The 230,686-nt window shown below is 55.2% G+C and carries 209 protein-coding genes, 6 tRNA genes, 1 other RNA gene and 3 pseudogenes (2 of these 219 running past the window's edge); 121 read left to right on the forward strand and 98 right to left on the reverse strand.

What is annotated here, in order from left to right; all coding sequences use genetic code 11:
• The 5 genes from mnmE to rpmH all read right to left on the reverse strand — a co-directional run.
• Positions 1 to 491: the beginning of a tRNA uridine-5-carboxymethylaminomethyl(34) synthesis GTPase MnmE gene (mnmE, locus tag ACWHYZ_RS01410; protein ID WP_447985518.1), read on the reverse strand. Its footprint begins 931 nt before the window's first position; only the first 491 of its 1,422 coding nucleotides appear in the window; the start codon lies at positions 489 to 491; the stop codon falls past the left edge of the window.
• 8 nt (positions 492 to 499) lie between these two features.
• A complete protein-coding gene (gene yidC, locus ACWHYZ_RS01415) occupies positions 500 to 2,278 on the reverse strand; it encodes a membrane protein insertase YidC (RefSeq protein WP_447985519.1) in 1,779 nt (592 codons plus the stop codon).
• Positions 2,279 to 2,385: 107 nt separating this feature from the next.
• The gene (gene yidD, locus ACWHYZ_RS01420; protein WP_447985520.1) at positions 2,386 to 2,595 is read right to left on the reverse strand and encodes a membrane protein insertion efficiency factor YidD; all 210 of its coding nucleotides are present in this window, start codon (positions 2,593 to 2,595) and stop codon (positions 2,386 to 2,388) included.
• Complete coding sequence (gene rnpA / locus ACWHYZ_RS01425) at positions 2,571 to 2,960, reverse strand: ribonuclease P protein component (RefSeq protein WP_447985521.1); 390 nt, start codon at positions 2,958 to 2,960, stop codon at positions 2,571 to 2,573. Before rnpA ends, yidD begins: the two co-directional genes overlap by 25 nt.
• A gap of 28 nt (positions 2,961 to 2,988) precedes the next feature.
• Entirely contained in the window at positions 2,989 to 3,126 is a 138-nt protein-coding gene (rpmH, locus tag ACWHYZ_RS01430; RefSeq protein ID WP_447985522.1) for a 50S ribosomal protein L34, read from the reverse strand.
• A 322-nt stretch (positions 3,127 to 3,448) separates the two neighbouring features.
• Here rpmH and ACWHYZ_RS01435 point away from each other — a divergent pair, with 322 nt between their 5' ends.
• From ACWHYZ_RS01435 to ACWHYZ_RS01480, 10 genes are all read left to right on the forward strand, one after another.
• Complete coding sequence (locus ACWHYZ_RS01435; RefSeq protein ID WP_447985523.1) at positions 3,449 to 3,613, forward strand: hypothetical protein; 165 nt, start codon at positions 3,449 to 3,451, stop codon at positions 3,611 to 3,613.
• Between the two features lie 106 nt (positions 3,614 to 3,719).
• Positions 3,720 to 4,328 (forward strand): hypothetical protein, encoded by a 609-nt coding sequence (locus tag ACWHYZ_RS01440; protein WP_447985524.1) that lies wholly within the window; start codon positions 3,720 to 3,722, stop codon positions 4,326 to 4,328.
• A gap of 1 nt (position 4,329) precedes the next feature.
• Positions 4,330 to 5,466, forward strand: a complete 1,137-nt coding sequence (locus ACWHYZ_RS01445) for a L,D-transpeptidase family protein (RefSeq protein ID WP_447985525.1) — start codon at positions 4,330 to 4,332, stop codon at positions 5,464 to 5,466.
• Between the two features lie 32 nt (positions 5,467 to 5,498).
• Positions 5,499 to 6,116 carry a L,D-transpeptidase gene (locus tag ACWHYZ_RS01450; RefSeq protein ID WP_447985526.1) on the forward strand — a complete coding sequence of 206 codons (618 nt, stop codon included), beginning with the start codon at positions 5,499 to 5,501 and terminating at the stop codon, positions 6,114 to 6,116.
• Positions 6,117 to 6,177: 61 nt separating this feature from the next.
• On the forward strand, positions 6,178 to 6,819 hold the full coding sequence (locus ACWHYZ_RS01455) for a hypothetical protein (protein WP_447985527.1): 642 nt from the start codon (positions 6,178 to 6,180) through the stop codon (positions 6,817 to 6,819).
• A gap of 89 nt (positions 6,820 to 6,908) precedes the next feature.
• Positions 6,909 to 8,594, forward strand: coding sequence for a glucose-6-phosphate isomerase (locus tag ACWHYZ_RS01460; RefSeq protein ID WP_447985528.1), 1,686 nt, complete (start codon positions 6,909 to 6,911; stop codon positions 8,592 to 8,594).
• Positions 8,578 to 9,357, forward strand: a complete 780-nt coding sequence (pgl, locus tag ACWHYZ_RS01465) for a 6-phosphogluconolactonase (RefSeq protein ID WP_447985529.1) — start codon at positions 8,578 to 8,580, stop codon at positions 9,355 to 9,357. The genes ACWHYZ_RS01460 and pgl overlap by 17 nt, the downstream gene beginning before the upstream one ends.
• Positions 9,354 to 10,400, forward strand: coding sequence for a glucokinase (gene glk / locus ACWHYZ_RS01470; protein WP_447985530.1), 1,047 nt, complete (start codon positions 9,354 to 9,356; stop codon positions 10,398 to 10,400). The genes pgl and glk overlap by 4 nt, the downstream gene beginning before the upstream one ends.
• A 150-nt stretch (positions 10,401 to 10,550) precedes the next feature.
• Entirely contained in the window at positions 10,551 to 11,237 is a 687-nt protein-coding gene (gene rpiA, locus ACWHYZ_RS01475; RefSeq protein ID WP_447985531.1) for a ribose-5-phosphate isomerase RpiA, read from the forward strand.
• 34 nt (positions 11,238 to 11,271) lie between these two features.
• Positions 11,272 to 14,004 (forward strand): M1 family metallopeptidase, encoded by a 2,733-nt coding sequence (locus tag ACWHYZ_RS01480; RefSeq protein WP_447985532.1) that lies wholly within the window; start codon positions 11,272 to 11,274, stop codon positions 14,002 to 14,004.
• A 61-nt stretch (positions 14,005 to 14,065) separates the two neighbouring features.
• Here the strand turns inward: ACWHYZ_RS01480 and ACWHYZ_RS01485 are convergent, their stop codons facing one another.
• The 4 genes from ACWHYZ_RS01485 to ACWHYZ_RS01500 all read right to left on the reverse strand — a co-directional run bounded on the left by ACWHYZ_RS01485 (position 14,066) and on the right by ACWHYZ_RS01500 (position 20,397).
• Positions 14,066 to 15,373 (reverse strand): MFS transporter, encoded by a 1,308-nt coding sequence (locus ACWHYZ_RS01485; protein ID WP_447985533.1) that lies wholly within the window; start codon positions 15,371 to 15,373, stop codon positions 14,066 to 14,068.
• A 6-nt stretch (positions 15,374 to 15,379) separates the two neighbouring features.
• Entirely contained in the window at positions 15,380 to 16,717 is a 1,338-nt protein-coding gene (locus ACWHYZ_RS01490) for an MFS transporter (protein ID WP_447985534.1), read from the reverse strand.
• A gap of 306 nt (positions 16,718 to 17,023) precedes the next feature.
• Entirely contained in the window at positions 17,024 to 19,708 is a 2,685-nt protein-coding gene (locus tag ACWHYZ_RS01495; RefSeq protein WP_447985535.1) for an ABC transporter permease, read from the reverse strand.
• The gene (locus ACWHYZ_RS01500) at positions 19,708 to 20,397 is read right to left on the reverse strand and encodes an ABC transporter ATP-binding protein (protein ID WP_447985536.1); all 690 of its coding nucleotides are present in this window, start codon (positions 20,395 to 20,397) and stop codon (positions 19,708 to 19,710) included. The genes ACWHYZ_RS01495 and ACWHYZ_RS01500 overlap by 1 nt, the downstream gene beginning before the upstream one ends.
• A 129-nt stretch (positions 20,398 to 20,526) precedes the next feature.
• Between ACWHYZ_RS01500 and ACWHYZ_RS01505 the strand changes: the two genes are divergently transcribed.
• A complete protein-coding gene (locus ACWHYZ_RS01505; protein WP_447985537.1) occupies positions 20,527 to 21,291 on the forward strand; it encodes an arylesterase in 765 nt (254 codons plus the stop codon).
• Positions 21,292 to 21,321: 30 nt separating this feature from the next.
• On the opposite strand, the gene ACWHYZ_RS01510 is transcribed toward ACWHYZ_RS01505, so the two are convergent.
• Positions 21,322 to 21,510 (reverse strand): hypothetical protein, encoded by a 189-nt coding sequence (locus ACWHYZ_RS01510; RefSeq protein WP_447985538.1) that lies wholly within the window; start codon positions 21,508 to 21,510, stop codon positions 21,322 to 21,324.
• 180 nt (positions 21,511 to 21,690) lie between these two features.
• Between ACWHYZ_RS01510 and ACWHYZ_RS01515 the strand changes: the two genes are divergently transcribed.
• The gene (locus ACWHYZ_RS01515) at positions 21,691 to 22,344 is read left to right on the forward strand and encodes a DedA family protein (RefSeq protein ID WP_447985539.1); all 654 of its coding nucleotides are present in this window, start codon (positions 21,691 to 21,693) and stop codon (positions 22,342 to 22,344) included.
• Here ACWHYZ_RS01515 and ACWHYZ_RS01520 read toward each other — a convergent pair.
• Positions 22,341 to 23,156 (reverse strand): SWIM zinc finger family protein, encoded by an 816-nt coding sequence (locus ACWHYZ_RS01520; protein ID WP_447985540.1) that lies wholly within the window; start codon positions 23,154 to 23,156, stop codon positions 22,341 to 22,343. The two genes, ACWHYZ_RS01515 and ACWHYZ_RS01520, sit on opposite strands and share 4 nt — an antisense overlap.
• A 208-nt stretch (positions 23,157 to 23,364) precedes the next feature.
• On the reverse strand, positions 23,365 to 24,339 hold the full coding sequence (locus tag ACWHYZ_RS01525) for a ChaN family lipoprotein (protein WP_447985541.1): 975 nt from the start codon (positions 24,337 to 24,339) through the stop codon (positions 23,365 to 23,367).
• 119 nt (positions 24,340 to 24,458) lie between these two features.
• On the opposite strand from ACWHYZ_RS01525, the gene ACWHYZ_RS01530 reads away from it, so the two are divergent.
• The 6 genes and pseudogenes from ACWHYZ_RS01530 (at position 24,459) to ACWHYZ_RS01555 (ending at position 31,169) form a co-directional block, all read left to right on the forward strand.
• A complete protein-coding gene (locus ACWHYZ_RS01530) occupies positions 24,459 to 25,790 on the forward strand; it encodes a hypothetical protein (RefSeq protein ID WP_447985542.1) in 1,332 nt (443 codons plus the stop codon).
• Between the two features lie 78 nt (positions 25,791 to 25,868).
• A complete protein-coding gene (locus ACWHYZ_RS01535) occupies positions 25,869 to 26,804 on the forward strand; it encodes an AAA family ATPase (protein ID WP_447985543.1) in 936 nt (311 codons plus the stop codon).
• Positions 26,805 to 26,877: 73 nt separating this feature from the next.
• Positions 26,878 to 27,993, forward strand: a complete 1,116-nt coding sequence (locus ACWHYZ_RS01540) for a DUF58 domain-containing protein (protein ID WP_447985544.1) — start codon at positions 26,878 to 26,880, stop codon at positions 27,991 to 27,993.
• 4 nt (positions 27,994 to 27,997) lie between these two features.
• Entirely contained in the window at positions 27,998 to 30,136 is a 2,139-nt protein-coding gene (locus ACWHYZ_RS01545) for a transglutaminase TgpA family protein (protein ID WP_447985545.1), read from the forward strand.
• A 143-nt stretch (positions 30,137 to 30,279) separates the two neighbouring features.
• Complete coding sequence (locus ACWHYZ_RS01550) at positions 30,280 to 30,489, forward strand: hypothetical protein (RefSeq protein ID WP_447985546.1); 210 nt, start codon at positions 30,280 to 30,282, stop codon at positions 30,487 to 30,489.
• Between the two features lie 344 nt (positions 30,490 to 30,833).
• A pseudogene (locus tag ACWHYZ_RS01555) lies at positions 30,834 to 31,169 on the forward strand (Hsp20/alpha crystallin family protein).
• Positions 31,170 to 31,357: 188 nt separating this feature from the next.
• On the opposite strand, the gene ACWHYZ_RS01560 reads toward ACWHYZ_RS01555, so the two are convergent.
• Positions 31,358 to 34,393 (reverse strand): response regulator, encoded by a 3,036-nt coding sequence (locus tag ACWHYZ_RS01560; protein WP_447985547.1) that lies wholly within the window; start codon positions 34,391 to 34,393, stop codon positions 31,358 to 31,360.
• A 571-nt stretch (positions 34,394 to 34,964) separates the two neighbouring features.
• On the opposite strand from ACWHYZ_RS01560, the gene ACWHYZ_RS01565 reads away from it, so the two are divergent.
• Together ACWHYZ_RS01565 and ACWHYZ_RS01570 are read left to right on the forward strand one after the other, a co-directional pair.
• Entirely contained in the window at positions 34,965 to 36,998 is a 2,034-nt protein-coding gene (locus ACWHYZ_RS01565; protein WP_447985548.1) for a response regulator, read from the forward strand.
• A 476-nt stretch (positions 36,999 to 37,474) separates the two neighbouring features.
• Positions 37,475 to 37,945 (forward strand): hypothetical protein, encoded by a 471-nt coding sequence (locus ACWHYZ_RS01570; protein ID WP_447985549.1) that lies wholly within the window; start codon positions 37,475 to 37,477, stop codon positions 37,943 to 37,945.
• Between the two features lie 342 nt (positions 37,946 to 38,287).
• Here the strand turns inward: ACWHYZ_RS01570 and ACWHYZ_RS01575 are convergent, their stop codons facing one another.
• Positions 38,288 to 38,650, reverse strand: coding sequence for a response regulator transcription factor (locus ACWHYZ_RS01575; RefSeq protein WP_447985550.1), 363 nt, complete (start codon positions 38,648 to 38,650; stop codon positions 38,288 to 38,290).
• A gap of 1,186 nt (positions 38,651 to 39,836) precedes the next feature.
• Here ACWHYZ_RS01575 and ACWHYZ_RS01580 point away from each other — a divergent pair.
• From ACWHYZ_RS01580 to ACWHYZ_RS01595, 4 genes are read left to right on the forward strand one after another with little or no spacing between them, the layout of a single operon-like run.
• A complete protein-coding gene (locus tag ACWHYZ_RS01580; protein WP_447985551.1) occupies positions 39,837 to 41,396 on the forward strand; it encodes a sensor histidine kinase in 1,560 nt (519 codons plus the stop codon).
• A gap of 12 nt (positions 41,397 to 41,408) precedes the next feature.
• Complete coding sequence (locus ACWHYZ_RS01585; RefSeq protein WP_447985552.1) at positions 41,409 to 41,861, forward strand: response regulator; 453 nt, start codon at positions 41,409 to 41,411, stop codon at positions 41,859 to 41,861.
• 17 nt (positions 41,862 to 41,878) lie between these two features.
• Positions 41,879 to 43,999: a putative bifunctional diguanylate cyclase/phosphodiesterase gene (locus tag ACWHYZ_RS01590; RefSeq protein WP_447985553.1), complete on the forward strand. Its 2,121-nt coding sequence runs from the start codon at positions 41,879 to 41,881 to the stop codon at positions 43,997 to 43,999.
• Positions 43,996 to 46,008, forward strand: a complete 2,013-nt coding sequence (locus ACWHYZ_RS01595) for a response regulator (RefSeq protein WP_447985554.1) — start codon at positions 43,996 to 43,998, stop codon at positions 46,006 to 46,008. The genes ACWHYZ_RS01590 and ACWHYZ_RS01595 overlap by 4 nt, the downstream gene beginning before the upstream one ends.
• 178 nt (positions 46,009 to 46,186) lie before the next feature.
• Here the strand turns inward: ACWHYZ_RS01595 and ACWHYZ_RS01600 are convergent, their stop codons facing one another.
• Positions 46,187 to 46,342 (reverse strand): hypothetical protein, encoded by a 156-nt coding sequence (locus ACWHYZ_RS01600; protein ID WP_447985555.1) that lies wholly within the window; start codon positions 46,340 to 46,342, stop codon positions 46,187 to 46,189.
• A gap of 406 nt (positions 46,343 to 46,748) precedes the next feature.
• The gene (locus tag ACWHYZ_RS01605) at positions 46,749 to 47,096 is read right to left on the reverse strand and encodes a PilZ domain-containing protein (protein ID WP_447985556.1); all 348 of its coding nucleotides are present in this window, start codon (positions 47,094 to 47,096) and stop codon (positions 46,749 to 46,751) included.
• Positions 47,097 to 47,692: 596 nt separating this feature from the next.
• Here ACWHYZ_RS01605 and ACWHYZ_RS01610 point away from each other — a divergent pair.
• The 7 genes from ACWHYZ_RS01610 to ACWHYZ_RS01640 all read left to right on the forward strand — a co-directional run bounded on the left by ACWHYZ_RS01610 (position 47,693) and on the right by ACWHYZ_RS01640 (position 57,856).
• The gene (locus ACWHYZ_RS01610; RefSeq protein ID WP_447985557.1) at positions 47,693 to 48,403 is read left to right on the forward strand and encodes a response regulator transcription factor; all 711 of its coding nucleotides are present in this window, start codon (positions 47,693 to 47,695) and stop codon (positions 48,401 to 48,403) included.
• 151 nt (positions 48,404 to 48,554) lie between these two features.
• Positions 48,555 to 49,604, forward strand: coding sequence for a diguanylate cyclase domain-containing protein (locus ACWHYZ_RS01615; RefSeq protein WP_447985558.1), 1,050 nt, complete (start codon positions 48,555 to 48,557; stop codon positions 49,602 to 49,604).
• Positions 49,605 to 49,731: 127 nt separating this feature from the next.
• Positions 49,732 to 51,504 carry a putative bifunctional diguanylate cyclase/phosphodiesterase gene (locus ACWHYZ_RS01620; RefSeq protein ID WP_447985559.1) on the forward strand — a complete coding sequence of 591 codons (1,773 nt, stop codon included), beginning with the start codon at positions 49,732 to 49,734 and terminating at the stop codon, positions 51,502 to 51,504.
• Between the two features lie 344 nt (positions 51,505 to 51,848).
• Positions 51,849 to 54,434 carry an ATP-binding protein gene (locus tag ACWHYZ_RS01625; protein ID WP_447985560.1) on the forward strand — a complete coding sequence of 862 codons (2,586 nt, stop codon included), beginning with the start codon at positions 51,849 to 51,851 and terminating at the stop codon, positions 54,432 to 54,434.
• A 64-nt stretch (positions 54,435 to 54,498) separates the two neighbouring features.
• Complete coding sequence (locus ACWHYZ_RS01630; protein WP_447985561.1) at positions 54,499 to 54,867, forward strand: PilZ domain-containing protein; 369 nt, start codon at positions 54,499 to 54,501, stop codon at positions 54,865 to 54,867.
• Between the two features lie 623 nt (positions 54,868 to 55,490).
• Entirely contained in the window at positions 55,491 to 57,194 is a 1,704-nt protein-coding gene (locus ACWHYZ_RS01635; RefSeq protein ID WP_447985562.1) for a PAS domain-containing sensor histidine kinase, read from the forward strand.
• A gap of 29 nt (positions 57,195 to 57,223) precedes the next feature.
• Complete coding sequence (locus ACWHYZ_RS01640; protein WP_447985563.1) at positions 57,224 to 57,856, forward strand: response regulator; 633 nt, start codon at positions 57,224 to 57,226, stop codon at positions 57,854 to 57,856.
• A 734-nt stretch (positions 57,857 to 58,590) separates the two neighbouring features.
• Here the strand turns inward: ACWHYZ_RS01640 and ACWHYZ_RS01645 are convergent.
• The 5 genes from ACWHYZ_RS01645 to ACWHYZ_RS01665 form a co-directional block, all read right to left on the reverse strand.
• Complete coding sequence (locus ACWHYZ_RS01645) at positions 58,591 to 58,878, reverse strand: HU family DNA-binding protein (RefSeq protein ID WP_447985564.1); 288 nt, start codon at positions 58,876 to 58,878, stop codon at positions 58,591 to 58,593.
• A gap of 339 nt (positions 58,879 to 59,217) precedes the next feature.
• Positions 59,218 to 60,096: a DUF6279 family lipoprotein gene (locus tag ACWHYZ_RS01650; protein WP_447985565.1), complete on the reverse strand. Its 879-nt coding sequence runs from the start codon at positions 60,094 to 60,096 to the stop codon at positions 59,218 to 59,220.
• 387 nt (positions 60,097 to 60,483) lie between these two features.
• Positions 60,484 to 61,122: a hypothetical protein gene (locus ACWHYZ_RS01655; protein WP_447985566.1), complete on the reverse strand. Its 639-nt coding sequence runs from the start codon at positions 61,120 to 61,122 to the stop codon at positions 60,484 to 60,486.
• Complete coding sequence (locus ACWHYZ_RS01660) at positions 61,119 to 62,612, reverse strand: ATPase domain-containing protein (protein ID WP_447985567.1); 1,494 nt, start codon at positions 62,610 to 62,612, stop codon at positions 61,119 to 61,121. The genes ACWHYZ_RS01655 and ACWHYZ_RS01660 overlap by 4 nt, the downstream gene beginning before the upstream one ends.
• A 741-nt stretch (positions 62,613 to 63,353) precedes the next feature.
• On the reverse strand, positions 63,354 to 64,592 hold the full coding sequence (locus tag ACWHYZ_RS01665; RefSeq protein ID WP_447985568.1) for a hypothetical protein: 1,239 nt from the start codon (positions 64,590 to 64,592) through the stop codon (positions 63,354 to 63,356).
• Between the two features lie 341 nt (positions 64,593 to 64,933).
• Here ACWHYZ_RS01665 and ACWHYZ_RS01670 point away from each other — a divergent pair, with 341 nt between their 5' ends.
• Positions 64,934 to 65,122: a hypothetical protein gene (locus ACWHYZ_RS01670; RefSeq protein WP_447985569.1), complete on the forward strand. Its 189-nt coding sequence runs from the start codon at positions 64,934 to 64,936 to the stop codon at positions 65,120 to 65,122.
• 319 nt (positions 65,123 to 65,441) lie between these two features.
• Here the strand turns inward: ACWHYZ_RS01670 and ACWHYZ_RS01675 are convergent, their stop codons facing one another.
• Complete coding sequence (locus ACWHYZ_RS01675; protein WP_447985570.1) at positions 65,442 to 66,065, reverse strand: hypothetical protein; 624 nt, start codon at positions 66,063 to 66,065, stop codon at positions 65,442 to 65,444.
• 414 nt (positions 66,066 to 66,479) lie between these two features.
• A tRNA-Gly gene (locus ACWHYZ_RS01680) sits at positions 66,480 to 66,554 on the reverse strand.
• A 371-nt stretch (positions 66,555 to 66,925) separates the two neighbouring features.
• Here ACWHYZ_RS01680 and ACWHYZ_RS01685 point away from each other — a divergent pair.
• Together ACWHYZ_RS01685 and ACWHYZ_RS01690 are read left to right on the forward strand one after the other, a co-directional pair.
• Complete coding sequence (locus ACWHYZ_RS01685; protein ID WP_447985571.1) at positions 66,926 to 67,240, forward strand: hypothetical protein; 315 nt, start codon at positions 66,926 to 66,928, stop codon at positions 67,238 to 67,240.
• A 265-nt stretch (positions 67,241 to 67,505) separates the two neighbouring features.
• Positions 67,506 to 67,925, forward strand: a complete 420-nt coding sequence (locus ACWHYZ_RS01690; RefSeq protein WP_447985572.1) for a hypothetical protein — start codon at positions 67,506 to 67,508, stop codon at positions 67,923 to 67,925.
• A gap of 1,129 nt (positions 67,926 to 69,054) precedes the next feature.
• On the opposite strand, the gene ACWHYZ_RS01695 is transcribed toward ACWHYZ_RS01690, so the two are convergent.
• A protein-coding gene (locus ACWHYZ_RS01695; RefSeq protein ID WP_447985459.1) for an IS3 family transposase occupies positions 69,055 to 70,211 on the reverse strand; the annotation gives its coding sequence in 2 pieces (ribosomal slippage) (positions 69,055 to 69,938 and positions 69,938 to 70,211; 1,158 coding nt in all).
• A 295-nt stretch (positions 70,212 to 70,506) separates the two neighbouring features.
• Positions 70,507 to 70,971 (reverse strand): response regulator transcription factor, encoded by a 465-nt coding sequence (locus tag ACWHYZ_RS01700; RefSeq protein WP_447985573.1) that lies wholly within the window; start codon positions 70,969 to 70,971, stop codon positions 70,507 to 70,509.
• A 1,193-nt stretch (positions 70,972 to 72,164) separates the two neighbouring features.
• Between ACWHYZ_RS01700 and ACWHYZ_RS01705 the strand changes: the two genes are divergently transcribed.
• Complete coding sequence (locus ACWHYZ_RS01705; protein WP_447985574.1) at positions 72,165 to 72,467, forward strand: hypothetical protein; 303 nt, start codon at positions 72,165 to 72,167, stop codon at positions 72,465 to 72,467.
• Between the two features lie 138 nt (positions 72,468 to 72,605).
• Here ACWHYZ_RS01705 and ACWHYZ_RS01710 read toward each other — a convergent pair whose 3' ends face one another.
• The 3 genes from ACWHYZ_RS01710 to ACWHYZ_RS01720 all read right to left on the reverse strand — a co-directional run bounded on the left by ACWHYZ_RS01710 (position 72,606) and on the right by ACWHYZ_RS01720 (position 74,452).
• Entirely contained in the window at positions 72,606 to 73,124 is a 519-nt protein-coding gene (locus ACWHYZ_RS01710; RefSeq protein ID WP_447985575.1) for a response regulator, read from the reverse strand.
• 185 nt (positions 73,125 to 73,309) lie between these two features.
• A complete protein-coding gene (locus ACWHYZ_RS01715; RefSeq protein ID WP_447985576.1) occupies positions 73,310 to 73,786 on the reverse strand; it encodes a response regulator in 477 nt (158 codons plus the stop codon).
• 168 nt (positions 73,787 to 73,954) lie between these two features.
• On the reverse strand, positions 73,955 to 74,452 hold the full coding sequence (locus tag ACWHYZ_RS01720; protein ID WP_447985577.1) for a response regulator: 498 nt from the start codon (positions 74,450 to 74,452) through the stop codon (positions 73,955 to 73,957).
• A gap of 206 nt (positions 74,453 to 74,658) precedes the next feature.
• Between ACWHYZ_RS01720 and ACWHYZ_RS01725 the strand changes: the two genes are divergently transcribed.
• Positions 74,659 to 75,327 carry a sensor histidine kinase gene (locus ACWHYZ_RS01725; protein ID WP_447985578.1) on the forward strand — a complete coding sequence of 223 codons (669 nt, stop codon included), beginning with the start codon at positions 74,659 to 74,661 and terminating at the stop codon, positions 75,325 to 75,327.
• Here the strand turns inward: ACWHYZ_RS01725 and ACWHYZ_RS01730 are convergent.
• Entirely contained in the window at positions 75,296 to 75,694 is a 399-nt protein-coding gene (locus tag ACWHYZ_RS01730; protein ID WP_447985579.1) for a response regulator, read from the reverse strand. The genes ACWHYZ_RS01725 and ACWHYZ_RS01730 overlap by 32 nt on opposite strands.
• A gap of 613 nt (positions 75,695 to 76,307) precedes the next feature.
• On the opposite strand from ACWHYZ_RS01730, the gene ACWHYZ_RS01735 reads away from it, so the two are divergent.
• From ACWHYZ_RS01735 to ACWHYZ_RS01745, 3 genes and pseudogenes are all read left to right on the forward strand, one after another.
• The gene (locus tag ACWHYZ_RS01735) at positions 76,308 to 76,478 is read left to right on the forward strand and encodes a hypothetical protein (protein ID WP_447985580.1); all 171 of its coding nucleotides are present in this window, start codon (positions 76,308 to 76,310) and stop codon (positions 76,476 to 76,478) included.
• Between the two features lie 11 nt (positions 76,479 to 76,489).
• Positions 76,490 to 76,804, forward strand: a pseudogene (locus ACWHYZ_RS01740) (GNAT family N-acetyltransferase); the annotation flags it as partial.
• Positions 76,767 to 77,576 (forward strand): hypothetical protein, encoded by an 810-nt coding sequence (locus tag ACWHYZ_RS01745; protein WP_447985581.1) that lies wholly within the window; start codon positions 76,767 to 76,769, stop codon positions 77,574 to 77,576. The pseudogene ACWHYZ_RS01740 and the gene ACWHYZ_RS01745, both read left to right, overlap by 38 nt.
• Positions 77,577 to 77,647: 71 nt before the next feature.
• Here the strand turns inward: ACWHYZ_RS01745 and ACWHYZ_RS01750 are convergent, their stop codons facing one another.
• Positions 77,648 to 78,043: a response regulator transcription factor gene (locus tag ACWHYZ_RS01750; protein WP_447985582.1), complete on the reverse strand. Its 396-nt coding sequence runs from the start codon at positions 78,041 to 78,043 to the stop codon at positions 77,648 to 77,650.
• 646 nt (positions 78,044 to 78,689) lie between these two features.
• On the opposite strand from ACWHYZ_RS01750, the gene ACWHYZ_RS01755 reads away from it, so the two are divergent.
• The gene (locus ACWHYZ_RS01755) at positions 78,690 to 79,139 is read left to right on the forward strand and encodes a hypothetical protein (protein ID WP_447985583.1); all 450 of its coding nucleotides are present in this window, start codon (positions 78,690 to 78,692) and stop codon (positions 79,137 to 79,139) included.
• A 610-nt stretch (positions 79,140 to 79,749) separates the two neighbouring features.
• Here ACWHYZ_RS01755 and ACWHYZ_RS01760 read toward each other — a convergent pair.
• The 3 genes from ACWHYZ_RS01760 to ACWHYZ_RS01770 all read right to left on the reverse strand — a co-directional run bounded on the left by ACWHYZ_RS01760 (position 79,750) and on the right by ACWHYZ_RS01770 (position 82,278).
• Complete coding sequence (locus ACWHYZ_RS01760) at positions 79,750 to 80,250, reverse strand: ASCH domain-containing protein (protein ID WP_447985584.1); 501 nt, start codon at positions 80,248 to 80,250, stop codon at positions 79,750 to 79,752.
• Complete coding sequence (locus ACWHYZ_RS01765; RefSeq protein WP_447985585.1) at positions 80,156 to 81,637, reverse strand: GNAT family N-acetyltransferase; 1,482 nt, start codon at positions 81,635 to 81,637, stop codon at positions 80,156 to 80,158. The genes ACWHYZ_RS01760 and ACWHYZ_RS01765 overlap by 95 nt, the downstream gene beginning before the upstream one ends.
• Before the next feature lie 470 nt (positions 81,638 to 82,107).
• A complete protein-coding gene (locus ACWHYZ_RS01770) occupies positions 82,108 to 82,278 on the reverse strand; it encodes a hypothetical protein (protein WP_447985586.1) in 171 nt (56 codons plus the stop codon).
• Positions 82,279 to 83,165: 887 nt separating this feature from the next.
• Between ACWHYZ_RS01770 and ACWHYZ_RS01775 the strand changes: the two genes are divergently transcribed.
• Together ACWHYZ_RS01775 and ACWHYZ_RS01780 are read left to right on the forward strand one after the other, a co-directional pair.
• Positions 83,166 to 83,369: a helix-turn-helix domain-containing protein gene (locus ACWHYZ_RS01775; protein WP_447985587.1), complete on the forward strand. Its 204-nt coding sequence runs from the start codon at positions 83,166 to 83,168 to the stop codon at positions 83,367 to 83,369.
• Between the two features lie 100 nt (positions 83,370 to 83,469).
• Complete coding sequence (locus ACWHYZ_RS01780; RefSeq protein ID WP_447985588.1) at positions 83,470 to 84,864, forward strand: hypothetical protein; 1,395 nt, start codon at positions 83,470 to 83,472, stop codon at positions 84,862 to 84,864.
• A gap of 639 nt (positions 84,865 to 85,503) precedes the next feature.
• Here the strand turns inward: ACWHYZ_RS01780 and ACWHYZ_RS01785 are convergent.
• Both ACWHYZ_RS01785 and ACWHYZ_RS01790 read right to left on the reverse strand, forming a co-directional pair.
• Positions 85,504 to 85,821, reverse strand: coding sequence for an RNA recognition motif domain-containing protein (locus ACWHYZ_RS01785; protein ID WP_447985589.1), 318 nt, complete (start codon positions 85,819 to 85,821; stop codon positions 85,504 to 85,506).
• Positions 85,822 to 86,229: 408 nt separating this feature from the next.
• Positions 86,230 to 86,445 carry a hypothetical protein gene (locus ACWHYZ_RS01790; RefSeq protein WP_447985590.1) on the reverse strand — a complete coding sequence of 72 codons (216 nt, stop codon included), beginning with the start codon at positions 86,443 to 86,445 and terminating at the stop codon, positions 86,230 to 86,232.
• Between the two features lie 78 nt (positions 86,446 to 86,523).
• On the opposite strand from ACWHYZ_RS01790, the gene ACWHYZ_RS01795 reads away from it, so the two are divergent.
• Positions 86,524 to 87,615 carry a tyrosine-type recombinase/integrase gene (locus tag ACWHYZ_RS01795; protein ID WP_447985591.1) on the forward strand — a complete coding sequence of 364 codons (1,092 nt, stop codon included), beginning with the start codon at positions 86,524 to 86,526 and terminating at the stop codon, positions 87,613 to 87,615.
• On the opposite strand, the gene ACWHYZ_RS01800 is transcribed toward ACWHYZ_RS01795, so the two are convergent.
• A tRNA-Gly gene (locus ACWHYZ_RS01800) sits at positions 87,594 to 87,668 on the reverse strand. The two genes, ACWHYZ_RS01795 and ACWHYZ_RS01800, sit on opposite strands and share 22 nt — an antisense overlap.
• A gap of 528 nt (positions 87,669 to 88,196) precedes the next feature.
• On the opposite strand from ACWHYZ_RS01800, the gene ACWHYZ_RS01805 reads away from it, so the two are divergent.
• The 5 genes from ACWHYZ_RS01805 to ACWHYZ_RS01825 all read left to right on the forward strand — a co-directional run bounded on the left by ACWHYZ_RS01805 (position 88,197) and on the right by ACWHYZ_RS01825 (position 94,524).
• A complete protein-coding gene (locus ACWHYZ_RS01805; RefSeq protein ID WP_447985592.1) occupies positions 88,197 to 91,634 on the forward strand; it encodes a molybdopterin-dependent oxidoreductase in 3,438 nt (1,145 codons plus the stop codon).
• 75 nt (positions 91,635 to 91,709) lie between these two features.
• Positions 91,710 to 92,999 carry a 4Fe-4S dicluster domain-containing protein gene (locus ACWHYZ_RS01810; protein WP_447984456.1) on the forward strand — a complete coding sequence of 430 codons (1,290 nt, stop codon included), beginning with the start codon at positions 91,710 to 91,712 and terminating at the stop codon, positions 92,997 to 92,999.
• 205 nt (positions 93,000 to 93,204) lie between these two features.
• Positions 93,205 to 93,534: a hypothetical protein gene (locus ACWHYZ_RS01815; protein WP_447985593.1), complete on the forward strand. Its 330-nt coding sequence runs from the start codon at positions 93,205 to 93,207 to the stop codon at positions 93,532 to 93,534.
• A gap of 303 nt (positions 93,535 to 93,837) precedes the next feature.
• A complete protein-coding gene (locus ACWHYZ_RS01820; protein ID WP_447985594.1) occupies positions 93,838 to 94,206 on the forward strand; it encodes a hypothetical protein in 369 nt (122 codons plus the stop codon).
• Between the two features lie 66 nt (positions 94,207 to 94,272).
• Entirely contained in the window at positions 94,273 to 94,524 is a 252-nt protein-coding gene (locus ACWHYZ_RS01825) for a hypothetical protein (protein ID WP_447985595.1), read from the forward strand.
• Positions 94,525 to 94,928: 404 nt separating this feature from the next.
• Here the strand turns inward: ACWHYZ_RS01825 and ACWHYZ_RS01830 are convergent, their stop codons facing one another.
• Positions 94,929 to 95,216 carry a Trm112 family protein gene (locus ACWHYZ_RS01830; protein WP_447985596.1) on the reverse strand — a complete coding sequence of 96 codons (288 nt, stop codon included), beginning with the start codon at positions 95,214 to 95,216 and terminating at the stop codon, positions 94,929 to 94,931.
• A gap of 169 nt (positions 95,217 to 95,385) precedes the next feature.
• Between ACWHYZ_RS01830 and ACWHYZ_RS01835 the strand changes: the two genes are divergently transcribed.
• The 10 genes from ACWHYZ_RS01835 to ACWHYZ_RS01880 all read left to right on the forward strand — a co-directional run bounded on the left by ACWHYZ_RS01835 (position 95,386) and on the right by ACWHYZ_RS01880 (position 102,403).
• Positions 95,386 to 96,012: a DUF502 domain-containing protein gene (locus ACWHYZ_RS01835; protein WP_447985597.1), complete on the forward strand. Its 627-nt coding sequence runs from the start codon at positions 95,386 to 95,388 to the stop codon at positions 96,010 to 96,012.
• Between the two features lie 2 nt (positions 96,013 to 96,014).
• Complete coding sequence (locus tag ACWHYZ_RS01840; RefSeq protein WP_447985598.1) at positions 96,015 to 96,491, forward strand: GNAT family N-acetyltransferase; 477 nt, start codon at positions 96,015 to 96,017, stop codon at positions 96,489 to 96,491.
• Positions 96,481 to 96,885: an outer membrane protein assembly factor BamE domain-containing protein gene (gene bamE / locus ACWHYZ_RS01845; protein WP_447985599.1), complete on the forward strand. Its 405-nt coding sequence runs from the start codon at positions 96,481 to 96,483 to the stop codon at positions 96,883 to 96,885. The genes ACWHYZ_RS01840 and bamE overlap by 11 nt, the downstream gene beginning before the upstream one ends.
• Before the next feature lie 70 nt (positions 96,886 to 96,955).
• The gene (locus ACWHYZ_RS01850; RefSeq protein WP_447985600.1) at positions 96,956 to 97,324 is read left to right on the forward strand and encodes a hypothetical protein; all 369 of its coding nucleotides are present in this window, start codon (positions 96,956 to 96,958) and stop codon (positions 97,322 to 97,324) included.
• A gap of 140 nt (positions 97,325 to 97,464) precedes the next feature.
• Entirely contained in the window at positions 97,465 to 98,550 is a 1,086-nt protein-coding gene (locus ACWHYZ_RS01855) for a DmpA family aminopeptidase (RefSeq protein ID WP_447985601.1), read from the forward strand.
• A gap of 73 nt (positions 98,551 to 98,623) precedes the next feature.
• On the forward strand, positions 98,624 to 98,854 hold the full coding sequence (locus ACWHYZ_RS01860) for a hypothetical protein (protein ID WP_447985602.1): 231 nt from the start codon (positions 98,624 to 98,626) through the stop codon (positions 98,852 to 98,854).
• Between the two features lie 64 nt (positions 98,855 to 98,918).
• Positions 98,919 to 100,094: an FIST signal transduction protein gene (locus ACWHYZ_RS01865; RefSeq protein ID WP_447985603.1), complete on the forward strand. Its 1,176-nt coding sequence runs from the start codon at positions 98,919 to 98,921 to the stop codon at positions 100,092 to 100,094.
• A 74-nt stretch (positions 100,095 to 100,168) separates the two neighbouring features.
• Complete coding sequence (locus tag ACWHYZ_RS01870) at positions 100,169 to 100,609, forward strand: FKBP-type peptidyl-prolyl cis-trans isomerase (protein ID WP_447985604.1); 441 nt, start codon at positions 100,169 to 100,171, stop codon at positions 100,607 to 100,609.
• Positions 100,610 to 100,764: 155 nt separating this feature from the next.
• Positions 100,765 to 101,877, forward strand: coding sequence for a glycine cleavage system aminomethyltransferase GcvT (gene gcvT, locus ACWHYZ_RS01875; protein ID WP_447985605.1), 1,113 nt, complete (start codon positions 100,765 to 100,767; stop codon positions 101,875 to 101,877).
• The gene (locus ACWHYZ_RS01880) at positions 101,870 to 102,403 is read left to right on the forward strand and encodes an NUDIX hydrolase (RefSeq protein ID WP_447985606.1); all 534 of its coding nucleotides are present in this window, start codon (positions 101,870 to 101,872) and stop codon (positions 102,401 to 102,403) included. Before gcvT ends, ACWHYZ_RS01880 begins: the two co-directional genes overlap by 8 nt.
• A gap of 56 nt (positions 102,404 to 102,459) precedes the next feature.
• On the opposite strand, the gene ACWHYZ_RS01885 is transcribed toward ACWHYZ_RS01880, so the two are convergent.
• Together ACWHYZ_RS01885 and ACWHYZ_RS01890 are read right to left on the reverse strand one after the other, a co-directional pair.
• Entirely contained in the window at positions 102,460 to 103,287 is an 828-nt protein-coding gene (locus ACWHYZ_RS01885) for a metallophosphoesterase (RefSeq protein WP_447985607.1), read from the reverse strand.
• A gap of 57 nt (positions 103,288 to 103,344) precedes the next feature.
• On the reverse strand, positions 103,345 to 105,033 hold the full coding sequence (locus ACWHYZ_RS01890) for a glutamine--tRNA ligase/YqeY domain fusion protein (protein ID WP_447985608.1): 1,689 nt from the start codon (positions 105,031 to 105,033) through the stop codon (positions 103,345 to 103,347).
• 198 nt (positions 105,034 to 105,231) lie between these two features.
• On the opposite strand from ACWHYZ_RS01890, the gene ACWHYZ_RS01895 reads away from it, so the two are divergent.
• Positions 105,232 to 106,620, forward strand: coding sequence for an MFS transporter (locus ACWHYZ_RS01895; protein ID WP_447985609.1), 1,389 nt, complete (start codon positions 105,232 to 105,234; stop codon positions 106,618 to 106,620).
• Between the two features lie 60 nt (positions 106,621 to 106,680).
• On the opposite strand, the gene msrA is transcribed toward ACWHYZ_RS01895, so the two are convergent.
• Complete coding sequence (msrA, locus tag ACWHYZ_RS01900; RefSeq protein ID WP_447987503.1) at positions 106,681 to 107,304, reverse strand: peptide-methionine (S)-S-oxide reductase MsrA; 624 nt, start codon at positions 107,302 to 107,304, stop codon at positions 106,681 to 106,683.
• A gap of 300 nt (positions 107,305 to 107,604) precedes the next feature.
• Between msrA and ACWHYZ_RS01905 the strand changes: the two genes are divergently transcribed.
• A complete protein-coding gene (locus ACWHYZ_RS01905) occupies positions 107,605 to 107,934 on the forward strand; it encodes a hypothetical protein (RefSeq protein WP_447985610.1) in 330 nt (109 codons plus the stop codon).
• 68 nt (positions 107,935 to 108,002) lie between these two features.
• Here the strand turns inward: ACWHYZ_RS01905 and ACWHYZ_RS01910 are convergent, their stop codons facing one another.
• The 3 genes from ACWHYZ_RS01910 to gcvP form a co-directional block, all read right to left on the reverse strand.
• On the reverse strand, positions 108,003 to 109,313 hold the full coding sequence (locus tag ACWHYZ_RS01910; RefSeq protein ID WP_447985611.1) for an aminotransferase class V-fold PLP-dependent enzyme: 1,311 nt from the start codon (positions 109,311 to 109,313) through the stop codon (positions 108,003 to 108,005).
• Positions 109,310 to 109,906, reverse strand: coding sequence for a hypothetical protein (locus ACWHYZ_RS01915; RefSeq protein WP_447985612.1), 597 nt, complete (start codon positions 109,904 to 109,906; stop codon positions 109,310 to 109,312). The genes ACWHYZ_RS01910 and ACWHYZ_RS01915 overlap by 4 nt, the downstream gene beginning before the upstream one ends.
• 73 nt (positions 109,907 to 109,979) lie before the next feature.
• A complete protein-coding gene (gcvP, locus tag ACWHYZ_RS01920) occupies positions 109,980 to 112,877 on the reverse strand; it encodes an aminomethyl-transferring glycine dehydrogenase (RefSeq protein WP_447985613.1) in 2,898 nt (965 codons plus the stop codon).
• Positions 112,878 to 113,061: 184 nt separating this feature from the next.
• Here gcvP and ACWHYZ_RS01925 point away from each other — a divergent pair, with 184 nt between their 5' ends.
• The 4 genes from ACWHYZ_RS01925 (at position 113,062) to ACWHYZ_RS01940 (ending at position 118,798) form a co-directional block, all read left to right on the forward strand.
• Positions 113,062 to 114,717, forward strand: coding sequence for an FAD-binding protein (locus ACWHYZ_RS01925; protein WP_447985614.1), 1,656 nt, complete (start codon positions 113,062 to 113,064; stop codon positions 114,715 to 114,717).
• 328 nt (positions 114,718 to 115,045) lie between these two features.
• Positions 115,046 to 115,717 carry a response regulator transcription factor gene (locus ACWHYZ_RS01930; RefSeq protein ID WP_447985615.1) on the forward strand — a complete coding sequence of 224 codons (672 nt, stop codon included), beginning with the start codon at positions 115,046 to 115,048 and terminating at the stop codon, positions 115,715 to 115,717.
• 37 nt (positions 115,718 to 115,754) lie between these two features.
• Complete coding sequence (locus ACWHYZ_RS01935) at positions 115,755 to 117,158, forward strand: heavy metal sensor histidine kinase (RefSeq protein ID WP_447985616.1); 1,404 nt, start codon at positions 115,755 to 115,757, stop codon at positions 117,156 to 117,158.
• Positions 117,159 to 117,259: 101 nt separating this feature from the next.
• Positions 117,260 to 118,798, forward strand: a complete 1,539-nt coding sequence (locus ACWHYZ_RS01940; protein WP_447985617.1) for a DegQ family serine endoprotease — start codon at positions 117,260 to 117,262, stop codon at positions 118,796 to 118,798.
• A gap of 80 nt (positions 118,799 to 118,878) precedes the next feature.
• Here ACWHYZ_RS01940 and rimO read toward each other — a convergent pair whose 3' ends face one another.
• Complete coding sequence (gene rimO, locus ACWHYZ_RS01945; protein ID WP_447985618.1) at positions 118,879 to 120,306, reverse strand: 30S ribosomal protein S12 methylthiotransferase RimO; 1,428 nt, start codon at positions 120,304 to 120,306, stop codon at positions 118,879 to 118,881.
• 92 nt (positions 120,307 to 120,398) lie between these two features.
• On the opposite strand from rimO, the gene ACWHYZ_RS01950 reads away from it, so the two are divergent.
• Positions 120,399 to 120,932 (forward strand): gamma carbonic anhydrase family protein, encoded by a 534-nt coding sequence (locus tag ACWHYZ_RS01950; protein WP_447985619.1) that lies wholly within the window; start codon positions 120,399 to 120,401, stop codon positions 120,930 to 120,932.
• A 16-nt stretch (positions 120,933 to 120,948) separates the two neighbouring features.
• On the opposite strand, the gene ACWHYZ_RS01955 is transcribed toward ACWHYZ_RS01950, so the two are convergent.
• The 6 genes from ACWHYZ_RS01955 to trmFO form a co-directional block, all read right to left on the reverse strand.
• Positions 120,949 to 121,641, reverse strand: a complete 693-nt coding sequence (locus ACWHYZ_RS01955) for a hypothetical protein (RefSeq protein WP_447985620.1) — start codon at positions 121,639 to 121,641, stop codon at positions 120,949 to 120,951.
• A gap of 62 nt (positions 121,642 to 121,703) precedes the next feature.
• Positions 121,704 to 122,597: an acetylglutamate kinase gene (gene argB, locus ACWHYZ_RS01960; RefSeq protein ID WP_447985621.1), complete on the reverse strand. Its 894-nt coding sequence runs from the start codon at positions 122,595 to 122,597 to the stop codon at positions 121,704 to 121,706.
• Positions 122,598 to 122,688: 91 nt separating this feature from the next.
• Complete coding sequence (gene hslU, locus ACWHYZ_RS01965) at positions 122,689 to 124,092, reverse strand: ATP-dependent protease ATPase subunit HslU (protein WP_447985622.1); 1,404 nt, start codon at positions 124,090 to 124,092, stop codon at positions 122,689 to 122,691.
• Positions 124,093 to 124,112: 20 nt separating this feature from the next.
• The gene (gene hslV / locus ACWHYZ_RS01970) at positions 124,113 to 124,652 is read right to left on the reverse strand and encodes an ATP-dependent protease subunit HslV (protein ID WP_447985623.1); all 540 of its coding nucleotides are present in this window, start codon (positions 124,650 to 124,652) and stop codon (positions 124,113 to 124,115) included.
• Positions 124,649 to 125,605 carry a tyrosine recombinase XerC gene (gene xerC, locus ACWHYZ_RS01975; RefSeq protein WP_447985624.1) on the reverse strand — a complete coding sequence of 319 codons (957 nt, stop codon included), beginning with the start codon at positions 125,603 to 125,605 and terminating at the stop codon, positions 124,649 to 124,651. The genes hslV and xerC overlap by 4 nt, the downstream gene beginning before the upstream one ends.
• Complete coding sequence (trmFO, locus tag ACWHYZ_RS01980; RefSeq protein ID WP_447985625.1) at positions 125,578 to 126,894, reverse strand: methylenetetrahydrofolate--tRNA-(uracil(54)-C(5))-methyltransferase (FADH(2)-oxidizing) TrmFO; 1,317 nt, start codon at positions 126,892 to 126,894, stop codon at positions 125,578 to 125,580. The genes xerC and trmFO overlap by 28 nt, the downstream gene beginning before the upstream one ends.
• 115 nt (positions 126,895 to 127,009) lie before the next feature.
• On the opposite strand from trmFO, the gene ACWHYZ_RS01985 reads away from it, so the two are divergent.
• From ACWHYZ_RS01985 to ACWHYZ_RS01995, 3 genes are all read left to right on the forward strand, one after another.
• Positions 127,010 to 127,084: transfer RNA gene (locus ACWHYZ_RS01985), tRNA-Val, on the forward strand.
• Positions 127,085 to 127,215: 131 nt separating this feature from the next.
• Positions 127,216 to 127,533, forward strand: a complete 318-nt coding sequence (locus ACWHYZ_RS01990) for a hypothetical protein (RefSeq protein ID WP_447985626.1) — start codon at positions 127,216 to 127,218, stop codon at positions 127,531 to 127,533.
• Positions 127,534 to 127,690: 157 nt separating this feature from the next.
• Positions 127,691 to 128,716 carry a tetratricopeptide repeat protein gene (locus ACWHYZ_RS01995; protein WP_447985627.1) on the forward strand — a complete coding sequence of 342 codons (1,026 nt, stop codon included), beginning with the start codon at positions 127,691 to 127,693 and terminating at the stop codon, positions 128,714 to 128,716.
• Between the two features lie 25 nt (positions 128,717 to 128,741).
• Here ACWHYZ_RS01995 and dksA read toward each other — a convergent pair whose 3' ends face one another.
• From dksA to ACWHYZ_RS02025, 6 genes are all read right to left on the reverse strand, one after another.
• The gene (gene dksA, locus ACWHYZ_RS02000) at positions 128,742 to 129,170 is read right to left on the reverse strand and encodes an RNA polymerase-binding protein DksA (protein ID WP_447985628.1); all 429 of its coding nucleotides are present in this window, start codon (positions 129,168 to 129,170) and stop codon (positions 128,742 to 128,744) included.
• A 92-nt stretch (positions 129,171 to 129,262) separates the two neighbouring features.
• Complete coding sequence (gene recR / locus ACWHYZ_RS02005; RefSeq protein WP_447985629.1) at positions 129,263 to 129,865, reverse strand: recombination mediator RecR; 603 nt, start codon at positions 129,863 to 129,865, stop codon at positions 129,263 to 129,265.
• A gap of 135 nt (positions 129,866 to 130,000) precedes the next feature.
• Positions 130,001 to 130,327 (reverse strand): YbaB/EbfC family nucleoid-associated protein, encoded by a 327-nt coding sequence (locus tag ACWHYZ_RS02010; protein ID WP_447985630.1) that lies wholly within the window; start codon positions 130,325 to 130,327, stop codon positions 130,001 to 130,003.
• The gene (gene dnaX / locus ACWHYZ_RS02015) at positions 130,327 to 132,192 is read right to left on the reverse strand and encodes a DNA polymerase III subunit gamma/tau (RefSeq protein ID WP_447985631.1); all 1,866 of its coding nucleotides are present in this window, start codon (positions 132,190 to 132,192) and stop codon (positions 130,327 to 130,329) included. The genes ACWHYZ_RS02010 and dnaX overlap by 1 nt, the downstream gene beginning before the upstream one ends.
• A 284-nt stretch (positions 132,193 to 132,476) precedes the next feature.
• Positions 132,477 to 132,576, reverse strand: an RNA gene (gene ffs, locus ACWHYZ_RS02020) — signal recognition particle sRNA small type.
• A gap of 147 nt (positions 132,577 to 132,723) precedes the next feature.
• Positions 132,724 to 132,813: transfer RNA gene (locus ACWHYZ_RS02025), tRNA-Ser, on the reverse strand.
• Positions 132,814 to 133,032: 219 nt separating this feature from the next.
• Here ACWHYZ_RS02025 and ACWHYZ_RS02030 point away from each other — a divergent pair.
• From ACWHYZ_RS02030 to ACWHYZ_RS02040, 3 genes are all read left to right on the forward strand, one after another.
• Positions 133,033 to 133,713: a response regulator transcription factor gene (locus ACWHYZ_RS02030; RefSeq protein WP_447985632.1), complete on the forward strand. Its 681-nt coding sequence runs from the start codon at positions 133,033 to 133,035 to the stop codon at positions 133,711 to 133,713.
• A 17-nt stretch (positions 133,714 to 133,730) separates the two neighbouring features.
• Positions 133,731 to 134,186 carry a response regulator gene (locus ACWHYZ_RS02035; RefSeq protein WP_447985633.1) on the forward strand — a complete coding sequence of 152 codons (456 nt, stop codon included), beginning with the start codon at positions 133,731 to 133,733 and terminating at the stop codon, positions 134,184 to 134,186.
• Positions 134,187 to 134,347: 161 nt separating this feature from the next.
• Entirely contained in the window at positions 134,348 to 134,785 is a 438-nt protein-coding gene (locus tag ACWHYZ_RS02040) for a response regulator (protein ID WP_447985634.1), read from the forward strand.
• Positions 134,786 to 135,047: 262 nt separating this feature from the next.
• On the opposite strand, the gene ACWHYZ_RS02045 is transcribed toward ACWHYZ_RS02040, so the two are convergent.
• Positions 135,048 to 136,301, reverse strand: coding sequence for an ABC transporter substrate-binding protein (locus ACWHYZ_RS02045; RefSeq protein ID WP_447985635.1), 1,254 nt, complete (start codon positions 136,299 to 136,301; stop codon positions 135,048 to 135,050).
• A 171-nt stretch (positions 136,302 to 136,472) separates the two neighbouring features.
• Positions 136,473 to 137,552: a HEAT repeat domain-containing protein gene (locus tag ACWHYZ_RS02050; protein WP_447985636.1), complete on the reverse strand. Its 1,080-nt coding sequence runs from the start codon at positions 137,550 to 137,552 to the stop codon at positions 136,473 to 136,475.
• A gap of 269 nt (positions 137,553 to 137,821) precedes the next feature.
• Here ACWHYZ_RS02050 and ACWHYZ_RS02055 point away from each other — a divergent pair.
• The 6 genes from ACWHYZ_RS02055 (at position 137,822) to ACWHYZ_RS02080 (ending at position 142,733) form a co-directional block, all read left to right on the forward strand.
• Positions 137,822 to 137,904 (forward strand) — tRNA-Leu (locus tag ACWHYZ_RS02055).
• A gap of 76 nt (positions 137,905 to 137,980) precedes the next feature.
• Positions 137,981 to 139,306: a trigger factor gene (gene tig / locus ACWHYZ_RS02060; RefSeq protein WP_447985637.1), complete on the forward strand. Its 1,326-nt coding sequence runs from the start codon at positions 137,981 to 137,983 to the stop codon at positions 139,304 to 139,306.
• A 266-nt stretch (positions 139,307 to 139,572) separates the two neighbouring features.
• Entirely contained in the window at positions 139,573 to 140,211 is a 639-nt protein-coding gene (gene clpP / locus ACWHYZ_RS02065; RefSeq protein ID WP_447985638.1) for an ATP-dependent Clp endopeptidase proteolytic subunit ClpP, read from the forward strand.
• 8 nt (positions 140,212 to 140,219) lie between these two features.
• Complete coding sequence (clpX, locus tag ACWHYZ_RS02070) at positions 140,220 to 141,470, forward strand: ATP-dependent Clp protease ATP-binding subunit ClpX (RefSeq protein WP_447985639.1); 1,251 nt, start codon at positions 140,220 to 140,222, stop codon at positions 141,468 to 141,470.
• Between the two features lie 166 nt (positions 141,471 to 141,636).
• Complete coding sequence (locus tag ACWHYZ_RS02075) at positions 141,637 to 142,146, forward strand: PilZ domain-containing protein (protein ID WP_447985640.1); 510 nt, start codon at positions 141,637 to 141,639, stop codon at positions 142,144 to 142,146.
• 56 nt (positions 142,147 to 142,202) lie between these two features.
• The gene (locus ACWHYZ_RS02080; protein WP_447985641.1) at positions 142,203 to 142,733 is read left to right on the forward strand and encodes a PilZ domain-containing protein; all 531 of its coding nucleotides are present in this window, start codon (positions 142,203 to 142,205) and stop codon (positions 142,731 to 142,733) included.
• On the opposite strand, the gene ACWHYZ_RS02085 is transcribed toward ACWHYZ_RS02080, so the two are convergent.
• The 3 genes from ACWHYZ_RS02085 to ACWHYZ_RS02095 form a co-directional block, all read right to left on the reverse strand.
• Entirely contained in the window at positions 142,687 to 143,460 is a 774-nt protein-coding gene (locus ACWHYZ_RS02085; RefSeq protein ID WP_447985642.1) for a HEAT repeat domain-containing protein, read from the reverse strand. The genes ACWHYZ_RS02080 and ACWHYZ_RS02085 overlap by 47 nt on opposite strands.
• Positions 143,457 to 144,299 (reverse strand): twin-arginine translocase TatA/TatE family subunit, encoded by an 843-nt coding sequence (tatA, locus tag ACWHYZ_RS02090; protein ID WP_447985643.1) that lies wholly within the window; start codon positions 144,297 to 144,299, stop codon positions 143,457 to 143,459. Before tatA ends, ACWHYZ_RS02085 begins: the two co-directional genes overlap by 4 nt.
• A gap of 115 nt (positions 144,300 to 144,414) precedes the next feature.
• Entirely contained in the window at positions 144,415 to 145,617 is a 1,203-nt protein-coding gene (locus ACWHYZ_RS02095) for a M24 family metallopeptidase (RefSeq protein WP_447985644.1), read from the reverse strand.
• Between the two features lie 147 nt (positions 145,618 to 145,764).
• On the opposite strand from ACWHYZ_RS02095, the gene ACWHYZ_RS02100 reads away from it, so the two are divergent.
• From ACWHYZ_RS02100 to ACWHYZ_RS02115, 4 genes are all read left to right on the forward strand, one after another.
• Complete coding sequence (locus ACWHYZ_RS02100; RefSeq protein ID WP_447985645.1) at positions 145,765 to 146,211, forward strand: hypothetical protein; 447 nt, start codon at positions 145,765 to 145,767, stop codon at positions 146,209 to 146,211.
• A gap of 171 nt (positions 146,212 to 146,382) precedes the next feature.
• A complete protein-coding gene (locus tag ACWHYZ_RS02105; protein ID WP_447985646.1) occupies positions 146,383 to 146,853 on the forward strand; it encodes a hypothetical protein in 471 nt (156 codons plus the stop codon).
• A 9-nt stretch (positions 146,854 to 146,862) separates the two neighbouring features.
• Positions 146,863 to 147,600 (forward strand): gamma-glutamyl-gamma-aminobutyrate hydrolase family protein, encoded by a 738-nt coding sequence (locus ACWHYZ_RS02110; protein ID WP_447985647.1) that lies wholly within the window; start codon positions 146,863 to 146,865, stop codon positions 147,598 to 147,600.
• Positions 147,601 to 147,900: 300 nt separating this feature from the next.
• A complete protein-coding gene (locus tag ACWHYZ_RS02115; RefSeq protein ID WP_447985648.1) occupies positions 147,901 to 149,361 on the forward strand; it encodes an amino acid permease in 1,461 nt (486 codons plus the stop codon).
• A 100-nt stretch (positions 149,362 to 149,461) separates the two neighbouring features.
• On the opposite strand, the gene ACWHYZ_RS02120 is transcribed toward ACWHYZ_RS02115, so the two are convergent.
• The 9 genes from ACWHYZ_RS02120 to ACWHYZ_RS02160 all read right to left on the reverse strand — a co-directional run bounded on the left by ACWHYZ_RS02120 (position 149,462) and on the right by ACWHYZ_RS02160 (position 158,396).
• Complete coding sequence (locus ACWHYZ_RS02120; RefSeq protein ID WP_447985649.1) at positions 149,462 to 149,998, reverse strand: hypothetical protein; 537 nt, start codon at positions 149,996 to 149,998, stop codon at positions 149,462 to 149,464.
• Between the two features lie 40 nt (positions 149,999 to 150,038).
• Positions 150,039 to 151,535 carry an SLC13 family permease gene (locus tag ACWHYZ_RS02125; RefSeq protein ID WP_447985650.1) on the reverse strand — a complete coding sequence of 499 codons (1,497 nt, stop codon included), beginning with the start codon at positions 151,533 to 151,535 and terminating at the stop codon, positions 150,039 to 150,041.
• Positions 151,536 to 151,564: 29 nt separating this feature from the next.
• A complete protein-coding gene (locus ACWHYZ_RS02130; protein ID WP_447985651.1) occupies positions 151,565 to 152,053 on the reverse strand; it encodes a phosphate-starvation-inducible PsiE family protein in 489 nt (162 codons plus the stop codon).
• 242 nt (positions 152,054 to 152,295) lie between these two features.
• Positions 152,296 to 152,691, reverse strand: a complete 396-nt coding sequence (locus tag ACWHYZ_RS02135) for a hypothetical protein (RefSeq protein WP_447985652.1) — start codon at positions 152,689 to 152,691, stop codon at positions 152,296 to 152,298.
• Between the two features lie 108 nt (positions 152,692 to 152,799).
• Complete coding sequence (locus tag ACWHYZ_RS02140; RefSeq protein ID WP_447985653.1) at positions 152,800 to 154,083, reverse strand: MFS transporter; 1,284 nt, start codon at positions 154,081 to 154,083, stop codon at positions 152,800 to 152,802.
• Entirely contained in the window at positions 154,080 to 155,183 is a 1,104-nt protein-coding gene (gene nagZ, locus ACWHYZ_RS02145; RefSeq protein WP_447985654.1) for a beta-N-acetylhexosaminidase, read from the reverse strand. Before nagZ ends, ACWHYZ_RS02140 begins: the two co-directional genes overlap by 4 nt.
• Positions 155,184 to 155,254: 71 nt before the next feature.
• Entirely contained in the window at positions 155,255 to 156,793 is a 1,539-nt protein-coding gene (locus ACWHYZ_RS02150) for a leucyl aminopeptidase (RefSeq protein ID WP_447985655.1), read from the reverse strand.
• A 186-nt stretch (positions 156,794 to 156,979) separates the two neighbouring features.
• Positions 156,980 to 157,615, reverse strand: coding sequence for a 7-carboxy-7-deazaguanine synthase QueE (gene queE / locus ACWHYZ_RS02155; RefSeq protein ID WP_447985656.1), 636 nt, complete (start codon positions 157,613 to 157,615; stop codon positions 156,980 to 156,982).
• A gap of 88 nt (positions 157,616 to 157,703) precedes the next feature.
• Positions 157,704 to 158,396: an HAD family hydrolase gene (locus ACWHYZ_RS02160; RefSeq protein WP_447985657.1), complete on the reverse strand. Its 693-nt coding sequence runs from the start codon at positions 158,394 to 158,396 to the stop codon at positions 157,704 to 157,706.
• A 130-nt stretch (positions 158,397 to 158,526) separates the two neighbouring features.
• Here ACWHYZ_RS02160 and ACWHYZ_RS02165 point away from each other — a divergent pair.
• Positions 158,527 to 158,610: transfer RNA gene (locus ACWHYZ_RS02165), tRNA-Leu, on the forward strand.
• A 261-nt stretch (positions 158,611 to 158,871) separates the two neighbouring features.
• Here ACWHYZ_RS02165 and ACWHYZ_RS02170 read toward each other — a convergent pair.
• From ACWHYZ_RS02170 to ACWHYZ_RS02190, 5 genes are all read right to left on the reverse strand, one after another.
• Positions 158,872 to 159,402: a GNAT family N-acetyltransferase gene (locus tag ACWHYZ_RS02170; RefSeq protein WP_447985658.1), complete on the reverse strand. Its 531-nt coding sequence runs from the start codon at positions 159,400 to 159,402 to the stop codon at positions 158,872 to 158,874.
• A 373-nt stretch (positions 159,403 to 159,775) separates the two neighbouring features.
• On the reverse strand, positions 159,776 to 159,922 hold the full coding sequence (locus tag ACWHYZ_RS02175) for a hypothetical protein (protein ID WP_447985659.1): 147 nt from the start codon (positions 159,920 to 159,922) through the stop codon (positions 159,776 to 159,778).
• Positions 159,923 to 160,276: 354 nt separating this feature from the next.
• A complete protein-coding gene (gene hpnR, locus ACWHYZ_RS02180) occupies positions 160,277 to 161,818 on the reverse strand; it encodes a hopanoid C-3 methylase HpnR (protein WP_447985660.1) in 1,542 nt (513 codons plus the stop codon).
• Positions 161,819 to 161,922: 104 nt separating this feature from the next.
• The gene (locus tag ACWHYZ_RS02185) at positions 161,923 to 162,435 is read right to left on the reverse strand and encodes a gluconokinase (protein ID WP_447985661.1); all 513 of its coding nucleotides are present in this window, start codon (positions 162,433 to 162,435) and stop codon (positions 161,923 to 161,925) included.
• A gap of 39 nt (positions 162,436 to 162,474) precedes the next feature.
• A complete protein-coding gene (locus ACWHYZ_RS02190) occupies positions 162,475 to 163,368 on the reverse strand; it encodes a hypothetical protein (protein WP_447985662.1) in 894 nt (297 codons plus the stop codon).
• A gap of 147 nt (positions 163,369 to 163,515) precedes the next feature.
• Between ACWHYZ_RS02190 and ACWHYZ_RS02195 the strand changes: the two genes are divergently transcribed.
• A complete protein-coding gene (locus tag ACWHYZ_RS02195; protein WP_447985663.1) occupies positions 163,516 to 164,946 on the forward strand; it encodes a trypsin-like peptidase domain-containing protein in 1,431 nt (476 codons plus the stop codon).
• A 65-nt stretch (positions 164,947 to 165,011) separates the two neighbouring features.
• On the opposite strand, the gene ACWHYZ_RS02200 is transcribed toward ACWHYZ_RS02195, so the two are convergent.
• From ACWHYZ_RS02200 to ACWHYZ_RS02235, 8 genes are all read right to left on the reverse strand, one after another.
• Positions 165,012 to 165,359 (reverse strand): hypothetical protein, encoded by a 348-nt coding sequence (locus tag ACWHYZ_RS02200; RefSeq protein ID WP_447985664.1) that lies wholly within the window; start codon positions 165,357 to 165,359, stop codon positions 165,012 to 165,014.
• A gap of 60 nt (positions 165,360 to 165,419) precedes the next feature.
• Positions 165,420 to 165,701, reverse strand: coding sequence for a PepSY domain-containing protein (locus ACWHYZ_RS02205; protein ID WP_447985665.1), 282 nt, complete (start codon positions 165,699 to 165,701; stop codon positions 165,420 to 165,422).
• Between the two features lie 264 nt (positions 165,702 to 165,965).
• Entirely contained in the window at positions 165,966 to 167,225 is a 1,260-nt protein-coding gene (locus ACWHYZ_RS02210) for an MFS transporter (RefSeq protein WP_447985666.1), read from the reverse strand.
• Between the two features lie 67 nt (positions 167,226 to 167,292).
• Entirely contained in the window at positions 167,293 to 168,141 is an 849-nt protein-coding gene (locus tag ACWHYZ_RS02215; protein ID WP_447985667.1) for a BON domain-containing protein, read from the reverse strand.
• Positions 168,142 to 168,199: 58 nt separating this feature from the next.
• Entirely contained in the window at positions 168,200 to 169,504 is a 1,305-nt protein-coding gene (locus ACWHYZ_RS02220; protein WP_447985668.1) for an MFS transporter, read from the reverse strand.
• Positions 169,505 to 169,545: 41 nt separating this feature from the next.
• Positions 169,546 to 170,637 (reverse strand): glycosyltransferase family 4 protein, encoded by a 1,092-nt coding sequence (locus ACWHYZ_RS02225; protein WP_447985669.1) that lies wholly within the window; start codon positions 170,635 to 170,637, stop codon positions 169,546 to 169,548.
• Between the two features lie 384 nt (positions 170,638 to 171,021).
• Positions 171,022 to 172,377, reverse strand: coding sequence for a sigma-54-dependent transcriptional regulator (locus tag ACWHYZ_RS02230; protein WP_447985670.1), 1,356 nt, complete (start codon positions 172,375 to 172,377; stop codon positions 171,022 to 171,024).
• A 3-nt stretch (positions 172,378 to 172,380) separates the two neighbouring features.
• Positions 172,381 to 174,210, reverse strand: coding sequence for a sensor histidine kinase (locus ACWHYZ_RS02235; protein WP_447985671.1), 1,830 nt, complete (start codon positions 174,208 to 174,210; stop codon positions 172,381 to 172,383).
• Positions 174,211 to 174,474: 264 nt separating this feature from the next.
• Here ACWHYZ_RS02235 and ACWHYZ_RS02240 point away from each other — a divergent pair, with 264 nt between their 5' ends.
• From ACWHYZ_RS02240 to ACWHYZ_RS02275, 8 genes are all read left to right on the forward strand, one after another.
• Positions 174,475 to 175,764 (forward strand): glycosyltransferase, encoded by a 1,290-nt coding sequence (locus tag ACWHYZ_RS02240; RefSeq protein ID WP_447985672.1) that lies wholly within the window; start codon positions 174,475 to 174,477, stop codon positions 175,762 to 175,764.
• 42 nt (positions 175,765 to 175,806) lie between these two features.
• Positions 175,807 to 176,514: a mechanosensitive ion channel family protein gene (locus ACWHYZ_RS02245; protein WP_447985673.1), complete on the forward strand. Its 708-nt coding sequence runs from the start codon at positions 175,807 to 175,809 to the stop codon at positions 176,512 to 176,514.
• Between the two features lie 52 nt (positions 176,515 to 176,566).
• Entirely contained in the window at positions 176,567 to 178,099 is a 1,533-nt protein-coding gene (locus tag ACWHYZ_RS02250) for an alpha,alpha-trehalose-phosphate synthase (UDP-forming) (protein WP_447985674.1), read from the forward strand.
• Positions 178,100 to 178,134: 35 nt separating this feature from the next.
• A complete protein-coding gene (locus ACWHYZ_RS02255; protein WP_447985675.1) occupies positions 178,135 to 179,415 on the forward strand; it encodes a TolC family protein in 1,281 nt (426 codons plus the stop codon).
• Between the two features lie 137 nt (positions 179,416 to 179,552).
• Entirely contained in the window at positions 179,553 to 180,749 is a 1,197-nt protein-coding gene (locus ACWHYZ_RS02260; protein ID WP_447985676.1) for an efflux RND transporter periplasmic adaptor subunit, read from the forward strand.
• A gap of 4 nt (positions 180,750 to 180,753) precedes the next feature.
• The gene (locus ACWHYZ_RS02265) at positions 180,754 to 183,918 is read left to right on the forward strand and encodes an efflux RND transporter permease subunit (RefSeq protein WP_447985677.1); all 3,165 of its coding nucleotides are present in this window, start codon (positions 180,754 to 180,756) and stop codon (positions 183,916 to 183,918) included.
• A 361-nt stretch (positions 183,919 to 184,279) separates the two neighbouring features.
• Complete coding sequence (locus tag ACWHYZ_RS02270; protein ID WP_447985678.1) at positions 184,280 to 185,161, forward strand: hypothetical protein; 882 nt, start codon at positions 184,280 to 184,282, stop codon at positions 185,159 to 185,161.
• Between the two features lie 10 nt (positions 185,162 to 185,171).
• Positions 185,172 to 186,392 carry a hypothetical protein gene (locus tag ACWHYZ_RS02275; protein WP_447985679.1) on the forward strand — a complete coding sequence of 407 codons (1,221 nt, stop codon included), beginning with the start codon at positions 185,172 to 185,174 and terminating at the stop codon, positions 186,390 to 186,392.
• Positions 186,393 to 186,443: 51 nt separating this feature from the next.
• Here the strand turns inward: ACWHYZ_RS02275 and ACWHYZ_RS02280 are convergent, their stop codons facing one another.
• Both ACWHYZ_RS02280 and ACWHYZ_RS02285 read right to left on the reverse strand, forming a co-directional pair.
• On the reverse strand, positions 186,444 to 187,613 hold the full coding sequence (locus ACWHYZ_RS02280; RefSeq protein WP_447985680.1) for a cation:proton antiporter: 1,170 nt from the start codon (positions 187,611 to 187,613) through the stop codon (positions 186,444 to 186,446).
• A 90-nt stretch (positions 187,614 to 187,703) separates the two neighbouring features.
• Positions 187,704 to 188,537 carry an HAD-IIB family hydrolase gene (locus ACWHYZ_RS02285; RefSeq protein WP_447985681.1) on the reverse strand — a complete coding sequence of 278 codons (834 nt, stop codon included), beginning with the start codon at positions 188,535 to 188,537 and terminating at the stop codon, positions 187,704 to 187,706.
• Positions 188,538 to 188,644: 107 nt separating this feature from the next.
• Between ACWHYZ_RS02285 and ACWHYZ_RS02290 the strand changes: the two genes are divergently transcribed.
• Positions 188,645 to 189,061 carry a hypothetical protein gene (locus ACWHYZ_RS02290; protein ID WP_447985682.1) on the forward strand — a complete coding sequence of 139 codons (417 nt, stop codon included), beginning with the start codon at positions 188,645 to 188,647 and terminating at the stop codon, positions 189,059 to 189,061.
• Here ACWHYZ_RS02290 and priA read toward each other — a convergent pair.
• The gene (gene priA, locus ACWHYZ_RS02295) at positions 189,058 to 191,424 is read right to left on the reverse strand and encodes a replication restart helicase PriA (protein WP_447985683.1); all 2,367 of its coding nucleotides are present in this window, start codon (positions 191,422 to 191,424) and stop codon (positions 189,058 to 189,060) included. The genes ACWHYZ_RS02290 and priA overlap by 4 nt on opposite strands.
• A 131-nt stretch (positions 191,425 to 191,555) precedes the next feature.
• Positions 191,556 to 192,968: an OmpA/MotB family protein gene (locus ACWHYZ_RS02300; RefSeq protein ID WP_447985684.1), complete on the reverse strand. Its 1,413-nt coding sequence runs from the start codon at positions 192,966 to 192,968 to the stop codon at positions 191,556 to 191,558.
• A 165-nt stretch (positions 192,969 to 193,133) separates the two neighbouring features.
• On the opposite strand from ACWHYZ_RS02300, the gene ACWHYZ_RS02305 reads away from it, so the two are divergent.
• From ACWHYZ_RS02305 to ACWHYZ_RS02365, 13 genes are all read left to right on the forward strand, one after another.
• The gene (locus tag ACWHYZ_RS02305) at positions 193,134 to 193,352 is read left to right on the forward strand and encodes a hypothetical protein (RefSeq protein ID WP_447985685.1); all 219 of its coding nucleotides are present in this window, start codon (positions 193,134 to 193,136) and stop codon (positions 193,350 to 193,352) included.
• Between the two features lie 169 nt (positions 193,353 to 193,521).
• Complete coding sequence (locus tag ACWHYZ_RS02310; RefSeq protein WP_447985686.1) at positions 193,522 to 193,905, forward strand: NADH-quinone oxidoreductase subunit A; 384 nt, start codon at positions 193,522 to 193,524, stop codon at positions 193,903 to 193,905.
• Positions 193,906 to 193,981: 76 nt separating this feature from the next.
• Complete coding sequence (locus ACWHYZ_RS02315; protein ID WP_447985687.1) at positions 193,982 to 194,503, forward strand: NADH-quinone oxidoreductase subunit B; 522 nt, start codon at positions 193,982 to 193,984, stop codon at positions 194,501 to 194,503.
• 14 nt (positions 194,504 to 194,517) lie between these two features.
• Positions 194,518 to 195,012 (forward strand): NADH-quinone oxidoreductase subunit C, encoded by a 495-nt coding sequence (locus ACWHYZ_RS02320; RefSeq protein ID WP_447985688.1) that lies wholly within the window; start codon positions 194,518 to 194,520, stop codon positions 195,010 to 195,012.
• A 134-nt stretch (positions 195,013 to 195,146) separates the two neighbouring features.
• A complete protein-coding gene (gene nuoD / locus ACWHYZ_RS02325; RefSeq protein WP_447987504.1) occupies positions 195,147 to 196,289 on the forward strand; it encodes an NADH dehydrogenase (quinone) subunit D in 1,143 nt (380 codons plus the stop codon).
• 203 nt (positions 196,290 to 196,492) lie between these two features.
• Positions 196,493 to 199,189, forward strand: coding sequence for a molybdopterin-dependent oxidoreductase (locus tag ACWHYZ_RS02330; RefSeq protein WP_447985689.1), 2,697 nt, complete (start codon positions 196,493 to 196,495; stop codon positions 199,187 to 199,189).
• Between the two features lie 11 nt (positions 199,190 to 199,200).
• Positions 199,201 to 199,788: an NADH-quinone oxidoreductase subunit NuoI gene (nuoI, locus tag ACWHYZ_RS02335; RefSeq protein ID WP_447985690.1), complete on the forward strand. Its 588-nt coding sequence runs from the start codon at positions 199,201 to 199,203 to the stop codon at positions 199,786 to 199,788.
• Between the two features lie 163 nt (positions 199,789 to 199,951).
• Entirely contained in the window at positions 199,952 to 200,479 is a 528-nt protein-coding gene (locus ACWHYZ_RS02340) for an NADH-quinone oxidoreductase subunit J (protein ID WP_447985691.1), read from the forward strand.
• Positions 200,480 to 200,553: 74 nt separating this feature from the next.
• Complete coding sequence (nuoK, locus tag ACWHYZ_RS02345) at positions 200,554 to 200,856, forward strand: NADH-quinone oxidoreductase subunit NuoK (protein ID WP_447985692.1); 303 nt, start codon at positions 200,554 to 200,556, stop codon at positions 200,854 to 200,856.
• A 4-nt stretch (positions 200,857 to 200,860) separates the two neighbouring features.
• Entirely contained in the window at positions 200,861 to 202,864 is a 2,004-nt protein-coding gene (nuoL, locus tag ACWHYZ_RS02350; RefSeq protein ID WP_447985693.1) for an NADH-quinone oxidoreductase subunit L, read from the forward strand.
• A gap of 137 nt (positions 202,865 to 203,001) precedes the next feature.
• Positions 203,002 to 204,714: a complex I subunit 4 family protein gene (locus ACWHYZ_RS02355; RefSeq protein ID WP_447985694.1), complete on the forward strand. Its 1,713-nt coding sequence runs from the start codon at positions 203,002 to 203,004 to the stop codon at positions 204,712 to 204,714.
• 44 nt (positions 204,715 to 204,758) lie between these two features.
• Positions 204,759 to 206,417, forward strand: a complete 1,659-nt coding sequence (locus ACWHYZ_RS02360) for a complex I subunit 4 family protein (RefSeq protein ID WP_447985695.1) — start codon at positions 204,759 to 204,761, stop codon at positions 206,415 to 206,417.
• A gap of 17 nt (positions 206,418 to 206,434) precedes the next feature.
• The gene (locus tag ACWHYZ_RS02365) at positions 206,435 to 207,928 is read left to right on the forward strand and encodes an NADH-quinone oxidoreductase subunit N (RefSeq protein ID WP_447985696.1); all 1,494 of its coding nucleotides are present in this window, start codon (positions 206,435 to 206,437) and stop codon (positions 207,926 to 207,928) included.
• Positions 207,929 to 208,016: 88 nt separating this feature from the next.
• Here the strand turns inward: ACWHYZ_RS02365 and ACWHYZ_RS02370 are convergent, their stop codons facing one another.
• Positions 208,017 to 208,625 (reverse strand): hypothetical protein, encoded by a 609-nt coding sequence (locus tag ACWHYZ_RS02370; RefSeq protein ID WP_447985697.1) that lies wholly within the window; start codon positions 208,623 to 208,625, stop codon positions 208,017 to 208,019.
• A 2-nt stretch (positions 208,626 to 208,627) separates the two neighbouring features.
• Positions 208,628 to 210,088 carry a HAMP domain-containing sensor histidine kinase gene (locus ACWHYZ_RS02375; protein ID WP_447985698.1) on the reverse strand — a complete coding sequence of 487 codons (1,461 nt, stop codon included), beginning with the start codon at positions 210,086 to 210,088 and terminating at the stop codon, positions 208,628 to 208,630.
• Between the two features lie 211 nt (positions 210,089 to 210,299).
• On the opposite strand from ACWHYZ_RS02375, the gene ACWHYZ_RS02380 reads away from it, so the two are divergent.
• Positions 210,300 to 211,226: a phosphodiester glycosidase family protein gene (locus ACWHYZ_RS02380; protein WP_447985699.1), complete on the forward strand. Its 927-nt coding sequence runs from the start codon at positions 210,300 to 210,302 to the stop codon at positions 211,224 to 211,226.
• A 35-nt stretch (positions 211,227 to 211,261) separates the two neighbouring features.
• Here the strand turns inward: ACWHYZ_RS02380 and ACWHYZ_RS02385 are convergent, their stop codons facing one another.
• Positions 211,262 to 211,687: a rhodanese-like domain-containing protein gene (locus ACWHYZ_RS02385; RefSeq protein ID WP_447985700.1), complete on the reverse strand. Its 426-nt coding sequence runs from the start codon at positions 211,685 to 211,687 to the stop codon at positions 211,262 to 211,264.
• A 95-nt stretch (positions 211,688 to 211,782) separates the two neighbouring features.
• Between ACWHYZ_RS02385 and ACWHYZ_RS02390 the strand changes: the two genes are divergently transcribed.
• Positions 211,783 to 212,079, forward strand: a complete 297-nt coding sequence (locus ACWHYZ_RS02390) for a hypothetical protein (protein WP_447985701.1) — start codon at positions 211,783 to 211,785, stop codon at positions 212,077 to 212,079.
• A gap of 135 nt (positions 212,080 to 212,214) precedes the next feature.
• On the opposite strand, the gene pyrE is transcribed toward ACWHYZ_RS02390, so the two are convergent.
• Entirely contained in the window at positions 212,215 to 212,778 is a 564-nt protein-coding gene (gene pyrE, locus ACWHYZ_RS02395) for an orotate phosphoribosyltransferase (protein WP_447985702.1), read from the reverse strand.
• Between the two features lie 412 nt (positions 212,779 to 213,190).
• Between pyrE and ACWHYZ_RS02400 the strand changes: the two genes are divergently transcribed.
• Complete coding sequence (locus tag ACWHYZ_RS02400) at positions 213,191 to 213,733, forward strand: Slp family lipoprotein (RefSeq protein ID WP_447985703.1); 543 nt, start codon at positions 213,191 to 213,193, stop codon at positions 213,731 to 213,733.
• 34 nt (positions 213,734 to 213,767) lie between these two features.
• Here the strand turns inward: ACWHYZ_RS02400 and ACWHYZ_RS02405 are convergent, their stop codons facing one another.
• Complete coding sequence (locus tag ACWHYZ_RS02405; RefSeq protein WP_447985704.1) at positions 213,768 to 214,202, reverse strand: hypothetical protein; 435 nt, start codon at positions 214,200 to 214,202, stop codon at positions 213,768 to 213,770.
• Between the two features lie 436 nt (positions 214,203 to 214,638).
• Here ACWHYZ_RS02405 and ACWHYZ_RS02410 point away from each other — a divergent pair, with 436 nt between their 5' ends.
• From ACWHYZ_RS02410 to ACWHYZ_RS02420, 3 genes are all read left to right on the forward strand, one after another.
• Positions 214,639 to 214,953 (forward strand): RNA-binding protein, encoded by a 315-nt coding sequence (locus ACWHYZ_RS02410; RefSeq protein ID WP_447985705.1) that lies wholly within the window; start codon positions 214,639 to 214,641, stop codon positions 214,951 to 214,953.
• A gap of 581 nt (positions 214,954 to 215,534) precedes the next feature.
• Positions 215,535 to 215,876 (forward strand): DUF2173 family protein, encoded by a 342-nt coding sequence (locus ACWHYZ_RS02415; protein ID WP_447985706.1) that lies wholly within the window; start codon positions 215,535 to 215,537, stop codon positions 215,874 to 215,876.
• A 254-nt stretch (positions 215,877 to 216,130) separates the two neighbouring features.
• Positions 216,131 to 216,751 carry a sensor histidine kinase gene (locus ACWHYZ_RS02420; protein ID WP_447985707.1) on the forward strand — a complete coding sequence of 207 codons (621 nt, stop codon included), beginning with the start codon at positions 216,131 to 216,133 and terminating at the stop codon, positions 216,749 to 216,751.
• Here ACWHYZ_RS02420 and ACWHYZ_RS02425 read toward each other — a convergent pair.
• Positions 216,720 to 217,118: a response regulator gene (locus tag ACWHYZ_RS02425; protein ID WP_447985708.1), complete on the reverse strand. Its 399-nt coding sequence runs from the start codon at positions 217,116 to 217,118 to the stop codon at positions 216,720 to 216,722. The genes ACWHYZ_RS02420 and ACWHYZ_RS02425 overlap by 32 nt on opposite strands.
• 468 nt (positions 217,119 to 217,586) lie before the next feature.
• Between ACWHYZ_RS02425 and ACWHYZ_RS02430 the strand changes: the two genes are divergently transcribed.
• Positions 217,587 to 218,177 (forward strand): PAS domain-containing protein, encoded by a 591-nt coding sequence (locus ACWHYZ_RS02430; protein WP_447985709.1) that lies wholly within the window; start codon positions 217,587 to 217,589, stop codon positions 218,175 to 218,177.
• 570 nt (positions 218,178 to 218,747) lie between these two features.
• Here the strand turns inward: ACWHYZ_RS02430 and ligD are convergent.
• Positions 218,748 to 221,318 (reverse strand): non-homologous end-joining DNA ligase, encoded by a 2,571-nt coding sequence (ligD, locus tag ACWHYZ_RS02435; RefSeq protein ID WP_447985710.1) that lies wholly within the window; start codon positions 221,316 to 221,318, stop codon positions 218,748 to 218,750.
• Between the two features lie 169 nt (positions 221,319 to 221,487).
• Between ligD and ACWHYZ_RS02440 the strand changes: the two genes are divergently transcribed.
• The 4 genes from ACWHYZ_RS02440 to ACWHYZ_RS02455 all read left to right on the forward strand — a co-directional run bounded on the left by ACWHYZ_RS02440 (position 221,488) and on the right by ACWHYZ_RS02455 (position 222,819).
• Positions 221,488 to 221,619, forward strand: coding sequence for a hypothetical protein (locus ACWHYZ_RS02440; RefSeq protein WP_447985711.1), 132 nt, complete (start codon positions 221,488 to 221,490; stop codon positions 221,617 to 221,619).
• Between the two features lie 103 nt (positions 221,620 to 221,722).
• The gene (locus tag ACWHYZ_RS02445) at positions 221,723 to 222,202 is read left to right on the forward strand and encodes a hypothetical protein (protein ID WP_447985712.1); all 480 of its coding nucleotides are present in this window, start codon (positions 221,723 to 221,725) and stop codon (positions 222,200 to 222,202) included.
• A 169-nt stretch (positions 222,203 to 222,371) separates the two neighbouring features.
• On the forward strand, positions 222,372 to 222,701 hold the full coding sequence (locus ACWHYZ_RS02450; protein ID WP_447987648.1) for a hypothetical protein: 330 nt from the start codon (positions 222,372 to 222,374) through the stop codon (positions 222,699 to 222,701).
• Positions 222,664 to 222,819, forward strand: a complete 156-nt coding sequence (locus ACWHYZ_RS02455) for a hypothetical protein (RefSeq protein WP_447987505.1) — start codon at positions 222,664 to 222,666, stop codon at positions 222,817 to 222,819. The genes ACWHYZ_RS02450 and ACWHYZ_RS02455 overlap by 38 nt, the downstream gene beginning before the upstream one ends.
• Positions 222,820 to 222,846: 27 nt before the next feature.
• Here the strand turns inward: ACWHYZ_RS02455 and ACWHYZ_RS02460 are convergent, their stop codons facing one another.
• Both ACWHYZ_RS02460 and ACWHYZ_RS02465 read right to left on the reverse strand, forming a co-directional pair.
• Positions 222,847 to 223,092: a hypothetical protein gene (locus ACWHYZ_RS02460; protein ID WP_447985713.1), complete on the reverse strand. Its 246-nt coding sequence runs from the start codon at positions 223,090 to 223,092 to the stop codon at positions 222,847 to 222,849.
• Between the two features lie 710 nt (positions 223,093 to 223,802).
• Positions 223,803 to 224,141 carry a hypothetical protein gene (locus ACWHYZ_RS02465; RefSeq protein ID WP_447985714.1) on the reverse strand — a complete coding sequence of 113 codons (339 nt, stop codon included), beginning with the start codon at positions 224,139 to 224,141 and terminating at the stop codon, positions 223,803 to 223,805.
• A gap of 242 nt (positions 224,142 to 224,383) precedes the next feature.
• Here ACWHYZ_RS02465 and ACWHYZ_RS02470 point away from each other — a divergent pair, with 242 nt between their 5' ends.
• On the forward strand, positions 224,384 to 224,707 hold the full coding sequence (locus tag ACWHYZ_RS02470; RefSeq protein ID WP_447985715.1) for a response regulator: 324 nt from the start codon (positions 224,384 to 224,386) through the stop codon (positions 224,705 to 224,707).
• A 628-nt stretch (positions 224,708 to 225,335) separates the two neighbouring features.
• Positions 225,336 to 226,486 (forward strand): IS3 family transposase gene (locus ACWHYZ_RS02475; protein WP_447985716.1). Its coding sequence is split into 2 segments (ribosomal slippage): positions 225,336 to 225,597 and positions 225,597 to 226,486, totalling 1,152 coding nucleotides; the frame shifts between segments, so codons are not numbered across the junction.
• A gap of 132 nt (positions 226,487 to 226,618) precedes the next feature.
• Here ACWHYZ_RS02475 and ACWHYZ_RS02480 read toward each other — a convergent pair.
• Positions 226,619 to 226,903 carry a hypothetical protein gene (locus tag ACWHYZ_RS02480; RefSeq protein WP_447985717.1) on the reverse strand — a complete coding sequence of 95 codons (285 nt, stop codon included), beginning with the start codon at positions 226,901 to 226,903 and terminating at the stop codon, positions 226,619 to 226,621.
• 234 nt (positions 226,904 to 227,137) lie between these two features.
• Here ACWHYZ_RS02480 and ACWHYZ_RS02485 point away from each other — a divergent pair, with 234 nt between their 5' ends.
• Positions 227,138 to 227,329 (forward strand): hypothetical protein, encoded by a 192-nt coding sequence (locus tag ACWHYZ_RS02485; RefSeq protein WP_447987649.1) that lies wholly within the window; start codon positions 227,138 to 227,140, stop codon positions 227,327 to 227,329.
• Between the two features lie 37 nt (positions 227,330 to 227,366).
• Here ACWHYZ_RS02485 and ACWHYZ_RS02490 read toward each other — a convergent pair.
• A pseudogene (locus ACWHYZ_RS02490) lies at positions 227,367 to 227,591 on the reverse strand (transposase); the annotation flags it as partial.
• A 151-nt stretch (positions 227,592 to 227,742) separates the two neighbouring features.
• On the opposite strand from ACWHYZ_RS02490, the gene ACWHYZ_RS02495 reads away from it, so the two are divergent.
• Positions 227,743 to 228,828 carry a FecR domain-containing protein gene (locus tag ACWHYZ_RS02495; RefSeq protein WP_447985718.1) on the forward strand — a complete coding sequence of 362 codons (1,086 nt, stop codon included), beginning with the start codon at positions 227,743 to 227,745 and terminating at the stop codon, positions 228,826 to 228,828.
• A gap of 196 nt (positions 228,829 to 229,024) precedes the next feature.
• Positions 229,025 to 230,686 carry the 5' portion of an ATP-binding protein gene (locus tag ACWHYZ_RS02500; protein WP_447985719.1) on the forward strand. The gene runs 72 nt beyond the window's last position, so 1,662 of the gene's 1,734 nt are visible here — the first part of the coding sequence; its start codon is at positions 229,025 to 229,027; its stop codon lies off the right edge, out of view.

Genomic DNA, 230,686 nt, shown 5'->3' on the forward strand with positions numbered 1-230,686 from the left:
CCGCGCAACTGTTCTTGAGCTAATCGAAGACTGGTGGCCGTCTTTGCCCTGATCGTATCGAGGACGGCTTCAGCTTGTGTCAGATCCAACTTGCCGTTGAGAAAAGCCCGTTTTGTAAATTCACCGGGCTGTGCCAGCCTAGCCCCTGCGGTCACCAGCGCCTCACAGAGGGATTGAAGCACGAAAGGTCCGCCGTGGCAGTGAATCTCGACGACATCCTCGGCGGTGTAAGAACGTGGGCCATGCATGACGACGGCAAGCGCCTCATCGATCGGCGTGGAACCAGATCCACGTCTCACGGGGCCTTCGGAAAGCGCACTGACTATGTCGGCATGGCACAAGGTATGGCTGGGCACGTCGGACAGCGATCGACCCGATCTGAGTCGAACGATGCCCGAGGCAATTTCAATGGCCTTCTCTCCGCTGACACGGATAATACCGATGCCGCCCTCGCCGGACGGAGTGGCGATTGCGCAGATCGTGTCTTCCATGGGGACGCTCACGCATCAGGTTGGTCGAGGTTCGCTGAAACAGGTTGCTTAGCGGCCGACTCTATCTTCTTTTTCTTATTCGGTGATTTATGTCCGTCTTCCGACGTGAGAGCTGACTCCGACGGTGACGGTGTCGTCCGCTTTTTGAAGATGTACCGGTCCGTCACGAATTGTTGAGTGATCGTGATCACGTTGTTGGTTAACCAATACAGAACGAGCCCGGCCGGAAAGGATAAAAACAGCAAGGTCATGAAGGCGGGCAGTAACAGCATGATCTTGGCCTGCGTGGGATCCATCGTCGTGGGCATGATTTTCTGCTGGATGACCATACTGACGCCCATAATGATCGGCAAGACGTAATAGGGATCCTGAGCCGACAGGTCGGTGATCCACAGAAAGAATGGCGCCTGTCGCAGTTCGATCGTCATGTAGAGGATGTTAAACAATGCCACGAAGACCGGCATCTGGAGCACCATCGGAAGACAGCCGCCGACCGGATTGACCTTATGATCTCGATAGAGTTTAATTAACTCCTTATTCAGGCGCTCGCGGTCGTCCTTATATTTCGCCTGCAGCGCGGCCACCTTGGGCTGGACCAACTGCATGTCTTTCATCGACTTGTAGCTCTTGTACTGAAGCGGAACGAAGAGCAATTTGATCGAGACGGTCAGGAGAATGATGGCCACGCCGTAGTTATGCGTGTAGTCGTTAATGAATCGGAGAACGGAGAAGAGCGGCTTCGCGACCGCTTTGACAATGCCCCAGCTGCCATAGATAAACCAGCCGAAATCGATCGTGTCTTCTAGGCCGATGTTGAACGACTTCAGCGTGTCGAACTCTTTCGGACCGGCATAAAGCGACATCAATGCGTCCGTCGAGTTCTGCGCCGGATAACGTACCGCGGAAGAGAATAACTTATCCCCTTCCTTCGTAATGACGGCCGACGAGGCATTGCGCGGGATCAAGACGCTCAGAAAATATTTGTCCTGGAGTGCGACCCAACCTACAGAGCCTTTTCGTTCCACTTCAGCGTCGGGCGCGTCTTTCACGATTTGATCATCGACTTTGGTTGCCGGTCCTATCAGGCCGATAAACCCCTCACCCCACTCGACAATCCCGAAATTCGTGCCTAAGGCGACATCGACTGGACCACTGACTCCTTCTGTCCGGACAGCAATGTCCACAACATACGTATCATGATGAAACGTCAGTTCCTTAACCGCCCGCAATCCCGACTGAGGATCCGCATACTTAAAGGTCAAATGACCGGTCGGATGGGCGGCATCGAGCGAAGAGAAATCCCGTTGAATGTCGTAGAGCCCTTCATTCAATCGGGTCGTCAGGGCAGGATCTAGGGTCTGCAGGGCAAGCGGCTTTCGAAACTTGCCTCCCTGGTACACCATTTGAATCGGCTGAGGCCGGTCTTTGTCGGCCGTCGTATAGCGCTTGAGTTCCCAACTCGTGAGCACACCGCCACGATTTGAGAATACGGCGCGGAAGAGGTCCGTCACGACCTCTTGAGTCTGTTCCTCGGAAGCCGACTCAAGGGGAGCGACCTGCGATCCTGACGAGGAAGTCGTTGTCTGAGTGTGAGCCGTTTCAGTAGATGTCTTTTTATCCAGGGTCGGCGCGGTCGAGTCCTGCGGCTTCGAGGCTGAGGGGTCCGACCCGGTGAGCTGATCGGATTCAGCGGGCGCCGGAATAATTCCCGCCTGCTTGAGCACATAATCGTAGCCAATAATAATCGCTAACGAGAGGATCAGAAATACAATAACCCTCTTTTCCATAGTCTGTCTGCTCCGGTCTAGTTCACGCGAGATGCATTCTGTCTAATGTGTGCTGAGTTACTCTGGGGAGGCCTGTCGATTGGCATCGTGAGGGTGGATCCAGCAGCTTATTTAACCGGATCAAACCCACCCGGATGAAACGGGTGACACTTGAGAAGGCGCCACACAGCCCGGCCGAGCCCCAGGATAACCCCATGTCGCTCCACGGCTTCGGCTGCATAGTGCGAGCACGTCGGCTCAAATCGACAGGCTGGAGGAAACAGCGGCGAAACCCATCGCTGATAGAACGTGATTAGTGTGATGCAGCAGTATCGCATCCTTTGTCCATCGACGGTATCAATATCCCTTCTTGCTGGAGCGCCTTTTCCCACGCTTGGCGCAAGAGCGCATGTCTCACATGTAAGCTTTCTCGTCTCGGAAAAAATAAGACGTCTTGCCCCTCAACCAATTCCAGACAGTTTTTCCGTGCTAATTCCCTAAATACGCGCTTGACTCGATTCCGCATGACGGCGAGGCCAAATCGCTTGCCGACCACGATGCCCACGCGGGTGCATGGAAGTCCAGACTGGTACGTAAGCATAGTGAACAGAGACGTCTGGCAGCGACGTCCGAGTTTTTTCACCCGGTCAATATCTGCGCTCTGTCGAAGAAAGAGGAGACGAGATGTGGAGGGGCCAGCCATCTCGGGAATTCGTCCAGGAGAACGGTCTCTAGACAGCTAAACGGGCGCGTCCCTTTGCCCGCCGCCGAGCCAAGACCTTCCGACCGTTTTTCGTGCTCATGCGCTTTCGAAACCCGTGATCTCGTTTTCGCTTCAGGTTCGAAGGTTGTCTGAATGTCGCTGACATGAAAACGCCTCCAAATATTTCGAAAAACCGTCTTGCATCATATAGGACGGTCTCTCACCCTGTCAATGAAAGGCGTATGAAAAGTGCATGAATGCGTCCACGTTCGTCCTATGGGGCGGTTTTGTTGTTCTCGTGCGAGACGGCCACAGTGGAAGAGGCCTTCACGTGTGCTCACTTCATAAGCAATGCGGCAAACTCTTTGAATTTCTTTGCATATTATTTTCAGCTTTGGTGGCGCCACGATTGCAGTGGTCGTTTCCAGGTTTATGTGCCGCCTTTATTAATGAGGCGAGATCGCTACCCATGAAAGGAGGTGAATGTAATGAAAGCATTAGTTGCCATGATGGCTTTGGTCGTTGGGTTGAGCTTTGTCGGTGTGGCATTTGTTCAGGCCGATGAGAAGGCTGCGCCTGCCGCTCCAGCAGCCGGCAAGAAAGAAGAGAAGAAGGCCGACAAGAAGCCCGAAACCAAGTCCGAGAAGAAGTAACTATCATCACGTGAGGCCGGCACGCTTTGCTCGACTGGCAAAGCGTGCCGGTTTTCATGTATGTCTCACATCCAGTCTGCCATTACAATACACCGGAGGGTCCTCGATGAAGCGCCTGTTGATGTTCGCGGTTGTCCCCATGCTGTTACTGTCGGCGGCGTGCGCTAAAGCGCCTACTGAAAAAGTGACGGCGGCCGAAAAGGCTGTTAATGACGCTCGTGCGGCCGGAGCACCGAAATACGCGCCGGAAGAATTTGCTAAACTCGAAAGCGCGTTGAACAATGCGAAGAATGAGGTCGCGGAGCAAGATGCCAAGTTCGGCTTTCTCAGGGACTATGAAAAGGCGGAGCAGGTGTTGACCGCCACTCAAACCGAGGCGACACGTGTGTCGGCAGAGACCGCGAAAAGAAAAGAAGAAACGAAGGCCGCCGCCGTGCAAGCTCAGCAAGCGGCTCAATCAGCCGTCACGGCTGCTCAAGACCTTGTGGCAAAAGCGCCGGTGGGAAAGGATCGAGCCGCGCTTGAAGCCATCAAAGCGGACATAGACGGTCTGGCGACATCGCTGCCCGACATTCAAAAAAGCATCGACACAGAGGATTATCAGGCGGCCCAAGTCAAAGCGAAGGCCGTTCAGGAAAAGAGTCAGGCAGTCTCGGCGGAACTTGAGAGTGCATTGGCGAAGGTGCACAAAGCAAAGCCGAGCAAGAAGAAATGACATGCGTTTCATCGGAAGGTCCTATCTCGCAACCGGCCTGTTGAGCGTAGTTCTGCTCGTTTTGCCGGGGTGTATCGAGAAAGTGCCCTCGGACGTGGTCGAGGCGATCGAATCGCTGGATCGGCAGCTCGTCGAGTCGCAAGGCGCAGAGTATGCCCCGGAGGCCTATGGGCGGTTTGTCAAACATTGGGTCGCGTTACGAGGACAGCTTCAAGCGGCAGAGGATGAGATCGTATGGCCTTGGGAGTCGAACCCGTTGTTGGCTTCCCTTCAGAACCTGCGTGTTGAGGCCGAAGAGGCGGTTGCGCAATCTCTAACGCAACGCGCCGCGAGACGTCTGGAGACGGAGACTCGCTTGGCGCTCCTTGAGGGACGGTTGCGTGCGTTCAATAGCCGTGTCGACGAAATGGGGAGCCGTGTGGTGCTTGGCCGAAAGCCGGTCGAGACCGCTCTCCTCTTGCATCAGGCCCGCTCGTTTTTCGATCAAGGATTCTATGCCCGGTCAGAACATGTCGTGAAGCAAGCCGCCGGCATGATGGAAACTCAGACGGCCGTTCTCACCACTACGCTAGGCCATTATGCCGATGAACGTCGGGTCCGTGCCTGGCGTCGGATTGCTCAGCAGACCATCGACTGGTCTCGCACGCACCATACGTCGGCGATTGTTGTCAGCAAAGCCGACCGGCGATTGACCGTCTACCGGAATGGTCGCTCCGTCCTTTCTTATCCCGTCCGGCTTGGATACAATGGCATCCTCGAAAAGCGCTACCAGGGCGATGGTGCGACTCCTGAAGGCCAGTATCACATCATTCGGAAGCGCGACCGGGGGCAAACGCAATTCTATCGGGCCTTGCTGCTCAACTATCCCAATGCTGAAGACCGTCGACGATTTCAACAGGCGCGTCATAGCGGCCGGATACCGGCCGATGCCTTCATCGGAGGGGAAATCGAAATTCATGGGGGGAATGATATCCTCATGAATCAGACGCTCGGTTGTATCATGCTGGAAAATTGGCAAATGGACGCTATCTTTCGAGTGGTCGAGCCCGGCACCCCGGTGACAATTGTTGGAGCGATCAATCTCACCAATTCAATTGCCTTGGCCTTAGCCGGGCTCGATCAAATCGAAGAGGGATAACCGCAATGTTCCCGCGAAGGATGAGATTTCAGATGGCCGGTCTGGGGCTCATCCTTTTAGCAATAGTTCCACTTCTTGCGGGGACACCGGCCGGTGACACTGACGTCGTTGGCGATTCTCATGGCGGTTTATCTTCCCCGACACGCGTCCAACCCCTTCTCGCTCGCCATGCGGCGCTCAAGCAGAAATTAAACCAGCTGGCACCAACCGGGCACTATATCGTTGTGGATACGGCGCACAATCAATTGTATGTGAAACGAGGCAAGGACACGGTGCTGACCGCTGTCGCTTCCACCGGAAGTGGAACGATTTTAGATAAACCCGGTCAGCCGGGGTCACAGTGGGTCTTTGATACGCCCCGAGGGGGATTCACGATTCAGTCACGATTGACGAATCCCGTGTGGGTGAAGCCGGACTGGGCGTTTTTAGAAGAGGGTATGAGCATCCCGTCCAATCCAGCAGAGCGCCTTGAACCGGGCATTTTAGGTGACTATGCCTTGGGGTTTGGCAAGGGCTATTTTATCCATGGAACGCTCTATCCGCGCTTGCTAGGGAAAAATGTGACACATGGATGTATACGCTTGAGTGACGACGATCTGAAGACGGTCTATAAACTGACCAAGGTCGGGACGCCGCTCATGATTTTTTAACGCCCCGCCGGTCCACCGTTCTGATTCATTCTGGTATACTCGCCCACTTCATGGACACCCCATGGCGCTCTTCTTCCTTCTCATAGGGCTGTACGGCTCTATATTTCCATCACCGTTCATGGCGCGTGAAACTTTGCGCGAACCAATGGGTGGCGCGCCGGCGATCATCGAGGCGAACCGGCTGATGGAGGAAGAACTCAAACTCGCCGCTCGCCCACAAATCTATATGGTACTGGATTTGGCCGCGCAGGTTATTCTGATTAAAAGTCGCGGCATCGAGCTGCACCGACTGCCCATTGCAGCGTGGCGTCAAGTAGGAGAGGGATCCCTGACCGGTGTCTTTCGGCTGCGTGCACGGCCATCGGTGAGCCGACCCAAGGCCGCGCCGGCAGATAGTACTGATACAGGCGTCACGGCGATTGAACTTCAGCATATGCCGGATCGGTATGATGTCGTCTTCGATCCAGGCCTCATCCTCAGTGTCGGTCAGTCTGCGCGTGAACGACCATGGACCTGGGTGAGAGGCTTGGTGGAGGAATGGTGGATCCGATTCTCGGGCCTGCTTGGGATGGCGGTTGTGGCCGATGGCGCCACCGCCGCCCGAATTCATCTTACGTTGGCACAGGAGGTCGCTCAATCCCTCGCGTGGACCATGACGGATGGTATGCCGTTGATCATTGGGCGCACCGACCTGCCCTCATAACTAAAAACCGGTTTGCGTTTCGTCATCGCCGGGCCTAAGATGCAGGGGACGATTCCCTCATCCTCATATCCACGCCAGGCAGGTCGACTGTGAGTCGTAGTCACAATTTGGGTCCATTCCAGGCTCTCGTGGATGCGGCATTAGCGGAGATGGCGCAACGTCGGCTGCTTGAACGAATTTGGAAAAAAGACTATCGCCTCTGGAAGCCCACGCGGAAGGAAATCAGCAATCGCCTTGGCTGGCTTACCGTCGCAGAACAGATGCAGGAGCGTGCGGGCGTGCTGAAACACTTTGCCCAGTCGGTTCGCGATGAGGGATTCCGCTATGTCGTCGTGTTAGGGATGGGAGGAAGCAGTTTAGGCCCAGAAGTGTTGCGGCAGACCTTTGGTGCATCGCGCGGATTTTTGAAGCCATTTGTGTTGGACTCGACTGTACCTGACGCCGTGCGGGAAGTACACGCAGCGGTCCAACCGGCTCGGACACTGTTTATTATTTCCAGTAAGTCCGGGGGCACGATTGAAGTGATGTCGCTGTTTGCCTACTTTTGGGAGGTTGTGGCTCGCTCCCGAGGCGGTTCCGGCGGCAACCAATTCGTAGCGATCACCGATCCGGATACGAGCCTGGGAACTCTGGCCCATGACCACGGCTTTCGCACCACCTTTCTTAACCCTCCCGATATCGGGGGGCGCTACTCAGTCTTATCCTATTTCGGCCTGGTTCCTGCCGCACTCATGGGCGTCGATGTGGAGATACTCCTGGAGCGGGCCATTGCAATGACACGACTCTGCTGTCCCACGATTCCCCCGCCGCAAAACCCCGGTGCGTTTCTTGGAGCCGCCATGGGGATACTCGGACAGGCACGGCGCGACAAGGTGACGCTCGTCACGTCGCCGAGAATCCAGTCCTTTGGCCTGTGGGCAGAGCAGTTGCTGGCCGAGAGTACCGGGAAGGAAGGTAAGGGATTGATTCCCGTGGCACAGGAACCGATGGTGCCGGCATCGGCCTATGGACAGGATCGGCTTTTCATTGCACTCCGTCTCGACGGTGATGCCAACGAGAAACTCGATCATCATGTGGGGACCCTGAAACGGGCCGGGCAGCCGGTCGTCCAGCTTCGCTTACGAGATCGCTTTGATCTCGGCGCGGAATTTTTCCGATGGGAACTCGCGACGGCAATTGCGGGGCACTATTTACGTATCCATCCCTTTGACCAGCCTAATGTGCAGGAAAGCAAGGACAACACGAGGCGTATACTCGACGAGTTTGAGCGTGAGGGACGTCTCCCAGATATTAAGAGCAACTGTACCTTGGATGAGCTGTACGCACAGCTCAAACCAGGAAATTACTTTGCCGTCTTAGCCTATCTACGCCCTTCGGCGAAGATAGATGCGGCGTTGACGACATTTCGAAGACGCGTGGTTACGCGTTATGGCGTCGCCACGACCTCGGGGTATGGGCCGCGATACCTGCATTCGACCGGACAGCTGCACAAGGGTGGACCAAACGAAGGCGTGTTTCTTGAATTGACGGAGAGACCTTCGAGAGATGTCCGCATTCCCGGTTCAACCTATACATTCGGAATTTTGGCGCAAGCCCAGGCAGTGGGAGACCTCCAGTCGCTACAGGCGCACGGACGTCCTGTCGTTCACGTCGCTCTCAGCAGGCAGCCGGCTCTTGATATAAAAGCGTTACTGACGAACACACAACCAAGCGGCAGTCGAAACTCAAAACGGGCTCAACCGAAGCGGGAACGCGCACATGGCCTCCGTGCATGACAGTCGTACAGTTGACAGTGACGACAAACTGGCCGAGGAAGTGGCAGAGTTGTTCATCCGGTCGGCGCGAGAAGCACAGGACCGCCCCTTTCGGGTGGCGTTATCAGGCGGTTCTACACCGCGAAAGCTATACGGCCGATTATCAAGTCCCGACTCTGCGACTCAAGTAGAGTGGCCGCGTGTGGAATTTTATTTCAGCGACGAACGGTGTGTGGCCCCAGATCATCCTGAAAGTAATTTCAAGCTCGCTCGGGACACGCTGTTTCAGCCTCTTGGAATCAAGCCATCGCAAGTCTTTCGCATTGAAGGTGAGGCCGGACAACCGGATCTGGCCGCCCGTCGTTATGAAGAGACGATTCGTCGCCAATTCGCGATCCACCCTCCGGCGTGGCCCCGCTTTGATTTGATCCTGCTGGGTCTAGGCGAAGACGGTCACACCGCATCCCTGTTTCCGGGCTCGCCGGCCCTACACGAGAAGAGCCGGGCCGTCGTCGCATCGCAGGCGCCGACAGGCGTAACGAATCGGATCACATTTACCGCGCCGCTGATCAATCAGGCACACATGGTTGTCTTCATGGTGACGGGGGGGCAAAAAGCTCCGGCTGTCCATGCCGTGTTGGAAGACGATACTGCGGATGCGAACCGCTATCCGGCCAAATTGATCCAACCGGCCGAGGGCCGACTGATCTGGTACTTCGATCGGGCTGCGGCATCGGCCCTCACTATGGCGACACACGTTAGGAATTCGATGAGGCGTACATGATACTCGCAGGCGATATCGGTGGGACGAAGACACGGCTGGCCCTGTTCGATTGGAAAGACGAGCGGGTGGACCCTTTGACTGAACAGGTCTACATCAGCACGGACTACAAATCCTTTGAAGACATCCTGTCTGAATTTCTCAATCCCCCTCAATCGGAGCCTGTCGAATCGTTAGAAGAGGCGGACTTACCCTTGCCAGAGGCGCAACCGCCCGAACCCGTGAAGATCACGGCTGCCTGTATTGGTGTCGCGGGACCTGTGATTGAAAACTGCTCCCACACTACCAATTTGCCGTGGATCGTGGATGGAGGGGCCTTAGCGAAGCGCTTCGATATTCCTACGGTCCGGCTCTTGAACGATCTCGAAGCAACGGCATATGGTCTTCTTGAACTGAGACCGGCAGAAATCACCGTGCTGAATGCGGGAACAATACCATCGCAGAAACGACCCATTGCCCTCATCGCGGCAGGCACCGGCTTGGGGGAAGCGATCTTGTTTTGGGATGGTACACAGTACCGTCCTATTCCATCGGAGGGTGGCCATACAGATTTCGGTCCGAATAGCGATTTGGAGATCGAGCTCTTGCGGCATCTTCGCAGGAGTTACCTTCATGTCAGTTGGGAGCGAGTGTTATCAGGTCCTGGCCTTCATGCGATCTACGAGTTTCTGCGCGATACGAAACGAAATGAACCGACGTGGATGGCCGAGCGGATTCAGGTGGAAGACCCGGCTGCCGTCATTGCGGAGGTCGGGCTCAAGAAGCAGGCGGATATCGGCGTGCAGGCGCTGGATCTGTTCGCGTCGATCTATGGCGCCGAAGCAGGAAATCTGGCGCTGAAATCTATGTCGCTCAGTGGGGTCTATGTTGGCGGTGGCGTTGCGCCTAAATTACTTCCGAAATTGCAGGATGGGTCGTTTATGCGCGGGTTCACGAATAAAGGCCGGTATAAAAAGCTCATGGCATCGATCCCCGTGCGAGTGATCATGAATGATCGCGCGGCATTGATTGGAGCGGCCGCGGTCGCGGCGAAGTCTGCAAAGTAAGGTTGACGAGGCGCGGCCATCAGACCACTCTTTGTGCTCCCGTAGCCCGCACGATGGGACTCGGGACTGTGCTCGCTGGACGGGCGCAGGGAAGGGAGTCTGACGGCGGCTTGACGGTTTGAAAGAGGAAGAGAAAGATGGTGAATAAGAGTGGAAGATAAAGAAGCGTTGAAGAAGGTCGCGGCGGAAGCGGCTCTGGACTATGTGAAGGACGGCCATGTTGTGGGGCTTGGCACGGGGTCGACCGTCCGACATTTGCTGGCTGCGCTACAACAGCGGGTACAGGCGGGGTTGAGGGTCACAGGCGTCCCAACGTCGGAAGAAACGGCCGAGCTGGCCAGAAAAGCCGGCATCCCCCTGCTCACTGATGATGATCTGTGGCCGATCGATGTGGCGATTGACGGGGCGGACCAGGTCGATCCTCGGCTACATCTGATTAAAGGGGGCGGGGGTGCGCTCTTGCGGGAAAAGATCGTGGCGTCGAACGCGCGACAGCTGGTCATTATGATCGACGAGACAAAGCAGGTTCCTGTACTCGGCGGGACATTCCCACTTCCGATCGAAGTGCTCCCATTCGGTTGGCGAAATACCGCCTGTGCGATCGAGCAGCTTGGCGGTAAGACCATTCGGCGCGAGCGCAATGGGCATGTGTTTCGGACCGTGTCAGGGCACTACATCTTGGATCTGCACATGGCTCGTATCGATGCTCCTGCTGAACTTGAAGCACGGCTTAACCGAATTCCCGGCGTGATTGAATGTGGGCTCTTTGTCGGTCAGACGGACGTTCTCATCGTGGGGACTTCACACGGTGTGGAAGTGCACAAGCCGCTGGGATGATCTGTCAATTCAGTGAAGACGTGAATGAAATCCTGTGACGCGTCGTCAAGCGCTGATTGTCCTTTGCCATAGCCTATCAGCGTCAGCCTTCTACACTTTTCATCGCACGATCAGCATTCAACGAGTGGTCGCGACGGATGCCGAGCCGTATGGCATCCGAATACCTTCTGGGGTGAATATGAATGAGGCACCAGCCAGTGAACGGTCAGTGAATCCATACCGGCTTCCACAACATGTCGTTCCGACCCGTTACGAGCTCAGGCTTGAGCCAGACCTGAACACTTGCACGTTTGCAGGCAAACAAATCGTCGCATTGACGGTGCGCGAATCGACCTCTGAGGTCGTCTTCAATGCGGTTGATTTACACATTCGGGAAGCGAGTATCGAGAACGAGGCGAACGTCAAACACGAAGGCTCGATTGAACTTCAGCCCGCAACGGAACGCTGTCGCATCTATTTTCCCACGACGCTTCAGCCAGGCGCATGGAAGCTATCTCTTTCCTTTACCGGGATTCTTAACGAGAAGCTGCGCGGGTTTTATCGCAGTACATACCACGATGCACATGGAAATCTCAGAACGTTGGCCGCCACGCAATTTGAAGCGACCGACGCGCGGCGTGCATTTCCCTGTTGGGACGAGCCGGCATTTAAAGCCGTCTTTGCCACGACACTGGCGGTGGATCCATCGCTGACCGCCGTATCCAATACGCCCATTGTTTCCGAGCGACGAGAAGACGGCAAAAAAGTCCTTCAATTTGCCGACACGATTCGCATGTCAACGTATTTAGTGGCGTTTGTGGTCGGCGAACTTGAGTCCACGGAGCCCGTGTTTGTCGGGTCCACCCCGCTGCGGGTTTGGTCGGTGCCTGGGAAAAGGCGCCTCACGCAATTTGCTCTTGAGATCGGCGCTTTTTCACTGGATTTCTTTGAGCGGTACTACGGCATCCCTTACCCCGGACACAAATTGGATTTAGTTGCCATCCCGGACTTTGCTTCAGGAGCCATGGAAAATTTTGGCGCCATCACGTTTCGAGAAACGGCCTTGCTCGTGGATCAACACACGGCGACTCATGCCGAACAGGAGCGTATTGCCGATGTGGTGGCACATGAGAATGCGCACATGTGGTTCGGCGATCTCGTCACGATGAGCTGGTGGAACGGCCTGTGGCTGAATGAAGCGTTTGCCACATTCATGGAAATGGCAGCGGTCGATGCATGGAGACCCGCGTGGCAACGCTGGGTCACATTCGGGGCATCGCGAGCCGCGGCGATGAGTGTGGACGGTCTGCATAGTACGCGTCCGATCGAATATCCGGTCATCGCACCGAAAGATGCCGATGCTATGTTCGATGTGCTTACATATGAGAAAGGCGCGTCGGTGCTTCGCATGCTTGAACAGTATATTGGCGCCGATGTGTTCCGCGACGGCGTGCGCGAATACTTGCGCGCGCACGCGTATGACAACGCGGATACCGGTGACCTCTGGACTGCGCTCGGCCATGCGGCCGAGCAACCGGTTCCGGATGTCATGAACGCCTGGATCTTCAAGCCAGGGTATCCGATCCTGGAAGTCATACAGGAGGGCGACCGCCTCACCATCGAGCAACAGCGTTTCACCTATCTGGCGCAGCCACTCACCGGTTCAGCTGTCGAAGCGAACCAACACTGGCAGGTGCCGGTGCAGATGAGGATCATTGCGAACGGGAAGACTGAGTTGCGTCGGCTTCTCCTCGTCGAGAAGCGCACACAGCTCACTTTGCCGCCAGGCTTCGAATCCGTCGTCCTCAATGAAGAGGGACATGGCTTCTATCGAGTGCGATATACGCCTGAACTGTTGAAGCGGCTCATGGTTGGGACGTCGGCCAATCTCACGGCGATTGAGCGCTTCAACCTCGTGAACGATGCCTGGGCGGCGACGGTCGCGGGCATGATGTCGATAACAGACTATCTCGATTTGACCGCTCAATTTAAACATGATCGGGATAAAAATATCTGGGAAATCATCATCGGATCATTGCACACTTTGAACCGCGTTCTCGATGAATCTCGTCGGCCGAAGCTCGAAGCGCTCGTCCGCGATAGAATCGGCCCCGTCTTCACCGACCTCGGCTGGACCCCCAAGGAAGGAGAAAGTGAGCTGACCAAACAGCTACGCGGTGAAATCATTCGAGCCCTGGGAACGCTTGGGAACGATCATGCCATTCAGCAGAGAGCGACAGAGTTATATGGTAACCCCGATTCAGTGGACCCCAATGTCATGCCGGCCATTATTGCAACGCTTGCCCATATTGGCGATGCTGCCCGGTATCAAGAGTATGTTCATCGATACCAGCATGCGACTACTCCACAGGAAGAACGGCGCTATCTTTACTCGCTCGCACTCTTTCGTCCCACGGAGCTGATTCAACAGACGCTCAGGAAGTCAGTCAATGGCGAGATTCGAACACAGGATGCGCCGTTTATTGTGCGCATGGTCATGGCGAGTGTGTATGGGCGTGAGCTGGCCTGGGACTTTGTGAAGAACCAATGGGATACGATGGACCGTCTCTATCCCAAGAATGGGCTGCGTCGGATGTGCGAAGGAATTACCGGCCTCGTCACCCCTGAATTGGAAGGCGATGTGCGAGGATTCTTTCAGGAGCGAAAAATCGATCTCGGCGGGAAAACCTTAGAACAGTATTTGGAGCAACTCCACATCGGAGTCACATTGCGGGAACGAGATGGGAAGGCATTAGCTGCATATCTCAACACATTCAGCACACCGTAATATTTAAGCCGGATCGTCCTGATTGAAGCACCGGTCCACGGCTGTTTATGATAAGCAGACTCTACGTGTGCTCCTTCACGACCCCATCTCTAAAACCTGCGGCCACCGCCGCAAGGATAAAGAGTATTATGCCGATTCCGAGCAGCCCGGTTCGTTCGTTGAACGCTTCGATAATCCAACCAAAGGCGGTCATCCCAATCATCGAAGCCGCCGTCGCGATTGCCGTATAGATTGACATTACCCGTCCCACCATGTGGGCGGGTGAAATTTCCTGAATCAAGCCCCACGCAATCGGTGTCCACATGCCAAGTCCCACGCCGATGATCGAGACCAGCAATGTGGCCGACAACAGCCCGTGCGCCCAGACCAGCGCACAGAGGGCCGCTCCTCCGATAATGCTGGACAGTGCGATAGCCTGAAGCCGCCGGCGCATTTCCCATGTCGTCAGCGGCACGAGGCCGATCGAGACCAGCAGAAGGCCGATACCGAGCCATGACCAGAGGTACCCCACTTCGATGGGACCCAGATCCAATAGCTTTTTCCCAAAGACCGGAAACAAGGTCGTGAACGCGCCCGCGGCGAAGGTATACAGCGATGCCATGAGAATGATAAGCAGAATACTGCGATGTCCGAACGCATACCGCATGCCCTCAATGAGTTCCCGCATGAGTGCCTTCATTGCGTCGTCAGGTCGCGCTGCAGGCGGGGTGGAGATCAGCCGGATCGGCAGCAAGCAGACAGCCGATGCCAGATACGTCACGGCGTTGAGGCATAACACCTCCTGCGAGCCGGACATGGCGATGCCAAGGCCGCTGAGTGCGGGACCCATGATGATCCCGATACTGGTCGTGCTCTGCAGCAAAGCATTCGCCGCGGTGAACTGCGGGCGGGACACCATAAAGGGAACGGACGAGGAGAGCGTAGGAACAAACATCGCCGTGGCGATTCCATAGAGAAAGACCAAGAGATATAGCGACTCTACCGTAAACCGTTCTGCAGAGATCATGCAGGGGATGACGCCGATTAAGATGGCGCGTGCTACGTCGGTTGTGATTAAGATCATTTTTTTCGGAAATCGGTCGACGCACACCCCGATGAGCGGGCTGAACAGAATGGGCGGGACTGTTTGTAAGACGCCGATGATCGTCGTTTTAACGGGGGAGCCCGTGACGGAGTACACAAACCACAATAAAGCCAGCTTGCTCACTCCATCGGCCACTTGTGACAGCAGTTGACTCCACCATACCAGGCGGAAATCGCGCGTCAACAACCATGGGGCGCTACGACTGAGGGTATGCGTCGATGAGGAGGCTTGCGTGAGTTCTTTGGAGTCGATCGGAATCGATGAGCATGGTGGATGCCGCAACATGCGGCATTACGCAACAGCAGCCGGCTGTACCGCAGTGAGACGACTAAACTGCGCAGCGACTACGGCTGTGAGCAAAAGAACCAGACCGAGGCCGACGAGGCTGACTCCTGGCCCCATTGCGTCCGCTGCCCACCCGAATCCTGTCATCCCGGCCATTGCTGAGGCCATGGAACCCGTACTGAATGTGGTGAGCACGCGCCCTAACATATGCTCCGGGGTCATTTCTTGGAGGAGCGCCCAGACGACAGGGTAAAAGAGCGCCGTTGAACCGCCAATGATCATGATGAGCCCGGCAGCAAACAGGGTGGTCTCAAGCATGCTCAAACTTACCACCGCCAGGCCGCCGACGGTCATGGCGCGTGCAATAATACGCAATCGGTTGGGCACGTCCCCTTGGCGAACGGAGGCCAGCCATGTTGACGCGAGCAACATGCCGACCCCGAGAGCCGACCACAGCCAGCCCAATTGAGCGGGGCCGACCTGCAGAGACTCTTTGGCATAGACCGGCAGAAGAAAAACAAAAGCACTGGCGCCGATATTATACAGGGCCGCAATAACGGCGAGGAGAAAAACCGTATGCTGGCGACCAAACACAAAGCTGAAGCCGGCCCGAAGCTCCTGCATCACCGTTCCCGAATGTTCACCGGCTAACCTCGCGATGTTTTGCAGTCCTGCGGGCACTCGAATCGGCATCAAGCATAGCGCCGAAATCAAAAACGTCGCGGCGTTGACGAACAGCACATTCTGGGCACCGATGAGAGCAATGCCGACTCCGCTGATGGCCGGTCCCACCAGTGTTCCGATATTGTTCGTGCCTTGGACCAGCGCATTAGCCGAGACGAGTTCCGATTTCTTGACCAGTAATGGCACGATCGACACCAAGGCTGGCCCGAAGATGGTGGAGACAATGGACGTAAGAAAGATCAAGACGTACAGCCATTGAATCGAGAGTATCCCTAGCGCATACAAGGCCGGGATCGAGAAGGTCAAGACCGTTCTCGTGAGATCCACCCATACCATCACGGCCTTTTTCGGCAAACGATCCAGATAGACTCCAATGACCGGGCCGAAGAGCAAGGGGGGAATCGTTTGCAGAAGCCCAATCATCGTCATCATTAGGGCAGATCCAGTCAGTTCGTAGACGAACCACAGCAGAGCAACCCGATTCAAACCTTCACCGACCTGGGAAGTCACCTGGCCCCACCACAGCCAGCCAAAATTCCAGGTCGTCATCAACCGCCATCCCCTGCCGCCGGCCGTCGGGTCCTCGTCCCCATCCGTCGTTGCGGTACATCCATTCGTCTCAAGCATCGTGTCCCCGCGTGTGTGTGAAATCACGTTCATGTCTATGGCAATTTGGAAGCCAGACTGTCGTCTCACTGGCTTGATGACTCCGACAATGCAAAACCTATTTCAATTCAGTGAGATCAGGCCACATTGCAGTTCTGAGCGGGCCTAGTCTGACAGAATCACTATGGGGCGATTTACGCTGGGGCTCTAGTGGGAAGCTTGTGCCGTTATGCTGGAAGTTACTGATAAAAAGCGTCTTTTATTTTGGGACACATTATCCGCTCGAAAACACTTTGTCCATCAGTGGTCAACGAATGGCGTCCTTTTGCCCCATCACTATGTCAGTCTTACACGGACAAGCTATTCATGGCGCAGAATGGCCAGTGGAGGCTGACCTAGTATGCGAAAGGTACTGAGAAAGCCAACGGCGAGGGTCAGGATCATGGTCATAAAAAGGCCGCCGAGCAGCACCCCCGGTTGAAGCGTCCACGGCAGATCGAAGACAAAATGGAGAACACCCCATGACAGCACGCTGGCAAGCACCGTTCCGATAAGGCCGGCCACCGCTCCCATGAAGGCATATTCTGTGGCAAAGGAACCAGCGATCAGGGTTCGCGTGGCGCCGAGAGCCTGAAAGATCACGGATTCGTACAGGCGACGATATCGCGTGGTTGCGAGTGCCGCTGCCATGACAAGGCTGCCTGCCAGCACGCAGAACACGGCAATGGCCCGGATGGCGATCGAGAGGTGTTCAAGCACCCGCGCAAACGTATCCATGACCTCGCCAATATTAATGGCCGTGACGTTCGGAAACGCTTCGATGACCGCTTGCTGAAGCAGGACTTCTTCCCGCGGCGGCACTCTCACGGTCGCGACAAAGGTAAAAGGGGCGCCTTCCAGGGAGCCCGGGGAGAGGATCATAAAAAAATTCGTTGAAAAATTATTCCATTCTACTTTTCTGATGCTGCTCACCGTTGCCGGAAGGACTGTTCCTTGGATATCGAATTCGATGAGGGATCCGGTATCTACGCCGAGATGCCGAGCCGCATCTTCCTCCACTGAAACCAATGGCCCTCGAGTGTTCACTGGACGTCCCCACCAGTCTCCTTTAACCACCACATTGTCTTTAGGAAGTCGATCGAGAAAGGTCAGCACGTACTCCCGGGTGAAGTACCACGATTTTCCATGCTCGCCGTTTCGCTCGCCTCGCCGTTCCCGCTCGTCGTCTTGATTAATGGGGACTGGCTGTCCATTCACAGCATGGAGTCTCGAGCGAACCAAAGGGGTCAATTCCGGGGTGACGTGCGAAAAGCGCTCGTGAATCAGGCGCTCGAATGCGGCTCTCTGATCCGGTTGCAAATCAATAAAGAAAAAGGTCGGCGCATTGACCGGTCTACTTGCTCCGATTTGTCTGATGAGTGACTGCTCAAGGAGCGAGATGGTAACGATTATCATTACCCCGATGCCGACGGCCATCATAATGCTCGTCGCTTGGCTTCCGGGTCGCACTAGATTTCTCATGGCATGGCGAACCGTCAAAGACGCCGACGATCCGGCGATCCTAAGCCATCGAATTACCATGTTGGCGGCGAGAGTCAGAAGCAGCACAGCCGCCACCAATGCGCCCATGAACATCATTCCGATAGAGATGGATCGAGCCTGCCACACGGCGAGTCCGGACAGTCCGATGGCGACCAGCACGACCGTAACCCAACGCACCGGATCTCGAAGATGTTTCAACCATATGAATCTCCGCTGTGGGGAATCATCGTCCTGCTCCGTACCCATACTCTCGGTTCGAAAGATAAGCGCAGGACGAATCTCTCGAATGCTCAGCAGAGGCCACAGGGTAAAGAGTAGAGTCGTGGCTGCCCCGAGGGCCAGGCCCTTCAGGATAGGCTCGGCAGACAGGGATCTTTGCCTGACCGACAGGTCCAGCAGATCCGTTGGGAGCAGGCCGGCGAACAGTGTTGGGATAACGTGGTGCAGTGAGGCGCCTATGGTGACACCCGCCACGCTACCCATAAGACCGAGACACAGTGCCTGAACGAGGTAGGTTCGAATGACCGTGCCCGAGTCCGCCCCGAGGGTTTTTAAGACCGCAATGGTCTTGAGCTTGTCTTTTACAAACGCATGGACGGTACTCGCTACGCCGATTCCCCCGACGAACAGGGCGGTTAACCCAACCAAACCTAAATAGCGGGTCAGTTGATCGAGAAACCGGCGGAGTTGAGGTTGTGCCTCGCGAAATGTCGAGACATGGGCTGAGTCGCCGATGAGCCGCTGGCGCAATCCGGCGAGCAAGGGTTCGGGTTGAACTTCAGACGGCACGCGGAGAAGATAACGTTCTCGTACACGACTGCCTGGTTTCACGAGGTCAGCTGCTTTCAGAGCCTCTTGGGATATCATCACGCGAGGCCCGAGGCTAAAGGCACTGGCGACTCTATCCGGTTCATGCTTCAGCGTGCCCGTGATCGTCAACACCGCCCGGCCGATTTTGAGCTCATCGCCAACCTGCAATCCCATCTTGATCAGGAGAGACTCTTGTACGATGGCCCCATAACAACCGGTCTTCTCCGCCCTTCCGTCCGCCGCGCAGCTCCCACTTTGTTGTGCGGTCAGTTCCGACACGGGGCGAGGGGGCTCGGTTTTCAGCGTGCCGTAGAAAGGGTAGGATCGTTCGACTGCCTTCAATTCGATGAGTTGCGTGGGGACGGCATACGACGGAGGCGTAGGAGATGCCTGACGTTGAGGCCGGGACGCCATGGCAACCAGTTCGCTGACATGGAGAACATCAATTGCTTGATGCTGAAGGGACCGCAAGATGTCGTATCCATCGGTGCTGATGGGTCGGGTGAGACGGACCTCCAGATCGCCGCCCATCAAGCCTCGCGCCTCTCGCGCAACGGTGCCTTCGACATTGGCGGCGAACAGTCCAATCCCGACTAGTGTGCCGACTCCCAGTGCAATGCAGAAAAAGAAATAGAGAAAATGTCGCCATGCCGCGCGGGTCTCCCGCCATGCCATCCTGATGACGAAGGGCATTACGGTTCCTTTGACACAGCCGCCGGTTGATCCGACACCACACGGCCATCTCGCAGCGTGATGATCCGTTGCGTAAAGGACGCCAATTCCGAATCGTGTGTCACCAGGACCAGCGTGCTGCCATAATCACGATGTAAGGCAAGGAGGAGATCGATGATCTGCCGTCCTATCGTCGAGTCGAGGTTGCCCGTGGGCTCATCGGCGAGAAGGATAGGAGGTCGACATGCAAACGCGCGGGCCACCGCCACGCGCTGTTGTTCGCCTCCAGAAAGCTGCACCGGATAGTGGGACTGCCGATCCTTGAGGCCGACGGCCGTTAGTAAGTCAATCGCGCGTGATCTGGCGTGTCGCTCGCCGGTCAACTCCAATGGGACTGCCACATTCTCCCATGCGGTCAGGGTTGGAATGAGATGGAACGATTGGAAAATGTACCCGATCTTCTGACGGCGATAGCGAGCCATCTCGCTCTCGCGCAAGGTAGTAATCTCTACACCGTCGAGCCGAATCGAGCCGGCCGTCGGCTTGTCGAGCCCGGCGATCAACCCTAGTAGGGTAGATTTGCCGCTGCCCGACGGCCCGACAATTGCCACCATTTGCTTTTCAGGAATGGCAAGTGAGATATCGTCCAAAATAGTCAAGGCATGCCCGCCTCCACTGAGACGCATCGTCACATGTGAGACGTCGATCATGTTTCTCGGTGATCCTTCTCCGTGTGGGTGAACGGTATATTATACTGTACGATCGCTGTTCGAGTTACCCTATGGGTCTTGTCACAGATCATGACTAGGTTGCACTGGCTGCACAGCTGGAGCATGTGGGTGCTGCTCGCTCTTCTCGTGCCGAATCTCTGGGGATGCGAGCAAGCTCCTTCGGGTCCATCGCCCTCGTCCCAAAATCCGCCGCCGCTTCGGCAGCCGCCGCACGACGGAGTTGGACAACGATTGGGAAATGATGTGACCATGCAGCCGGGTCTTGCGCACGAGCCGGCACGAGAAGAACGGCCCAAAATCGTCGCGTTCGGTAATAGCCTGACAGCAGGTGCCGGTATCCCGGCCGAGGAGTCCTATCCCTCGCAACTACAGCGGCGATTGGATGAAAGCGGCTACCGCTATCGGGTGATTAACGCAGGCGTCAGCGGTGATACGACGGCAGGTGGGCTTCGGCGCGTGGACTGGGTCATGAAGAGCCAGCCAAAGATCGTGGTTCTCGAGCTGGGGGCCAATGACGGACTGCGTGGCGTGTCACTCGATCAGATGTACGATAACCTAGACGCCATTATCAGACGCCTGAAGTCCACCGGTGCCAAGATAATCCTCGCCGGCATGAAGTTGCCGCTCAATTACGGAGAGGAGTATCGGTCTCAATTCGAAGCGGTGTATACGCGACTGGCTCAAGCGCATCATATTGCCCTGATGCCCTTTTTCCTTGAAGGGGTGGGAGCGCAAGCCAGACTCAATCAGGCCGATGGTATTCACCCGACCGGGGATGGCTATCGCGTGATCGTAGACAATCTTTGGCCGGTGCTGACGCCATTCCTGACACGAGCTCCACAGATGACTCTCGATGGGGGGATTGTCAGATAATTGCCGCTTACCACCGCACGTGTGAATCAATCACGACTTCTTGAAGAATGCGTCGTACACGCCATAAACGAGAATAAGCCCGATCAGTGTGTAGTATAGTCCGGTCACGCCACTATAATCAGGCGCGCCGCCCCCTGCAGGTGCATTAGCAAGAGCTAGGGAGCCATTGAGAACAACGGATGTGACGGCTCCTATCATTCCAGCGATGAGTCTGCTCATGGAAGGGACCCTCCTTTATCGGTTATTGGCTTGCCACCCGACTATTCCGAACAAACGAGCCGGATTGTACAGAAAGATAGGAATAAGAGGCAATAGGGGACCTGCAAGGTTCTCCTCATGCCTGGTGTTAGGGGTTGCTTCGGGGGTACAATCGCCCACTCATCTTTCATGGGGGCAGGCATGCAAGAGTGGGTCGCGGTCTGGTTTCAATGGGTCCACGATTGGGGCTATCCCGGCATTATCCTTTTGATGGCGCTCGAAAGCTCGATCTTTCCCATTCCCAGCGAAATTGTCATTCCCCCCGCTGCCTACTGGGCTGCTCAAGGACGTTTCAACATGCTGGGGGTAGTGCTCGCCGGGACGTTAGGGAGTTATTTGGGTGCGGCCGTCACGTATTGGGGCGCTCGGTGGCTGGGTCGCCCGCTTTTGGTCCGCTATGGTCACTATATCTTTTGTCCCGAAAACAAGTTGCTTCGCGCTGAACGATGGCTGGAACGATATGAAGCGGGAGGCGTGTTTTTTGCCAGGCTCGTGCCCGTGGTTCGCCATCTGATCGGGATTCCAGCCGGATTGATTCGAATGCCGTTTGGCGTCTACAGTCTGATGACCCTGGTCGGGGCGGCGCTCTGGTGTGCGGTGCTGGCTTGGTTTGGCGGGGCGATATTGGGGGATCAGCCCGATCTTGTGCAGGATCCGAGGCGCCTTGTCCACGTCATGCAGGCACGTTCCTATCTAATCGGGGGGTTCGCCCTGCTCTTATGCGTGCTGTACGTCGGAGTCATGCGCGTGACGGCCAAGGGCTCTTCGTCCGGGCAAGAGAAGGCAGGACGCTAACTTTTTGGAGAGAGAGACTGAAGGACGGTAGAGGCTTGCTTTAAGGACGCCGACAGTCCCTCCAACTGAGACATGTTGCTCGTGAAATCCCCGGCGATGCGCTTCACCTGATTTTCGACGCCTTCCAAAGTTTTGACCAGCTCGGCTAACTTGGTATAGGTCGCTGCGTGTCCTGCGAGTTCGACCCGAAGAGCGTCGCAGGCCGCTTGAGCAGCTTTCGTATCATCCATCGATGTTTGGAGTTGCTGCGTCAAGCGACTGAGGTGGCCTTCTCGTGCCCGGACATCTTCCTCGAGCGTCGCGTGCTTCTCTTCGCTTTGCCGCCGCCGGTCTTCCAGGCTCTGCACGGCTTTGATCCAATTCACCACCTCTCCCGCGCCTAGTGCGGGCGCCTCAGGCAACGGATGCCCCTGTCCCAGGGCGCGGACACTTGCTTGGAGCCACTCGATGAATATTGTGACCTCACTCAGTTTGATATCGAGCGCGGACGAAGTGACACCCTGTGGTGCCGCCATCGGAGCTGCGGCGGATTTTGACGTGGAACGAGGGGCCGCCTTCACTTGTGCCCACCGATGATATTCCAGCAACACTGCGATGGAATGGCGGCAAAGCGGTTGTTCATTCAGCGGGCAGGTGCATTTCGTGGTGAGTGTCCCGTCTTTGAGTTGGATTGAGAGTTGATAGACACCTGAGTTTCCGATGACCACCGAGGTAATTTGTCGTTCGTCCGCATCCGTGATGCGAACACGGTTTTCCGTGCGGTATTGATTGGCAACATGAAAGGCGGAGCCATCGACTACAGACTTGATCATGGGGGGCTCCAATAGACTCAGACGCTGTGCCGAGCACGCAATTTTCCCCTTCATTTCAATCCATCTCCAGGAGGATGGCGCATGCGCTCTACCTACGTAATATGTGTACCTGTCGCCTATGATCGTGTCAAGTAAAGACCTCTTCGGGACGTCGACATGGTTCGGTCTAGCGACGGGCGGCGCTGAGTGGACGAAGGGCCATTGCTGTCTATCGACAGCGTTTCGCTGGGCCGCTGGCGCTGATCGGGGTTAGCCACACATAATCGGCAATGGCATCGCGGATCAGGTCCTGCACTTCCTCAGGGCGATCAGGTTGCAAGGAGGTCATGTAGACAGTCTTCTGTTGGACTTCGCCCGCACGTTTGCGGACCACCCGCTTGGGAATCGGCAACTGGTATTGAATGTGTCCGCCTCCGGTATAGCTCACAATCGGACCCGGGCTGGAGGGGCTGTGGCCGAGCGACGCGCGCAGGGCTTCACCGATGGTTTTTGCCATGCCTTCATCCCGGAACATCGACGCTTCGTACATCCGCTCGTAGGCCTCCTCCGGAAGACCGCCGTGGCACAGTTGAAGCTGCTTCAGAATCACGCCACGATAGGCCGCGTCTTCGACGATCGGCTCTTCCTTCATTCCCCAAGTGATCATCTCGGGATCGGTAATGGCCTTCTTCCATCCTTGCGTGGCGACCTTGCGAACAAGTGGACGCGGTGGATTCAGGGCAAGGATAGGCATTTGTCGGGTGCGGGCAAAGGCAACGAGGGGCTCGTAATCCTGAAAGGCCCCGCCCCAATTCTGTTCCCAATGTGCGTCCTTGAGAAATTGATCCCGTTCAATTTCCGTATTCATGACATACTGATCCAGTCCGGCTTGCGCGTCCCATCCAAACATTTCCATTGCCAGGACCGGGTGTCGTCCCCTGTCAATCATGGCATGTAAGACTTTTAGCGCAGCTTCAATATGCCATTGATTCCGATGCTCTTCACCGAGATAGATCACATCTTGTAGGGCCAGCACGTTGATCCATTCGTCGAATGGGATGACACGTCGACTGTGAACGTCCAACACTTGCCAGGCTTCAAATACATGGGTCGATGGAGCTGTGTCGGCACTAAGGGAAGACCATGATGGGGAGAGGAGCAAGACTCCTAACAGCAATCCTGTGATTATCCGTAGGTCAAGCATGGTTGAGTGCCTGTATGGTAACACAAGGGCTTCGTCGACTGTACATGGTTTGTTGGTAATGGGCCTTGTGATTGTATTTTGCCTTCCAGTTCAGTCAATCAGTTTGTTATTCTCCGGGCATGGCGATTGATCCCCAGCGATGCACACAATTCAAAGCTGAAGTGCATCGGGCCAAAGAGTCCAATCCTAAGGCCTGGGAATTTTCTACGAAGTTGGTCGGGCGCTCATCGCTTGCTCAAACGCTCCATCTTCTGGCGCGAGCTATTGAGGCGTCCGATCAACCCGCCGATGTCAAAGCTCTCTTGATGCAGGGCCTCTCCGGTCGATCGGCCGGCGGCGTCCATGACGTTCAGGGAGAGCCGCTCAAACAGTTGACCGGTCTGCCGACGACCAAAGCCGTGCGAGCGCTCTGTATTTTATTCGGGCTTGTCGGATCGGCAAGGAGCGCGGCAGGGTGCTCCTCATGGAGTCCTTCGGATATAGAAAAGTTTGTCCGCGCGCATCGCAATCCCTACGATCTGTTGATGGACGTCGATGTGCCCTCACTGCTGGATCTCGGAGCTGGAGATCTATCGTTCGCCATAGAATTGGCCGACCAATATCTCCCGCGCTTCCGGGAACGGCAACGCAGGCTTGTGCTGCATGGCATCGATCGATTGAAGCCCGGCTCCCGGCTTGGTGGTCGCTTGCACGCTCACCCGGATGCGATCGAAAAACTCAACGGATCTCGCGACGAAGAGTGTTCGGCTCTTGAGTTTGCATTCTGGGGCAATCAAGACATGTTTGCTCTGGAGCAGAACAAGGCCGTGTGGCCCTGCTATACGATGGTCACCTGCCACGGGCCCGCCACACCGACCTTTGCGTATGAACCCACACGACTCTCGGCTTCGCTCATTGAAGCCGACCTCATACGGACAAAAGGGGCGTTTCGTCGTGTTCGCATGGAAGGCGAAGAGGCATTGGAGGTCGACCATGCCGGACGCGCATTGCTCTTCCCTTCCTGGAAATTTCACATTAAAGGTCCCTTGGCCTTGTTGAACCTTATTGCGCGGCGAGGCAAGTGCTGTCTGCTGACATCCATCGACACGCAGGTCTTCTGGGAAATTCTCTCGCAGCTCTTCGAAGATCCGAACGTGCGACCGGCGGACGTGATCTTCACGCCTGAGACACTCCCTGAGATCTTTGGCTCGCGCTATGCCGAGTTGTCCGGCATGCCGGTCGGTGCCTCAGTGGCCTTGTCAACCCTAGGAGCTCTGCGCTCCACATTCCCTACCGAGTGGTCGGACAAGAGTGGACGCACCGGATCGTACCGATTTCGCTATGTCGAGATCCGACGGGGCGCCGTTTTTGATGGAATTCCTGCGAGTCAAACCGCACGTCTGTTCAAAACCATGACTGAGGAAGCTCCGCCCTGGTTCCTCATTCTGGTTCCCGAGCCAGTTCAGCCGTAAATTGACGCTCTAGCAGTCGTTTGCTAGACTTTCGGCACACGCCTCATACATTCACTTCCAACGCCGTAACGAACGGACATGACTCATAAAATACGACTGCTCAAGACGAACGTCGAGCGCGTCGTCAAAGGGAAGCCGCAGGCCATTGAGTGGGCCATCGTGTGCTTGCTTGCACGCGGACATCTTTTGATCGAGGATGTCCCCGGCGTTGGTAAGACAACGCTCGCTCATGCATTGGCGCGCTCACTGGACTGTTCGTTTAAGCGCATCCAATTCACGAGCGATCTGTTGCCGTCCGATATCCTCGGCGTGTCGGTTTTCAATCGACAGAAGCAGGCCTTTGAATTCCTGCAGGGCCCGATTTTTGCGAACATTGTACTCGCCGACGAAATCAATCGGACGACTCCCAAAACACAAAGCAGTTTGCTCGAAGCGATGAATGAGGCGCAGGTCTCGATGGATAACGAGACCCGAGCCCTTCCGCAGCCGTTCATGGTGATCGCCACGCAGAACCCCTCGGAACATCATGGGACCTTTCCATTACCGGAATCGCAGCTCGATCGCTTCCTGATGAAGATTCGGATTGGCTATCCAGATCTTGCCGCTGAGAAAGAAGTGCTTGATCGTCCAGCCACTCTTCATCCGGCCCAAGAATTGGAACCGGTCCTCACCGCCCATGATGTGCTTGAATTGCAACAGCATGTAGAAAAGGTCCGGCTGGACGACAGCTTGCTGGAATACTTATTGGCCATTGTGGCGATGACGCGACGAAATCAGTTTCTGTCGCTTGGCGTGAGCACCCGCGGCGCCGGTGCGCTGTGTAGAGCGGCAAAAGCCCTGGCGCTTTCTCGAGAGCGCGACTATTGCCTTCCGGACGATATTAAGGAGTTGGTTCCAATCGTCCTCCCACACCGTGTGATGCTCAACGTGACGCGCGGGGCTCGAGGATACGGCTCTGTAGAAGCCGAAGAGGTGATTCGCGATATTGTCGAATCGGTTCCCGTCCCACTGTAAGCAACAATCGGCGCATGAGGTTTCACTTTCCCGTGAAGCCCCGGCATCCGGTTCAAGCTAACGACAGACTACGATGGCGCTGTCTTTTCTTCGTGCATTCCTCCGCTGGGCTTCCCGGAATCGTTCCATCCGCCTCACCTCGGAAGGCGTCCGCTTTATCTTGCTCACCGTGGGCATCGGCGTCGCATCTATCAATACGGGCAACAATCTTCTGTATCTTCTCTTCGCGATGATGCTGAGCCTGATCGTCATATCCGGTATCCTGTCCGAACGGTGTTTCAAGCAGGTTGACGTGAGACGGCGCCTGCCGCCTGCGCTGTTCGCCAATCAGCCCGCAACGGCGGCCTTTATGATCGGGAACCGGTCATCTCGCTTGCCGGTGTTCTCATTGCGCATTATGGATATGATCGACGAGACGCCGGTGGATCGAGGCGTACAGGTGCTCCAGTTGCCCCCGGGTGCTAGGACGATCGTATCCTATCCCTTACTCGTGAAGCGGCGCGGGACCTATGTATTGGCGGGCATCAAGCTCTTCACGCACTTTCCGTTCGGCTTATTTGTGAAGGCTGCCACATTTCCTGTTCGATCGGAACTCATCGTCTATCCCGAGATCAAGGACCTGTCATCGGTTCTCCTCGATGACTTGTCGATGGTGGGTCATGATCAGACACTGCTCACGCGTGGACACGGGACGACATTGCATAATCTGCGACTGTATCGGCCTGGAGATGACTCGCGGGCGATTCATTGGAAGACGACCGCCCGGAAGTCCCTCCTGATCGTTCGCGAAACGGAGGCGGAAGAGCAGCGCCAGGTCACGATCATGTTGCACACGCAGATGCCGGATCCGTCTGGAGGCGCGGACTTTCATAAGCTGTTTGAAGAAGCCGTGTCGTTGGCGGCATCGTTGGCCGTCCTGTTCACCCAGCGCGCATATGAAGTGCGACTCGTGGTCGGCGAAGAGCAGCTGGCCTATGAGGCCGGTGACGCACATCTGTCTCGCATGCTGTCTCTCTTGGCTGTATGCCGACCGGTTGTGGAGTCCTCGTCATACTCCAGGGAATCGCTGCGCCCCTCCGAGTCTCGCGGCAATGAATTGACCCTTCACGTGCTTCCTTGTCCCGACCCGCGTTTCGCTGCGGCCGCCCGGGGCGGCAGCCGTGTGCTTGTCGCCTCGGAAATCATGTAATCACATGATGCTTCAGCGAGCCTTACGAGTGAGTGCGAAGCTCTTGACACTTGTGGCATTTTCCGCTCTTGTGGGAACGGCGAAGTTATCAATGGCCCTCACCATCGGCGGGTTTGTCGTCTTGGCCATCAGCTTCGCGCAGGAGTTTGAATGGGGCTCCAGATTGACTCTGTTTCACCTTCCACGAACGGTGTGGAATGGAGGCGTCGTTGTAGCCTCTCTCGTCACGGCCATGGATTTTCTGTGGGGTACTCAGAATGCCCTGCAGGCAAGCCTGTATGTCCTCGTATTTCTCATGGCGAACAAGCTCCTGACGCTCGTTCGGCTCAAAGATGTCCCTCAGCTCTTTGTCATCGGATTTCTGGAATTCTTAGCCGCAGCCGTGCTGACCGTCGATCTCTGGTATGCCGTCGCCTTTGTCATTTATTTACTGACGGCAATCTGGGCATTGCTCTTGTACCACCTCAGTTGTGAAGCGGTTCAGAACATGCAGGTCGCTGACGAAGCGCGCCTCGGCTATATGCCCGTTCCGTTGACGGCGCGGTTCTTTTGGACGACGAACGCAATTGCGATCAGCGCGCTCCTGGTAGCCAGCAGTATTTTCTTAGTGATGCCGCGTACTGGATTTGGATTCTTCCAACAAGCCCATGGAACTCCTATCAGGACATCCGGTTTTTCAGAAAAGGTCGATCTGGGCGTGATCGGTGCGGTCAAGCAGGATCCGACGCTTGTGATGCGCGTGCAATTCCCTGATCTTGAGGGTGAGCCGGCGGAGCGCGTGTATCTGAAGGGAGCCTCCTTTGATCACTACACCGGACAATCCTGGACGAACACATCTACAAGGCGACGACTCGTTGCCAAAACTGAGGATGGGCTGTTCGAACTTGGTCCGAGACCGGCTGTCGGTCAAAACACCCCGCGTGTGACCCAAGACATTTTGTTGGAAGCGCTCGATATGTCTGTGTTGTTTGGTCTCCCCTCTGTTCAGGAGATCCGGGGCCCATTCGCGTCGCTTGAAACAGATGGGATGGGCACTCTCTGGCTGCCTCATGCCGTACCTCGTCAGCTTCAGTACACGGTGACTTCGATAGACGCATCTCTAGCGAATGAGGATCGTCGGCGTGAGGTCTCGGCATATCCGGCTGAACTAAGAAGTCGGTTTCTGCAACTCCCTTCGATAGATCCCAGGGTAGCCGAATTGGCGCAAGCCGTCACCCGGGATGCCGGCACTCCATATGGCATGACGATCGCCATTAAGCAGCATCTACTCTCCAGCTATACCTATAGTCTCGACGTCGGATCGATTCTGAGTGCCAGTCCGTTGGAGGAATTTCTGTTCAGCCGTAAAACCGGCTATTGCGAGCACTATGCGACCGCCATGGTCATTCTGTTACGGACAGTCGGTATTCCCGCTCGCCTGGTGACCGGGTTTCTCCCAGGGGAGTGGAACGATTTTGGTCATTATTATGCCGTTCGCCAGCAGGACGCGCATGCCTGGGTCGAGGTCTGGTTCCCTCGATCGGGATGGGTAACGTTCGATCCGACTCCAAGCGTGATGAAGCAGGTCGGCAGCCCACTGCTCAAGCACGTGGGGGAAATGATCGATTCCATTCGGCTGAAATGGGATCGATTCGTGATTCACTATAGCTTCTATGATCAAATCACCGTTGCACAAGGGCTGCGTAATCAGGGCGAGGCCTTACGGTCACAGTTGCCGAATCTGATCACGCTAGCGAAAAGCTGGGTATGGCCGGGACAGGACGCTGGAGCAGTGCCTCCATCGCAAACTCCTTGGCGGGCTGTGGGATCGGTCTTTCTCTGCCTCGGGTGTGTCGTATTCATCGGTATGTACTTGAGAGGGCGACGATCCAAATCAGCCTTCATGAATAGCGACCTGGAATCCGTTCGGCTGTATCAACGAATGCTCGCGGTCTTGGCCGCCCGCGGGGTGAAAAAACCTTCGGCCGCTACACCGTTAGAATTTAGTGCGTGTGTGTGTCGCGAGGACCAGGCCGCCGGCCCATTCGTCGAGGAGCTCACCACACTGTACTATCGGGGTCGTTTCGGCCATGAGTCGCTGTCCCACGACGAGCTTCAGCAAGCCGAGCAACTGTTAACGCAGCTTGCCTCGGTGCCGCGATAAAGGTTTCGAAAGGGGTTGTAGGCCATTCTCAGATGATGGCTACGATGGAACCATTCCCTCTGCCTGATATGTCGCCCTGCCCTCTCTTGACGTCGCCATCGCAGGGATTATGTGTAGCGTGGTGACGTTTGTTTGGGGGAAGTATGGACGTACAAAAACCAGTTAAGGAGTTTTTGCGAGCAGCGGATATTATCCTGGATCGTTTAAGAAGCGGTCATCCCTTCTCCGGACGAGAAGTGATGATGTTGCAGACATACAACACCCGCATCGCGGCGTCCCTTGCGCACCGTGTAGCGGATGAAACGCACCTCACGTCAAACCGCGCCGCAATGCCTGCTCAATCTTCCGAATAAGCCGGGCACAGTCTGGCAAAGGGCGACCCTAATGCTGGTTCCAATTGCAGATGCCCGTTGATCCAGCCATCGCGTCTGATCTATAGGCACCCCTGAAAACCCCAGATAGTAATGGGCAAGAACTGCAACGCTAACGGTACTTGCATTCTTCAATTTAGCTGGACCGGTCCCATAACACACCGCTTGCGAGGTAGAGGTGTAAACCGAAGAGCCGGGTCTTGACCAGCCGAAAGTCGGTATTATCTTCGCTCACAGATCAACGGTGGGCTTTTAACAGAAAGGAGGATGCTATGGCACTCACATCGTTTGATGTCGATCGACTCCTCAATGAGACGCTTCGCAGCATGAACGCCGGAGGTTGGGCGCCGCCCTGTAATGCCTATGAAGATGAGCATGGCTTCCACGTGGAGGTCGCGCTTCCAGGCTTGAATCGGCAAGACATGGAGATTCTGTTCGAGGATGGCGTCTTAACCGTGAAGGGCGAGCGAAAGGGCAATACGTCGGATAGTACTCGCCGATATTTTGCTCAAGAAATTGGATGGGGCGCTTTTAGTTGATCGTTCCGTCTTCCAACCTACATCGATCCCGAAAAGGTATCGGCGTCTTATAAGGACGGTGTCCTTACTCTGGCATTGCCGAAACGCGAAGAGGCCAAACCGCGCCGGATAGAAATTACTTAAGCCTTTGCCTAGGTAACGATTAACAGGGACCCTCGCGGCCGGAACGGGATCTCAGCGTGCCCTTCCGGCCGCCCCTTTTCGTTCGACGATCATTCAGTGAAGTATTCCTCAGCGGCCCTACGGTTTGTTGAAGCACGCTGTACCTTTTCCACCAAGACACCCTCAATCCTCCTCATTCCCTTCACTTGTTACCGCACAAGTGATGACGAAGTGTTACCCTGTAGTTCGGCTTTCAGGAGACCCTGTACGGTGGCATAGCCGCTTTCCAATCTGGTTAGGAGGGGGCCAGCAAGTTCGAGCGCTTGCGTACGTCCTATGGTTTCTAGTTCCTTGCACAAGGCTGCGAGTTCACGCGCTCCTAGATTGGCGCTACTTGATTTGAGGCTATGCGCTGCCCGATGTACCGCTGTGGCGTCTCGCGCCTCGAGTCCTATCCGCAAATTGCGAATCAGGTCCGGCGTGGTATCAAGATACATATTGATCGCCTTCTCGAGGACATCCGGCTTTCCTGGACGCTGCAGCGTTCGGATAGCCATCAACGTCTGGTAATCAATTGCGGATGAGGGTGTGGCCGTATTGAGGGACTGAGAATTCCCATCTTCAGTTGATAAGCCTGGGCTCATATTGCGCCCCTGGCCGGGCGTCGTCGCCGCCTTTTTAGGCAGCCAACGCCCAAGGACTTCCACTAACTGGTCCTGCGTGAATGGTTTACTCAGGTAGTCATCCATGCCCGCCGCCAAGCAATGTTCACGGTCGCCCTGAAGCGCGTGAGCCGTCAGAGCAGCGATGGGAAGCCGGCGTCGGTTCCCTTCATCGGCTTCCCGACGGCGTATCTCAGTGGTAGCTTCAAAGCCATCCATCTCAGGCATCTGGCAATCCATCAGCACGAGATCATAGGCGTGCCGAGTGATGGCCGCGACGGCTTGGCGACCATTCGCCGCGACGTCCACCTGACAACCGAACACCTCTAAAAAGTTCTGCGCGAGTTCTTGATTGACTGGATTGTCTTCGACCAGCAGGACGTGTCCCTCGAATTGAACCGAAGGCTGGAGAAGTACTGCAGGACCGCTGACCTCGACTGCCGTTTCCTCGTGTTCTCTCATCATGGTCGTCAGCGCCCGGTACAACTCTCTCTGGCGAAGCGGCTTTCTTAAAAACAGGGATACCCCGGCCTCTCTGGCTGCATCGGTGTCTCCTTCGAGCATGACAGAACTGAGCATCGCGACCCGGCGTGGTGCAATCTTCGGCTCCGCTTTGATGGCTTCTGCCAGCTCAAGTCCATCCATGTCCGGCATCTTCATGTCCAAGATGGCCATATCATAGTGGATGGCTTCAGACGCAGCTGTCCGAAGTCGCTCCAGCGCTTGCCGCCCATTCTGCACGACATCGGGCTGCATCCCCCACCCCAGCATCTGGTGCTTGAGGATGCTTAAATTGGTGGCGTTATCGTCTGCGATGAGTACCCGAAGGCCCTCCACACTCTGCGGCAGCGACGGTCGTATAGTTGCAGTCTTGACCTGTTTGGGGAAGCGCGCGGTGAAATAGAAACTAGACCCTCGGCCAGGGGTGCTTTCCACGCTGAGTGTGCCTTGCATGAGCTCGACAAGTTGTTTGGAAATCGAAAGACCTAAGCCGGTGCCGCCGAATTTGCGTGTCGTCGTACCATCAGCTTGGCGGAACGGATCAAAAATGTGACGCTGTGCTTCCTGTGCAATGCCGATCCCTGTATCGTTCACCGCAATCTGTACGACCACCATCGTCTTGGTCTGTTCAACCGCCGACACGTCGACGACCACTTCGCCGTGTTCGGTAAATTTAATCGCGTTGCCGATGAGATTCATGAGGACTTGGCGCAAGCGGTAGGGATCGCCTTCGACCGCAGTCGGCACGCCGGTCGGTATGTGGCACGCCAACTCTAGGTCTTTGGCATGGGCTCGTTCAGCGAGTAATTCAACAACTTCCTCGATCGCATCACGGAGGTCAAACTCCACTTGTTCGAGCTTGAGTTTTCCTGCTTCGATCTTCGAAAAATCCAGAATGTCATTGATCGTGGTCAGCAGGCCTTCACCGGATAAGCGGACATTATTCGCATAACGACGTTGCCTATCCGTAAGGGACGTGGCTAGGAGGAGTTCCGTCATCCCGAGGACCCCGTTCATAGGCGTGCGGATCTCATGGCTCATATTGGCCAAAAATTCGCTCTTGGATCTATTCGCCAATTCAGCGGACTCCTTGGCTTGTTGTAGTTGCGATTCATGTCGTTTGCGTTCCGTAATGTCTTCAATGAAGGAATTGAAGATGTAGGAGCCACTGACTTTGAGTGGGGTTATGGCCACTTCCGCCGGGAACTTGCTCCCATCGCGTTTAACCGCGAGGGTCTCAATCCGACGCTCGAACACGCGGCCGTCGAGGGTTTCTAAGAAAGTACGAAACGTCTGGGCCTGTGCATCTTGATGAGGAAGGGACAGAAGCGTCTGACAGAAATCCATTCCCATGGCCTCATCGCGAGTCCACTGAAAGATTGTCTCCGCTTGCCGGTTCCAATCAATGATCTTTCCTTGCGCATCGATTGAGATGACGGCGTCAAGAGCCGTCTCGATGACTAGGCGAGTGCGCGCCTCGCTCTCAATGGCCTGCGCCTGGGCCGATTCATTGAGGCGCCAAAAGACCATCAAGGCTGCGCTCTCAGCCAAGATAAATCCGCCGTGTATCGATGCCCAAATCCAAGGATTCTGTTGCCCTGGTCCATGATTGTACACAGCATGTGGGGCCACCATTGCCATCACTCCATGATCGGCCACGACAAAAAGGAGGGCGAGCAGGAAGGGCACCCAGTCTTGATAGAGGGCAACGACCGCCATCATCACGAAAAAATGAAAGTGTAGTTCAATATATCCATCCGATAAATGCACTAACAGAGCCGACGACGCCATCAATCCAAGCGTCGCAAGACCACCTCGCCATCTGCGGTCAAGCGTGGTCCACATCGCTAATGACGCGAACGCCGTCACGATGGCGCCGGCGGCAATGTTATGAGACAACGGATTGCCATGGAGCAGGCCAAAGCAGGGTACGCCAGCGGCATGGAGCCAGAGCAGAAGAAGAATCCCTCTGTGTCGCTGTTGCCATGCCGCATCAGGCAGGGCGCCCCCTTGAGGAAAGGCTTGCCTGATGCGACTCATGGCACTCTTCAGGCTCTTGCTGAAATTCATTTGATCACGCATGGCAACTCACTCCTTAGGCTGTCTCAATCTGGTGACTTACTTGCTGTGTTATCTGCGCGCAGCTGTCCCGGAACAGATGGCTTGGGTACCGCCTTTCTGCCACGTACCTCGAGGCACCGCTTTGTGATCCTGCCGTAGTGCCTCTTACTACTCAATCTTTCACTAAAGATCGCAGACATCATACGAGTCTGTAGAGCACGTCTTTACTTCTGTCCGGATGCTTTTTGTTCCTACATGACTAGGTAGAAATGTGTCCGTGGAGACTAAAAGAACGAAGATCGTAGATGACTGTCGGTGGGAATCGAAGTCTGTAAAGATGCTTGTTACGCTTAGAGGGAAGCCTAGCTGGGCCACTGCAATGCTGCAATGTCCGGATATAAATGGATTGCATCGTTCCTAGGCGCGGAAGCCATGGCCCCATGCTGGTCTCGATGATGTGACGGCGGTGCACCGCTCGATTTGTGTTAACATCGGCGGGTCGCGGTTTGCATGCAATGGCGCGTGATGAGACCGGGCAGAGACGCAATGGCCTCAACGTCATCTATCGGTTTATAGACAGGCGAATGGTTAAATGGAATCAAATAAGGACGTGGTAGCCGCGACACAATTCAAAGAGACCCTGCATGGTATCGTCCTGCTCGTCGATGATGATCCCCTCATGCGGTTCCTGACAAGACAAGCATTAGAGCAATGCGGCCTCGTCGTCGAGGAAGCCGAAGATGGAAGACAGGCGCTGGCCGCCTATCAGCACACCCGGCCGGATCTTGTGCTGATGGATGTCATGATGCCGTCAATGGACGGGTTTGAAGCCTGTCGTCTGTTGCGTGCATTGCCCGAAGGCGATCGCACGCCGGTGATCATGATCACCGGTTTGGAGGATGGTGATTCCATTACGCAAGCGTATGAAGCTGGGGCGACCGATTTTGTCATCAAACCGATTAATGCCATGGTTCTGAGTCATCGCGTACGCTACATGCTCCGCGCAAGCCGAGCCCTCGCGGATTTGCGCCAGGCAAAAGAATCTGCGGAAGCGGCCAATCTGGCCAAGAGTCAATTCCTAGCGAATATGAGCCATGAAATCAGGACTCCGATGAACGCGATTTTAGGAATGGCGGACCTCTTGTCGGAAACGGAGCTGAGTGCGGATCAGCGCGAATATGTCGGAATTTTTAGACGGGCTGGAACCAATCTCATCGCGCTCATCAACGATATTCTTGATGTAGCGAAAGTGGAGACAGGCTTTCTAGAGCTTGAGCACATTGAGTTCAGCTTGAGCGAGACCATAGATAAGGCAGTCGAGCTGATGGCGCTTCGGGCGCATGAAAAGGGGCTTGAATTGTCCTGTTCCATCGCGCCTAACGTCCCCCTCTTCGTAGTCGGCGACCCGTACCGTCTTCAGCAGGTAATCGTGAATTTGCTGGGCAATGGCATCAAGTTTACGGACCGGGGAGAAGTCACGCTGAAGGTCATGAATGATTTGCCGGATGGTCCTTCCGCCCACCTTCGCTTTTTGGTATCGGATACCGGGATTGGCATTGCGCCTGACAAGCTTGACCTCGTGTTCGAGTCGTTTAGTCAGGCTGACTCTTCCACGACTCGAAAATATGGGGGGACGGGGCTAGGGTTAAGTATTTCAAAGCACCTCGTCGAACTCATGGGCGGACGAATTTGGGCCGAAAGTGTGCCCGGAAGCGGCAGTACGTTGTCTTTTACCACCGTATTCGGTATTCCGGCCGGCCCTCCTACTTCGTCCTCAGAGCCGGAGGTAAACCTTGTAGGGCTGAAGACGCTGGTGGTAGACGACAATGCGACGAACCGGCTAATTTTGCGCGAAGCCTTAACATCGTGGGGTGCTCTGGTGACGGAAGCGTCGACCGGTCTAGAAGCGCTACGGGCATTCGAGCAGGCCGAGCTTGAGAGCCAGCCATATCAGCTGACACTGATGGACGGTCGCATGCCGGGCATGAGCGGATTCGAAGCGGCGGAGCAACTCCAAAGCATCTCGAAACGAGCTTCACACACGGTTATGATGCTGACTTCGGATACACAAACAGGCGATATCGCCAAGGCGTACAAGTTGGGCCTCGCAGGTTATCTCATCAAGCCCATTCGCCGAGCCCATTTGCATAAGGCTCTGCATCTCACGCTGAGCCGAAAGGCTTTAGGGCAGAAGCCCACCGCTGCCTCCACTCCAACAAACCTTAAGGAATCATCCCTCAAAGTTCTTCTTGTGGAAGATTCCTCTGATAATACGGCGTTGATTCTGGCGTATCTGAAACACACCTTGCACGTCATTGATACTGCCGATAATGGCGCGCTTGGTGTTGAAAAGTTCCGGCAAGGTACCTATGACATCGTTCTAATGGATATGCAAATGCCGGTTATGGACGGCTATGCAGCCACGAAAGCCATACGCCTATGGGAGTCCGATCAGTCTCGGGCGCCCACGCCAATCATTGCGTTGACGGCCCATGCGCAACCGGAGGATACATTGAAAAGTTTTGAGGCAGGATGTACGGACCACCTCACGAAGCCAATCAAGAAACAGGTACTACTCAGACTTTTGGCGACGGTACAAGGGCGATACGTCGGTCATAAAAGTTAATACGCGGCTACGGGAACATCATGAAATATATTTGCCCGACCATGTGAACTGTGCGTATGGGTTCGCTTGCCGGCATCAAGCCTCTCTAACTGCCGCAATCTTCTCTATCAAGAAACTTTGAAGTCGACCTAAAAGGAATGGGCGGAAATAGTCACAATCGCTTGGCCCGTTTTTCAATGAAGCGGCTTCACTGCCAAGCCATGGCCCCGTTTTAAGTCACCGTGTTCCACCACAAGATCTCTCGCCCGGTGCATCGGCTAGCGGAATGTCCACTCACCGCTCATATCATCTGACAGGTTGCTTCGAAATTTAAGCTTCAGCGCGAGTCGATGTTCGCCATAGTCTTGACGTGATGCACCGCCGCGCATAAAATGATACTGAGAACTAGTATCAGTTATAGGCCTGCGACCTGTGCGTTCTGAGCCCAACACCGCCCTTGTGGCTGTTGGGCTTTTTATTTTCTTAAAGGAGGAGTCATGTTAACGCTATCCCAGAAATTGCAGGACATGCGAGTGCTGGGTTTGAGCAATGGTGATGTGCAATACCGGGGCTTCACTAACACGTTGCGTCCCTGGCGGCTGCTGATTTTCCCTCCGTTGCTGGATGCTGCGACGTTAAACTTCATGCAAACGGCAGCGCTTCAATGCCCGCCGCGAGCCGAACTTATGGTGGTCGTGCGGTCTGTCGGGACCTTATTAGAGCCTTGGGCTCGCATGCCCTCGTCCAGGCTTGTCCTTCTTGCCGACCCTCTCGAACGCTTGTATAGAGCCTTTGGCATACACGCGCGTCATTCGCACTGTGAAACGTTTTTGCTGAATCCGCAAGGGCTGCTTCAGTTCGTTCTTGTGCATCGGATGCCCGGGCCGGCACTTATGGCGATGGTGGAATTGTTGGCACTGCTGCTTCGGCCCCGCAATTGTGGGCACGGCCTTGCCACCCTTCAATAGCGTTACCACTGCTCACTACAAGATCCGGTTCATCATGAGCTCTAGGGTGTCCGCCATCGGAAAGATCCGTGATGGGGGACCAGGGCCTTTAAGGGAGAATTTGCCGCTGCCTGCGCTATCGCTAGCACCCTTTGCTGTCGCGGCACTGGGTATGCCCGACTACGGATAGATTAGCCGCAGTACGTATCCCGTGACGGCCATGAGGCATGTTCATAGCGGGAGACGGATCAGAAGCCGGCGCATTCAGCGGGAAACCAAGCGCCGGCATCACACCATTGGGGTGCGAAACCAAGTGAATGGTTCTGGAAAATGTAAGGGTTTTCGGGCGATCCACAATGCCGATCAATATAAAACTTTCCTGAGAGCCGCCAGTAAGCCTTGCGCGGTAAACGGTTTGATGATGTAAGCGTTTGCCCCCTGCTGTTCACCCCAGAACTTATCGCTTTGCTGCCCTTTTGACGTGCACAAGAGGAGGGGGATGTGTTTGAAACGGTCGTCGGCCTTCAACTCCCGACACGCTTGGTAGCCGTTTCGTCCCGGCATCACGACGTCCAACATGATAGCGTCGGGCCGTTCTACTAATAGTTTGTCTTCCAGCCTGTCGGCATTGGGATAACTGACCACCGTGTGGCCGGCTTCCTTGAGCACGTTTTCGATTAACTGTAGCTCTGCATAGGAATCATCGACAACGACAATCTTGCTCACACTTTCTCCTTCTTATTGGTTCAACTGATTCTACGTGCGTGCCTCTCTTCTCTGAGCATAATCCCACACGAACCGCCAATCGACAGGTCAGCACTGTCGCGACGTGAGGAAAAGTACTCGACGGTCTATGTCATCGACCTCAGACCTTTGAGGCTACTGTAATAGTGGCAGAAGTCTTCAACCACTAGAGTCTCAATGTACTTACGATGGATGTTTTTTGTACCGAGGTCCTTCTAGGTCCAAGGCCGTGACACCGCCCTCACCAGTTTCGGAGAGGTGCTCGGTTGACGAGAGCAGGTTTCTGAAGTCCTTCAATCGCATTAGTTCAAACTGTTCCTGATTCGGCGGCGACCGTTGATATGCCAACATTGCTTTGCCCACCCCTGCATCGCTAGCCTCACGCGTATTTCTGGCTAGATGCCGGGTGCGCCCGTCACGAAAATCGATAGCGCGCCTATGCCATCGTGGCATGTTGAGCAGGAATCCTATCTCGTTATAAAACTGTTCGCACGCAGTTGGACCCTATCCTAGTTCTAAAAAAGGATCCACTAGGGCCATTCGTTTCGCACAGCAGTCCCCATAAAACATCGCAGGTTCTATAATCATTATTGTATACAATTCATTATATTAGACGGAGAAAAGCGGAACGAACCATCGAAGCAAAGGAATGCATCGTGGATGCCCCCAAGGGAATCATGCTCGACCATCCTGTGGGGTACGTTTGTGTTCTTAGAAAACAGGGGCAGCATACGATCCTACTCAGATAACGTCTAATAATTTCATTATGGTTACTGCCAACCGACGCGCTTGTTGAAGCGGGGGACCAGCGGCAACGGCGGCGACGCAAACCATCACCGGCGATTGAAATGGGTTACGTTGCTGAGGTCATCGCAAACTTGAGGCGGCATGCAAGTCAGAAGGTACCGATGTCTATTCTTCTCTAAGAATTTTAATCGGATTTGCGTGCTCATGCCCCAAGGCTTCTTATGAGAGTTACATATGGGATAGTGGCACGCGATTTCGGATCGAGTCTACCCCGATGACCACCGGATATTGTTTAGAGACCAACGCACATGGAATTCAATAGATATTTTGTTCAGCTTGAGGAAGCGGCCTGCATCAACGACAAAGGCGTAAAGGGACGCGCTCCTTCCCGGGGCTTATGAGATCCTCACACGATACAACGATGCTTGGTCTGATCGCCGCGCTAATCATAGGGATTTTTGCCATCGACGTCGTCACGCCGGTAGGCGTGGCTGCCTCTATTCTCTACCTAGTTCCTCTCGCGCTGACCCTCTGGGTGGCAGAGGGGCGCGGGCCATTCATCGTCGCGGGAATTACGGGCCTCCTTACCGTCGTTGCCTTCTTCCTCTCGCCGCCAGGAGACCTGTCCCGGGCCGTGATGAATCGCAGCTTCATCATGGTGATGATCATCAGCATCGCCATTGTCGTCTGGAACGTTAAAACAAATCGCCTGGCGCTCAAGCGCGAAATTGTAGAGCGGACCCGGGCGCAGGAAGAACTGGTCGCGCTGACGAGTACTCTCGAACAACGGGTCAATGAACGGACCAGGGACTTGGCCGCTTCGCGGACCGCTGCCATCCATATGATGGAAAAAGCGGAAGAGGCCAAGCGAAAGGCAGAAGAAGCCGAAGCCGCCCTTCACAAATTGGCCGAGGGTTTCCGCGCCCTCTTGGAGTCCGCGCCGGATGCGATGGTGATCGTCAATGGATTGGGGGCCATCACGTTGGTGAACGGACAGGCAGAGCGGTTGTTCGGCTATTCGCGTCACGTCCTCCTCGGGCAGGCCATCGAAATCCTCATCCCCGAGCGCTTTCGCGGCACTCATCTCGGCAACCGAATCGGGTTTTTCGAGGCCCCGCAGAAACGGCCGATGGGAGCGGGACTGGAGCTCTTCGGCTTGCACCAGGATGGCCACGAATTTCCCGTCGAAATAAGCCTGAGTCCTGTGCAGACTCATGAAGGGCTTCTCGTGACGGCGGCGATTCGTGACATTACCGAACGGAAACGTACGGAGTCGGAGATGAACCTCCGTGCCGCGCAGCTCGAAGCGGCCAACAAGGAACTGGAAGCCTTCAGCTATTCGGTATCCCATGATCTGCGCGCGCCGCTTCGCCATATCGACGGATTTGCCGATCTTCTACTGAAGCATGCCTCATCAACCATCGATGAAAAGGGCCGTCGCTACTTGACGATCATTTCAGAATCCGCCAAGCGAATGGGGCGTCTCATTGATGACCTGCTGGTGTTTTCTCGTATGGGCCGCAATGAGATGCGGCGCGGGCCAGTCGATATGAGTGAGTTAGTCAAGGAAGTCATCGATGGACTCTCTTCAGACATTGGGAAACGAGAGATTTCGTGGGACATCACCCCATTGCCGGAAGTCCAAGGAGATGAAGCCATGCTGCGGCAGGTATTGGCCAACTTGATTGCGAATGCCGTGAAATATACGAGCCACCGGGAGCATGCGAAGGTCGACATCGGCTGCAAACATGGCGCTGATGAGACCGTGTTCTTCGTCAGGGATAACGGCGTCGGCTTCGATATGCAGTACGTACACAAATTGTTCGGTGTCTTTCAGCGGCTGCATACCACGAGTGAGTTCGAAGGCACGGGAGTCGGCTTGGCCAATGTCAGGCGCATCGTGGCACGGCATGGCGGCAGAACATGGGCAGAAGGTTCGGTCGATGCAGGCGCGACATTCTATTTTACATTGCCACAATGATGGAGGAGCGAGATGGTGACGAGCGTCAAACGCATTCTGCTGGCAGAGGATAGTCAGCGTGATGTTGAACTCACGCTGGCGGTGCTGGAGGAACACAACCTCTTTAACGAAGTGGTAGTGGTCTCAGATGGAGCGGAGGCCCTTGATTATCTGTACCGGCGAGGCAAATTTGCCCTGCGGCCGCCCGGCAATCCGGGCGTCGTGCTGCTGGATCTCAAAATGCCGAAGGTTGACGGCCTCGAGGTGCTCCGCGTCATTAAAGGTGATGCGAAACTCAAGTCCATTCCGGTGGTGATGTTGACGTCGTCGCGGGAAGAACCTGATTTGACGGAGAGCTACAAGTTGGGCGTAAACGCCTACGTCGTCAAGCCGGTCGACTATCAAGAATTCGTGAAAGCCGTCACGGGGCTTGGTGTGTTTTGGGCGATCATCAATGAACAGCCCCTTGTAGAAGCAGCGGAGTAAGACAAAGGAGCGTCGGTGTGAAACCAGTGATCCGCATTCTTCACCTGGAAGATAACGTCACGGATGCCGAGTTCGTGCAGTCCACGCTCGACGCCGATGCCGTGCATTGTGAGGTGGTTCGGGTGGAGAGTCGGGAGGCATTTGCAGCCGCGTTGGACGAAGGAGGATTTGACCTCATTGTCTCAGACTTTGCGCTCCCCTCCTACGATGGCCGGTCGGGCTTGGGACTTGCCAGATGTAAGTGCCCCGATGTGCCGTTCGTCTTTTTCTCGGGCACCATTGGGGAAGAAGCGGCCATTGAAGCTCTTCGGGGCGGCGCCACCGACTATATATTGAAAGATCGCCCGGCCCGATTAGCGGCAGCGCTGATCCGGGCACTTCGAGAGGCGCATGAGAAGGCGCAGCGAAAGCTGATGGAGTCAGCGCTTCAGTCGGCTCAGGAACGATTCAAAGGGATTTATGAATCATCGAAGGATGCCATCGTCTATGCGTCCCTGGAAGGCAGGCACGAGGACGTGAACGAATCGATGATCAAGCTGACGGGTTATTCTCGATCTGAACTGTTGCAAAAATCGTATCGGGATTTGACCCCCAAGGAGTATCGCAGCGACGAGTGCGAAGCCGTTCAATCCGTCATCTCGACCGGCCAACCGCTGGAGTATGAAAAGGAATTGCTCTGTCGCGACGGCTCCAGAGTTCCTGTGGTCCTGACGGCGTTCGTGGTCAAAGCAGGTGACGGCAAGCCGATCGGTCTCGCAATGATCCTGAAAGATGTGACGGAACGGAAGCGGGCCGAACGGGCCATCATTGAGCTGGCCTATCATGATGCCCTCACCGGTCTGCCAAACCGTCGGCTTTTCTACGATCGTCTCAATCTCGCGCTCTTTCCGGCCGCCCGCAAACGCCAGGCGCTCGCCGTACTGGCCCTGGACTTGGATGGTTTCAAAACCGTCAACGATAGTCTTGGCCATGCCAAGGGCGACCTCATGTTGCAGTGGGTCGCGGAGCGCCTTAAGGCCACGCTTCGTTTGGGTGATACGGTTGCGAGATCCGGCGGTGATGAGTTTATCATTCTGTTATCGGACCTATCCAACTCAGCAGATGCCGTCAAGATCGCGCAGAAGCTCCTCGGCGCGTTTCAGCCTGCTTTCGTATTGGACGGACAAGAATTCCCCGTCACCGCCAGCATCGGACTGAGCCTCTACCCAGAAGACGGCGTGGATGCCGATGCCTTGATGCGAAATGCCGATGCCGCCATGTACCGAGCGAAAAAACAAGGCGGCAATGCCTACCAGCTGTGCACGACGGTGATGAAGGCGAGCGTCGGGGAGCGACTCAATCTCGAACGAAACCTTCGTCAGGCGTTGGAACGGCGTGAGTTCCGCCTGTATTACCAGCCACTCATCGATCTGATGACGGGACAGATTCTTGGCATGGAGGCGCTGTTGCGCTGGCAACATCCGACTACCCGTCGACTCGTGTGTCCGGGTGAGTTTATCAACGTGGCGGAAGAGACCGGCTTGATCGTCCCCCTGAGTCTGTGGGTCTTAGAAATGGCCTGCAGCCAAACAGCCTTATGGCATCAGCGCGGCTATTCCAATTTGCGTGTCGCGATTAATCTCTCCGACCGGCAAGTGTGGCGTGGAGAGTTTGTGTCCCAAGTCGAAAAGGTTCTGACGGATACCGGTATGGCGCCGGCGATGCTCGAATTTGAGATCACCGAACGCATGGCATTGCAGAATACGGACTTCACCATTTCAGTCCTTGGTTCACTGAACAGTATGGGGATCGATCTGTCGATGGACGACTTCGGCACCGGCCATGGATCGCTCAGTTGTTTACGTCAGATACCCGTCAAGACGTTGAAGATCGATCAATCATTTGTCCGCGGGATTGCGAAGAATATCGATGATGCGGCCATCGTCAAAACGCTTATCACGTTAGGACACAGTCTGAGACTGAAGGTGATTGCGGAAGGTGTCGAAACGCTTGAACAGCTGGAGTTCTTGCGGGCTCATAAGTGTGACGCGCTGCAGGGGTATTTATTTAGTCCGGCGGTCCCGGCCGAGGCGTTTGAACGCTTGCTGATCACGAACCCCTGGCTCGTCTCGTCACTTGTGGGTGGGGCCACGCTATGAAACCGGCCATTCGTATTCTCCATCTTGAAGATAACGCCGAGGATGCCGAGCTGGTTCATGCACGGCTCGCGGCTGAAGGGCTTGTCTGTGATGTGCAGCCAGTGGACACGCGCGCCGATTTTGTCGACGGTCTCGAACAGCATTTGTTTGACCTGATCCTATCTGATTATACGATCCCCGGGTTTGATGGCCTGTCCGCTTTGAGCCTTGCCCAAGACAAATGCCCGGACATCCCGTTTATCTTTGTCTCTGGGACGCTGGGCGAAGAATCGGCGGTCATCACCATGCAGTGTGGGGCGACTGATTATGTCCTGAAGAACCGTATGTCCCGGCTTGTTCCAGCTGTCCAACGGGCTTTGCGGGAGAGTGATAAACGCATTCGCTTGAAGCAGGCCGAAGAGGGTCTCCGCAAAAGCGATGAACGCTTTCGTTTATTGGCACGGGCTACCAATGACGCGGTCCGGGATTGGGATTTAGTGTCCAATGCGGTGTGGTGGAATGAGGGCTTTCATGTGCTGTTCGGATACAGCAAAGACGAGATTGAGGCGGATATTGAATCCTGGTATAGGCGCCTGCACCCGGAGGATCGCAATCGGGTCATTGAAGGCATCCATGGGGCCATCCGTAGTGGCCGCTACACCTGGATGGATGAATATCGCTTTCGTCGATCCGACGAAACGTATGCGGTCGTCATGGACCGGGGATATGTTCTGCATGATCAGGGGAAACCCGTAAGACTGCTGAGTTCAGCGATCGATATTACCGACCGCAAACATATTGAGGTCGAACTCCGGGAGGCGAAGGACCGCGCTGAAATGGCGGACCGCTCTAAGAGCGAGTTCCTCGCGAACATGAGCCATGAAATCCGAACACCCATGGACGTCATCCTCGGCATGGCGGACCTGCTGCGGGACACTGAGTTATCCGAGCAGCAGCATGAATATTGTCGTGCTATTACACGGGCGGGGCGTTCGCTGTTAGGGGCCATTACCGATATCTTAGACCTGTCGGAAGTAGAGGCCGGGCGCCTAGCCTTGGAATACAAGGTGTTCGATCTGGGCGAGCTCATCGATGGCACAGTGGCGCCATTTGCAATGCATGCGGAAGAAAAGGGACTTGAGCTGTCATGCGAGATATCGCCCGAGTTACCGATGCATCTCATCGGAGATCCAAAACCGCTGCGCAAAATTCTCGGGAACTTACTGGGCAATGCCGTCAAATTTACCCAGCGAGGCCGCATCGTGTTGCGCATCGACCATGATTCGGCTTCGGATGAACCCGGGGCACTTCGCTTTGCGGTCTGTGACACTGGGATTGGAATTCCTCCTGACCGACATGAGGCGATCTTTGAGCAGTTCACGCAGGCTGATGCGTCCTTCAGCCGTCAACACGGAGGAAACGGCTTAGGATTGACGATTTCAAAACGATTTGTTGATCTTATGGGTGGACGTATCTGGGTCGAAAGCGACGTCGGCAAGGGAAGCGCGTTTTACTTTACTGTCCGGTTGGGATTGTCGCCCGAACCCTCTGTCCTGGAGAGCCAGGTTCCGTGTGCGCCGCGAAGTCATACAAAACTTTCGGACGACACGGCGACCCCATGGCAGTCGTTGCAGAATGTTCAGCCGTTGCGCATTCTACTGGTGGAGGATTCCGCCGATAATTGCGCGCTCATTCGCGCGTACTTCAAGCGCTTGCCCTATTCCGTAGATATCGCCGAAAACGGCGAAATCGCGGTCGAGAAGTTCAAGCAGTATGCTTATGATGTGGTGCTAATGGACATTCAAATGCCGATCATGGATGGGTATGCCGCCACTCGTGCGATCAGGCAATGGGAACAAGAGAAGGGACGGATGACCATCCCGATTCTCGCGCTGACAGCGAATGCGCGGCCGGAAGATACCACAAGAAGTTTAGCGGCGGGTTGCACCGCTCACCTCACAAAACCAATCCGGAAAACCACACTCCTAGCGACTCTCTCCCAGTATGGGAGCCGCGTTGCCAAGCTCTGATGGTTCGACAGGTCCAACTGCCATTGCAATAGGATGAACTGGAGGCCGGGCCCGAATCTATTCGGATGTCGCGACTATTCCATCCGGATTTCCAAGATGGCGCGTTGCCGCGGCTCATACGCCGGATTGGCAAGAACGTCCATCATTGTCTTTCCAATAAGACCGGCCACGTCCTAGGTTAGAGCCCTTCATCTCTGTCATCTTCATCAAACATCGATGAAAGATACCATGATGTAAACGGACGGCTTGTGATGTCATGCGCCCCGCCCTTCACTTCGCTGCCATTCGGACTTGGTTCTTGGCCGCCATGAACATGGTCATACTTCGGTTCCATCTATGCCTCCATTGCATCTGTTGGTTGATTCAGCCTATTGACGGGACCGCTCTCCATGGTCCTCGAAAATAAATTGATTTGCAGTCCTCTAGCGGCGGTTATAGGCGACACCGCATCCTTCCCCCTCTTCCGAGATATGTGCAGGGAAGTGAACCGAAAGGCTCCGCGATTGATGTCTGGATTCACGAAACCTCCGTAACCATGAGATCTGATCGTCGGTGATGAGCGCGGCCACCCTGGCTCCTATCCGCTTATCCGGTGGCTCTTTAGGCAGATGCGCAAAGCGAGACTTCACTATAGACTTCTCATGGGCTTCTTCGTAGCTGGTCCGTTTCTTGGTGATAGAACCTTTGCGAACCATTTGGCGGCGCTTTCCCCATAGGAAGAATCATACGAACTGTGGGTGTTATGACCGGCCGTTGTGCGTCTCTGCCGTAGAGTATCCATAACGAAGTTCCGATATGAGCGCCGCAAGCCGGGCCTTATCTCGGGGAAACATGGCCATGAAATCTACTCCGTGGCGGTCTTCTCTGCTCCATCTTATGGCGGCATGCTGAATGACAATTGGCTCCTCTGCGTGGAACGGTAAAATGACGAGTTCTCCATTGTCTTCCAGGCTCTCAAGATTGGCCTGCAAGGCACATCCAAGCAGCGACACATTATAGCAATGTCCTTCCTTAGGGAGACGGCTCCCTCGAGGCAAGAACCTCACCCGAAGATCTGTGGGATAACGGTCCGCACGTCGACGTTCCATCGTGTCTCCTTCAAGCCAACACCATCAATCGTGTGATCATTACTTTTGCAACGCCATCACTCCTTCTCGTTAATCCTAACCGCAGATTCCGGTCTGTCAATGAACTCGGTGTGCCGCACTGTGAAATGTGGACGCAGCACTTCTTGCAAGAGTTGCATGTACATCGATGTCCTGTGTTCCATCAGCTACAGAGACATATAGAACCAGAATATGGAAATACAAAGAGCATCAGGGAGGCGTAGGCCATTCTCTGCCGATGCCGCGCGTCTGCCATCTTATTAAAAGAGGGGTCATCGGAGCGCAACGCTCGTGTGGCATCAACGCCATGGGATGAGATTCAGCAATCACACGCCGTGTCAAGAGAACATTGTCGGGGCAGAGAGGATGCAGAGCATCGAGAGCCTATGATGGCTCCATTTCAGTCAGGATACCGGGTTATCCAGGCTATCGTCCCTGTCGTATAGGGGCCATAAAACCGGCTGCTGTACTCCGAACAGGTCTACCCATACAAAATATACTGGTCTAAATTGCCATAGTATGATGGATACAGATATCAACCGGGAATGGGCGTGACCGCTGCAATGGTAGGAGGGAGCTTGGGAACACATCTATCGCAGGTCACTCGAGTATTGGTAGTTGACGATCAACTGATCGTCCGCGTCGGCATCATCAGCTTGTTGAAACGGAAAAAGCGCATACAGGTCATCGGGGAAGCCGGTACCATGCGGGATGCTGTTTCGCAGGCGACCAGCCTTCGCCCCGATGTCGTCCTCATGGATGTCAGACTGCCGGACGGGTCTGGTATTGAGGCATGCCGCGAAATCAGAAGCGAATGCCAGGACGTTCACGTGCTGTTCTTGAGTTCGTTCACGGATGAGGATGTACTGGTGTCTGCCCTGCTCGCAGGAGGGGCCGGATTTCTACCCAAAGAAATCAACCAAGACGGTTTATTACGGGCCATTGAAACCGTCGCGACCGGAGAATCGATTTTCGATACGGCCACTCGCCGCGCCGTCATGCTGAAGCTCCAGCAAAGAGAGCCGATCGCCGTCGCTTCGCCTCCCCCCCTAACAAAACTATCCCGTCAGGAACAGCGGGTGGTTCAATTGGTGGCTCAGGGCAAGACAAATAAGGAAATTGCCGCGGATCTTACGCTCAGCGATAACACGGTCCGAAACTATATCGCCCATATTTTCGACAAACTCAAGATATCCCGTCGCGCCCAAGCGGCCGCCATGGTTTCCCGGGCTGGGTTCCTACCAGGGACAATCCTACCTAATCTTTCAGAGACACAAAACCTACAATAGTAGGTCCCTCTATACTCTCATCAATCCCACAGCCTATGCCAAGGTTAATGGAGGCAACATGCCTCCCGTGTCGGTGGGAACCCGACACTATCGGAACGGACGACGTTTTTCTTACATGCAGACGGTGCGCACGAACTGAAATGGCGACCCGATGGCTCCAGTCTCCATAGCGCGTTTTCTTATCGCCTTGCTGCAGATTCTGATCGTCCTCTTGACGGTTTCGATTGATGTGGAGGGACAGAGCCTCGGCAGAATCGTGCGGGCCATTTGTCCGATGGCGATTGTCATCATAGTGCTTGTCATCCCCCGCAGAATGGTGTCCCGGTTCCCCTTGCTGGCCAGCATCGTGTTTGTGAACGTCGCTTTGCTCATGACCTTAACGGCGCAGCGAGGCCATCTGACACCATCCCTGAATCTTGCGTTCCTTCTGACTATTACGATGGCAGCCCTGGCCTCGACGACTCGGCAATTCGCAGGGCTCTCTCTTGTGATATGCGCTCTGTATGGGGCTGCACTGTTGTGGGTGGGCGGGAACGGTGAGCAGATGCTTCTTCCCATCATGGTGACCATGACCGCCGTGATCATCGGCAGGGTCAATATGACGGAGTCGGAATACCAGGGTCTCGTCGCGGCCAGCGAAAAGGAACGTCACGATACCATGTGCGATGCGTTAACAAAATTGCCCAATCGGGCGCAGTTTATTGAGCGGGTGTGGCAGGCAGTCCGGTTCACGAGAAACGATCACGAGTTTATGTTTGCGGTCCTGTTTGTCGATCTTGATGGATTCAAGCCGATCAACGATCGCTTGGGCCATAAGGCCGGTGATGCGGTGCTGGTCGAGACGGCGAAGCGATTGCAGGAGTGCCTGCGCAAGGGAGATGTCGTCGCGAGGTACGGGGGTGATGAATTTACGCTCTTGGTACATCGTATCAGCGGGAAGGCAGACGTGCTTCGCATCGCCGACCGGATCTTGAAAAAGGTCAAAGATCCCATCCTGGTGGGACAGAAGGTCCATGTCGGCGCCAGTATCGGCATCGCTCTCAGCTCCAATCTTCATGAACGTCCGGAAGATCTGATACGGGATGCAGATCTCGCGATGTATCAGGCCAAGGCGAAAGGGAAAGGTCACTATGAGGTGAGCGATCAACTGCGGGATACGAAAGTCTCGTGGAAGTCCACCGCCGGCGACCCGGTCTCATAGCTTCAGATTGACGCGCTCCAGGATATCGATGGAAGCCGCTTTAAATCATACGTCGAATGATAGGTCGTCGTCTCGGCCTCACGTCGGACACGCCGAAAGTACGGACTTGCATCAAGGGACTCAGGCGATGCGAGCCAACTTTCTTCAATTGCAGACGCTTGTCAGCGTCGTGTTGACGTATCAACTTCTCTTTAGTCCGGCCGCCAGGCTCACGCGAGACGCGGAACTCTTTGTCGTCCTCGGGCTCATGCTCTTCTGTGGCATCCTCATGGTGATTCCGGCCCGGTTCCTTGCGACCGAATGGTTTCCCGGCATATTGGCCACGGTCGATACCGTTATTACGGCCGCCCTGATGTACATCTCGGGAACAGGCGGCTCAGACCTCTATCTGGCATTCTTTGTCATTATTCTGATTGTCACAGCGACACGCAGTCCTCTCACTATGGCGGTTTTTCTTGCATTGGTCACCGCCGTCTATGGATTTGTCCTGTATGCGGAGGCCGATGCAACCGGCGTCGTGCTCGAGCATCATTTGATCCGGATACCGTTCTTGATGATTATGGCGATATTCTATCGCCGAACCGCAGAAACGGCTCGCGCCCTGGCCTATTACGATCCCCTGACCGGACTTCCAAATCGTCGACAGTTTCTGCGACTCGCGATGCAGCATTTACGGTCGCGCCATAAGATGTCCAGGTGCAGTGCCCTCCTTGCGATCGATCTCGACGGATTTAAACGCATCAACGAGACGCTGGGACTGGTCATGGCCGACCAGTTGCTGCAGGCTGTCGCGGTGCGGCTGAAAGGATCGCTGCGGGCCAGCGATACCATCGCCAGATTTGGATCCGATGAATTTCTCATCCTGCTGCAGCATGTCGGTTCAGCCGAGATGTCCGGTCGGCTGGCACAAAGGCTGTTGACCGCCCTGGCGCCGGCATTCAGCTTGGGGGGGCACGACGTCTTCGTGACGGCCAGCATCGGCATCGCACTGGCCGAGAGCGAAACGGTCGATGCCAGTAGTTTAGTCAAAAACGCCGATGCGGCGATGTACCGCGCAAAAGAGCGCGGACGGAATACCTTTGAGTTCTACTCACCCGAAGACAATGCGCGTGCGCTGAATCGTCTCGTCTTGGAATCGCGGCTCCACAAGGCAGTCGACCGCAATGAAATCGTCGTGTACTACCAACCGCAAGTCAATCTGCTGACGAAACAAATCATCGGAATGGAAGCGTTGGCCAGATGGCGGGACCCCGAGGCGGGGATTGTGCCGCCGGCGCAGTTTATCGCGCTTGCTGAAGAAAAGGGCCTAATCGTCCGGATCGGTCAATCGGTATTACGCCAGGCCTGCTCGCAATTGAATGCATGGCACAATGACGGCTTTGTTCCGTTGCGCATGGCGGTGAACCTCTCCGCGCGCCAGTTTAACGAGCCAGATCTCGTCGGCATGATCGCCTCGGTCTTAAAAGAAACGGGTGTGGCGCCGGTTAACGTGGAACTGGAATTGACTGAGACGTCGATTATGGCTGACGCTGAAAAAGCGCTGAAGACCCTTGGACAACTTAAAACCATGGGTGCGCAGATCTCAATCGACGACTTTGGGACCGGGTACTCTTCCTTGATTTATCTCCGTCGTTTTCCCATTGATACGCTCAAGATCGATCGGGCGTTTACGCAAGATATGACCGAAAGTACTGATGCGCAAGCCATTGTCGCCGCAATCATTGCTATGGCCAAGGCGCTGAAGTTGAAGGTCATTGCAGAGGGAATCGAGAAGGTGGAACAGATGCAACTGTTGGAGCAGTACGGGTGTTATGAAGGCCAAGGATATGCCTTTAGCCGCCCGTTGCCGGCTGAAGAGATGACTGCGCTGCTGAGAAGCTGGCCGAGCCGTCTTAGCTAGGACTTGTCGATGCACCTCGCACTGCGATGTATCTCCCTTACACCTCCGATGAATTCCAGGAGTCCAAAATCTGTAAGAGACATCTCTTGTTGCCAGCATTTCGTTAAAGCCGCACCCCGTCTCGTGCGCCGGACATGATCGATGAGGGTGAGGCACAATGGGCATATCAATACTCAGCACTTTAGGTACAGAAAACACTGCAGTCGAAGTATATCCCTACTCTATTCGATCCGGTGAACTATGCGAGGCTTAAGTGGGTACTCACGTAGGCGTCGAGCCGCTTGGTGGCTGCCGATGTCTCGACAACCGCTCCCGGTGCACTGCCATAACACATGATCAGAGGCATGAGATCTCCCTATTCCTACCTGTCCCTCCTGATTGTGATGATCATTCTCGCCGGTGTCCTCATGGGCATCGGGGTCTTCAAATATCTTGAAAGTCAACTTGTCACGACGACAGGCCAGGCGTTGGCCTTGACCGCAGTCAATCTAGGCGAGGCCGCCGAAGCGACCCTCAAGGAGCGCTACGGTGACATACAAACCATGGAGAAGAGCGTACTTCGCCTCTGGCCCGATAGCAAGGCGATGAGCGAATACCTTCAAGCCGTTCGGCAAGCCCACCCCATCTATATATGGCTCGGGGTCACGAATGAAAGAGGTGAAGTCATCGCCGCGACCGATGCCCAGTCGTATGGCATGAAGATCGATGCAGATACGCTGACGGCGGTTTCGATGCAACGGCGTATCATCGTCCGTGACGTCCAAGCCTTTACAGAGGCAGCCGGCATGGACGCCGTCGCTTTTACCGCTCCACTGGTCACTAGCGAGGGCCAATTCGTCGGTACCGTGACGAGCCGTATGGGAATTGGAGCGATTGAGGAATATGCCGCAAAAGCCATGCTTCCACTGGGAGCGAAGCATGGCGGTGCCGGGCGTATTGAATATCAATTTCTCACTCATGCAGGGTTTGCGTTCATTGATTCAGATCTGTTCCACAAAGGTTTCGTGAATCTCAAGCAGCTCCAACTTCCATCAGCCCTTTTAAGCGAGGTCAACGGCTTTGGGTTTGTGGAGGAAACGCATCTGCGTCGCCACGTTCCTATGGTCACTGGCTATGCGAAAAGTCCGCGTAGTGTTGTCGGGCCCAATTTGGGATGGACTGTCTTGGTCCGTATGGAAAGGGACCAAATCGGTGCCCCCATTGATTCCACACTCATCCCCGTTATATTGGCGGCCGTCGTCCTTTATGTTCCGCTCTTGGGGCTGTCGATGTGGGCAATTCGTCGGCTTCGTAAAGAATGGATTCAATTGGAAGAGGACAATCGACGAGCGCGACTCGCAGAAGACGAAAAGCACCGGGTGGCGCAAGATCGGTTGATGATTCTCGATTCGACGCGTGAAGGGATTTACGGCATTGATCGCGACGGAGCTTGCACCTTTATTAATAAGGCTATGTCTACTGCGCTTGGATATCGACCTGAGGAACTTATGGGCCGACGGATTCACGGCATCATCCATCATGCGCGCTCTCATGGCGAGCCACATCTCGAGCGAGACTGTCCCATTATGCAAAGTTTGATAACCGGCCGGGTCACCAATCATGACGATGATGTGTTCTGGCGCAAGGATGGTACGTCTTTACCGGTCTCCTATTCCGTCTATCCCATCAAGCAAGAGGACGTCGTCTGTGGGGCCGTTGTCACCTTCGTTGATATTACCGACCGAAAGCGGCAGTGCATGGATTTAAAGCATGCCAAAGAAAAAGCTGAAAGCGCGAATCAAGCCAAAACCCAGTTCCTCGCAAACATCAGTCACGAGATCCGAACGCCCATGAACGCCATCTTAGGAATGGCGGAACTCTTGAGCGAAACGTCGCTCAGCGATGAGCAGCAGCAATACATGGTGACGATCAACAGAGCGGGCGAAGCATTATTGGTCCTCATCGATCAGATCCTGGACGTGGCGAAGGTCGAGGGGGGTCATATGGTTCTTGAACACATTCCGTTCGACCTCCATATGCTGGTGCGCAGCACACTGGACCTATTCAGGGGCCGTGCCGAGACGAATGGCATCACGGTGATGTGCCGGATCGGGAACACCGTGCCCGTCTGGGTCATGGGGGACATGCATCGACTCCGACAAATCCTCCTCAATTTACTGAGCAACGCGACCAAATTTACGTCACATGGATATGTCACAGTGACCGTCACGCGTGATGAGGCTGAAGAGGACAGTGGGTATCTTAAGTTTTCAGTCGCTGATACGGGCATCGGAATTGCCGCCGATAAACGCGAGGAGATATTCGAAAGTTTCAAGCAGGCCGACAGCTCAACCACGCGACAGTTCGGAGGGACCGGCCTGGGACTGGCCATCGTCAAAGGGTTAGTGGAGTTGATGGGAGGAGTGATCCGCGTGGACAGCCAGGTGGGTCACGGCAGCGTCTTTACATTTACAGTACAACTACCGATGACAGGCGCCCCCCTTAATAATGCGTCAGACAACGACGGCGGAGTCAAGGACCTGTCGGGAGGGGCCAGGGAAACCCCATTAGCTATTCTGCTGGCCGATGATTCTGCAGACAACGTTGCATTGATTCAAGCGTACGTGAAAACCGCCGGTCATATTGTTGAAGTGGCCGAGAATGGAGCAGTCGCCGTGGAAAAGTTTAAGTCTGGTCGCTTCGATGTCGTCCTTATGGATGTGCAAATGCCGGTCATGGATGGATATACGGCTATTCGAGCGATACGCGAGTGGGAGAAGGCGTACAACCGTCTGACGACTCCTATCGTCGCTCTTACGGCGCATGCGATGCCGGACCATGCCGACAAGAGCCTGGCAGTCGGTGCAACTTGCCATGTGACGAAGCCTATTAGCAAAGCCACCTTGATGGGCGTCCTGGAACGCTACGCGAAGACGGTGTGCCTCAGTTAGCACGAGACGGATTGAAGCAGCGAGGCTACTGTCAGGAAGGCTATCGGAGGCGGGGAGAAACACAGTGAACGGTAACCAACAGAGCGGGATGCCGGGTGATGTTGGAATCCCCAACCATACGTTGATCGTTCGAAAACATCCCCGATATGCGGTTCAGTTGCCGGTATCTTTCTCGGTAGGTTCGTGCGAAGGGGACGGCACACTGTACAATCTATCTATGGGCGGGTGCCGTGCGATGAGCGATATGGAGATACCGCCGAACGAGTATATGAAAGTCCGACTGTATCTGTCGTTCACTGAAGTCCCCGTCATAGTGCAGACAGCGGCCGTTCGGTGGTCGGAGGGTAAGGATTTTGGGCTCGAGTTCTTGGTTATTGATGAAGAACAAAAAAGCCGCCTGCGCCGGTTTCTCGAAAGTATTGGGGGAACGTAATGTTACGATGGCCTTCACTGTAGCGGTTTTCTAGAGCAGACACTTGAAATGACACGGGACGCCGGCATCGGTCAGGGGATAACATTGCCTGGGCGCACTTTCATGAACCATCGCGCAGACCGGATGGGCTTAGTATCGCGCTTGATTGAATTGGACGAGCGTTGAACAACGTATCGCGGACCTGATCACGCACGGATAGCATTTTGTTTGGTAATTTAATGCGCTGAGGCCTTCGGTTTCAGCCGGACTTTCATCAGTCTTTGTCTTCACTTCGGCCTGAGACAGCCGGATTCTCGCATGCAGGATACATCTCGAGCATCACGTACGTACAGACGATCGAAATTTCGTGGCGAATGGCCGCGATATTCGCGCTATGGAAAGCAAGGTGAGAGTCCTACTGGTGAGCAGCAGCTTTTCGGCGTCAGGTGTCTGGCAGGCCCTAGCCGGGGTGTCGTTTGGTCCCCTATAGGCCACTGTATGGCTCTAACGAGTGTGTTCAGAATTATGGTATAGATCACAAAATAAGATGGTGTAAATGGCGGTCTTCTTACGACCTTGCCGACCGACACTTTCGTATCGCTGCAACTGCCAGTAGCTTAATCACGGAGGCTTTTGGATAGCCAATGGGCTCACTAAGCCATACCATGGCAGTGGGATTGCCCCGTGTCCCGCCACAAAAGGCTGAACGCCGGACTCAAAAGAAGTCATCGCGTCGCGAAGTTGATCAATTGGACAGTCTCAGCCGGGCGATGGCGTCATTCGTCGAAACTCGTAGCTGGCATCAAGCAAGCCACCACTTACTGATACATCTGATGTCCGTGACCGGCGCGAGAAAGGGGTGTATCGGAGTCGTCCTCCTGTCTGGGAAGCTCCACATTCTCGCATCGGAAGGGTTTTCCGAAGGGCTTCTGCTTCAGGAATTGAGCGGGGAGACAGAAGGCCAGAGCACGTCAGGCGACAATGTAAGTCTGAGTTCTCTCTTCCTTCAGGCGACTCAAACGAGAAAGCCGATATTCTCACACAATACGAAATCCGCCATTGGGCAGGGAATGTTCACCGACGACGATATCGCCTGCGAAGCAGCAGGCTTAGGCCTTCCCATTCTTCGAGGTGCTGACCCGGTCGGTATGGTGGCTCTTACTCATCCTGAACATTCCTTTACCGCGAGACAGATTCACGCGCTGGAACTTCCTCTGCAGTTTGCAGCCTTGTTATATGACGGATATCGGTCGGAAGAGCGCGAACGGATGTTACATGCGGAGCGCACTATTTCTGAGCAACAAGCCCGGCGTGCCGAGCAACGATTCCGCGATATCTATGAAGCATCTCCCGATGCCATTGCCTATGCCGCGCTTGATGGTCGCCTTTTGGATGTGAATGTAGCGTTCGAGAGATTGACGGGATACTCCAGAGACGAACTCCTACAGATGACCTATCAGGCTTTGACTCCCGAAGAATTTCTCAGTCGCGAGGTTGAACTGGTTAGGGAACTGCTCAGGACAGGGGCGCAGGCAGATTATGAAAAAGAATACATTCGGAAGGACGGTGGCCGTGTTCCCATCGCCGTGACGCCGTTTGTGGTTCGAAACATGCAGAATGAACCGACCGGCGTAGCCGCTATCATTAAAGACATTAGCCGACGAAAACACAATGAACAGGAATTATATCAACGCGAACAGCAACTTCGAGCGTTGCTTGAAGAACGTGAACAATTGTCTGAAGATTTACACGACGGCATTATGCAAACCTTGTATGGCATTGGATTGACCCTCCAGCAATCACAATACTGTGTTCGGCGCCAACCGAAAATGGCAGAGAAACATCTGCAGGGCGCTATTGATAGATTGAATGCTGCGATGCGAACAATCCGAAGATATATCGCCGGTGGACCGCCGGACATTGCGACAGGGGATGAGATGAAGGTCGCGTTAGAGTCGTGGTTGGGATCCATAGCTGCGATTTCCGAGGTCCGCTTTCTTCGCAGGCTCCATCTCACGGCCATTCGTCGATTGACTCCGAAGCAGGCTCAACACGTTTTTTTTATTGCCAAAGAAGCCGTCACAAATGCAGTGAGACATGCGCGCGCACGTCACGTGTCTGTGTCTCTGACGATGTGCGAGGGTGACATCCATCTTCGCGTGATGGACGATGGCATAGGGTTTGAGCCATCTCAAATTGGAGGCGGGTATGGATTGCATAACATGAAGACTCGGGCACACAAAATTGACGGGAAGATCCACATTGGCACGAAAGACCCGGCCGGAACACGGGTGGATGTGTATGTGCCTGAAGCGGTGGAAAAGCTTGCCTCTGAGCACGGAGAATAAAGTAACCAACCATGATGCTTCAGCCCTCTATGATCCGTCTCCTGCTAGTAGATGATCACGAAATCGTTCGTGTCGGGCTGCGCAGTGTGTTGGCTAGATGCGCGCAGATTAAGATCCTCGGGGAAGCGGGCACGGTGGCAGAGGCAGTGGAGAAGGCCATTCATCTGCGACCGGACGTGGTCCTGATGGATGTTCGGTTGCCTGATGGAAGCGGAGTGGAGGCATGCCGTGAAATTCGGTCTTCTTGCCCGGAAGCACGTGTCCTCTTCTTAACATCGTTTGCCGACGATGCCGCCGTCTTGGCGGCGGTATTCGGAGGTGCAGACGGTTATTTGGTCAAAGAGATCGTGGGGGATGACCTGATTGGTGTGATCAAAAAGATCGCGAGGGGACAATCGTACCTGGATCCCGCCGTGACTGGAAAAGTTCTTGAGAAGATGCGCAGCATGTCCAACCCTACAGAGGAACAGGGTGAGCTGTCACCGCAGGAGCAACGGGTGCTCGCACTCGTGGCCGATGGTAAGACCAATAAAGAGATTGCGTCGGAACTGGAGTTAAGCAGCAAAACAGTCAAAAACTATTTGAGCAACATCTTCACGAAACTTCAGGTAAGACGGCGGGCTCAAGCCGTCGCCATGTACACCCGTCTGGCGCCTTCCTAATCCCTAGGTCTTTGCAGTCCTGATGCGTAGGATTGTTATGGAGACGTGATGAAGCTCAACATCCATCACTTCACGAAACCATCAGAGGACCATCCGCAGAGTTCATCCACAAGAGACATCTCCAACGCAAGCTCTGTCCCGTGGGATTCCCTTTATTGCCGGCTTGCCGGCTAAGCGTACTGTCCGCGCTTGTATATTCGAACATCCCCGTCCCCTCGTCCGAGTAGGAGCGAGCGGGTTCTCATGCAAGACAATGTTCTGACACAGGGCGTCCTGAGAACGATGACCGTCGCTTCGGTTCCACCACCTGCTGGATGACTACGACATTTTGCCGAATCCCACTCACCTTGGAAGGTGCGAGCGACGTATTATTCATCCCATTCGATCAGAAACCGATCGTTCTTATACGGATCATGATGCTGCCTGTTCACGGTGAACTTGAAGTTCCCACCAACTGTGGTTGGCAAGTCACTCATGGTCATCATAAACATGCTGGACGCGCCGACAATACTGCCTTGCCGCCGCATCAGGGATGTATTCCGTCTCTAGGGCAACGATATCGTCATCAAGACTCCGTTCGATGTCCATCTCATCTCAGACTCATCTCCTGGATCCTGTTGTCCTAGGTGTCACACCGATACAAAAGACCGGGGCAGTCGAGTGCGGCTGAGCGGCAAAAGCCGCTGAGCCTTCCTCGAAGCAATCGCACTCGGTGAGGGCACGGAGAATAAATATTATTTCTTGCCGAGGATCGCGTCCTTGGCTGCTTTTGCTACGCGAAACTTTACGACACGCTTAGCTGCAATTTTAATTGCCTCACCTGTCTGCGGATTGCGGCCCATGCGCGCCTTGCGATTCATGAGCACGAGCTTTCCGATGCCTGGAATGGTAAATGTATTCTTGGCTTCCTTGTAAGCGAGCTCATTGAAGGCATCGAAGAAGTCGGCGGCAATCTTTTTTGAAACGCCTGCTTTTTCTGCAAGATGAGTCAGCACTTGAGACTTTGTCATTGCTTTGGCCATGGAACCTCCAGAGTGAATGTGAAAAAGAATGCATGGTGCTTTTGTTGTAGGGATTTGCATCACATCTGTCAAGGTTACGCGGTACGCTCTGGCCCCAATGGCGCCATGCCGAAAGAAGACATGTGAGTGCAGACGCTCTCCGATACGCCGGTACTCGGATCCGAAACAAGTCCCGGACGGCCATGTATCCGTCACCGTCTTTAATAGTGCCCTAGACAATTGACAATCCCAGATTCTTTGAAATGAAGTGGGAGGGAATTTTGCCAAGGCAGAAGGGGACCGCTCTTTTACAAAGAGTAAAAGCCTCAACTGTGCAACGCCAAGCATCCGTGAAGGGGCTTAGGAAGCTCGCAGAGCATGCACCTCATCAATAAGCTGCTGCAGTTTTGTCAGAGCATGGTCTCGTTGTTGCGCCGTCATGAGGTGATCAATGGTAAGCACCATTTCCTTCACTGAGGTGTGCATCTGATCGAGCACGCGTTGATAGTCCGGCAGGCGACTTGACTCAATGGATAATAACCAATGGCTTATATAGCGGGATAAGACCCGTCGGTCTCGTGTGGAGTCGAGGATTTGAATCATATCTTGCTGTCGGAACCGCTGATTGTCCACCCATGCTGGAGCCATGTCGGGCAGCTGCCTGCTTAACTCCAGAATGCGGAGCTGTTGAGCTGTCGTGAGCGGGCCGATCCAGTCCTTCAGCCAGCTCAAAGTTACCGAGGCGCGTTTGGAAAGACGGGATTCCCGGCTTTCTTGCAACCGGCGGAGTGCCTTCTCATGATCTCGTTGAAATGTCTTCTGGAGATACCGCACTTGCTCATCCGATAGCGAACTTAGAACTGCCCCACCGTCATCCACGAGACGTCCAAAGAGGTCTGCCCGCAGTTCCTCATAAGTAGAGAATATCCAGTCGACTTCTTGCCGGTCCAACCCATCCCCACTTTTTTCTTTTATCTGGGTCAGAAACCCTTCATAGCGCGGCAAGGCCTCTTTTCGATGCTGTGCAAGCAAAGCCTTCAGCCGCTCACGAATCCAGCTTTTTTGAGTGGAAGTCAGATCAGTGTACTCATCAAGCTTCCAGAGAATGAGGCGGTCGGCATGGCGATAGAGAAATGTGGGGGCACAACTGCCGAGCAGCACCGCTACGAGGCAGACCACCAGGATGCCGTAAGAGGTAGGATCATTGCGCCGAGGGGGTATGGAGTGCTTCGACTTCATCGTGTCACGATGGCCCTAGATTCTTTGATCGTACCATGGCCACTGACCTAGCTGGATCGGGTGAATGGCGTATGCTTATTGAGATGAAGGGCTTGTCCTGATGACTCGACAATCGTCGCTCGGGTGGGCTGCGATTGATCGAAGACGGATATCGGGAATCAACGGTTACGCAATCATGTGCGTCCTCAGGCTCATGCGGCTCCTTAGCGTGTCATGAAGGACCAAATAGTATCTTTTGGGCGTGCATATGAGGACCTTTTACAGAACAGGGGGGATTACGTTGTCAGTGCAATGAAATGCGCCATGAAGGAGAGGCCATGATCCTTCTATGGCTATCAGCAGCCATATTTCTATCCGAGAAGGCTTGGAAGGGCTTTACTACTGTGCTCACCTCATGTAAGCGCGGCTTGGCTGATCGCCGGGCAAGCATCTTCCATTTTCGTCGCGTGTAAGGTCGAGCGTGTGTTTCAACTCAATGACCTCCTTTTCAAGGTCCATCATTCGCAGCTCACGGCCCACCACCGCCTCCTCAAACTTCTGAAGATCCACGATTTTGTCGTACAGTTCGAGGCGAGATGCTTCAAGCTTGCGCAGGAGGTCGCGTACTTCGTATTGGCGACGACGGCTACGAAGTGCGACCTGCATGGCTGTTACCAGGGTGAGCTTTTGGACGGGGCGTTCGAGGAGCGTCACATTGCATACTGGTCTCAAGCGTTTCACGATGCCATGACTCAGTTGATAGGCGTCGCCAGGCCCCGCGACTAAAACCATGGGAACATCTGACCACGCCGGCTGGTTCTCCATCGCCATGCGAAGTGAGGCGATGTCCGACAATTCGATGGCCTCTTGGGCGACGAGAATTGCTCCGGCTCCGGCGGGCAGCTCATGAAGTACATGCCGCAGATCGCGGCAAATATAGCCTACGAGATCGACACGGGCAAACAGATCGCATGCCAGCTCTCCATCCCTACCGGTCGCCGTCAACAGAAGGATGCGCTCTTCGTTTGGTTCTCGCTGCCTGGTCATGTGTCCGCAGCCATTGTGTCGGTCAGCATGGCCTCCGCGGAGCCCGTATACGTCGGGACGCCCGTCAGGATGCCGTGGAAAGCGGTCAATGGGTGACCGACTCGAACGCCATCCGGTTCAACTTTAAATTCGCGAATCGTTCGTTCATGGGTCCCCGTACGCTTTTTCACCACAGAGATCGCTTGCCGGACCTGACCACTGGCCTCGAAAAAACGCAATAAGATGACCGTATCTGTCAGATATGTCAGGTCGGCCGGGGCTTGCATGTGACCGACGAGACCCTGCTGTGCCATGACGAGAATGGTTGCCACGCCTTGCTGACCGAGGTAGGTCAAAAGTTCGTGCAATTGCAGAATGAGAGTGTTCTCTTCCGCCATCGATTTGAGATACCCGTTCAGGCTATCAATAATGATCATTGTGGCATTCAACTGTTCGACTTGCTGGCGAATTTGAAAGGTCAGCGCCCCTGGCGACAGTTCCGCTGGATCGATCTGCTGAATGTGCAAGAGGCCAGTCGCAACGTGCTCGACGATGCGCTGCCCCATCGAGCCACGGCGTCGTAGCAAGAGTCCACGATTCTCATCAAAGATATACATAGCTACCCGGGAGCCTTCCTCACAAGACTTGACCGCGTACTGCATCGCCAGCGATGTCTTACCGGCTCCCGCCGGTCCCATAAGCAGTGTGCTGCTGCCGCGGTCTATCCCCCCGCCGAGCAAATCGTCTAGAGTCGGTATCCCGCTGGAGACGAGGCCGGCGGCATAATCGCGGTGATGTTCTCCCGCCACGAGACGCGGGTATACTCGCAACCCCCCGGTCTCGACGCAGAAGTCGTGGTATCCGCCACGGTAGGGCGCCCCCCTGAGCTTCAAAATGCGGAGCTGCCGCCGATCTGCGCCGTACACGGGAGCCGATTGTGTTAACGAAAGCACCCCGTGCACGATCGTCTTGACCTGCAGCCCGGCCGCTTCAGAGCTCATATCGTCCAGCAGTAAGACGGTACATTTGCGGCCTGCAAAAAACTGTTTGAGTGCCAACATCTGGCGTCGATACCGCAGAGGGCTTTGTGTCAGCAGTCGCATTTCGGCAAGCGAGTCAAAGACCACTCGCGCCGGCTTCACCCGCTCCACTTCATTGAGCATGATTTGTGTTGTCTCATGTAACTCGACTTCCGAAGGGTGAAAGAGCGTGTTCTGGGCCTCGGCCTCAAGCTGCTTCTCAACGGCCGATAACTCCACAATGCTGATGCCGCCAAGTGACCAGCCGTGCGAGGTCGCCATGGCATAGAGTTCTTCTTTCGTTTCCGACAGGGTGAAATACAACCCTTTTTCATTCAGCTTCATCCCCTCTAATAAGAATTGAATGGACAACGTCGTCTTACCGACACCCGGCTCACCTTCGATAAGGTAGAGTCGGTGACGGGGAAGCCCGCCGTCAAGAATGTCATCGAGCCCGGAAATTCCAGTCGTACATCGAGTGAGCGCGTTCATCGTGGTCGTTCTTTCCCTGTCATGAGACTATGCTTCGACGTTGGTATCGAGCCAAGATAGCAACGTCAGGACAGGGCGACTATAGGAACCCGTCCAGCTATACGTAAGACTCTGGCGGACATCAATCACACGTATTTCAGTTGCGCGCTTCGAAAATTCTCACGAATTCAATATCGTGAATTGTGCCCATTGCAATGCAATGGTAGCTTGGCATTTGTCATCTGGCTTGTTTCCAAGTCGCCTGCGGTTCGCCAAGTCGCAATACACTCTCTGAGGCGTGGAGAACCAGCACAGTATGGGGAGCAGAAGCGGACACGTTGCTGGACATGGATAACAACATGACCATGCTACATCCAAGACAGCTACTGTTAGGAATAACGTCAGTGATGCAAGGGGCGAATGATCGGGCAGTTATGGCTCTAAGCGAGGAAGTACTTAGCCACACTGCTTAGATAGACGCCTCTCCCCACTTATCAAGGTTCTGTCCACATCGGCGGCTATTATCAACAGAAGGTCGAAACGAAGTCGCGACCCGAGTCGGTCGAGGACATTGCGATGTACAAGATGAAGGTTCACGCGGTTTTCACCTTGTTTTTTTATCGTCGGCCCCATACTCACAAGGATGCGCGTCGCACAATGGACGTCGGAGCGAAGCGAGTGCCATCGCTCGTACAGCTGAAGGGCGTGTGCGCTGTGTGCCGCCGGTGAGCTACGGCACCGTAGCAAATTGCCAGGCCTACTTTAGGGGTGAACAGGGATCGGTCGTAGACCGAGGACGGCCACATTCTGGCGAATGAGGTGACCCGGTCGGCAGTCATCATCGCAGAGGATGGATGACAATCGATACGTCAGCACGCCCCCTGATCCGACCATTGGCGTGTAGGTGAAGTCGCGGATCCACACGCCAATTTCCTTCACGTGTTCATCGCTACACGCATATTGCAAGTCCCATCCGGTCAGAACGGGCACCGCATACTGAAATGGAATTGCTTCAATCCGAAACGAGTCCGTGCGCTCGCCGCCGGCCGGCTCAATACAGCCGTCGCCGAAAAGGCCTCCGACGTCGTCACTCGGGACAATACTGAACGGCGCCTGCATTACCCCGACGTCATTCCCAATGACCAGCGAATTCGCTTCTGCGTAGCTGTAGACATGCTTCGTGGAGTCATCCTTGATGATGCCGTGCGATTGCCAACTTGCATACGATTGATTGACGTGACTGGTATGGTCAGGCAACGCAGGGGGTTGCAATCCGCCGAAATCTGTGTCGCGGTTGACGATCAAGGTTCCTGGGAAGAGGGTATAGGCGGCTTGTAAAACATGATGATCGTCGAGATGCCCGAGTTCATACCAGCTGAACCAGAACCCGAGGGGCAGGACGGCGAGGTTCGCTGAGCCACTGAATGCCGGATTTTCCCGGTAGGAGGTGAGTACCGCCATGGCGCTGTCGCGGGTGCGAATGACAGCATCCGAGAGCAGCGTATCATTTACGAGGCTGTTGTCGGCGACTGCAGTGAGGTCCTCCCACATCACGACTGTATACCAGTAGCAGAATGTCGTCGGCTTATCGAACCCGCTGTCCGTGAGCCAGCCGGCCGCCAACCACTTCAGCTCGTTGCCCTCTTGTCGTACATGAAGGATCGTGGCCCTCAGCCGCGCGACATGGTGATCAGTATCCCGATATTTCAAGTACCATCCGTTCAGGTACACGGTCGCCCGTGTGGTAACGGTAGGCAAAGGCGCGCTGCCCTCTATGCCGATTGACGCGCCATCGGTTGGCGAATTGGCACAGGCTGTCCCCGTCGTGATTTCGGTTCCGGGCACGCGGACGATATTTTGGGTCGATTGCGACAAGGCTTTGGCGAGCGGGGGAATGGCGAAGGGCGAGAAGTTCACACCCGGTGGGCGTGGAGCGATGCTGCCCGCGACACCGGCTGCAACAACTAGGGCCACCCCAATACCGACACCGTAGATTTTCATAGCGCACCTCGATTTCTTATGTCGCTTTCCTGTATCACGGCGCAGCGCTGACGACAATCCATCGTAATGCTATTGCTATGTAGCCCGTAGAGCTGTGTCGAACAAGACCTTTAACAGTCCTCTCAGTCGTCAGGTCATGGGGGAACGGGCATTGTACCGTAACAACTTTATGGCGTGAGTCAGGCGCAGGTAATACAATTTGTATGGTCTTTGATCCCATACGAGAGAGTCGTACATTGGTCAAGAGCGAAACAATAAGGCCTCGCGGGCCTGTGAAAGGGTAAAGCGTCACTTGCAAGACAAGGTTGCGAGGATTGCTGCCCTCGCGCTTGATTCGATCGATGAAAGCAAGGTTTGAGCGGCGGGATTTGATGAACTATAGCTTAGCGGCCCCAAACGCCGGCATCACGTCACCCGATGTTCAAGAGTACTATAGGCACATCTTTTATACGAAATACGCTGTTCAACGCGACACCGACAACACGGGGAATGGAAGCATCAGCCAATCTTTCTCGCCGGAGGAGGACTGATCGTGATGATCCGGCGGACGTTTTCAGTTATCCATTTCTCCAGCTGAGTAACCTTGTATGCGTGTACCAGTTGGCACCGTAAAATGCGCCCAACCCTAATGCCCATAGCGCAAAAGTACTCGGGTCAGGGACTGGCCAACGTACATAAGAAGAGTCTAGTGTCGCAAAATTGAAGTCGGTTGGGCCCTTGGAGGATGGAAATCGCCTCGCTACGCCACCTCTCCCCGGCGCACCTTTGGCAGGCAATCGAGGGACAGTGTGGCCATGAGGACAACGCTCGATCCGGAACGCGAGGAAGAAACGGCCCATACCTGAAACATTACACGTCCTTAGAATCACCTGGCGCTCGCGTCCGTCGGTTCCTCGTAAAAGCGGCGTCCCCGAACATCCCGACGTCATATTGCATGGCGATGAACTCGTCACTCCCCACAAATTTGTCAGCGTTCTTTTGGAAGGAAGCGTCAATCTTTTCCGATTGACGCGGCGAGATGCTAGACATGATTTCCGCAGCGTGCTTTGCCCTCTCGTTCATGTAGCCAAAGAGTTCACCTGGGACGGCATACTGGGCCCCCGGTTCAATTGTGCCTCTTTCGACATGCACCTTTGTGCCCTTCCAGCGGTTTGAACGGCTTTCGCGCACAAATCCTAGGATGACGAACCGGCCGCACTTCGAGTATACAAAGATGCAACCTTCGTTTCCTTGTAGGACACCTTTATCAATCATGCGCATGAAGTACCGGTTGATATTTGGAGACAAGACATCTGTGCCAGCCGAGGAAGATTCGATCGCACCGAGGGGCAAGAGATGCTGCTGAAAGGGGCCTGGATGTGGGCTGCGACCGAGTAAGAAGTTTTTCCATGCCTCCTCTGCCTTCCTGACCACTTTCAGCGCTTCAGTATCGTAGCCGTCAAGCGAAGTCTCATCCTTGATGAACTGCAACACGCGCCATGAAGCTGACACGCAAAACCGGAGCAGCCATGGGCCATATACAAACCGCTTTGTTGCATCCTGCGTGTATGGATAGAAGAGTTGGGATGCGAACGCAGTTTCTGACGCGCTGAAAAGCTCCTCGCAGTGACGGCAGAGCCAGTAGCGCTTATGCCCGTCCTGTATCCGCTTGTTAGGCATTTCGCTGGATCGGAGATGACTGCTAGCCGACATTTCCCGCAGCCAGCGATAGATGAAAGCTGGCAAGACGTGACTCTCTTGCAATTCCGAGTCAGCGCCGCACAGTCGGCATGGACCTACGGGCATGTGGGCTGAATTAAGTCTAGAGGATCGCCTGAGGGGCAGACCAACCTGCGGACCCACCCTCTCCTCAAACCGGGAGTCGTCATGGAGTCTGCACTGGAAGTATGGAGCGGGAAACGGGATTTGAACCCGCGACCCTCGCCTTGGCAAGGCGATGCTCTACCACTGAGCTATTCCCGCTCCCTATGTAACACATTGATTGGCCTCGCTTCGGACTTGAGGACATTTAGCGAGTTGAGCGAGGCTAACCTTCCAACCGTGACCTAAACCGTGACCGGAATCCGACCTTTCATCCTCCATAATTTCACCAAACTCCCCCCTGGCATACCCGAAAAATGCCCCCTCGCTTGTCGTTTGGGATGCCCCTAAACGCCAAACAGGATTTTCAGCCGTTTCAAGATTTAGGTCCAGTGGGGACTTTACTGAATCGATTCGATGGCTACATTGCTTGGATGATAAAACGTTTCTGTAGAGCCTGCTGTGAGGCAACGTTTAAGACGTGGGAAGGGTGGCCTGCGGAGTGGGGCGGCCCACCTTTAGAAATGATGAGAGTGCCGCGTCTGCCCCGCCTCCATGATGGCGTCTGTCCAAAATGCGGGGGAACAGAGACGGTCTCTGCCAAGCACATCCGGTATATCAACATTCATGGTGAAGGCAATACTGGCTTGCCTGACTATTTCGCCTTAATCATTTGTCGGCCCGGCACCGAACGCTATGCCTTCTTGTCTCAATGGGGCAATCCGTACTCGCTTTATGTTGAATCGGCTCCACGTACCGTTCGGCGGGTGTCTCCGCATAACGAGCTAAGAATCGTGGGCCGTCCTCGCAGGTCAGCAGGGCAACAGTTGCTGGACTTCGATCTGTAAAGACTGTCACTCCCGCCTAGCCAACCTGGCAAATTTTTAGGGGTGTGTACCTTACGATGTTCTCTTCTTCTAATCGTTTAGAACAAGGCAAGAACGTGACAGCTACGCTCGCACACACCCCGGAAATTTTGCCAGGTTCTGTTTAGAAATAATGCCGACTTCGTAAGTACCTTCGTAGGCAGTTATGTATGCGAAGTAGTCTAGTGACTTGCTTCGGCCCGTGTTAAACAGCGTGCTAAGTCGTGCTATGTAAAGAGGCGGGAAAGTGGTTCTTTCCGTTTTCGCACTGGCGGCGGTCGGGGTCCTACTTGACGTAGACCCGAAGAGAATTGTGCGAATCATCAAGGGCATGAGACTCGCCATTATTCCAATATTCGTGTTGGTTTTTGTGCTGGACTGTGTCACGCCGCTTGGAATCGCAGTGCCAGTTCTGTATGTGGTCCCCGTCCTGATGACTGCTCTAACAGCAAGCCTAGAATGGTCCTTTGGGGCCGCCCTGATTGCGACCATCGTGACCTATTGTGGTTATCTGTACTCGCCTCCGGGAGGTAACGTCGATGAAGGGACTACCAACCGCTTAATTGCATCCGTTCTGATTTGGGCGTGTGTCTTGCTTGGGTGGTTACTGAGCTATGTTCGTGAAGAGATTCAGAGGTTCTATAAGGAGAATAAACGTACTGACTAATAGCAAATGAGTGCTGACCCGCTGACATGCCTATCTCGACCTAGCTTCGCTTTGGTCTTTGCAGTTCATATCGCAGATGCTCACGTTGTTTCCGTAGCTCGACATCCCCCCGACTCTGCGTAAGCCTTCCTGCGCTCTGGGCTGCTGTGGCGCGTTCTGATGCCGGAGGATGATTGAATCAATCATATTGCCACACGCGAAACAACGCCATGCCCACAGCCATCGTAAGCCGGAATCGTGCTTCTCTAGAGGGACGCGAACGAGTAAATTGTGACAGCGCGTACACTCCATAAGCCGGAGTGTACATAAGTTTAAGTAAAAGTATAGAGTCTAAAGAAAGTGGCAATGGACCTGGCTTCGCTATGGAGTCGCTCCCAGATGTTTGGCCCTATCATCCAGGCACTTTAAATCAGCAAAAGGCACTGGATTACCCTACCCGACCAATCAAGTTCGTTATACAAACGACGTGCGGAGTGTTCCCTTATGAACGCTAAAGTTATCTAAGCAGGGACAAGGGGGAGGCCAGACTTAATCACCGGGACTCGGCACTAAACCCGCTGTCTATAAGTCTCCCTCCTCCACCTCCGCCTCTACGGCCACATACGGCTCAAGCCTTCACGTCAACTAAAGGAGGCGTTATGGCTGCGCTTAACTTAATTCTGATGGTAGTTTGTTCGCTATGGTTCCTTGCCTACCTGGACGGACACAGCAAGACGGCTAGAAGGCGGCGTAGGCGGTCTCTGACTTCTAAAACCCCTTTTTCCCATAATCCTCACCAATAAGGTTTTAGTACGCTTCCGCATGATGCAGTGATCTCTCTCCTTTTCATGGTGCTGGTGCATAGATCGCCTGGGTCGTAGCAGTCACATTGCACCCAAATTGGCTCGTGAGGTTACGTTCACGATGCCCCTTAAACGCGGAACCAGATCTTCGGGCGCTTTAAGATTAGGTCCAGCGAGGAGTTCAGTGAATGGTGAAAGTCTTCTGTAGAGCCTGCACTGAGGAAGGGGTTAAGCCGTGCAAGGTCGGCCCGCCGACGATGTAGCTTCCATCTAAAAGCAGAATGGGGCCAACGCGACCGCTGTCGTTACAGATGGAGTGATCTTCCCCCGAATTCATGGACACCGAGTTAAGACCGTCTCGCCATCGCTTCGAACTCGGCGGGGGATCGATAACCGAGGGTCGAATGACGGCGAGCCCGATTGTAGAAAACTTCCAGCCACTCAAAGATGTCCTGCTTGGCCTCCGCCCGTGTCCGATACCGTCGATGGTGCACGAGCTCCGTTTTCAATGTATGAAAGAAGCTTTCAACGACGGCATTGTCCCAGCAGTTGGCGCGTCGGCTCATACTGACGGTGATGCCCTGGGTCGTGAGCCGCGCGCGGTAGGCGGTGGCGGCGTACTGCGCCCCGCGGTCGGTATGATGCAGGAGTCCTTCCGCGGGCTGTCGGTGCCCCAACGCCATCGTCAGCGCTTCATGGGCCAACGCCTCCGTGAGCCGGCTGCCCATCGCCCAGGCAATGGCCCGGCGCGAGTAGAGATCCAGCACAATGGCCAAATACAGCCAGCCCTCCTCGGTCCAGACATAGGTGATGTCCCCCGCCCAGACCCGATTAGGCGCGGCCACGGCAAACTGACGATTGAGCGTGTTCGGGGCCACGGGATGCGCATGAGCAGAATCCGTCGTGGCCCGCCACTTCTTCACCATCTTGGCGCGGATGGCGTGCGCCCGCATGAGCCGCGCGACCCGGTGTTCACCAACCCGGTGTCCGTGCGCTCGGAGCGTCGCATGGACCCGGGGGCTCCCGTACGTCTGCCGCGACTCGGCATGAATCACTCGGATCGCGGTTACCAGCTGCCGATTCTCCGCTCCGCGATGACTCTCCCGTCGAGACGCCCAGGCATAGTAGCCCGCAGACGAGATGGCCAGGGCCTGACACATCAACGTCACTGGAAAGCGGCCGGCATGCGCCCGAATGGCCCGGCATCTCATCGCGGGGCTTTCGCGAAGTATGCCGCCACACTTTTTAAAAAATCCCGCTCCTGCGTCACACGGGTGAGCTCCCGCGTGAGCCGCGCCAACTCCTCCTCGTGGGGCTTCCGACGCCCCTTCCCCGGAAAGGAGTCGGCCGGATCGCTGGCCAGTTCCTGCTTCCAGCGGCGCAGCACATTGGGCCGGAGGCCGAGGTCTCGCGCCACCTGGGCCACTGGATTCCGGCTCTCCGTCACGAGTTTGACGGCCTCGACCTTGAACTCTCGCGTAAATGATCGTCTGACTTTGCTCATCGTGCACACCTCAAAGGTTAGCATGATCCACCCTTTTCGAGGTGTCCACTAAATTGGGGGAAGATCGAACAACTTGTCGTTGGTGATCCGCTAGGCGGTCCATCGGCCCCGCTCCCGTATTCACGGGGTACATGATGCAATCGTAAACCGCTTAGTATCTGAATGCTATCAGAGGCTCGGAGACGCTCTGTTTACATAAACCGTGTGGGTTACGATCCAATGAAAGGACTTGGCTCACCCTTATCTTTTGCGTTCCCATGCAGTAGTAGGATTCTAGCTTTCCAATAACCGGATACTAACGCTGACTAGACGTTCGTGCTTGAGGCTGGAGCTTGTGTTGAACATCCCGCTGAACATTGTGATGCGGCGTAGCATCGTCCAGGATTTGGTGTATAAGCACCACCAGCGCGGAGAACTCTATCGGCTTGGGCAGACAAGCCAAGGGGGCGAGCCGCTCAGACTGACCTTGGCACCCTTCGAGGTCTCTTGCGCTTATCATAATAATCGGGACATGCGGCTGGGTGTGCCGTAATTGTTCGACAAACTTGAACCCACTCACGTCTGGCATATGTACTTCCACGATCATGGCATCATAGGCAGCCGCATGGGCCAATATCAGTCCCGTCGCGGCAGAATCTGCCATGTCTACCTCCAGGCCCTGATTTCTAAACGCGAAATGCAAGCGATCCGACAGCGCGGTTAAGCAATCGGAATCATCATCGACGAGTAGCAAGCGATGTGTGGAGGCTTTTCTAGACATGCTGATGCTCGCTATACGTTCCCTTGCCTATTAAACGTCCATCGTCAACGTCCATCGCACTATTTGAAACGCCACACCTCCGCGTTTGTCCGCAGTCTAAAGCGTGGCCGTATGATGGCCTTTTTGAAAGTGTGCCTGCGTGATACGAATGCCCGCCGCATCGCCGAACGGCTTGATGTGTCGCGTCACATCGACACCCCCATAGCATTTTCTTCACTTCGACTTTGAGGGTTTCGGTGACAATGTAGATGTCAGACGCCGATCACCGTGCAGATGAGGAATCGTAGTCGGCATAGCAGCAAGCGAGACATGCTTCACCACTCTAACTGTTTTCTTATACATAGCATAAGCAAGGTGCGGGCCAAATCCGTCGGTTCTTAACGTATTGAAAATGAACTAACGGTCTTTAGCGTTCCACCGTTCAAGACGGACAGACTGTGGAGAGCGGGACATCCAGGGCGGGGGACTGGGGCGTCATTTGTACCCGATATGAAAGCGAGCTGCTGGTTCAAACCGCGCAACGAAGCAGCGACCGGCGGGCCAAAAAACCAGGGCGGCTGCATCTGTGGCGGAAGAGCGGGACATCAATACGGCAGGAGGGGCTGAAAGACGTGCTCCGTCTCCGTGCAACGGTCCTGCATGCTACGATTGGTGTCTGGCATGGTGCAAGCCAGTGTTACTGAAAAATGAACTCAGGCACTTAATGTTGAACCATCTTTCGCACTAATGACCTGCGTTAATACGTGACGAGGAATAAATGGATCACGCATCCGTATTGTATAATCCCGTTGCGGTATTTGGCCTAAGTGAACTGTGTTTGCTCGACTCAGGCGGTCCACTGCTGAAAACACTTGCGCCCATGACAAGCTCATCAAGGCCCGGACCAGTTGGTCCATCGTGATCGGGCCATGCGTTCGCAAAAACTCCATTACGATACGATCTGCTTGCGCTGCGTCGTCATGTTGCACTTGCATAAGAGGACACCCCCGCCCCAAGAAGTAATTACGGCGGAGGAAAGTCTAGCAGGTCATACAACCTTGCCAATAGGACCAAAGTCGTATGGTCGTCGGTTGATCGGCTTAGAAAGAAGTGGGTCGCCGACTTCCAAACTTGACCGAGCAACAGGACAGTATATACTCCTATGCTTGGTCGGCTAACAAAGGAAGTCCACTACTAAAATACGGGAGACACTAATGCCAAGACCGCCATTGAACGCAACTAAGATTAACGCTGAGAAGAGTCGCAAAGCGGCGACATCGAAACAGGGGATTGTGAGTCGGATCAAAACTGACGATGAGCCGAAGAGTCCGGCAGACGTCATCAAGGCGGACCAACTTGTCATCACGGAAGACGAGTTCAGAGGGCGAATCGCCGCTAAAGCGTATGAGTTATATGCTCATCGTCAGGCGGTAACGGAGACCGATGACTGGTTGCAGGCGGAGCGGTTAGTGAAAGAAGAACTGCTTGCGCGAGGACACCACGCGGGGTCCGTATAAGCTCTTTCAATTTGGGACCTGCCAATCTTTCCGGGGTGTGTGTACCACTCTCTCTTTCTCGCTTAGAACGAGGATGAAGAATGCCAGGCGCACACTCCTAGTTTTTTGCCAGGTTTAGGCTGTAACGCTGAGGTTCCCTTATTGGTCGCCAGTGGACGGTGGAGCAACGTTTTGGAGTGTCTGACGTAACCGTTCCTGGATTGCATGGGACCTTCTGCGGGCCTGCTCAATGGCTTTCGGATACCACCTACTATCGTCGCCCAGCACTTGCTCTGGTCTGCGGCGCATCTCTGTCCGCAGCACCGCCCGATTCACGACAGAGAAAAAGACATCCGGGTCTACCGGCTTGTGCAGGAAGGCATAGGCGCCATGCTGAGCGGCCAACTGTTCCCGTTGTACGTCTCCATAGCCGCTAATGAGAACCACAGGCGTATCCGGGCGTCTCTGACGACATTCATCCAAGAATGCAATCCCGTCAAGGGCAGGCAGCACAAGGTCACTCACCACGAGATCGTAATCGTGCATCCGTATCGCAGTTAATGCCGTCTCCCCGTCCAGCGCCGTATCAACAATGAAGGTGGGACGCTCACGCAATAACAGTTCGCGTGCTGCATAGATAAACGTCTCATTGTCGTCTACGAGGAGAATGTGTGCCACGTGCAAAGTGTAATACACATTACACAGGGTGGAGAGTCCGACCAAGGGGAAGAGAAGAAGCGGTCTTGCTTACAGGGAAGAATAAATCGTCCTACAAAAGATGGGGAAGTTTTAGATTCAGTGCCTGGACTAAGGATAGTTCATCCGTGAATTTATGGGCGCAGGCTGGTTACCTAGACCGTTCCCTAGCGATGCTGGGGCGCGTGAGATTGAAGTGACCGTACCTGGCGAGGCTGATGGTGCACCACTCGTTGGACTGAATCAGCTTCCTTATCCTCGCCCAAGGCTTCGTGTAGAAGTGTCCGTAGCTGAGAGAAGTCAATCGGTTTGGGAAGGCAGGCCATGAGGCGCAGACGGGCAGCCTGCTCTTCACAGCTTTTGATGTTCCATCCGCTCATCAGAATAATAGGGATATGGGGCTGGGTGCGCCGCAGTTGTTCCACAAACTTTAGGCCGTTGATGCCGGGCATGACGACATCCAGGATAATGGCATCGTACGGAGCCGCATGAGCCAAAATCAATCCAGTGGCGGCAGAATCCGCTATGTCTACTTCCACACCTCGATCTCTGAATGTGAAGCGCAAGCGATTGGACAGCGCGGTTAAGCAATCTCGATCATCATCGATGAGGAGCAAACGCGGCATGGTCGTAGCGTGTCCCATGTACAGAGCATACGGTCCCTTCGGGCCTACCACTATCCGTCAGACATGAGAACCGCTTACAGAGAAGGGAGCAGTATAGCTGTCCTAAGGCGGCCTACTCATAGGCTGTTCGCTTTAAACATCCAGGCGGGCGATACGGAATTACGAAAGGAGCGGATAAGCGTAACGTCAATAATAGGGCAACGGCGCCTGAAATATTTCCTCCGTCTCCGCGACGAGGCTTCGCATGAAGTACCCCAATTCTCGCCCCGACTCGACGACCGTCCGCCGCAGCTCAGCAACTTCCTGCCGGAGACGATAGCATTCAATGGCCTGCTGGACGAGTGGGATGAATGTGGCGCGGTTCAGCGGCTTATTGACTAATGCAAACATGCCCAGACGCAAGCCTTCTGTCAGCATGTCGTCTGTGCTGTCTCCCGTCATGAGGATGAATGATGCTTCCGATCCAGCTTCCCGTGCCGCTCGCAGTAAACCGAGACCGTTCATGCCGGGCATATTAACGTCAGTCAGCACAACATCAAACGATGCCTGTTGGATGGCACGAAGGGCCGGTCGAGGGTCATTGAAGCTGTCAATCGATGCCGCAGGAAAATGGCGGCACAGCAGCGCGGCAAGGCAATCCAAGGCGAGACAGTCATCGTCTACGATCATGAGCCGGCCGTGCATTCCGTAATCCTTTTCGTTAACAACGTAAGGTATATACACCTAATACATACCACTTTACTAGGTGCCCTTGCACCTACTATGGCTCTTAAAAAGCATGTATATTCAAGCGGCCATGTCAGATGTCTGCGGACCATTATGCGGCCTAAAGTGCGGATAATTGGCTAAGTCCGAACCGGGTTAGCATACAACGTAGTTAGAGTCACACCATGCACGGCAAGGGTCTGAACCCAGACGACTCGACTGAAAGAGCGCGGGCAGAGGAACGCCACCGACTGGCCTTGTACCTGCACGATCATATCGGGCAAACGCTCACGCTTGCCAAGCTACAACTTACCCGCATTCAACAGACTCTCCGGGAACCTCTTGATCCGGCCAAGCAGGCCTGGCTTCAAACCACTGTGGATTCGTTGATCCCAGAGCTTGATGGTGCGATGCGAGCGGTCCAAGAAGAGGTGTTTGTACTCAACCCCGCTGGACTTGCAGAAGTCGGTGTGATTGCGACGCTAGAAGAGGACTGTGAGGTATTTAGTCATCGTACAGGGATTCAATGTGACCGACGCTGTGAACCGCTAGACCTGGACGCTGAGCGCGAAGTATTAGTGGTGCTGATCGTACGGGAAGCGTTGGCGAACATTGCGCGACACTCCCGTGCCACAACCGCTGAAGTGACCGTGCAACGGCGTGGGGGACAGGGCTTCCTAGCAGTTCACGACAATGGGATTGGGATTGATCCACTTCGCCTGAGAGCCGCAGAGAGCTTTGGGATACGAGGCATGGAAGAGCGAGCGCGGACACTCGGAGGCGAATTGTTGATCGAGAGTACACCGACTGAAGGGACGCGCCTCAGCGTATCTTTCCCTCTGGCCCCTCGCTAGAAAAATACATCCCGCCCTGACTGATAACCCTGACCGCCTCAATGAGTTCAGTGCTGAGGCGAGCCTTGGAAACAAACCCAGCTGCCCCGGCACGTTGCCAAGAGCGCGTAGGAATATCCACCGCAAAGGAAACGACCAGGATGGGCAGATTCGGATAGCGGCCCTGGATCGTTTGCATAGTTTGCAATTTGGTGTGCTGAGGAAGACGGAGATCAAGAATAAGGACATCCCATTCGTGGAGCCGCAGTTGGTCCCACAATTCCTCCGCGCTGGCCGCGTCTTCGCACAGAACCTTATTCGCCCGTAAGTGTTCCCGCAGGGCGGCACGAAGCGAGTGATGCCTAACGGCTAGGAGGACACGAACCATAGGTCCCGCTCAAGAATGGTCCTGTTAGGCCAGCTTGATGAAATAAACGATAGCAATGTGCGGGTGAAACAGCCGGAGGGATGGAGACACACAACGTCCTTCCGGTCCACCATGAACCATAAAGGACGCCATTGTCCTGAAGATCAGAGTCTCCGTAAAGGTGACGCCATTGTCGCCCTTACTTCGGTATGCTTATAGGTGAGCTGATTCGGCAAGTCAAGGTACCGGTTGCAGCGAAGAAAGCTTGCAGACTATCGTAGGGACGGCAAAACCATTGTACTATGTCCTTCTCCCATCGCCAGGGTCCTGCCGAGCCTGAACCTGGCAGTTTTCCGGGGGTGTGTGCTTGCGTCTCTCTCTTTCTCGCTTAAAACTAGGATAAAGAGTGCCAGGTACACACACCCTGAGATTTTTGCCAGGTTGACCGGCATCACATAACCATCCTTCTCAGCATACCCCTATGCGCTGTCGCGTAGCGTGATCCACGTCAGTGAAGTGCACGGCTGATCTGCGTGGCCTCCGACCTCTCGCATTGTCCCTGGCTGATGTTTCAGGCATACCCCGAACTATATAAGACTATTGTTTACAAACGTGCTACAGGGAGGCGTACAGCATGGAGTTGAGACCATTAGAAAGTTCCGATATTAGTCTGGTCGCCGGATGGCTAAGCCAAAGCGAGAATTACCAGTGGCTAGATTTCGGCAATGGCATTCAGATTCTATCGCCCGGTTTGTTGAAGCTGATGAGCCAGAGTGAGAAGCACCACTTGAGGCTCTATGGCTAGTTGGGTTCAGCAATATCGATACACACTTCAAGACGGCCCTACTGTGGTATGTGTTAGGCGATAAAGGGGTCGCCAATCAACGTCACACCACTGCGGCGGTGTCGCGGCTGTTAGCGATAGGCTTCAATGAGCTTAGCCTCCGCGCAATCAGTGCGTGGGCCGTCGAAGCCAACCATCCTTCCATCCGTGTGTTAGAAAAGAATGGGTTTCGCTACATCGGCAAGCAACGGGCCTGTCACATTGTCAATGGAACGGTCATGGACCGACTGCTGTTCGACTTGGTATCGGATGAATACCCTCAATACCGTGAACGCTACGCCGCGTGATGATCGGTCTGCCAACGCTATCGATCCAATGCCCAACGATCTCGAGAGAGTGGAGTTCCGAGCCGGTATGGACATGAAGAGCATTGGTCTAAAGCAACGCATCGAGTATTGGTCTCCTACAACACGCACAGTCCAACGGGGAACCGTTGTCTGGATAAGCCCCCGCCGTGACCTCATCGCGGTTCAATCGGGGGTAGAGACCGAGTTTCTCAAGAGAGCGCAGCTCACCTATAAGCCCTGTGCACCTGCATCGGATGAAGACTTTCATCGCATACCGGCTGCTGACCCGCAGCATCGTCCAGACCGAGAACGCTATCTCAGGGTTTTGGCGTCCGCCTATCCTGACTATTGTGTCTGTTCTCTGACCGCGCTTGAAGGCGTTCGCACATCCTGCCGAACAGGGACAAGATGGCGGGTGTTCTGCCAAGCCGCCGTGTTGCATCATCCGCACAAGGGCCTGCTGTTGGATGTCGAAGGGGACCACGTTTGGTATGGGGCTGTGATGGTGATGGACCTCGCCACCTTAGCGGGCAAGCCCTGGTCGCCCTATGTCGGCGTCCCGAACCAATGGGACGCCCTTGATATTCCGCAGCAAGAAATGGCGAGAATTGTAAGCGACGCTGTGGACGCATTGACCCATCACACGGTGATCCCGTATCCGCCTGCCATCGTAGTTGAGACCAACGGCATCACAGGCCGTGTGCTGGGACAGGGTTCCTCATGCCACGACTCTAGCTCGCCGGATCGGCATTCTTGCTCTCGCCTGGAATAGTTCTCCATCTCTTCATTCCCTGTCTAATAGCGAGTATGCCGCACGCTGTGCGGCCAGGACCGAACGGCGCGTTAACGTGGGCTGTCATACTTGTGTTCTAACAGCCCTTTCACAGCCGTACACAGCACGGAGAACTCAATGGGCTTCGATAGACAGGCGACTAATCCGAGACGCTCGGCTTGTTCTTGACCGCTCTTCACGTCCCAGCCGGTTATCATAATGATGGGAATGCCCGGCTGGGTGCGCCGAAGCTGTTCTGCGAACGTGAATCCGTTGGTCCCTGGCATGACGATATCGACAATAACGGCGTCGTAGCGAGCGGTCTTAGCGGCAATGAGGCCGCTCGCCGCACAATCAGCGACATCTACGGCGAGGGACTGTCCCCGAAACGCGAACCGCAGACGATGGGATAAGGCGATCAAGCACTCTGGATCATCATCGACGAGCAGTATCTGAGGAAGTGCCATAGGGTAAGCCTAACCCCTGCATAGCCTTACGGCTAGCGGAGGATGCCGACCTTGCCCACCAATTCGCCGTCACAGCGCATGTCCCAAAGAGACTGACACTGTTTGCTCGATTGAAGCAGTCGCCTTGCCACGTCTGCTGCAATTAGTGTTGCCCTTTACAGAGGTAGCACTCTATCGGGGAACCAAAGTCGTTGGCACGTTTGAGATGTCGGTTGACTAAGCTCACGGCACTGCCTGCAACACCTGATATAGATGCCCTACCCTGACCTGCTGCCCATTGCGGAGCTTTAGAAACTCCACCCCAAATCGTCGCGGCTCTGCCGACCAGACTTTTGCGAGTCCCACTTCAAGACGTCGTTCTTCATCGCGCATCAGGACGTGAAGTCGGACGTAGTTACGGGCAACCGGCCATATCGCCTTTCACGACACAATCGAGCTTCAATCCCGATGCGTTGAGTATCTATTTTGATAGAGACATCAGCACAGATAGATACACCGAAATTTTATGAAACGTGCTCGCTCTAATTATCTGATTCCGAACAATCACATACACAGAGCGGGTAAGGGTAATGGGATTGCATACAAGGCATTTGAACTAGCCAATGGCTATTGAGTGTATCCACCCTTTTCCACTGGGGAGGCAAACATGAGAAAGGCCACGTTAGCCGCAATAGTTTTTACCCTCGTTGGTTCTTTCGTCGTTCTCTTTTATTCCGAAGGCTCAACTAGCTGCACTATCGACCAACGCATCAACTTAGGTAAGCAAGGCTACACGCCGGATAGGGTAGATCAGATGTGCACGAATTCTGAGCCTTCCCCAGCGGAGGAATCTAAAGAGAAGGGACCTTGGGACGAGTTGATAAATGCGTTTATGGGTGAACTGGGGAAAGGGCTGGGGCAAGAGCTATTCAAGGGTAATGACAAGGGCAGTAATAACGCCGCGCCCCCGACGCCCGCTTCACCATATTCCTATTCAAAGACGGCTACTATGTGTGCAACGAACTATGGAGTCTGCCCTCTTCAAGGAATACCCGCAGGCGCTTCCTGCTATTGCAGAGCTTATAACGGCTTTACTGCGTATGGAATTGCAAGATGAAGAGAGCCTGACTTATAAAAACCGTTAACAATTGGCAGCCGTCATGAAGCGGCAAATTCATCTGACGCAAAAGTCACCGGGACAGGGTAGCGGCAGGCATAAGCGTGTGGAGTTTCCATGATTGTGAATGTGTCGTTTTCCCGTGAGCGACACGCTCGCCGATCTCAATGAGAACTTGGAGATGTGGGAGAACATCTTTGGCTTGCTGCGCCGTCAGGCCGGTGGAATTGAAAAGGATATGCTTTACGAGGATGTCCGTCTTGTTCGGGTTGACTGTATGGTGCCACAGCAGTGGGATTGCGGCGGCGAAGCTCCTTTAGCATGTCCAACACTTCACGCTTCGTAATGACGCCCTTCGCGGTCAGCACTTCAACGAGGCTTCCAACTCCCATGCATTACAAAACGCCAGTTCGTCCAGGGTCACGACTTCCTTTTGATCTAGTTTATTCGCCATCGCTCCTTGCTCTCACACAGATACGTATTGAGGGAGCGGTACCATAAAGGCTTTGATAGGAACATTGGCCGTTAGTTGAATGCTGTTTCGCTGTTGTGGTTGCGAGTCGAAGGAACGCGCCGTATATCAAGGAATGTAGGCGGTCAGGATGCATGGCTAAGGGTTTGTAGACGTGGCAGGAAATCCCTCATTCAATACTTGCTTGTAAAAGTTTGTATCTACATAAGAGAAAGATTGAGGAACTCTGAACCCATCTCTTATCTGAGCAGGTTGCAGCTCTTTTGCTAGCTTCTTAACGTAGCTGAGGGATAGGGCTACAGCCACTTCAGTCCCCGCATAGTACTCATTAAATACTTTTCTTGGTATCCCCGCCCTGCCTCTCGCCAACCTCCATGTGCCAGATAAAGAACCCACCGATACATTATTAACCCTCGCCACTCCCACTATCCGTTTAACTGGCGAGGTGGAATACAGTACTAAGTGGGTTACGTTATGCCGAAACCTTGACCTTCGGAACTCATATCGTTTACCACCGCTTAGTATCAAATTGGCATACACTGGCTTAACTGGTAAGAAGACAATTACTGATTCCCCATTTGCGGAAAATCTTCTTAAAGGAATCGTGGGTGATTCCCCTGATTGTTTGTATCGGACCATTAACAACCCCCTGGTCTTTTAGCCAACTATACGGGATGGCGATAGGAAGATGAACTGCTAGTCGAAATAAAATTACCTTCGTCTTTCTTCCGGCCATGCTGGCTATTTCTTCATAGCTATAGACAGTGCGTTTTGATACCAGTTGCAAAATCTTGTCTTGCTCAGCATGTTCTTCTACCAACTCAACTATACCTACGCTGGTTATTGCTTGGACGTCCTTAGATCGATAAAAGAACAACACATCACCACTTCGGATGGTCCCAATGTTCGCATGGCATAAATACGCCTGTTTGATGGCATGTCCTGCGGTGGAAGCAACAAACAGCATGGACTGAACTTGTGCGTCAGGGAATAACATTGCATGGAACTCAGGCTGTATTGGGACAAGGTATTTGCTGACTTTTTCACCGCAGAGGAAATGAGGATAATAGCGTGTATGGTATTCAAGGGGTGGTAGTATGACGTTCGGTGGAGAAATAGGATGCGCTTTTACAAAAACACTATCACCTTTATACGATCCAAATGGCGTGAATCCGAAGTCCTTGCAGAGGTCTTCTAAATAGTCGTGTTTTCCTGCTGTCATGGTAATGTATATGCTCTCGATTCCATTGCTAGAGCCGTATCTAAAAGCCGCCTTTAATAGAAGCTCACCCAGTTTTCGGCCTCTGACATGCTCCGCGACTTTGAATGTGCATAGTTTCAATACCTTCCCACGTAACGCTCGATTGTCATCAGTGATAATGGCGTCTTGTTCTTCTTTAAAGATTAATACGGCACCCGGATTGCCTGAGTCATCCCAATAAACCCACGCTGTTCTGCCTAACCGGGCCTTGTCTTTATACCAGTCATCGAAACCGTCATATCCTTGGCGTAGCGAGTCGAAAAATGTGTGGGTCAAATCGATCCTGTGTAGTTCGACCTCTTCAATGCTTGGCAGAGCTACGCCTACCCTTGTATGCAGGCTTTCAAGGAAGGATGTGGCCTGCTGGATATAGTGAACACGACCTTGGATTCCTAGAAGAGCTGCTTTTTTGTGAAGTTGTCGATCCTCAGATACGAGAATATTAGCCGCGCTACGATAAAGAGCATAAAGCATCTCGTTGTCGGCTCGGTCGTTGTCATCACGTTCGCAAAGTCCAAGTGATGCCAGTTCTCCTTCTCTCGGTAGAGGTGGGTCTAAAGTCGTGTATTTGGTGATCCTGGACAAGCTGATTTCCCGACGCTGTAGGTTACGGTCCCTTTCAATGTCTCTATACGAGGCGGGATGCACGATCAGCCGATGACCGTGTTGGGTGGAAATGCGAAACAAGTTTGCAAGACTATCGTTTAGGACACGCGCCGAGTCCTCCAAGGGGATGATGATGTTCGTGTCGAGTAGAATTTGCATCAAAGTGCAGAGCTAAGGTCGATACAATGTCAGGGACAGGGCAGTCCGTCCCACTTAGCCTTAACAAGCTAAATGACTTAGGGTAAAATACTTATATGCCAGACTATTGAAAGATCAAACCGTGGCGGGCCTAGAGGCGTGACAAGAAGTCATGATGGGGAGTGTGTTCTAAACGATGTATTCGGAAACCTTGATGTCAATTCAGAGAGAGTGGGTCTTCATGGTATAGCTCGTTTCGATGGGGTGCAGCACACTTCACGGTCTTAACAGGCTCGGAGCGCAATCCAAATCTGCACGCCAGAGGCAACAAGTTAGGCAAACGCTAAAAAGCGTCATAGCATAACTCAGCCATACCATCGTAGCTCCTTGTTTGGCGGCTTCTTGATTGAACTCTTTCATCGTTTGATGGAGGGCCTCCGTTGCTGCGCTACCACTCCATTCACCAATCGGTATGCCCATAGAGCCTCCTTTTACTTCTCCATCTGGTACTTTGCCCGGAGCTGTCCCGCAATTCCTTGAAACGTCTTCATGTCGTTCTCGTATCCCGCATAGACCGCCTTCAGGATATCAGGATGCTTCACTGTGTATTCAGTGAGGACGGTAAGAACGCGGGCTTGGTCCGTAGTGAGTTCAAGCTGCATCGGGGCCTCCCTTAGTCGTGAGTATAATCAAAACACCCTAGCATGCTAATGCCGGAGAATCCACATTTTGTGACCCCTCGTACAGCCATCCCTTAGGATCATCAGCGGCTCATCGCCGATATCCTTTAGACACCATACGGCAGATCACACAGCCATCCATTACAAACCATGACGGCGGGTGAGTCCCCCCCTCAAATGGCGGTTGCTGCGACGGGAAATAGGTTCGGCGTGCGAAGTACGCTTATTGCCGGACGCCTCTGACATGGACGCTCTATGAAAGCCATTGTGACTGACGGTTGGACGGCATCCAGTGTGGACGATGTGAGTGCACAAGCCGAGATCATCGCCCAGCCGCCGATCTGCCGACAGTGTTTGGCAATACCAATCATACCGAGTCCGCAAAGGTCCGCTCGTCTGGATTGGGGAGACGATGCGCACCAGAAGGCACGGTGATCCATAGCCCCGTCGTCCCAGGCCGTCTTTCCGCCTCACGATCAATTGGCGTCCTTCCATCCCGCTGCTACCTCCAATTCTGAATCTTCAGGCTACATTTCGCCCAAAACCAGACCGTATCGATCATTCAGCCCTCAGGGGCCGTACGGGAAATAAATTCCGACGTACTCCCCGACGCCTACCCAAAAACTCAACAGACGCCGAAAGGAGGGCCGATGTGGCCGATTTGAGAGTCATACGCAAGCAGTGACGCCGTAACGCCTAAGTGGGCGCGAAAGACCGCGCCGGACAGGCATTTATAACAAGTTATCGAAGGGAAGCCGTACGGAAACGGAGGTTCTTCGTATGCTTCCGGTGAACGGCGCAGATCGGACCAATCTGCGCAATTCCAAACCCGCGCCATGCATACGGCGCATCACCATAGGAGGTTTCTCATGGCTGCTGCAACAGAACCGCTCATCTACCACGTCTCCGATGTGGCCCGCCTGTTGGGCTGCAAGGTGTCGTCGGCTCGTCGGCTCCTTGAGCAAGGGGTCATTCCATCCCGGCGGCTGGGCCGCAAGCTCGTTGTGCTGCCCGACGAACTAGCGACGCATTTGAAAAATCTGCCGAACGGCAATGCAAACGCAAAAGCCTGAGTTGAGAGACCGCCCTCCATACGATGAAGGACGTATTGAGCCGGTTAGAGCGGGTGCGACAGATACCACTGTCCGTATAACATTTTACAAGGAGGTAGTAGTGAACACGAAAGGCGCACGGCTCTCCCAAATCCACCATCTTCTCGGACAAACGACGAGTTCGCCCTATAGCCACGATATGGTGGAATTGGGGCTTGCAACAGCCACCAGTCTTCCCCTCTGCCGTCAGGAGCATGCATGCCCGGTATGGATCATGATTGCTGGCAACCCATCATCCGGAAAAACGGAGGGCATCTTCGCGCTCAAAGGGGTGCCGGGGGTGTATTTCGTGGATACCATGACTGAGAACAGCTTTCTGAGCGGGTATGTTAGCGAGGGGAAGAAGCTGGAAAAGCAGTTTCTCGATGAGATCAATGGACAGTGCCTGTTAATCAAGGATCTCACGACGCTCTTTTCATTGAGGGAAGACAAGATCAAGAAGCTTTTAGGTGAGCTGCAATCGATATATGACGGTGAGTATATCAAGGCTACCGGAACGGTCGGGGTACTGCGTTCTGAGAGTGTCTTCTCAATGATCGCCTGTGTGACGCCCTATGCCCTTCGTCAACATCAGCGGTATATGTCAATGATCGGCAGTCGCTTTCTGTTTTACCGGGTGCCTCCCCTTGAAGAGGATCAACGGCAGGAAGGCTTCGATATGTTATGGAATGAGAATGGGCAAGACGGGACGGTTGCTGCACTACGAAATGCCGTACAGGACCACGTACTGGATGTCATGCAAAACCCGACGAGCCTTTTGAGTGAAACCGCAGAACAACGACAGGCCCTGAACCAACTAGCCGTCTTGCTGGCGCGTGGACGAGGGTTGATCCTCACGGAAAAAACGACACGCCTTGACGAAAGAACCGGGCTAGAGACGCATCTCTATGAAGTCACTGATGTTCAGATTGAGGAACCCTTTCGCGCTGTACAACAGCTTCGCACCCTTGCACGGGCATTAGCCAGAATTCACGGTCGAGACAGGGTCACAGACCATGAACTTCAAATCGTTCGGAGAGTGGTGCTCTCGTCGATGTTGCATGACCGCTCTAAAATCGTCCCCCTCTTCCCCCTGTATGGAGGCCGCTTAACGAGCAAGGATATACAGCGTGAACTGGGCAAAGGGTCTTCTACTGCCCATGAATGGCTGAAGGAACTTCAAGCATTAAACCTCATAACCAAAGATGACGAGAGCGGGCAATACAGCCCCCACGCCGAAATAGAGAAGGCCATTATGTCTCGTTCAGACGGGATAGACCACCTTGGGGATTTGGAGTCAGAAACCCATGACGATTCGCCAAACTGCCCCCAGGGTAGCGGTTTAACATCCATTTCAGAGGTACTTTTAGGCGAAAAAGACGGGCCACAAGCAGAAATCCCTGACACCCCTGGGGGGACTTTAGTGAATGAATGCCGCGATGATCTATGGAGAGAGATGGCGGGTGATATGACTTAACCTAACCTTATACGGGCCGGTGAGAGGCGGCGGCTTGGTGCCGCCGTCTTCCCGGACGATACCATTCAGGTTACATCACTATATGATGCGGTCTGTGTGCCTTGGATTGGGTCGAGCAGCGTCTCGTCTAGCCTTTGTCCTATCAGTGTATTGCTACGTACAATGCTCAGCGGAGCGGGCAGTTTTAAGGCACCAAGAATCGTCTCAGCCTTTGTTAGGTCGTCTTCAGACATCGTCTGTATGCAAGCCAGAACGCCGTGAGCCGTCCGGGCGAACCGAACTGATGCCACGCGGCACCCTTTCAGTACCTCGTGCACCTTCGACTCGCTGAAAAAGTTGGGGAGGTTCAGGACAAATAGGCGCGACTCCATATATCCTCTCTCTAAGCCATGACTAAGGCGTAAAGGGCGTCGAAGGAGATGGAGTATATCGTAGTAGGAGACGCTTACAATCGGCGTGGAGCCGACTCACGGGAGGCTTGGACGGCATTGGGCTTGTTGGAGGTAATCGGCTCTACTACCAGTTTCGCCATATCGCCTTTAAATATAAGAATGGCGGAGTGGCGGAATTGCTTTCGCCGCTCCTTCACATTCACGCTACATCGCTATACAGTATCCGAGCGGTGGAAGGGTGCGGGCTTTATGCCGCAGCATGGGGCTTGGATGCTAAGCCGTGTTTCTTCGCGATGCGGGCGGCCAATTGTTCCAACGCATGGCCTTCTGGAGTATCGTGCGGGACAGCAAAGAGTTTGCAGCCATCGTCAAGCGTAAGACGAGAAAGAGTGGCGGTAACCCTTTGCGCGTCTTCTAATGAGGTCAGCTCTACCATGCCAACATCGCCGTGAATCGTATGGATGAAAGTCAGCGACTGTATGTGGCAGGGGGCAAGAAGTGCACGCAGTTTTGTCTCGGTCACGTAAAACGGAATGCCGGTGATGTAGAGCTTGGTTTGCATCATACCACCCCTTCCTAACACCAAACTAAGACACAATGGTTAAGGGAAGCTGAGCGTATCCGCACATTACGCTCACATTTTGCCGTCGTCAAGTACTGATATTAGGGTAACAAACGTACTGCTCAATGGAGAGCGGAAGCGGGGAGACCGCCAGTCCTTCAGAGACGTTGTGATTCGGACACCATCGCCCGACCGGGCTGTATTTAAACAAGGCTACGGGGACAGCCAGTACGAAGAGTAAAAGCGCGGCGATCCATATTTCTGGGATGAAGACGCTAGGCAGCCAACGATGAAAGACCCACCCAAAACCTAGAGCAACGAACGCGGTTCCGACAAATATAATGAAGCACAACAACAGATTGCTCCTTTACCATGTGCGCCAGCATCCCAAAACGCTTCATACGACCACTCTCATTTTGCCTTCGGCAATATGCCCTTCCGCTCTAGCTCTTCAACGTGCTTCTCCAATAGTTCAATGACATAGCCGGGTACCCCTACCCCGGCCAACGCTGCGGCAGCGCGGACCTTCCGTGAAAGGCCAATGGGTATGCCGCGCACGTATAGGACTGTGGTGTCGTTCGGATCATCGCTCCGCTTAGGACGCCCCATAGGTGCGTACAATGCCATAGCTTCATATGCTTGTCAAAGGCATTGTGCTGTCATAGAAGTAAATGCTAGCATAAGCCACAAACGAAGGGAGGCATTATGGCTAGACTAGGTGGCTTAGACAGAGGCGTCACAAAACGCAAAGGAAGAGAAGGGTGGTGGGTGCGGCTGCATCTCAATGGCAATGAACGGTGGTTTCGATGCGATACCAAATCACAGGCGAAGGCCCTCTATGGTCGATTGAAGGCGGAGCAGCGAGAGGGGAAGTACTTTGAGAAGACAAAGCCAGTACCGTTCCGCGAACTGATGAAGGACTATATCACCCAAGTGGATGCGAGACGGAAGAGAAAGGGAGATGACAAGCCACGCGCTGATAGATGGATTCAAGCGTTCGGGGACCAGGACGCGGCCACTATCACTGTGAGGCAAATAGAGCGCGTCCTCACTGAGCTTCACGTTGACAAGTATGAGGCTGCTACGTGCGCCCGGTACTTAACGGTATTAAAGGCTGCGCTTAATCGTGGGGTGCGGCTTAGACTGCTGAAGACTAACCCTGCCAGCGCCGTAACGCCTCCTAGAGCCAACAACGTCTTAGTCCGTTATCTCACGCCCCAGCAGCAACAAACCCTCTTTGAAGCCTTGCCCCTTCGCTTCCATGCCATAGTTCTTGTGGCCCTCAACACAGGGCTTAGACAAGGAGAGCTACTGCGGTTGGGGCGAAAGGATATCGATTGGAATGCTGGGGTTCTCACAATCCAGGAAACGAAGGCGGGAGAGAGCCGCCGCGTCCCGATGAACTCCACTGTGCAAAGCGTACTAGCTGAGCTGATTGGTGGGCAGGACTCGACCACGCAAGTATTCCCCCATGATCCACGTTATCTCAGACGGGCTTTCACAAGGGCTGTACAGAAGGCGAACCTCACACCGTTCCGCTTCCACGATCTAAGGCATACCTTCGCAAGCCGTCTAGCAATGCAGGGGGCGAACGACCGGACGATCATGGCCTTGGGTGGATGGAAGTCTACGGCTATGCTGGCTCGATACGCCCATCTCTCACCCACCCACCTTTGGCAGGCGGTAGAAGGGTTAGCCCAGGCTGGAACCGTGACTGAAACCGTGACCGGCCCTAAGGAAGAGACTGCGTCTATAGCAGAAGTAGTGAAAAATTATGGAGCGGGAAACGGGATTTGAACCCGCGACCCTCGCCTTGGCAAGGCGATGCTCTACCACTGAGCTATTCCCGCCCCCTAGCTTATGAAAAGAGTGCGGATTTTACTGATCGAATACATGTAAGTCAAGTCGCTGGGAAGCCGCATGTCTGCTTCCACCTTCATAAATCAGTCTCCGTAAATCAGCCGGATGACGTATCTGACGGTAACAGTATCTCGGCCGCCAGTTACGTTTTGGTAGCGCGTGTCTTTGAGCTGTATTGCTGCGTTTTTATTGCTTTATCTCCATGAGATACACGAGCCCCTCTAGTCACACGCTACCAAACATTAACATTGTAACTAGAGTTGGTGATAGTTCCGCAGAACGCGACGCTAATAATGATGCGTAATTTCATGCTGTTAGAGTCCATGGCAAAAAAGTATCCAACGGTGTGCTTATTGCACATCTTCCCTGCGTTTGTCTTGGGGATAGCTTCATCCTGAAAGGCGTTGACCTCAAGGCGGCAAATACTAGGCAGAGGAGGTGATAGGTGGTTTCCAGTTTCTTTTTTGCAGTCATTGGCTAGGCTGGAACAGCCAGCACTCAACTGAGGAGGTGTTCGGATGTTTTTGTCACGACGGCAATTTTTAAAGGTCTCGGCGGGGACGGTGGCGGCGGCCGCCATTGCCGATAAGGCACTGGCGCTGACGGCGTTGCAACCGGTCATCGAGGTGGGCAACCCCCTCGGCGAGTACCCGGACCGCTCCTGGGAGCGGGTGTATCACGACCAGTACCGGTACGATTCGTCGTTTACCTGGTGCTGCTCCCCCAACGATACGCACGGCTGCCGGATTCGCGCCTTTGTGCGCAACGGCGTGGTCATGCGGGTCGAGCAGAATTACGATCACCAGACGTACGAAGATCTGTACGGCAACCGCGGCACGTTTGCGCATAATCCGCGGATGTGCTTGAAGGGCTATACCTTCCATCGGCGCGTGTACGGCCCATATCGGCTCAAGGGCCCGTTGATGCGGCGGGGCTGGAAGGAGTGGATGGACGCCGGCTCGCCGGAGCTGACGCCGGAAATGAAGCGCAAATATAAGTTCGATGCGCGGTTCTTGGACGACATGGTGCGGGTCTCCTGGGATACCGCGTTTACCTATGTGGCCAAGGCGGCGATTCTGATTGCGACCAAGTATAGCGGCGAAGCCGGCGCGCGGCGGTTGCGCGAGCAGGGCTATCCGCCGGAGATGATCGAGATGATGAAGGGCGCGGGGGTGCGCTGCTTCAAGCATCGCGCGGGTATGCCGGTGCTGGGCATCGTCGGCAAGATGATGAACACGCGCTTTAACGGCGGCGTATTGCCCTTGTTAGACACGTGGATTCGCAAAGTGTCGCCCGAGCAGGCGCAGGGGGGGCGGTATTGGACCAATTACACCTGGCACGGCGACCAAGACCCGTCGCAGCCGTGGTGGAACGGCACGCAGAACTGCGACGTGGACCTTTCCGACATGCGCTTCAGCAAGCTGAATACGAGCTGGGGCAAGAACTTCGTCGAGAACAAGATGCCGGAAGCGCACTGGAAGTTGGAGTGTATTGAACGCGGGGCCCGGATCGTCGTGATCACCCCCGAGTACAATCCCACCGCTTCCCGCGCGGACTACTGGATTCCCATTCGGCCGGAGTCGGATTGCTCCTTGTTCTTGGGCGTGGTGAAGATCATTCTCGACGAGAACATGCAGGACATCGATTACATCAAGGGCTACACCGACATGCCCATCCTGGTCCGGACGGATACGTTGCAGTATCTGGATCCGCGGGATGTGGTCAAGGATTATGCCTTCCCGGACTTCTCGAAGTCCTATTCGGGGATGGTGCAGTCGCTCAAGCCGGAGCAGGTGCAACGGCTCGGTGGCATGATGGTCTGGGATCTGACCAAGAACCAGGCGGTGCCGCTGCACCGCGAGCAGGTGGGGTGGCACTATCAACAGAGCGGCATCGATGCGGCCCTCACGGGAACCTATCGCGTGAAGCTGCTCAATGGCCGCGAAGTCGACGTGGCGCCGGTCTACCAGTTGTACCAGGTGCACTTGCAGGACTATGACCTGGATACGGTGCATCAGATCAACCGGTCACCGAAGGACCTCATCGTGCGCTGGGCACGGGACTTTGGGACGATCAAGCCGGCCGCCATTCACAACGGCGAAGGCGTGTGCCACTACTTCCATATGACCGAGAACGGACGCGGCGCGGCGCTGATCTGTACCGTGACCGGCAATATCGGCAAGTTCGGCACGGGCTGCCATACCTGGTCCGGCAACTACAAGGCCGGCGGCTGGACGGCGACGCCGTGGTCGGGCGCGGGACTCGCGGTGCATACCGGCGAAGATCCGTTCAATCTGACCCTAGATGCCAAGGCGCATGGGAAGGAAGTCAAGACCAAGTCCTACTACTATGGGGAGGACGTGGGCTTCTGGAACCATGGCGATACGGCCCTGATCGTGAACACGCCCAAGTATGGCCGCAAGGTCTTCACGGGCAAGACGCACATGCCGACGCCCAGCAAGTTCCGCTGGGTGACCAACGTGAACGTGCTCAATAACTCCAAGCACCACTACGACATGGTCAAGAACGTCGATCCCAATATCGAATGCCTGATCACGCAGGATATTGAGATGACCTCGGACGTGAACCATGCGGACGTGGCCTTTGCCTGCAACAGCTGGATGGAATTTACCTATCCGGAAATGACCATGACGGTCTCCAATCCGTGGGTGCAGATCTGGAAGGGCGGCATCCGGCCGTTGTACGACACGCGCAACGATGCGGACACCTTTGCCGGCGTGGCGGCGAAGTTGACCGAAATCACCGGGGATGCGCGCATGAAGGGCGTGTTCCACTTCGTGTATCAGAACCGGGTGGACGTCTATCCGCAGCGCATGTTGGATGCCTCCAGCACCTATTACGGCTACAACGTCGATACGATGTTGAAGTCGGAGAAGGGCTGGATGGTCATGGTGCGCACGTACCCGCGGCACCCGCTGTGGGAGGAGACGAACGAGAGCAAGCCGCAGTGGACGCGGTCGGGCCGCATCGAGACCTACCGGATCGAGCCGGAGGCCATCGAATACGGCGAGAACTTCGTCGTCCATCGCGAAGGGACGGAGGCGACCCCGTACCTGCCCAACGCGATCTTCACGACGAATCCGTACGTCCGGCCGGACGACTACGGCATTCCGATCACCGCGCAGCACCATGACGACAAGCACGTGCGGAACTTGAAGCTGCCGTGGCAGGAAATCAAGCGGCAGAGCAATCCGCTCTGGGAGAAGGGCTACCAGTTCTACTGCGTGACGCCCAAGACCCGGCATCGGGTGCACAGCCAGTGGTCGGTGAACGACTGGGTGCAGATTTATGAGAGCAACTTCGGCGATCCGTACCGGATGGACAAGCGGACGCCGGGCGTCGGCGAGCACCAGTTGCACATCAACCCGCAGGCGGCCAAAGACCGCGGCATCAACGACGGCGACTACGTCTATGTGGACGGCAACCCGGTGGACCGGCCGTACCGCGGCTGGAAGCCCTCGGATCCGTACTATAAGGTGGCGCGGTTGATGATCCGGGCGAAGTACAACCCGTCGTATCCGTACCACGTGACGATGGCCAAGCACGCCCCGTACGTGTCGACGGCGAAGTCGGTCAAGGGGCACGAGACGCGGCCGGACGGACGCGCGATTGCCGTGGATACCGGCTATCAGTCCAACTTCCGGTATGGCGCCCAGCAGTCGTTTACGCGGAGCTGGCTGATGCCGATGCACATGACCGACAGCTTGCCGGGCAAGCATGCGGTGGCGTGGAAGTTCAAGTGGGGCTTCCAGATCGATCACCACGGGGTAAACACGACTCCGAAGGAATGCTTGATCCGCATCACGAAGGCGGAGGACGGCGGCATCGGGGCGCGTGGTCCATGGGAGCCGGTGCGGACCGGGTTCACTCCAGGCCAGGAGAACGAGTTCATGATCAAGTGGCTTAGAGGTGAACATATCAAGATCAAGGTGTAAGGACTGAGCAACGAGGACAGGGCTGAGAGGTATCCTCTCAGCACTCAGTCCTCAGCACTGTAAGGAGGAGATCACATGCCGGAAGTATATAACTGGCAACTGGGACGTAAGATGCTCTATCCCTATGAGGAGCGGCATCCCAAGTGGCAGTTCGCCTTCGTGTTTAACATCAATCGGTGTCTGGCCTGCCAGACCTGCTCGATGGCGGACAAGTCCACGTGGCTGTTTTCCAAGGGACAGGAGTACATGTGGTGGAACAACGTGGAGACCAAGCCCTACGGCGGGTACCCCCAGTTCTACGACGTGAAGATCACGCAGTTGATCGAGCAAGTGAACCCGGGCGGACAGGTGTGGAACGTGCGGGTGGGCCGCAAACACCATGCGCCGTACGGGGTGTTCGAAGGGATGACCATTTTCGACGCCGGGGCCAAGATCGGCCAGGCGGCGATCGGCTACATTCCGACGGACCAAGAGTGGCGGTTCGTGAACATCTACGAGGATACGGCCACGTCGATGCGAGCCCTCGTCGAAGGCATCGACAAGACCGGCTTCTCGCGGGATGAACCGTGGAAGCTGCAGGGCAGCAGTCTGCCGGAGCATGAAACGTTCTTCTTCTATCTCCAGCGGATCTGTAACCACTGCACGTATCCGGGGTGTCTGGCAGCGTGTCCCCGCAAGGCCATCTACAAGCGGCCGGAGGACGGGATCGTGCTGATCGACCAGAACCGGTGCCGCGGGTACAAGAAGTGTGTGGAGCAGTGTCCGTTTAAGAAGCCGATGTACCGGGGCACCACGCGGGTGAGCGAGAAGTGCATTGCCTGCTATCCCCGGATCGAAGGGAAGGATCCGCTGACGGGCGGCGAGCCGATGGAAACGCGCTGCATGAGCGCCTGCGTGGGGAAGATCCGCATGCAGAGCCTGGTGCGGATCGGCGAAGACGGCCTATGGGCGGAGGATCGCTGGCATCCCCTGTACTTCACCATTCGGGTGGAGCAGGTGGCCCTGCCGTTGTATCCGCAGTGGGGCACCGAGCCCAACGGCTTCTACATTCCGCCGCGACACAGCCCGCGAGGGTATGCGCGGCAGATGTTTGGGCCGGGCGTGGACAACGCCATCGAGAAGTATCTGGTACCGAGCCGGGAGCTGTTGGCGGTGCTGCAGTTGTGGCGCGCCAGCCAGCAGATCGTCTTCCGGTACGACGTCATTCCGGGGCCGAAGGTGTTTGAGACCCAGATCCACGGGAAGCGGTTTGAGATGTACAACGATACCGTGCTGGGGTTCAACAAGTCGGGCAAGGAAGTGGCGCGCATCCAGGTCGAAGAGCCGATCTACATTCGGCCGGCCGAACGCGTGACCTGGCTATAATCTCGAGGCCGCGCGTCGTGAGTCAGGCAGGAGGTCCCGCCCGGGGCCTCCTGCTTTTTTGTGTCCAGTAGCACACTCGCGCTCAAGCGTGTAGTGCATTATTTCCCGTTATGGGATAGGTACAAAGGGCCGGCTTGCTTGACGCCTGAGTGAGCCTTGGGTAGAGTGAGATGATTGCAACACGATCTCCTGTTATAAAACACTAATGTCCGGCCAGATTTCTACGTCGATTCCATTTGCTGCTCAGGCAGTTGCCTTTCACGAGTATTTGGCGAACGGCAAGTTGCCCGCGGACCTCATTACCAGTGATTATGTAGGTGAACAATTTGTGGAGCGTTTGGTTCATTACGTCTTAAGCGTGCCATCGGGCAGCTTTACCATGGCTAAACTCGGCCAACTATTGGAGCAGCTGGATCCTCGTCACCAGGTGTTTTTTTTCAAGCGCCTGAAAGAAACCAGCCCTGATAGCCTCAAGGATTTTGCGCCACTCTATTACGGCTTCATGTCGGAATTTCACGATCTTCTCTTCACGTAAACTGGGCCGATCCCGAACACGTACTCCAATTCCTAATCTGTCGCGACAGAATCATTCTGTTTGACAGTGTCAACCTACTGTATCAAGGTCGTGTGGCCGCCGGATGTTTGACCGATCTTTGAAGTGGATTCTATGGCGCAAGAAGGCGGCATGGTCAGGGCGTGAGCTCCGAATATTTTAAACCGATGGTTGACGATGGCTGCTCAGTGCGTTCTGAGCCGGTACGGTTGTACAAAAAACTCCTTGTTGCTGCAGTCTTCTCATGTATAATGTGGAAAGAACGTTTTTGAGAAAAGGAGAGGTATGAACTCGACTCTGCAACGAGCTGTTACAAGCTTTTACAACCTAGTCTATGAGGCGCAAACCTTTGCGACGACCATGTCCCGATTGGATTCAGCCGACCAAGACCACTATGGCGGTCGGATTGAAGGCCTTAACTGGGTGCTAGATCGGTGTCAGGAATTGGAAGATATGGACGCCAACCTGACGCCCTCTTCTCTCCAACGTGTATTGACTGATGTGAAGTCTGATTTGGACCATGAATTATCTGTCCAACGACGAGAGAAGGGAAGACGGGCGGATGGCCGTGAGGAAGCATTGACATTCGTTTCCGACTACTTGACCAGCCTCATCACCGCCACAGAGATCGAATCGGCCAAAAGCTCCGTTTAATCTGCACTCATATCTCGTCTTCTACTCCCGATGATTAGAACGGGGGTGGAAGAGTGAGGCGGCTTTATGGAGAACGTGCTAAAGAGCGCAATCATTCGAGAATGGGCTCTGTTTGGTCTTTCGTTCGGATTGGGTGGCCATGTGGTGCTCGGCATGATGTTGCATGCTCCGGAACTATGGCCTTGGGATAAGGCAGGGATCTACGGGTTGCTCGTGGGAGTATCCGTGTACGTCGCCATACAAGTTCTACGATCAATCTGGTGGGTGATTACCGAAGGACGTCGCAATCGTCGTTCACCCATGATCTCGCACCGTTAGAAGAGTCCGGTGCGAGCCAGGGAAACCACCACTCATAAGGTTTGACCATGTCCGCCTTGCGCCCCCAAGACCCGCGGCGTGCCAACATACCGACTTCGGGTCGACCCCGTAGTCCGCAGTCTCCCGCCAGTCGAGCGACTGGACGAGGCAAACCTCCTTCCGATTTTGGTGCATTCCGAGCCTCTCTGCTTTTCTGTCCGACGTGTCGACAAGCTACGCCGACCCGTGAGCGGCTGCTACTCGTCCTGCCCACTGGGAATCTCTATGAGTACCTGTGTGTTCAATGCGGGACGTCTACTGGTTCAAAGACAGAGTCAGAACAGGGTGATGCAGGGTTGGTAATCCCGTGAAGAGTCGTCGCAAAGGCGTGAAGGCAGTAGAAGACACCCGACATCAAAGAGTCATCAGATGACGCCTTCCAGTGGAATTCCTTCTTCAATCAACATCACCGGAATATCTTCTCGAATCGGATAAAGAATCTTCTTGTCGGCCCGCAGTAAGCCACCGTCAAGTTTTTCAACCACCGCTTGACCGCCCTTATTCTTTAGTCCACCCTGTGCAATGCGCTCATTGAGGCGTGTAATGATCGCAGCCGCTGCCAAAGAGACATCCTGCTTGGTTTCCGGACAACACAGAATGGCCAAGAGATCTTTATCGATGTTGACGTTGCCCGCCGAGGTGGTGTCGCCCATGGTCCCTCCTTCAGAAATAGTCGGCAGATAGTACGGTAAAGCACTCCCTTATGAATATCAAGCCTCTGGCATCGCGAAGCGCATTTGCGCATATCCCTCAGGTGTCTCTTACTTCCCCGTGAAGGTCCTAGGCCAATCTGATAAACTGTCCGAGGTAGGAGCTTTGATTATGCGCATCGTGAAGTGGGTCCGAAGGTATTTTTTCACCGGTCTTTTTGTGCTGCTTCCTGCCTGGGGTACATTCCTTATCTTGCGGACACTCCTGACGACTCTCGACGGTTTCCTGGGTGCCTTGCTTGAACCCACCACTCCATCCGATATCCCCGGGTTGGGTCTGCTCATTATGGTGTGTCTCATCCTGCTGACCGGAATCATTGCCACTGAAGTCATCGGACAGGGAATGATTCACCTGACCGAAGAATGGGTCGGGCGTATCCCCATCGTCCGGACGATTTATTTGACGCTGAAAGGTATGACGGACCTGTTCAATTTTCGCGCGCGATTCGGTCGCAGTACGGTCGTAGTCTTCCCTTTTCCACGAGAAGGCCTATGGGCATTAGGATTTATCATGGGCGCGGCTCCTTCGCACTTGCAGGTCGCTCAGTCCCAGGCGCTCCTCATGGTCTTCGTCCCTACGGCGATTCACCCGTTCACGGGATTTCTCGCCTTTATACCGCAGCATACCGTACGCCCCATCAACCTTGCAGCAGAAGACGCGATGAAGATGGAATTTTCAGCCGGCCTCTTCCAGCCAAAGCCGGGTTGGCTGACGCCCATCGCGCCCTCCGTTTCGTGAAGATGAACAGCCCTGTCGAAGTGCGGGTTGCGTCACACCCCGATCTTGATGTGCTTGTAAATTTTAGTGCCGCGATGGCGATGGAAACCGAAGGCCGCCAACTGGACTCGGATCGTTTGCGACGCGGCATTCTTGCCGTACTGGAATCGGAGGCTCATGGGTTTTATTTGGTCGGGGAACGGCATGATGCCGAATCGCGCACCGTCGTGGGGCAATTACTCGTGACGTATGAATGGAGCGATTGGCGATGTGCGAATTTCTGGTGGATCCAAAGTGTCTATGTCGATCCTGCTTGGCGTCGACGGGGAGTCTACCGTCAACTGTATGGATCGGTTTTGGATGCCGCGAAGGGGCGAGCCGACGTGTGTGGTCTCCGTTTGTATGTCGAGCAGGATAATTACGTGGCTCAATCAGTGTATAGACGACTCGAACTTCGTCCTACCACGTATCATATATGGGAGGTAGATTTTGTCTTGTGAAAGAGTAACCCGGCCGTCTCGCGTCCAACAACTGACGGCGGTCTTGCTTGCCACTATGGGACTGGGGCTGTCTTCGTGTGCGTTTGTACGGGGTAACTACGGAGATTCGTTCAATGCCGATGATATCGAGACAATCAAGGTCGGGCTCTCGACCAGACAGGATGTTGCCTCCAAGCTGGGTGCCCCAGAACGGATTATCGAGGTCAATGACCGGGAAATCTTTCATTACTACAATTATGCGGTGAAGTCCGGCACGCTGCTTTTCTTCTCACGTACCAATGTGAAAGGCAATGATCTCTACGTCTTTTTCGGACATGATGGTATCGTGCAAGAAGTGGTCTTCGGGCGTCAAAAGGCAGCGCCTAAATTACAGTTCTGGCCATTCGGAGATTAGCACGACGATGGGTCGGCAACATGTGTGCGCTTTTCTCTGTCTCTTCGCCTGTCTATTACAGGGATGTCCCTTGAATTGGCAGCGCGTAAGCATCAACGAAGTAATCACGCCGGATGACGTGTCGTTCGTGATGCCGGGAAAAACGACCCTCCGGCAGGTCGTTCGCCGGATCGGCTCTCCCGACATCATTCAATCAACCGGCAGGGGACTGTTGATCCGGTATCAGTTCAGGGATGCAAAATATTTCCGGGTGAACGTGACCAGGCCACTCCCGTTTCTGATTCCGGCCTTATCGGCAGTCCCCGGTGATCTGTATGAAGTAAGGGTTTCCGGGGGCGGCATTGGCACCGACGAGTTACAAGTCGGATTAGACGAGAACCTGACAGTCTTGCATTATTCCTTTGCTCATCATTCGAAGGCAAGTCATTATACCCCATGACTATTTGCACAACTAAAAGGGTGTGGTTCGCGGAGGTCACTCTTGCAGCTAGCATCCTCATGCTCTGTTTCGTCTCCGGTGTGTCAGCCCTCGATCCTGCAGGGATCAGTTCCTCTGACGTTGCACCATCAGCCACTGACATGCGAACTCACCTGAGGGAACTTGGTATTGTCATCGGCCGGTATCAACCTGGCCCGTTCAATGCAATCACCGATGTAGCAGGTGTGAAAGTAGGTCATGTCACGCTAATGAAAGGGGAAGGCAAGTTAGTCCCCGGGAAGGGTCCGGTGCGGACCGGGGTGACCGTCATCGTCCCACGGGATGATGTGTGGCATCAGAAAGTTCCCGCGGGAGCTTTCGTGCTGAATGGAACAGGCGAGATGACAGGGTTGGCTTGGGTAAGTGAATCCGGCTTTTTGGAGTACCCTGTCGCATTGACCAATACATTGAATGTTCCGCGTGTGGCGGACGGTGTCATGACGTGGATGATCAAACAATATCCTGGCATCGGCATTACGGATGATACGCTGACTCCGGTCGTCGCCGAGTGTGACGATAGCCGTTTAAACGATAGTCAGGGGCGTCATGTCTCCGAAGATGACGTCGTTACGGCCTTGGACACGGCTTCATCCGGTCCCGTCATGGAAGGATCGGTCGGGGCAGGCACTGGTATGGTGTCCTATGGATTTAAGGGCGGCATTGGCACGTCCTCGCGTCGACTGTCCGATCAAGAGGGAGGCTATACAGTCGGGGTACTGGTCAATGCCAATCATGGCCGGCAAGAAGAACTCGTGGTGAACGGCGTTCCAGTCGGCAAGCAGTATGATCTGAAGAGTGGTGCCTCTCCGCAGGGCGCTGAAGGTTCGATCATCGTGGTGATTGCGACCGATGCCCCGCTTGATGCCCGCCAGTTGCGCCGGTTGGCGAAGCGGGCGGCCTTAGGCTTGGCGCGAACGGGTTCGACGGCTCGGCATGGCAGCGGGGATTTCATGCTCGCTTTTTCTACTGGCAATATCATCCCACATTACCCCAAGGACCCTACCTTTACGATGACGCATATGGGTGATACTTATCTGAATCCTTTATTCACCGCCACCGTCGAAGCTACGGAAGAAGCGATCCTGAATGCGCTGACGATGGCGACCACGATGGTGGGGCGAGACGACTACCGCGTGGAGGCGATTTCTTTGTCTAAGCTCACCACATTGCTGAACGGACACCGATAACAAGCCGACCATTCATTCAACGGCGTTGAACGTATGCTGTGAAATTAAGCGGCGTGCAACCAGAAAGGGAAGTATGACGGACTATCAGATGGGGGGAGGACTCAGACTACTCACCGCAATGGAAAAGACGCAAGCCTTTTCGACGTTCCTTCACAATCGAGTGCTCAGAGCCTTGGAGACCGAAGATCCCACCGAGTTGCATTATCTATTGGCCCAGCTTGATGATTACCATTCGTTTATGTGGCGTTATTATAAAAAGCTGGAGAGTGAGCGCGGAGACCGGCAGCCGCAACAAGATGAATAGACGCTCTTCTCAATAGACAAAAAGGAAGACAGGTTGTTAGACTGAGCCCAAAAGAAAGGACCCCATGCAGTTCGCATCCGCTGTATCAAAAGACATGAATGCGGCAGAGGCCGGACGCGTCTTGACCGACCGAATTGAGTCGGTGCTGCGGGATGGGCCCATCGATCTCGCCTGCTTGTTTCTTTCTTCTCACTATGCCGAACATGCCGAACAGTTGTCTGCCGCCGTGTGTGACCGCTTGTCTCCTCATACCCTGATTGGATGCACCGGCGAAGGGATTATCGCCGGTTCTGAGGAAATTGAAAGAGCTCCCGCTGTGACATTGTGGGCGGCCCACTTGCCCGGCGCCTCACTGATTCCCTGGCGTATGTCTGGCGGTCACGGGGGAGGGGATATAGCGACCATGGACTGGCATGACCTTGATGCCCCGCCGGAGGCCTCGACCCTTCTCATGCTTGCCGATCCGTTTTCCATGCCCATGGACGAGGTCCTGTTAGGTATGGCGGATCATTGCCCCGGCTCCTTCGCGATCGGGGGCATGGCTGGGGGAGGCCATGATGAGGGTGAGAACCGCTTACTGTTAAATGACGGAATCTATGCAGACGGCCTGATTGGAGTGGCGATCTCGGGAGCCGTCTCTGTTAGAACCGTGGTATCGCAGGGATGCCGGCCGATCGGGGAGCGCTATGTCGTGACAAAGGCTGAGCGCAACGTTATTCACGAACTCGGCGGCCTCCCGGCTCTGGACCAACTTCGACTCATGTTTGAGGGGCTGAGTAGCCATGATCGAAATCTAGCACAGAACGCCCTGCACGTTGGCATCGTCATGGATGAACAACGCAACCGCTTTGAGCGCGGTGATTTCCTTGTCCGAAATTTGATCGGAGCCGATCGAAGTTCGGGCAGTCTCGCAATCGGCGATATTCTCACGGAAGGGCAAACGATCCAGTTCCATGTTCGCGATGCGCACTCCGCGAGCGAGGACCTCAATCTGATGTTGGCTGCGGACCGGTCTCGTCAGACCACACCAACCTTGGGTGCGCTGCTGTTCAGTTGTTGTGGTCGTGGACGAGGACTCTTCGGCCGCCCCCATCACGATGTGACCGTCGTTCGTGAGCGCACCGGGGATGTTCCAGTCGCCGGTTTTTTTGCGCAAGGTGAGATTGGTCCGGTGGGCGGAACGAATTTTCTTCACGGTTACACCGCGAGCGTGGCGCTCTTTTCGGAGCCCGGCGTGTGAACCTGCGGACGTTCCTGTACACTCGCCGCTTTTCTCTATCATGCCACCGCTGTATTGCTTGCTCAGGAGTGATCATGAAAACACGCCTATGGTTTGTGCAAACGGCGCTACTAGTGTGCCTCAGCGCTAGCTCGATCGCCGCAGACAACAAGGAGATGAACAATATGGCAGATCAGGCAGTGACAACAGAATCAGGCCTCAAGTATGTCGACGTGGTCGTAGGCACCGGTCGTCAACCAGAGGTCGGCGATACGGCATCCGTCCACTACACGGGTTGGCTGGCAGACGGAAAGAAATTTGACAGCTCCGTCGATCGCAAGGAGCCGTTTTCGTTTCGCGTTGGCGCGGGACAGGTCATTAAAGGATGGGACGAAGGTGTGATGGGTATGAAAATCGGCGGCAAGCGGAAGTTAACGATTCCGCCGCAGCTCGGCTATGGCGCCCGCGGAGCGGGTGGGGTCATCCCGCCGAATGCGACGCTCACCTTTGACGTCGAACTGCTCGACCTGCGGTAACCGATACGAGGATGTTGAAAACGCCCTCCGGCTGCGTTCTCAGTCGTCTTGACCGTTCAACGTACTAACCACTACGCCTCCAGGTCAAGGTTCCCTGCGGCCTTGCCGGAAGGACGTGCTGAGCATCCTCATAGATACTAAATGACAGGAAATTCATGAAACGAACGCCGTTGTTTGAAGCACATGGTTCTGCCGGTGGCCGGCTGGTGGACTTTGCCGGCTGGGAGATGCCCATCCAGTACACGGGCGTGGTAGACGAATATCAGACGGTCCGCACTGCGGCTGGTCTGTTCGATGTGAGCCATATGGGTCGCATCGTCGTCTCCGGCGAAGCCGCACTCTCGTTCCTCCAACGGGTGACGACGAACAATATCGAAAAACTTGGCGTGCTGGAGTCGCAGTATTCCATGGTCTGTAATGAATCCGGCGGTATCATGGACGACATCTTCGTATATCGAATCAGGCCAGAGGAATACTTGCTCTGTGTGAATGCCTCTAACCGACACAAGATCGCAGCCTGGCTGAACAAGCAAGCATCGGGTGTGACCGGCCTCAGTGTGAGCGATCGGTCAATTGAATTAGCCCAGCTCGCTTTACAAGGGCCTGCTTCACGGACCATCCTTTCGTTGCTCGGCCTTGCGGGGATCGAAGCCATGAAGTTGCGTGGTTGTCTGGAAGCTCCACTGCTCGGCACATCGGTATTGATTACAAGGACAGGTTACACCGGTGAGTTGGGGTACGAATTGTACATGCCGTCGGACCACGCGCTGTCTATTTGGAACGAGTTACTCACAGTGGGCAAATCTGCCGGACTGAAACCTGCTGGATTGGGCGCGAGAGACTTGCTGCGCTTGGAGATGGCGTATCTGCTGTATGGAAACGACATTAGCGAGGACACGACACCCGCCGAAGCGGCCGCCGAATGGGTCGTTGATTTGAACAAGGGTGACTTTATCGGCCGGAAGGTGCTCCAGCGACAGAAGGACATCGGCGTCACGAAGCGTTTGGTTGCGTTTGAACTCACTCAGAAGGCGGTTCCCCGCCATGGTTTTAAGATACTATCGGATGGTGCTTCGGGGGGGAAGGAGATCGGAGAGGTGACGAGCGGGAATCTGTCTCCGATTTTGCAGAAGGGTATTGGGTTGGGGTATGTGCCGACACAGGTCGCCACTGTCGGTTCATCAATCTGGATTGATATACGGGGGCGTGCGATGCCGGCCGTCATTGTGAAGCCTCCATTTTATCGCAAACGAGCCACCCATGGCTGATGGAAAGATTCAGACAATCTACAAAGGGCGCGTGGTCACACTGAACCTGGAAACGGTGACGTTACCGAACGGCCTATCGGTGGAGTTGGAGGTCGTCCGCCATCCCGGGGCGGCAGCCATTGTGCCGCTGAAGGATGACGATACCGTCGTTCTGATACGACAATTTCGACTGGCGGCTGGTGGGTATATTTACGAGATTCCTGCGGGCAAACTTCATCCGGGAGAAGATCCTGGCCACTGCGCCACACGAGAATTAGAGGAAGAGATCGGCTATCGAGCCGGACGTCTGGACAAAATTGCGACGTTCTTCACGGCTCCGGGATTCACTGATGAAGTGATGCATTTGTATGTCGCGAGAGACCTTGCACGTGGGACACAGGCCCTCGACGGTGATGAGGTTTTGGAAGTCGTCGAAATGCCGTTGGAGAAAGCGATGGGACACATCTTGGACGGCACGATTCGCGATGCCAAGACAATGATCGGACTACAGTCCGTCTATCTCGACAGGTGCAACGTACGTCGCTGACCACCCACGCGTGACTTCCAGTTCATCGACTTTCCCCCCATGTCATCGTGCTTCCTCTATACCCATTCCAGTAGAACAATCTCAGGTGAGCAGTTCCATCGGAGTGGGACCAGGGACCAACCCAGGCCTCGGTTCACATACAGCCGTTGGCCATCTTGACTGTAATGACCATGCGCTCGTCCGCGACACCCATATGGAAGCCAGAAAGGATGGACGGAGCCAAAGCGCCATTGTCCGCCGTGGCTATGACCGCACAGGATGATGTCGACGGCATGGTCGGGTTCCAAGAGATCCAGTACGACCGGAGCATGGGCCAGCACCACCGTGTAACGGCCTGGAACACGATGCGGGATGCAGGCGGCATCCGCGCGATGAGTCGTCGGATCGTCCAGTCCCACTACGCACAACTCTCCGCCAGAAAGCGGGATGACCATCGTCTGGTTGATCAAGAGATGCAGTTTGTGGCGGTCGGAGAGCTCCATAAAGTCCGCCACCGGCACGCCGCTGTAATGATCGTGATTCCCCAGTGTTAGGCACACCGGTGCGAGACCTCGCAGATGGCTCAGAAATCGGAACAAATGCGGCAGGCCGTCTGGCACATTGAGAAGATCCCCGGTGACGAAAATCCAGTCCGGCCGCAATTCCGCGATTGTTTGTACAAATACATCATGCCGGGGTAGGTAATAGTCCAAGTGCAGATCGCTGATCTGGACGGCGCGTCGTCCCTTCAATGGTTCAAATGAAGATTCCAACCGCGTAACAAGGGGGGTAGCCAGTCCGTACTCGTAGTGAGGGATTTGGCTGAAGAGCCAGTACAGGGGGAGCGAGATGGCATGAGACAGGCGGAACTGGAGGTGCCGAGCCCAGGGCAAGTTCGGTCGCATGGGCCTATACTGCCAGGTTCCTGAGCAGATGCAAGTAGGGATTGTGTGAAAGTGCGGTCAGGCTGGAGCAACGGCTTGCGACTTCTCGATTTTAGCCCAGCTATCCCGAAGCGGGACCGTGCGGTTGAAGACCAGATTGCCAGGACGGGAATCGGGGTCGACGCAAAAATATCCTTGCCGCTCAAACTGAAAGCGACTTCCCGGCAAGGCGCCGGCCAGACTTGGTTCTACCAGACATCCTACGACGCGTTCCACGGAGCGTTGATTGATCGCAAGACCGGCATCGGAGGCCCGATCGTGATCAGGATCGAGGAGTGAGTCGTACAAGCGGACCTTCCCTTTGAGCGCATGCGGGGCGGACACCCAGTGCACGGTCCCTTTGACCTTGCGGCCTTCTTGCGCCGACCCGCCCCGTGTAGCCCGATCATAGGTGCAACGGACTTCCATGATTTCGCCTGTTCGGTCGTCTTTGACTACCCCGGTGCACTTAATGATGTAAGCGTAACGCAGCCGAACTTCCTGGCCCGGGGTGAGGCGGTAAAACTTCTTCGGCGGGTCTTCGCGGAAGTCCTCCTGTTCAATGTATAGGACACGTGAAAAGGGAATCTTGCGCGTTCCCATGCCGGAATCTTCAGGATTGTTGACCGCCTCCAACTCCTCCGTCTCTCCTTCCGGATAATTCTCGATGACCACCTTTAGCGGCCGCAACACGGCCATGACACGGGCCGCACGCCGGTTCAGGTCCTCGCGGATAAAGTGCTCCAGCAACGCCATTTCAATGATCGCATCTCGCTTCGCCACGCCGATATGCTCGCAAAATGTCCGGATCGATTCAGGTGTATATCCTCGTCGTCGCAGGCCTTTCAGCGTGGGCAGCCGGGGATCATCCCAGCCACAGACGTGCTTCTGCTCAACGAGTTCCAGCAATTTTCGTTTGCTCATGACGGTATGCGTGAGGTTGAGACGCGCAAATTCGATCTGTTGGGGATGATGGGGCGTCTGCAATTCATCCAGGAGCCAATCGTACAAAGGACGATGATCTTCAAATTCCAGGGTGCAAATGGAATGCGTCACCCCTTCGATTGCATCTGACAGCGGATGGGCGAAATCATAGGTCGGATAGAGACACCATGCCGTCCCCGAGCGATGATGAGCCACGTGCCGAATACGGTAAAGTGTGGGATCGCGCAGATTGATATTTGGAGATGCCATATCGATCTTCGCGCGAAGTACGTGCGTGCCGTCAGGAAACTCCCCCGCTCTCATGCGGGTGAAGAGATCCAGGTTTTCGTCTCTGGTCCGATTCCGATACGGACTATCCTTTCCGGCCTCTGTGAGCGTGCCACGATACTGACGAATTTCATCGGCAGTGAGGCTATCGACATACGCTTTGCCCTTGTTGATCAGTTCAACCGCATAGTGGTAGAGCTGCTCGAAATAGTCAGAGGCATAAAATACCTTGTCGTGCCAGTCGTACCCGAGCCAATGCACATCATCCTGGATGGCCTTGACATACTCGGTGTTCTCCTTGGTCGGGTTCGTATCGTCAAACCGTAAGTGACAGACGCCACCGTACTCTTCGGCAAGGCCAAAATTCAGACAGATCGACTTGGCATGACCGATATGGAGATAGCCGTTGGGCTCCGGTGGAAACCGCGTGACGAGACGGCCACCGTGCTTACCGGCCTTGAGATCCTGCTCCACAATGGAACGGATAAAGTTTGAAGCAGTGGAACCATCGGACATAACAGAAGACTCCCTTCTTCCAGCACCCCGTCTGTTGTATTTCTATCACACTTCCCTTCGAGACTGAAGTGAGCGCGAATTGTGCTCTTTCGTCGTCACGGGTCTTGGGAGTGAGCTGCCCTTTTTGATGCCGTAGCTATAACTAGGCTTAATGCTCAATTACCAGAATCAGGTCTATGGTGTAAGCTAAAAACTTACATGGCGTCTTCAAAAAACGGTAACGAGCAAACAGACGACATCGGCAGGGACCCCGCACAAGAAAAGAGCCTTCGCAGTCAGGTCCACGAAGGCGCGTGTGCTGCCGTTATGCAGGGAAGCGGTGAAACGTATCTTTCCGCCTTTGCGCTCCTGCTGCAGTCCACTCCCTTTCAAATCGGCCTCCTCGCTGCCGTACCGCCAATTATTGGAACGATCGCGCAACTGTTCTCCGTGAAGGTGCTCGATCGCGTTCAGGCCAGGAAGCCCGTCATTCTGGTTGGCGCAGCTGGCCAGGCCTTGGCCTGGCTGCCTTTGTTTGTATTGCCGATGCTCTTTCCTGGGTACGGTCCTTGGCTGCTCCTCACGGCGGTCATGCTGTATTTCTCGATGGGGCATTTGACTGTCCCGGCCTGGAATAGCTTGATCACCGATATGATTGATGATGACGGGCGAGGGATGTATTTTGCCAGGCGAGCCAAAGTGATCGCGGTCACGAGCTTCGCCGCCCTGTCCGTAGCCGGCCTCATTCTCCATGCATCTGAAACCTGGACGAACCCCGCGTGGGGATTTGGCATCATCTTTCTGTTAGCCGGCATAGCAAGACTGATGTCAACCGCTTATTTGACACGGCTCAAAGAATCACCGGCACGAAATGTCCCGGGACGAGACACAGGCGTTCGGGATTTTCTTCGAGCAAGACGAAGCGTTATGTTTCGGCGGTTCTTGCTGTTTTCCGGGAGTTTTCATATCGCCGCCATGATGGCGGGGCCGTTCTTTGTCGTCTATCTGCTTCGCGATCTCCATTTAACCTATCTTCAGTATGGATTGTGGCTCGCGGCTCCGATTCTCGGCCAATTGCTAAGCCTGCAGGAATGGGGACGCCTGGGTGACACGTACGGCAATAAGAAGGTCCTGGTACTTACGGGACTCATCATCCCGGTCTTGCCGGTCCTGTACATATTTAGTTCGAATTGGGTCATGCTCGTCGGCATCAATTTCTTGTCTGGCTTGATCTGGCCTGGATTTTCGTTGAGTCTGGGAAACTATGTCTTTGATGCGGTACAGCCCGGAGATCGGACCAAAGGGGTGGCGATCTATAATACCGTGAACGCCATTGGTGCCGGCATTGGGGCGATGTTAGGAAGCTGGTTGGCCACGGTAGCGCCCTCTCAGCTCGTTTTCTTCGGCTTGGTCTTGCCGTTGGCTTCCAATCTGCCCATGCTTTTTCTTGCCTCCGGTATACTTCGGTTGATGGTCTCGCTGACGCTTCTGAATACCTTCAAAGAACGTCGGCGAGTCACCCCAATCACGCATCGCGATCTCATGAGCGAGCTGCCGCTCATTAAGCCGATCGCAGCGGCTATTGGGGCGAGGCTCGTTCGGCGCTAATTGATCATTCCGCAAGACTGCGTGGCATGATCAAAGGATTGATGGGACACGCGCCGATTCTTAATGCGTCTTTCCCCACAGGGCTTCGAGCCGTTGTGCTCGTCCGCAGTTGTATTTGTAGAATTTATAGCGGATTGGATTCTTCTGGTAGAAGTTCTGATGGTATTCCTCGGCGGGATAGAACTCAGACGCCGGTGTGATTTCGGTGACGATGGCTTCTTTGAACGGCTTGGTCTTATCAAGCCGCTGTTTCGATTCTTCGGCCAGCCGCTTTTGGGCGTCGTCATGATAGAAAATGGCGGAACGATATTGATGGCCTTTGTCACAGAACTGCTGATCGGGGGTGGTGGGATCGATATTGTACCAGAACACATCCAGCAGAGTGGCATAGCTGACCTTCTGCGGGTCGTACATGACCTGGACGGACTCCGTATGCCCCGTCCTGCCGGCTGAGACTTCTTCATAAGTTGAGCTGGCCTTCTGCCCTCCGGTATACCCTGATGTCGTCGACAAGACGCCGTCCACCTTATCAAGCGCCTCTTCCAGGCACCAGAAACATCCCCCTGCAAACGTAGCCGTTTCTCGCCGATTCTCCCCGTCTGCATGAGCTGCCCACGCCAGATGGGCCAAGAGCGCCATGAAGAATGCACCCCCAAGCAGTATTCGGAATGTAGAAGGTTTCATCATGGCCTCTCTTTGTATGACGACGGGGGTTAGGGAGTGGTGCTGTGCAGATCGGGAAGAATGTTGATCCCTCGCCTCTTCATCAATGTGGTTTTTTAGCACACTGTGTCCGATATGTACCATTTTGGTGGGAGGCGATTCTCCAAAGCCATGGAGATATGGTAACTTCTTGGTATGGCCAAGTTTTTGCTACCCATCTTCATTATGAGGAAACGTAACCTTTTTGTCGTCCAGTTGTCCTTGCTCGTCGCCGTCGTGGTCGCTGTTCCCGGACTCACGTGCGGAGAGGAGTCACCTCTGATGACACCCGTCCTGCCGGCATCGACGTCTTCAAAAGGGACCGATCTCTCCTCGCTCGTTCTCTCAAGCACGACGCTTTCATCGAGCGTGACGAATAATCTGTTCAGTCAACCGGCGACTCTTGCCGGCCGATATACCATGAACGGCTCAACAGTCATGCCCTATATCGGACTTGGGTTTGGCGGTGGCGAGACCACCGATGTGAATCGTACCGTCGCCCGCCAAAGCGGGCTCCAGAGTTCTATTCAACAAGATCGCTTAATGAACGACGTGCTTGGAAAAACTTTTGTCCCGAACGAATTTCAATTAGGAATCCGCATCCCTTTCTAGCCGCACATCCCTGTTTTCGCACGCCTCCGCCTAGCCGATGAATCATGTGGCATGATCCCATCTCGCACCTAACGCTCGATGGTTCGAATTGCCTCGCAGGTCTTCTCCACTTCTTCAGGAGAGGTTAGCAGGCTTGGAGCGAGACGGACGTATTGCGTCGCATATGGCGTGACGCTTGCCAGGATGCGGCGCTGACGTAAATATTCTACGACGTGATCGGGCTTCCAGCCTTCTACCTCGCAGCAGACAATTCCAGCGGAGAGGTCCCGAGACAGCGGCGTATGGAGCTTGATGTGATGCATCTTGACTAATGTGTTTTTCAGTTGGTCGTTCAGCGCATGAATGCGTTCGGCAATCCGGGCTTTGCCGATGGCCTGGTGAAAACGAAATGCCTCACCGAGTGCCCATCGGTGCTCAAACGAATGAAAACCGCCGGGCGTCATGATAGCGCCGACCGGAATTTCCTTGGGGGGTATCTCCTTCATCCAGACGCGATAGGCGTCGAAGTGGAACGTCGGAATGGTCGCATTCGCAACCGGCCACGCACGCGGGTGGCCCCAGACTAGTCCAGTCCCCCGAGGACCAAAAAGCCATTTGTGGGTTCCGGCAACGAAGAAGTCACAGCCCAGGGCGGGTAGATGAAGCTCCTCAACGCCCAAGCCATGAACTCCGTCGACGCAGAGTAATGCGCGCTCGGTTTCAGCGCGATCCGCATTCACTTTCGTTAGCGCTTCCGACATCTCGCGAATGGGTAGCTTGAGCCCCGTGCTGGAATGCACCCATGTGACGGCGACAATCCGCGTGCGTGGACGGATCGCCTTCACCAATGTCTCGACGATTTCTTCTTTCGACACGCTCTCGAGCTTTCGATAGAGAGGAATCTGCCGAACAAACGCCCCCGTTCGGTGAGCCCGCAAGCGCAGCGAGGTTTCGGTAGAGTAATGATCGTGGATGGTCGTGAGCACCTCCTGCCCTTCACGAAGCTCCAGTCCGCCATAGAGTAGCCCTAATCCCATCGTTGTGCTGTCGGTCAGCGCGATGTCCGCGGGATTGACGCCGAGATAGTCGGCGGCTGCCTGGAGGACATGTGCTTCCTGCTTCTCCTCGTTATCGAACCAATAGCCGATGGGATTCTGATCCAGTCCATGGCGGTGGCGTTCGATGGCTTCACGAACCGGGGTCGGATGGGACGTGAGAAAAAACGCCGCCATGTGAATGAGGTCACGGGAGAGCGGGAACTGATTGCGTACGGCGTCCCAGTCATCAAGTTTTACCGTAGGACCCTGAGCCGCCGCGCTGTCGACTGATGGTAGGTGAGCGCCGAGTGCTCCGCCGGCTATCGTCAATCCAGTACGGACGAGAAATTCTCGGCGATTCACGTGCCTTCTCGCCCGGCGTGAGGGTTCTGGTCTATGTGGGAAAAGCTCGTGGACGCAGCCAACTGTTCGAGGAGCGACTCATAATACGCCGTCTCATCCTTCGGTCCGGTGAAGAGAAACAGGACACTGCGCCTAGAGGGCCCGAAGATTGCCAGCGCACGGCCGATGTTCTCGCCACTGTGATACGAGGCCGTAATGCGTATGTCGCTGCGTTTAGAAGATCCTACAGGGTGGAGGACGTAGCCTTCTTTGATGACCTGCGGCTCATTCAAATGATCTTCCAGTTCTTCCGGCGTGGCGTCTTGAATAATCGCCACCAGCCCAATACCTGGTGTCTTGGGGGATTCGAGATAAAATGTATGCGAGCCGGGTGGGAGGACGCCTTGCCAGGCCGGAGGGATGAGGAAGGATGCACCGCCTGTCATCCCGATTCTCGTTCCACTTCGGTAAAACCCTCCGGGTTCCACATCCGTGATGCCGGAATCATGTGGTTGGTCTTGTGCGTTCGTCATCGCCGTCTGCGTGTGGTGGTAACACAGGATCGGGTGAGGCACGGTAACGACAAGTGACAACACCACAACCAGCGTTACCATCCGTTTACTCGGTGTACTGTACCCTACACTTCACGGCACATGAGAGGACATGCCAGCAAGGGCTGCTCAATACTCAATAAGTGTCCATCGGCGGGCACGCGCAGATCAAGTGGCGGTCGCCGTAAGCCTGATCGATTCGCGCGACGGCAGGCCAGAATTTTGACTCTCGCACCCATGGGGCCGGGAATGCGGCCTGCTCGCGACTGTATGGATGTGTCCACACCGTGGCTGCCACGGCATCCGAGGTGTGCGGGGCATTTTTAAGCGGATTATCTTCACGGGGCACACGCCCGTCCGCGACGTCCTGAATCTCGGCGCGAATCGCAATCATCGCATCGCAGAAGCGATTCAATTCGACTTTCGATTCGCTTTCAGTTGGTTCGATCATCAGCGTGCCGGCAACAGGGAAAGACATGGTCGGCGCATGAAACCCAAAGTCCATGAGGCGTTTGGCGATATCGTTCGCCTCGATACCGGCGGTATCTTTGAACGGGCGTACGTCAATGATGAATTCATGTGCGACGGTTCCGTTTTTGCCGGTGTAGAGCACCGGATAGTGCTTCTCCAGCCGCTTGGCCATGTAGTTGGCATTCAGGATCGCGACCTTGGTGGCTTTCGTCAATCCATCGCCGCCCATTAAGGCGATGTAGACCCATGGGATGGCCAAGATGCTGGCGCTACCATAGGGAGCCGCCGAAATGGGTCCGATGGCATGCTTTCCTCCCAGCTTGGTCACGGGATGACCAGGCAGAAAAGGCACAAGGTGGGCTGCCACGCCTATGGGTCCCATGCCGGGGCCACCGCCTCCGTGCGGAATGCAAAAGGTCTTGTGCAGATTCAAATGGCACACGTCAGCACCGATATCTCCTGGTCGGCACAAGCCGACCTGAGCGTTCATATTTGCGCCATCCATGTAGACTTGGCCGCCATGCGCGTGCACGATCTCGCAGATGCGCCGAATCTTTTCCTCGAACACGCCATGCGTTGATGGGTACGTGATCATCAAGGCCGCGAGCTTTGTACGATGCTGCGTGGCCTTCGCTTCGAGATCAGCCAGATCGACGTTGCCGTGTTGGTCACAGGCGACAGGTACGACCGTCAGGCCGGCGATGACCGCACTCGCAGGATTGGTTCCATGCGCTGACGTGGGGATCAAGCAGATATTGCGCTGGCTTTCGCCACGGTGATGATGATAGGCGCGGATCACCATGAGTCCGGCATACTCGCCTTGTGAGCCGGCATTGGGCTGCAGCGAGATGGCGGCGAACCCGGTAATCACCTGAAGCCAGGACTCGAGCTGCGCGCAGAGGTCTTGATAGCCCAAGGTCTGTTCTGCAGGGGCAAAGGGGTGAATCCGTCCAAAGCCTTTCCATGTTACGGGGATCATTTCAACCGTAGCATTCAACTTCATGGTGCAAGAGCCGAGCGGAATCATGGAGTGGACGAGCGAGAGATCCCGTGCTTGCAGGCGGTGCATATAGCGGAGTAATTCGTGCTCGGAGTGATACCGGTGAAACACTTCATGGGTCAAATAGGGACTGGTTCGAGCGAGCGAGGACGGAAATGTGTAGGTGACCTGATCGGCGAGCTCTCCGACAGTGAACGGCACTTCCTTCCCGGAGGCGAATATTTCCCAAAGCGTCTGCACCTCGGCCGCGGTGGTAAGTTCATCGAGCGCGATGCCGATGGAGTCATCTTCGAATCGCCTAAGATTGATTCGCCGTTCAGCGGCACGAGCGAGGATACGATCGGTGGAGAGGGTCGCGGTGAGCGCGCTCGGCTGAATTCTGACGGTATCGAAAAACGGGGTAGACCCGATCGTGTGCCCAAGGCGACGCATGCCTTCAACCAGCACGGCCGTTAAGCCGTGCACCCGCTGGGCAATCCGCTTCAAACCTTCCGGACCATGATAGACGGCGTACATGCTGGCCATCACGGCCAACAAGACTTGCGCGGTGCAGATGTTGCTGGTGGCCTTTTCCCGACGGATGTGCTGTTCGCGAGTTTGCAGGGCGAGGCGATATGCGGGTTTGCCGGCGGCATCCTTCGAGACACCAACCAGCCGTCCCGGCATCTGCCGCACATAGTCGTGTGTGGTCGATAAAAAGCCCGCATGCGGTCCACCAAACCCAAGAGGCACGCCGAATCGTTGGCTCGATCCCACCGCAATATCCGCCCCGAATTCCCCGGGTGGCTTGAGCAGCGTGAGCGCGAGCAGGTCGGTCGCAACGACGACCCGCGCCCCTGCGGCGTGGGCCTGTTCGATCAGACGGCTATAATCGTAGACCGATCCATCGGTCGCGGGGTATTGCAGCAAGAAGCCGAATAAGTCCTGGCCCGCCATGTCAGCCTGTTCGACACGTCCGATGTGAAGTGTAATGCTCAATGATTCCGCCCGGGTCTGGAGTACGGCGATGGTTTGTGGGTGACAATTGTCCGCGACGAAGAATCCGTTTCTCTCTCGATCCGTCTCGCGATTGACGATGCGATGGCACATCGTCATGGCTTCGGCGGCCGCTGTGCCTTCGTCGAGCATCGAGGCATTGGCCAAGGGCAGTCCTGTGAGATCGGCCACCATGGTCTGGTAATTTAAGAGTGCTTCCAGTCGGCCTTGCGCGATTTCCGGCTGATATGGCGTGTACTGTGTGTACCAACCTGGATTCTCGAGGATGTTGCGCTGGACGACCGGGGGAGTCGGACAGTCGTAGTATCCCATGCCGATGAAAGACCGAAAGATCTTGTTTCGATCGTGCAAAGCGCGCAACTCAGCTAAGACATCATGTTCGCCGCGGTGTGGCCCCAGTGCTAAAGGCTTGGCTAATCGAATATCCGGGGGAACCGTCGCGTCGATCAAGGCGTCGAGGGACTGGAATCCCAGGATGGCCAACATTCCTTGAATGTCGGCATCCGTCGGGCCGATATGGCGGTGCACAAAAGTGTCGGAAGGACTCAAGATATGCTGCGGATCCATGCCATCTCCTGATTGATGAGGATGCGATGTGTGAGAGACTCGTGTTGCGTCTCTCCATTGTGCATTTCGAACGGCGGTGACGCAAGGGGTCTTGTCTGATTGCCTGAGGATCGGTCATGATGCCGATACATCGGAACCAGTGTACCTCCAACTGTGTTCGTAGAGGAATTGCAATGAGCCGCGGATGAAAATCCACGATATTCTGATTGTTGGGGCAGGGCTCGCAGGGATGCGTGCGGCACTGGCGGCGGCGCCCATGCTCGACGTTGCGGTTCTCTCCAAAGTGCATCCCGTCCGCAGCCATTCTGTTGCCGCGCAAGGCGGCATCAACGCGGCCCTTGGCGAGAATGATTCGTGGGAAGCGCACGCCTTCGACACCGCCAAGGGCGGTCTCTATCTCGGTGATCAAGACGCGATCGAAGCCATGTGCCGTGAGGCGCCCGGCGATATTCTCGAGCTCGAACGCATGGGTGTAATCTTCAGCCGTGACGAGCGTGGGCGGATCGCGCAACGCCCTTTTGGCGGCGCCGGCTTTCCACGGACCTGTTATGCGGCCGACCGCACCGGCCATGCCATTCTCCATGCCATGTATGAACAGATCCTCAAGCGCCATATTCACGTCTATGAGGAATGGTATGTGACCTCGCTGCTCGTGGAGGATGGCGTGTGTCGCGGCGTCATTGCATGGGATCTCTTGCGTGGTGGCTTGCATGCCATTGGAGCCAAGGCCGTGATTCTGGCCACCGGCGGAAGCGGCCGCGTCTTCCTGACCAGCACGAATGCCGTCATCAATACCGGCGATGGGATGGCGCTCGCCTATCGTGCCGGCGCCCCGCTCGAAGATATGGAATTCGTTCAGTTTCATCCCACGACGCTGAAGGACACCGGCATTTTGATCACGGAAGGTGCGAGAGGAGAAGGCGGCTATCTTTTGAACACGTTGGGTGAACGGTTCATGAAACACTACGCTCCGGAGCAAATGGAGTTGGCGACCCGCTCCACCGTGTCGCTTGCAATCGGAAGGGAAATACTGGAGGGGCGCGGGGTGGATGGCTGCGTGCTGCTCGATCTTCGCCACCTCGGACGTCAGCGCATCATGGAACGACTCCCGCAGATTCGCGAGCTGGCGATGGAATTTGCGGGTGTCGATCCCATTGAGAGCCCCATTCCGGTGCGTCCCGGGGCCCACTATCAGATGGGTGGTGTGCGGACCACGCAGTGGGGTGAAACGGAGCTTCAGGGCCTGTATGCGGCAGGGGAGTGTGCCTGTGTCAGCGTGCACGGGGCAAATCGACTCGGCGGCAATTCATTGTTAGAAACGATTGTCTTTGGTCGGCGCGCGGGACAACGAGCCAGTGAATATGTTCGCCAGGTCACCCCTCGTACCCTGCCTGAGCGCACATTGAAAGCAGAACAAGCGCGCGTCGCTAGGCTACTGTCGAACCCCGGCCCCGAGCGGGCCTGGCAACTCCGTGATGAACTCGGTAAGGCCTTGAGCCAAAATCTCGGCATTTTTAGAACTCGTGCATCCATGACCTCGGCACTGGACACAATCAAAGATTTACAAGCTCGTGCCTGTCGCATCGTGCTCCAAGACCGTGGCCAGGTATTCAACTCGGATTTGATTCAGGCTTTCGAACTCGATGCCCTTCTCGATGTGGCCGAGACGATTGTAGTGGGAGCATTAGCGCGAAAAGAGAGCCGTGGCGCACACTACCGTGGGGACTTTCCCCAGCGCGACGATGTGAACTGGCTCAAGCATACGTTGGAGTACCGGACACCGCATGGTCCACAACTAAAGTCTGTGCCGGTCACGATCACGAAATTCCCGCCAAAATAAATGAGGCACTTTCTACGTCCTGATGCTTAGCATGGACGCATAGATCTCGATACTATTTGACCGTGCTACTCGAATCTCTGTTGCCATGCCCCCAACGCAATGACCCAAGAAGTAAGCAGCATGACGTCCCCGTTTGGCGGCCGTTGCAGTTTGTTGTCCCGAACTGACAAGCCGGTGCGAGATTCCGGAAGTTTATTCCTGATGCCAGACAAGCGGTACCATATTACAAGGCCCCTTGGCCTTTTGATCCACTGAAGAAGTATCTGGCTGTCTCTAGTCCATCTCTGGCTCGCTAGTATTCTCGTAGATTATTGCTTACCATTTGACTATGCGCATTCTCGTGGTGGAAGACGAAACAAAGGTCGGATCGTTTATCCGGCGGGCCCTGGAGGAAGAAAGCTATGCCGTAGATCTGTGTGCAGATGGGCCGACCGGTCTTGATTTGGCTAGAGACAACAGTTACGACCTCATTGTTCTGGATGTGATGCTCCCCGGCATGTCAGGATTGCAGGTGTTGGAGACGCTCCGGAAGGAAAAGGTCAAGACCCCGGTGCTTATCCTGACGGCACGTGCCCAACTCCATCAACGCGTGAAAGGGCTGGATGCCGGGGCAGATGACTATCTTACGAAGCCCTTTGCTATTGAGGAACTGTTGGCTCGTGTCCGGGCGCTCTTGCGGCGTGGTCTGGGTGAAGGGATCGGGCTGCTTGAGATTGAAGACCTCATATTAAACCCGGCAACGCGGGAGGTCACGCGCGGCGGGCAGCGCATTGAGCTGACGAGCAAGGAGTATGCGCTGCTGGAATATTTTATGCGGAATCCGGGGCGTGTGCTGACTCGACCGATGATTGCCGAACACGTGTGGAATCTGGATTTCGACACGTTTACGAACGTCATCGACGTCTATGTGAATTACCTTCGGAATAAGGTCGACCGCGGACGGGAGCGTAAGCTGATCCATACGATCAGAGGCAGTGGATACGTCTTGAAGGCCGAATAAATGAACATTCGAGACGTCGTCAAACGGGACTGAGGACATGTCGCTTCGCGTTCGCCTCACTCTGTGGTATGGCACGGCGCTGGCCAGTGTCTTGGTCGTATGTGGCGTGATTCTCTACGGGGCCTTGGCGAAAGCGTTGAAGGAGCATGTCGACCGCTCACTGGAAGAGACGGCGGCGGTCGCCGAGCGGTCGCTCGAAGAACATCGATTTGGGCCCTTTCTGCTGTACGAAGATTTGTCCCAAGATTTCCCTGAATTGGCGACCCTTGATAAGTTCTTTCAAATTTTCGGACCGACCGGACAGATCACCATTCAATCTCCGAATATTCAGAGCCGCGACATTCCCCTCAGTCGGACCGCGCTGCAGGCCGCTTTAACCGGTCAGACGACCTTCGAGTCCGTCCGATTCAGCGGTGAGCCGCCCATTCGACTCATTTCAGTTCCCGTGATGCACGGGGGATCGCTCGTTAATATCGTGCGGGTTGGGACATCTTTGCAGGCTCTGGAGGAGACCCTCCATCGCCTCTTGATCATCCTCTTGATCACCATGCCGCTCGCACTGCTGGCGTCGCTAGGAGGCGGCTGGTTTTTGGCCGGTCGAGCGCTTCGCCCCGTCGAAGCTATCACGCAGGCGGCGGAACGGATCGCCGGAGGCGACCTCACTCAGCGGTTAACCGTACCCACCGCGCAAGACGAAATCGGCCGTTTAGCGGCCACGTTCAACGCCATGATTGACCGCCTCGAGGCCTCCTTTCAACAGGTGCGCCAGTTTACGAGCGATGCCTCTCACGAACTGCGCACGCCATTGACGGTACTCAAGGGTGAAACGGAATTAGCCTTGCGCCGTCCACGCTCGGCGGATGATTACCGTGTTGTGCTGGAAAGCAGTCTTGAGGAAATCGATCGCATGAGCCGCATCGTGGATGAATTACTCTTCTTGTCCCGGGCTGATCTCGGCGAAATAAAGATGGAGTCCAGACCGGTGCGGCTGGATCACCTCTTTGACGATCTGAAGCGGCAAGCCGAAGTGTTGGGATACGAGCAGGGCGTGCAGATCGTCACCGGATTGATCGAGCCCGCGACGGTGGCGGGCGATGACATGCGTCTGGGCGAATTGGTGCTGAACCTGTTGGACAACGCGATTAAATACTCTCCACCGGGCGGTCGGGTAGAAATGAGCTTGCTCACGCAGGACGGTATGGCACGTCTGTCCGTATCGGATGAAGGCATCGGCGTCGCACGCGAAGAGCAAGCGCACATCTTCGATCGCTTTTATCGCACCGATGCGGCTCGGGCGCATACGAAAAAAGGTACCGGCTTGGGACTCGCCATTTGTCAATGGATTGTCGATGCCCATCACGGCACGATTGAAGTTCACAGTGAACTGGGCAAGGGGTCCACCTTTACTGTCGTCCTGCCTCTCATGGCCTCGTCGGATTAAGAAAAACTAATCCGGCATTAATCTTCCTTTTAGCTTCGATTGTTAGGATTGCCTCACGAAACGCGGGTCAATTCTATCTTCAGTTCAAAAAGGAGGAGGGTATGCACGATACGCAAGAGTCAATTAACCGCCGCCGAGGAAAGCGGGCTTGGGGGCTCATGGCCGGCCTCTTTCTGTTTGGATCGATCGGATTCATGGCCGGCCACTTCACCGGCGCCCCGATGGGTGCGGTGGCTGCTCCGGTGAGTCAGGTGACGCCGTCCGGCACCGAAATGGCGCCCGGCTTTCCAGAAATTGCGAAAGCGGTTCGGCCGGCGGTCGTCAATATTACGCCGGCCAAAACCCTGGTTCGGCAGCCACGCGAACACAAGGGACGTGAAGGTCGGAATCCAATGGATCAGATGGAGGAGTTCTTTGGATTCGATTTTCCACGCCAGTTCGGCCCGAAGCGGCATGGTCAGGATCGCGACCCCTTTGAACGAGGTCCACATCGGGGAGGAATGGGGTCGGGCGTGATTATTTCAGATGACGGTTATATCATCACCAACAACCACGTGGTGGATGGAGCGAAAGAAGTTCAAGTGACGCTGCCAGACAAGAGAGAGTTTACCGGCACGATCGTCGGCGCCGACCCGAAGACCGATTTGGCCGTGGTCAAAATTGACGCAAAGGGTCTCCCATTCGTCCCGTGGGGCGATTCGTCAAAGCTGCAAGTCGGGGAGTATGTCTTGGCCGTGGGGAACCCGTTCGGCTTGAACTCCACCGTGACGCTCGGCATTGTCAGCGCGCTTGGCCGAGGCCGGATGGGCATCACCCAGTATGAAGACTTCATCCAGACCGATGCCGCGATCAATCCAGGTAATTCAGGCGGTGCGCTGGTCAATACGAAAGGCGAATTGATCGGGATCAACACCGCGATCTTTTCGCAGTCCGGAGGCTACCAGGGCGTCGGCTTCGCCGTGCCGACCAGCATGGCGAAACCGGTATTCGAGAGTTTGATGAAGACCGGCAAAGTCGTTCGCGGGTATATGGGGGTCGCGATCCAGGATCTCAGCGCCGATCTGGCGAAGTCCTTCGGGTTGAAGCATGCGACCGGCGCACTGATCAGCGATGTGACGGCGGACGGCCCGGCCGATGAGGCGGGCATTAAACAGGGCGATGTGATCGTGGAGTATCAGGGTGAGCGGGTGGATGATCCGGCCGCGTTGCAACGCATGGTGACCCGGACGCCGGTCGGCACGAAGGCCACCGTGAAAGTGCTGCGGGACGGCCATGAGAAGGAGCTGGCTCTGAAGATCGGGGAACAGCCTGACACGATCAAAATGGCGAAGACCGACACGAGTGAGGATGAGAGTGTGGCGCTCGCTGGGATCGAAGTCCAAGCGATCGACAAAAGGACCGCTCGTGAGCTTGGTCTCAGCGATAAGGCGAAAGGGGTCGTGGTCACCAATATCGACCCGGAGAGTCCTGCGAGCGATTCCGGGTTGCGGGAAGGTGATGTGATCCAGGAAATCAATCGGCAGGAAATCAAGTCCGTCAAGGACTATGAAAAGATCGCGTCCGGGCTGAAGAAAGATCAGCCGGCCCTCTTGCTGATCAACCGGCGCGGCGCGTCCTTATTTCTGACGGTGAAGGTGTAACGTGTACAGGGGGAGGTTTGCAGGACGGCGGTATTACTGTCGCAGAAGCAGGGCCTGGGCGGTGGCCTCGAGGAGTTTGGTTATCTTACGATGTGCCCCACTAGGTCATAAGCGGCGGCCTCTGTAATCTGGACCTTCACAAGATCGCCGGGACGGGGGATAGCCGCGTCCCGGCGTATCTGTATCAGACTGTTGTTCTCTGCGCTGCCTTCGATATCGTTAATATAGACGAGGCCGTCGATCTCCGGCGCCTGTCCTTCATGACGAGCGGCGATCAAGAGATCCGTTTCTTCTGACGGTCCTTCCACCAACACTTCCAATGTGCTCCCGATCTTCTGTTGACCTTTTTTAAGGGAAATGGTCTCTTGAAGTTCGAGCAGTTCCGCTCGACGGTCTTCCGCCAGCGTTCGGTCCAGTTTACCGGATAGCCCCACGGCCGGCGTGTCGTCTTCATCGGAATAGACAAATGCACCGACCCGATCGAATTCCATCTCGGTGAGATATTGTTTGAGTTCACGGAACTGGGCGTCGGTTTCACCGGGAAAGCCGACGATGAATGCAGTCCGAAACGTGAGACCGGGAATGCGCCGGCGGAGGCGACTGACCAGGTTCGTGATGTACCGTTTATTGCCGAGTCGGTGCATGGCTTTCAGCATCGTATCGTTGATGTGCTGGAGCGGCATGTCGATGTATTTCGCGATCTTGTCCTGGCCGGCGTATAAATCAATGAGCGCGTCATCCACTTGTTGTGGATAAAGATAGAAGGGGCGAATCCATCGAAGCCCCTGCACATTCACGAGTTCGCTTAACAACGTGGTGAGGCCTCGGCGTAGTCCCAGATCGACCCCGTAATTGACCGTGTCTTGCGAAATAAGGTTAATCTCCTTGACGCCCTCGGCAGCCAGGCGTCTGGCTTCTTCGACAATGGACTCCACAGGACGGCTTCGCTGTTTACCCCGCATCAGGGGAATGGCGCAAAAGGCGCAGTTCCGGTTACATCCTTCGGCGATTTTGACATAGGCCGAGTGTACTTTTCCGATCCGAAGCCGCGGCGTCCACTCATCGTAGAGATAGGGCGGGGGGGCCATCCAGAGGCGTTGCTTCTGTCGGCCAGGTTTCAGCAGCGTCTGCGTGATGTCGGCAATCCGCCCGATCTCGCCGGTTCCAACCACGCCATCCAATTCAGGCAGTTCCTTGAGTAACTCTCCTTGGTAGCGTTGCGCCAGGCATCCCGACGCGATCAATACCTTGCATGCGCCGGATTTCTTGAGCGCGCCATATTCGATGATCGTATCGATCGATTCCTGTTTCGCTTCTTCTATGAATCCGCACGTATTGATGATGACGACCTGTGCGTGCTCCGGTTCGGTGGTGAGCGCAAAGCCTTTTGCCGCAAGCGCGCCCAACATGACTTCCGCATCAACCTGGTTCTTGGTGCAGCCGAGGTTGACGAAGCCGATCGTCGTGGTAGGTACATTGGACACCATGTTGAGAGACTTACGCGGCATGGTGGTCAGTGTACGAGACGGTTGAAATGCCTGTCAACTTGAGCCCTTGAAGAAGGCTTGCTTCAGTCTCAGTAGTATTTTAGAGTGATGCAATGATTCGTACTTACCAGGGCGTGCGGCCGAAGATTGCCGAAAGCGCCTTTATCGAAGAGACCGCTGCCGTCATCGGCGACGTCGTGATCGGCGAGGAATCGAGCATATGGTTCAACACCGTCATTCGCGGCGATGTTCATTTCATCCGCATTGGGAGTCGCACGAACATCCAGGACCTCTGTGTGATTCATGTCTCCCACGGCACCTATCCAACGGTGTTAGGCGACGATGTGACGATCGGCCATCGCGTCGTGCTGCATGGCTGCACCATTAGAGATCGCGTCTTAATCGGCATGGGCGCGATTATCATGGATGGAGCAGTGATCGGGGAAGATTGTGTCGTCGGAGCCGGTGCACTCGTGACGGAGCAGACGATCGTGCCGCCCAAGCATCTTATTCTTGGCGCGCCGGCTAAAGTAAAACGAGCGGTCACCGACAAAGAGCTGGCTTGGATTAAAGAATCCGCACAAAATTATGTGGGCTATGCCAAGCAATATCTCTCCGGTCCACAAAAAGCTCGGGTGGGCTTCTAGCTTGTTATCTTGCCCCTTATGATTTTTGAAGTGTAATGAGACAAACGGGATCTTCCACAATCGCGGTCGGATAATCCTCCTCTTCGACCACATATCGAATCTTGTTGCGTTCGCACCAATCTGTAATCCAAGGAATCTCCTCCACTGAGGTCGACACAAGGGCCGGTAGGGCTAGTCTGTTCAGGCACACGTCGGTAAGCGCCAAAATTTGTGTACGTTCTTCCTGGAAAATCATAGGATTAAACGTGACGGGATTCGCTCGACCGTAGCTCAAAGCCGACACGTTGGGATACTGCTCGGGATCATTGAGAACACTCACGATCCACAGATGATCATAGGTCCCACGCGCTGAACTGGCATCACTCGCCGAGATTCGCAGCGGCAGTCCCTTCCAGGCTTGATTCAACACCCGTGTCTCATCGGCTCGCAGATTAAATGCATCCACATGTCTTTCGACGTCTAATGTCTCCATGAAGAGCATGGGAATTTCCGCCACACCGGCTCCCACATAGAGACTGCGTCCACCCGGCTTCAGTCGATTGAGTAGGACTTCTGCGAGTGCGATGCCCAGTGTCCGGCACGGTTCGCGTCGGTCGCTCCAAAACGCCTTGCCCCCTTCGTCACAATAGATTGCGCCCAGCTTCTCGTAGTCTAAGCGCTCAAACGCTTGAGTGATGAGCCGGGCGGTCTTGGTTTGGAGGCGTTTCATCGATGGAGCTGGTAGGCGTGGGTAATTTCGACGTACGGTGAGCGGCCTGGATGGCGGACAGGCTACGACAAAATTTCCGTCCCAATGCCCTTGTCGGTAAATACTTCGAGCAGAATCGCGTGAGGCATACGCCCGTCGATGATATGGGCCTTGCGAACTCCGCCGTCCAGCGCCATGAGGCACGAATGGACTTTCGGCAGCATTCCTGCACTGATCGTTCCCTTCTTGACCATGCGCTGCATATCTTTTCGCGTCAGCGTGGAGACGTGGCGGCCGTTGGCATTGCGAATCCCCTTCACATCAGTCAGCACCAAAAGCTTTTCCGCCTTGAGGGCCGCCGCAACCGCTCCAGCCACGAGATCCGCATTAATGTTGTAGGTATTGCCGTCCCGATCGGTTCCGATCGGGGCAATCACCGGAATAAAGTTTTCTTGCTGCAACCTTGTCAGCACATTTGGATTCACGTTCTGCACTTCACCGACCAATCCGAAGTCTTCGTCGGGATCCCCGTCAGGGTCGGTACAGAGGCTTGCCGCCCAGGATTTTGCGGTCAGCGCTTTCGCGAAAATGAGATTGCCGTCTTTCCCCGTCAACCCGATGGCTTTCGCTCCATGCTGATTCAACAGCGCGACGATTTCCTTGTTGATCTTCCCTCCCAACACCATTTCGACAATATCCATTGTGGAGCGGTCGGTGATCCGCACGCCCTGACGGAATTTGGCTTCGATGCCCAGCCGGTCCAACATCTGATCGATCTGCGGCCCTCCGCCGTGTACAATGACCGGATTGAGACCGACGTATTTCAATAGGACCACATCCAAGGCAAACTTCTCCTTGAGGGAATCGTCCGTCATCGCTTTCCCGCCGTACTTAATGACGACGGTTTTGCCGGCAAACGTACGGATGTACGGGAGTGCCTCGACGAGGACATTCGCTTTCTTGATGAGTCTGTTCATTACTGTTTCGCTCCTGAGCCTTGAGCTCTTAGCTTTCAGCTCTCAACTTCATTTCGAGAGCCGACCCCTCAGTGCTGGTGGCTGATGGTACTTACAAGATAAACCGGCTGAGATCTTCATCTTTGACGATATGCTTCAGGCGGTCTTTGACATATTCGTCATCGACCCGGATGTTCTTCTCCGCGAGCTCAGGCCCTTCGAACAGAACCTGTTCCAAGAGCCGTTCCATGATGGTGAATAAGCGACGCGCGCCGATATTCTCCGTGCGGTCGTTGACCTGAACGGCCGTCGCGGCAATCTCTTCCAACCCTTCTCGGGTGAATTCTAAACTAAGCCCTTCCGTCTGCAGTAGGGCGTAGTATTGTTTGACCAGGGCGCCGCGCGGCTCGGTCAGGATTCTCACGAAATCATCTTTAGTCAGAGGTTCCAATTCGACGCGGATGGGAAAGCGCCCCTGCAATTCAGGAATGAGATCCGAGGGCTTCGCCACATGGAAGGCTCCCGCAGCGATAAAGAGGATGTGATCTGTCCGCACGGGGCCGTGTTTCGTATTGACGGTGGATCCTTCGACTATCGGTAACAGATCTCGCTGAACGCCTTCCCGCGAGACGTCCGGTCCGGCGCTTTTCTCTCGCCCCGCAATCTTATCGATTTCATCGAGAAAGACAATCCCGGCGTCTTCTACCTTCGCAATAGCTTCGCGGATGACCTCATCCATATCGATCAGTTTTTGCGCTTCTTCCTGAGCCAAATGTTTCAGCGCGTCCGGAACCTTCATGGTCCGTTTCTTTTTCTTGCCCGGCAAGAGCCCTCCCAACATGTCCCGGATGCCGCTTTCCAATTCTTCCATGCCGCCGGCATTCGAAATGACTCCGATCGGCAGACCGCCGCGCTCCTTGACCTCTAACTCGACAGAGCGGTGGTCCAGTTTTCCGTCTCGAAGTTGCAGGCGCAGCTTCGAACGGGTCGTATCGTTCGCCTCAGTAGGCACCTCGGATGTCTCCTGCGAATGATCAAATCCCATAGTAGGTTTCGCGCTCACCGGCGGCAGCAAGAGATCGAGCACGCGCTCCTCAGCCAGTTCTTCGGCCTTCTTTTGCACGGTTTCCATATGAGCGGCCTTGACCATTCCGACCGACAGTTCGGTCAGATCTCGAATAATCGACTCTACATCGCGTCCGACGTATCCCACCTCGGTGAACTTAGAGGCTTCCACTTTGATGAACGGCGCTTGCGCCAGCTTGGCGAGTCGCCGCGCGATCTCGGTTTTCCCGACACCGGTCGGGCCGATCATGATGATATTTTTCGGAATGACCTCGTCGCGTAGTTCGGGGGACAGTTGTTGCCGTCGCCACCGATTGCGGAGGGCGATAGCCACCATACGTTTTGCGTCTCGTTGTCCGATGACGTAACGGTCCAGTTCTTCGACAATCTGCCGCGGAGTCAGTTTGTAGAGATCCGTCGTCGACTGCTCGATGTGTCGTGCGTGTTCCATAATAGGCATGTGATCCATTGTCACGGCTTCAAGTCTTCAATTATAAGCTGTTGATTTGTGTAAATGTCGATCTCCCCGGCGATTTTCATCGACTCCTCTACGATGGTGTGCGCGTTGAGGTTGGAATGTTTCAAGAGCGCGCGCGCGGCCGAAAGGGCGTAAGGGCCCCCGGAGCCGATGGCGAGCGCATTGTCCTCCGGTTCGACGACGTCTCCGGTGCCGGAGATGACGAACGCATGGTCCTTATCCGCGACAGCCAATAGCGCTTCAAGTCGTCGGAGGACGCGGTCGGTCCGCCAATCCTTTGCGAGTTCGACCGACGCTCGTGTCAGGTTGCCCCGATATTCCTCCAGCTTGGCTTCGAATTTTTCAAATAGAGTAAAGGCATCGGCCGTGGCGCCTGCGAAGCCGGCCAAAACCTGATCCTTATGGAGTCGCCGCAGCTTTTTGGCATTGCTCTTCATCACCGTTGTGCCGACGGTCACTTGCCCATCGGATCCCATGGAGACGGCGCCGTCTCGCCTCACACATAGGATCGTGGTCGAACGAATTCGTATCATGTCGAAGATGCTCCGTGTGTCGGACGTTTTTTCACCGAGGCTTCTCTTGCGCGGGGATGCGTCTGGTCGTAGACTTTTAACAATTGATCCATGGCAAGGTGCGTATATTTTTGTGTCGTGTCGAGCGAGGCATGGCCCAACAATTCCTGAATAGCTCTCAGGTCGGCCCCTTCATCCAGCAGATGCGTGGCAAAGGAGTGCCGCAGTCCATGGGGGCTGATTCGTCCCGCAGCCAGACGGCTGGAGTACGCGGCCACCAACCGCTCGACACTTCGAGCCGTGAGGCGCCCGCCCCGTGAATTGCGAAAAACCGCGCTTGTCTCCTCTGAGGCCGCATGACCCGCCGCGAGAGTATGGGAGGCGGCTTGATATTCCTTGAGCGCCTCCACCGCCACCGCTCCAACGGGAACCAGACGCTCTTTTCGACCTTTGCCCTTGACTCGCACGATGCCTTCGCACAGATCAATATCTTCCCAATTCATCCCGACCAGTTCACTGACTCGCGTGCCGGTTGAATACAACATCTCTAAAATGGCGCGATCTCGCAGATTGCAGATCCGATCTCCGTCTGGAAATTCCATCAAGGCATTCGCATCGTCTTTTGTCAGGATGCGAGGCAGGTGCTGCGGAAGCTTCGGCGTATGCACGTCGGCTGCAGGATTGGCTACGACCCGTCCTTCCCGCAAGAGGAAGCGGTAGAAGCTGCGAAGCGTCGCCAATTTTCTGGCAAGCGTGGACTTCTTCTCCTTGTCTCGATCCAGTTTAGCGAGATAGCCGCGGATAAAAAGCGAGTCGACCGTCTGAGGGGTCAACGGTTCAGCCTGCGAGGTGCGCACAGCCTTGGCAAACGCGACGAATTGGATCAGGTCCGAGTGATAGGCGCGAATGGTCTCGCGTGACGCTCCTCGTTCGACCTCTAGAAACGTCACGAAAGCCCGGATCGCATCTTCCATTCTTCAAAATCTTTCACGGCACGCTGGCCGATCAATCGCCGCTTCTCCTCTTTGTCGCGGACACGTTGTGGAAGGGGAGGGAAGATTCCGTAATTCGTGTTCATCGGTTGGAAGTGATTCGGGTCGCAAGTCGTGAGATAATTGATCAAACTTCCATGTGCGCTCGTCGATGGAGGTGTCAGCAACGGGAGTTCCGCCAGGCCTCGCATCGCGTTGATCCCGGCCAGGCCTCCCATGGCAGCCGATTCCGTGTAGCCTTCCACGCCAACCAGTTGTCCTGCGAAAAAAGTGGTTCCTCGCGCCTTTAACTGCAGGGTCTCTCTGAGAAGCCGAGGGGAATTGATAAACGTATTGCGATGAAGGCTGCCGTATCTTAGAAATTCCGCCTTCTCTAAACCGGGTATCATCCGAAGGACCCGGCGCTGTTCAGGATACGTCAGCTTCGTCTGGAATCCGACCATGTTATAGGAGGAGCCATGATGATTCTCCGCACGAAGTTGGACGACGGCGTGCGGGCGAATGCGGGTCTTGGGATCTTCCAGACCGACCGGCTTCAGAGGGCCGAATACCAGGGTCTGTCGCCCGCGCTCCGCCATGATTTCGATTGGAATGCATCCCTCGAAATAGGGAACCTTCTCGAATTCTTTTGGTTGAACTTTGTCGGCTTTCATCAAGGCATCGTAAAAGAGATCGTAGGTTGCTTGATCCATGGGGCAATTCAAATAATCGGCCGTGCCTTTCTCGTAGCGTGACGCTCGAAACACCCGGTCCATATCGATGGAGTCGGCATCGATAATCGGTGAAATGGCATCATAAAAATACAGACCTTTTTCATGCGTGAGCGTGCGAATCGAGCCGGCGAGGTTGTCGGATGTCAATGGTCCCGTCGCGATAACACAGACGCAATCCGTTGGGATGTCTTTGATTTCTTCATGCAGAATGCGAACATTCGGATGCTCTTGCAAGGTGCGGGTAATGCGTTGGGAGAACTGGTCCCGGTCCACCGCAACGGCTGATCCTGCCGGGACACGTACTTCGTCTGCGACACGGATAATCAGCGAGTTCAGGCGCCGCATTTCTTCCTTTAGAATGCCCGGCGCGCTTAAGATGTCCCCCGATCCTAGGGAATTTGAACAGACAAGCTCAGCCAGAAGCCCTGTCTTATGGACCGGCGTCGGCTCTTTAGGACGCATCTCGTACAGGGTAACACGGGCTCCTCGCGAAGCCGCCTGCCAGGCGGCTTCCGACCCTGCCAATCCTCCCCCGATTATAACGACATCATCACGCATGTGCTGAATCCCGTGGGCATTTTAAGGATGAGCCGAAAAGGAAGTCAAGGTAATGAGGGATGGGAATCGCGTGGTTTGACGCATCCAAAATAGCTATGCTAGACTCGCACTCCGTGGGCGATTAGCTCAGTGGGAGAGCGCTTCCCTCACACGGAAGAGGCCACTGGTTCGATACCAGTATCGCCCACCATCGTTCTCTTTCACCTCTCTTGGTCTACCCCAACGTTCATTGGACAAAAAATTTGACAGGGGATAGACTTACTCCATACATCAGAGGCCACAGAGAGGTGAATGATGCGCGAATCGAGGCTTTTGCTTGGAATGATGGTGCTAGCTGCTGTATTGGCCGGCGGATGCGCGGGTACTCAGTCGGCGTCGCAGTCCTATCAAGCTGGCACGGCATGGCCGCTGGACAGCCTCAATTACCTGTACACCGATCCCGTCGCCAATTCGCCCGTTGATGATAATCCGCTCCGATGGCTCGGTTTTTTGTTGAATCCGATTGGAGTCGCACTCGATTACGGCGTCAACCGTCCGCTCTACTCGCTGGCCTCGGGTTCACCGGCTCTATTTGGATTTACACCTGAAGATGCGGCTCTCCATGCCCAGCGCCCAAATCGATCCTACGGACTCCAATAAGCCGGGGTTGCCTTTTCATACGACCTCTGACTCCGCTGTCTGTAATGCTGAAAAGCCCCGCTCCCTCTGGATCGGGGCTTTGTGTTTCTGCTCAGCCATGCTACTCTCCGCCTGCGCTGAGTCACCTCGGAATCCTCTTCCCCCATCCGCCAGCGATTTGACACTACTGACCACGGCCCGTCCGTGCGATCAAAAAGATTCTTTCCTCCGGATACATCCTGGTCCCAGCATCAAGCGCACCCCATGGGGAAGCGGTGAGGAGATCCAAGTCCTTGTCTCGGAAAGCGCTGTTGGAGCAGAAGAATCCTATTTTTTCGACGAAGACGACCTGTTAATCGGCGCAGTGTTCATTTTTCGCAATGGCTTAAGCCTAAAGCCGTATCCGGTTCTCCGTCACACCATCTCCCAGTTGAAGCCCGACACGGAATTTTATCTTTCAGGTGCGAGTCTCCCGGATCATGAAAACTTGAACAGCGGAACGCTGTATTTGACTGGGGATGAAAAAAGTACGACCCAATACGTGATATCCGAAGAAGGCTCGCGTCAGGCATTGGTCATGGTGTCTGTTTCGATCGACCCCTATGTCGGCTTGCTCGCGCCTTACCCCGAGTTCATTGCTCGCCTTGGAGGCGGGCAGGCCAAGGGCGGTTCTATGCCTATCGAGAAGAAGAAAGATGCAAAGGAACCTTTTCCGTCGCTTCAGCAGTTTGCTCGAGGTCAGACGGCCCAACTCGGCTATTGCGGCTCACGAGATTACGGCAAAGCTGCTGACGCGTATCGCAAGGCGTTGACGCTGGGATTTACGGACAAAGTGTGGACGGCGGAAGCGCATCATCGCTTGGGATTGGCCTTGGAGGGCGAAGGTCAGGTCAATCAAGCGCGTGAAGAAATGGAGCAGTCGCTGGCGATACGTCCGAACACGCCTGAGGTGCTCAATAATCTCGGGACTGTCTATATGAAACTGAAACAACGCGACAAGGCCATCAAGGTGTTGGAGAAAGCGGTTCTGCTCAGGCCGAACTATCCGCTCGCTCGGTATAATCTTGCCGAAAGCTATGAAGAGACCAATGCAAGGCGGGCCATTGGAGAATATGAGACGTACTTAGCGCTTGTCGAAGGAATCCCGGAGGAAGCCGAGCGGATTGCACAGGTTCAGGAGCGGATCAAGGCGCTACGCCGGTAGGCGAGGGCATAGGCACGCTCCGACATCAGGAACGTATTTTCTCTTCTTCTTCTTGCTGGGTCTTGCACTCTATGCACAGCGTCGTCACGGGGCGTGCTTTGAGGCGTTTGTATGGAATTTCTTCCCCGCAACGCTCACAGATGCCATACGTATTAGTCGCGATGCGTTCCAGCGCCTCATCTATTTTTTTGAGCAACTTCTGCTCACGTTCCTTCAGCCGAAGCTCGAAGTTCGAATCGACCTCGGCGGTCGCCTGATCGCTCAAGTCAGGAAAGGCAGCGAACTCCGGACGATTGGTCAACGCTTCTCCCGCTTCATGGAGCAATTCCAGTCGTTGGCCCTGAAGATCTTTTCGAATGTCCTCGTATTTGGCGCTAGGCTTTGGAGTCTTCTTCGTGGCCGTCTTCGGTGTTTGGCGCTTGGATTTCGAAGGCTTAGCTATGCTTTTCGGCATGGCACCCCCTTTCTCAGCTTGAAAAGTGGCCCACTATATCAATCCGGATTCTGATCGTCAATGGAGGGTACGGAGAGCAGGAGGGGAGAGGCTCAAAGGTCCCGACGGCCTTCGATGGACTTCAGTAAAGTGACTTCGTCCGCGTACTCAATATCCATCCCTACGGGAATGCCGTACGCGATTCGCGTGACTCGCACGCCAAAGGGCTTCAGCAGTTTCGTCAGATAAATTGCCGTCGCTTCACCTTCGATCGTGGGGTTTGTGGCAATAATAACTTCTTGGACCTCCCCCTCTTTCAGCCGGTCAGCCAGATCCTGTGCACGGATCTCGGCGGGACCGATCCCGTCGAGCGGTGACAGCGATCCGAGCAGCACATGGTAGAGCCCGCGGAATCCACCGGCGCGTTCAATGGCATAGAGCGTACTCGGTTCTTCCACCACGAGGATCTTCGTGCGATCTCGCTTAGGGTCGGCGCAAAATTCACAGAGTTCATGCTCGGCGATATTCCGACATTGCCGGCAAAACGACAGCCCTTCTTTGACCGCTCGAATCGCCTCGGCGAGCCGTAGCGCTTCATCCTTCTCGGCTTTGAGAATATGAAACGCCAAGCGTTGCGCCGTCTTCTGGCCGATGCCGGGCAAACGGACCAGTTCACGAATCAGCCGCGTCAGGAGGCCCTGATTGTCAATTCCCATAGGTCAATCTAACGCACGCTGAAGCTGAGGTTTATGAATGGGAGCACGATGAAGCGATACATTAACCCGGGCACACCCTTCTTTGGACCATCCCATATTGCGCGATTCATTCTGGGCTCCGGTTCTCTCCGATGGTTAAAAGAGTCCGGGAATACGCATGCCTCCCGTGATGCCTTTCATCTCATTTGCCATCATATCCTTGGCATTGCGGAGGGCCTCACCGGTCGCCGCGACAATAAGATCCTGCAGCATGTCCACGTCTCCCGATTTCATGACCTCAGGATCGATCTTGATCGCCACCATTTCCATCGCGCCATTCGCCGTCACGGTAACCATGCCGCCGCCTGCCGTGCCTTGGACGGTTTTTACAGCCGCTTGCTCTTGAATCTTTGCCAGTTGCTCTTGCATCGCCTGGGCTTGCTTCATGATATTGCCCATATTGCCGAACGGATTCTTAGACATCACGGGGCCTCCTCTCGTGGGGCAGTTGCCCGTACATCCACGACGTCTCCTCCAAAAGTTGCGAGGGTTTGTTTGACCAAGGGATGGGAACGGGATTGTTCAAGGAGTTGTTGTTTGTGACTGCGCTCTTTCACGGCACGGAGTTCCGCCACACTGGGACCTGAGCGTTGCCCGTCATGTAACTCAACGACACGCAGCCGCATCGGTTGGCCGACAAACTGCGTGCAAATTCCGCTGACGATCTGCAACGCTTCTTCCTTTTGCACGCGAGCCAGCGCGATGGATGCCGTGGGGAGATAACCGATGGTTACCTCACCGTTCTCAACGTTCATAAACGTCGCCATAGCGAGAAAAGGGCCGATGTTGGGATGCTGCTGCTCGACTCGTTCCACGACCTTTTCCCAGGGTAGTGCCGGTTTTGAAGGTGGAGTGGGTGTAGAGCCGGTGGAAGCCCTTGGCGGCGCGGGGGCCAGCGGTGCTGGAGCAGCTTTCACTCCTGGACGCGTCGCCGACGTGACTCCTGCGGCTTGCGGCTGAGAAAGACTGGCCTTTGGTTGAGACGCGGAATTCTTAGGTATCGACGGGCCGCCATCTGATGAGAGCCGGCCGGCGCCTTGCTGAGAAGGCGCAGTGTCCTGAGTCTTCGTCGGAGAAGGTACTGGCCCACGACGTTCTTTATCGGTCGATATCTGACTTCTGGGTGGCGAGACTGCCGGAGGAGTGGGCATCGTGACGGCTGCCGACACGGATGCATCGGCCGTCCCTAGCCGAGTCGCGCGGATGGCGGCTACTTCCAAGACAAAGCGTGGACGGGGGCTGACCCGCAGGGCGTCTTCAGCTTGCGAAAAGATCCGAAACAGTTCCTGAAGCTGGTCCGTCGTGCATTGCTTCGCATCTAGGGCGATCTGCGCGACCTCTTCTTTCGAGAGATCAATGAGTCCTTTAAGCGCCTGGTCATCCTGTGCGCCGGGAACCACCGAAGCGACCAAAAGATTGCGGATGTGCTCGACCAATTCTGCGCAAAAGGCGCGTAAATCATGGCCCTGATCGAGCAGTCGTGCAATGACACGCACTGCCGCAGGACCGTCATGCGCGACAATGGTGGCCATCATATCGCGAACGAGTTCCTGCGGCACGGACCCCAAGAGGGATAGTAGATGATCATGCCGAATGGTTTTTCCGCCGAATGAAACCGCTTGATCCAACAGACTAAGCGCATCACGCATGCTTCCTTCGCTGGCTCGAGCGAGAGATGTCAGGCTTCGGTCTTCCACCACAATACTGTCCTGATCGGCCACATATCGCAGGCGTTGCATGATTTCAGATCGGGCGATGCGGAGGAAATTATAGTGTTGGCATCGAGAGAGAATCGTCGCCGGGATTTTGTGAATTTCAGTGGTGGCAAATATGAAGACGACGTGGGCCGGCGGTTCCTCAAGTGTCTTCAGCAAGGCGTTAAACGCCGAGTTGGACAACATGTGGACTTCATCGATGATGTACACGCGATAGTGCCCGCGAAAAGGGGTAAACTTGATGTTCTCCCGGATTTCACGCACGTCATCGACGCTAGTATTGGAGGCGCCGTCGATTTCGATTACGTCGACGGAGTTGCCTTGCGCGATTTCTAGGCAGTTTGCGCAACGATCGCACGGCGTGCTGGTGGGGCCCTGTTCGCAGTTGAGCGACTTCGCCAGAATGCGCGCGACGGTCGTCTTTCCAACCCCGCGGCTGCCGGAAAACAAGAACGCGTGAGCGATCCGCTTCCCTGCAATCGAATTCATCAAGGTCTTCACGACATGTGGCTGTCCCATTACGTCTTGAAAGCCGGCAGGGCGGTATTTTCTGGCGGAAACTTGATAATCCATGGTGCGTAACGCTAGCCGTTGTCAGTTGGTCTCTCTTCCTGCATCGAGACGACCTGCCTACAAGTTGCTAAAAAAGGAGGTCAATGACACCTGCCCTCCCCTGGGGCGTTAAGACGCGCCCCTTGCCGCTAGGCCGGAGGCGAGAAAAAACCGGGGCGTAACCTTGATTTCACCGATGTCACCCCTCGCCGTGAGCCCGCTTTGACCGGCTCTTTTCTCTCGCTACGTTGAGGATTTTTTGATCCGAGAACGAAGTGAGAGGCCCCTCAACATCCTGACTAAAACGGGGCCAGGTGATCCTGCGGCACACAAACCGATCTGCTTACCGTTGCTTCCTTCCGGACCTGGCGGGGTTCACAGGAGCTTGTTGCACAGGGCCCAGCCCCTTCTTTTCTCTCTTGCCGCTACGGAAATCCTCAGATGATGAACCTCCGGGCAGTGCGACATCGCTGTACGGCATTCGTCGTCGCTGCCGGTAGCAAAGCCTGGCCGCCACTGCCTACGCCTTGACAGCTTATGTCTGGCCAAGTATGGCGGAGAGGGTGGGATTTGAACCCACGGTCCCGTTTCCAGGACGCGTGCTTTCCAAGCACGTCGATTCGGCCACTCTCGCACCTCTCCACGGGATTTTAGCTATACTTAGAAGGGGTGCATCTTAACACGCGGCCCTGTGGGCGGCAAGTTGCTGGAGTACAAGCATTCTAATCATTTCCCTTTGCGCGAGCAAAGATTCTTCCAAAAAGAATTGTCCGACGACTTCACAGAGAAAAGATTTTTTAGGTAAAAGCTGGTACAGTTAGAGCGCTGTCTGTAGAGCTGAACTGAAAGGTTCAAGAATACATGGTGTCAGGTCATGGGTCGGCTGTCCTCAAAGTTCTCGTAGCCAGCGACGTGTCGGCAAGGCGCGCGCAATGGATGCACGCGCTTCAAAAGGTTGCCATTCTTCATGAAGCGATCGACCGGCCGATGGTTGAGCAGAAACTCGCCACGCTGAAGCCTCTCATTCTATTGCTCGATCTCTCGATTCCGGGTGTCCACGATCAAGCCAGTCTCACAGATCTTCAAAGGATTAATCCATCAACACGGATTCTCTTGCTGACGACCACTCCGACGGAAACGGAGGGCAGGTCGATGCTCGAGGCGGGAGCGAAGGGCTATTGCAGCACGGAAATGGATCCCGTGCTTCTGGCCAAGGCTGTCAAAATGGTGCAGAGAGGGGAAGTCTGGGTCGGCCGCAAAGTCATTTCTCATCTGTTGGACACGCTTGTTTCGCTGACTGAACAGCAGCGGAACCGGTCGCTTCCGACGGCGGATCCTTCTCTCGACGTGCTCACTCCGCGTGAAAAGGAAATTGTCCAGCAAATCGGGAGTGGATCTAGTAACAAAGAAATCGCGCACGAATTACACGTCTCAGAAAAAACCGTCAAAGCGCATTTAACGTCGATATTTAGAAAGCTTGGCGTGTCGGATCGGTTACATTTGGCCCTCTATGTGAATGGTCATCGACCATCCATGAGATAGGGTACTGGAGGGAGAGCTTGCCATCCATCACCGTAGTTGTTGGCGATACTGACAAGAGAAGGCTCGGCACCTGCGTGCGTCTTCTTCGAGCGGCGCGGGGAATCACCGTCGTTGCGACTGCCGGCGCTGTCCGTGATACGATCGGCACGGTCGTGCATCAACCGGATCTTCTTCTGTTGGATCTCAAGATGACTCGAGCAAATGATGCGGCCACGATCCCGCTCGTTCGAACGAAAAGCCCCCATACACAAATCATTTTGCTGACAGGACGCGCGTCTGATGGTGAAGTTCTCACTGCGATTTCCCAAGGGGCGCGAGGGTATCTCGATGCGAAACTACTTCGTCCCTTTCTCGTAAAAGCCGTACGCGCCGTGGCGGCAGGAGAATCATGGGTCTCCCGGGCTATGGTCGGGAAATTGATCGATCAATTGGCACGCCTCGTCACGCAGGATGGGCGGCCACGCCGAACATAATGCTCCTTTTATAACCCCTACCTTCACCAGACCCCCATCAAACCGAAGTTCTCTTCTCCAGCATTCTACGTATGCTACTAGCAAAAAATTGCCTGGACCTAAGTCCAATTGATCTCATCTACGGCAAGCCTTTACTGTTTCATCATGGTGAGGGCCAGTGCGTGAGTGCAACAATCAGCGTCGTGGTGGCGGACCGACAGAAGCGGCTTCGCAGTGCGTATGTCAGGCAGCTCCGGCCTGAGACCGGGATTGCCGTCGTCGCAGAAGCCTCAACGAGCTATGAAGTCGTGAAGGCGCTCAAGCTCAAGCCCAACGTCCTGTTACTGGATTGTGACATTTCGGCGCTTGATGGTGTGTCGATCCTTCCGCTGGTCCATCACCAAAGCCCCGGGACGAGGGTAATCCTCCTCGGCGAACGAACCCGTCGCCGATGGCTGATCACTGCTCTCTCCTTTGGAGCGCGCGGGTACCTCCGTAGGACTGTGACCAGGACATTTCTTCCCAAGGCCGTGCGCGTAGTTGGAGAGGGCGACGTGTGGATCCCTCGAGCCCTCGTGTCCACCATTCTTGCTGCAGTCGAACGAACACGCCTGAATTAAGATCACGATGGGATGTAATGCTTGTTGCGATCGAGCCATCTTGCCCGTCTGTGGCATTCCGAATGGCATGGCAGTCCGAAGCAGTTGAAGGGGGCATTGAGGAGACGGTGGGGAAGATAGACAGGAGATCACGGCCTAGCGACATGGGTCAGTGAGCGGTTACCTGGTCTGTTTCAATAGACATCCTTGATCATATTCCAAGGACGCAACCGCGGACGCCACGCCTCCTCCTACAGCCCCCCCCTCGGCCGCTTGTAAGAGTTTAAAGCGAGCAGGTGCTTTGCGGTTGGGTGCCGGCGCTGGAATCCCCCGACATGGTCCCCAGAATCTGGTAGTGACCCAATCCCAGTTCCTTGCCATAGGCCTGGCCCACCAGCACGTCTTGCACGCATTGATGGTCTCCGGCTCGAAAATACGACCGTCCCTCTTTGAGGCCATCGAACTCATGACCTGCCAGCGCTTTGATCAAAGCGCTCGTATCAGTGGTGCCGGCCCGTTGGATTGCTTCCAAAATCTGCATCATGGCCGCATATCCGAGGTAGCACCGAGAGGTAGGCGTATGATTGTATTTATCGATGACGCCTTGAATAAACCGCTTTGAGCTTTCAGTATTCACTTTTGGGTCCCAGATTAAGCCCCAAATGCCCGCATTGTTCGCATAGCCAAGGGGCCGGCCGATCTGCTCACCGCCGATCATGCCGCCGACGCCGATTTTTTCCTTCGCCAATTCCAATTTCGTATAGGCCTTCAGCGCGTTGACGAGATCCCACCCATAGACATTCAGAATGACCGCATTCGGTTTGGCCCCCTTCGCCTCGGTCATCACGCTGGTGAAATCTGTTGTCCCGAACGGAGTCGTGGCTTGCCCAATGACGTCGCCTCCATGGGCTTTTAGCGCATCGGTCATGGCGTGCCGAGCCGATCGACCATCGACCGTATCGGCCGTAATCATGTACCACTTTGTCCCGTATGCTTTTGCGAGGTGTGGGACCACGGCGTGTGACATCATGCGGGCGTTCGGCATAAACACGAAGGTGTTCAAGTTACAGTGAGATCCGGTCAATTCTGGGTCATGTGCACCGGTGACCATAAACAGCTTATTGTGCTGCTTGGCAAGATCTGCGACGGCCAGGGCGACGTCTCCATTAAATGTGCCCATGAGCACATCGACACGGTCGTCCTTGATCAACTTCATGGCCGCGGCGATAGCAGTCTGCACGTTTGAGGCATCGTCGGCGTCGATCAATGTGACCGGACGTCCCAATATCCCGCCGCGTTTGTTATACATATCGAGCGCGACGGTCGCTCCGTGGACGTCGTGAATGGAAGAGGTCTTATAGGGGCTGGACAGCGGATCCAGGATCCCGATCTTAATGGGGTCTCCATGCGGAGGCTCGGCGGCAAAGGCGGGCGGTCCAAGTAATGATAGGCTCGAGGCGGTCCAGCGATTGAAAGCGAGTGTCGTTCCGGCAATGGCGGAGAACTGGAAGAATTGTCGGCGTGTCACTCGCTTCATAGTACGCTCTCCTCCTTGAATGAATAGACCTCGCAGAGGAGAAGTATAACACCCTTACGGGATTTTTTCATAAGCCGCTTAAGGAAAGCGGGCAGGTACAAATAACCCGAGCCGCAATTGTACTTCCGCTGGCAGGTCTGGGAAGGACCCTCTGTCAGGGTACGCTGATACTTAAGGATTTTCGGAGGACAGTTCCGTATCCGTCATCTTCAACGACCAGAAGGCGGCCTCTTTCAACTTCTTAAACGCCGGGTCCTCGCTGCGAACCGCCTGGAGTTCTCGGTCCAGCTTATGTAACGGATCGATTGCTCGCTTGTCGGGCATTTTGCCGATTGCCCATACGACTTCAGTCCGAACACCCATGTCGATGTCCGGCTTAAAGAGCATGTCAAGTAGGGGAGGAATAATCGCGGGATCACCATGAAGCGCCCCTACTTGCCCCAACCCTTTGGCGGCGGCAATTTGGAGGGCCGGATCCTTGGAAGTTTTCAGCATGTCGATCAGGGTGGGGATGCTCTCCTTGCCAATATTGCCAAGCGCGACTGCAGCCTGCTGAGCCAGGTTCTTGTCCTGTAACGCTTCCTTCAATTTTGGAAGCGCTTCATCGTGCATCATGTCTCCGAGCAGCGAGATCACTTTTAGTTTGCGGACATTATCGGTGTCAGCCGCGTCCAGCAACTTGAGCAATCGATCAGCGTGACCCCATTCAGCCGCCACGGTAACGGGGAAATCATATTGCTGTAATCGCTCGTTCAATTTATCCATGGCATAGACGCCCGCGTCTGGCGCATGAGCCGCTTGTGCAGCTTCTGCCGCATCGGCAAAATCGGTACGCACCTCTCGCTGCCACTTGATCTTCGTTCCGTCCAACAAGTACGTGAGCTGACACGCGGGGCCTTTCCAAATTCGGGATGGCGCGTCTGGTAAATCGGCATCTCCCCCTGATGCGGTCGTGCCTTCCCACGTTTTGCGCTGCTCGCATTTCACGCGGAGGACGACATCATGGGGCTGTGCGGGATCCGTGACAACTTTGTAGCCGACCTGTTCAAGGCGATGACTTACGGTCTCAGTAAGATTCTTAGATGGCACGGTCCCCTTATCGGTAATCGCAATCGTTTCGACAAGCACCGTCTGGATTTTGGCGAGGTGTTCCTTCTGCTCGGTCGTGAAGTATTCACGGGATGCCCACGAGAGGTCTCCGCCGAACCAAACCGACACACTAAAGAGCGCTGCAAGTACAGAGCGAATCATACGAGCACCTCCATGATCGATGATGGCAACATCGCTGATGAAGAGCGCTGCAGGAAAGACTGAGCGAGGCATGGTGGACGCGTACCGCTTTCTTGAGTGGCCACTGCGCTTTCCTACTATACTCAGGATGGCCGTCATTTATCCAGCACCGACAGACAAGGAACCGTGAAGAAAGCCGCTACTGTCTTGACAGAAGCGGGGCCGTCAGACTACAACCTACTCAAGTCTGAATAGATGATGGGTTCCGAACCTCCTCGAACAAACGGTGCGCGAGAGTGGCGGAACTGGCAGACGCGCGAGACTTAGGATCTCGTGGGAAACCGTGGGGGTTCAAGTCCCCCCTCTCGCACCACTGCGTCATACGAACTCAATAATAACGATCATTCTGCTATCCCAACCGGCGTCGAACAACTATACGAGATGACATTATGAAACTCGAAGTTACTGAACTCGGTCCGAATAAACGGGCGCTTAAAATCGAAGTGCCGGAAGACGAAGTCAACCGGCAATTTACACAGGCCTATGTTGAACTCAATCGGCAGGTCCGTATCCCTGGGTTTCGCCCCGGCAAAGCGCCCCTTTCTCTTCTTGAGAAGCGATATGCCAAGGTGATCGAGGAAGACTTAATTCGGAAGCTAATCCCTGATTATTACGACAAGGCCGTCCGCCAGGCCGGCTTTGTGGCAGTCCAGGTTGAAGTGCCTCCTTTGGAGCGGGCAAAAATTAAGAAGAATGCGCCGTTTTCCTTTACGGCCACCGTGGAAATCAAGCCTTCAATCGAATTGCGCGATTACAAAGCGCCGAATCCCATTTCGCTGAAACCCGATAAGCGCGTCGTGACCGACGAGCAGGTCGCCCAGGCCTTGGACGTCCTTCGCGAGCAGCACGCTCAACTTCAAGCAGCTCCTCCTGGGACGGCTCTTGGGGAAGGAGATTATGCCGTATTGGACGTAGAAGGCTTTGTCGACTCCGCCCCGCTTGAAGGCGCAAAGAAGGAAGGACATCTCCACAAAATCGGATCGAAAACCCCCGTCCTCGGGATCGAAGTTGATCAGGCGCTTCTTGGGAAAAAAGAAGGCGAGAGCGTGGAAGTCCCTCAACCCTATCAGGACACACACCCTGATCCACAGCTAGCGGGCAAGACGGTCGTGTTTCGGATGGCCATCAAGGCCGTTAAACAGAAGAAGCTCGCAGCGTTGGATGACGAATTTGCGAAAGATTGCGGCCCCTATTCGTCGCTGGAGGAATTGAAGGCGAAGCTTCGCGGCGAGATGGAGGCGACACTCAAGCGAGATATCGAAGAATCATACAAGGATCAAATTCTCAAACGCCTTGTTGAAACCCATCACTTCGATCTTCCCGACACTCTTGTAGAGCGAGAACTAACCGCGGCCATTCGCCAGCACATGGAGTCTCGTATGCGGCAGCGAGGAAAGATAGACCAGGCCGAGGATCTCGTGAAGCAGCAGGAGGAGATCAAGAAGCTTCGCGAAGAACTGTTGCCGGAGTCTACACGTCGGGTGAAACTCGGCTTGATTCTGGAAGCGATCGCGGAGAAAGAAGGGATTAAGGTCGAAGAAGCGGATGTCGCCGCTGAACTGGAACGATTAGCCAAACGGTTGAAGCTGACGGCAGAAGATATCCGGCGCATGGTGGAATCGGCCGGACAGGACATGCGAGAGGAACTCTTTGGCCGCATTCTGGCAGAAAAGTCATTGGACTTCGTCTATCGACATGCGATGATCCAAGGATAGGTGGTGGTGCAGGGAAGGCGTGGCCGGCTTCTGGGCTCGTGCAACACGCACACTCTCGCAGAAGGTGCTCGTTGGACGCGCGCAGTGAAAGCCCAGCATGCCTTCCCTGCGATGATTGAGAGAGAAGAAGGATGGATGGCTTATCTTAAAAGAGAAGAGCAATCATCGAATGGAATGCCTCGCATGGCGAGAAAAGCGAGAAGGATGTGGTAAGATGAGCGACGGTTCGATCCTGTGTTATCGATGAAGCGAAAGGATAGCGAGACATGTTGGTGCCTATCGTAATTGAACAGACGAACCGGGGTGAGCGGGCCTATGATATCTACTCCCGGTTATTGAAAGACCGCATCATTTTTTTAGGCGCTCCTATCGATGACATCTTTGCCAATCTTGTCATCGCCCAGCTTCTCTTTTTGGAAGCGGAAGATCCTGAAAAGGACATTAACCTCTACGTTAACTCGCCGGGTGGAAGCGTGACAGCCGGTCTCGGCATCTATGACACGATGCAATACATCAAGCCCGCAATCAACACCATTTGCCTGGGTCAGGCAGCGAGCATGGGAGCGCTGCTGCTGACCGCTGGTACGAAGGGAAAACGGTATGCGCTTCCCAATGCTCGGGTGATGATTCACCAGCCGATGGGAGGTTTTTCAGGGCAGGCGACTGAGATCGACATCCATGCTCGAGAAATTTTGAAGATCCGCGAGCGGTTGAACGAGATTATGGCCAAACATACCGGCCAGCCGCTTGAGAGAATCGCGCTGGACACCGAGCGCGATTATTTCATGTCCGGAGACGAGGCGAAGCGGTACGGCCTTATTGATGAAGTCATTACTCGGCCTCCAAAGACCATTAAAGAAATGGCCGGCGGGAAGGATACAGCCAAGGACGGTAAGGACAAGTAGGAGGCCGTATGCCCAAGCAGGAAAAGATGGATCGGCACCTGCGGTGCTCATTTTGCGGAAAGAGTCGGGATGAAGTACGCAAATTGATCGCCGGCCCGACCGTCTACATCTGTGATGAATGCGTCAATCTGTGCAATGACATCATCGCAGAGGATTGGGAAGAAGCCAAAGAGGAAATTTCTTCGAAACTCCGCAAACCGGCCGAGATCAAGCATCATCTGGATCTATACGTAATCGGCCAGGATCGGGCCAAAAAAATTCTTTCTGTGGCCGTCCACAACCACTATAAGCGCATTTCGGCCAATGAAGTCGATGAGGTCGAGCTGCAAAAAGGGAACATTCTTGTCATCGGTCCGACCGGCACGGGCAAAACTTTGCTGGCGCAAACCTTGGCTCGATACCTGGATGTCCCGTTCACGCTGGCCGATGCGACGACTTTGACTGAAGCCGGATATGTCGGCGAGGATGTGGAAAATATCATTCTCAAGTTGTTGCAGGCATCGGATTACGATGTGGAGCGTGCGGAGCGCGGTATTGTCTATATCGATGAAATCGACAAAATCAGCCGTAAAAGCGACAGCCCGTCGATCACGCGAGACGTCTCCGGTGAAGGCGTGCAGCAGGCCTTGCTCAAACTCATCGAAGGAACAGTCGCGAACGTTCCACCGCAAGGCGGCCGCAAGCATCCGCACCAGGAATTTATCCAAGTCGACACCAGCAATATTCTGTTCATTTGCGGCGGAGCGTTCGTCGGCTTGGATTCAATCATCGAACAGCGTCTCAATCAGAAATCAATCGGCTTTGGCGCGGATATACGGGGTAAAAACGAGAGGCGGCTGGGAGAAGTATTGGCACAGGTTCAGCCGGAGGATCTGCTCAGATATGGCCTAATCCCCGAGTTCGTTGGCCGGCTGCCCGTCATTGCCACGCTGGATGAACTCGACGAGAAGGCGCTCATCCGTATCTTGACCGAACCGCGCAATGCATTGACAAAGCAGTACGAGAAGCTCTTTTCATTTGAAAAGGTCAAGTTGAAGTTTACCGAAGGCGCCCTCGTGGCAATCGCCCGCAAAGCCTACACGCAAAAAACCGGGGCCCGCGGCCTTCGTGCCATTCTAGAAGAAGTGATGTTGGATATGATGTACGAGATTCCTTCCCAGAAGCAGATCAAGGAAGTAGTGATCACCGAAGACGTCATCATGGGAAAAAATCAACCGATTCGTTTATTTGAACAAGACAAAGAAATGAAAAGCGCCTAAATGCGAGAGCGCTGATCAACTTCCTTCCGTACCTCGCATATTACTCCGCTCTCCGCTGTCCAACGTCATATAACGGTAGTCAAGCTAGACGTCCGGTGAGGAACGCCGGAATCCTAGACATTTCAGGCAGCGCAGCTATACTTGACAAGTGAGAGATGGGGGAAGTATGCGCTTGCCGGTCATTACCAGCTTAGGACATAAAGGGAAAGCCTTAGAGTTGGACTGCGAACGTGAGCAGATTACCATCCGAGGTTCCAAGGGAGAGAAGCTTGGATCGGTGACATGGGCATCGATCATCGAACAAGCTCGACCCCTTCCTGAGCCGGATCGTTGGGAGGAACATCGTGACCAGCCCAGGCTGTCGTTAGTGCTTAAAGTTCGATATACGACGTCGGGCGGGAAAATGATTGAAAGTCGTGCGGGCGGCATCGGCGGAGGAGGACTCTTCATCGAAAGCGTGTCCCCGCTCGCGATCGGCACCGCGATTTCTCTTGAGTTTGCCCTTCCTGATCAGCCGGCTGAGTGGATGCACGCGAAGGGCATCATCGCCTGGGTATGTCCAAAGCCCGACCATTACACATTCGCGCCGGGTATGGGAGTCCAGTTCACAGACATTGGGCTTGATGCCAAAGCCCGCATTATCCAATTGGTCAAATCCCTGAGGCGAGCCAAGTAGCTGCTTTCCTCCTGCCCGAATAAGGCGGGATGGGGAGCGAAACGGGAGCGTCACGTATGAGATTTACCATCACAGCCTCCGAAACTCATCAGGGCAAGATATTGGACATCGATTGTGATCAAGAGACGATCTCGATTCTTGATACCGATAGTCGGTCAATGGGATCTGTGACATGGGATTCCCTTATTGAGTGGGTCAAGGCGACCAGTGACGTAGACGAAAGCCGCCATGCAAGAGCACATCCTCGCGCTCCCTTAGCGGTGAAGGTTCATTACACGACACCGGAGGGCAAGGCCTTCGACGGCCTTACCGGAGGGATTGGCGGGGGCGGTTTGTTTATCGAGAGCAGTATGCCGCTGCCGGTCGGATCCGAAGTTCATATTGAATTCGCGTTGCCTGACCGTCCGTTGGAGACCATTCACGCATCCGGGAAAGTGTGTTGGGTTCGTGCCAAACCGGATCGATTTACCCTTTATCCCGGGATGGGTGTTCAATTTACGGATATTGATACACATGCCCGGGAACACGTCATGGAGTTGGTCAAGTCGTTGATCCATGTTCGGCAAGCGAGGACAGTGCCTCAATAGCCCATTGTGCCCACCGGCGCACCTGTTCGCTCGAGTCTTTGACTGCTGCCGTTCTGAGGACCGGCAGGACACTTTCATCACCTAGCGTGCCCAGCCGATAGGCCGCCTCGGTTCGCACCCCCGCGTCCGAATCGTGTTGCAGGCGTGATGCGATCGCCGGAACCGCTCGACGCTCCCCTAATTCTCCCAATGCCGCAATCGCACGCTGGCGCACCTGGACATCATCCTGCAACAGCGCATGTAGGAATCCATCATAAGCCAGAGGCGACTCGAGCAATCCGAGGCCCAGGACTGCTGCTCGCCTCGCCTGCAGCGATCCCTCTGTCAGTATCGCGAGCATTCGGCTCATGACCTCAGGACCGGCACCAATCGACCCAATCGCTTGAGCGGCCGCCTCTGCGGCCGCAGGGATCGGATCCTCCAAAAGAGGAAGCAGCGCCACGCCGGCCTCCGCCTTCCCCTGTTCGCCGACGTTGCCGAGCGCCCAGGCGCTATATTGACGGACCAATGGATCAGTGTCGCGCAAAGCCAGAATGAGCCCAGGCACCGCTTCAGCGGAAGCGATCTTTCCCAGTGAGAGAGCCGCGGTTTGCCGGGTCGCCGGCTGAGAGTCTTGTAGCAGGGAGATCAGATGGGAGACAACAATTTCCGGCTCAGGAGTCGAACTGACGTAGCAGCCGGCGAGGGCACACACCATTCCAACAAGAACGATCCACAAACGAATCATCCCTGCTTGTGGGAATCGTCACTCGGTGCCGGCATTTGCTTTGCAGCTTCCATTGACTGTTCGATTTCCTTTTGGGCTGCATCCATCTCCGCGCGGATAGTCCGCATTTCAGGATCAACCGCATTTCGGACATCAGCGGCGGCCTGGCGGAAAGTGCGTAGCGTGTCACCGAGACTCTCACCCAAACTCTGCATATCGTTCGACGAGAGCCCGGTGTCGTGAACCGGCTTGACCTGTTTTTGGGCTGCATTCGTTTTCATCGCCGCTTGCTGCGCTTGAACTCGAGCCACGGCATCTTTATTCACAATGGCGGATGGACGTTTCGCGGCCGGTTTCGTCTGCGCGGAAGGAGGTAGAGGCGGATAGGACGCCTGGAGCACCGGCGCTGGGGCCGTCATGCGATCTTCCATAGTGGGTGGCTGCGAGAATTGGGCACCAGTCGGCGTGCCTGAACCGGCTTGTCCCGATGTGGAAGCCGCAGTCGGTACCGGCTTCGGGCGGGGAGGCTGGGCAGCCTGAGGCGCTGCGGATGCCATCAGTGCCGCGGTGGTCCCCGGGGTTAATTCAGGACCGGGCTGATAGGGGGCGGTCGGCTTCAAACCTTCAGCCACCGGCGCAGATGAAGAGGACGGAGTGACTATTTGTGCCTGCTCAGCGGGAGCAGGTGATGGTTCACCGGCATTCGGCTCAACGGGAGGAATGTCATGGACTTCTTTTTTGAAGCCCTTTAGCGCCTTGCCGAGCCCTTCGCCAAGTTGCGGCAGGCGGCCCGCGCCGAAGATGACCAATACGATCACCAGAATAATGATGAGCTCTGAAAACCCAAGGGTGCCGAACATGCATCTCCTCAAGGGGCAAGATGTTTTTAAAACTCTATCTGCTCCGAAGAGCGGGTGTCAAGAGAAACGGGGCGACACTATCGTCAATGGCGATGCGAGAAACCCTTCAGGGTGACTACAAGAGAATGGGGACAATCTCGGATTGAACGGGTTGACCAAACACGATCGCATTACGGTCCGAGATGTACACATCGAGCTCGCTGCGAATGCCGAACTCTCCTGGAAGATAGATGCCCGGCTCTATGGAGAAACACGTTCTCGGCATGAGTCGGCGGCCGTCACGCGTCTCCAGATTGTCAATATTAGCTCCGTTCCCATGCACTTCTTCGCCGATGGAATGGCCGGTGCGGTGCACAAATTGATCGCCATAGCCCGCGTTGCGGATCACCTGTCGGCACACGTCGTCAACTTCCCAGCCGCACGGAAAGTCGCCATGAGCCACGCGTTCTTGGACGAAGGACACGGCTTGATCGCGAGCCGCTTTCACGACCGTGAAGACATCATGTCGCTTTGTCGGCACGGTATTGCCAACGTGGCCGGTCCACGTAATATCGGCGTACACGCTTCCGGGTTCCGGTCGTTTCGCCCACAAGTCGATCAAGATGAAATCTTCGCGATGAATCTCTGCTGAGCCTTCAGCGGCCGGCCCATAATGCGGATCGGCGCTGTGCGCATTGATCGCCGCGATCGGCGCACTCGAGGTGATTAAGCCATGATGCGCGATACGGGACAGGATGAATTGCTGAACGCCATACTCATTCAGCGGTTTGTTGACGAAAATGGATTCCCGGATATGTTGAAACGCTTCATCCACGATACGGCGCAATTTTTCCGAGGCATCCCGATGAGACGCCAACTGATCGCTGGTCCAGACCGCTTCGAACCGTTGGACGAGGTCGGCCGACGTGATGATCTCGATGCCGAAGCTGCGGATCAATTCAATTGTGCCGGCATTGACCCGCGAAATGTACGGGATCGCATTCATGGGAGAATACTGCATGGCCACTCGACGCACGCCGGTTAAGGCATGGGCGAGATGAGCGTGCTGCTGTTCCCATGAGACATACAAGTGGGATTTCCCGGGCAGTTCTTCCAGTGCATGGGGTTCAATGCGGTGCAGCAATTTGACCGGTTCCCCATGAGAGGGAATCCAGTAATACCAGCGCCGGGTGACGTGACGCGCAGGGTCTATGTGAAGCACTCGATACGCGAGAGGATCGCTGTGGCGAAAATCATAAAAGAGCCAACCATCCAAGCCGTCGCTTTCTCTCAAGGCTTGTTGGATCTCTTCGATCCGCTGTTGAGCGTCGGATGTCATGACCGCATCTTATGCCGGTGACTATAAGAGCGTCAATTTAGCAATGAGGCTCGAACCGTGAACCACCACTCATCCGCGAAGAGGTCCGGTCGCATTTCGACTTTCTACCTGTTCTGCGACCCTGTACAATGTGTCCGGAGGTGTTCAGTGTCTTCCGTCCCCATTCCACAGCTTCCTCTCTTCCGCGTCACACTCTTCTATGGTCCTGAACCGGCTGAGGACGATCCCGCACGCCTGATGTGCGTCTTCAATGTGAAGAAGCGAAGCTGGAAGGGGGGCGTCCAGATTGCCGTTGAAGTGTCGGAAGCCCAAATCTCACGGCTTCAACAGGCGCTGAACTTTGACCTCTGGATGGATACGTGGCTGGCCGCATTGCCGGAAGAGGAGCGACGGAGCTACGAAAGCCGCGCGCGTGATCTGTTGATCCAGGAAATCTGCTCGACAAAATTGACCTTGGCGTTAGACGCGGATGCCCGACAGGGCAATAGCTCTTTGCCCTTTGATACATTGGTTGAGGAACTGGATCGCCAGGTCAACGAAGAGAGTGATCAAATTAAGGCGAATATCTTAACAGAGTTGGACCTCAATCACTGACTCGCCAAAGAATCTCAATCACACACGATCAGAACTGATCATTGAATTCGACCATCTGTACTTCTGAGTTGCATCCACACACAAATTGTTGTAATGACAGTCCGGCATCCTGGCGGATTCGTGTGACTGATGGGATGAAATTGTCGTCATTGATTAGGTAAGGAGGAACCCGTGAGAATTTGGCACGCAAGTCAGAATGGGAACAGGCTCACTCTACAGATCGTAGGAACTCGGTTCATGACCGCCCTCCTCATTGTGGCTTTCATACATGTGGCGATTGTTTCGACGGCGTGGGCCGAACAGACGGGAGCCGGCGCGAATGAGCAAACGGAGAATAACGGGGCGCAATACGGCCTTGGTGCCGCAAGTGTCTTCCTGACCATTCCATACGGGATGGCCAAATTCGTGTTCGCCACGCTCGGCGGAATTTTTGGCGGCTTCACCTATGCGTTCAGTGGTGCAAATGAGAAAGCGGCGAAGTCCGTCTGGGATACCAGCTTACGTGGAACCTACGTCATCACGCCCGAACACCTAAAGGGAGAAAAAAGCGTTCGGTTCTTTGGCGTCCCCCCCGAGAGCGAACCTGAAGGGGCATCGCAAGAACCCGCTCCGCTCGAGCCGGCTCCCGAACCCACAAAATAGCTCGAAGGCATGAAGCCTATCATCGGCGTTACACCGGACTTCAATGCCGGTGATCGCAAAGAATGGGGGGGGAAAGAACCCACCTATTTTCTCCGCGCCAGATATATTCGGGCCATCGAGGATCTAGGCGGGGTGCCGCTTATTCTGCCTTTGACTGCGGATCGTGCGGTGCGGCGAACAATGTTGAAAGGGTTGCAAGGTCTACTGCTCACCGGAAGCGGGCCCGACCTTCCGCCTCGTCTCTATGGCGAGCGCCAGCGGTATGAATTCGGCGTCGTCAGCCGACAGCGGTATACATTCGAACTGGACATGGCTCGGATGGCTGCCGATCAGGCTTTACCGGTGTTCGGAATCTGCGGCGGCATGCAGGCGATCAACGTGGCCTTCGGCGGCACCCTCCTGCAGGACATTCCGTCTCAAGTGTCGGCTCCATTGCCGCATCGATCACCATTACCGGCCACCCGAGTCTGCCATAGCGTACGCGTGTCGGCACACAGCCTCCTCCATCGCATTACCCGGAAACAGACCCTTCGCGTCAATAGTTCCCATCATCAGTCCGTCAAGCAGGTTGCTCCAAGTCTCATCGCGACAGCGGTGGCAATGGATGGCGTGATCGAGGCCATTGAGTCGCCCACTCACCTGTTTTTTCTGGGCGTACAATGGCACCCTGAGTTTTTGTATGAACGCCATGATGTGCATCGGCGTCTCTTTCAAGCCTTCCTCAAGGCCGCTCAGGCAGGATGCTGAAACAAGCCTCCAAGCGCGTTCTCGGCTCGCCAAAAGGCCTCAACATACCCACCGCGGGAAAGAGCCGGTTTTGGTGGCTTGAAGCTGTACGCTTGATGTCTAGCATGCCTCCGGATTCAAGCTGCCGCCGGGTCTTTGGATAACCTTTGAGCATTCTACGCACGACCCAGGGCGAAGTCATACGTGGTGAAGGTGAAGTGTAGAACTCACGTCCCTCACTTATCTCAAAGCCCTCGATATTCGAAGGGCCTGCTATACTTCGGTACATAATTAAGGCCTCCATCTATTCAAGGAGTGTGAGTGCATAACCGGTTATCAGGCATCTTTCGACTCAAATCCATCGAGCAGATTCTGGCGGATTCCAATCGCCCGGAATATCGACTAAAGAAAACGCTGAACGTGTGGGACCTGACCGCGCTGGGTATCGGAGCCATTATCGGTACAGGCATTTTTGTACTGATCGGCACGGCGATTGTCGGTGATGCTCACCGGCCGGGGGCAGGACCAGGTATCGTTCTGTCGTTCGTGCTGTCGGGGGTGACCTGCGCGTTGGCCGCACTGTGCTATGCGGAATTCTCCGCGATGATTCCCGTCGCTGGAAGCGCATACACCTATTCCTATGCCACTTTGGGAGAGTTCCTCGCATGGATCACCGGCTGGAATTTGATTTTGGAATATGGGGTTGCGTGTGTCGCGGTCGCAATCGGCTGGTCAGGCTACTTCAACAACATCCTCAAGACGATTGGTATCGAACTGCCCCACTGGGCGACCCATGCGCCGGGCTCCGATGGCGGCATCGTGAATCTTCCCGCGGCTATCATTGTGTTGCTCGTGACCGCCGTATTAGTGCGGGGCATGAAGGAAAGCGCGCGGGCCACTGGCATCATCGTCATGGTAAAGATTGCGGTCATCCTCTTTTTTATTGCCGTCGGCCTATCGTCCGTTGAACCAGGCAACTGGACACCCTTCATGCCGTACGGGTTTTCAGGTGTCGGCGCAGCGGCCGCCATTATTTTTTTCGCCTATATCGGGTTTGATGCCGTCTCAACCACCGCGGAAGAAGCGCGCAACCCGCAGCGTGATATTCCAATCGGAATTATAGCCTCACTGGGCATCTGTACCGTCCTGTATGTGGTGGTGGCGGCCATCTTAACCGGCATCATTCCGTATAGCCAAATCGATGTGCACGCGCCGGTCGCGGAGGCGCTTCGCATGTCGGGGTTCCATTGGGGGGCGGCCCTGGTTGCTACAGGCGCGGTTGCCGGAATTACGAGCGTCCTGTTTGTGATGATGATCGGGCAGATCCGCGTCTTCTTTGCCATGTCACGCGATGGGCTTTTAGGTCCATGGTTGTCCAAAGTGCATCCACGTTTTGGCACCCCGCATCATGCGACGCTGCTCACCGGGGTAGGGGTGGCTGTCCTCGCGGCGCTGATCCCTATCGGTGAAGCTGCCGATATGACGAATATCGGGACCTTGTTTGCCTTTGTGCTCGTCTGCGGAGGTGTCTTGATTCTTCGTCGCATGCAACCGAACCATCCGAGACCGTTCCGGATTCCGTTCATGCCGTGGATCCCCCTACTGGGCATCGCCGCCTGTCTCGGCCTCATGGCGTTTCTCCCCATAATGACGTGGATCAGATTTGCAGTCTGGTCGGCAATCGGTGTCGTGACGTACTTCTGGTATGGCGTGAAGCACAGTCGATTGGCGATTCCTCGCGCGGCTGAAACCGATCCCCAGCTTCGTTCTGACCTCAATTAATACGTCTCGTCGGTCCGCGTCCTGTTGCGGGATGGAAACGACTGCGCGTAAGAACGTCGGCTTCGATGCGAACGGTTCCTGAATTGCGACGTTGCGCGCGCTAGCTTGATTGCGCGTCCGTAGAGGTAGCGTCCGTGGGCGTGGTTGCGGCTGAAACCGTTTGCGGTTGGGCTGGCGTGCCAGGATTGGCAACAGTGTCGGATTTGGCCGGTGGTTTAACTGGCTGCTGGGGTGCTGTACCGGTTCCTGCCGGAGCGCCGGCTCTCACATCCGTTGTGGGCGCCGCGGCTGGTTTCGCTGGAGTTGGTGTAGCCCCTGCTGGCGCGGCCGGTTTGGGGGCGGCAGGAGGCTTTGGAGGAGCGGGACGTTCCGGTTTAATGCCGCCTTCCCATGACGGCCCGGTATACATTTCTGGCGTTAATCCCTTGGCCTTCCATTTCTCTTCAAAATCGGCGGCAGCCTTGTTCGGCGTCTCTCCCTTCCCGATCACTTCGTTCCAAGGATAAATCTTCGGTGCGATCGCACAGCCATTCGTTTCGCGCGTTAAGTACAGCGCGATTGGATTGCCGCGATACGGGCCTAGAAAAATGTGGACGTTGCCGACGTATTCAAGAAGATTGACCATAAGGATGGCCATGATGCCATATCGCTTTGGGTCCAATCAAGAGTAGTAAAGCTTATACGAGCCCGATTAACGGACACACGATACGAAGGACGATCCAGATCAGAATCGCGCCGATGAGGTCGAAGATCATTCCGGCTCGAATCATGCTGCGCATCGAAATCAGCCCTGTTCCATAGACAATGGCGTTCGGGGGAGTTGAAACAGGTAGGGCAAAGCCAAGGCTGGCCCCTAGGCAGGCTCCGAGCGCTGGGACGGCCGATGACACGCCGTCTGCCTGGGCAATGGCGATGACCAATGGGACGAGCATGGCGGCTGACGCGGTGTTTGACGCCAGCTCACTGATCAACACGCCCGCCAGAATTGCCACCGCTGTGAGACTCCAGATATCGCTTGTTCCGAACACATTGACGAAACCGGTGCCGATCGCGTCTGAAAGCCCGGTCTTGGTCATCAACTCGCCAAAGGCCAGTCCTCCTCCGAACAGCAGAATAATGCCCCAGTTAATGTTGGAGGCTTGTTTCCAATCGAGCGTGAAGGCGCCGGTCCGTGGATCGGTCGGCAGAATGAACAAGAGTCCGGCGGCGAGCAGTGCGACCAGCTCATTCGGGAGATGTGTGTTGAGCCACACGATGACGCTGTGGTCCGCGCCCAAGAGCACTTCGAGTACACCGGGGACGATCCAGAGAACAACGGCCACGCCGAACGCTACACATGCGTTGATCTGTCCCTGTGTCCAGACGGCCGTTCCGGGCAGGGGGATCTCTTCTGCCGCGTGAGGGGCCGCCTCAGCCGCATGCGGAGGATTGAGCCAAAGAAGGAAGAACCACGCACACAGCAACATCAAGAGCGCCAATGGCACTCCGAATGCCATCCACGCGATGAATGAAATCGCCACGCCGGATTGGTCTGCAATCAAACCGACGCCGATCAGGTTGGGTGGGGTGCCGACAATGGTTGCCATTCCACCCGCGGTCGCGGCATACGACAACATCAGCATCAATGATGTTTGATAGCGCCCATGATTCGCCCTATTCCGGCGCAAGGCAGCCAGCACGCCGAGTCCAATCGGCAGCATCATGGCGGTAGCGGCGGTGTTGCTCATCCACATGGACATGATGGCCGTGACCGCGCCTAACGTGAACAGGGCGCGTGATGGTCGAGCGCTCACCCACGAGAGCGACAACATCCATTCCGCGACTTTTCGATCCACTCCGTGAACGACCATGGCTTCGGCGATGAGAAAGCTGCCGATAAAGAGAAAAATGATCGGGTGGCCGTATGAAGCAAAGATGCTCTTGGCCGTGCCGAGGCCGGCGAGCACGCAGAGTGCCGTGCCGAGCAGCGCCGTCATGGGCAAGGGGATGGGTTCGGTAACCCAATAGACGACGACCCAAGACAGGATGGCGGCAAGGATGTGCGCGTGTGGCGCCACGTGTGGAATCGGAATCAGATAGACGCAGAGAGCGGCAAAAGGCCCCAGACCCAGCGCAAAGAGACTTCTCCTCGCGCTTGCGAGCCAGTTCCTTTCCGAGCCTAATGCATTCTGCATGCCGGTAGCAGCGATTAGAAGCGTTCGGCTTATGCGGCGGTGACAGAGGCCGAAATGGTGGATGCGGGTCGCTTACGGACGAGGAACACCGCAAAAATCAGGACCATGATCACGCCGACATTGACACCCACATCCATCAGGTACCGATAGAATTGGTCATTGGTCACTTCAGGCAGATGTGACAGTTCGGCGCTTGCAGTGAGCACACGTCTAGTGCAGGCGATAATGCCGACTGCGAGATAGGGCTCCAGCGACAAAATTTCGGTCTGCAGAAAACGCACGACGGTTCTAAACAACTCCAGCAGAATGATGACGAGCAAGAGATCATTTAACAGTTTGAGGCCGGCCACGAGCAGTGATCCGTGGTTGAACGCCACAGCCATGAAGACGTACCAGCTATGCGCGAAGATCAGCATCCCAAGAATGAGCAGACTCATGCCTGCCGTGATGTAGCCCCATCGATCGAGCCACTCCATCCAATTGAGTAGTTGCTTCATGGATTCTGTCTTGTTGCGCATACCGCTCCTTCCTGCACGATGCTGAAAAAATGGTTCCAACTGCGTTCTCGGCTCATTAACATCCTCAACGTACCCATCGCGGAAAAGAGCCGGTCTTGGCCGGACTCGGGTGGGAGGTGAGGCCTCATACACCGCCGGTGTTAGAGTCGCCTGCGACTTTGTTGGATTTCCTTTTGGAGCATCTTGTCTGAGAACGTATAAGCGCCCGTATAAACCAACACGGTCAGCCCCTTGAGTTCCTTCTACGCATTGCCGTGAGGTCCGAGGTTCGCATCCGGCGGTGGCGCGCCGCCGAGTTGGCCCAGTTCTTTGAGTTCGCGTATCGACGTGAAGGTAAGTGAATGGCCGCAACAGACAATTTCTTGAAAGCCGGCGCCGCCCTCCATGATCATGACACGCAGTCCGCACGAATTCGGATACAGTTTCTTTTCATCCAGAATCATGCCGATCGGGAGCTTCCCTTTCTTTCGGCCCAGTGTCGAGCCCACCTTCGGCACGACATCATCTTCGGTCAACTCGTGATCACAACAGAGCGCTTTTTCGAATCCTTCACCGCCGGCCATGACTTTTATCATCAACCCACAGCTGTCGGGATGGCGTTTCTTCTCGTCAAGAATGTCGCCCTTTTTGAGTGGCATGGGATACCGTACAAGATAGCAGTCAATGATCAGCTTTCAGCTAGGAGTGAAGTTCTTCGAAGAATTTCTCCGGAGCAGAGCGCTGAGGGCTGATAGCTAATAGGTTTATCATTGATTCGCCGCGGCAATACCCCGGCGCTCGTTTACTGCTTGGAATACCACAAGGCCTGCCAAAAAGAATATGGCCATCGATAAAACGGCCCATCGCTGACTGCCTGTCAGCGCAGTCACCTCTGCATAGACCAATGGGCCAATGATGGCCGCAAACTTTCCGGTTACCGAAAAAAAGCCGAAAAATTCGCCTTGGCGACCAACCGGAGTAAACCGGCCTAACAGCATTCGGCTCGACGACTGATTCGCGCCTAATGCGGCCCCCGCAATCAGGCCGATTGCATAAAATTGAGCGTGAGTCTGTACGGCGCTTGCGGCGATGGCCAAGGCTACCCAGAGGAGCAAGGTAATGGTAATGGTCTGTTTCGCCCCGATGCGATCGGCCAGTTGTCCGAATCCAACGGCGCCGAGGCCTGCAGTAATTTGCGTAATGAGAAAGTAGATAATCAGATCGCCTGGTGAAAAGTCCAGGACTTTGTTTGCAAAAATCGCGGATGCGACGATCACCGTATTGATGGCATCCGTATAGATCAAATAAGCGATGAAGTAGATGCCCAAGTCGCGGTACCGGCCCACGTGTTTCGCAGTCGAAGCCAGCTGCGAGAACCCCTGTCTCCACACCGACTGGTGAGGATTACGCCGCTGTGGCGTGGCACGCTCCTGAAGCCAGAAGAAGGTCGGCAAGGCCGAGACCAGAAAAAATGCGGCGGTCACGGCAAAACTGAGTCGGTAGTACGGCAAGTTCTCTGCAGCAAATCCGCCACTGATCAAGGGGTAGGCCAAGGCGAGGGAGAGTAATCCTCCGGCATAGCCTAGCCCCCAGCCATAGCCGGAGATGCGTCCGATATTTTCGGGTGTCGAAATCTCCACGAGAAAGGCGCTGCAAAACACAAATCCCAAATCGAAGGCAAGATTCGCGATACCGAAAAAGAGCAACCCCTGCCAAACATCCCCCTCTTGGACCAGGGAGAGAAGTGCGGTGAACACGACACACAGGAGCGTGAAACCGATCAGGAAGCGCCGCTTGAGTGCGCGCGCGTCCGCAATGGCTCCCAGCACAGGGGACAGCACGGCCACGAGCAACATTGACGCCGCATAGCCCCAAAACCACAATCGTTCGGGAGTCGCTTCGTGTCCACTCGTTCCGAATGGCCGCGCGACGACTTGGACAAAGTAGACGCTGTAGGCCACGGTGACAATGAGGGTGGTAAACGACGAATTAGCGAAATCATACAAGGCCCAGGCCCACAGCTCTTTTTTGCTGACCGGCCTAGCCGTCACACCGTCGCTTTCAGCCGCCGTTCGTCGGACTTACGGACGGTGTTAAGCAGCGCCTGGTGTCGGGAGCAGCCGACGATTGACTTTACAGCCACGGGATCGGCCGGCACATAGGGAGTGAGGAACCGCTCTTTCAGACGCGCTATGCGACGGAGTGAGGCGTCTAATCTCGTCTCCGAAATTTTTCCCTCTTTCGCCGCCCGATAGATCGCCTCCATTGCAGCCACTTGCCGTTCTCGTTCCTTGCAGATCAATAGGATATCCGCACCGGCTTGGAAGGCCATCAGCGAAGCTTCCTCGATGCCATAGTGATCGATGATCGCGCCCATCTCCAAATCGTCAGTCACGATCACACCCTTGAAGTGCAATTGATCTCTCAGCAGATCGGTCAGAATGATATATGACAGCGTCGCCGGAAACTGTGGGTCGATCTTGGGGTATGACACATGAGCCGTCATGATGGTCGCCAATTCATTGTCGATGGCATGGCGGAACGGGCGCAACTCCATGTCATGCATCCGTTCGAACGACGAGGCTACCACGGGCAACTCCAGATGCGAATCCTTGGTCGTGTCGCCATGACCGGGAAAGTGTTTGCCGCATGCGGCCACCTTGTTGTCTTGCAGTCCTGCAATGGTGGCCAGGCCCAGCTCGCACACCGTCGCCGGTTTCGCGCTGAATGCGCGGTCACCGATAATCGGATTGTCGGTGTTGGTGTTGATATCTAGGACGGGGGCCATATTCATATTGATGCCTACCGTCTTCAGTTCCGCGGCGGTCGTGGCGGCGACTTCATAAGCGAGCCTGGAATCCGAGGCGAATTCTAGGGCGGCACAGGGTGGGAAGATGGTAAAGCCGTCCGGCAATCGGGAGACGCGGCCGCCTTCCTGATCGATCGCGATCAAGTACGGCGAATCCGTGGCATGTTTCTGAAGCTTGTTGGTCAGCTTTACGATTTGGGTAGCCGACTCAAGGTTGCGTTTGAAGACAATGAACCCCCCGGGCCGATAGTCGTCGATCAGTTTCACCATGTCCTTCGACACTGTGGTGCCATCGAATCCGAGCATGAAGAGTTGCCCGATTTTTTCACGAAGTCCAGTCATTTCCCATCACATGACGCTGACAACGATTCATCGTCGCCTCGTCATGCCCCTTCCCACGCTTCCTCGGCTTGTTAATGAGTTGAATTTGGAGACGTGCTCTCGTCAATCAGGTATTGGATTAAGAGCCGTGTTCCAATGGCGGTCGGTCCTTTGGAAATATAGGCGCGTTCCCGGTCGCTCCAATCCGTGCTGGCAATGTCGAGATGCACCCACGGGCAGTCACCCACAAACTTGCTGAGGAATAGGGCGGCGGTAATCATCCCACCCCCACGGCCTCCGATGTTCCGCATGTCGGCCACGTCACTTTTCAGCTGCTCGAAGTAGTCATCCCACAGCGGCATTTCCCAGACGCGCTCCCCGGATTTCGTCCCGGCGTGCTGGATGCGCTGCTTCAACACATCGCGGTTGCTGAACATTCCGATGGCGAATTGCCCGAGGGCAACGGCGCACGCTCCGGTCAGCGTGGCGATGTCGATAATGGCCGCAGGCTTGAGCCGTGTGGCGTAATGTAACCCATCCGCCAAAATAAGCCGTCCTTCGGCATCCGTGTTCTGCACTTCCACGGTCAGTCCAGACATCGTATTGAGAATGTCACCGGGTTTAATCGCCCGCCCGCCCGGCATGTTTTCGGTCGCCGGGAGAATGCCGATCACATGCAACGGAAGTCGTAACCGAGAGACGGCCCGGATTGTCGCCAGCACTTCGGCTCCGCCTGTCATGTCGGCTTTCATCTGTTCCATATTTTCGGACGGCTTGAGCGAGATGCCGCCCGTATCAAACGTGATCGTCTTGCCGACGAGCACGATCGGTTGGCGAGCGCGACCGTTTCGTTTCGCCGTTCCGCTTCCGTTATATTCAAGAACGATAAACTTTGGTGGTTCATGACTGCCACGAGCTACGCCAAGAAACGCGCCCATTCCCAGTTTTTCCACGTCTCGCTGTTCCAGAATCTTGACGCGAACATTGCGTTCCCTGCCGATCTTTTTCGCCTCAGCGGCAACGCGGGACGGTGTCATGATGTTGGAGGGATGATTGCTCAGATCGCGCACCAACATGGCTGCTTCCGCCGATGCCACTCCACGCCGGGCCCCTTCCTTCACATCGGCCTGTGCCTCCGCTTTCGGCACGATGATGATCATGCGATCGACGTCCCTCGGCTGGTCCCCGTTATTGGTACGGTAGACCGTGAATTGATACCCGCCGAGAATGGCGCCTTCGGTCATCGCTTGCGCCAGTTCCAGATCGGATGCATCGGGAAGAGAGCGACCATGCAGGACCGTTGAAAACGATCGAGCCCCGGCCTGCCGGATGCGTTTGACCGCAGTGCCCATCGCTTGGCGAACAGAATCTAGCTTGGCGTCTTTCTTTTTTCCGAGTCCGACCAGCAAGACCCGCTTCGCGAAAATCTTTCCTTGTGTATGGAGGAGAACAGTTTGATTGCTCTTCCCTTGAAATTCTTCGCTCTTAAGCAGATCGCGAATGGCCCCATGCAAGGCGCGGTCGACGGCCGCCGCTTCTTCTTGCAACGCAGGCTCACCGTCAAAATGACTCAGCACCAGCACTTCTGCCGGTTCGTTTTCTGCTCGGCTCTGCTTCACTTTCACGTCCATTCCGATTCAACCCTCCCTAATTATTTTGGACATCTTCAAAAAGGTTTCCAGCGAGGCGCAGGCGAAGACCATGTATCGGTATTTCACCTGCCCGGCCCTGAGCCGGCCAAGGCCGGCTCTTTCCCTTGGTACGTTGAGGATGTTGTCGAGCCGAGAACGAAGTTGGAAGCCTTCTTCAACATGCCGTTAGACGCCTCGCATGCTCGGGCCCCAGATATACTTATGTAACTGCATCTGGAACCGCACAGAAAGTTTATCAGCTAAAATCCATTCCGCCAGTTGGCGAACAGGCAATTCGCCGAACACGGGGCTGAAGAGGACGGCGCAGCGATGAGTCAGATCGTATTGCCTCAGGATCGAGCAGGCCCATTCATAATCGGCGCGATCCTTGATGACAAACTTCGCCTCGTCTTTGCCGGTGAGACGATCCAGATTCTTCCAATCCATGCGGTCAATCATGCCGCTGCCGGGACACTTCACGTCCAAAATAACATGCGCGCGGGGATCGACCGGTGAGATGTCGATGGCGCCGCTCGTTTCAATCAACACGGTGTATCCGTCCTGGCACAGGGCGTGAATGAATGGGAAGGATTCGGATTGATGAAGGGGTTCGCCCCCGGTGACTTCTACAAGGCGGCAAGCATAGGCACGGACGCGCTCCATCACCTCATTCCGTGACATCTCGGTGCCGCCATGAAATGTATATTCGCTATCGCACCAGGCACAGCGCAACGGGCAGCCCGTCAACCGCACAAACGTGCACGGTAGGCCGGCGTAGGTCGACTCGCCTTGAATGCTGTGAAAGATCTCAGTGATGCGCATAGAGTGAACCTTCAGCTACTATCGGCTTTCAGCCCTCAGCATCCGGATTTCCCGCCTTCAGCGGCCGCTGAAGACTCGGCAGCGTGTATCATGTCCACTTGACGATCGGCCACCCATATCGCTTCGCAATGCGCGCCATACCGCGAATGGGGTTGACTACCTGCGGGTGACCAACGCATTGCAGCACCGCGACATCTCCCGGACTGTCTCCGTAGGCGTAGCATTCCCGCAAATCCATGTTCTCCCGAGCCGTGAGCGATTCAATGAGAATTCGTTTCCCTTCGCCATACGGAAGCGGAGCAATCAGGTTTCCCGTATACCCCGTTGCCAATCGCTCAGGCGTGGCGGCCATCACGGTCGAAACATTCAACATGGCGGCCAGCGGTGCAATTAAGAAGTCCAGTGATCCCGTAATCAGCACGACATGATGTCCGGCCTGTTGATGTTTTTGCAAGACGGCAAGGCCGTCCCGCGAAATCAGCGGAATGATCCGAGAACGAACAAATTCTTCCGCCAGCGGCTCGATGGCGGCCGGGTGCTTTCCGGCAAGATAGAGCTTTCGTTGCCGAAGCGGATGCACCGATATCGGAGGCATGTGACGAGCGAGATGCCAGAGGCTTTGCAAACTTTCGCCGAGGCCGACTATCCCGCGTTGAAAGAGGTGGCGAAAAAACTTCACTTCGATGGCCACGCCCGGAATAAGCGTATTGTCCACATCAAAAAACGCACCCAAACGTCGGCATGGCCTGGGCGCGGTCGCGTCCGGTACAGACAAGCCCATGAGACCTCAAGGATGAAGGGAGGCGGTGTCACTCAACCGCGCAATGGAAAGAAAAATCGCACGCGAAATGATTTTAACGGAAGGCAGTTTCATTGACAAGCGTTTCAGTGCCTTTCTATAATGCCCGAACGCCGAAGTGGTGGAATGGCAGACACGTACGTTTGAGGGGCGTATGGGGTAACCCGTGGGGGTTCAAGTCCCCCCTTCGGCACCAACCTTTCTCTCTACTTGAGAATCCCCTATGTTAGACGGCGTCACTAGCGGATCGCGCTTAGTACGGTGTTAAGAACCATCATCTAGACGTTGCTGACTCTTGTAGTTTCATCGTACCGGGATGGAGTTAGGCATAGGTGGCATCCGGGGGGTACGAGCGTGAATACCGGATTGCAAGCTACGAGGCAGGGGACCAATAGACGATCCGTTGCTGCAGACGTACATTATGTTGTATCCATAACAGCTCAAAGCTGTCCAGTCATTAAGCGGCATTGTACTGACTGTATTCGACGTACTCCTCAGATACCAAATCGAAAAGCAGGCGGTCCATTGGTATGACGCCGATGATGTGACAGGACCGTAGTTTGCCAATGTAGCGAACCCCATTCTTTTCCAGCACACGGATTGAAGGATGGTTGGCTTCGACGGCCCACGCGCTGATTGCTTGGAGGCTAAGTTGCTTGAATGCCGTTCCCAACAGTTTATACACCGCCTTCGTAGTGTGTCCGTGCCTGGCAACCGTCTTATCCCCCAACACATACCACAAAAGGGCCGTCTTGAAGCATTTGTCAATGCTTAGGGCAACTAGCTCGACAGCATGCTCCCTGCCAGTCACTGAATAGAGCCGCAAACAGTGCTTCTCATTCTGCCTCATCAGCTTCAACAAGGCAGGCGATAGAATTTGAACGCCATTGCCAAAATCCAGCCACTGATAATTCTCACTTTGGCTTAACCATCCGGCTACCAAACCAATATCCGAACTTTCCAGCGGTCTGAGGTTCAGACTGTACACCCTCTGATAGTTTAGTAATAGGGTCTTATAGAGTTTGGGGTAATGTTGGGACATCAGACGGAGGCGATGCGGATGGTAAGAGTGAAATTAATGGCAGGGGATTACCTGACCAATATCAGGCGCCGGACGAGTGTGCCGCTATGAAGGGCGAACCAATTGATTCGCCACCATTGCGGGCGAAGGTCAAGCGTACGCGAGCGGAGCGTCGTGCTGAACAAGATGACGATGACCCAAGAAAAGAATGGGAGTCCTGGAGAGAGCGACGGGCCAGACCGGTGAGAGACAGTGCGCACTCCATAAGTATATCCCAGGCGCCCGGCAACGTATGGCGCTCGTAAGAGCGCTCTACACTTCCCGCAGAGATGTGTGATTCCTACTTAAAGACTGATCTCTTGAAGTAAGCCTCGCGGGTCACATAGACGGCCGCAGCCAGACTGGCGAGGAATAGAGGAATCAGAATGGCCAACACAACGTTTTGCCATGCATACATCTTCAGCAGAACCCACTCAAGGAAATCCATATGTTGCCCCCTTTGCTGTTACGTCGATGAAAAGACCTAGGTGTTATACTGGGATTAGGCGGCTTCGTCTGTCGGTGGATCAGGCTGGGGCGCGTCCTGAATCGCACGTACAGAACTGGGGGTATAATCCGTCGGCGGGAGGATAGAGCTAAGACTGCCAGCTATTGAATGCAGTACGATCTCGATTCTGTCGATCAAACATGGCGGGATAAAGGATCTTCGAATAAAGTCACCGCTCAGGACGCCTTTGAAGTTCTTTTCCCGGACGAATACTCGACTGTACCACGTACGCGTCTGCTTAGGCCCACATATCTCTTGCGAGGTTGAGGACGCGTCGTGTCGGGTAGCACTTATTTATATGGTCGTTCCCATCCTCGTTGTCTCCACGAAGTGCTCCGTGGAGTCGTCGATTTGGCGTCCCTGCCGCCCTTTGGCGTGGTGAATATAGAGTAAGCCATGGTCGACGTGTTTATGGCCGGACGGCAAAGCCATTTGGTACTTTATTGGTTGCTGATGGTCGGCCAGTTGCAGAGCGGGATTGTAGACGCTGTTGAACTTCCAGAGCATCTTGACGAAATTCGTCTGTCCACGCAATAGGTGTCCGGCCGCAATCTTTGCCGTCGATTTGAGTGCCGTCCAACCGAGATGCTTGGTATTCAACACTTGCTGGGTCTTGACCAATTCTTTGTAAAACTCCGGTAAAGGCAGCGTCGTGGGTAGGACGGCATGTTGGATGTCGAATAGGCGATAATCACGGCTCTGGATCTTGCGCGATTCCGTCACCCATGTTTCCGTGCCTGGGTACGGGGTGTTGACGCTGATGTTCACAATTTCAGGAATTTCGAGGCACCATTGGCGGATGACCTCAAAGCGTTGCTTATCCCAGTCGGGATCGGCAATTAGGTTAATGGCAACAGTAATGCCGAGTGACCGGGCAAATTCCAGCGCTTCGAAGTTTTTGCCCAGCGAGATGCGCTTACGGTGTTTGAGGAGCCCTTCCTCATCAATGGCCTCGATCCCGATGAACATATATTCGAGTCCGAGCGACTTCCAGAACGTGAACACCTCCTTGTTTCGCAACAGGACATCGCCGCGTGTCTCCAGATAATATTTCTTCTTGATTCCCTTCTTTGCGATCGCTTCACCGATCTCCATCCCATGCTTGCCATGGATGAACGCCACATCATCGACGATGAAAATGCCGGGTTCTCGAATGCGTGCCAAGTCTTCCACTGCCTTTTCGGGGCTGATCGTTCGGTAGCTTCGCCCGTAAAATGTCCACGCGCTGCAGAAGGAACAGTCCCATGGACACCCGCGCGCAAATTCAATGGAGGCGCACGGATCCAAGACGCCGATAAAATACTTTCGGCGATGGCGCAGAAGGTCTCGTGCCGGGCTCAGGGCATCAAGACTTTCTACAAAGCGGGGAGCCGGCCCGGCGCCAAAAGGGGACACGACACCGGGAACGCGGATGATAGCCGCGCGATCATGCTCGATCGCCTGCAAGAGATCTGGGACGACCGCCTCACCTTCACCTTTGAGGATGCAATCGATGGCGCCCTCGCTATGCTCAAGAAACTGGTTTGCAATAAACGAGGCGCTGTGGCCGCCGACGAACACAAAACTCTGCGGGAGCACTGCCTTCGTAAGTCGTGCCAGATCGACGACCTCGGGCACATTGGCCAGGTAGTTGCATGAAAAAGCGACGACATCAGGCCGCCAGTCTTGAAGCAGCCTCAAATAACTGCGATGGCTTTCCACCTGCAGATCTATGAGGCGTACCTCGTGCCCGGCTTGGCGAATGGCCTGGGCCACCAGTTCCAACCCAAGCGGTTCCAATCGCAGGTAAATTTTTGTATACATCAACGGACTCGGATGGACCGCGAGTATTTTCATGCGTTCTCCTCTCTCTAGGCCGGTGTGGCAGGCACAGCAAAGCATACGAATTCTGAATCCAGGATTGGAGCGGGGTTCCAGTCGGATGGCTATCCTCGATTGTCTTACAGACGAGGAGGGTCTGGAAGAATGGGTAAGTTCAGAGACGCGATCACGTGCGTGACAATGGTGTCTGGCGGCCATCCTGCGTCGATGGTGAGAGCATCTGCCGGCTCCTCGAGTGTGTCGAACTGACTTGCAGCAAGCTCTTGGGGCATGAAGTGGTCTGGGCGTCGCGCCAGCCGCGCCTGAATCAGACCAACAGGCGCCTTCAGATAAACGAGCTTTACTGAAGGATTGCCTGAGATCAGGATATGGCGTGCAGAGGCGGTGAGTGCGGAGCAGGCGAGAACGACATTCCGACCCTCCCCGATCCATCGATCGATTGCCTCCCGTAGAGCGTCGAGCCACGGCCTGCGATCCAGCTCCGAGAGCGGCATGCCTGCCCTCATCTTGTTACGGTTGCTGAGCGAATGAAAGGAATCGGCGTCGGCAAATTCCCAGCGCAAGCTGTCAGCCAACAGTCTGCCGATCGTTGTTTTGCCCGATCCGGACACGCCCATGATGAGCACAACCATGGTGGCCGAGGAGGACGCTCATGTTGCGAAACGCGTACGCTAGCGAATTTCTAGGAATGGTCTTCTCAGCTCTTGCAGTAACGCGCGTTCTTGAGGTTCGACATTTAATTTCGTGCGATCTTGTTGTGACCGCCCGATGAAGCCGTCGGGGGCGCCCCTGTTGATGGCGCTGGAGTCTCCCCCCTTCTGGCCCTCTTGCCGTTTCTGAATCTCCATGATGAGCTGGTCTCGCTCTTGTCGGACTCGGGCGGCCTCTTCATTACGAGTGGTTAATTCATCGGTGAGCGAAGTGACCTGTTGTTTAGCGCGTTCGAATTTATCCGTCAATGCCGTGAGTTTATTGGCAAGGCTCTCGCGATCGGCGACGGCTTTCCGCAGGCGTTCAATTTCCTGGTCTCGTTCGGCCAAACGCTTGGCAAGATCATCGGCGCGAGCCGCCTCCGTCTCCAGTTCGGCCGCATGTTTCTGCAATCGCGCGATTTCTTCTTTCGTGGTCGTCGTGCCGCTCATGAGGCGCTGCTTGTCTTCCCGCAATGTGGCCGCTTTCACTTGTTCCGCGGCCAGCTTTGTCGAGAGATCTCGGGCTTGATCGCGTGCCTCGGTGAGCGCGCCCGCCATCTGAGACTTCTCTTTCTCCATTGCGGCGACGCGGGTATTGACGTCGCCCAAAGTCTTTTTCGCACCCGCAAGATCCTGTTGCGCCTTCTCTAATTGTCGCTGAAGATCCTCGGCTTTCAATTGCAGTCGATCGTACTCGGTCCGCAATTCATTCCACTTCAAGAGGGGCTGCTCATATTCCGACGATTCTTTCTGGTTCTCCGAATCCGTCACGCGCGGGGTGTCGGGAGCGACCTGAACGACTGTGATTGGATGAACATGTTGAGTCGCACTGACCAAATGCAGCGTCGCAGCAAGAAGCCATGGTGTCATCATTGGTTCGCCTTGTGTTAATAGGGACAAAATGTCCCTTCTCCCTGATGATAGCGGACTGGCGCAATCTGTCTGCAGGAATTATCTGCTTCGTAATGTCGGCGTAGGGCTTACAGTCGTACGAAAGTTGTGCTACATTTCATTGGCCGTATGCACCAGTTGTTGTTTGCCATCATACTGACTACCCTTCTCTGGGGCAACCCCCTCTATGCCGGCCAGCGTGCTGAGGTGTTGCAGCATGCCAAGGCAGCCACCGCGCTTGTCGTCGCTATCAGCGATTCCGGCGGCAGTGTCTCCATGGGGAGCGGGTTTTTTCTTTCCGACGATGGGTTGCTGGTCACTAATGCGCACGTCGTAGAGGGTGGTTCACGTCTCCTCGTCTATGTCCAAGACCGCCTTGTGATCACGGCTCCCAAGATTCTCGTCACCGATGGGGACGCAGATTTGGCCGCGCTTCGCGTGCCGGTCGATTCACCCCAGATTCTCGCGCTCGCGCCGGAGCATCCGGAAGAGGGCACGGAGGTCCTCTCGGTCGGATATCCGAGGATCACCGATATTCTGCAAATGGGCTTTGCCCTGCATCCCACCATTGGGTCAGGCATGGTGAGCGGGATGGCTCAGGGGCGATCCCGAATGAACGGCCATCATGCGGGATTTATTCAAACGACGGGGATATTAAACTTTGGAAATAGCGGCGGTCCGTTAATCGACATAGAGACAGGCGCTGCGGTCGGCATGGTTGTGACGACAGTTCCTTATCTCGAGCGGGCGAAAGATCGGAACGGGACCGCAATCGGGAGCGTCTCAATGAAGTCGGGGATCGGCTACTCCATTCCGGCGGCTTTTATTCGCCAATGGTTGATCTCGCATCATTTGAATGCAGGGACGACATCCGATCATAGGGGTACCGTCAAGCACACCGTGTCTCATGGACCTGAACCCGAAGCTGAGCGATCCTTTGTCACCGGGCATTTGCTTCATAGCATTGCCATGGTGCTTCACAACGATTCCGACTTGCTGCATTTGGCTATTTTTCATTATGAGATGGCGTCAAAGCTGAAGCCTGATGCCCCTTGGATTGCACGGAATCTCGGCCTTGCGTATGCCGATGACGGACAATGGCCGCGCGCGCTTCACGCCTATATGAAGGGACTGGAATTCGCCCCGCACGACCCCGGGCTCCTGACGGATGCAGGACTCGCGTGGGAACGGACCGGAGATCATGAACATGCCGTCGCGTCTTATCGCGCCGCCCTTGGAGTGGACGCCGACTTTGGGCGCGCGCATAACAACTTAGGTCAAGTTCTATGGAAGACAGGCAAACAAGAAGAAGCCATCATGGAGTTTCGTGCGGCGCTTGACACCGATCCCGGCCTCGCCTCTGCCTCGTATAACCTCGGACTGGCCCTGGAGTCTCAGGGACAGCATGCGGAGGCTCTGCATACGTGGGAGGCTTTTCTGGAGCAGACGGCTTCATCACCGAAGTCGGATGAATGGACCAGAAAAATCCGTGAAGGGTTAACCCGTTTAAAAACCGCCTCTGCGCAGGCGGTTCCCACTATTGTCACATCAACGCGATAGTCATCACTATTCTTCACGAAGTCAGGCCGGCTGATTGATTGCCGGCCCGACTGGTGCAATGCTCCTTAGTGGCCGCCTGCGTTCGGGGCGCGTTCGGGGTCTTTATTGGCTCCCTCGAACCCAGGTGCCTTGCCTGGAGGAAGACCTTTCGTTCCACTTGGTCCCGCGCCTCCTTTAGAGTCTTCTCCCAACGACCCGGCCCCTAATTGCCGTTCATGTTTCTGCGACGACCCAGTAGATAAAGATTGTTCCTTCATCCCTAACTCACTGTCCTTTTGGATATCTTGCGGCTGTTGTTTTTCCATTTGATCCTGCTGGCCCTGTTCGGACATGGACTCCGCCGCATAGACGCTCCCGGCGACCCCGAATGTTGCCGCTGCTGCCAACGCTATCAAGCTACCGAATCCTTTCATGGGGATCTCCTTCTTTTTGATTGATGAAGGTCGAGTGAACCGCCTGCGAACTGTTACACGCTATTTGTCGATCTTGAGGGTCTTGCCCGTCTGCGCATCGATATACACCGTACGTTCTTTCTTACTGGAATCAATGATATCGATTTCATAGACGGTGCGGCCATCCTCCTTGCCCAGTTGAGCCTCAACCGCTTTCCCAGGTACAGCGGCGACGGCCGTCTTCACGGCTTGATCCATTGTAATCGTGGCTGACTCGGCCAACTGCTTATTGGTCTCAAATAGAGCCCAGGCTTGGCCGATTCCTAGGCTTGCCGCAAGCATAACAGCGATAATGTACCGCATAGACCCTCCTTGGTTAATGACTGGTGCCGGGCTTCTTCTCCCTACTTAAGCAAATGCCACGCCTGGACAGTAGGCTCTTTCGACTAAGAATATGACCCACGAATTCAACGAGTCCTGCGGCATTTGCCTCCGGTACGTGATGTGGCGTGGCTGATTCCGCGGAGCGAGTTGTCAAGAGAAGACCCACACCGAGTCTCAAGCTCAAGCCCCGTCATGGGAACGTGTCGGTCAGTACACCTTGTCTATCCCTAGACAGTCCGTCCGCTATTTCTTGATAGGCGCGATCGATTCTTGAGTGGTGAGGACTAAGGCCGCGGTGGCGATGAGAATGACTGCGATGCCCACAACACCCGCTCGTTCCCCGAACTGTTGCGTGATCCAACCGAACGTCGTCATTCCCGCAATGGCTGCCGTCATCGCACCGGTGCCGTATATCGTGAGCACACGTGCAACCAGACGTTCCGGCGAGACCTCTTGCAAGACACCCCATGCGATCGGCGTAAATGCGCCGATGCCGGCGCCGATCACCACCATGCAGACCGCGGCTGTCATGCTGTTTGGAGCAGCGGCTAGGCCGAAGAGCGCCACGCCGCTAATGCCGCTGGTAATGGCAATGACGTGCAATCGGGCAGACAAATCCCACTCCGTCATCCGGACCAGCACGAGGGACATGAAAAAAAGTCCGACGCCCAGCGCAGACCATAGGTACCCCACTTCCACGGGTCCAAGGTCGAGCATCTTCCGGCCAAAGACAGGAAAAAGCGTGGAAAATGCGGCCGTCCCGAAAGAGTGCAAGGCGGCGATGATAATTAACAGGAGAACGATCTGCTGTTTGGCGAAGCGGAGGCCATCCATCAGATCGTGGAGCGGAGAAGAAAAAATGGCAGAGCGCACGGGAGAAGCCTGAACCCAGGGCAAGCGAACCGGCAAGAGACACAGCGCCGAGACGACATAGGTGACGGCGTTGACGCAAAGAACGGATTGAGAATTCAAGGCCGCAATGCCCATTCCACTCAGGGCGGGTCCCAAAATAACTCCAAGGCTGGTCGTCGTCTGGAGCCATGCGTTGGCCGCGGTAAATTTCGCGGGTTTTACGAGATGCGGAACGGAGGCGGTAAGCGCGGGACCAAATACGGCAGTCGCCAAAGCATGGAGAAAGACCAGTACGTATAGCCGCTCAACCGTGAATTCATTGGGGGACACCAGGCATGGAATGAGACCGATGAGGACGGCGCGCAGCAGGTCGGAGATGATCAGGACCGGCTTTTTTGGTAATCGATCCAGGTAGACGCCGATGAGTGGCCCGAAAATAATGGGCGGAATAGTCTGGAGCATGCCGATCACCGTCGTCTTGATCGGCGACCCCGTGACGGAATAGACGAACCAGAGGAGTGCGAGTTTGGAGACTCCGTCGCCCACTTGGGAGATCAGTTGCCCCCACCAGATCAGCCCAAAGTCTCGGTTCAGGAGTAGATGGCGCTCGCTCACCCGAAGGCGTTCCTGGGCCGAACATTCACGTGACACCGACTCGCATGGTTATGGACCGTGCCCGGCCGCGACTGCCGATCCTGTGGTCCTTGTCGATATCGCTTCATTCCGCACCTTCGACTCGAATGCCCTCCGATCGCACCGCCTTGACGCCCGGCACTTGGCGGGCGGCCTCGGCGGCTTCTAAGGCGATCACTAGGAATTTTGTCTTGCCGCTCACATGCACAATGCCGTCCTCTGTCTTCACATCGAAATGCGCCGACTCGAGCGTTTTGCTTTTTCCAAACCGATCTTTGACGTACTGCGTAATCAACTCGTCTTTTTTTCGTCCAAGGACCTGGGGCAAGTCTTTCACAATCTCGAGATTGTTTGTGACGGACTTGACCCCTTCAATCGCCTGCGCGATTTCCGTGGCGGCAGCCTTTTCCGCTTCAGTGCCCACTTTTCCCGATAGGAGGGCGACATCCCCGTTCATATCGACGTTGATATCGTAGGGCAAGAGGCGTGGATCCGCCATCAAGTTCAGTTTGATGGAGACAATGGGCGTCGGCGGCAGTTTCGGTTCAGGTGGCTTCGCGTCAGACGGTTTACCATTTGGAGTCGACTCTGAAGGGCCACCTTTCGTCTCAGAGCCTTTTAACTCAGGGGCTTTGTCCGACGACTTCGGAGAGTCTCTGGGCTGCTCGGCGGGTTTTGCCGGTTTGGTGTCGGCAGCCTTCGGGGGAAGGGAAGGCACGGGAACCGGCGTTTTCACATCGGCTCCTTTGGATTCTGGAATTTTGTCCGGCTTCGGTTCTTTGGTCTGTTCCGCGGGCTTTTCTTTAGGCTGCTCCGCAGGCTTTGTCGAAGGCGTCTTCGGTTCCTCCCCATACGTTTGAAGACCCGTAAGGAACACCGCGTAGAGCAGACCGGCCACCAGGCCGCGTCTCGCCGTAGCGACCATCCCCATCATATAAACTCCTTGGTTAGAAACCCGGTGGGACTTTGCGAAAGCTGAATCGCGCCGTGTTTTATGCGGCCGGCAAAGGGTCCATGATCGCCTCTTGTGTCGTCTCCCAGCGCCGGCTGAATCGGGCCGCCATGAAAGCGGTCATCAGGAGAATGAATCCGATGCCGAAGAGGCTGATGGGCGCGCCGAGCGCGTCCGCCGCCCATCCAAACGCCGCCATGCCCAGCATGGCGGCGAACATGCCGCCCGTGCTGAAGGTCGTCATGACGCGAGCCAACATATGGCCGGGCGTCATTTCTTGGAGCACGGCCCACACAATGGGCGTGAACAGCGCTGTACTTCCTCCGATAATGATCATCAGGACGCCTGCTGCGACATCCCCGCTCACGAGGTTCAAACTGCAGACGGCGGCCCCCCCGACCGCCATGGCGCCGGAGATCAAGCGAAACCGACTCGCGACGTCGCCATGCTGCAACCACGCCAGCCACGCCGAAGTGCAGAGCATGCCGATTCCTAAAGTCGACCAGAGCCAGCCCAACTCGGCCGGGCCCATGTGCAGCAGGTGTTTTGCAAAGACGGGTAACATAAAGACGAAGGCGCTGGCGGCCATACTGTAGAGCGCCGCCGTCGCCATGAGTGCCAGTACCGGCCGGTGTTGTAGAAAGACGAAACGGAATCCCTCCCACATCTCATGTACGATATCGGGAGCGCGCCCCGTTGCGGCTCCGGGCAGCGTGAGTTGCCGAACCCGAATCGGCAATAAGCATAACGCAGAGATGAAGAACGTCGCGGCATTGACATACAAGACGTTTTGGGCCCCCATCACGGCAATACCGATCCCACTCATGGCCGGGCCGATGAGGACGCCGAGATTGGTGGAACTCTGGAGCAGGGCATTCGCGGCCGTCAATTGTTTGCGGCCGACAATGAGCGGGACAGCCGAAGCCAAGGCCGGCCCAAACACGGTGGACACGATGGCCGTCATAAACACCAGCGCATAGAGCCCGTTCAGCGTGAGCCAATCGAAGGCATAGAGAACCGGGATGAGCAGAACCAGCACGGTGCGAAGGAGATCGATCCAGATCATGACCGGCTTTTTCGGCAGCCGGTCCAAATACACTCCGATCAGCGGACCCACCAGGAGAGGAGGAATGGTTTGCAGCAGCCCGATGAGCGTCATCTTCAATGCGGACCCCGTCAGGTCATACACAAACCATAGGAGCGCGACCTTGTTTAGGCCGTCACCGATTTGCGAAATGACTTGACCGGCCCACAAAAAGCCGAAGTCCCGACTCCTTATCAGGAATCTCCCGTTGCTGCACGATGGGCTCTCCTGTTCCCCCTCGGCCCGCGCTGCATAAACCACATCCTCCTCCTGTGTCCTCCGGTCTCCGGTTCACCCCGTGCTTAACAGCGATCCAACAGGACCCGGGAATCCACCCAGCCGTTATCCCCGGTTATTTGATCAGGCTCCACGCCTATCAGGCGCCGATAGACATTCACATAGTCTTGCGCCATGCGTTCGACGGAAAATCTCGCATCGAATGATTGACGGCAATGGACACGCTGCAGCGTGCCGATGCGGTCTACTGCCGCAACCATGTCGTTGAAATCATCGCACACAAAACCCGTGACCCCATCATCGATAATCTCGGGGATAGACCCGCGCCGATAGGCCAGGACAGGCGTACCGCATGCCAGCGCCTCGATCAGCACGAGCCCGAACGGTTCAGGCCAGTCATAGGGCGCGAGCATGGCATAGGCATCCCCAAGAAAGTCGTCTTTCTCGTCGTCCGTGATTTCGCCGACATATTCGACGAGTGGATGCGACATGAGCGGTTCGATCTCGGCTTCGAAGTAGTTGCGATCCGCAGGGTCGACTTTCGCCGCAATTCGTAGTGGTAGGCCGACCCGTTTGGCAACTTCAATAGCATGGTCGGGACGCTTCTCAGGAGAGATACGGCCGAGGAACGCCAGATACTTGCCCGGCATCGGGTGGAATGAATAGAGGTCGTTCGGCAGCCCGTGGTACACGGTGGACTGCCATGTTGCCCAAGGGAGAGGGCGACGTTGCGAATTCGAAATTGACACCAGTGGCATTTCAGAATACTCACGGAAAACCGGCACCAACTCCGGCAGGTCCAAACGACCGTGCATCGTGGTAATCACCGGGGTAGGGCATCGGCGGGCGATGGGAAAGCCAATGAAGTCCAGATGAGAATGAATAATATCGAATTCACTGGAAGAAGCACCAAAGGCCTGCTCTAACTGATACGTCATGGGAGCATCTCGATTGAAAATGCCCGTACTCAGGCGGAGCGCTTCCGGAGTGACCGCTTTGAGTGTTGCGGCGGTCGTCGAGTCACCGCTGGCAAACAGGGTCACGTCGTGACCAAGACGAACCAACTCCTCAGTGAGGTACGACACGATCCGCTCGGTTCCGCCATACAGTTTAGGCGGGACGCTTTCCCAAAGCGGTGATACTTGCGCGATCTTCATGGAACGGACTCCTTTCGTCAGTATGACGCTGGTCTTGTTTTTAACGACAGTGACTTGAATAGAAGGCCAAAAGACAAAAATGTCTCCGCTCTAACCTGCAAGTGGCAGGCCGTTTGCGGACCATCCGCATCTTCAAAGAACTGCCACGAAATCGCGGCATAATTCGGCACGTAAGGCGCGTTGATGCTCGTGGCGCGGGGCGAATTGTCAAAACCTCTGCGCGCTGGATGGAACAGTGAGGCCAATGATGCGGGAATCCGTGCGGGAGCGAATTGTCCTCGTAAAGACAGACCGTCCCCCCTCTGGGCATCGCGGATGGCGATCTATGAGGGATTTATGGGGGGACTAGGGCGTCGCCCTCGTGAATCACGGCAACATCGGAAGCTACGACATGCCGTATCGACGGAGCTTGCGCAAAAGCGTTTTGCGATGGATGCCTAAAATGTCGGCCGCCAGACCAATGTCGCGTTGATGGGCGTCCAAGACGCGGATGATATAGTCCTTTTCCAGCGCATCAATGGTCATCCATCCACTGTGTACCGGCGAAGTCGTCGCAGCAATCCGTACGGATTCGGGAAGATCGTGCGGGAGGACGGCCGGATGAGGAGTCAAAACGGTCGCTCGTTCGATCACGTGCTCTAACTCACGGACATTCCCCGGCCAGGAATATTTCATCAAAAGGTCCATTGCGTCAGGCGCAATGCCGGTCACAGGCTTTTCCCTGTTGCCGCCGTGTTTGTGCACAAAATGTTGCGCGAGCACCGGGATGTCTTCAACCCGTTCCCGCAGCGGTGGAATGTTGATGGTCACCACATTCAGGCGGTAGTACAGGTCTTCACGAAAGCTCCCGGAGTCGACCAGTTGTTTCAAATCCTTATTAGTGGCGGCAATAATGCGTACATCGACCGTCATCGTCCCGGCGCCGCCCACACGGCGGACTTCTCGCTCCTGCAAGACGCGTAAAAGTTTACTTTGGAGTGTCGGGGAGATATTGGCCATTTCATCGAAGAAACACGTGCCTTGGTGAGCTTTTTCCAGGAGCCCTTTTTTGGTGGCGATGGCGCCCGTGAATGCGCCGCGTTCATGGCCGAATAGCTCCGATTCGAGCAGACTTTCGGTTAACGCGCCGCTATCGACGGTGATAAAAGGCCCCGCACTGCGCAAGCTATTGGCGTGGATTGCGCGGGCCACTAATTCCTTTCCCGTCCCGCTTTCACCTTGGATCAATACGGTGCTGTCCGTTTGGGCGACCCGGGCAATCAATTTATAAACGGACACCAAGCCGGGACTGCTCCCCACGATATTATCGAAGCGATAGCGGTCGCGTAATTGTTCTCGCAGCGATTGGTTCTCGCACAAGACCCGTTTATGTTCGAGTGCGCGCCGCACCACAAGACGAATGTCATCAACGATGAAGGGTTTGCTCAAATAATCGAAGGCGCCGGCTTTGATGCCGTCGACGGTCGTTTTCAGCGATCCGTACGCCGTCAGAAGAATAACGAGCGTCTCGGGCGACCGACTTTTTAGTTCGCTGAGCAGGGCTAAGCCGTCCATACCGGGCATGTGGAGATCGGTGATTACCACATCCGGTTTAGACTGATCGACCTTCGCCAGGGCAGCCTGCGCATGCTCCGCCGTTTCGATTCGATAGCCTTCCTTGCTCACGATTTCCCGGAGCAATTCAAGAGTCTCCGTATCATCGTCGACGATCAGCACCTGAGAGTCTTCAACGGGTACCATAGCTCATCCTTTTACAATGGGGCGTACTGCGATGGGGAGTGTCACCGTAAAGTGAGACCCCTTTCCCGGTTCGCTTTCCACGACCATCGCGCCTCCATGAGCGCGAATCGTTTCTGCTGCGATGGCAAGGCCCAACCCCGTGCCCCGCCCCGCCTTTTTCGTAGTAAAAAAAGGCTGGAAAATTTGATCCATCATGTCCTGTGGGATCCCCTGACCGGTGTCGATGATGTCCACGGCATACGAGTTGGGCCGATCCGCCTGATGTGCCGGCGCATCAATCTCATGCACCCGAATGGTCAGGGTGCCTCCCAGAGGCATGGCATCGATCGCGTTGTCGATTAAGTTGCAGAAGGCTTCCTGTAATTGCTGAGAGTCGCCGTCGATGGTCAGCGGGCTTCCATTGAAATCGGCCAATACAGTGACGTTGCGGCGCGCGATCTCGGGCCTCAGCAGCGACAGACAGTCTTCGACGCACGCGTTGAGGTCCATTGGCTCGAGATTAGGCTCGGGCTTACGGCCATAGATCAGGAGGTCTTGAATGATGCGACTGGTTTGCTCGATCTGTCCCTCGACGATCTGAAGACGGCGCCTCGCATCTGCCGTGAGGTCCGGATCTTCCTGGAGCAGTTGGATATGGCCGGAGAGGGCGGTCAAAGGCGTACCGATTTTGTGAGCCACCGTGGCAGCCAACTGACCGATGGCGGAGAGACGCTGCGCGCGGGCGGCATCGCGTTGGGCAGTCGACAGCAATTCGTTGCTTCTCGCCAGTTCGCGGTTCTTTTGACGAATTTCCGCTGTGGCTTCATCGACTTTCACTTGTAAACCATTGTGAGCATGCTGCAAGGCCTCAAAGAGGCGGGCGTTTTCATTCGTCGTCGTCCGAATCCGTTCGACCATTCTATTGAAACGGCTCGCCAGGGTGCCGATCTCGTCATCCCCCGTGACCGGTACGGTCGTTGTCATCGTGCCTTCCGTGACGGCCTTGACGGCGGTCAACAGGGCGCCGACCGGACGGTGAACGTACCAGTACAAAAATATATTAATGGCGAGGACAATGACTCCGCCGGTAATCACACGGCGTGACACCGACAGTTGATGCTGGTATTCCAACACTTCGTCGAATTGGGCGGTGGAAAATTCGGCATAGGCGGCGCCGATGACCCGTCCATCAACGGAGATCGGTGAGGCGGCCCTCAATCGATGTTGCGAATCGCGCTGAGGGTCTGTGATAGCGGTACCCAGTTTAATGGCGCGTTCGACGACCTCAGGCGCCTGTTCGAGGCCGGGCAATGTGGTATTCCCGGCATTAGCTAGCAAGGTCGGTCGAGCAGGTTGCTCGGGGCTGAAAACATAAATTGCCACATCGATTAGGTCTGGACGATTCGCCATCAATCGATCCAGTTCCATTTGCCGCGACGCCGTATTGGCGAATTCTGCGGCGCCGGTGATGTCGGCTCCGATTTGTCTGACGACTGCTGTCAGTTCCTCCTGGAAGTTCTGCCGGGCGAGATCGGACACATACCCGCGGTCTAGGTACTCTCCCGACAAAGCCGATAGTCCGACAATCAGGAGAATGACCAGAGAAACCTTCGAGGGCAGGCTCATCCAACTCCACGGTTGTAACGACCGCATGGTCAAGGGAAGAACACGGTCCATCATGACGTCACGAGCCCGAGTGATAGTGGGAGCCCTGAGAAGGGACAAATCGTCCAGGAAGTGACAGTTTGTCCGCGTTATCAGCATATATTTTTTCCGGTCCGCAGAGCCAGGCAGTACGGCATTCGTGCTCGGTACCTTGATGAAATCGGATTGCCCTATCCGTCGTCGTTTCATAGACGGCGGTTAACTTCAACTCTATGTGCGCAAATCTCACGCCACCGACCATATGCTTCCCTTCGCTGCTCCAGAGGACATAAATTGTGCCCGAACGATGACCCAAAATCTGTCCACCATAGGACTACAATAGTATGGCGCGTTTCCGGACAGCCTTACAGCGCTTCCCCGCATATACTGCAAAGAGATGGTGTCAAGTGGGTCCCCCATTACATTCCCGTCAGTTTCTTCCGCCTGTCGTGTGTTTCAGGATGATGTCCCACAATGACGCCCGCGGCAACCCTGCTGACTTCGGAGACCGAGGCAAGGCTTCGGGAAATCGGTGAAGTCGACATCCTGATCGGTATTCCCAGTTACAACAACGCCACGACGATCGGGCATGTCGTGCGCGCCGTGATGGCCGGGTTAGCCAAATACTTTTCAAACAAACGGGCGGTCTTGGTGAACTCCGATGGTGGGTCCTCTGATGGCACCCCTGACGTTGTCGCACGGTCTGTGGTCGACTATGGCGCAATGCTTATCAGCGATCGCCAGAGCCTCCTTCAAAAAATTATTACACCGTACCAGGGCATCCCGGGAAAGGGCAGCGCCTTTCGCACAATTTTTGAAATTGCCCGCCGTGTCAACGCCAAGGCCTGTGCTGTTGTCGATTCCGATTTGCGCAGCATCACGCCGGAATGGGTTGAACTGCTTATCGGGCCCGTCTTGGATCAGGGGTTTGATTATGTCGCACCCTATTATCTCCGCCATAAATACGACGGGACGATTACGAACAGCATCGTCTATCCTCTCACGCGCGCTCTCTATGGTCAGCGTATTCGTCAGCCTATCGGGGGCGATTTTGGTTTTTCCGGCTCCTTGGCTCAGTACTATGCCAATAAGCATGTGTGGGAGTCGGAGGTCGCGCGCTTCGGCATCGACATTTGGATGACCACTGAGGCTATTGCCAGCGGCGCGCGGGTCTGTCAGAGCTTTTTAGGGGCGAAGATCCACGACCCCAAAGACCCGGCCGCCGACCTTTCCGGCATGTTGGTGCAAGTGGTGGGCGCAGTCTTTGCGCTCATGGAAGAGCATCAATCGGTATGGCGCGACCTTATAGGATCGAATCAAGTCTCTCTGTTCGGCTTTCAGTACGGGGTCGGCGTCGAGCCGGTTCACGTCAATGTCGACCGCATGGTCGCGAATTTCCGCCAAGGGCTTGTCGATCTCGAATCGATTTGGAGACAGATGTTGACGCCCGATACGATGACGGGCTTGCTGTCGCTCAAAGACTGTCCGTTGCAGTCATTCAGCATTCCCGATGATCTGTGGACGCACGTGATCTACGACGCCGCAGTGTCCTCTCAGCGCCAGGTTTTGCCGAAAGAACATTTATTGAAGGCGCTGACTTCGCTGTACCTAGGACGAACGGCATCGTTTGTCCTGGAGACGCAGGCGCTGACCTCCCTGGAAGCCGAAGACCGCATTGAGGCGCTGTGTCAGAGCTTCGAACGATACAAGCCCTACCTCGTCCAGCGTTGGCAGGAATCGACGATGTCCGGCGTGTCCGAATAACCATGCCGAGACACGCGGCCGCCTAGTGAGCGTGGAGGAAGTATGTGGGAATTCTGGGAAACGGCCTTGCTGACCCCCCTCATCAACCTCGGTGCGAGGGTTCTTGCACTGCTGCCTAACGTCCTTGCAATGCTCATTATTCTTTCGGTGGGATGGGCGCTTGCATGGGGCACCGGCGCGGTCACCGAACGCCTGCTACGCATGATCGGGTTGGATCGATTGAGCAACCGTCTCGGGGCGACGACGGCGTTGCTCCGTGGGGGCGTGAAGGCGGACCCCTCACATCTTATTGGGCGGGCCATGTATTGGCTGGTGTTGGCGTTTGCGATCATTTCAGGGTTGACCGCCTTAAATGTGGAGCCCATCAATCAGTTTGCCCACTCATTGCTCGCCTATATTCCCTATCTGTTGACGGCAGCGATGATCCTAATCGCCGGATATTTGCTGTCTAATTTTGTGGGGCAGGCCGTTCTCATTACGGCCGTGAATGCCGGCTTGCCACCGGCCAGGACCGTGGCGGCGTTGTCACGGTGGGGGGTTCAGCTGGTGGCGGTTGCCATGGCGTTGGAGCAACTGGGCATCGCTCAGAACATCGTGGTCGTGGGATTCGGCATTACGTTGGGTGGAGTGGTACTTGCGGGTGCGATTGCGTTTGGCTTAGGCGCCAAGGACTTGGCGAAAAGCTTTCTGGAGCAGCGACTGTCCGAACGGAGCCGCACCGAAGCCCCCGATGACTTGCGCCACCTCTAGCAAACCATCATTGAAGAGCCGGCAATGAGGATGTTTCTGGAGTCTGACGATCATGACGATAAAGGCCACGGAACCGATGCAGCAAGCTTCCACTGTACGGTCTGCGGAGTCCCGTCCCGAACTTATCCTAGTCTCGAATCGCCAGCCGTACGAACATGTAATTAGTAGAGGACATCGTCTCTGCCAGCGAACCGATGGAGGATTGACGTCGGCGCTGGATCCGGTTCTCACTCGTCTCGGCGGAGTGTGGGTCGCATGGGGCAGCGGGGAAGCGGACCGCGATGTCGTAGAGCCTGATGGCACGGTTGCAGTTCCGCCCGACTCTCCGGCATACTCGCTACGTCGCGTCTGGCTGACGCCCGACGAGATCAAGGGAGGGTATCAGGGGTATGCGAATGAGGTGCTGTGGCCGCTCTGTCACATCACCTTGGATCGCGTAGCGTATCGACGACACTATTGGACAGACTATGTAGAGTTGAACGGCCGTTTCGCCGAGTCCGTGATTGAGCAGTTGCGAACGCGGAGCGGGCTCGTGTGGGTACATGATTTTCATCTGGCGCTCCTGCCTCGATTCATCAAAGACCTGATACCCAGCACCGCCGTCGCATTTTTTTGGCACATTCCCTGGCCTGGGCCGGAGGTGTTTCGTGTGTTGCCCGAGAGACGGGAGATTATCGCGGCGCTCTTGGCATCCGACAGTTTAGTGTTTCAAACAACCGGCTATGCGCGGTCGTTTACGGAGTGCGCCCGATTATTTCTCGACGCCAAAGTCGGCGACGACGGCCGGACGATCGTGCTGAAAGGACATACGACGCGCGTGACGGTGCAAGGCATCAGTGTTGACGTAGAGGCCCTCGCCACGCAGGCGCAGGCCCCCCGAACGGAGCGCCTAATGGCGGCGGTTCGGCGACAATTGGGCGGAGGGCCAGGCATACGGGTCGGTCTAGGCGTCGATCGCCTGGATTATACGAAGGGCCTGCTCAAGCGCTTTTGGGCCATCGATCAGTTTTTCAGCCGCTATCCGGAATATCGAGGGCGATTCACGTTTCTTCAAATTGCCATTCCTACTCGAAAAGATGTGGAGACCTATCGGCGATATCGCAAGGTCATCTGGCAGACGATTCTGGAGATCAATGAGCGTCATCGCTCGACGCGGGGGGACGTCCCCGAAAAATGGCAGCCGATTCTGTATCGGGAAGAACGGGTCCCCTTTGACCTCTTGGTGGCCTATTACCGACTCGCGGATCTGGCCTTGGTAAGCTCCGTCAATGACGGCATGAATCTTGTGGCAAAAGAATACGTGGCAGCTCAGGTTGATGAATCGGGTGTACTGTTGATCAGTCAGATGGCCGGAGCGGCGGAAGAGCTGACGGACGCACTCATTGTGAATCCCTACGACGCCGAAGGCCTTGGTGACAGTATCCGTCATGCCCTTGAGATGCCGGTCGACGAACGGCGCCGCCGGATGGGCGCCATGCGGACATATTTACAGACGCATGATCTGTATGCATGGGCCGAGTCGTGTCTAAGCGATGCGGGGCTTTCAACAGATCGGCTGGTCAGGAGGAAAGCCAACACCCTGTGAGGATGCAACAATGTGGGCTCAGAATGGAGGATGTCATGCGCGCCTGGTGGATCATTGGATTGTGGCTAATCTTTACAATTTGTTCAATGATGCCAAGAGACGCACAAGCGGGCGAGTCAGTCCGGTCTTACGATCTTCGAGCGGTGCTTAATTTGGCGTTGGAGCGCAATCCGCTTATGGAAGGCGCGCAAAGCCTGATCGATCAGAACGTGGGCCGGCGCATCGCGGCCGGCGCGTACCCGAATCCGACCATTACCGGCGGCACAGGATATGGGATGTTGCGGGACGCCGGTGTGACCGCGATCAGCAGGATCGACGTCCCCGCACGGGAACACCTCACCGAATACAACGCATCGGTGGGACAACCTCTGGAATGGCCGTCGAAGCGGCAGGCTCGTAAGCAGGCGGCTGACGCGGGGCTAGCGGGGGCGACCGTCGGACTTGCGGAGACGCGGTTGAATCTCTCAGCCGAAGTGAAGATCGAATTTTATGAGCTATTGCTTGCGCAGAGAAACCTTGAACTAGCGAAGCAAAATCTCGATATCGTCGAAGATGTCCGGCGGATCGTGAACACGCGGGTCCGTTTAGGGGAGGCGCCCCAATTTGAATTGATCAAGGCTGAGGTGGAGGTTCTGAAGGCCCGGCAGGTGGTCACAAGAATCGAAAATCGAGTGAGAGTCCATCGGGTCGTCCTGGACACGCTCACGGCCGGGGGGCTGGGCTCCGACTATACCATTGAAGGCGACTTTCAACTCTTTTGGAAGGATCTCACGTTTGAACCCCTAATCGCGAAGGCGCTGGAGCAGCATCCGACGCTTCAACGTCTGGTAACATCAGTCGAACAAGCTGATCGCAATGTCGAATTCGAACGTCAAGCCCGGGTCCCGAACGTCACGCTGAATGCGGGCTACTGGCGAGAAATCGGCCGGGAAGCGTTTACGGCCGGCGTCAGCGTCCCGACACCGATCTGGTACCGACAGCAAGGGCAAATTGCCGGTGCGCTCGGAGTCAAGCGCGGTGAAGAAGCCCAGCTCTTGCGTCAGCGCAATGTCCTTATTCAAGAGGTCAATCAGCATTTCAAGGATGCCGAGACGACAGCGAATTTGATCGACGTCTTTCAAAAAGGATTATTAAAGCAGGCTCAAGAAGCCCTCCGGGTTGCCCAATTCAGCTTCCGGCAAGGCGCTGCCAGCCTCCTCGAGGTGTTGGACGCGCAACGGGTACAACAGCAAATCTTGTTTGATTATACCCAAGCCCGGTTCGAGTTATCGGTAGCCCTTACGCGGCTGGAACGGGCGGTCGGCGGCCCCTTATGACCCCGGTACTACAAAATTCGGAATCTGTTCGCTTGCGACAGGAATCAGTAGCTTTACTGGAGTAGTCTTATATATCTATCTCCACAGTGCCTAGAAAGACGCTCGCCGTGAGTGATTTATTACAGAGGATATGCAGCGTGACGAGAAGATTGAACAACCGGACGTTGTCGGGGTTCTTGTGTGCAGCCATGTGCGCGCTCTTGCTTAATGTGGGATGCGACAGCGCTCCTGAGGCGACCACGGAAGCTAAAGCGACCGAAAAGAAAGCCGGGGCGGGCATTGTCCATTTAACCGCTGAGGAGATTCAGCGTGGCGGCATTGAGGTTAAACCCGTGGCACGCGAGGACTTTCGAATTATTCGTGACTTTCCTGGAACGGTGGTGCCGAATCAGCATGCCGTAGCCGAAATCACGACCCTTGTTCGGGGTCGCGTGGTGGATGTCTACGTCGACCTCGGCCAAGAGGTCAAAGCGGGCGGCCTGCTGGCCATTCTCTACAGCAGCGAGCTGGGTTTGGCGCAATCCGCATACCTGAAGGCCGCGGCCCATCTGTACGTCGCCGAGCGCGCGTTCAGCCGAGCGCAGTCTCTTCTTGAAGAAAAGGTCATCGGGTTGGCGGAAATGCAGCGCCGCGAGGGCGAAATGATCAGTGCCCGAGCTGAGAAGCGGGAATCACAGGATCGGTTGCGGCTGCTCGGCATGAGCAATGAGCAAATTGCCCGGTTGGATCGTGAACAGACAATCCAGTCTCATGTGCCGATTGTCGCACCCTTCGACGGCCGGGTCATCGTTCGTAATTTGACCAAAGGGGAAGTGGTTGAGACAACAGAAAAGCTCTTTGTCGTCGCCGATCTCTCGGAAGTGTGGGTCATCGCCAATATCCCGGAGAAAGACATTCCTTACATTCACCAAGATCAATTGAAGCACGGCCAGATGGTCGAGGTCATCGTCACGGCGTATCCCAATCAGATATTCCACGGTAAAATTACTTATGTCGGCGATGTGCTTGACCCGGCGACACGCACCATGCGGCTTCGGCTCGAGTTGCCCAATTCCGACCGGAAGCTCAAGCCGGAGATGTATGCCACGATTCGAGTGTATTCGGACCCTGAGAAAAACGTCCTCGTCGTGCCTGAATCCGCAGTCCAGCGTGACCGGGACAGGAGGTTCGTTTTCGTGCAGCGTGATGCCCAGTCGTTCGAAGTCCGTGATGTCAAACCTGGTGAATCAAGCGGGGATATGATCAAAGTTGTGGATGGTCTCCAGGAAGGCGAATCCATCGTGACACAGGGAGCATTTGTCCTCAAGTCAGAACTCCTCGAGGAGCAGATCTGAGCGAATGCTGACCTCCCTCCTCGAATTGTCTCTCCGTCAGCGTGTTCTGGTCATCGCTCTCGCATGCATCCTTGCGGCTGGAGGCGTGTACGCGTTTCGTACGATCCCGATCGATGCCTTCCCGGATGTGACCAACGTGTGGGTGCAGGTGGTCACGAAGGCCCCGGGTCTCTCGCCGGCGGAAATCGAACGGTTTGTGACCTTTCCGCTTGAGCTGCAACTCACGGGGGCGCCGGGGCTCGTGGAAGTTCGATCTCTCTCGAAGGTCGGCCTCTCGCTGATCGACGTCATCTTTGAAGACAGCGTGGACATCTACTTGGCTCGTCAGGTCGTGCTGGAGCGTATTCTGGAAGTTCAAGAGCAACTGCCTCCAGGATCGGTCTCCCAGTTAGTGCCGAACAGCACCGGACTTGGCGAAGTGTACCAGTATTACCTGGAAGGTCCCCATGATAACGAACCGGGTCATGTCATAACCCCGACGGAGCTCATGGATCGACGAACGCTTCAGGATTGGGTCATTCGCCCCCTCCTCAAAGGCCTGCAAGACGTCGTTGATGTCAATGCGATGGGCGGGTTTGTGAAGCAATATCAGGTCATGGTGGAACCGGGATTGCTCAGAAAATATAATCTGGCCCTCCACGATGTCTTCGAGGCAGTGGCCAAAAACAATGCCAATGCCGGCGGGAATATTCTTGAAAAGCATGCCGAAAAATATATCGTGCGGGGCGTCGGCCTTATCAAGGCATTGGGGGATATCGAAAATATCGTGATCAAAGAAGTCGGAGGTACACCCGTCTACGTTCGGGATGTCGCCGAAGTGCAGATCGGCCAAGCGGTGCGCCACGGGGCGGCTGTCTTGAATGGCGAACGAGAAGTGGTAGCCGGGATTGTCCTCATGCTGAGGGGTGGAAATGCCAGAACGGTCGTCCAGTCGGTCAAGGATAAAGTCCATGAGATCCATGCGAAGAATCTATTGCCGGATGGGCTCCGCATTGTACCGTTCTACGACCGCATCGAGCTCATTACAGCCGCCCTCGGGACGGTCTATAAGGCCTTACTAGAAGGCGTGGTGTTGGTCGTGCTGATCTTGTTTCTGTTTCTAGGTAACGTCCGGAGTGCTCTCATCGTGACCGCCACGTTGATCGTGACCCCGCTCGTCACGTTTATCGTCATGGGCCAAGCGGGGCTTACGGCGAATCTTATGTCACTTGGCGGACTTGTCATTGCGATCGGAATGATGGTCGATGCATCGGTCGTGGTCGTGGAAAACGTGTTTCGTTTGCTGTCCGAGCATGGTGCGGAACACAAGGAACGGAGAAAATTAGTCTTGCAGGCGGTCAAAGAGGTGGGCCAGCCGGTCATCTTTGGGATCCTGATTATCGTCATCGTGTTTTTGCCAATCCTGTCGCTACAGGGTATGGAAGGGAAGATGTTTCAGCCGATGGCGTATACCATTATGATTGCCCTGTTGGTTTCGCTCTTCCTCTCGCTCACGCTGTCACCGGTGCTGTGTTCCCTCTTCCTGAAGAGCGGTAGTGAAGATGACACGTTCCTCCTGCGGTGGGCAAAACGGGTTTACCTGCCGACGCTGCGATGGGCGCTGGGTCATCGAAAGACGGTCTTGCTCATGGCCGTATTGCTGCTGGGCGCTACCCTCATGTTATTTCCATTTCTGGGCGGCGAGTTCATTCCAATTTTAAATGAGGCGGCGCTGACTCCACAGACCATTCGGCTGCCGAGCATTTCTCTTGAAAAATCCATCGAGATCGAAAAAGAGATGCAACGTGCCGTGATGGAATTTCCCGAAGTGCGGACGGTGGTCTCAAAAATCGGGCGGACGGAGTTGGGAAATGATCCTCAGGAACCGAATTCCAGCGATCCTGTGGTCACGCTGAAACCGATGGAAGAATGGACCACGGCGAAGACAAAACCGGAGCTCAATGAGGCGGTTCGAAAGCGTCTCGAGAGAGTTCCCGGCGCAAGTTTCCTGTTAAGCCAGCCGATCCAACAGCGCGTGGATGAATTGTTATCCGGCGTTCGATCAGAAGCCACGGTGAAGATCATGGGGGAAGATCTCTCAATTCTCAGACGAACGGCGGAGGAAATCCAGGTGATCATGACGTCCGTCTCAGGGGTGAAAGACGTCCGAGTAGAGCAACTCTTCGGGCAAGCCTATCTCACGATCGATATCGATCGGGGGAAGATTGCCCGACATGGGATCAACGTGGCGCAGATCAGGGAGATTATCACGACCGCGATTGGGGAGGAATCCGCGACGCGGGTCTATGAGGGGCAACGGCGTTTCGACCTGATCGTCAGATATCCGGAACAGTACCGGAATAGCGTCGACACGATCAGTAATATCCTGTTGACGACCGCGTCCGGAGCGTTGATTCCTCTCGCAGACCTTGCGAAAGTGGAATTACAAGAAGGTCCGGCACTCATCAGCCGCGAGGGCCTCCAACGCCGGATTTACGTCGGCTTCAATACCTTTGGTCGCGACATTGAAAGCATCGTCGCCGAGGCACAGAAGAAAATTCAGCAGCAGATCAAACTTCCAACCGGATACCATCTGGTGTGGGGCGGTTCTTTTGAGAACATGCAGCGGGCGATGGCGCGCCTGAAGATCATCGTACCGATCACAATCGGGATCATCTTCATGCTACTGTTTTCGTCCTTTAATTCGGTGCGCTACGCCGCACTGATTATCCTTAATCTGCCCTTCGCGATGATCGGCGGCATCGTGGCCCTGTGGCTGACAGGTGAATATCTAAGCGTGCCGGCATCGGTAGGCTTCATCAATCTTTTCGGGGTGGCCGTTCTGAACGGGATCGTACTAGTCTCGTACATTATCAAGTTACGTCAAGAGGGCAAACAAGGGGATGAGGCAATCATCAACGGGTGCCTCTTGCGTCTCCGGCCGGTTCTGATGACCGCCCTGGTTGCTTTGCTGGGTCTGATCCCGCTTGCGCTGGCTCATGGGATCGGCTCCGAAGTGCAGCGCCCTCTGGCCGTTGTCGTAATCGGCGGCCTCATCACCTCGACGTTATTAACTTTGGTGGTGCTTCCTGCGCTCTTTCCGTGGTTCGAGGAGCGGCGAGTGGAAGGACACCCAGTAGAGGCGGATGAGGAGCAGGAACCCGAGCCCGAACTAGTCACGGCCAGATAATTAGCCGTCAGACGCCGCCGGGTGGCCTTTGTTCGAATCCTCCATGGGCCTTGGCAAATCCGGTGGCAGCAGCGCGCGCATTTCTTGTTCTCCTGTTTCCTGTCGTCGTTCCCAGATTTTGGACCCTTGGTGTGATTACCGATCGTTTTCTCGCATCAATCAGGCCGGAAGTGTAGGCCTGGCCGCGATCTGCCTTTGCTGAGTTCAACGACATTGCGGGCTGGGACTTCAACTTATCACATGTGCTGTGTGAGAGGTGTTGCATTGGATAAAACGTCATCGCGACTATTACGAAATATATAATGTCCCTAATAGCTGAATGTCGTCGCTTATGGCATACTCAGCCCCCATGAGGTCTGAAATGGTCGATAGACGAGACGTGACTGCGAGATTAAGCCAATTGGTCATGACGGTCGACGAGTACGAACGTCTCATGACTGAAGCGCTCCCGCACTTGCTCAATCATGCGACGACTCAAACGCGACGATTCCTGCGTGAGACAGGCCAATGGGCCGACGATGTCTGCCACGAAAAACTAGCCCTTCGTTGGGGCTATGAATTGGTGGAACGCTTCCTGATGTATGGGCGCACAGAAATTCCCTGCCGACCCTTATTCTTCCTGGATAGTCTGATCGCCAAATACTTTAGTCAACCTGAGCCGTTCTGTTATGACAAGGAACTCTTATCGCCGCTCGGTCGGTTTCTCGAAGGTTTGACGTCGCGGGCGGTGATCAGCCGGGATGCGTTAATGGCGCTGTTTTATCATTTGTACGGGTTCGGCCAGAGCCAGGTCGCCAAAGTCCTCGGGCTTGGCACAACCGAAACGCAGCGCGTGTACAAGAATTTCGAACGCTGGCGGCGCAATGGATGGCAACGGGCGGTCGATGAAGTGGGGATCACTCAGGAAGATCTCATAGACATCGAATCTCACAAACACCGCTACCCCGATCAATTTCATGCGGAAGCCGATCGTCTGAGCCGCATTGTGCAGGCGCATTATCGGAAGAGCGAGCCGGAACATTTTCCCTGTCTATCGCGCCAGCAATGGGCGCACCTGTTCAAAGAAGGCTATGGGTATGATTACCGAGTGTGGCATCTCGCGCTTTGCCGGGATTGTTTGTCGGAAGTGTGCGACGTGCATCAGGACGATATGCAGGACGCACCGACCCCACAGCTCGATTTGCGGATCCGTCCCTTGCTGAATGGAAGGCTCGTCGAGTCATATCATTCGGTCGATCACTGAGGGGGCGCCAATGGACACACCTGATTCAGTTGAGGCGTATCGAGCGCGCTTACTGGGCTCACTCCACGTCGTGCCGGCTGAAGACCATGATGAGGAACCGGGCTCACTGCAGATTTTTGTGAATCATGAATGTGTCGGCATCATGGAGTGCGACCAGGCCGGTCACGCCGTCGCCTCCATCACGCAAGCACGTGCCATTCAGACGGTAGAAATCCGCACCGCGTCCGGTCGCCTGATCGGCAGTTTATGCGCACAAGATCTCCGTATGAAAATGGCGCGGCTCCTCGTCGGAGACCATGTCATCGAGATCAGTATTCACAACCGAGTCGATGGCGGCTCAGTCCAAGTCGCATATCACGCCGCCAAACTCGAGTCGGAACAGGGGCGTCACATGGAAAGCGATGAGCATGCCAAAGCGTCCCTGGCATGGCTCCCGCCCTTTCGTGCGTGGTTCCCTCAGTCGGTGTGGTCACATCTAGCCATGGCGGGACGGGCCGGTGTGGCGATTGCCGTCTTATTTCTTGTCGTGGACCGCCTTGCAGATCGAGCCGGATCCCCACCCCACTCAGAACAAATGGAAGTCCGCGCGACGTCCATCTCTCATGACCCCGCTGTCTCGGAAAAGGCATTGGCTCGGCAGGAGGAAGTGTTGTTCAGGCTCATGCAGGGGCAGGAGACGGCTACACGCGCGTTGCAGGCTCAGCAACAGGCGTTGGCACGAGCTCATCAGGCTATCGAAGGATTGGCCCAAGGGCAATACCAACTGACCGATCGACTTGGCCGTGTGTCGGTACAGATCGCGAAGCTTGACGAAGATGCGCGGGCGGAGATGGATTTGCGTACGAAAACTGAGCGCAGTGCCAAACCGGCCACGGTGACGCTGGCTCAGACCATGCCCTCGGACCTCGGCAATGCGATTCCTCACAAAGGCGGCGAGCTGACCACGCTGTCGCCGGGTCCGTTTTCCGGCATTGCCGATGGCAGCCGCGATCTGCCTCCGCTTGCCTCGTTCGCTTTCTGGGTGTCGTTCCATGACAATACCCCTGAGAAGAGCATTCACGATCTAATCGAGGAGATTCATGGCCGGACGGGTCAAGCGAACGCCGGTTGGTACAATGTCGAAGTCGATCTTCCTCAGTCACAGACGCCCGATCTTTTTGTAGATGCCTTGAAGAAAATGAAGATTGTGAAATCGGTCACTACGAGCCTGAAAACGACTTCCGCCCGGTAATCTTATCGACGTTTCCCCTACCGTTCCCCTCAATGCCGCCCGGCACTGGCGTCAGGCGTCGCGCCTCTTTTCATCGAGAAGGCGCTTCAGGAATACCGGTGAAAAAAAGGTCGTCAGAGCGACGACGATCAAAATCGCGCCATATTGGCCATCCGTAATAATGTGTGCTCCAAGGCCGACACCGGCAAAGATGAGGCCCACTTCCCCTCTAGGCACCATCCCTACACCGACGACCCAGCGATTGACCCTTCGATCAAGTACACCCCATCCCGAGACTAATTTGCCGATGATGGCGACCAGGGTCAACCCGCCAGCCAGAAGTAAGATCGACCGATTCTGGGGATTGAAGGGGTTTAAATGGGCGAGATTCACGGCCACGCCGACGAGGACAAAGAAAATCGGGACGAACACGTCCGTAATGGGTTTCAGGCGTTCCTCAATGAGGCCCTGGTGCTCGGTTCTCGCGAGAATGAGACCGGCTGCAAACGCTCCCACGAGCGGCGCCACGCGCACCACTTCAGCCACATAGCCTAACAGCAAGGCAAAGGTCAGCGCGGTGATGACCAGCGCCCCGCGCGTATTTAGGCGGTTGACCAACTTGCTGAACAGCGCTGCGTAGCGATTGCCAAATATAATGGCCACACCCAGAAAGAGGATCGCAAGGCCGGCCGTCTGGGCAATCGTGAGCCAAGATACGGTCCCTGACTCCGCGAGTCCGACCATGACGGATAAAATCACTAAGCCAAGAATATCGTCGAGGACCGCCGCGCCGAGAATAATATTGCCTTCCCGGGACTGAAGCCGGCCTAGATCAGACAGCACGCGCGCAGAAATGGCGACGCTGGTTGCCGTCAAGGTCGCGCCGATAAAGATGGCTTGGAGCGCGGTGAAATCGAGGATTGAGGCTACGCCATAACCTAATCCGAAAGGCACCGCTACGCCGATGAGCGCGACGACCGCCGCGGAAGGGCCGACCCGAAGAAAGGACTGGAGATCGGATTCCAGTCCGACCTCGAACAGCAACAGCATGACACCGATCTCTCCCAGGAGTGTCAGCGTCTCAGTTTGATGGACGAGTCCCAGTACACTTGGCCCGACGAGGATGCCGGCCAGCAGTTCTCCGAGCACCGATGATTGGCCTATTCGAACAGCAAGCTCGCCGAGCAGGCGTGCGGAAATGTAGATGACGATGAGACTAAAGAGAAACCCGTTCAATTCCATGTTGCCTCGAACCCCTCGAGCCGTTCAGGTGCCCGTCTCGCCCGGACGAATCTGATGCCTTCGATATGAATCGGATTATCCGTGCCCAGTTCAGTGATCTCCAAGCACGTTCAGGATGGCTGTATTCCAGCCGGTGGGTCCGATACCTGGGGCATAAATTAAATGCGGAAGCTGGACGGTTGAATCGTATGATCCATCGGGCCGTTGAACCAGGATCGGCTGATCAACGGCGGCGAGCAGAGGCAGATCGTTGGCGCTGTCGCCGATGCCAATGGTCCGTACACGGACTGAACTAATCTCAACGTGACGCCGGTAGTATTCAATGAGAAATCGACACGCGGTTCCCTTGTTGCTACGGCCCAATAAGTGATAGAAGCGTCCCCCTTTGGTGCACGTCAAGCCCCGCTTTGCCGCTTCACCGTACACCAATTCGAAGAGGGTGTCATTGGCAAGTACAAAGGGTTCGTCGTATTCGCGCTGTTTTGCCAATGCAGCTTCGTGATCCGTCAGTCCGGTGAGCTCCGCGACTTCCTCGATCGGCATATCTCCGAACCCTTTGATCTCAGTCCCGAGTACACGGCCAATGTCTTTTAGGACTCGGCGAAGCACGGCATAGGGCGTGCCGAACTGGATGACCTCATACCCCTTTTGAGAGAGGGCGCCGTCAAGCGAGAAGCGAAAGAGTCCTGTTGGAACAAATAAGGCTCCCCCATTCTCAACGATGAAGGGACCGCCATGGCCTAATCGGCTACGAATAGGTTCCAGTTCCGAGCGGGTCTTGCTCGAGGCCAGCACAAGGCAGGCGCCGTTCTTTTTCAACCCCTGCAAGGCCGGAATAGCAGCCGCATGGGAATACGTGGAGGAGTCCAGCAGCGTCCCGTCCAAATCGGAGATGACCATTATGAGGCTGGACGCCTGGCTCATGCGGCCTACGATACTGAAACGAGCACGGCAAGGCAATCACGGAATCGTCAATTGACTTCGGACGGAGGACGCTTCACACTGCTGACCCGTTACGAAAGGTAGAGAACATGAGCAAGTGGTCGCTTCAACTCAATGCCGCTCTCGGAAGTCTGGTTGTCACGTTTGGCTTGTGGCTCGTGTGGGGGGAGGCGTCTGTCCTGGCATTGGCGGGTTTTGCACTCCTCCTTGGTGTACTCTTATCTTGGGGAAGCTCCTCGCTCGCGGCGGTGTGGGCGTGGTCGACGGCGCTACTGGGGCTGGAAAGCTTTGCCTTGGCGGTTGTGACGATTATTCACGGGAAACTTGCAGATCGGGAACCGACCGAAGAGGAGATGGTCTCGATTTTCACGGCCATGCTGTTCGGCCTCTTCTCGTCGATCTTTTGGCTGACTTTTTCTTATGGGATTTACAAGAAATTTGTACGCGTCACATCGGAGCCCGCGCCGCCGGACAAGACGATGCAAAGAGGCCGCAAATCTCGTTAGAGCGTCGAGATGGGATCGACGTCCACCTCAAACTTTACTCCACTCGGTCCCGGCCGAGTCTCCAGCTCATCGAGCGTTTTTTGTACCGATTGCCGCGCAATTTCTGCCTCACTCGATTTCACGATAATCTGCCAACGATATTTCCCTCTGAGTTTAGCGACAGCCGACGGAATCGGACCCCAGACGGTCAGGTGCTGCGGTCCGGTCCTCTTCAGTCGCTCGACCCAGTGAGTAGCGGCCTCCCTCGTTCGATCCGGCGATATGCCTGAGACGCGCAGGCTGATGAGGTGCGTCAAGGGGGGATACGCAAGCGCTCGCCGAAAGGCGAGCTCCTGTTTATAGAACAGTGCCGGGTCTCCATTGGCCACCGCCTGTATGACGTAATGGCTTGGAAGCAAGGTTTGGAGGACGACGCGTCCACCGAACTGTGTCGGTCGAGCCAATGCGATGGCATGCATCAGCGTATGATAGGTATGTTCACCGGCACGAAAGTCAGGCAGATGCAGCCCTGCATCTGCCTGAATGACCCCAACAAATCCAGCCGAGAGTGCTGGCTCGCCTTGATACAACATCTGCGTGCCGATCAGCACATCCAGTTCACCTGAGAGAAATTGTCGCCGTACCGACAAGGCCTGTTTCGAGTTCGAAGAGCTTGCACCATCCATTCGTCCAATCCTGGCTTCTGGAAAAAGACGGTGCGTCCATTCTTCAACCGCCTCGGTGCCGATTCCACCCGGTTGGAGCCGCGGAGCATGACACGTAGGACAAGTATCAGGCAGCGCGCGAGACCCGCCACAATAATGGCAGGCAAGACGACCACCATGCTTGTAAAACGTGAGTGCCACACTACACTGCGGGCATTGCGGAGTATTGCCACAGTCCCGGCACACGAGTACAGGGGCAAAGCCTTTGCGATTTAGAAAAAGAATGACCCCAGCCCGACCTTCTAAGGCGGCCCGCATGCCGGCGATCATTTGATCGGATAGCACGGTGCCATAGGGCGTGTCACGAAGATTGACGATCTCGATCTCGCGGGACTCTTCTTGAGTGAACGTCGCCACTGCTGAGCTTGCTACGTCGGATTCAGATGCCATTCCGCAACCGTTGGGATCGAATACATGCATCGTTTCTAGTGAAGGATGGGCCGACCCGAGCAGGACGATGGCCCCGTTCACTTGAGCCCGCATCGAGGCCACGTCCCGCGCGTGATACCGCGGTTCGGTTTCCTCCTTCAAAGAGCTGTTATCTTCCTCATCGATGTAGATCAAACCAACGGATGCTATCGGTGCGAAGATGGCAGATCGGGTTCCGACGACAACGTCGATCGCGCCGGATTGAAGGCGCTGCCAGCGCTCATGTCGAAGCGCTGGGCGAAGACCACTGTGGAATAGTTCAACTCGATCCCCCCAGCGAGTTCTCGCAGCAGTCACGAACGCTTCGGCGCGCGAGATTTCCGGCATGATCAAGATCACTCGACGCTGTTGCGTCAAGATCAGGTCGGTGGCCTCGAATACTGCAGACATCCTTCGTGGCCTGGGAGCCTGAAGTAAAAAACGGGCCGGTCTGTGCGTCTCAATCGCGCTGAGTAGATTTTTCCACCAAGCCGTCGGCATCGTCGATGCTTGATGCCGGCTCTCGGACTGATCAATGAAGGGCTCGGCAACGGCCCGGCCCGTTTCCTGATCAGAGATCCGTGGTGTGGCTGCGAGGCGTCGCCCTGACGGTCGTATATCCTGCATCGTTTCCCGGACAAGCTTGCGCCGTTTCAAGAGGGAGAGGTCGGTGGACACGGAGGATGAAGTGCCCAGGGTCCCGATGGTCAATCCTTTAGGGCGCCGGCCTAGACGAAGGAGAAGTGCCTGGCAAGTGGGAGAAAGCCGGTTCAAACTTTCTGTCTTGTCAACGAGATCACGTCCGGCGTCGGTCAATAGATAACGGGTAGTGGGTCTATCGGATGGGCGGCCGGGAAAGACTAATCGAATGCATTGACCCCAGGGCGTCAAATAATACTCTGCGATGAGCCGGCTCAGCATCATGAGGTCTGGGGGGATTGCAGTGTCGGTATCATCCGCGATGGCCCCGATCTCGCGCAGTCGGATGGGGTGAGATCCGGGACGCCTCCGCGTTAAATTCGAGACAGGTTCTAAATGCGACCGAAGTTTCACGACCATGCCGTGAAGGATCGAGTGTCCAAACGGAACCTGTACGCGGCTGCCGATACGTACGAGAGACTGCAAGTGTGCCGGTACGAGGTACGTGAAAACGCGATAAAGGTGACGGGGAAGAACGACATCAACAAGCACGGGATTGGCTGGGATTGATGTATGCGGTTGTGGGGAGGAAGCAGGAGGAATCTCGGACATGCGGCATTCTAGCAACCATGCCGCGCACAGACAATGTGGCGGTACGAGTCCCCCGAGCGCCTCAACGCCAATTACTTCGAAGGCATCGGCTCTGCTGAACGTAAGGTGTCCGTATCTTGCAATGCCGTATCTCAAGATTGTGGGACATTGACATGCAACGGCTCGATTGCTTCCAATTCTGCCGAAGGCAGGGCCGCCGGCTTAGATTCCAGCGGTTTCAGTTCATCGCCGGGCAACGTCGTCGACATCGGCTCCTCTTGTGAGGCATCAGGCTGTCTCGGGGTCAAGACGATCTCGATTCGGCGGTTCCGTTTGCGTCCTTCTTCCCTCTCATTGTTGGCGACCGGACGGGTATCGGCATACCCGATTGCCGTTAATGCGGCAGGGTCGATGCCTGCATCCATGAAATACCGCACAATGAGACCCGCCCGTGCTTCTGAGAGCTCTTGATTCGTCGGGTAATACTTCACCAGATTTGGCCCGATCGGTTGATTGTCGGTGTGACCTTCTACGAGAATTTCATTGTCCATATTCTGCTTCAGGTATTCACCGATCTGTTTCAGGATTTTAATGCCGGTGGGCTTGATTCGGGCTTCTCCCGGTTCATATTCCAGTTGGTTCACCAAATCGGTCAGGCTGATCGTGACCTTGTCGCCTACCTGTTCGACACTGACGTCACCTTGTGCGATTTCAGCCTGTAACGATTTCGTCAGGTTGTCGCGGGTCTTCGTGGAGGCCGAAGCCGGTGCCTGCCGTACGTGAACAGGATGGGCACCGTGTACTCGGGCGTCCCGGTTCAATTCTTTCGGCATTACCTGATCGCCGATTGCGATCGGCATGATGGCCCGGACAATATGCGCCGTCGACGTGATCTCTTCCATCGCCAGTATTTTGACTTCCCCAATGGATTCAGTGGGAAATCCGCGTCGGCTGCGGAGTACCTCAAATCGGTCTCCCAGGCGCAGTCCATCGGCCCGGCCGAGATCCAAATAGATAATATTACTTTGAGCCACCAGGGTGCGAGGCGACTGGATTTCGATTACCATGCCGGTCGTATCCGGGAGGCTTGGCTCCGATATGGTGCTTTCTTCGGCTGAAGAAAGAGCAAAAGGCATGACCATGTCCCCGGGCGCAATCCACGTATAGCCTTGATCAACCTTGGCGGTTGCGAAATCATTGTCGATCTTCGTCACCCGGACGATGCCGACAATTGAAAAGAGATTCCCGAGGGAACGCCCGTTGGCGGGATGAAATACTTTACGGCTTCGGCGATATACGGTGTATAAGGAGCCGATGGCGACATCATCGGGATACTTCATTCGCAAGTAGACGGTATCGCCGTGTCCCAGGACCTGACGGTTATACGCGGTCTTCGCCACCACTCCGTCTGATGGAAGGGTTTCGCGAATGAAGCCAGATGAAAATGCCAGCGCTTGTTCACCGTACTGAACGGCTTGATGGGCCGGGGTTGCTGGAAACGCCGGTGAAGCTCCGATGAGGACCAGGGTGAGCCATCCCAATCCAATCCGTATGGCCTGTATCATCGCATCCCTCCAATCCCTTGATTCGTATGCATAAACCATAGCAAATCACGTGGATGTGTCAAGAAAAGTCGCTAGTTAAGTGCGGTTTGACAGGGCTTTCAACCGGGTGATAAGTTGACGTTCCCATTCGCATGGCGAATCACCTGGATGCAGGAAGCGTAGTGGATGGCTCGCGATTCTGAACGCCAACATAACGACGGCACTGAGAAAAATTCAGGTCGCAGGAAAAGCGCGCCGGCCCGGATCGAAACGCAAATCCATCGGCGCAGCAAAGCGAAGGCGGTGTACCCTCTTGAGGCGGAGTGGCAGGCGGGCGCCCAGCGCCCGCTGAATTTAAAAATGCCGGCCGAGAAGATGGATAAGCAAAGGAATGCCGGCAAGTAGCGCGAACCCCGGGCGGACCTTCACACGCTCTTCCTAGGTTCCTTTCTTCAGGTGCTAGGGCTTTCGGTAGAGACGCACTTAGGTCCTTTGTGCGCTTGAATTTGTTTTGTGGGCCGGACTAAACTCGCGGAATCCTCATTAGAAGTCAAGGGCTTGATGGTGAGGTCCTGTGATCGGCACTGAACTACTGCTCGAATACTTGTCGCGGTATTTTCCCATACTCTTGTTTGTTGGGATTGCCATGGCGTTTGGAGTGGTCACGCTCGTGCTCAGTTATGTGGTGCAGCCCAAGTATCCGGAAACAGAAAAGCTGAGTGCGTATGAGTGCGGCAGCGAACCTTTTTCCGATGCGCGCATGCCGTTTCCAGTGCGGTATTACATCTTTGCCATGCTGTTCGTGATCTTTGATATTGAAGTCATTTTTCTGTATCCATGGGCGGTGGTCTACGGGCAGATCGGGCTGTTTGGATTAGTCGAAATGTTGGTCTTTATCGCTCTGTTTTTGGTCGCCTATGTTTATGCCTGGCGCAAGGGAGCGCTCGAGTGGGACTGAATAAGCGTTCAGCTCTGCCTCGGCAATTCTGAGCATGAGACTAATAGCTGACTGCTGACAGCTTTTTGAGGATACGATGGGACTCGTTCAGATAGGGAGACATGACAAGGACGGACAGTCGGACGTCATCGTGACGACCTTGGAGAAGGCCGTGAACTGGGCTCGCAAGGGATCATTGTGGCCCATGACGTTTGGATTGGCCTGTTGTGCCATTGAGATGATTGCAGCGGTGTCTTCCCGATACGATATGGATCGGTATGGGGCCGGGGTGTTCCGGGCTTCCCCGCGTCAGTCTGACTTGATGATCGTCGCCGGTACCGTGTGCCGCCGGATGGCGCCGGTAATACGAAAAATTTACGATCAAATGCCGGAACCGAAGTATGTCATCGCTATGGGATCGTGCGCGACGTCGGGCAATATTTATGACAGCTATAGCGTCGTTCAAGGCGTTGACCGCTTTGTGCCGGTGGATATTTATGTGCCCGGTTGTCCCCCGACCCCTGAGGCGCTGTTTGATGGCATTTTGAAATTGCAAGAACGCATCATGCAGAAGCGGGTCTTTACCAAGCAACCGGATCAAGTTCGCCTCAAAGCGTAGCGGGGATCTCGTCGATGCACGCCTTAGCCGAGCGGATCCAGCAGGAATATCCAAGGGGCTTTGTGAAAGCCTCAGAGTGGCGCGGCGACGTCTCGGTGACGGTGACCCGCGAATTCCTGCATGACATTGCCAAATTCGTGCATGATGATCCCCAGATCGATTGTGATTACATCGTGCATGTCAGTTCCGTTGATTGGCCCGACGATGAAGAGCGGTTTGAAGTCGTGTACGAAGTCTATTCGATTCGAAAACGCCATCGGATTCGCTTGAAGACCCGCGTTCCCGAGTCCGATTGTATCGTGGACTCGCTGACGGATCTCTGGAAAGGTGCCGAATTTATGGAGCGCGAAGTCTACGACATGATGGGCATTCGCTTTCGCCATCATCCCGACTTGCGCCGGATTCTGATGCCGGATGATTACACGGAGGGGTACCCGCTAAGGAAAGATTTTCCCGTTCAGGGGAAAGGCTGGCGGGATACATTCGAATTTTTGGACGAGAGAACCTAGAGAAGTCTGGCGTGAAAGAGACGACACACAAGCCCGTGCTCGACGATCAGCGTACCACCGTCTATAAGGTCGATCCCGAGCACCCGGAGAGCGAAAGCCTTCCGACACTCAGGACTGAGGAATTGCTGCTCAATATGGGCCCGCAGCATCCCAGCACGCATGGCGTGCTGAAGGTCGTTCTGGAATTGGAAGGCGAGCGGCTCGTTAAATCGACGCCCGTCATGGGGTTCTTGCACCGCGGCGTAGAAAAACTGGCGGAAGACGGCACGTACCATCAATTCATTCCGCATACCGATCGGCTGGACTATGTGTGCGCGATGTACAACAACTTCGCGTACTGCCGAGCCGTCGAGAAGCTGATGAATATTACAGTGCCTGAACGGGCGGAATACCTGCGCACGATTGTAGCCGAAGTTCAGCGCATTATCGGACATCAATTCTGGTTGGGGACGCAGGCGCTGGATATCGGTGCGATGACGGTCTTTTTCTATACGTTCCGTGATCGAGAAATTCTGCTGGATTGGTTCGATGAATTGTGCGGCGCGCGGCTCACGACCAGTTGGTATCGCATCGGCGGCGTGGAGCGTGATCTGACGCCCACGTTGATTCAAAAGCTCCGTCAGTTTCTTGATTACTTCCCGCCGAAGATCGATGAATACGTCGTCTTCCTGGAGAAAAACAGGATTTGGGTGGCGCGGACCAAGGGCGTGGCCGTTATTTCTGCCGAGGATGCGCTCAGCTTTGGGCTCAGTGGACCGACGCTGCGCGGCTCGGGTGTGGATTATGATCTGCGCAAGTACGAGCCCTACTCTGCCTATCCCAAGTGCGAATTCAGCGTGCCGGTGGGCAAGAACGGAGATACCTACGATCGGTATTGGATCCGAGTTCAAGAAATGTACGAAAGCGTCAAGATCATCCAGCAGTGCCTGGATCAGATGCAGGACGGGCCGGTGATGGCCGACGTGCCGAGCGTCACGCTGCCTCCGAAAGAGCGGGTCTTTACGAATTTGGAATCCATGATTCAGCAGTTCAAGCTTTTCTCTCAAGGCTTTGATGCACCGCCTGGAGAAATCTATTGCGGCACGGAAGCGCATAAAGGTGAACTGGGTTTTTACATCGTCAGTACGGGTGGCGGGAAGCCATACCGGCTGAAAATTCGAGCTCCATCCTTTATCCATATGGGAGCGTTTGATTACATGTCCCGCGGCTACATGATCGCTGATGCGGTCACCATTTTTGGGACGTATGACATCGTCATGGGCGAATGCGACCGGTGACAGAATGCTGAACATGTCCTCCAGCTTCGTTCTCGGTCCGAAAACATCGTCCACGTATCTTCCACGGTACGCCTTCGATCTCTTCTCCCCTGCGGCCCCTTCGGGAAGGAGCACGTCTTGGCGCGCTTGGGGTGGGCCGGGTGTAATGGATGGCCATTTTGAGCATCCTGAACGGCTAGATTAAGAAGGTAACGAGGTAAGGAATGGGTCTGAAGCCTGCAACAAATCCTGAAGTTGAAGCGCCACCGATTCAACTGACCATTGACGGGCGCGCCGTCGAGGCCAAAGACGGAGTGTCCCTCTATGACGTGATTTCCAGCACAGGTAAGATCGTGCCGGCCATGTGCTATCACTACACGTTCGACCCCTTTGGGTCCTGCGGGATGTGTCTGGTGATGGTAGAGGGGAAAAAGGCGCCCGTCCGGTCTTGCACGGCAAAAGCCACGGCCGGCATGCAGGTTCGGACCGAGGGCGACGATCTCTTCCAAGCTCGGAAGAAGGCGGTGGAAAAGCATCTGTCCGTGCATCCGCTCGATTGCCCGGTGTGCGACGCCGATGGGCATTGCGAATTGCAAGACATGGCCTTTCAGCATCAAGTCACGAACCTGGCTAACGCCAAGCAAAAACTCATTCCGGAAGATACGCGCAGTCTGGTGCTGGATTTCAATATGAACCGGTGCATCGCGTGCGGCGAGTGCATCAACGTCTGCAAGGACGTGCTGATGATCGATGCGCTCCAATTCATGAAGAAGGGCGGCTTCAATCAAGTCGTGGCAAAGGGGGACCAACCTCTGTCATGCGAGTTTTGCGGCGATTGTCTCGCCGTCTGCCCCGTCGGGGCGATTACCAACAAGTTTTCAAAATACCTCTACAAGCCATGGCAGTTGAAGAAGACGACCACCACCTGCAATTACTGCGGCGATGGCTGCCAGATGCACATCGAGACCAAGGACCGAGAAGTGGTGAGGGTCACGTCTCCGCTGTCCTGGAAAAATAAATGGGGCGATCGCTCGGAGACCGCCAAAGGACATGGCGGGATCTGTGTACGCGGCCGATTCGGCTTTGAGTACATCGACAGCAAGACGCGGCTACAGCAGCCGCTTATGCGCCGCGATGGCAAGCTTGTTGCGGCGCCGTGGTTGGAAGCGGTGCACTCGGTGGTCGATCGTTTGGTCGACATCAAAGCCCAGCACGGTCCGGATGCCATCGCCGGCTTGATTACGGCTCGATGCACCAATGAGGAACTCTATCTGTTCCAGAAACTCATGCGGGTCGCGATAGGAACGAATCAGCTGGACAGTAGTGCCCGGTATGGCCACATCAACTTTGTCCGCGCAGCGCAACATGCCGTCGGGCTCGGGCGGGCCATGAACGATTGGGAGGATCTGACCAAGGCCAAGGCCATCCTCTTGGTCGGCAGCAATCTGACGGAGACAAATCCGCTGACGTCTGTGCGGGTCAAGGATGCGATTCGCATTTACAAGTCGCAGGTCATCGTCGTCGATTCCGCTCAGACCAACATAGCCAAGCTGGCTTCACATCCAATGATGGTGAAGCCGGGCAGCGAGGGCGTCTTCGTGCAGGGGCTCGTGAAATCAGTCATCGAGCACGATCTGGTTGATACGGATGCGACCGAGAAGCATCCGGATGCATTTGCCGCCCTCAAGAGCGCCGTAGAGAAACTTTCATTCGATGCGATTACCGAGACGACCGGTGTCGCGTTGGAGCGGATCCATGCGGCGGCGGCGATTTTTGCAGAAGCGCCCCGCGCCATCATTCTGTGTGCGGAGGGCGTCATTCGCCGGTCAGGCGGCTATGAGAATGTCCTGTCTCTGATCGATCTCGCATGGATCACTGGGAAGCTGGGCAGGCCAGGTTGCGGCGTAAGCACGGTCACGGAAGAGGGCAATGAGCAAGGCGCTGTTGACATGGGGGTCGCGCCCGAATTCCTCCCGGGTCAGGCTGCATTCGCTGACGCTACGGCCCGCGATCGATATGCCAAAGCATGGGGCGCTGACCTGCCGGCATCGGGAAACGGCGGGACATTAACAGAGATTCTTGAGCGCTGCCGGAACGGTCAGATCAAGGCGTTGTACGTGGTCGGGGAAAATCCGTTGGCCACCCTGCCTAGGTCAATGGAGGTGCAGGCTGCGTTAGAGCGACTGGAACTTCTGGTCTGCCAGGATCTCTTCCTCACCGAGACGGCTCGTTTGGCCCATGTCGTTCTTCCCGCCTGCTCATACGCTGAAAAAGAAGGGACCATTACCAATTTGGAAGGCAAGGTGCTGCGAATCCGGCCTGCTATGGATCCGATTGGGGAGAGTCTTCCCGATTGGCATATTATGACGGCCATTGCATCAGGGCTTGGCTGTCAACTGGACTATGAATCGCCCTACGATATTCAGCGCGAAATTATGAAGCTGCTGCCGGGCTATTACAATCTCGGACAACCGCGGAAGCCGGCGGTGAATCCCGACGCCTATCTCAGTAACGGGTATCACGCGGAATTGAAGACGCGATATCAGGGAAACCAAGCCCAGACGGCACACAGTGCAAAACCATTTGCGCTCACGCTTGGGCAGTTGCTATATCACTCCGGCAAACTTTCGACGCAAGCGCCGGGATTGATCACCATTGCGCCCAATGCCGGCCGTCTCCACATGAATCCGAGCGATATGGAAGGCCTCGGGGTCACGGATGGGGCTAAAATTCGCGTGACGACGGCGCAAGGGAAGTTAGAGATAGGTGTGCAAGCTGACTTGGCGATGATGCCGGGTTCCTGCTTCTTTCCAGAGCACTTTAATGAACCCCCCGTGAAGGATCTCATGGCTGTCGAGATCGACCGCCACACCGGGGTGCCCTATTTCAAATTGACGTCGGCCACCATCGAAAAAATCTGACCGGAAGCACTATGAGCGTTGGGACATTTACAAAGCGGGTTTGGCAAGCCGCTCTTTTCACCGAAATATGGGACGCGATGAAGGTGACGTTCAAGCACATGTTTTATCGCCCCATCACATTTCAGTACCCGAGAGAGCAGCGGACGATCCCGGACACGCACCGGGGAGCGCTCGGACTTCTGCGGTATGACGATGGGCAGGAACGTTGCGTCGGATGCGATCTTTGCGAAGCGGCCTGCCCCTCCCGTTGCATTAAGGTCATTAGTTCCGAAGACAAGTCGCTTCCATTGCAGCGTTTTGCCAGCGAGTTTTATATCGATATTACGAAGTGCGTATTTTGCGGCTATTGCGTCGAAGCGTGTCCTGTGAACGCGCTTGCGATGACGAAAATGTACGAGTACTCCACCCATGACAAACGCACGCTCCTATTCGACAAGAAGCGGTTGTACGACATCGGTGAACGTCATCTGACGGATGCGAAAAAATATCTTTACGCCCATGGCCAAGAAAAAGAGGGGCAAGAGAGCCGCGAGTATCGGTACTTCTTCCCGCAGTCGGTTGTGAAGCCGACACAGCCGCCACCGAAGCATTTGACATAGCAGACTGATGAAAAAGGCACCCAACCTCGTTCTCGGCTCGACTAAATCCTCAACGTACCCCAGAGGGTACGGCTCCGGTTTTGTCTCGCCTGCGGCCTCGCTGGCTGACCCTTTTGATCAGTCTGCAACAGCTTTTCATTCTCGTCTCATTCAGAAATAACCGATGGTCCCAATTTTCTTCATCTACTTTTCGGTCATGAGCATTTTGGCAGGCGTATTCACGGTGGCGCTGCGAAGTCCCGTGCACTGTGGACTTGCGCTGCTGACGCTCTTGCTGCATGTGGCCGGGCTGTTTGTGCTGTTGAACGCCGAATTTCTCTTCGCGGTGCAGATCATCGTATATGCGGGCGCAATTCTCGTCCTCTACCTCTTTGTTTTGATGCTCCTGAATTTAAAGACCGACGAACGCTATCTCCATTCGCAATATGCCGTGATGCTGTTCGCTGCCCTTGCCATTTGCGGCGAACTGGTGCTGCTCATGCTGCAGTCGCCCTTCGCCGGGTTAAAAGGTGATGCGCCGACCGAAGCGGTGTTGAAGGATGGCGCTAGCTATGCGGTCGGCATCAAGATGTTCAGTGAATACCTGTTGCCATTTGAAATCGTCGGGGTATTTCTTCTGGGTGCGATCATTGGAGCCATTGTGTTGGCAAAAACTCCCACGGGAAGTGAACACGAAGAAGGGATACGCTAATCGCCATTCGTTCATTGTCCGAACTGCCGATTTGACCTAGTGGTATTGAACGACAATTCTGTAGTTACGAAAATATGGTACCTCTCTCAGGCTACATCATCGTCAGCGCGATTCTCTTCACGACGGGACTCATCGGTGTTCTGATCCGTCGGAACTTCATCATCGTGCTGATGTCTGTGGAGATCATGCTCAATGCCGCCAATATCAATTTGGTGGCCTTCTCACATCATTTGGAATCGATGGCCGGTCAAATCGTCGCGCTGTTCGTGATCGCCATCGCGGCTGGCGAGGCGGCAGTGGGCCTCGCCATTATCATCGTGGTATTCCGAGGAAAGATTTCCACGAACGTGGATGAAATGAATCTTTTGAAATGGTAGTGGCGTGAACGTATTCGACGTGCTCGTGTTGTTGATCCCCGTGTTTCCGCTTGCGGCCGTTCTCCTGAACGGTCTGCTCGGACATCGGTACTCTCATGACGTGGCGCATCGCCTCGCGTGGGGATCGGTGGGATTATCGTTCCTGTGCTCCATTGCCGTCTTCATTCAGACCATCCAGACCGGGCAAGCGCGGGAAGTCATCGCTTATAAATGGATTTACGGCGGTGACCTGACCATTCATCTCGCCTTTCTCATCGATCCCCTCAGCTGCATCATGCTGCTCGTCGTCACCGGCGTCGGCTTCCTCATCCATGTCTACTCGGTGGGGTATATGCACGGCGAGGAAGGGTTTACCCGCTTCTTCACCTACATGAACCTCTTCATGGTGTCGATGCTCCTTCTCGTGATGGGGAACAACTACGTTGTCCTGTTTATCGGGTGGGAAGGCGTCGGGCTCTGCTCGTACTTGTTGATTGGATACTACTTTGATCGGGTCTCGGCGGCCAAGGCGGCGACGAAAGCGTTCGTGGTTAACCGGATCGGTGATGCGGGATTTCTTATCGCGATTTTTTTAGTGTTCGTCAATTTCGGAACCTTGGATTACACCAAAGTGTTGGCGAACGTGGGGCAATTGTCTCCCGAAATGGCCACCGCTATCGCCATGTGCTTGCTCATTGGCGCCGTCGGCAAATCCGCACAATTACCTCTGTACACCTGGTTGCCCGATGCGATGGAAGGTCCGACGCCGGTCAGCGCCCTGATCCATGCCGCCACCATGGTGACGGCCGGCGTGTACATGATTGTTCGCAATCATGCCATTTACGATATGGCCCCCGTCGCCATGACCGCTGTCGCCTGGATCGGCGGGATCACGGCGCTCTTTGCGGCGACCATCGGACTTGTGCAGACGGACATCAAACGTGTGCTCGCGTATTCCACAGTCAGCCAACTCGGCTACATGTTCATGGCCTGTGGAATCGGGGCGTATACGGCGGCCATTTTCCATTTGATGACCCACGCTTTTTTTAAAGCGTTATTGTTCTTGTCCGCCGGGTCGGTCATTCATGCGTTGAGCGGGGAGCAGGATATTCGGAAGATGGGCGGACTCAAAGATAGGATCCCCTGGACTCACGCGCTGTTCCTCATCGGGACGCTCGCGATCGCAGGGATCTTTCCCCTGTCTGGATTCTGGAGTAAGGATGAAATCCTTGCCCATGCCTTCCTGAGCCACCGGTACATACTGTACGGAATCGGAGCCGTGGGCGCTTTTCTGACGGCGTTCTACATGTTCCGCCTCACGTACCTGACGTTTTACGGCCATTCACGCATGGACCACCACACCGCTCAGCATGTCCACGAATCGCCGACCATTATGATTGGTCCTTTGGTCGTGTTAAGCGTGTTGGCGGTCATCGGCGGGTTTCCCGGTGTCCCTCCTGAATCAGGTTGGTTTCATTCCTTCCTGCATCCCGTGACGACCATCGCACAAGGCGGAGGAGAGCATGGAGGCGCGGGGGTGGTCCTCATGTTAATGGGCATTGCTACAGTCATTGCCGTGTCAGGATGGGCGCTGGCCCATTATCTCTATGCGGTCCGCCCGGAGGCGGCGCCTGAACTCGCTGGCCGATTTCCTGCGGTGTATAGGACGCTGCTGCACAAGTATTACGTCGATGAACTCTATGACCGCCTGTTCGTGGAGCCGACCAAGCAATTGGGCCGAGTCTGGGATTGGTTTGATCGCACTATCATCGATGGAATTGTACGGGCGGTTGGACAGGGCACGGAGTCCGGAGCGGCGGGGAGTACCTGGATTGAAAAATATGTGGTATACGCGGGCCTCAATGTCATCGGCTACGGCAACCATTTGATGGCTCGGTCGTGGCGACGGCTCCAAAGTGGGATGGTGCATCACTATGCAGCCATTATCATAGCCGGGCTGTTTATCCTCGTTCATGTGATCTTACTGTGGTGGACGGGCGCGCTGCCGATGGGCGTGGCGCTCAAGTAATCGGATGCTGAAAATGGCTTCCAACTTTGTTCTCGGTTCGTCAAAGTCCTCAACGTACCGCAGAGGGTCCGCCTCCGGCTTTGACTCACCTGCACCCTCGTTGGGAAGCTATTTTAAGCATCCGCCTAGAGTTTATTATGCTTGATGAATTGACGTTCGGGTTTCCAATCCTGTCGCTCTTGCTCTTCTTTCCTCTCTTCGGAGCGATGATTTTATGGCTCATTCAGGATGAGGATTTGCTGAAAAGCTCGGCACTCGGCATCGCCGTGCTGGAGTTGATCCTCGCCGGCATGGTGCTCTTTCATTTCCAGCCAGGCACGGCGGCCATGCAGTTCAGCGAACGCGTGGCCTGGATTCCGCCCCTCGGTATTAGCTATCACTTGGCCGTGGACGGCATCAGCGTGTTATTCGTGGGGCTGACTGCTCTTCTCACGACGCTGATCATTCTCTACTCATGGGATACGGTTCGCCATCAGGCGAAAGCGTACTTCATGGCTGTCTTGGCATTCGAGTCCACGACCATGGGGATTTTTGTATCGATCGACCTCATTCTGTTTTTCGTGTTTTGGGAATTGATGTTGATCCCCAGTTATTTCCTCATCAAGCTGTGGGGAGTCGGCGTGGATCGACACTATGCGGCACTCAAATACGTGCTCTACACCCTGTTGGGCAGCGTATTCATGCTGGTCGGAATCGTCCTGCTCAATTTGAATTACCATGCCTGGGCGATCACGCATCATATCGACCCGTCCTATACCTTCGACCTTCTCGACCTCCTTAGTGTCCCGATTCCGCTCCGTCAGCAGATCCTAATTTTTTGGCTGCTCTTTCTCGGGTTGGCATTCAAGGCACCGCTCTTCCCCTTCCATACCTGGTTACCGGATGCCCTTGTGGAGGGACCAATCGGAGTGGCGGTCATGCTGGCGGGGGTGAAGCTGGGTACATATGGTTTCATGCGGTTCAGCTTGCCCTTGTTGCCGGACGCGTCGAAAAGCAATGGGGTGGTCACGGTCATGATGCTGTTGGCCGTGATTGCGATTGTATACGGCGCGATCATTGCGCTCGTGCAACCTGATTTGCGCCGACTCCTTGCGTTCAGCAGTATCAGCCACTTGGGCTTTGTGGTTTTGGGCCTTTTTGCCTTGAACTTCCAAGGCCTCCAAGGGAGCTTGCTGACGATGATCAACCTTGGGTTCAGCACGGCCGGCCTGTTTTTTATCGCCGGTTTTCTGTATTCCCGGCGATATAGCACCAGCGTGTCGGCGTTCGGCGGGTTGGCAAAAAAGGTCCCGCTGCTGGCCACGTTCTTTCTGATTATCGGGCTGGCCTCGATCGGCTTGCCGGGTACGAACGGCTTCGTGGGAGAATTTCTCATCCTGCTTGGTGCCTTTAAAGCCCATTGGGAATACGCGGTCATTGCGGTCACCGGAGTCATTACGGGAGCCGCGTACTTCCTCTGGTATTACGAGCGTGCCATGTTCGGACCTCTGGTGGAAGGCATGCAGGCATTAACCGATTTGAATGGTCGTGAACTAATCATCGCGCTGTCTCTCTCCATTATGATTTTTTGGATCGGGATCTACCCAGCGCCCTTTCTGGATATGATGAACGGATCGGTTGACGCCCTCGTCCAGCGACTTGACCGTGGAGCATTAGCGGCTGATCAGGAGCCGAGAGACGGCCTGTTCGCACACCACGATAGCCTCCCTCACACCCGCCTGACACAAACAAGCGAGTACGCGTTGCGTTCCGGTGAGAAGGTGCGTGTCGAGAAAACCCACATTTTAGCCGTCGACGATGGGGAAGGTGACGTGAAGCGTGTGGTTGACTCTGCCCTGACTCCCCGGTAAACGGCAGGCGGTAGAGTACAGGAAGAGAAGAGAAAGAGAAGCGGATGGCTGAGTACACATTACTTTATATTCTGTTTGCGCCGTTTATCGGATCGATCCTGTTGTTGTTTATTCCGAATCGGCGGGCGCTCCAAGTACGTTTGGTGGCTGCTGGATCAGCCTTTGTCTCACTGATTGCCTCGCTCTATCTGTTCTATGCCTATGACCCGGCGAAGGGCGGGTTTCAATTCATTCAGAAGTATGAGTGGTCGAAGGAACTGGGCATTTCCTTTTACCTCGGAGTCGATGGCATTGGCACCCCACTGGTCTTGGCTTCATCGATCTTGCTGTTCGCCGGGATCTTTATCTCCTGGCATATCAAGGATCGGATCAAGGAGTTCTACATCACGCTCATGATCCTGGCCGCGGCCACGATCGGCGTGTTCATGTGCCTGGATCTGTTTTTTCTCTACTTTTTCTATGAAATGTCCGTGATCCCGATGTATCTGCTCTTGGGAATGTGGGGCAGCCATACGAAGAACTATCTGGCAATGACAACTCCGGAGGAGCGGGAAAAGCGGGATTCTGTCGGATTCATTTTCAATTTTGGATCCAACAGCAAAGAATACGCAGCCATGAAGCTGGTCCTGTTTCTCTCTGCAGGCGCCGTATTGGCGCTGATGGGGATCTTACTGATCTACAAATTCTCCGGTCTGAATACCTTCGATATCCTCGTCCTTCGTGAGCAAGCGAAGTTCTCAGGGCCGCTGGCCACCGTGATCTGGTTGCTGATCTTCTTTGGCTTCGCATCGATTGCGCCGATTTGGCCCTTGCATTCGTGGTCCCCTGTGGGGCACGCCGCTGCTCCGGCCGCGACCAGCATGTTGCACGCGGGCGTGCTCATGAAGTTGGGCCATTTTTCGATTATCCGGGTGGCCTTCGAAATCCTGCCGCAAACAACACGCGAGTTGATGCCGATTGCGGCCATCCTTTGCGTGTTCAGCATTATTTATGGGGGATTTGTCGCATATTATGCGAAGGACACAAAATATGTCATCGGTTATTCGAGTTCCAGCCATATGGGCTATGTGTTCTTGGGGATGGCGGCGCTGGACTACATCAGTTTATCGGGTGCAGTGCTCTACATGTTTGCGCATGCCATGGCGACCGGCATGTTGTTCGCCATGGCCGGGTGGGTCTATGACCAGACGCATACACGTGACATCCCATCACTCGGCGGCCTGGTTAACCGCATGCCCTTTATCGCCTCCTGCTTCATCATTGCATGCATGGCGTCGATCGGCATGCCCGGCACGGTCAACTTCATCGCCGAGGTTATGATTATCGTTGGGAGTTGGAATAAATATCCGTTCCAGGTCATTGTAGCGGTCGTCGGAATCGTCCTGACAATGGCCTATTTGTTCCGTATGATGCGGGGCATCTTCTACGGTCCTACTGTGGAGCAGTACAGCCATGCGCACGATGCCGTAGGCTGGGTCGATCGTATGCCGCTGCTCCTGATGATCGCGACCAGTATCTTTTTTGGCATTTTCCCGGGTCACTTCTATAGCATCATTCGTTCCGGAGTGGATCCCTTGGTTGCTCGGATCACCGAAGTCGTGCCGCTGAAAGCGGAAGGCCAAGATCACACACAACCATCTGTCATCACCTATCAGTCTTTAGTTCAGAGGTCTGAAGGCGCAAAGCTGAGTGCCGATCGCTGACAGCTGAAAGTATTTCTATGACGTTTTCACTGAACCTCACCGGCTCCGACCTGATCTTGATGCTGCCTGAGATAATTCTCACGCTATGGCTCTGCGGCGTGTTGATCGTGGACTTCGCGATGCCGAAGTTGCCGAAGGAGCAGCTGGCCTATTTGAGCGCGTGCGGCCTCGCCATCGTCCTAGCGAATTTGGTGTGGTTCGATCTGAAGGGCCTGAGCGGGGCCCTCTTCAACAACATGTTCGTGCTGGACCGGATGGCGATCTTCTTTAAGATTCTCGTTGCCGGCGCTACCATGCTGGTCATCCTGGCCTCAAAGGATTACGTGCAACGGTTCCGGTTTTTTAAAGGCGAGTACTATTTCCTCGTGCTCATGTCGGCCTTAGGCATGATGTTCATGGCGTCGGCCAACGATCTGCTCTCCATGTTCATTACCCTGGAGTTTTCCACCTTCGGCTTCTATGTCCTAGTTGCCTATCTGCGCGAGGATGCCGCCTCCAACGAAGCGGGGCTAAAATTTTTCATTCTCGGCGTCTTTGCGGCTGGACTCATGGCGTACGGCATCAGCTTGGTCTATGGCGAAACCGGCAAAATTCTCTTTTCTGAGATCGCCGTGACGGCCTGGACGCCGGGCTTGGTAATCGGCTTCTTGCTGATCTTTGCGGCGTTAGGTTTCAAGATTGGCGCCGTCCCGTTCCATTCGTGGATCCCCGACACATATCACGGAGCGCCGACCCCTGTGACCGCGTTTCTATCCATCGCGCCCAAAGCTGCCTCCTTTGCGATTTTATTGCGTTTGTTCTTCGTCTCACTGGCGGCCCTCAAACCGGCGTGGGTTCTCTTACTCGTAGGCGTGTCGATCCTCTCCATGACCTATGGCAATATCGTCGCCATTGCACAAAAGAATATCAAGCGTCTCCTTGCCTATTCGGGAATCGCGCAAATCGGCAATGTGCTGATCGGGTTGGCGGCCGGAACGAAGATGGGAGAAGACGCGATTCTCTTCTATCTCTTGACCTATCTATTCGCTAATTTGGGGGCGTTTGCGGTGGTGATTGCCGTGAGCAATCTGATTCGGAGCGATGAAATTGAGGATTATAATGGGCTCAACCGGCGGTCACCATTTTTAGCATTTGCCATGCTGGTCTTCCTCTTGTCGCTCGCCGGCGTTCCGCCGTTGGCCGGTTTTATCGGGAAGTTGTACATTTTCTTGGCGGCGATTAATGAGGAACTCTATACCCTGATCATAGTGGGATTGATCAACATCGTGATCTCGATGTATTACTACCTCATCATCGTGAAGAAGATGTATATCAATGAACCGATAGATCGTTCACCGCTGGCTGTCTCACCTGCCATGAAAGCCGTTATTTACGTCGGCTTGGCCGGGACGCTGGTGCTGGGTATTTATCCGAAGCTGTTTATTGAATGGGCCGTGGCCGCCACCCTCATGTTCTCCAAGTTCGCGCCTGCCGCCGCGGCTGTTCCCGCTGGACTGCCCTTTGGCGGATAGCAGTCAGGGCCTGGCCATGTCCATGGCCTCGGTCTGATCAGTTCTCTTGAGGGAAACGCAGCATCAGCGGAAATTGACTGGCGGAGTGCTATTTCGTTGCGTCGGCCGGATCGGATGTCCCTTGAAACGTTCGCCCCCGAGGCCGGGTGCGATGAGCCCTTTCGTTCATTTCCTGATCGATGAGCTTCAGCGTTTCGAGCTGCTTCGATAACTCTTCCAACTTTTTATCACGCCCGTTCAATTCTTCCTTTGCGAGTTGCTCTCGATTCAGCAGCTCGAGAATCACGTGTTGAGTGGCCTTGGTGAAGAGGCCGTCCCGATCCTTTTCCGATGAACCATTCTGAAGGAGTTTCAGCCAGTCGGCGCTCAGCGCTGCCAACCGGCTCTTTGGCGCTGCGGCAATGACGTCCTGGAAGTGCTTCGCTGCTGTTCGCTGATTGTCAAACAGCGCGAGTAGAGCTCTTGAAAAATGAACCTGCTCGCAAGCATGGTCCTGCGAACACGTCGTGAGGTGAAGATCTTGTTCGCGCGCAAGGGTGCGATACGCCTTGGCGTCATTCGTATCCAGGTGGAAGAACGGTCCTAAGGTGGAAGCTGTTGAAGGGGTCGTTGTGGGCGGAAGTTCAGCACACCCGACTAAGATTCCTATTAGGAATGGCGGCCACGTTCGGCTCAATAGGCCTATGATATTGCGCATAGTTACGATTCGTTTAAAGGCAGGACAAAGGTCATCGTCGTACCCTTCCCGAGTTCGCTTTCGGCCCAAATACGCCCACCGTGTGCTTCCACTACTCGTTTGACCAAGGCTAAGCCGATCCCCGTACCAGGAGAGCCGCCTCTGGCGCGGACCGCGCCCTGATAGAATCGTTCGAAAATATGCTGGAGCGATTCGGGCGCAATTCCCCGACCGGTGTCCGTCACAGAAATCCTAAGGACCTTTTCCTTCTGATCCGGTTCCAGGCGTAAGTAGATCGAGCCGCCTTCGCGGCTGAACTTAAGGGCATTGGAAAGCAAATTATCCAGAACCTGTTGCATACGAGTCTCGTCGACGGGGGCGAAGAGCGGCCCCCGTGGCGCCTCGATGATGATCCGAATGCGCTCCCGGTCTGCCAACAGGCGGATCTTATTGACGGCGGTGTCCAAGACCCGTTTGATGTCGGACGAGACAATACGGTATTCCATCATGCCGGCGTCGATTTTCGAGAGATCAAGCAGACTGGAGATCATGTCAATGAGTTGTCGGCTACTCTCTACCATCAATTCGAGGGTTTCACGCTGCGGCTCGGTCACCGGACCCGGGATTTCCTCCAACATCAGCTGCGTACCGGCATGGATAGCCGTGAGCGGGGAACGGAGCTCATGCGTGATATGCGAGACGAACTCGGCTTTGAGATCGTCTAGCTCTTGAAGTTTCTTCGCCATGGCGCCGACTGATTCGACCAACCCCCGCAGATCGCTCGGAGCCGACACATTCACTGCGGTCTTGAAGTTGCCCTGGCCGATCTGGCGAATGTGTTCTTGCAAGCGACGCAAAGGGGACAGAATACTGTAGGTCGCGAGACTCGCGAGCACGAGCCCCGAGCAGAGGGCGATAATTACCAACTGTTTGGTGACGACGCCGGCTTGCTCGGACCGTCGACGGGCGTCATTGACCACGGTACTGATCGATGCCTCGTGGAGATCCGCGAAAGACTCCAAGTGCTTCGTCATACTGGTCACAATGGCATTCCGTTGAGACTCATACTCCTTACTCATCTTTTGGGTTCGTACGGGTTCCAGTCGAGCTTCCGTGTGAAAGAGGATTCGATAGTCGTCATGGAGTGTTTCAATCTCCTTCAACGCCTTTTGCCCATCAGGAGACCCTTCGTGTTGCAGCAGTCCCTCCAGGGCATGCTGGAATTCACGCGCGTCGTTATCGAAATGTTTTAGAAAGACATCATCGCGGACCGCCAGATATTTCTTTTCATTGCGCACCTGAGCATAGAGGCTGTCGATCAACCATTTGGCTGTGTCGATGGCGGGATAGTGTGTCGAGACGAGTGCGTTGCTAAACTCGGTTATTTGCCGAATTTGGTGCAGAGCGAATAAATTGACCGCAGAAACCAAGACAATAATGGCGAGAAAGCCGATCGTGAGTCGCCAGAAGATTGATAGACGCATGGGACTCTCCCGTATGTAAACGGGCTCAGTCTAGCAATGATTGTGAGGAAGTCAATATGCCTGATGATGATCTTCCTTGACCAGAGGCCGCCATATTCGTATTCGGATCGATGGTGCAGCGGTCGAGTGCGCAACAATTGACGCTTCCCGAAGCCATCTTTTATACTCGCATTTGTCCGAGCAGGTGCCGCCTGCTGCCTACGTAAACGCCATGAGACTCACAGCACCTCAGGGCCCCACACAGAATAAGGACGGTCGACCCTGGGCAGGGTGGCTTCGGCGCTTGCTAGGCCTTGGAATTCTGTTCGTTCTCCACGGAGTGCCTGGACCACTCCTCACGTGGGGGCAGACCACCGTCGCGTGGGAGCCGCTTGCCGAAGGCCTATCGGTGTCGGTGTGGGAGCCGGGGCGGGCCTGTGGTGATGAAGTCCCGCCGTTGATTGCCGTACGCGTCGATCCCGAACGATACCGGTTTGTCACTTATCACTATCTCGATGAGAAGCTGCCTGCCCCTCTGACTATTAAAGAATGGCAACGCCGCACGGGAGCCGGTCTGCTGTTTAATGCCGGCTTATTTCGAGATGATTACTCTTATATGGGATTGCTGTTGAAGGACGGTCGCTCGCTGGGCTCTAAACGCCATGCGCAATGGCAAGGTCTCTTCGTCGCTGAACCCACTGTCCCCGGGCTGCGCAAGGCACGTGTCATGGACTTGGCCGTAGAACCATGGGAGACAGACAAGATAGCGTACCGTGAGGCTGCGCAGTCCTTGATGCTACTCGATCGCATGGGGAAGCCCCGAGTCAGGCAGACGGGCAAGCGTGCGCATCAAACCATTGTTGCGGAAGCGCGAGACGGGTCGATTCTCCTCTTGAAGACAACCGACACGGTCGCGCTCTGGGAGCTTGCGAACTGTCTTCGGAGTGGATTTCCGGACATCCATCAAGCTATGGTCATGGATGGGGGCGCATCATCGGATCTGCTGATCGAAGGCCACTTGCCTGAAGCGGGGTCACCCGGCGGAGCCCCTTCAGTTCAGTCGTTTCAAGATGTCATTGATGGAGGGGGGATGCGCCACATTCCCTTGCCGGCGGTCATCGGCCTGTTACCCCGATCAGAGAAGATGAAGGCTGAGTAGGATTGGGCCTTGAACCTTATCCTCAACCTCAACGATCATCGGCGCGCCGGCTGTATGGGATATCCGGCCTCGATCCAGGCTCCCATGCTGCCGTCGACGTTGTAAACATGTCGGTATCCCAGGTCGGCCAACGTTTCGGCGGCAATGTTACTGCGATGCCCTGACTGGCAATAGACGACGATGTGATCATCCAATGCGGCACCAATCTCTCGATGCCGCGCTTTGATCTCACGAAAGTCGATGTTCAAGTCTGTGCCTGGGATGACGCCCGTCTCATGCTCCTGGGGTGAGCGGACATCGATGAGGATAAATGGCTTCCGATCCGGTGAGGGCCCTCTTTCCAGACCGGCTCGCAACTGGGCGACAGTGAGCACATAGGAATGATAGGCCCAGACTGTGCGCTCGGCCATCATGCCGAGCGTGAGGATAAATGCTGCTCCAAGTAAGAGGATTCGATACATGGTGTGCCTCCGTGCAAAAAAAAGCGATCCATGCTCTGATGAATTATCTTAAGTCCACGGGAATCAGGCGGTCAAGGAGCAGTCTGCTCGCTGTTATGGGGTCCATGGTGCTCATGCTGGTATTGTATGGATGCTCGCAGGGGCCTCGATTGGTGCAGAGTAGTGAATCCGGAGGAATCGTCGTGTATCCATTTAAAGAGAGTGGGTCGTTATTATCTCCATTTCGAAAGCATGCCATTGAGATGATGCAGCAGCACTGCGGAGGATCCTACCGGATTGTACGAGAGGGAGAGACCAAAGCGCGCAGCCGGATCAGTGAAAATCCGAGCGGCATGGAAGAGATCAGCGAGCGGCGGTGGGGGATAGAGTTTGAATGCAAGGAGAAGAAGTAAAACGAGACGAGGGACAAGGGCGCTTGCGCTCGCACTGCAGGTGCTCAGTGGACGCGCGCAGGGTCAGGCCCCTTTGGTCCTCGCGCTGTGCATTCAAGTTTGAAAATAGAGGGGAAAAAAGAAAAAGAGCGAAGGTTACCGCGGGGCTGATTCGAGGTCTTTAATCGTCAGAAGGCTGAAGAGTTTCACTCCAAGCGATTCGACCCTCGCGCGGCCGTCTTGTTCTTCTCTATCGACGAGAACGAGAGCGTGTGAGACGTGTAATCCTGCCTCGCGCGCCGCCATGACGGCTTTGATGATTGACCCACCGCTGGTGAGGACATCGTCTACGATCAAGGCTTGATCGCCGACGTTGATCGCTCCATCGATGAGTTTTGCTGTGCCGTGGTCCTTCACCTGCTTTCGCACGACGAAGGTGCGCCATTCCCGTTTCGGCTCGCCGCGATACCCTTGATCGGAAATAGCGGTTGCGATGGCAATGGCCCCGATTTCCAAACCTCCGATGCACTGGACGGTCAGCTCCTGAATCATCGCCGTTGCGAGTTGCGCGACGAGTAAGCGTGGCCCTGGATGCGACATGAGGACGCGGCAGTCCACGTAATAGGGGCTTATGGCACCGGATGCTAATTTGAATCCCCCAGGGTTTGTTCGGAAAGATTGCGTCGCTAGAAAAGCCCGGGCCAGGTCGCTCTTAAGCATGATCCTCTAATTAATATGGTTCGATTGTCACAGGGATACTGCTCGCTATGGGCGAGCTCCGGTGGGAAGTCCCCCGCCACCGCTAGACGGCCGCACGATGAGGCCGATGGTCACGAACTTGTGAGCTTCTTTCGCTCATCGCCCTTCAACTTTTTGTCAACGGCATGATGTAGGAGCCAATCGAGGGCAATCGATAGTCAGTCTCTTGCACAGATCGAAGGCGGTACCTTACACCATTCCCCTCTGTGCAGCAACATGCGGTGGTCTGGACGCAGCATTTGCGCCGCCCTTTGAACTGTAAAACGTTCCTTGTCTCGAACATCGCAGGAAAAATTAATGTTACCCCTACGCAATGAGTCAACGCAGGCCTATATCCATACGTAGACTCCCGATCTATAGTGGCGGCATGCACATGCTGGTTCCGCTTCTTTTGACTCTATTGGCCGGGTGTTCATCCTTGAGAGCCGTTCCTGAGTCCTATCTCATGCCGGTCGATAAGTCGGTACGCTTCGATGAATTGAAACAGTCGCCAGGCTCCTACCGTGGTCGCACGATTCTTCAAGGAGGTCGGGTGGTAGACGTCAAGCCGACGAAGGATGGGACCTGGATTGAGGTGCTTCAATTACCACTGGATCGATGGGATATGCCTCAAAAAGATACGACCCAATCCGGAGGCCGATTTCTAGCTACCAACAACGACTTCATTGATCCCGCCGTCCTCCATCCTGGAATGTGGGTGACCATAGTTGGCGAAATCGCCGGAGCGAGTACGAGGCCAATTGCTGAGGTGGATTACACCTACCCGGTTCTCAAGATACAGTATCTCAAGGCATGGGAGCCGTTGATGGGGCAGCCATCTACATTTTTCGGCAATACATTTTGGCGTGGTGCCGGTTATTCTACAGATCCTGTAGGCGTCGGTCCATCTCTCACGATTCCTGCGTCTCCCAAGTAAGTACACTATAAGTAACGCAGGATCACAGTCTTCATCATCCCCCCTTTTGGATGTGAAGGACGCCCAGAAGATTGAATTCACCTGCCGTCGTCGGTGTGTCGAGGTGCACGGTATAGCGTACGGTGCCGGGCATCGCAAAACATAGGCTGATGCCTTTATTAGGAGCAAGCCGCGTCGCATTCGCGACTCCGGCAACACCAAAGCCCCGTTCACAGCTCACCTGTTCCTGTATCGGCTCCAAGAAGATAATACTCACCGGTCCCTGTTGTCGATTCACCCATCGGACTTCATCGCCAGGTGCGAGTGTCAGTTCAGGTGGAGCAACCGCTGTTCCAATAACAATCTCTTCCACCTTACCAGTTTGACTTGTGCTCGGCAGACGACTCATGCACCCGATCTCAAGCGATGTGGCGACCAGCACGGCGAGGCTAGTTATGATTAACGTGACATGACCAGCTATGAATTTCATCCGTTATGGCCTCCTTTCATGTATCCCAAACGATGTCCAAACGGCAGCGATGGTGACTGACAATAGCCACAAATTGCTATCGGCTCGAGTCCTTAGCCCGATCCACCTAGAATGTGGACGAGGATGAACATCCGTGCAGGCGAAGTGAAGAAGCCACAAGAAAACAAAAGGTTAGGTATGAGCCGTAGGTAGGTGCCGGACACCTCATTGCGCGCCATTGGGATATATTTACCTAGTCATAGTCATATAAACGTATAACAGTCAGTAGGAGAAGGTTAGGCGATGAGTGCCCCATCGCTGTGACGCGATGGCCGGCCGTCCCTCCTGTCGGTTGGCCATCCTTCTTCTATAGGTGACCTTACAGGCACCGTAACATCTGTGTCGCTGTGCTCCGGTGCAGACGCAACTTGCATCACTAAGAAGTCAGGAGACCATCATGAGCCATACACTATGCCTTGACGGCTTACCACCATGGGTAACATCTGGCCAACTCAACCTGCTGTGCTTACTCTATGGCCAAACGATTTCAGCACAAGTAATTACTGATAGCGACGGACGGTCGCTTCAGTTTGGCATCGTAGAAATGGCGACGGAAGAAGACGCACGACAGGTGATCACGGCGTTAGATGGAACGGATGAGTTGGACGCAACGAGCAGGATTGTCTATGTGGCGAAGATTTGTCGAGAAGACGACAGCCTATCGCACCTCCAGGCTTCGGAATCACGGGATGGAGCGCTGGTCTTCGGTTAGTGGACGTTTTCCCTTGAATAGCCATTCCTCTCTTTCTGGCCATACGAATTTTCTAACGAGAATTGAGAATCGAAATGTCTGCAATGAGGCTATACGAAAATCACTGCGGCCGACCGATCGGATGCCGTCCGTCCAGCGCAACTACATCTGACCCGCTGATGGCATGTCGCCGAATTTTACCTGCGAAAACTAATCACCTTCTCTCTCTGCCGTGATTCCACTTCCTTTGGTCGTTTGAGCAATCCTGCTGTGGGTTTCGCTCCAAACGTTGGCTCTCTATATTAATTCCTGTCCGACAATCCACAGGGGCTGGCGTTAACTGTAGAGGGAGTACGACAAAAAAATCATGGTTCGCTTGATTGTTAAGAAATACGACTGTGGTAGTGTTGCACTGAGGCCAAAGCCAGGTTGGAAAGAGAATTCGAAACGTTCTGAAGTGAAAGCTTCACGAACGCGAGAAAACTCAAACTGACAAGACTTTGACCTCTTTTTTTTTAAGGGGGTCTGGGGCTTACTATCAGGGCAGCATTTGGTCAGCAGGTTTAGCCGTATGGGGACGAGTGAGAAAATGGGGGGAGAATATGGCTACGTCGTTAGACGATTTACTGAAACTGAAAGGCGTCATTGCTGCTGGAGAGTTTTCATCGGATGGCAAGCTGATCGATTACCATGGCAGACAGGATCTGCCGCAAGACGTCCTCAACCTCACCGCTCAGTTTGCGGCAGCCGTGACCCAACTCTTGGCCGCACTGGCCGCTGCACACACCAAAATCAGCGGGCTAAATTGGCTGCCGGAGAAAGGATGGGCATATTCCGGTGGTGATATGACGATTGCAGTCGGCGGTCATCGTGGTGTGTTCGTAAAGACGGCAGAGGCCGACTTCAATCAACTCTTTGAGGCACTTGTCGGCCCTCGCCGGTAGTGGCGCCGTAGGGCTGCAATGGTGATGTGAACTTACTAAGCTTCGAATAGAGTGAGCTGCTGCCGGTTTTGGTCTGACACCAACCTCCGCGAGTGCGTTTTCACACACTACTCTCTGGTCGCTCCCGCACACACTGCTTCTCCAATGACTGGCTGCAAGCGTTAGCCACGCTTCCCATGCTCGTTGATCGTGGTTCGAATATTGCGTCTCGTCATAGATGGATGGACTACCAAAATATTCGGGAGAGATTGCGAGTGGAAGAGCGTCACCGGTTGGCTCTTGAACTTCACGATAACGTCGCACAATTTCTTTCTCTCGCCAAGCTACAACTTATCCGCATTCAACAGACTCTCCGGGACCCTCTTGATCCGGCCAAGCAGGCCTGGCTTCAAACCACTGTGGATTCGTTGATCCCAGAGCTTGATGGTGCGATGCGAGCGGTCCAAGAAGAGGTGTTTGTACTCAACCCCGCTGGACTTGCAGAAGTTGGTGTGATTGCGACGTTAGAAGAGGACTGTGAGGTATTTAGTCGGCGTACAGGGATTCAATGTGACCGACACTGTGAACCTCTGGACCTGGACGCCGAGCGCGGAGTATTAGTGGTGCTGATCGTACGGGAAGCGTTGGCGAACATTGCCCGACACTCCCGTGCCACAACCGCTGAAGTGACCGTGCAACGGCGTGGGGGACAGGGCTTCCTAGCAGTTGACGACAATGGGATTGGGATTGATCCACTTCGCCTGAGAGCCGCAGAGAGCTTTGGGATACGAGGCATGGAAGAGCGAGCGCGGACACTCGGAGGCGAATTGCTGATCGAGAGTACACCGGCTGAAGGGACACGCCTCACCGTATCCTTCCCTCTGGCCCCTCGCTAGAAAAATACATCCCGCCCTGACTGATAACCCTGACCGCCTCAATGAGTTCAGTGCTGAGGCGAGCCTTGGAGACAAACCCGTCTGCCCCGGCCGATTGCCATGACTTGGCCGGGATATCAGCCGCAAAGGAAATGACCAAGATGGGCAGATTCGGATAGCGGCCCTGGATCGTTCGCACAGTTTGCAATTTGGTGTGCTGAGGAAGGCGGAGATCAAGAACAAGGACATCCCATTCGTGGAGCCGCAGTTGGTCCCACAATTCCTCCGCGCTGGCCGCATCTTCGCACAGAACCTTATTCGACCGTAAGTGTTCCAGCAGAGCGGCACGAAGCGAGTGATGCCTAACGGCTAGGAGGGCACGAACCATAGGTCTCGCTCAAGAATAGTCCTGTTAGGCCAGCTTGATGAAATAAACGATAGCAATGTGTGGGTGGAACAGCCGGAGGGATGGAGACACACAACGTCCTTCCGGTCCACCATGAACCATAAAGGACGCCGTTGTCCTGAAGATCGAGTCTACGTAAAGGCAACGACATTGTCGCCCTTACTTCGGTATCCTTATAGGGAAGCTGATTCGGCAAGTCAAGGTTCACAGGGAAAGGTTGCGGATGGCTAAGGATTCGGCAGGAGGACAGAATAAATTACACATCCTGATATTTTTGCCAGGTTGTCTTTCTCACTGAGTCCGTGTCGCGCATAACATCCTCTCTAAATCGTTGGTGCGCTTTGAGGACAGCCACCTTGGTACGAACACATGACATCTCGCCTCCGTCTTACGGCACACCCGCCCTCATCCTGATATCCAGCTGGACCACGAGCGAATAACTATGGACGCATGGATGACATGGAGCTGCGCGGCAATTCAGAATTGTTTGATCTGCTCGTCAAGAACGTCAATGGGTTGGCGATCTTCACACTCGATGCTGAGGGCCGCGTAGCGAGCTGGAACGAATCTGCCGAACAGCTTCTAGGATATCAGGACAACGAAATTGTGGGCCAAAGGGCGGACCTGTTTTTTACCGCTGAAGACCGGGCGAAGCAGGAACCAGAGAAGGAACTGGCGACGGCTGTCGCAGTCGGGCAGGCCAGCGATGATCGCTGGATCGTACGAAAGGATCACTCGCAGTTTTGGTGCAGCGGCTTAACCATAGCGTTACAAGGGGGGACGCTTCGGGGATTCGCGAAGGTGATGCGCGATCAGACGGACATGAAGCAGGCACTCGACGAAGTCACCCGTTTAAACCACCAGCTACAGGACACGATACGTACCCTCAATCGGGCGCAAGAGACTCTTTACGACAAAGTCCGGGACTTGGAGAAGTTTGAAGAGGCCGTGGTGGGACGGGAGCTGGAAATGATTAAAATTAAGAAACGCCTTCAAGATACCGAAGCCGAATTAGAACGGCTCCAGCGGAAAGATTCGTAATCTTCTTTCTGCCCACCGTTCCTGTCTGCACGCGATGCCCCTCAGTGACAGCCTGTCGGCGATTCACCTATTAGCGGGAAGCCAGGCGCTTTAACACACCTTCACGGGACTCTTGTTGCTTCACCATTTAAGCGATGGTGAGCGACGTCCAGACGCGCGTGCGCCATATTGGCATGTTTCCAAAGCCGGTCCAGTGCGCTTTCCAGGCTGGCGAGGCAGGCTGCTCAACGGGATTGAGAACGATCGCAGGCTCTGGGGAGTGGCACAGGAGTAAGTTCGGGAACCGGCAGTGGGAAAATGGGGTCAGCACGGTGATATGGACACGACGGTCTGCCCCTTTGCAAATTTGCCCGAACCGAAGAATGCCCGCCGGCTGAGTAGGGCGCTTCCTGCCCGCCCACTTCTTGCATCGGGGGGCGTATGCACGATTAGCAATGGCCCTTTGACGCCCACCGTGACATTCGCATTCCTGGAATGCATTGAGCGACATGAGTCGGTCGTTCCCCTTCAGGGTGTGTTTGCCAGCAACGTCGCCACCCATGCGGGGTTTTGGGCTAAGACCGAGCTGGCTCACGCCCCCTCTCGTATGACGCTGAGCGGATCTTTATCGTCGCGCAAGCCGACAAATCTGGAATGCCGCAAATGGTTGTTCTCGGTCCATTCCGCAAATTCCACCTGGGCGACTAACTCTGGCTTGAGCCATCGACAGGTCTTCATCACGTCCGCCGTTAAAGCCATGCCCCGGCGGGCATTCTTCGGTTCGGGCAAATTTGCAAAGGGGCAGACCGCCGTGTCCAGTCTCTTGAACCGTTTTGCTAGGTCGGCCTTCACGCTGGGTACAAAGCCATTCCGAATATTGCCTACGAACAGAAGCCTGTCCTTTTCATAATACCCCACTAGGAGGGCGTCGAATGTCGGTGTACCGGGCAAGTACCCTCCGATCACCAGTTCTTGACCGTGGTGAATTTTGTATTTGGCCCACACCCCCGTCCGTTCACCGGATTGATAGGGGCTGTTCACGTCTTTCGCGATCAGCCCTTCAAGCCCGTGCTCCTTCGCCGCGGCAATCAACGCATCTACGCTGGCCTTCAAAGGCTGGGACAAGCGTATCGGCTCGGGGACTCGGTCAACGGCAAGCTCTAACAGATGCCGTCTCTTACTCAATGGTAGACTGACGAGGCTTTTCCCCGCGTACGCGAGCACGTCAAACACGTACAACACGATGGTGCTCGCCGCGCTCCGGTGGTTCTGGAGCAGGTTAAATGAGGGCCGGCCTTGCTCATCCAGGGCCACGATTTCGCCGTCCAGGACGGTGCCGTCCTGCAGGGCTTCTAAGGCCGACGCGATCTTCGGAAACTGTGTGTTCAAGACGTTGTTGCGCCGAGACAGCAGCTGCACGCCTCGTTCTGTTTTGAATGCCAGGGCCCGGTACCCGTCGAGCTTGATTTCATACTGCCATTGCGGGCCTTGCGGCAGCGTCGAAACGGGATGAGCGAGCATCGGCTCGATGAATGCCATCGTGGCCGGTGGGAGGTTCTCGATATCGATCAGGTGATGCGGCGTCTCGGTAGGTGGCCTCGTGTCTTTATGTGGCGTCTTAGAGGAGGTTCGATGACTGTGCCACTGGGCATCATCAGCCATGGTAATTTCTGCCATGGTGCGACCCGAGAATGCCGATTCGTCCTCCTTGTGACGGGACAACACCTTCATTGCCGCGTCGGTTTTTGTGATGGACCAATATCGTTCACCCCGCTCGCGGTCTCTCGATAGGAGCCATTCGCCAGTGAGTTTCTTCCCGTCCAAGAAGATATGCAGCCTCCCCTTGTAGTAGTTCCCTTCAATGATGTCCCAGGTGCCGATATCCCAGACCATGACGGTGCCGCCGCCATACTCGCCCTTCAGGATGGTGCCCTCGAAGCTGAGATAGTCCAGTGGATGGTCTTCGGTGGCGTTCGCTGTCCGCGGCTCATTCAAGGCATAGGGCATCCCTTTGGGGACGGCCCAGGACTTGAGCACACCGTGCATTTCCAAACGCAAATCATAATGCAGGTGACTGGCGGCATGTTTCTGGATGACGAATCTTCGCCGTCCGCCTTGGCGGCTACGACGCGGGAGCCCCGACGGTTCCGGCGTCTTCACGAAATTCCGCTTCTCTCGGTACGCCTCCAAGGCGCGAGAGACGGCAGGGTTGCGGTCGTGGGGCTGTTTGAATGCAGCGGGTAACTCTTGCTCTACAGTCAGTAAGGGAGTAAACAGATCTCCCTGCGCCCGAAGGCGTCGTAATGCCGCATCCGGCGAGAAATAGAGCTGGCTGGAATTCCCTACTGATAGCGCTCGCCGTAGGTCATCCCATCTCACAGGCATCGACACCGACGGCTCATCCCGCTTGGCGCGGAGCGAGTAGACCGCCACTGTGGTCTTTTTCTCATGGTTTTGGCTCCAATCGATCAGCACCTTTCCCCTTCGTAGCGCCTTCGCCATATTGGAGACGACCTGACCCTGATGCTCCTGTTCAAGGAACTGCGCCATGGTTTTGGCAAACGGCTCCGTTTCCTGATACGTCACGGATGTGTTCAATGGCACGTATACTTGCATGCCCTTGGACCCGGACATCTTGGCGCATGATTGCAACCCGAGCTGTTCCAACACGTCTTTGAGCCAGAGCGCGACTTGCGCGCACGTGAGGATGTCGGCTCCTTCGCCAGGATCAAGGTCAAAGACAATGGAAGTGGGACGCTGTAACTCCGGTACCTGGTGCAAAAAGGGATGGATCTCCACATTGGCCAGATTTGCGGCCCATGCCAGCGTTCGGGCATCGTTCAGCAGGATGTACCGTATCTGGCCGCCGCTTTTCCGGTCGACGGTGAACGTCTGCACCCAGGCGGGCGTGAAGCTCGGCGCGTTTTTTTCATAGAAAAACTCCCCCTGGACACCATCCGGGTACCGCTTCATGGTGACGGGCCGATCCCGAAGGTGGGGGAGGATGAACGGCGCAACCTGGATGTAATAGCCAACGATCTGGCCCTTGGTATAGCCGGAGGGATAAAGAGCCTTGGTGGGGTTCGAAATTTGGACGTTCAGGGTGTCTAGCCCGGGCGGCTGCTCCATCGAAGGGCGTGGACGTGTGCGGCGGGTCGCCATGAGGACATTCTAGCAGCGGACGATCGCGTGCGATAAGGCGCGAGCTACCAGTGAGTGGCATGTAAGGCAATCGCAGCGCCATCGATTGTCAGCCTCCCACGTCGTGACGCGTGATACTAGTACTGTCCTAGCGTTGCAACTGAAGCATCGATGTGATGATCCGATAACGATGATGAATTTCGAGACACGGTCGGTCAAGAAAGATACGAATGCAGTCGACCGCCGCATCAGCAACGGGGCGCGGCTGTCCACCACCGTGGAGCGTATCCGGCAACGGTTTGGTGTCAGCGTCGTCACGTGAGGGCGCACTCGGCGCTAGTCTTTCGACAATGGCCAGATAGCCGCCTCGTACTCCGCCTAGCGCCGAGTTGTGGCACTTTTCTCGAGACAAAGAGGGATAGGACATGAGAATACTTTCCGCTCTGCTTGTCGGCCTCTTTTCCGGATTTCTTATCTATATGATCTTCGGCCTCATTATAGGCCCGAGGGAAGTTGCCTCGCCGTTTATCATGGCCACATTTTTGGGGGGCTGGGCCCTAACAACGTACGCGGTTCTCAATGGAGCCGCGACCGTGGCCAAGGTGTGGTCGATCGGTGGCCTTCTAGGGGCCGTAGAGTGGATACTCCTCGGTCTCGCAATGTTGCTGTATGGCGGCAACACTTTTGCTGAAAAGCCGACCTCTGGTGCGGGATTCACTTCTATGATCGGGATAGGGATAGCTCTGCTCATGGCGATACCATGCCTGATCATTTACCTCAAGGCTGGCCGCATTGCGGGTGAGGGTCTCCCAGACACTGCCCGCGTCAAATGTCCGCAGTGTGCAGAACCGATTGGATCAGAAGGGAAGAATTGTCGAGTCTGTGGCTATACGATCAAATCCTAGAACGACACCATATCGTCTCTCACATACTTGTTGCGGTACTGCCCCAAGGCCGATTGCTATTCGCGCGGCTCCCATGACCTGGTAATCGGTTGCCCACTGGATTAGTCGTAAGCGCCGTGCCGACCTGCGTACCAGCGGTGTGGCACCTATCTTCGAGACAAAGAGGGTCATGACCATGATGCCCGACGTACCCCACCGCATTGGAGATATATATCGTGACGATCCGAAGTACGACATGGATGCGACGCTCAAAGGAGCCGGTGTGTTGTCGGACAGATGGCGGGTGGGATCTCTCTTGGTCCGCAAGGGAGCGTGGTATATCGGCATCGTGACGGATACGAATCTGAACCACAAAGCCGTGGCCAAAGGTCTAGATGCGTCGACACCCACCGTCAACGCGTATGATGAAACCCCTCATCAGCCTGGACCAAACGGATCACATGACGGCCGCTATCTCATTAATGAAGGAGCATGGCATTCGTCACTTCGCCATCACTGAAGGTGAGCAAATCATAGGCGTCGTGTCGGTGCCCCGATGGCGTCCGATATACTCAGATCTCGCTCCAGAGATGCAAGATCTCGCACGGCTCACGAACAGTAACCCGGAGACTTCGTAGTACTCAGGCGGTGCCTGTGAACAATACCTAATGCACAGCTTGTTCAACATGGTGTTGGCGGGTGGAAAAGGGGAACGACTCTATCCACTCATCGACAATGGCTTGGATGATCTTGTCGCCGACTCCCGTCATAACATAGCGCTCATCAATAGCATCGGCGTCTCTGATAATGTACTTCTCTAACATGTCTAACTGATCGGAGTAGACAATCTTGCCATTCTTATCAAGCTCCACAGGATGAAAAAAGCGATCTTCTCGTTCTTCGCCGCCCAATCTCTGCCTATTTGCATTCAGCCACTGTTTCCGCTACGGTTGCGGGGTCGTCTGCGGTGCGGGCTGCGATGAAGGGTGTAGAGACTCGCTCTGAGCTTCCTCTGCCGTGCCGAGAAAATGAACCGGCTCTTGGCCCCTCAGATGTGCTGGCCGGATAATGTAAGTTCCACAGATGCTGGTTGTCCATACAGCTTTAGCGGTCTCTTGATTTCCCGCAGAGAAAACGTATCCCATGCCTCCCACAATGGCGCCTGTGAGGGCGAACGCACTTTTCCCGACGATGTAAGGGATCGTAAGAGCCCAGCTCGCCAGATGAACACCCACCCCTTCTGACCGCTTCCCATACGTTTGATCATCCGCTAAAGTTGATCCAGGGAAAATCAGGATCAGACTGATGAATGAAGCTATCACGGCTGAGGCAATGGCTGGCTTCCATCTTACTAACAGTCGGTATTGAGAAGGCAGCATGATGCCCAGTATCCCATGTCTGTGGCAAAGCGCACGGTCAAACGTACCAGGCTTCACCGATAGGGCACGATGCCAAACATTTCGGTTGCACATCGCCGAGACCCGACATCCTGGTGTGCATTACATAGCCCACGCCGCCCGAGCGAGGTAGTATTCAGGCTGAACGCTACGGCGTGCGAGAGCTGTGGTCAGGCCCTTCAATGTAACGTGAGGAATTGTGCTCTTCCCTCAAGTATCTAACGTCACCGCGCTCCTTGTCCTGACCGCATTTTCCCGCTGCCGGTTCCTGAACTTACTCCTGTTCCGCTCCCAAGGGCTCGAGACCGTTCGCAATCCCGTTGCGCAGCTTGTTGCGTCGTGTCACCCCCAAACCCTGTCCCGGCTTCAATCTCCTTGCAGTCTTTCGGCACAGGCAGCCGCTGCTCTTGGCCCGTAGGATGCTTGTCCGTACTGGTGCTGCCAGGCTCGTCTCGCTGTTTGGTCAGGGCACTACCATCGACTCTATCGGCCCAACTGATGCCCGATGCACCAATAGAAACAGCGAACGAGATGATCGGGAATGCTATAGCGATGACGTTCACGATGACCTGCTACACAGGTGAGACTTTTGTGCACCGCACTGCCCTTACCATAGGCCTTGTTCTGTTCTCACAACGGCGCCACTTTATCGCTGAATGTAACAATTGTACGGCGGCGAGGGCATCAGTCAGAGCCCATACCCCGTGTCCGTCCTCATCGCTTAAGTCGGGTTCATAGCACGGACAAGCGGACAAGATATTCCGCCCTGGGGGTCGAACATGGGGGATCATCTGGTTACTGATCAGTGAGGCGTTTTTCATCGGCGGCTTTGGAAACATCATTACGGTTTTCGGGGCATGAGGCACTGCGGCTCGTCCGAAACGACGGGTATCATCTGATCATTGTTGATTGGCGGATGCCAGGTATAGATGGGATCACGTTTCCAAGAGTGGTGCCCATCATTCTGCTGACCGGGCAGCACGATGGGGATATGGTCAGGTCCGCAGAGGCCAATGGTGCTTATGCCATACTTCAGGAGCCGATTGAGAGAGAGGAGTTGCCCAGCTATATCAGTCAAGCACTGCGCGTTGAAGAGTTATCAGAACCGTGCGAGACGGATGAGGTGTAGAAGCCTGTCGAAACCGTGATTTGAAATAACTATTAGGCATTTGGTCTAGTTTGCCTTGTAATGCTCCGCTAATGTTTCACCTGTCTACGACGGCACACAGAAGAACCGATTATCTTCCTGCGCTGCATTAGTTGTGGCAACCCATTGGACTCGGCGATTCGTTTGATCAGCTCGTAACAACCATCCAGGTGGAACACGACGGGCTCAAGAGAGCCTCATGATGCTCGAATGAATAGCGGCACGGTGCACATCCGTAGCGCCAAAGGTCGAATCATTCACTATCTAATTGATTGCCTGCCCAGTTCTGCCACATGCAACGCCGCCGATGACCGACATTGTGCAACGGGTTTCCTCGTTCAAGACACTAATTCGGCCCACCACCCCTTTTGCCGCTTTTGGGGCTAAGGCGGGCGATGGTTTGTTCGTCACCATCCTCGGAGACAGTAGACGGCGCACTCTGCTCCTGCCCGGATTGCGATGTCGTCGTGATCTCTTCTTTGGACGTTCCCCGTGGAGGAACGCGCTCCTGATTCTTTTTTTCCTCTTCGAGCGCAAAATGTGTGATGAGCTGGCCCGGGTTTGATGGACACCTCAAAAGGGGGCACAATGGCCTCCAGGGAGGTGGGCAATGGGGCAGCGACGACGGTTCACCCCGGAATTCAAACGACAAGCCGTGCAACTCTTGAACGCGGGGCAACGGCCCGCGGCCGAGATCGCCCGTGAATTGGGCATCCCGCGCAATCGTCTCTATAAATGGCAAAAAGAAGTCGTCGCGCACGGCGGCGCCTTCCCGGGGTCGGGGCGTCAGGCGGAACCGGCGGCCGAGCTGGCCCGGTTGCGGCGTGAACTGGCGCGCGTCACGGAGGAGCGAGACATTTTAAAAAAAGCCGCCGCGTACTTTGCGAGGGAGTCCACGTGAGATATGCATTTATCCGGACTCAGGAACCGCACCATGGGGTAACGCGGCTCTGTGCGGCCCTGGCCGTCAGTCGGAGCGGCTACTACGCCTGGCGAGACCGCGCCCCCAGTGCGCGCGCCGTCGCGGATCAGCGATTGCTCCCCCTTCTCCACCAGCTCCATCAAGAGATGCGGGAAGAGTATGGAGCGATCAAACTCTGGCGAGAGGCCACGCGCCGGGGCCTTCGGTGTGGGCGGCATCGGGTCGTGCGCCTGCGCAAGCTCGGCGGGCTGGAGGCCAAACGGGTGCGCCGCTTCCGTGTCATCGTCGAACACCATCACTTGCCGCCCCCCGCTCCCAACGTCTTACAGCAGCGCTTTGCGACGACCGGGCTGAATCGCGTCTGGGTCGGAGATTTCACCATGGTCGCCACACGGACAGGGTGGCTCTATGTGGCAGTCCTCCTGGATTTGTATTCACGGCGGGTCATTGGCTGGGCCATGAAGAGCCAACCGGACCAACAGCTGACGCTGGATGCTCTCGCGATGGCCGTCCGTCAACGGCGCATTCGACCGGGCCTCATTCATCATTCAGATCAGGGCGCTCAATACAGCGCTCTCGCGTATCAACGACAACTCACGACGCTTGGCATGATCCCAAGCATGAGTCGCAAAGGCAATTGCTACGATAATGCGGTGGCGGAGAGCTTCTTCAGTACCCTGAAGAATGAACTCGTCCATCATCAGACGTATCACACGAGAGAGGAGGCAAGCCGCGATATCTTTGCGTTCATCGAAGGGTTCTACAATCGCCAGCGGCTGCACCAGAGCCTCGGGTATCTCAGTTCGCTGGCATTCGAGCGACGGATCAGTGACCCTTAACTTGGTGTCCACGGAATCCGGGCTAGCTCATGACGCCCGTCTTTTTGGTCGGGTCTTTTAACTCTGCCATGTCTCTAATCTCCTATAAGATTAGGCACTATCCTGAGATTTGCCATCGATCGGCGTAGCGAACTAGTGTCCCTTCTTCCCATGTTCCCGTTCTTTCTCTTCTCGGCTTTTCTGAGGCGTCTGCCCCGCTTCCTCTTGCTTTGTACTGGAACTCAGACCCTGGGGTGACTCCTTGCCTTCCTGTTGTTCCTTCATGCGCTCCTGGTGCATCATTTCTTGGGATTGCTGGGTTCCACCTTTGCCAGACGCGCCGCCCGACATTCCCCCCGATCCACTCTGCGCGAAGCCAAGTGGTGTATTTGTGAATAGCAGCACGGTTGCTACGCCAAGTGTCGTCAGACGAGTCATAAAGCACCTCCTTCTTGTTAGTATCGTACGACCTAACCGCGATAACAAAATATCAGTCACGCTTGCCCTTGACTGTGAGGGTCGCCTGACATCGGGAGATGCTTAAAGCTATGGCACCTGGCTTAGGTGTCGCCTGCATGCCTACACTTTCCAGGCGCACCCACGAGTACGATGAATGATGGTGTGGCTAAGGACGATTAGAATGAAGCGGAATTATGAAAAGGAGATGTATACGTGGCGGACGATCATTCTGATTTAGACGAGGCCAACGTACAGCGAGCGAAAGAAGAGGAACGCTATCGAGATGAAGTCAGTCAAGGCGGACATGGCGCCCATAAACCCTGCGAGAAGTTTCCCATAGAAGAAGCAAACGAGCAGGGCGTTCTGAATGAAAGCCAGGGGGGCGCTGCAAAAAAGTCACCATAACACCGGCCGTTTCCCGAAAATGCCTGCACCGGCTCCTGCCCCGCAGCTCCCGTCGCCACCGTCCCCCCACATTGGCCCCAATCCCAAGCTCCTGAGCGATTTGGCGCACCGTCACCACAGGCGCGCCGAGCATTGCCACTGCTTCATGCTTGTACTCGGCTGAAAACTTCCGCCTCTGTCCCAGACACCCCTCCTGCCCCAATTTGACCTTAACCAGGTGTCCAGGAATTCCGGGCTGGCTCAGAACCCCTCTAGCGGGCAACGAGTCGGGCGGACAATACGACTAAAGGCGAGGTCCAGTGAAAAGGTCTGATAGTTTTTTCCTCTACTGCCACTGGTCGTACATCTTCAGAAGCATTGGCAGTTCGTAGCGGCCTGCTAGGCTTATTGAAGAATTGATGTGGAGGTAGACCATGGAACGACGCCTTATTGAATTATCAGGGACACCGCTTGCCTTATTGTTGCTCGCCGCGGTGGCATCCAATGTTCACGCTATGGAGCAACCGATCGGACAATTTACTGTCGTCAAGGGGAATGTGACCGTAACGCATGCTGCCGCTCCCAATGTCCGGCAACACGTGGCTCCGCTGACTCAGGTTCTCTTTCATGATGAGGTCCAGACCGAGTCGAAGGCCCATACCAAAGCATTGTTTGTTGATGACACGCTATTGACGGTTGGTGAGAACACACGGATTCAGATCGACGAATACGTATTTAACCCTCATGTGGATCAGCGCAGCGTCATCGTGAACATGATTGCAGGACACGTGCGGGCGCTAGTGGGAAAACACTTTGCCGGTCCCGGATCACGGTTTGAGATCCATACGCCCACGGCCGTCGCTGCGGCTCGTGGCACGTATTTTATCGTTTGGATCGAGAATGATGGGACAACGGGAATGGCAAACATTGGTGACAAGGGTGATGTAGCTTTTTCGGCCGGTGGCCAGATGGTCGTGGTGAAGCCGGGCTATTACTCCATGGCGGTGGATGGAACTCCTCCCACCACTCCTTCCATCCTCACTGATGCGCCGAAGATCTCCAATGTCGTTGCAGCCACTGACGTCCGAGAAGAACTTCAGACGAATTCAACGAAGGCCACCCTCCACGCCGTTGGTCCCGGCCTCACTCCTATGCCGGCTTTTGCCAGCGTCCCCATGCCCGGGGTGGCGGATCCGGTCGTTGCCTCCACATCGAGTCTTCCTGTGGCCGCTTCTTCAACGATTACGGGGGTGGTGTCCACAGGAACGTCTGTCGTGACATCTACTGTGCAGACTGTCGCGGGCCTCGCGGCGCCGAGTGCACCGGCCATAGGAGCCATAACATCGACGATTGCCGCTGTCACCCCCGTCGTGACAACAATCACCGCGCCGGTGGCCCCGGTTGTGACGACGATCATCGCACCGGTGGCCCCGGCCGTGACGGCGGTCGCTCAAGCGGTCCCCATCACGCCTCCGAATGTGATATCGGCACTGCCTGTGGTCAATGGCCTCTTGCACTAACGAAGCCGGCAGACGTCACTGTCCTCAATGGTCGTACGACTATCGTTCTATAGGCATCTCACTGAAGGTCGCTATGCTTTATCACATGGGTCATGTAGTGGACCAAAGGACCGGGAGGTATCGGCTCATTACAAAATCAGCATGTCGCAGCAAATAAGATCATGCCACGGCGAATATCAATCGAGGATGGTAGGAAATGGAAAAAGTGGCCAATCGATATCTTGAGGCAGTCGGTCGGATTAGTGAAAGCCTTTACACCCGTACCGACGTTAAAGATGCTGTTCACTACACCATATCAACCGCCGTCGAACTGGTCGATGCTGATGCCGGAGCGGTGTTTCTAGTCAATGCCGAGAGACGGCAACTCGTATTCTTCGACGCTGTGGGTCCTACGGCTTCCACAGTGATCGGGACGTCCATTCCCTGGAGCCATGGATTAGCCGGCGCCGTCTTTACGTCCGGGCAAGCCGAAATCGTGACAGACGTGGAGGGCGATTCGCGACACCTGTCCATCGTGGACGCCACGACGGGCTATACCACGCGGCAGATGATTGTCGTTCCCTTGAAGCGCTGGAATGGTCAGCCGCTAGGGGTGCTCGAAATTCTCAACAAGAAAGAAGGTGTGTTTACAAAAGAAGATGCGGATATCCTTGCCATCTTAAGCGCGCTCGCCACGGCGGTGATCGAACAAATGCAGACGACTGAGGCCCTTCGCCAAAGTGAGGCTCAGTTACGGGAAGCTCAAAAGATGGAGGCCATAGGCGCCCTCGCAGGCGGTATTGCGCACGACTTTAACAACCTCGTGACCGTCATTATGGGCTACTCCGAGATGCTCCTCTCCGCGTCGTTCGATGAAGCCAGGTGGAGGCGCGACGTGGCACAGATACGCGGGGCTGGACAACGCGCGGCAGGACTCACACGACAATTACTGGCTTTCAGTCGTCGGCAGGTTTTGTGTCCTACAATTGTAGACGTCAACGAGGTCATCCTCAGTATGGCGGGCATGCTGCAGCAGCTTTTGGGCGAGGACATTCAGGTCGTGACGAATCTGGATTCCTTTGCTCAGAACATCGAGATTGATCGCAGTCAGCTAGAACAAGTCATTCTGAACCTCGCCGTCAATGCCCGTGATGCCATGGAGCACGGTGGCCGGTTGGACTTCCAAACGGGCAATATGCGTGTTTCCGAAGTGAGTCAGCTGCCTGTTTCTCCCGGTCGCTATGTAGCGGTCACCGTGACTGATACGGGCTGCGGTATGGATCCGCTCGTCCAGTCTCAAGTCTTTGAGCCTTTCTTCACGACGAAGCCGGTGGGAAAGGGCACAGGATTAGGCTTGTCGACCGTGTATGGAATCGTGCAACAAAGCGGTGGGGCGATCACGGTCCGGAGCGAAGTGGGGACGGGTACGACGTTTACGATCTATTTGCCCGTAAGTAACAAGGCTGCCGCTCTGTCCAATGACGCCGCGCCGGCTCGGGCCGCCGGAAGTGGGACCATTCTGCTCGTTGAAGACGAACTAGCCGTACGCACACTCGTCGCAAAGATTCTGCGCGACAGCGGATACCAGGTGCTCGAAGCCTCCCATGGCATTGAGGCGCTACAGATCATCCAGACTTGTGGAGACCCTCCTGATCTTATCCTCACCGATGTCGTGATGCCACAGATGAGCGGTCTTGAGCTCATCCAACACGTTCGACAGCGACATGTGAACATTAAGGTTCTTTATATGTCAGGCTATTCCGATCACCCCGCTCTCAAGCAGGATATGCTAACCGGCACAGCGTTTCTCCAAAAACCGTTCACCCCGGAGGGACTCACTGATGTGGTGAGGCAAGTACTACTAGGAAATCAGAAGGCA

The sequence above is a fragment of the Nitrospira sp. Nam74 genome (assembly GCF_965152615.1).

Bases quoted from the DNA above. Each gene is read 5' to 3' on its own strand.
- yidC (WP_447985519.1), bottom strand. From the start codon at position 2,278: ATGGAAAAGAGGGTTATTGTATTTCTGATCCTCTCGTTAGCGATTATT.
- yidD (WP_447985520.1), bottom strand. From the start codon at position 2,595: ATGCGATACTGCTGCATCACACTAATCACGTTCTATCAGCGATGGGTT.
- rnpA (WP_447985521.1), bottom strand. From the start codon at position 2,960: ATGGCTGGCCCCTCCACATCTCGTCTCCTCTTTCTTCGACAGAGCGCA.
- rpmH (WP_447985522.1), bottom strand. From the start codon at position 3,126: ATGTCAGCGACATTCAGACAACCTTCGAACCTGAAGCGAAAACGAGAT.
- ACWHYZ_RS01435 (WP_447985523.1), top strand. From the start codon at position 3,449: ATGAAAGCATTAGTTGCCATGATGGCTTTGGTCGTTGGGTTGAGCTTT.
- ACWHYZ_RS01440 (WP_447985524.1), top strand. From the start codon at position 3,720: ATGAAGCGCCTGTTGATGTTCGCGGTTGTCCCCATGCTGTTACTGTCG.
- ACWHYZ_RS01445 (WP_447985525.1), top strand. From the start codon at position 4,330: ATGCGTTTCATCGGAAGGTCCTATCTCGCAACCGGCCTGTTGAGCGTA.
- ACWHYZ_RS01450 (WP_447985526.1), top strand. From the start codon at position 5,499: ATGGCCGGTCTGGGGCTCATCCTTTTAGCAATAGTTCCACTTCTTGCG.
- ACWHYZ_RS01455 (WP_447985527.1), top strand. From the start codon at position 6,178: ATGGCGCTCTTCTTCCTTCTCATAGGGCTGTACGGCTCTATATTTCCA.
- pgl (WP_447985529.1), top strand. From the start codon at position 8,578: ATGGCCTCCGTGCATGACAGTCGTACAGTTGACAGTGACGACAAACTG.
- glk (WP_447985530.1), top strand. From the start codon at position 9,354: ATGATACTCGCAGGCGATATCGGTGGGACGAAGACACGGCTGGCCCTG.
- ACWHYZ_RS01485 (WP_447985533.1), bottom strand. From the start codon at position 15,373: ATGTTGCGGCATCCACCATGCTCATCGATTCCGATCGACTCCAAAGAA.
- ACWHYZ_RS01490 (WP_447985534.1), bottom strand. From the start codon at position 16,717: ATGAACGTGATTTCACACACACGCGGGGACACGATGCTTGAGACGAAT.
- ACWHYZ_RS01495 (WP_447985535.1), bottom strand. From the start codon at position 19,708: ATGCCCTTCGTCATCAGGATGGCATGGCGGGAGACCCGCGCGGCATGG.
- ACWHYZ_RS01500 (WP_447985536.1), bottom strand. From the start codon at position 20,397: ATGATCGACGTCTCACATGTGACGATGCGTCTCAGTGGAGGCGGGCAT.
- ACWHYZ_RS01510 (WP_447985538.1), bottom strand. From the start codon at position 21,510: ATGAGCAGACTCATCGCTGGAATGATAGGAGCCGTCACATCCGTTGTT.
- ACWHYZ_RS01515 (WP_447985539.1), top strand. From the start codon at position 21,691: ATGCAAGAGTGGGTCGCGGTCTGGTTTCAATGGGTCCACGATTGGGGC.
- ACWHYZ_RS01520 (WP_447985540.1), bottom strand. From the start codon at position 23,156: ATGATCAAGTCTGTAGTCGATGGCTCCGCCTTTCATGTTGCCAATCAA.
- ACWHYZ_RS01525 (WP_447985541.1), bottom strand. From the start codon at position 24,339: ATGCTTGACCTACGGATAATCACAGGATTGCTGTTAGGAGTCTTGCTC.
- ACWHYZ_RS01530 (WP_447985542.1), top strand. From the start codon at position 24,459: ATGGCGATTGATCCCCAGCGATGCACACAATTCAAAGCTGAAGTGCAT.
- ACWHYZ_RS01535 (WP_447985543.1), top strand. From the start codon at position 25,869: ATGACTCATAAAATACGACTGCTCAAGACGAACGTCGAGCGCGTCGTC.
- ACWHYZ_RS01540 (WP_447985544.1), top strand. From the start codon at position 26,878: ATGGCGCTGTCTTTTCTTCGTGCATTCCTCCGCTGGGCTTCCCGGAAT.
- ACWHYZ_RS01545 (WP_447985545.1), top strand. From the start codon at position 27,998: ATGATGCTTCAGCGAGCCTTACGAGTGAGTGCGAAGCTCTTGACACTT.
- ACWHYZ_RS01550 (WP_447985546.1), top strand. From the start codon at position 30,280: ATGGACGTACAAAAACCAGTTAAGGAGTTTTTGCGAGCAGCGGATATT.
- ACWHYZ_RS01560 (WP_447985547.1), bottom strand. From the start codon at position 34,393: ATGCGTGATCAAATGAATTTCAGCAAGAGCCTGAAGAGTGCCATGAGT.
- ACWHYZ_RS01565 (WP_447985548.1), top strand. From the start codon at position 34,965: ATGGAATCAAATAAGGACGTGGTAGCCGCGACACAATTCAAAGAGACC.
- ACWHYZ_RS01570 (WP_447985549.1), top strand. From the start codon at position 37,475: ATGTTAACGCTATCCCAGAAATTGCAGGACATGCGAGTGCTGGGTTTG.
- ACWHYZ_RS01580 (WP_447985551.1), top strand. From the start codon at position 39,837: ATGCTTGGTCTGATCGCCGCGCTAATCATAGGGATTTTTGCCATCGAC.
- ACWHYZ_RS01585 (WP_447985552.1), top strand. From the start codon at position 41,409: ATGGTGACGAGCGTCAAACGCATTCTGCTGGCAGAGGATAGTCAGCGT.
- ACWHYZ_RS01595 (WP_447985554.1), top strand. From the start codon at position 43,996: ATGAAACCGGCCATTCGTATTCTCCATCTTGAAGATAACGCCGAGGAT.
- ACWHYZ_RS01600 (WP_447985555.1), bottom strand. From the start codon at position 46,342: ATGGAACCGAAGTATGACCATGTTCATGGCGGCCAAGAACCAAGTCCG.
- ACWHYZ_RS01605 (WP_447985556.1), bottom strand. From the start codon at position 47,096: ATGGAACGTCGACGTGCGGACCGTTATCCCACAGATCTTCGGGTGAGG.
- ACWHYZ_RS01615 (WP_447985558.1), top strand. From the start codon at position 48,555: ATGGCTCCAGTCTCCATAGCGCGTTTTCTTATCGCCTTGCTGCAGATT.
- ACWHYZ_RS01620 (WP_447985559.1), top strand. From the start codon at position 49,732: ATGCGAGCCAACTTTCTTCAATTGCAGACGCTTGTCAGCGTCGTGTTG.
- ACWHYZ_RS01625 (WP_447985560.1), top strand. From the start codon at position 51,849: ATGAGATCTCCCTATTCCTACCTGTCCCTCCTGATTGTGATGATCATT.
- ACWHYZ_RS01635 (WP_447985562.1), top strand. From the start codon at position 55,491: ATGGGCTCACTAAGCCATACCATGGCAGTGGGATTGCCCCGTGTCCCG.
- ACWHYZ_RS01640 (WP_447985563.1), top strand. From the start codon at position 57,224: ATGATCCGTCTCCTGCTAGTAGATGATCACGAAATCGTTCGTGTCGGG.
- ACWHYZ_RS01645 (WP_447985564.1), bottom strand. From the start codon at position 58,878: ATGGCCAAAGCAATGACAAAGTCTCAAGTGCTGACTCATCTTGCAGAA.
- ACWHYZ_RS01650 (WP_447985565.1), bottom strand. From the start codon at position 60,096: ATGAAGTCGAAGCACTCCATACCCCCTCGGCGCAATGATCCTACCTCT.
- ACWHYZ_RS01655 (WP_447985566.1), bottom strand. From the start codon at position 61,122: ATGACCAGGCAGCGAGAACCAAACGAAGAGCGCATCCTTCTGTTGACG.
- ACWHYZ_RS01660 (WP_447985567.1), bottom strand. From the start codon at position 62,612: ATGAACGCGCTCACTCGATGTACGACTGGAATTTCCGGGCTCGATGAC.
- ACWHYZ_RS01665 (WP_447985568.1), bottom strand. From the start codon at position 64,592: ATGAAAATCTACGGTGTCGGTATTGGGGTGGCCCTAGTTGTTGCAGCC.
- ACWHYZ_RS01670 (WP_447985569.1), top strand. From the start codon at position 64,934: ATGAAAGCAAGGTTTGAGCGGCGGGATTTGATGAACTATAGCTTAGCG.
- ACWHYZ_RS01700 (WP_447985573.1), bottom strand. From the start codon at position 70,971: ATGTCTAGAAAAGCCTCCACACATCGCTTGCTACTCGTCGATGATGAT.
- ACWHYZ_RS01705 (WP_447985574.1), top strand. From the start codon at position 72,165: ATGCCAAGACCGCCATTGAACGCAACTAAGATTAACGCTGAGAAGAGT.
- ACWHYZ_RS01715 (WP_447985576.1), bottom strand. From the start codon at position 73,786: ATGGGACACGCTACGACCATGCCGCGTTTGCTCCTCATCGATGATGAT.
- ACWHYZ_RS01720 (WP_447985577.1), bottom strand. From the start codon at position 74,452: ATGCACGGCCGGCTCATGATCGTAGACGATGACTGTCTCGCCTTGGAT.
- ACWHYZ_RS01725 (WP_447985578.1), top strand. From the start codon at position 74,659: ATGCACGGCAAGGGTCTGAACCCAGACGACTCGACTGAAAGAGCGCGG.
- ACWHYZ_RS01730 (WP_447985579.1), bottom strand. From the start codon at position 75,694: ATGGTTCGTGTCCTCCTAGCCGTTAGGCATCACTCGCTTCGTGCCGCC.
- ACWHYZ_RS01735 (WP_447985580.1), top strand. From the start codon at position 76,308: ATGGAGTTGAGACCATTAGAAAGTTCCGATATTAGTCTGGTCGCCGGA.
- ACWHYZ_RS01745 (WP_447985581.1), top strand. From the start codon at position 76,767: ATGAATACCCTCAATACCGTGAACGCTACGCCGCGTGATGATCGGTCT.
- ACWHYZ_RS01750 (WP_447985582.1), bottom strand. From the start codon at position 78,043: ATGGCACTTCCTCAGATACTGCTCGTCGATGATGATCCAGAGTGCTTG.
- ACWHYZ_RS01755 (WP_447985583.1), top strand. From the start codon at position 78,690: ATGAGAAAGGCCACGTTAGCCGCAATAGTTTTTACCCTCGTTGGTTCT.
- ACWHYZ_RS01760 (WP_447985584.1), bottom strand. From the start codon at position 80,250: ATGGTCCGATACAAACAATCAGGGGAATCACCCACGATTCCTTTAAGA.
- ACWHYZ_RS01765 (WP_447985585.1), bottom strand. From the start codon at position 81,637: ATGCAAATTCTACTCGACACGAACATCATCATCCCCTTGGAGGACTCG.
- ACWHYZ_RS01770 (WP_447985586.1), bottom strand. From the start codon at position 82,278: ATGCAGCTTGAACTCACTACGGACCAAGCCCGCGTTCTTACCGTCCTC.
- ACWHYZ_RS01775 (WP_447985587.1), top strand. From the start codon at position 83,166: ATGGCTGCTGCAACAGAACCGCTCATCTACCACGTCTCCGATGTGGCC.
- ACWHYZ_RS01785 (WP_447985589.1), bottom strand. From the start codon at position 85,821: ATGATGCAAACCAAGCTCTACATCACCGGCATTCCGTTTTACGTGACC.
- ACWHYZ_RS01790 (WP_447985590.1), bottom strand. From the start codon at position 86,445: ATGGCATTGTACGCACCTATGGGGCGTCCTAAGCGGAGCGATGATCCG.
- ACWHYZ_RS01795 (WP_447985591.1), top strand. From the start codon at position 86,524: ATGGCTAGACTAGGTGGCTTAGACAGAGGCGTCACAAAACGCAAAGGA.
- ACWHYZ_RS01805 (WP_447985592.1), top strand. From the start codon at position 88,197: ATGTTTTTGTCACGACGGCAATTTTTAAAGGTCTCGGCGGGGACGGTG.
- ACWHYZ_RS01810 (WP_447984456.1), top strand. From the start codon at position 91,710: ATGCCGGAAGTATATAACTGGCAACTGGGACGTAAGATGCTCTATCCC.
- ACWHYZ_RS01815 (WP_447985593.1), top strand. From the start codon at position 93,205: ATGTCCGGCCAGATTTCTACGTCGATTCCATTTGCTGCTCAGGCAGTT.
- ACWHYZ_RS01820 (WP_447985594.1), top strand. From the start codon at position 93,838: ATGAACTCGACTCTGCAACGAGCTGTTACAAGCTTTTACAACCTAGTC.
- ACWHYZ_RS01825 (WP_447985595.1), top strand. From the start codon at position 94,273: ATGGAGAACGTGCTAAAGAGCGCAATCATTCGAGAATGGGCTCTGTTT.
- ACWHYZ_RS01830 (WP_447985596.1), bottom strand. From the start codon at position 95,216: ATGGGCGACACCACCTCGGCGGGCAACGTCAACATCGATAAAGATCTC.
- ACWHYZ_RS01835 (WP_447985597.1), top strand. From the start codon at position 95,386: ATGCGCATCGTGAAGTGGGTCCGAAGGTATTTTTTCACCGGTCTTTTT.
- ACWHYZ_RS01840 (WP_447985598.1), top strand. From the start codon at position 96,015: ATGAACAGCCCTGTCGAAGTGCGGGTTGCGTCACACCCCGATCTTGAT.
- ACWHYZ_RS01855 (WP_447985601.1), top strand. From the start codon at position 97,465: ATGCGAACTCACCTGAGGGAACTTGGTATTGTCATCGGCCGGTATCAA.
- ACWHYZ_RS01860 (WP_447985602.1), top strand. From the start codon at position 98,624: ATGACGGACTATCAGATGGGGGGAGGACTCAGACTACTCACCGCAATG.
- ACWHYZ_RS01865 (WP_447985603.1), top strand. From the start codon at position 98,919: ATGCAGTTCGCATCCGCTGTATCAAAAGACATGAATGCGGCAGAGGCC.
- ACWHYZ_RS01870 (WP_447985604.1), top strand. From the start codon at position 100,169: ATGAAAACACGCCTATGGTTTGTGCAAACGGCGCTACTAGTGTGCCTC.
- gcvT (WP_447985605.1), top strand. From the start codon at position 100,765: ATGAAACGAACGCCGTTGTTTGAAGCACATGGTTCTGCCGGTGGCCGG.
- ACWHYZ_RS01880 (WP_447985606.1), top strand. From the start codon at position 101,870: ATGGCTGATGGAAAGATTCAGACAATCTACAAAGGGCGCGTGGTCACA.
- ACWHYZ_RS01885 (WP_447985607.1), bottom strand. From the start codon at position 103,287: ATGCGACCGAACTTGCCCTGGGCTCGGCACCTCCAGTTCCGCCTGTCT.
- ACWHYZ_RS01890 (WP_447985608.1), bottom strand. From the start codon at position 105,033: ATGTCCGATGGTTCCACTGCTTCAAACTTTATCCGTTCCATTGTGGAG.
- ACWHYZ_RS01895 (WP_447985609.1), top strand. From the start codon at position 105,232: ATGGCGTCTTCAAAAAACGGTAACGAGCAAACAGACGACATCGGCAGG.
- msrA (WP_447987503.1), bottom strand. From the start codon at position 107,304: ATGAAACCTTCTACATTCCGAATACTGCTTGGGGGTGCATTCTTCATG.
- ACWHYZ_RS01905 (WP_447985610.1), top strand. From the start codon at position 107,605: ATGACACCCGTCCTGCCGGCATCGACGTCTTCAAAAGGGACCGATCTC.
- ACWHYZ_RS01915 (WP_447985612.1), bottom strand. From the start codon at position 109,906: ATGGTAACGCTGGTTGTGGTGTTGTCACTTGTCGTTACCGTGCCTCAC.
- gcvP (WP_447985613.1), bottom strand. From the start codon at position 112,877: ATGGATCCGCAGCATATCTTGAGTCCTTCCGACACTTTTGTGCACCGC.
- ACWHYZ_RS01925 (WP_447985614.1), top strand. From the start codon at position 113,062: ATGAAAATCCACGATATTCTGATTGTTGGGGCAGGGCTCGCAGGGATG.
- ACWHYZ_RS01930 (WP_447985615.1), top strand. From the start codon at position 115,046: ATGCGCATTCTCGTGGTGGAAGACGAAACAAAGGTCGGATCGTTTATC.
- ACWHYZ_RS01935 (WP_447985616.1), top strand. From the start codon at position 115,755: ATGTCGCTTCGCGTTCGCCTCACTCTGTGGTATGGCACGGCGCTGGCC.
- ACWHYZ_RS01940 (WP_447985617.1), top strand. From the start codon at position 117,260: ATGCACGATACGCAAGAGTCAATTAACCGCCGCCGAGGAAAGCGGGCT.
- rimO (WP_447985618.1), bottom strand. From the start codon at position 120,306: ATGCCGCGTAAGTCTCTCAACATGGTGTCCAATGTACCTACCACGACG.
- ACWHYZ_RS01950 (WP_447985619.1), top strand. From the start codon at position 120,399: ATGATTCGTACTTACCAGGGCGTGCGGCCGAAGATTGCCGAAAGCGCC.
- ACWHYZ_RS01955 (WP_447985620.1), bottom strand. From the start codon at position 121,641: ATGAAACGCCTCCAAACCAAGACCGCCCGGCTCATCACTCAAGCGTTT.
- argB (WP_447985621.1), bottom strand. From the start codon at position 122,597: ATGAACAGACTCATCAAGAAAGCGAATGTCCTCGTCGAGGCACTCCCG.
- hslU (WP_447985622.1), bottom strand. From the start codon at position 124,092: ATGGAACACGCACGACACATCGAGCAGTCGACGACGGATCTCTACAAA.
- hslV (WP_447985623.1), bottom strand. From the start codon at position 124,652: ATGATACGAATTCGTTCGACCACGATCCTATGTGTGAGGCGAGACGGC.
- xerC (WP_447985624.1), bottom strand. From the start codon at position 125,605: ATGGAAGATGCGATCCGGGCTTTCGTGACGTTTCTAGAGGTCGAACGA.
- trmFO (WP_447985625.1), bottom strand. From the start codon at position 126,894: ATGCGTGATGATGTCGTTATAATCGGGGGAGGATTGGCAGGGTCGGAA.
- ACWHYZ_RS01990 (WP_447985626.1), top strand. From the start codon at position 127,216: ATGATGGTGCTAGCTGCTGTATTGGCCGGCGGATGCGCGGGTACTCAG.
- dksA (WP_447985628.1), bottom strand. From the start codon at position 129,170: ATGCCGAAAAGCATAGCTAAGCCTTCGAAATCCAAGCGCCAAACACCG.
- recR (WP_447985629.1), bottom strand. From the start codon at position 129,865: ATGGGAATTGACAATCAGGGCCTCCTGACGCGGCTGATTCGTGAACTG.
- ACWHYZ_RS02010 (WP_447985630.1), bottom strand. From the start codon at position 130,327: ATGTCTAAGAATCCGTTCGGCAATATGGGCAATATCATGAAGCAAGCC.
- dnaX (WP_447985631.1), bottom strand. From the start codon at position 132,192: ATGGATTATCAAGTTTCCGCCAGAAAATACCGCCCTGCCGGCTTTCAA.
- ACWHYZ_RS02030 (WP_447985632.1), top strand. From the start codon at position 133,033: ATGGTGTCAGGTCATGGGTCGGCTGTCCTCAAAGTTCTCGTAGCCAGC.
- ACWHYZ_RS02045 (WP_447985635.1), bottom strand. From the start codon at position 136,301: ATGAAGCGAGTGACACGCCGACAATTCTTCCAGTTCTCCGCCATTGCC.
- ACWHYZ_RS02050 (WP_447985636.1), bottom strand. From the start codon at position 137,552: ATGATTCGCTCTGTACTTGCAGCGCTCTTTAGTGTGTCGGTTTGGTTC.
- tig (WP_447985637.1), top strand. From the start codon at position 137,981: ATGAAACTCGAAGTTACTGAACTCGGTCCGAATAAACGGGCGCTTAAA.
- clpP (WP_447985638.1), top strand. From the start codon at position 139,573: ATGTTGGTGCCTATCGTAATTGAACAGACGAACCGGGGTGAGCGGGCC.
- clpX (WP_447985639.1), top strand. From the start codon at position 140,220: ATGCCCAAGCAGGAAAAGATGGATCGGCACCTGCGGTGCTCATTTTGC.
- ACWHYZ_RS02075 (WP_447985640.1), top strand. From the start codon at position 141,637: ATGCGCTTGCCGGTCATTACCAGCTTAGGACATAAAGGGAAAGCCTTA.
- ACWHYZ_RS02080 (WP_447985641.1), top strand. From the start codon at position 142,203: ATGAGATTTACCATCACAGCCTCCGAAACTCATCAGGGCAAGATATTG.
- ACWHYZ_RS02085 (WP_447985642.1), bottom strand. From the start codon at position 143,460: ATGATTCGTTTGTGGATCGTTCTTGTTGGAATGGTGTGTGCCCTCGCC.
- tatA (WP_447985643.1), bottom strand. From the start codon at position 144,299: ATGTTCGGCACCCTTGGGTTTTCAGAGCTCATCATTATTCTGGTGATC.
- ACWHYZ_RS02095 (WP_447985644.1), bottom strand. From the start codon at position 145,617: ATGACATCCGACGCTCAACAGCGGATCGAAGAGATCCAACAAGCCTTG.
- ACWHYZ_RS02110 (WP_447985647.1), top strand. From the start codon at position 146,863: ATGAAGCCTATCATCGGCGTTACACCGGACTTCAATGCCGGTGATCGC.
- ACWHYZ_RS02120 (WP_447985649.1), bottom strand. From the start codon at position 149,998: ATGGCCATCCTTATGGTCAATCTTCTTGAATACGTCGGCAACGTCCAC.
- ACWHYZ_RS02125 (WP_447985650.1), bottom strand. From the start codon at position 151,535: ATGCAGAATGCATTAGGCTCGGAAAGGAACTGGCTCGCAAGCGCGAGG.
- ACWHYZ_RS02130 (WP_447985651.1), bottom strand. From the start codon at position 152,053: ATGCGCAACAAGACAGAATCCATGAAGCAACTACTCAATTGGATGGAG.
- ACWHYZ_RS02135 (WP_447985652.1), bottom strand. From the start codon at position 152,691: ATGCCACTCAAAAAGGGCGACATTCTTGACGAGAAGAAACGCCATCCC.
- nagZ (WP_447985654.1), bottom strand. From the start codon at position 155,183: ATGACTGGACTTCGTGAAAAAATCGGGCAACTCTTCATGCTCGGATTC.
- ACWHYZ_RS02150 (WP_447985655.1), bottom strand. From the start codon at position 156,793: ATGGACGTGAAAGTGAAGCAGAGCCGAGCAGAAAACGAACCGGCAGAA.
- queE (WP_447985656.1), bottom strand. From the start codon at position 157,615: ATGCGCATCACTGAGATCTTTCACAGCATTCAAGGCGAGTCGACCTAC.
- ACWHYZ_RS02160 (WP_447985657.1), bottom strand. From the start codon at position 158,396: ATGGGCTTGTCTGTACCGGACGCGACCGCGCCCAGGCCATGCCGACGT.
- ACWHYZ_RS02175 (WP_447985659.1), bottom strand. From the start codon at position 159,922: ATGGATTTCCTTGAGTGGGTTCTGCTGAAGATGTATGCATGGCAAAAC.
- hpnR (WP_447985660.1), bottom strand. From the start codon at position 161,818: ATGAAAATACTCGCGGTCCATCCGAGTCCGTTGATGTATACAAAAATT.
- ACWHYZ_RS02185 (WP_447985661.1), bottom strand. From the start codon at position 162,435: ATGGTTGTGCTCATCATGGGCGTGTCCGGATCGGGCAAAACAACGATC.
- ACWHYZ_RS02190 (WP_447985662.1), bottom strand. From the start codon at position 163,368: ATGATGACACCATGGCTTCTTGCTGCGACGCTGCATTTGGTCAGTGCG.
- ACWHYZ_RS02195 (WP_447985663.1), top strand. From the start codon at position 163,516: ATGCACCAGTTGTTGTTTGCCATCATACTGACTACCCTTCTCTGGGGC.
- ACWHYZ_RS02200 (WP_447985664.1), bottom strand. From the start codon at position 165,359: ATGAAAGGATTCGGTAGCTTGATAGCGTTGGCAGCAGCGGCAACATTC.
- ACWHYZ_RS02205 (WP_447985665.1), bottom strand. From the start codon at position 165,701: ATGCGGTACATTATCGCTGTTATGCTTGCGGCAAGCCTAGGAATCGGC.
- ACWHYZ_RS02215 (WP_447985667.1), bottom strand. From the start codon at position 168,141: ATGATGGGGATGGTCGCTACGGCGAGACGCGGCCTGGTGGCCGGTCTG.
- ACWHYZ_RS02225 (WP_447985669.1), bottom strand. From the start codon at position 170,637: ATGAAGATCGCGCAAGTATCACCGCTTTGGGAAAGCGTCCCGCCTAAA.
- ACWHYZ_RS02230 (WP_447985670.1), bottom strand. From the start codon at position 172,377: ATGGTACCCGTTGAAGACTCTCAGGTGCTGATCGTCGACGATGATACG.
- ACWHYZ_RS02235 (WP_447985671.1), bottom strand. From the start codon at position 174,210: ATGAAACGACGACGGATAGGGCAATCCGATTTCATCAAGGTACCGAGC.
- ACWHYZ_RS02240 (WP_447985672.1), top strand. From the start codon at position 174,475: ATGACGCCCGCGGCAACCCTGCTGACTTCGGAGACCGAGGCAAGGCTT.
- ACWHYZ_RS02245 (WP_447985673.1), top strand. From the start codon at position 175,807: ATGTGGGAATTCTGGGAAACGGCCTTGCTGACCCCCCTCATCAACCTC.
- ACWHYZ_RS02250 (WP_447985674.1), top strand. From the start codon at position 176,567: ATGACGATAAAGGCCACGGAACCGATGCAGCAAGCTTCCACTGTACGG.
- ACWHYZ_RS02255 (WP_447985675.1), top strand. From the start codon at position 178,135: ATGCGCGCCTGGTGGATCATTGGATTGTGGCTAATCTTTACAATTTGT.
- ACWHYZ_RS02265 (WP_447985677.1), top strand. From the start codon at position 180,754: ATGCTGACCTCCCTCCTCGAATTGTCTCTCCGTCAGCGTGTTCTGGTC.
- ACWHYZ_RS02270 (WP_447985678.1), top strand. From the start codon at position 184,280: ATGGTCGATAGACGAGACGTGACTGCGAGATTAAGCCAATTGGTCATG.
- ACWHYZ_RS02275 (WP_447985679.1), top strand. From the start codon at position 185,172: ATGGACACACCTGATTCAGTTGAGGCGTATCGAGCGCGCTTACTGGGC.
- ACWHYZ_RS02280 (WP_447985680.1), bottom strand. From the start codon at position 187,613: ATGGAATTGAACGGGTTTCTCTTTAGTCTCATCGTCATCTACATTTCC.
- ACWHYZ_RS02285 (WP_447985681.1), bottom strand. From the start codon at position 188,537: ATGAGCCAGGCGTCCAGCCTCATAATGGTCATCTCCGATTTGGACGGG.
- ACWHYZ_RS02290 (WP_447985682.1), top strand. From the start codon at position 188,645: ATGAGCAAGTGGTCGCTTCAACTCAATGCCGCTCTCGGAAGTCTGGTT.
- priA (WP_447985683.1), bottom strand. From the start codon at position 191,424: ATGTCCGAGATTCCTCCTGCTTCCTCCCCACAACCGCATACATCAATC.
- ACWHYZ_RS02300 (WP_447985684.1), bottom strand. From the start codon at position 192,968: ATGATACAGGCCATACGGATTGGATTGGGATGGCTCACCCTGGTCCTC.
- ACWHYZ_RS02305 (WP_447985685.1), top strand. From the start codon at position 193,134: ATGGCTCGCGATTCTGAACGCCAACATAACGACGGCACTGAGAAAAAT.
- ACWHYZ_RS02315 (WP_447985687.1), top strand. From the start codon at position 193,982: ATGGGACTCGTTCAGATAGGGAGACATGACAAGGACGGACAGTCGGAC.
- ACWHYZ_RS02320 (WP_447985688.1), top strand. From the start codon at position 194,518: ATGCACGCCTTAGCCGAGCGGATCCAGCAGGAATATCCAAGGGGCTTT.
- nuoD (WP_447987504.1), top strand. From the start codon at position 195,147: ATGGGCCCGCAGCATCCCAGCACGCATGGCGTGCTGAAGGTCGTTCTG.
- ACWHYZ_RS02330 (WP_447985689.1), top strand. From the start codon at position 196,493: ATGGGTCTGAAGCCTGCAACAAATCCTGAAGTTGAAGCGCCACCGATT.
- nuoI (WP_447985690.1), top strand. From the start codon at position 199,201: ATGAGCGTTGGGACATTTACAAAGCGGGTTTGGCAAGCCGCTCTTTTC.
- ACWHYZ_RS02340 (WP_447985691.1), top strand. From the start codon at position 199,952: ATGGTCCCAATTTTCTTCATCTACTTTTCGGTCATGAGCATTTTGGCA.
- nuoK (WP_447985692.1), top strand. From the start codon at position 200,554: ATGGTACCTCTCTCAGGCTACATCATCGTCAGCGCGATTCTCTTCACG.
- ACWHYZ_RS02355 (WP_447985694.1), top strand. From the start codon at position 203,002: ATGCTTGATGAATTGACGTTCGGGTTTCCAATCCTGTCGCTCTTGCTC.
- ACWHYZ_RS02360 (WP_447985695.1), top strand. From the start codon at position 204,759: ATGGCTGAGTACACATTACTTTATATTCTGTTTGCGCCGTTTATCGGA.
- ACWHYZ_RS02365 (WP_447985696.1), top strand. From the start codon at position 206,435: ATGACGTTTTCACTGAACCTCACCGGCTCCGACCTGATCTTGATGCTG.
- ACWHYZ_RS02370 (WP_447985697.1), bottom strand. From the start codon at position 208,625: ATGCGCAATATCATAGGCCTATTGAGCCGAACGTGGCCGCCATTCCTA.
- ACWHYZ_RS02375 (WP_447985698.1), bottom strand. From the start codon at position 210,088: ATGCGTCTATCAATCTTCTGGCGACTCACGATCGGCTTTCTCGCCATT.
- ACWHYZ_RS02380 (WP_447985699.1), top strand. From the start codon at position 210,300: ATGAGACTCACAGCACCTCAGGGCCCCACACAGAATAAGGACGGTCGA.
- ACWHYZ_RS02385 (WP_447985700.1), bottom strand. From the start codon at position 211,687: ATGTATCGAATCCTCTTACTTGGAGCAGCATTTATCCTCACGCTCGGC.
- ACWHYZ_RS02390 (WP_447985701.1), top strand. From the start codon at position 211,783: ATGGGGTCCATGGTGCTCATGCTGGTATTGTATGGATGCTCGCAGGGG.
- pyrE (WP_447985702.1), bottom strand. From the start codon at position 212,778: ATGCTTAAGAGCGACCTGGCCCGGGCTTTTCTAGCGACGCAATCTTTC.
- ACWHYZ_RS02400 (WP_447985703.1), top strand. From the start codon at position 213,191: ATGCTGGTTCCGCTTCTTTTGACTCTATTGGCCGGGTGTTCATCCTTG.
- ACWHYZ_RS02405 (WP_447985704.1), bottom strand. From the start codon at position 214,202: ATGAAATTCATAGCTGGTCATGTCACGTTAATCATAACTAGCCTCGCC.
- ACWHYZ_RS02410 (WP_447985705.1), top strand. From the start codon at position 214,639: ATGAGCCATACACTATGCCTTGACGGCTTACCACCATGGGTAACATCT.
- ACWHYZ_RS02415 (WP_447985706.1), top strand. From the start codon at position 215,535: ATGGCTACGTCGTTAGACGATTTACTGAAACTGAAAGGCGTCATTGCT.
- ACWHYZ_RS02425 (WP_447985708.1), bottom strand. From the start codon at position 217,118: ATGGTTCGTGCCCTCCTAGCCGTTAGGCATCACTCGCTTCGTGCCGCT.
- ACWHYZ_RS02430 (WP_447985709.1), top strand. From the start codon at position 217,587: ATGGATGACATGGAGCTGCGCGGCAATTCAGAATTGTTTGATCTGCTC.
- ligD (WP_447985710.1), bottom strand. From the start codon at position 221,318: ATGGCGACCCGCCGCACACGTCCACGCCCTTCGATGGAGCAGCCGCCC.
- ACWHYZ_RS02440 (WP_447985711.1), top strand. From the start codon at position 221,488: ATGATGAATTTCGAGACACGGTCGGTCAAGAAAGATACGAATGCAGTC.
- ACWHYZ_RS02445 (WP_447985712.1), top strand. From the start codon at position 221,723: ATGAGAATACTTTCCGCTCTGCTTGTCGGCCTCTTTTCCGGATTTCTT.
- ACWHYZ_RS02450 (WP_447987648.1), top strand. From the start codon at position 222,372: ATGACCATGATGCCCGACGTACCCCACCGCATTGGAGATATATATCGT.
- ACWHYZ_RS02455 (WP_447987505.1), top strand. From the start codon at position 222,664: ATGAAGGAGCATGGCATTCGTCACTTCGCCATCACTGAAGGTGAGCAA.
- ACWHYZ_RS02480 (WP_447985717.1), bottom strand. From the start codon at position 226,903: ATGACTCGTCTGACGACACTTGGCGTAGCAACCGTGCTGCTATTCACA.
- ACWHYZ_RS02495 (WP_447985718.1), top strand. From the start codon at position 227,743: ATGGAACGACGCCTTATTGAATTATCAGGGACACCGCTTGCCTTATTG.